Raw genomic sequence first — 212055 nt, 5'->3', positions numbered from 1 at the left:
GACCCAGCCCGCCCGCAGACGTAGCCGAAATCGTCGCGGGGCGACGGTTTCGGCTATGTCTGTGCGGGCTGGTGCGAGAGGGTGAAGTCAGGAGGTCATGACAATGGAAGTCTTCGCCGGAGTGCCCGTGAGCGATCTCGCCCGGGCCATCGATTGGTTCGAACGATTGTTGGGCGACGTCGAGTCGTTCGATCCCAACGACGTCGAGCGGGTGTGGACGGTGACCGACCATGGCCACATCTACGCCGTGGTGGCACCCGCGGATGCCGGGCACGCCCACGTCACGGTGTTCGTCGATGATCTCGACGCCTTCATGAGTGCAGCGTCGGCGCGGGGCGTCGCGGCGGAGTCGACGGAGACCTACGACAACGGGGTGCGCAAGGCGGTGTTCCGTGATCCCGACGGCAACGAGGTCGGCGTCGGCGGGATGGTCGATCAGGACTGATCGGACTCCGGGGCGTCGATGAACTCCAGTGAGTCCGTGAACACGATCCCGCCACCATCGAGGCCGACGGCCCACCGTCGTAGCCGCGCGATGTGATCGTGATCGATGGTGACCTCGGTCGGATGGCTCTTCAGCAGATCGCTGAAGTCGTCGACGACGACGCCCTCCGCGGAGCCGCCGCCGTCCGGTAGATCGAGGCGGACCCGCCGGGGGTCCGCCGGTGCCGTCGTCGCTGCGGAGTCGGTCGTCGCTGCGGAGTCGGTTGTCGCTGTGGGGTTGGTCATCGGGATCTCCTCGCGCACGGTCCAGTGACATCCCCCCAGCCGACGATATCCATCGTGCCGTTCGCGCAACAGGCTTGTGATCAGACCGAGGCTGACCCGGCGACCGATCCGTTATGACCTACGGTCGAGAGTGGAGGTCTGTCGAGCAGCAGGCGGCCCTCGGACGAATTCACGATCCGATGGAGGAACCATGAGCGACAACATCTACCGCGTCACCGAGATCGTCGGCTCGTCGACGACAGGCGTCGACGACGCGATCAAGGGCGCGATCTCACGCGCGAGCCAGACCGTGGAGAATCTCGAGTGGTTCGAGGTGGTCGAGACACGTGGCCACATCGAGAACGGTCAGGTCGCCCACTTCCAGGTGACGTTGAAGGTCGGTTTCCGGCTGCTGGAATCCTGAAGACCCGCGCAGGTTCTCAGGTCTTCAGAGCACTGCCGATGGCCTGCGCCGGTGGCCCGACGACCAGTTCGTCGGGTCATCGGCGCTCGCCGCACACGGCAATGACGGTCAGGCCGTTCTCTCCCGCCCGCAGGTAACGGCTCGACCCGACCTCGACGGAGACGAACTGTCCGAGCCAGATGGGCACCGCGTCGTCGTCGACAACAACCCACCCGCTGCCGGCGATGACGGCGTAGACGTCATCGTTGTTGTCGTCGAGGTGATCGTGCGGCACGGTCTGGGCGCCGGGTGGAAGCTCGACCTGGTAGACCTCGAACGCCGTGATGCCGAGCGTCTCACTGATCCGCTTGTCGTATGGACTGGCCGCAGGGTGCGGACCGTAACCTGCCTGAATCGACGCCGCGTCGACGATGATGTGTCCCATGGTGTGACGGTATCGACTCGTGGGCCCGCTTCCACGACCGATCAGACCCTGCCCGCGGACGGCGGCGCCGAACCTCCCTGATCGGCGTATGCGGTCATTAGTCGGATGATCTCCGCCTGGTCGGCCGCGCCGGGCATGCCGACGCCCGGCTGATAGCCGTACACCTCGTTCAGCGGGGTGGACACCGTTCTGCCGGTGAGGATGTCGACGGATTCGGTACTGATCAGGCCGGGATGTTCGACGCCGCATGCCTGCGCGACCTTCAACAGGTCACGCCGCAACGTACGGATGTAGTTGGCGGCACGCTCGGATGCGACTTCGGGAACCAAACCTCTTGTCAACCAATGATTCTGGGTGGCCACACCGGTGGGGCAGGTGTCGGTGTGGCATTTCTGCGCCTGGATGCACCCGATCGCGAGCATGGCCTCGCGCGCGACGTTGACCATGTCGCATCCGAGGGCGAAGGCGACGATCGCGTTGTCCGGTAGTCCGAGTTTGCCGCCGCCGATGAAGGTGACCCGATCAGTCAGTCCACGCTCGGCGAAGATCCGGTAGACCTGGGCGAATCCGAGCTGAAAGGGCAGCGAGACACTGTCGGTGAAGATCAACGGTGCCGCACCTGTCCCGCCCTCACCGCCGTCGATGGTCACGAAGTCGGGTCCGCGTCCGGACGATTGCATGCGCTCGGTGAGTTCGTACCAGAAGTCGAGGTCGCCGATGGCCGCCTTGATCCCGACCGGCAGACCCGTTGCGTCGGCGAGCAGTTCGATCCAGTCGAGCAGGCTGTCGGTGTCGGAGAACTCGGCGTGACGCGACGGACTCACGCAGTCCCGGTCGGCCGGTATGCCGCGGGCCTCGGCGATCTCGGCCGACACCTTGGGCGCGGGCAGCAGCCCGCCGAGACTCGGCTTGGCACCCTGACTGAGTTTGATCTCCAACGCCCGGACGGGGGCGTCGTCGACGACACGACACAGCTTGTTCAGGTCGAATCGTCCGTGATCGTCGCGACATCCGAAGTAGGCGGTGCCGATCTGGAAGATCAGTTCACCGCCGTGGCGGTGATAGCGCGAGATGCCGCCCTCGCCGGTGTTGTGCAGGCAACCCGCCAGTGCGGCACCGCGATTCAGAGCCTCGACGGCGTTCCCGGACAGTGAGCCGAAGCTCATCGCGGAGATGTTGACCACGGATTCCGGACGGAATGCTTTCGCCCGTCCGTGCGCTGCGCCGATCACCTTGGCACACGGCACCGTCGCCTCGTGGCCCGCCTCCGGTGTCGACCGGGGTACCGCTCGGGCGAAGGTACGGTGCTTGATCACCGCGTAACCGGCCGTGTACTCGAGGTCGTTGTCGGTGCCGAACCCGAAGTAGTTGTTCTCCTTCTTCGCCGACGCGTAGACCCAGCGTCGCTGATCGCGGGTGAAGGGACGTTCCTCGTCGTTGGCGGCGACGATGTACTGACGCAACTCGGGACCGATCGACTCGATCCAGTACCGCGCATGGCCGACGAGTGGGAAGTTCCGGAGCAACGCATGCCGCTTCTGCAGCAGATCGCGCGCGGCGACGGCCGCGATCGCGGATGCGGCTCCGGCGGCGACGGCCGACAGCGTCCTGCTCATCCGGTGTGGTTTGCCCGCGGGCGAGCAGTCGAAACCTAGGCCCCGGGCACCGGTCGTCCGGACTGCCGCGACCACAGTTCCGGATCGTCGCGGAGGAGTCGGTTGCGCCCCTTCCGGCGATATCGCCAGATCTGCAGTGCACCGATGCCCCACAACAGGAACTGCGCCGACATCGCCCAGGTGAAGGCCTCGGCGGGATATCCGGTGACGCCGTCGGGAGTCCGCCAGTCGAGCAGGAGTCCGATCAGCGCCACCGTGGTGAGGCTGGCGAAGAACCCGCCCTGGTTGATGATCCCGGTCGCGGTGCTCACGCGGAACACCGGATTCGACGTCCGGCCGAGGTCGAATCCGACCATCGAGGCCGGGCCACCCATGCCGCACACCACGACGAGGAGCACCAGCAGCCAGTAGGGAGCGTCACCGGGCCAGGACAGGACGATCGCCCACATCGCGGCGATCGCCGCGATGACCAGCAGCACCAATGTCGATCGATGCCAGGGCCAGCGGGTGATCAGCGCGGCGAACGCGGGCCCGAATCCCATGATCGACAACACCATGATCGTCAGGAGCAGGCCGGCCGACGCCGAACTGAGGCCCTGACCCTGCACGAAGAAGGGGTAACCCCAGAGCAGACCGAGCACGGTCGCACTGAACTGGGTGGAGAAGTGCATCCAGAATCCGAGGCGCGTGCCCGGATGCTCCCACGACGCGGCCAGGCTGTCCTTGATGCCCGCCAACCCGAGCAGTGGTCCCGAGGAGGTGCGCGTCTCCGGCGAATCGCGAACGACGATGAGGGTCGCCACCAAGAGCACGGCACCGATCGCGGCGGTGGCGAGGTAGGCACGGGTCCACCCCAGCGACGACAGGGCCCAGGTCATCGGAACGGCGGCGGCGACCGCGCCGAGTTGCCCGAGTACGCCGGTGAGCTGAGTCATCAGCGGAATTCGCCGGACCGGGAACCATGAGTTGACCAGTCTCAGGACGCAGACGAACGTCATCGCGTCGCCGACCCCGACGAAGAATCGCGACGACAGCGCCCACGCATAGTTGTCGGCGAAGGCGAAGCTCAGCTGGGCGCACGTCAGGACGAGCGTGCCGGTGAGCAACACCCGACGCGGCCCGAACCGGTCGACCATCAGTCCGACCGGGACCTGCATCAGCGCGTAGATCAGCAACTGCAGGACGACGAACGTCGACAGCTGCGATGCGGTGATCTCGAACCGCTCGGCCGCCAGAAGTCCGGCGACGGCGAGAGAGGAACGGTGGAGGACGGCGACGAAGTAGACCGCGAGAGCCACGATCCAGATGACCATCGCCTGGGAGGAGCGGGGTGCTGTCGTCATCGGGGACGGGATGCTGCGAATCGGGCGGTCGTACTCACTCGGTTCATTGTCCATGGTGTGCGGTTGCCCGCGTGACCTGCCCCGCGGCGCCGGCGCCCCCGGGGCGAGCCTGCGTTCGGACGTCCGCGATGTCTCTTGGGATTCGCGAGCGGGTTGCGCTGTCGCGCCGAGTCAGGCAGCCCCGCAACTGCGCGATGGTAGCGCGAACGTGGTCAGCTCATGGACTTCACGATCTCGGTGAACCGCTGCAGCAGTGTCCTGAGCAATTCGACGTCCGAATCGGAGAGCTGTTGCAGCAGCGCCTCATTGGAGGCTTGTGCACCGCGGTCGATCATGTCGAGGACTTCTCGTCCTGTCGGTGTGAGATCGAGGAGTGGAGACGTCTTGTGGTCGGGATTGACGCCCGACTCGATCAGACCTTCATCGGCGAGTGAGTTCGTCAGACGGAGGATGTGCTGCCGGCTGACGCCGAGTCGGCGAGCAATCTGCGGGACGGTCATCGGTCCCGCACCGATGGTCCACAGGGTCTGCCAACGGGCCTGGGTCTGGCCGGCTTGCGCGGCGATCCCTTCGCCGAGACGACGACCGGCACCCGCGGCTTCGTAGAGTTCCGAGAACAGCTTCGCCACACTGACCGCATCCGCCATGCCCGAATCATAGGCGGCCGACTCCTGATCAACATGTCGACGTCCGCTAGCACTTTTGACACCTATGTGTCATAGTATACCTGTTGAGTCGAATCACGCTCGGTAGCGAGCCTTCACACGAGGAGTCACGTGATGACATCCATCATCGACGCCGTCACGACGGCCATGGCCCGTGGAGCGGCAGCGCGTCCCGTGATCGGCGGGTTCCCGTACCTTGCCGAGGCCATGCGTCAGGCCGGGATCACCATGAACTACTTCGACGTGCCGTCGCAGTCGATGGTCTTCGTCACCGACGACGGCGTCGTGCTCCAGCCGGGAAACCTGCTCCATTCCGAGCCGACCGTCATGCCACCGTTCGACGAAACGGCACTGATCGCCGCACTTCGGGCGGACCAGCAGGGACGAACCACCTTCCCGGAATTCGTTCGAGCCACCTTCGACGCCGGGGTCGTCCGCTATGAAGTGGATCTGATCGCACGCACCTGCACCTACCTCGGCGCGCACGGCGAGCGGTTCGTCGAGAACTACGCCGCGGTCGAGCTTCCGCCCGTCGAGCCGACATCGACAGGGTCATCGAGGTGAGGTGACCGTCTCGTTGTCCTGACCACCGGGCAATGATCGCGGCCGCAACACCCCGACGTCGTGCAGTCTGAGCCCGATGGTGGCCCGACCGGCGCGCGCCTCTACCGATCGAAGCCGATAAAGGTCGCGGCTTCCTCGACCGATTTGCGTTCGGAGACTACGGAGTTGGCCGGAAAGGTGTCATCTGGCCAGCCCAACGCGATGCTCTTCATGATCACCTGATCGTCCGGAATGCCGGCGTGTTCCCTGACCACGGGCGACTGCATGATGCCCTGACTGTTGATCACCGCGCCCAGACCGCGTGACCAGGCGGCGTTGACCAGCGCCGTCGAGACCGCACCGCAGTCGAACGGCGTGTCGTCGCTGCCGTCCAGGATGCGGTCGTAGGTCACGATCACGCAGACCGGGGCGTCGAACTGGCGGAATCCGCGCAGGACCCAGTCCTGCCGCATCTCCGTGTCGTCGCGGGCGATGCCCATCGCGCCGAACAACTGTTTGGCGACCTGGACCTGGCGGTCGCGATGGGTGCCGGTGAACTTCTCCGCGCCCGTGCGGAACTCTCGCGAATGGGGCACACCGGCAAGGTTGCGCTCGGTGTTTCCCGCGCGGATCCGATCCAGCGGTTCACCGGTGATCACATGGAAGTTCCACGGCTGGGTGTTCATCGACGACGGCGCCCGCATGGCGAGAGTGAGGATCTCCTCGATCAGTTCGCGGGGGACGGGGTCGGGTGTGAACCCGCGGATGCTCCGACGCCCCAGAATCACTTCGTCGTACTGCACCGACCCCTCCTCGCCAAGAACACGGATTCTCGTCCGCGTCGATCGGTGACGACGTTACCGTCGGCCGTCGCGAGCGCGGGCACCCCACGACCGAACTAGAACACGTTCTAGTATCTCCCCATGGATATGCAGAACAAGTCGGTCCTGATCACCGGTGGCGGCAGCGGCATCGGTGCCGGCATCGCGGCCACGCTGGTGGAGTACGGGGCAACCGTGACCATTGTCGGGCGCACGCAAAGCCGCCTCGAGGAGGTCGCCGGGCGACTCAACGCGAACGCCGGTCGCGACGGCGCGGTGCTGGCGCACGCCGCCGACATCACCGACGAGGATCAGATCTCGGCTGCGGCGGACGCAGCGGCCGCCCACGGCGACGGACTGGACGGCGTCGTCGCGTGCGCAGGTGGCAGTGAGACGATCGGACCCATCACGCAGATGGATTCGGATGCGTGGAAACGCACCGTCGACCTGAATGTCAACGGAACCATGTTCACGCTCAAGCACTCTGCGCGCCACCTCGTCCGCGCGGGTGGTGGCTCATTCGTCGCGATCTCGTCGATCGCGGCCAGCAACACTCATCGATGGTTCGGGGCATACGGCGTGACGAAGTCGGCGGTCGATCACCTGGTCGCCCTCGGCGCCGACGAGCTCGGGGCAAGCCGTGTGCGCGTCAACGGAATTCGCCCCGGACTGATCCGCACCGACCTGGTGACGACGATTCTCGACGACGACGCGCTGAGCGGCGATTATCGGATCAACACCCCGATCCCGCGCGTCGGCGAGGTCGACGACATCGGTCAGTTGGCGGCGTTCCTGCTCAGCGACCTGTCCGGCTTCATCACCGGCCAGGTGATCAACGTCGACGGCGGCCAGATGCTGCGGCGAGGACCGGATTTCACGTCCATGTTGGAGCCGCTGTTCGGGGCCGACGGTTTGCGTGGGGTGGTGGAGCCCTAGTCACCTCGCGCGATCTGTTCGATGCGTGGGAGTGCGAGTGCCAGCACCGGCAGATAGGCAGCGGCCCAGATCGGCGCGCCGAAACTGAGCACCGATCCTCCGCGGACCGGTCTGACCTCATGCCGGGTCGCGGGTACACCCGCCACCTTCCATCCCCACACACGTCCGTCGTCGAACTCGGTGATCTTGAACGGCAGTGAGATGCCGACAGCTGTCGTGACGGTTCCCCGGACGCCGGCGGCGAGCGGGACGTCGTCGTCGACCTGTGCACCGGAGACCGTGGGTCCCCAGTGCGGCCACATCGCCACGTCGGTGATGACCGACCAGACCGTGGCAGGCGTTGCGGCCATGCGTAATTCGGTGGTGATCATTCCCTGGTTCCACCCGGGACGGACGTGCCCGAGCGCCCTCGCCCGCCCGAACAGATGTGGGACCGTCGACGGCGTTCTCATGTGGCGCTGCGATCCGACTCGGCCGATGCGGTCTCGGCCAGCGACCCGAGCAGGCCCAGCTTCTCCGCGTCGGCCGATCCTGGCTCGGCGTGGTAGGCGACGAGCATCAGGCCGTCGGCTCCGCTGATCGCGAGTTTCTCGCGGTCCAGACGGATCTCGCCGACCGACGGGTGATCGAAGGTCACCGTGGCGCCGGTCCGCGGCGCGACATCGTGACGGGCCCACAGCGTGCGAAAGAGCGGGCTCGCGAGTGAGAGCTCACCGACGAGTTCGATGTAGCGGGGGTCGTCGATGTCGGTGCCGACCGACTGCCGGAAGCCGGCGACCAGCGCGCCCGCCGCACGCTCGGCGTGGGAGAACAGGGCTTGCTCGGCCGGATCCAGGAACACGTCCCGCAGCCGATTCCGGCCGACGCGCAGCCGCGGCGACAGTGCGGTGGCGGGCTGGTTGGCGGCCAGTACGTCGAGATAGCGTCCCTCGATGAACGACGGGTAGGGCAGCTGCGACACGAAACGTGCCGTCGACGGTGGGACGGTCTCGCGCCGAGCGCGTCGGGGGTTGCGGCGCTTCCGTTCTGTTGCGAGCGACAGCAGGTAGCCGTCGTCGTCGAGTTGCAGTACCCGAGCGATCGCCTGGAGTACCTGATCCGACGGGTTTCGGTCGCGGCCCTGCTCGAGCCGCAGGTAGTACTCGGCGCTGATGCCGGCGAGCATCGCGACCTCTTCACGGCGCAGTCCCGGCACCCGCCTCGACGTGAGGACGGGGATGCCGACCTGATCCGGCGTCACCAGTTCGCGACGAGCACGCAGATACTCGCCGAGTAGGTTCGGTTCGCCGGTCACACGACCACGGTAACCACGGATCGGTCCCGCGAGCCTGTCCCTGCCAGTACCAGTGTCGGCAGGGATCTGTCCCGGGTGCGCTGATCGAGTCAGCCTCGATGTCATGAACAACGGAACTGTCCTCGTCACCGGCGGCTCGGGCTTCATCGCGGGCCACTGCATCCTCCGACTGCTCGAGAAGGGCCACGCGGTCCGTACAACCGTGCGCAGCCTGCGCAAGGAACCGGAGGTACGCAGCGTCCTCGACGGCGCAGGCATGGAGCGCGGCGATGCGCTCACCTTCGTCGAGGCCGACCTGACCGACGACGCCGGCTGGGCCGCCGCGATGGATGGCGTCGACGCGGTGCTGCACGTCGCCTCGCCTGTGCACATCGGCGCGGTGAAGAACGAGGACGACGTCATCGGGCCGGCTCGTGAGGGAACACTCCGGGTGCTGCGGGCCGCACGGGACGCGCGCGTGCGTCGCGTGGTGCTCACCTCCGCGTTTCACGCGGTCGGCTTCGGTCACGGCCGCGCGCATGCACCGTTCACCGAGGAGGACTGGTCGATCCCGGAGGGGCCTGGGGTCGACGCCTACGGTCGAAGCAAGATCTACGCCGAGCGCGCCGCGTGGGACTTCATCCACACCGAAGGCGGCACAACCGAACTCGTGACCCTTTTGCCCGTCGCTGTCATGGGACCGGTGATGGGCCAGAATGTCTCGGGCTCGAATCACCTGATCCAGAACATGCTGAGAGGCCAGATGCCCGGTATTCCCAACGTGTTCATCCCGATCGTCGACGTTCGCGATGTTGCCGACGCGCATGTCGCGGCGATCGATGCAGCCGGCGCTGCGGGCCAGCGCATCCTGATCGCGAGCGACGAACCCGCGGTGGCGCTGTCGGATGTTGCTGCGATGCTGCGTGATTCGCTCGGCGATGCTGCAGCACAGGTGCCGACGCGACGGATTCCGAGCGTGCTCCTGCGTGTTCTGGCCCTGTTCTCTGCCGACGCGCGCGGTCCTGCAGCCGAGGTGGGGTTTCGGAAAATCGTGCGGATCGACAGGGCGCGAGAGATTCTCGGGTTCTCGCCACGAGGATCGGAGGAGGCGGTGGTTGCGGCGGGGAGGAGCATGGTCGAGAAGGGGCTCGTGTAGGTGGGGCATGGTGAACGTTCCGCGGAACGCTGTGGCGATTCCCCTACCGCCGCTTCTCCAGGAAGGTGTGCTGACGCGTGTCAGTATGAGAGACGATGACCGTGCACGAAAGTGACGCGACCATTCCGGACCTCGGAGGCCCTGAGCCTTCGGAGATCTGGCAAATGGGTGTCGCGGTAGCGCACCTCGCGCGTCACACGACCACTCCGACCGACTGCTTCTACCTGATCTGGGAGGGCTGGCCCGACGTGGCATCGCTGTGCACCGGACTGGGAGCCGCCAAGGTAGACCTCGCAGACGACCGCGGTTCTGTTGTCCGTTCCTACTACCTGTTACACGGCAACGCTGATCTGATCGCATGGGACGAGGACGAGGGACTCGGTTCTCACCTTCCTGTTCCGGCATTCGTGCGGCCGGCCGACCGTGCCTGGTGCATGGTTCGCGACGTCGATCCGCACTTCGCGAGCATCGGGGGGACTTCGGCGGCAATTGCTGATGTGCTTGCCGATTCGCGCATCGACGTCGTCGAGGACGAAGATCCTCGTGACCCGCCGTGGTATGTGTGACAGTCGGCCAACGTCGGGGAACGACACCGAGCCTCCACAACCATTCCCTGAACGTTCCGCGGAACGCTCAACGTGTCAGAGGCCGTCGATAGATTGGGTTCAACCGGTTCACATCTGTCAGGGGGGGGTCATGATGTCGGTTACCGCACTGCCATCGTCCACGAACGAGTCGTCGCCGACAGGTAAGTCGTCCACCATCTTCGATCACGTGGCCACAGAGGACCTGACCACCGACGAGATCGGGGCTCGCCTCGTCGGATACGCCGGTCAGATGGCGGCATTGACCGCACGGTTCCTCGAATTGCTCGCCGAGTTCGACCGCCGCGGCGGCTGGAGCGGCGAAGGCATCATATCATGCGCACATTGGCTGAGTTGGCGCACCGGACTGGCGATCCGAACGGCGCAAGACCATCTGCGCATCGCCCATGCGTTGCCTGAACTCCCGCTCCTGCGAAAGGCATTCAGCGAGGGACGACTGTCCTACTCGAAGGTGCGCGCCCTGACCCGGGTCGCCACTCCCGAGCGCGAAGAAGAACTCCTCAACGTTGCTCTGTCGGCCACTGCATCTCAAGTGGAACGTCTGGTGCGCTCCATCCGCAACATCGATCGTCACCGGGACGAAACCGAGCGCGGAACCATCGATTCCAGCAGCTCGTGGAGCTGGAACCTGGACGGCTCGCTGTCGGTGACGCTACGGCTCTCACCGCTCGACGGTGCCCGCTTCCTGGCCGGCGTCGTCCGGGCCGAGTACGAGCGGACTCGCACCGCCGGCGATCCCGACCTGCCCACCGAGCCCGCACCCGATGAGGAGGCCTCCGGCGTCGCCGAGAGGCCGCCTGGCCACCCGGCATCGGCGGATCTGTGGCGCAACGTCCCCTCCGACATCGCGCCGGCCGTCGTCGCGATGGGCGACACCATGCAGACGGTGATCACCGCACCGGAGTTCATACCCGGCGCCGAGCTCGTGGTGCACACCCACGACGATGCCGACCCCCACCTCGACGACGGACCCGCGCTCGAGGACGCGGACGTCGACGAGGCCGCCTGCGGCGGAGCCGTTCGGAAAGTGAAGCACGCCAAGAAACGTGGAGGCACACGCGGCGTGGTACTCAATTACGGTCGCAAACGCCGCATGCCGACCCGCAAACTGATGCGCGTGCTGTTCGAACGGGATCGCTGCTGCCAGCATCCCGGCTGTGGCCGCACCCGCCACCTGCACGCCCACCACGTGACGTTCTGGTCACAGAACGGAACCACCGATCCCGACAACCTGATCCTGCTGTGCTCTGCTCACCATCGCGCGTTGCACCGAGGGGAGTTCGCGATCAAAGCCCTTGGCAGCCAACAGTTCAGCTTCCACCGATCCGACGGATCGACCATCGAGCGAGCACCTGCGGTCCACAAGCCCGACGGGTGGAAACCCGATGCGACGATCGACGACGACGCAGTGCTGCCCATCAATCCCGGACGTCACCTCGACGCCGGTTACGCGACCGAGGTCCTGTACGCGGCGTGGGCGTGGAAAGCGCGGCAGTCCGACGAGGTTCTCGCCGCGGCGTAGCGTTCCGCGGAACGTTCGTGGCGCGTGTAGGTTCTCAATCTACTTTGCACCCTGTTCTGGCGATTCTCAGCTACTTTGCATCACCGTGAGCCCCAGGATTCCCACTCAGTTTGCATTTTCCTACGTGCGTGCAAGCCGCACCTTGTGACCGGTTCAGACCCCGTCCGATGATTCGAGCGACGGCAAGAAGTACGCCCGGGAGTTCTAGGATGGGGCGGTCGGCGATCGTCGAGGAGACGGGTAAGCCGATCGCCCAGGTGGCCCAGGATATGGGGATCAATGAGCGCGCGCTGGTTACTGGGTCAGCCGGGCGCGCGGCGAACGTGAGGGCCACGGCGAGATGACCCGGACGATGCTGCTGAGCTCCAACCGCTTCGTGACGAGGTCGCTAAGTTGCGGCTGGAGCGTGATGTCCTCAAGCGATCGGTGGTCGGGTGGTCAAGAAGACGACGAAGTGAGCGTGGCACGCTTCGTCGCCGACCAGAGGACCAAGTATCGGGCGCCACACGCGGTGACCTGTCGGCTGCTCGAGATCAGCCAGGCGTGGTTCTACAAGTGGCGCAAGCGAGCGCAATCGCTGGTGCCACAACGGGTTTTGCACACCACGCGCAACTAACATCGATCGGGCCGCGAGCGGCGTTCACCAAGGCCGCGGGCTGCATGGGTCGCCGCGCCTACATGCGGATCTGCGTGCTGATGGATGGACAGTGTCGGGCAAGACTGCGCCGACATTCCCCGATTCGGATGGTGGGATCCGCACGTCTTGTCGCGTAATGGGTTAGGTATCAGAACTGTGTGCAGAACCACCACGCAGGAGGGGTACTGCACGTAGGAAGAGCAGCATAGCGAAAGACCCGATCGAAACGGGGCATTGGCCAAGCGGCAGAGGCAGTCCGAGCGGGAGCGGGTAATCGAGGCCGGGGCAGCACAGATGCGAGCGTGATCGCCCCGCGCCCTTGAGCCTCCGAATCTCACCTTGACACGAGCCCTCCGCCTCAGCTTCTGGAAGCTTCCTGGCCTATCCGCGGCGTAGGGTGAGCGGATGGTCGACTACCTTCCAGCTACAGTTGCGCTCGACGATATTTTTCTCGACCCAAACAACTTCCGGTTCCGGGATCCGGGATCCGGGATTCAGGTAGCCGAATCGCGTTTCACCGAGGTGTCTGTCCAGGAAGCTGCCCTTTCGAAGATCGTCAGCGACGGCGTCACCGAAGTGAAGCGTTCAATATCAGAGAACGGCTTTGTTCCGGTGGAACGCATCGTGGTTCGGCCGCTGAAGGTTGAAGCGAGATCGGAAGATGAGGACTCGTCCAGCCCGATTCCGGCCGGGGTAAGCCGCTATGTCGTGGTCGAAGGGAACCGCCGCACAGCCGCGTTGAAGCTGCTCAGGAATGAGCATGCGAGCGGCGCCGCATTGAAGTCTTCGGTACTGGACGTGTTTGAGACGGTTCCTGTTCTTGTCGCGTCGGAAGCCTCGGAGGACGACCTTCTCGCGATCATGGGTATCCGACACGTCGGTGGTCCTAAGGAGTGGGGCGGGTACCAAAGCGCTCTACTGGTGTACCAGCTCATAGAAGATAGTGATCTCGATGCGCGGCAGGTCGCTTCTCGGCTCGGGCTGACCGTCCAGGAGGTGAACCGCAGACATCGTGCGTTCTCGGCCTTAACCCAAATGGCCGAAGACTCGGAGTACGGCGAGCTTGTCACGCCTGACCTCTATGCGATCTTCCATGAAGTTGTCGGACAGCCCAAACTCCGCGACTGGCTGGGATGGGATAGCTCGAAGTACGAGCTGACGGACGAGAACACCCGGCCGCAGCTCTACTTCTGGCTGACTGGGGATGCAGACGCACCGAGGAAGATCTCTGGTTACGGCGACATCCGAGACCTGAAGCTCATTATCGAGAACCCGGACGCGCTATCTGCGATGCAAGATGACGATCAGAGTTTGGCTGACGCCCTCGCGATCGTCAAATCAGAAGCAAAGGCGACGAAGTGGTTGCCGAACGCCAAAGCTGCTCTTGCCTCGCTGCGCGACATGAGCCTGGAGACGATCGAGAACCTCGACGAGGATGACCTACAGATTTTGAAGTCCCTCCGCGAAAAGTCCGGCTCCGTTCTACGGGCGGCCAGTGCTGCTCGAGATGCGGACGAGGATCCGGCATCCGACTGATGGCGCTCGGGGCAGAGGACCTCACGCGGCTGCTCGTCGAACACATGGACCCGGGTGCGCCTCCTCAAGACTTACACCTTTGTCTTGCAGAGCTCGCGCAAGCGAACCACCATGCGAGCAGCATCAACGATGCCTTGGAGCTTGTCGAGGCACTCGTGCCAAAGGTCCAGGAAACACTGGATAGTATGCGCAACGCCGCGATTCAAAGCGGAACAACTTGGGAGATCGAGCTCTTCGGATCCGGAGGTGAGTGGGTTCGGGGGGCTTCGTTCGATGACCCAGTCCTTCCTGCCGACGACAGGACCGCACGGTCCAGAAGAGCGTTTGTCACGCATACGAAGGGCTCTCTGCGAGGACTCTCACATCGTGACTTCGAGTTTGCCTGCGCGACTGTCTTACGGTTGCTGGGTTGCCAAGATCCTCGAACCACGAGACATAGCAACGATGGGGGAATCGACTTCCATGGAAGACTGGAGTTGAAAGGAAGGCTCGACTCCCCGTTCCCGTACGGAGGACTCGATGACCGTGCGAGAGTCTGGCTGATAGGTCAAGCGAAGCACTACCCCACATCGAACCTGGGACCTGCGGTTGTGCGGGAGATGGTAGGGACCGCTGAATTAGCTCGAACAGGCGGCGCTCTGCAAGAATGGCCGGGCCTTCGCTTAAGCCCATTCGACGCGTCCCTAATCTTGATCTTCACAACGGGCGGCTTTAGCATCGGGGCGAAGGCACTACTAGAACGGTCCGGGATGCTTTCGATGGATGGCGATCAGTTGGCGACGTTCCTCTGTGATGCGGGGGTCGGGATCCGGGACAGCGATAACGTCTTCGATAGCGACATGTTTCACGAAGATCTCGTCGAGTCCGCGAAGCGGGTGGCTGATATACGCCGATGAAGCCGCTTAGCCCCAGCGCTGTCGCGTCTCATTTCTCGAGGTGGCCCGACGAAGGCGCGCACCGCAACAGGGTCGATGGACATCGCCCTGCTCATTCTGTGCGTACTCGCCTGGATTCTGGCCGCACTGGTCCCTGGCCGGCGTCACTGCCCTGCTAAAGAAGACAAACTAGACTTGAATTCAAAATTCACAACTAACCGCAATCTCGTGCACGGTTCCTTCATAAGTGCACTCACAAGTGAGCTTTACCATGCCGCGCCGCAGCCCACGAACCGTTATAGTTCGCGAGTCCCCGGCAAGCAGGTCGAAGTTGGCGCCCTACATTGACGTTGTTATCTGCGCACCATTTATTGTCAATTCTTTGAGAACCAGCATTCTGAACCATGACATGCAGATCCGGATTCTCGAACAGTCGCGTCAGCGCTGCGGCGAGCGGATCGCCGTTGGAATGGACTGAACTTATCTGCACTTTCCATGCTAGGACTAGTTGAGAGACCAAAATTCCTACTTTGACGGAACCGCAGAATGCGGTCACTCCAAAGACCATCTAATGGAGGTATGGGTCCGTCGGTTGCCAGTGCGTCCAACTGAGAAATGCGCAGATAGTCTTGCTGCATGACACAAGAGTTCTTCGATGAGATCGCACCGCCCTGCGTGGTCGGTCTCATGATCCTGCTTCCTGATCCGATCCCGATACCGCAGCGGGCAACCTGGTATTCGACTACCGACGAGCGCGTGCCGGAGCTGGATGGGATGCGTTCCGTTCCGCAACCAGGTATGGAGGCGCTTGAAGTACTGGATGGCGAGCACAACTTCGTATCTCTGAGGTTCTGGCAGATGGTCGATGACTCACCCGCGCCGTTCGTGCACGAGAGCAAGTTGCTGATGAAGGCATTCGACGTGATGCACCCGACCGACAACGGAGACCCTGACCACGACTACCTGGACCGAGAGATCGCTCCAGGTGAGCGGTACCGAACCGTTGTGGAGGCCATCACCTTTAACAGTGAGGAGCCGTCCGATACGAGCGCAATCGACCGCTGTCTCAATGAACTCATGAAGTTCTACCGGTCCTACCGTATGGTCGCCTCTCGTCCGTTGCCGGAGTTGACAATTCGGCGCCTCTTCCCAACCGTGCTCACCTTTAGACGTGCGGCCGACGAGACCGAGGTTACGTTCGTCGGTATCACGGTTCTCGAAGACGGCGCGCCCCCGAACCTCGGTGGACTCTCGAGTGAAATCGGTACCGATCATGCAATGTTCGATCAGGCTGCGGGTCTCCAAGGCCGCCTGGATCGACTGGATCCACTCGCCCGGTACGTCGAGTGTAGAACCGACGCGGGGTACGCCCTTTACGGCGTTGGATCGTTTCGCGACGCCGTGATCCACCTCGGTATCGCCTGCGAGGTGCTTTTCGACGGCCTCCTCGGCATGTTGATGTGGGAGGAAGGGATGTCGGTCGACGATGCCGCAGAGGTCTTCTCCGGCACGATTACGACCCGAATCAAAGGCGAGTTCCATACACGGCTCGGCGGGACGTGGCGGTTGGATCGAGGTGAACTCGGCGACTGGAGTACCAAGGTCGCTGATGTGCGCAATCGTGTCGTCCATTCAGGTTATCGACCAACTGAAGCCGAAGCTGTAGCAGCAGAGGCTGCTGCCGATTCGTTGCGGGCTTTTACAGCTCAGCGGTTGTCGGCACTGGGGCGGAAGTACCCCTTTACCAGCGTTGTCTACTTCGGAGACCAGCCCGTACCACAGGGCGTACCAACGCTAAATAGGGCAGCGCGCAGCTGGTTAGAGGTCAATCGCGGAAGTCTGGACGCAAAGAGAAGGGAGCACTACGCATGGCGCGAAGCAGTCAACGCCGCGGTGTCTCGGCGCGGTCGGCTGTAGCAAACAATCGTCGGTGCCGACGTGGACACAACGATAGGTACGGCTGGCCACACCACCCATGTCAACCCACGACAGTTCTGCACCAGAAAATGGCGACAGGGTTTGGATGGAAGCACCGAGAGAGAAGAAGAGCGGATGAGCGCCTGCGCTGCGTGACTATAGGGGTCTTGTTCAATCTCCGGACGCCGGCTCTTAGGAGTAACACTTTCGGGAATCAAGGTCTTATCGCTGTCCCAGTCAGCCATCACCTGGGACCACGCAGTTAGGTTGGAGAACTACTTCCGCCTAAGAACTTCGCCCCATTGAACGACACGGGGGCCGCCCAGTGCGGCGATGAAAAAAAGTGGTATCACCGGTAAACTCCGCCAATGTAAATACCATCGCGCCACCTAAAGGGTATGGTCAGAGAAGTTCGCATTCCCCTCGAACCTTGTCCCAAAGAAGTTCACTACAATCTCTGACTTAAGCGAGAACCATGTACGGCCCCTAAATACGGCACCTTGGAAGTCGGCCAGGCTCGTAAAAGTGCAGTTTGAGAACGAGGCGTTTCCCGTGAATTCCGTTCTATCGAACCCCGTCACCTTAACTCGCTTGAAGTAGGTAGGGCCATTGAAATCGACGTCGTTGAAGATGGTGTCTCCGATAAACTTCGAGCGTTGAAAGTCCGACTTCACGCGCATTTGAACTTTCCAGAATACCGGACCACCCGAGAAAATAGAGTGTCAGAAGGAGGCGGTACTGTGGAAAGTTGTGCACTTAATGGAGATCTCACCCCTAAAGGCAGACTTGATGAAATCTGGGGCTCCTCGAAATTGAATTTCGTCAAGTCTGACATCCCCGCAGAACTCCGTCTCCCTAAATGTCGACTTCCCTGTAAAATTCGCCCTATTGAAAGAAGCCTGCGCGCCAAACAGTCCACGAAACTCCGAATCATACAGGTGTGCTACGGGACGTACGTGCTCTGGTCGCGGGCGTTCTTAAAGACGGTCTGGGCCGTGCTCACTGATTCATATATGAACGGATCGGCAACCCAGGCCGACACGGACGCCGCGCTGCAACTCCCCCGCGACGACCACGACGGGGCGGTGCAGCCCTGACGGCGATCTGGTCTGGCAGTGTGCCGGGGCGTTCGCCATCACCGCGCCGCTGCCCTGGGCTTCCCGACCAGCGGGGCATACTCACGCACATGACTGACACCTGGACCGAGCGAGACCTGCCTGTATTGCGCGCAGCCGTTCAGATTTACGACGAGACCGGCTACCCCGCGCAGCCGAACGAGCTAGCAAGGGCGTGTGGGCTAGATATCGACACGGTCCAGCGCGCCGTCCGCGCTCTCGGTCGAGAACCGTTCTTCGAGGTTGAAGAGGATTACGGCGGGGGCGTCTCGATCATGGGTCCGCCTACCGGCCACGCGCTTCGGGTTGCTGGTCAGTGGCCCTCACCGCAGACCCAGTTGGAGCGGCTGATTTCCGCTCTAGAAGCCGCCGCCGACGACGAGTCGCAGCCAGAGGAACAGCGCAGTCGATTCCGTCAGGTTGCGTTAGCGCTGGGCGGGGCGGCATCGCAGATCGCCATCGGCGCACTCGGCGGCGCAGGCGGAAACCTGCTGTCCTAGGCCACTGTTCACGGCCCCGGGCGCGCATGGCCACGAACCCAGCATCCGTTGCGAGGACTACAGCGCGCCAGTGGACAGCGCGGCCTGCTCGTCGGATCGCTCCTTCACGTGCATCTTCAAGTTCTCGCGGTAGAACTTGTAACGCTGGTGGTCGCTCAGCGCTTCCGCTATCTCCTGGTCGGTGAATCCGGCGTGCGACAGCAGACACAGCCTCAACACCCAGATCACCGACGACTCAGCGATCATCCAGTTGTAGACCTGCTCCTCGAACGGGCGTCCGGTGTTGTGGTGTGCGAGGTCGTTGCGAGCTTCCTTGACCAACTCGGGCCACTTGTCGACCGGCTTCGTGATCTCGGGATCGATACGGAGCGCCGTCTCATGTAGAGCGCGAGCCCGCTTCACGTAGTGCATTTCGCGTGCGTCAACGATGCGCTTGTGAATGCCTTCGATGAGCGAGCACGCCACGACACCCTGCACCTGAATGGCTTCCTTCTCTACGGGGTTCGCGGCAGCTGCCGCGAGTCCGTCCATGGTCTGCTCGATTGCAAGCCACTCGGCGATGCGCTCCAACGTCACCGACGAAGGCGGCAGAAGGTTGTGGTGATCGGGCCACGATGTCTTGCTGGGGTCCTGGTTTCGGGTCTTCACGTCGAGCCAGTCGCCCTGCGCAGTCTCGCGGACCTGGATGCACAGCGGTGTCAGGTCGACGTCGACGGCCAACTTCATCAGCGTCATCACCGAACGCACTGCGCGGTCAGCCGAGCGCAGCCTGAGCGTGAACGATGGCCGGAACTCCAACCACATCAGCTTGTCGTCGCCGCGTTCGCACACCACCTTGCCCGCGGCGCTCGTCGCTGACCCGGCGTCGGGTAGCTGTGTCCACCATCCCGGGCTGTCGATAATGAAGCGCACAGCGTCGAGGGTCGCGGCACGGCCAGTTGGCAAGTGCGCCCCGACGATCAAGGTGTAGGGGTCCCATACCTGTTGAAACATGGCCGCCACATCGAATCCGTTCGTCGGCGGATGTTGCAGGTAGGAGTCGACACAAGTCACTGGACCTTCAGAAGTGTCTCCGAGCAGCACGCGCGGCACACCGTCGGCGACTATCCGCCCGGGGTCCCCACTATGCGTGATGGACGCCCCCGTGCCTGTGACCTCTAACGGCGCCGCCAACTCGTCGATCACGCGGGTCTTGAGCGTGAGTCGCGCCCGAGACCCAGGCTCCCGCGTCAGGATTCCCGGGACACGCTTGGCCGGGTTGTCGGGTGACCAGAAGTCGCCCGTGGTTTCCAGTGGCTCCATGCCAAGAACGTAGCGGTGCACTACCACACTGACAGTCGGGTACCGGCAAGAGAGCTCAAGTCGACCACCCAGATGTTGCCCGCTTTTGCCCGGGCGGGCCAAATATCGCCTTGACCTGCCGGTTCCGATTGGGATCGAACGAGCCGACCCGCGGTTGGGGATCTTTACCTCGACATCACACGAGGTCGTCGATGCGGTCTTGGCGCGATGCGCTTTGTAGTGCGAGCCGATCTTCTCGGTGGCTTCGGTCTCGATCAACGCTGGCAGCCCGCGCGGACGCCCGCTGCGGGTGGGTGGGACAAGAAATCCCAACCATACTCTGCAAGTCGAGAGTTAGGCGCTGAACTCGTTCCCACCGCGTCACGCGTCGACAGAAATGCAAACTAGGTGAGAAACCCCAGGAACGAATGCGATGTAGTGCAAACTCAGGTGAGAAAATGCAAAGTGGGATGAGAGCCTACAGTGCACCCTACCCCCGCGCCATGTCCACGAACTTGCTCAGATGCAGTTGGTGCGCAACGGTGATCGTCGCTGTCGGACCATTGCGGTGCTTGCCGAGGATGATGTCGGCTTCACCGGCGCGCGGGTCATCGCGCTCGAAGGCGTCGGGCCGGTGGAGCAGGATGACCATGTCGGCGTCCTGTTCGAGGCTGTTGTGAAGCGCGATTCCGTTCGCGATGAAGTTGTGTGTCCCCGGCACCGTGCCGTCGAAAACGTCTCGCTCACCGACGCTTTCGATGTCAGCGATCTCGTCCCAGTAGACGTCGTTGCTGACCAGGAGGTCGACGTCGACGTCGTCGAGGATGTCGGCGACTTGGCCCAGTACGGATCGACTGCCCATGTTCGCACGAGAATCGGCTGCGGCGGATTGTGATGCTGGGATCAGTTCAGGGGCACGCAGGATCTCGTGGAGACGTTCGGACGCAAGGGCATTGGCTTGGCCGGGGGACTTGGTCGGGGCTGAGGGAGCGGCGAGCCCGAGGGCGCTGCTCAACTGAGAGATCTGGTCGTGGCCGTTAATGGTGACGGTGTGCGAGTGGTCTCGATACGCCTCGGGCTCGCTACGCTCGCTCGTGGCTACTCGACCAGCAGAAATGGTTGCGCCTGCGAAACTCGCGGTCTTGGCTACTCGACCATCGGAGCGCGAAACACCAGCAAAAACAGCCAACCGTGCCATGAGGTGCGCGAGCTCCGCTGCCGCATCAGCACTCTGAACGGGAATCAGCCATTTGTCCGCGGACTTCTCTGCCACACGCTCGACGACTTCGCCGACCACGCGCATGACATCAGTCGACGGCAACTGCCTCACGCCGACCTGCGGCCCGTTTCCGCATAACCACTCGACGGCATCTGCCACGGCCGACGACGCAGAGGTCCACGTCTCCACCGGCTCGGGGACGCTACGCGGCGCGGCAACCCTCTCGCCGACCAACAACTCCGCCAACGGAATCCACCCATCCACCGTCAAGAACGGATGATTCCCCGTCGCCTCGACGACACGCCCGGAGGCCATCCGCACGCGGAAGACCTCCTTGCGTCCACTCGGGAACACCTTGACCATGCGGCGCTTGACGAGGCGGAGCCGCTCGTCCAACGACCACACCAGCGGTTGCTCACCGGTCGCCATCAGCTCACCGAGGGTGACCTCGGAGCCGTTGTCTGCTCGAAGGATTCGAGCCGACGCCGGCAGACATCCCGACTCACGCAGATCCGACACCTGCGGCTTCTTGTCGGTCCGCTGCTCGGGACCACGGTTCAGCTGACTGATCGCGACCACCGGAACCTCGAGTTCCTTTGCGAGCAGTTTCAATTGGCGGGAGAACTCGGACACTTCCTGCTGACGCGACTCGACCTTCTTACCTGAGGTCATCAGCTGCATGTAGTCGACGACGACCAGTCTCAGGTCGTGACGTTGTTTCAATCGCCTTGCCTTGGCGCGGATCTCCATCATCGTCAGGTTGGGTGAGTCGTCGATGAACAGCGGCGCATCGGAGATCTCGCCCATCCGCCGGGCGAGACGCGTCCAGTCGTCGTCGCTCATCGTGCCGCCGCGCATGTCGCCGAGCTTGACCTTCGCCTCCGCCGACAGCAGACGCATGACGATCTCGGTCTTGCTCATCTCCAACGAGAACATCGCGCTGGTCTGCTGATTGTGGATCGAGCAGGACCGCAGGAAGTCCATGGCGAGCGTCGAGTTGTGCGTCGGCACCATGGCCTCACCGGCGAGGTACATGTGCTCGTCGTTGTCGACCTCCACACACCGCACCGGCACGCTGTCGATCGGGCGGACCGCGACGAGGCGGCGGACACCGGCCCGGCGACGGAGCTCCTTGTGCCGAATGGCCTTGTGGTGCACCGTGAACACGTCGTCGTCGGCATCCACGCGCAGCCAGCCGGTGGCCGACCGCTTGTAGCTGTAGCCGAGTCCGGCGACCAGGTCGGCGACAACCGCGGTCATGTGGCGCGTCGCCGCGGGGACGGTGATCCAGCCGTCGTCGTCGACGGTGGCGCGGGCGTCGAGCAGGCCGGCGAGCAGTGCGCGACGTTGCGCGATCGAGCCCCGCAGGTACTCGAACGGGATGCGACCGCCGAGGTCGGCCATCAGCGTCATCACATCGACCGGCCCCTCGGCGTCGATGCGCATGCTGATCTCGGGATCGTCGAACGCCATGCCGGCGAGCGCGGCGACCGTGTACGGGCCGTACGCGAAGCGGCGACGCGGTAGATCCAGCGGTTGCGTGTTCCGGACGACGGCACACCCGACGTGGGCACGCATGGCGTCGGTGGTGACGGTCTGACGTTTGCCGTCGATGTCGGCCACCCACTGATGCTGCGCATCGGCGACGAGGATGGCGCCATCGTTGAATTCGACCTCATAGCAGGGCCGTTCGGTCATCACCTCGGTGGCGGCGACCACCCGTGTGGGACGTCCCTGGGCGTCGAGCAGCTGATCGCCGACACCGACCTTGCCCATGGTGGTCCAGCCGGTCGGCGTGGGCAGGGGTGTGTCGAGCGCGAGTGCCTTGCCGACACCGGGACGGGCGGCGACGATGATCATCTGACCCGGGTGGAGACCGTTGGTGATCTTGTCGAGGTCGACGAAGCCGGTCGGTACGCCCAGGGAGATCCCGCCACGTGAGGCGATCGAGTCGATCTCGTCCATGGTCGGCTGCAGCAGCTCTTCCAGCGGCACGTAGTCCTCGGCGGTACGCCGCTCGGTGACCTCGTAGACCTCCGCCTGCGCCCGGTCGACGACCTCCGCGACATCCTGACCGTCACCGCCCGCGTAGCCGAACTGCACGATGCGCGTGCCGGCCGTCACCAGCCGACGCAGAATCGCTTTCTCCGCCACGATCTCCGCGTAGTAGCCGGCATTCGCCGCCGTCGGCACCGTCGAGATCAGCGTGTGCAGATACGGCGCGCCTCCGACTCGCCGGAGTTCACCGGCGCGCTCGAGCTCGTTCGCGACGGTCACCGCATCGGCCGGCTCACCCTTGCCGTACAGCTCCATGATCGCGTCATAGACCGCTTGATGTGCCGGCCGATAGAAGTCGGCCGGACGGAGTTTCTCCACGACGTCGGCGATCGCGTCCTTCGACAGGAGCATGCCTCCGAGCACCGACTGCTCGGCCGCCATGTCCTGCGGCGGCTGCCGACCGAAGTCCTCGGTGGGGACACCGTCCTCACCGCGTTCTGCTCGACCGTTCGCCACCGATTCCAGGCGGCCGGGCTCATGCCCGCGGTCATCGACTACTGCCACGCGTGTCAAACCTCTCGCAGTACTTGCACCACTCACTCGAGTGGGTCCGACTCTGTGGCGTCGGCGGCATCCGCCACCGACGTCGGTCGTGCTGATTCAGTGATAGCGACGACCACCGACAGGACTCGTCCTTCGGCAGCCGGGCGCCCGTCACAGAGGCACTGTCGGAGCACAGTAAAGCCCAGCCTCATCCCACTCAAACCGGGCTGTGCACAACTCTGTCAGCAATCTGTGGACCGACTGTGGACGCCATCGGGAGCGTTGTGCACCCCCTGTGCACAAAGTGGGGAAATGTTCTGTGAGCAATAAAATATGCGCAGGTCAGGGCCGAATAGTTTCTCCACAGATGACTGACGAATTCGATTCGGCGTGTCACGCCGGACCCGCTGTTCGGCGTGTTGCGGTCATGGTTCAACAACCTGCAACCAACAACTCGGTAAACATTGGGTGTGACGTGGGTAACACCTGATCACGGGCCCGCGTGGCGCCACGCCGAGTGGGTCGGTTGTCCACAGATCCGTTCGTTCGGTTCACCGTCCGGTCGGCGTTGTGATCCAATGATCGGCGTGGGGAGGCACCTGTCGGGAAGCGCCGGAGACACCCGATCCGGCGGCCATCGTCGATGGCGTCACGCGTTCGCGACGCTGTCGGCCGCGACGCTGAGCGCGGTCGCCGTGCTGATGGGTTCGGCGGTTGCCCCGGCGTCGGCCGCTCCCCCACCCGGGCCGACGATGCCCGTCGAGTTCGACCTCTCCCGCTACCAGCCCGTCGACGGCGCGCAGTTCCGTCCGCTGGCCTACGCGGACAACGGTCGCGCGTTCCTCCGCGTCGGCGGCCGGCTGTGCCAGATCGGTCCGTCCTACCGCTACGTCGGCTGTCAGGGCCGAGTCGCGACAGCTCCCCCGACGGCCCGCGGCGTGGCGATCTCCGGCGATCAGCAAGGCCCGTGGTGGGTGCCCGACTGGTCCGACTACCGCTTCGGTGCACCGTCGGGCTTCCGGCCGCCGACCCTGGCCGTCGGGAAGCGGGTGACGATCGCCGGGGTCACGTGCACGGCACCCCGCCCCGATACCGTCGCCTGCCGGACGGGCGCCCGCGCGTTCATCCTGACCCCGGCGTGGCACAAGTTCTTCTTCCCCAGTGGCGACACCGCCCACAGCGCGAATCCGGCACCGCGCTATCTGCCTGCGCGCCTGCAGTACTGGAACCAGCTGCCGCCGACCTGATCGTCGACGCGCAGACGTAGCGAGAATCGGCGCCCACAGACAATTTCGGCTACGTCTGTGGTCAGACAGCGCTACCGGGTCGACGTATCAACGTGGGCGACACCGGGAGAGCGCGGTTCCGGCGTTGGGTAGAGTTCTCCTCACGTTGAACAAGCAGCGACCCGGCACTGCCGTGCGATCGCTTGCCGGGTTGTGCCGAGCCGGTGAGTGAGGGGTCCTTGCAGTGAGTTCGGAGAGCGCCGACGGCGCCCGCCTTCAGCTCCGCATCGCCGATCTGATGCGACGAGTTCAACGACATGCCGACACCGACGTCCCGCTCGCGCTCGACGAGATCACCGCGGGCGCTGCGGAACTGATCCCCGGCGCAGAGTATGCGGCCATCACGATGACCGGCGACAACGGCGAGGTGGAGACGGCCGCCTCCACCCATCAACTGGCCGCCATCCTCGACGATGTGCAGTTCAACCAGCAGGACGGTCCCTGCTACGAGACGATGCGGCGCCAGACGATCGTCCGCATCGACGATCTCGAGCAGGATGTCCGATGGCCGCGATTCCGCGAAAACGGGTTGCAGCGCACTCCCATTCGATCCGTGCTGATGCTTCCACTGATGAATCACACCCAGACGTTCGGTGCGCTCGATGTCTACTCCGACCGCGCACACGCCTTCGACGACGACGCGTTCGCCGTCGCCCAGGCGTACGCCACGCATGCCTCACTCGCCTGGGACGCGTTGCGGCGCAAGGAACAGTTCATGGCCGCCCTGGCGACCCGGGACATCATCGGGCAGGCGAAGGGCATCATCATGGAGCGTTACAGCTGCGACGCCGAGCATGCGTTCGACCTGCTGAAGCGATTGTCGCAGGAGACGAACAACCCGCTGCGCGACCTCGCTCGGCAACTGGTCGAGTCGGATCGTCCGAACGCAGACCCGGACGGCGACCACACCGCACAGACGACTGCGCCGGCCAACCCGTGAGGGGTTGGCCGGCGCAAGAGCCGTGATGGCCGTATCAGCCGGCGACGACTGCCAGCTCGACGGTGGCCCGCACGTCCGGGTGCAGGTTCACGACGACCGGGTAGCTGCCGGTGGCCTTGATGTGGCCCTTCGGCAGTTCGACGCTGCGCTTGTCGACGGCGGGTCCGCCGGCCGACTTGATCGCACCGGCGACGTCGGCCGCGGTGACCGAGCCGAACAGCTTGCCGGAGTCGTGGGTCTTGACGTCCAGCGAGATGTCCGACAGCGCCTCGAGGGCCTGCTTCAGCTCGTTGGCGTGCTCGAGACCACGGACCTCGCGTGCGGCCTGCACGCGACGGATGTCCTCGACCTGCTTCTCGGCTCCACGGGTGGCCTTGATGGCCAGGCCGCGGGGCAGCAGGTAGTTGCGGCCGTAACCGTCCTTGACCTCGACGGTGTCGCCTGCCTCGCCGAGGTTCTCCACGGCGGCGGTGAGGATGAGTTTCATGTCAGTCCCCTTCCCGCTCAGCGACCGGTCGAGGTGAAGGGCAGCAGGGCCACCTCACGCGAGTTCTTCACGGCCACAGCGACATCGCGCTGGTGCTGGACGCAGTTGCCGGTCACGCGGCGCGAACGGATCTTGCCGCGGTCGGACAGGAAGCGCCGCAGCAGAGCGGTGTCCTTGTAGTCGATGACTGCCTTCTTGTCTTTGCAGAAGCTGCACGCCTTGGTCTTGGTGACCTTTTCGACGCGCGGCTTCCGCGTGCTCTTTGCTTTAGCCATTGGTACTCCAGTGTGTTTCTAGAAAGGTGGTTCGTCGTCGCCCCCGCCGAACGATCCACTCGCGGGCGCACTGCCCCAGGGATCGTCGGCAACCTGCTGGCCTCCCCCACCGGAGGAGCCGCGGCTTCCGCCGCCGCCTCCCGAGGAGAATCCGCCACCGCCACCGCGCGAGGCCTTGTTGACCTTCGCGGTCGCGTACCGCAGCGAGGGGCCGATCTCGTCGACCTCGAGCTCCACCACCGTGCGTCGTTCGCCTTCTTTGGTCTCGTAGGACCGCTGCTTGAGGCGTCCCTGCACGACGACCCGGGTTCCCTTGGACAAACTCTCGGTCACGTTCTCGGCCGCGTCACGCCAGATGTTGCAGCGGAGGAACAGCGCTTCGCCGTCCTTCCACTCGTTGGTCTGACGATCAAAGGTGCGCGGTGTCGAGGCCACCGTGAAGTTGGCCACCGCGGCGCCCGACGGCGTGAACCGGAGTTCCGGATCAGCGGTCAGGTTGCCGATGACGGTGATGACCGTGTCGTTCGCCATGTGTCTCCCCTTGGGTCGTGGATGGGCACTCGTTGATCGACGTGCGCCGGACTATCGGTTGTCGTTTGGGTCAACCCTAGAGCCCGGCACCGACTGCTTACGTGTCGATCGAGGAACTGTGGATTACTTCCGCAGGACCTTGGTGCGCAGGACCGACTCGTTGAGCTTCAGCTGACGGTCGAGCTCGGTGACCGTCTTGGGCTCGGCGTCGAGATCGATGACGGCGTAGATGCCCTCGTTGTGCTTGGAGATCTCGTAGGCGAGACGGCGCTTGCCCCAGATGTCGACGCCGTCCACCTTGCCGCCGTCATTGCGGACAACATTGAGGAAGGTATCGAGTGAGGGTGCGACGGTGCGCTCGTCCAGATTCGGATCGAGAATGACCATCAATTCGTAGTGACGCATAAGACCACATCACCTCCTATGGGCTAGGTCGGCCACGGACTGTCCGTGGCAGGAGGGTCGCCTGCGTCGGCAACCGCTCCAAGATACATGACAAACCCCTGACCAGCGAAATCGCGTTCGCAGCGTCGACCACCTAACCTGTAGGCCATGTCCGACGCCCCTGTAGCACGGCCGACAGGGTCGTCCCGCCTCGGCGACACGCTCGCCGGTCGCGGCCACATGACGTTGATCCTGCTGGTCTCGCTGTTGACGTCGTGCCTGACGATGCTGTGGAGCTACCAGGCCAAGATCAAGTGCGGTGGCCCGCCCTTCCTGGCCGAGGGTCGCAGCTCGCATTGGCCGGTCGGCGACCCGAACGCCGTCGTCCCCTGCTACTCGGACCTGATGTTCCTGTGGGTGGGACGCGACATCAACAATCACGTCTTCCCCTACATCAGCGGCGGCATCTCCCCTGATGGGAAGCTGTTCGGCGGCGTCGTCGAGTATCCGGTGCTCTCGGGCATGTTCATGTGGCTCGGCGCAATCGGCGCCCACACCGACACCGAGTTCTTCCAGCACTCGGTATGGCTGCTGGTCCCTTTCGGCCTCGCGATCACCGTGATGCTGGCGTTCATGACGCGATGGTGGGTGCTGCTCTGGTCGGCGACCCCGCCGCTGGTGCTCTACGCGTTCCACAACTGGGAGCTGCCCGTCGTCGCGACCGTCGTCGGCGGCATCGCGGTCATGGCCTGGGGCTCGACGATCAGCCCACACACCGGCGAGAGACGGTTGTCGGTGCGGACGGCGGCGATCCTCGCGGCGATCCTGTTCGCCGTCGGATTCTGTCTCAAGCTCTACCCCGGATTCTTCGTCCTGCCACTGGCCGCCTACGTCCTGACCTACGGCGCGGTGCCCGGCGCCCGCAAGGCACTCGACTGGGCCGGGGCGGTGTGGGTGGCGGTCGCCGCGACCCTGACCGTCATCGCCATCCAGCTGCCGTTCATGGTGCTGGGCTTCGAGGGGTGGAAGGCCGCGCTGTCGTTCCAGGGCAAACGCAAATCCGACGTCGACACCAACTCCATCTGGTACTGGGGGCTGCGGCACTTCACCGGTGGTCAGACCGACACCTACAACACCCTGGTCGGATTGCTCTCGCCGTTGCTGATCGTCGCGTCGTTCGCGCTGGCGGTCTATCTGGGCTGGCGCGTCTATCAGCGTGACGGCATCTATCCCTGGATCGGGGTGTGCGGGTCGATGCTGGCCGGCTTCATGCTGTTCCACAAGGTCCACTCACCGCAGTACACCCTGTGGATCCTGCCGTTCTTCGTGCTGCTGAAGGTGCGCTGGCCGGTCATCGCGGCATATCTGGTGGCCGATTTCATCCTCGACACCACCATCTTCCGGCTGTTCGGGATCTACACGTCCGGCTCGCCGATGCAGTGGTGGGTGATCACCGGGGTCAACGTCGGTGTGTGGGTCCACGCCGTCGTGCTCGCCTACCTGCTGTTCGCGTTCGTGTCGGCGCCGCTGCGAGAACCGTTGGCCTCGTTCGGCCGTCGGCCGCGTCCGACCGAACCCGAGCGCGTTCTGACCCCGTCATGAGCGGGTGGTTGGGTACCGGTGCGCTGTCGGCGGAGCGGATCACGTTGCGTCCCTTCACCTCCGACGACGCTTCCGAACTGGCCGGCGTCGTCGGCGACCCGGAACGGTTCCGGTGGGCGCCAGGGGTGCCGTCGGATCCGGAGTCGAGCCGCACATGGATCGCGTCGGCGCTGGCCGACCCGTCGAGCCGTGTCGCCTATGCCGTCGTCGACAACGCGCTCGACCGTATCGTCGGGTCGACGAGCTACTACGACATCGATCCGACGAACCGCTCGGCCGCCATCGGATACACCTTCTACGCGGAGTCCGCGCAGGGCACCGACATCAATCCGACCGCGAAATTCCTGCTGATGCGTCACGCCTTCGAGGAGTGTGGCGCGGTGCGTCTGGTGTGGCACACCCACGAGCGCAACGCACAGTCGCGGGCGGCGATCGCCAAGCTGGGCGCGAACTTCGAGGGTCTGCTGCGCAAGCACCGGCGGTTCGGCGACGGCTGGCGCACCACCGCCCTCTACGCGATGACCGACGACGACTGGCCGGCCGCGAAAGAGCGCTTGCTGGAACGCATCTCGTAGGTGCCGACTACGGCTTCTCCGTGTGGTCGGGGTGCCCGTGGGTGCGGCGGTCCTCCTTCATCCGCGCCTCATGCAGGTGCCGGACGCCGTCGGTCAGGTCGGTGCGCACCTGCTTCTCGGCCTCACGCAGGGGACCCCAGTAGGTGTCGTCGAACTCCTCGACCACCTGGAACGTCCATCGCCCGTTGATCACGTTGCGCCCGACCATCTCGTTCTCGAGCATGTCGGCCGCGGCCGTCTGGCCGTCGGCACGAAGCGCCTCGACGGCCTCACCGAGCACCAGGTCACCGTGGCCGATCAGCTGGTGGAAGCTGTAGAGATGTCCGCGGGCGCGTTCGACGTACTCCAGCGCCTCGGACAGTTTGCCGACCGCGTCGGCGGTGCTGTCGGGGATGTGTTCGGCTCGATCACCCATGATGTGGCAGTACCCGCTCGGGAATGTCGTCAACCCACGTCATCGCCCGACGTGCTCAGAACTCACCCGCGACGATGACCCGGGTCCGGCCGGTGACACCGCCTTTCAGGATGGTCTTGATCGACTTCGGGAGGTCGGTGACCGAGACGTCGGTGGTGACATCGGACAGGTGCGCGGGTGTGAGGTCGGTGCCGAGCCGTGCCCACAGGGCGCGGCGACGGTCGATGGGCAGCTGCACCGAGTCGATCCCGGCCAGGGTCACGCCACGCAGGATGAACGGATGGACCGTCGTCGGCAGGTCGGCGCTGCCGGCCAGTCCCGACGCGGCGACGACGCCACCGTAGTTCAGGGTGCTCAGCGCATACGCGAGGGTCGCACCGCCGACGCAGTCGACGGCGGCGGCCCACCGTGACTTGCCGAGCGCACGCACCTTCTCCCCTTCCTCGGGGAGCCGCCCGATCACCTCGGAGGCACCGAGTGTGCGCAGCAGATCGGCGGCGTCGGACTTGCCGGTCGAGGCGATGACCTCGAAACCGGCCGCCGCGAGAAGGTCCACGCTGACGCTGCCCACCCCGCCGGTCGCGCCCGTGACCAGAACCGGGCCGTCGGATGGGGTGATGCCGTGCGAGGTGAGCGCCTCGACGCTCATCGCGGCGGTGAATCCCGCGGTTCCGATCGCGGCGGCCTCCGCGGCGGTCAGGCCGGACAGTTTCACCACCATGTCGGCGGGCAGTCGTGCGGTGTCGGCGTAGCCGCCGTGCCGGCCGGTGCCGATGTCGTAGCCGTGCGCGACGACCACATCGCCGACGGCGAACTCCGACGACGAACTCGACCGGACGGTGCCGGCGAGGTCTATGCCGGGGATGAGCGGATACGACCGCGCGACTCCACCCTTCGGTGTGACCGCGAGGGCGTCCTTGAAGTTCACCCCCGAGTACTCGACCGCGATCTCGACGTCGCCGTCGGGCAGGAAGCTCTCGTCGACGGCCTCGTGCACGAGGTCGATGTTGCCTTCGTCGTCCTGATGCGCCACCAGCGCCTGCACGTCACCCATGCTTCGAACCCTACTGAAGTTCGTCGACCGGCGGGCCGGGCTCGACGTCCACCCGCGATGCCCGGATGGCCATCAGCCGCCGCAGGAACAACCCTTCGTCGAGCTTCTTGCGACGCATCCACGCGGTGACCTCGGTGTTGCACTTGCTCGCGTTGCAGGACCGGCAGGCCGGGACGACGTTGCGCTCGGTGTAGCGGCCACCGACCGACAACGGCTGGACGCAATCACGTTGCAGCACGCCGTCGGTGCGACCGCAGTAGGCGCAGCCTCCCCAGGCCGCCTTGATGAGTTCCCACTGCGCCGGGCTCAGGTCGTTGTCGGCGAGGCGCATTCGACGTTGCCGTCGTCGTCCCGCCCGTGCCCTCCGCGAGCCGCCACGTGCCATGCCCCGATCGTAGGCGGCGCACTCGCGCCGACGGTGGAGGCGCGAGGCCGCGGTCGCAGGTCGAGTCGGTCGGGTGCCCGATCGAGTACGCCACCGGCCGGGTCGTCGAGCCGCTCGTGTGGACGATCCCGCCGACTACGGATCAGATCGTCCTGCGGATTCCAGATCTGCCAGACGACGACCGCGCACAGCGCCAGCACCATGATCGCGCGTAGGACGATCGCCACGGTGAACCATTGCTCCGGCAACCACTTTCGGTCCGCATCGAGGTAGAGCGCCATCCGGGGAATCCACACGAAGGCATCGACGAGCATCCAGGCGAACAGCAGGCGTGTGTGCGGGATGGCCAGCACGGCAAGGGGGACCAGCCACAGTGAGTACTGCGGACTCCACACCTTGTTGACGACGAGGAAGCCCGCGACCATCAGGAAGGCGAGCTGCGCGAGTCGGGGACGTTGCGGCGCCAGCAGCGCGACCGCGGCGATCGCCGCCACCACCGCGATCATCAACACCATCGACACGATGTTGAGCACGTCGGTGTTCCAGGTGAACCCGGCCGCATCGCTGATGATCCGATAGAGGCTGTCGCGTTCGGCGGCTCGGTCGGAGTTGTAGCGGAAGAACTCCCACCATCCCTGCGGGTAGGTGATCAGGATGGGCAGGTTGACCGCGATCCACACCAGCACCGCGGCGGCCGCGGTCTGGAAGAACTCGCGGAGCTTCCCGGCGCGCAGGCACAGCACGAACAGCACCGGCAGCAGCAGCACCGGATAGAGCTTGGCCGCGGTACCCAGACCGATGAAAACACCGGAGAGCCAGGGTTTTCGACGCGACCAGCACAGGATGGCGACCGCGACCATCGCCATCGCGATGGCGTCGAAGTTGGTGAAGATGTGCACGATGACCAACGGTGAGAGCGCGGCCATCCAGGTCACCCACACCCGGGTGCGCGCGGTGAGTGCCGTCGCCCAGATGGTCACCAGCCAGAACAGGGCCAGACCGAGCGCGGCGAGGTTGAAGAACAGCACGACGTCGAGAGCTGCTGGCACACCCCACTTCTCGTGTGCGGAGTCCCACGCGCGCGCCACCCACGCCACCCCGTACATGTACATCCCGGTGATCACCGGGTACTCCATGTAGCGCTTGACCTGTTGCCCGTCGCTGCCCTTCTCGAACCAGTAGGTCCGGTACGGGAAGGCACCTTCGTTCAGCCGTTCCGCACCGAACAGGCCGATCACGTCGGAGTAGCAGAGGTCTGTGTACTGCCTCTGGTCGTCCCAGTCGAGCCGCAGCGACGCGCCCGAGGCCGAGTTGCCGTCGGCGGGCGCCTGCTGCAGACAACCGGCTTTGCCGAACCATCCCAGGGCGAGGAAACACAGTGCGAGAGCGAACAACACCCGCAGCGGGGTCCATGTACGGCTGCGCCCGATCGCGGCATGCCGTCCGACGGGCCCCCCGACCACCGAGGACGCCTCGCGCACGACCTCATCGGTGCGCGAGGGCAGGACGCGGTCGGTGTCGACGCGTGTGTCCGCGGCGAGAACACCTGCGGACTCCCACGATCGCGAGTCCTCCGGTCCGCGTCCCGACGACCCCGCGGGGGTGTCGGGGGAGCCCGGCTGGTCCGAGTTTCCCTCTGCCACGGTCACCGGCGGCTAGGGCAGCGCCGGAGGCTCCGGGACCTCCCCGCCACCGGTGTCGTCGCCGGTGCCGGGATCGGTACCTCCGCCGGTGTCTCCGCCGGTGCCACCACCGTTTCCGGTACCGCCACCGTTGCCGGAGTTGCCACCACCGTTGCCACCACCGTTGTTTCCGCCGCCGGCGTTGCCGGGCAGGGTGATGGTCACGCCGGGCGCGAGGGTGATGTTGCCGTCGCCGCCCTCACCCGGGATGCGGGGCGTCTGGCCGTCCTGATCCCGCGGCGTGCGCGATCGCGGCGAGTTGTCGTAGGAGGTCGGCGGTGGCTCGTAGGGCACACCCGCCTGACCGCCGACGGCCTCGGGCTCCGGGAACTGCTGGATCGGCTTGCCGTCGAGGGCGCCGTTCATCGCGGCCTGCCAGATGTCCGACGGCAACATGCTGCCGTAGATCGACGAACCGCTGTAGTTGGTGATGGCGGTGCCGTCGTCGGTGCCGACCCAGACCGCCGTCGACAGCTGCGGCGTGTAGCCGACCATCCAGGCGTCCTTGTTCTGGCCGGTGTCGCCGAGCTGGGCGGTACCGGTCTTGGCGGCCGACGGGCGCGAGCCCAGGTTCGGATCGGACAGCGAATGGCCGTTCGAGTAAGAGGCGATCGGCTCGAGCGCCGAGGTCACGTTGTCGGCGACCTTCGCCGGGAAGACCCGTTCACCGGCGACGTTGCCGCGATCGAACAGGACCTGACCGTCGGAGGTCTCCACCTTCTGCACGAAGTACGGGTCGCGGTGCACTCCGGACGCGGCGAGCGTTGCGTAGGCCGACGCCATGTCGAGGACGCGCGACGGGTACTGGCCGAGGACGACGCCGCCCTCGATGCCACCGTTCTTCTCCTGCAGCGTGTGCTGGATGTCCCCGAAGCTCTCTGCGACACCGGCCTTGTGCGCGGCCGCCGCGACGGCCTTGGCCTGTCCGTCGAGGTCCATCATCAGCCGGTAGTAGACGGTGTTGAGCGACATCTTCATCGCGGTCGCGAGGTTGCACGATCCGCAGCTCTCGCCGTCGGAGTTCTCGACAGTCAGCCCACCGGGTCCGTCGTAGGGACTCGAGCTGTAGACCTTCGACAGCGGGATGTCCTGCTCGAGGGCTGCGACAAGCGCGAACACCTTGAACGAGGAGCCGGTCTGCAGACCCGCCTGCGCGTAGTCCCAGCCGTTCGCGTCGTTGCCGCCGAAGTAACCCTTGATGCCGCCGGTGCGCGGATCCACCGAGACCACGGAGGTCCGCAGCTTCTTCGGCTCGCCCTCGAGCTGACCGTTGGCCGCCTTGACGACCGAGCGCTGCACCTGCGGATCGATCGTGGTGGTGATCTTGAGGCCCTCGGTGCGCACCTGCTGCTCGGAGATGTTGAGCGCTCCGAGTTCGGCGAGCACGCGACGCTTGATCAGGCCGTTGGCACCGGGGGTGTCGTCGGACTGGGCGCGGGCGTTGGGCACCTTCGGATACGTCATCGAGGCGCGCTCACTCGGCTTCATCGCGCCGGTGGCCACCATGCCGTCGAGCACGTAGTTCCAGCGCGCCTGCGCCGCATCCGGATTGATCTCCGGGTCGTAGTAGGAGGGCGAACGGATCGCGGCGGCAAGCACCGCCGATTCCGCAGGCGTCAGCTTCTGCACGTCCTTGCGGAAGTAGGCCTGAGATGCGGCGGAGACACCGTAGGCACCGCGGCCGAAGTAAATGGTGTTGAGGTAGGCGGCCATGATGTCGTCCTTGGACCATTCGTTCGACATCTTGGTCGCGAGCGCGAGCTCCTTGAACTTGCGCTCGTAGCTGTGCTCGTCGCCGACGAGGGCGTTCTTCACGTACTGCTGGGTGATCGTCGAGCCACCGCCGGCCTCACCACCGTTACCGGTGACCTGACCGATCGCGGCGCGGGACAGACCGCGGATGGAGAAGCCCGAGTTGCTGCGGAACTCGCGGTCCTCGGCAGCGATGACCGCATCCTGCATCGACTTGGGGATGTCGGTGATCTTGACGTCGGTGCGGTTGCCCTCTTCCGGGACCACCCGCGCCAAGGTCTGGCCGTTGCTCGTCAGGATCGTGGCGACCTGGTTCTGCTTGATGTCGCCGGGCGCCGGGACCGACGCACCGAAGTACGTCAGGATGAACGCGAGGATGCCGATGAGGGCGACCACCGGCACGACACCGCCGACGATGCCGAGGCCCCAGGCCATCCACCTCTGCCGCTTACGTGTCGTCTCGTCGGCGGACGGTGCAGTGCTCCGGCGTCCGGCGCCACCCCCGCTGGGCGATGTACCGCGGTTGCTCATCGACCCACCTTCCGATCCAGGCGCACGACCATGTCAGCGCTACTCACAATCCGTCTCCGTCGTTCAGCTCGTTACCCCACTGTGACCCACGCAGGGGTATCCGGGCAAAGTGTCGGCACCCGGTTCAATACGCGCGGACGACGTGGAGCAGGTCGTCGTCAGCACCGATACACACCCGATGCGCCCGCGAGTCGGGTTACTTGGCGACCCGGCGCGAGCGCGTGGAACGTGGCGGCAATCCCGCAACGTACGACTGGACGAGATGGTTCCAGCTGCACGTGCGGCACACCTCCACCACGTGTACCGAGAACTCCTCCGCAGAGGTGGCCAGCCGGGCGATCTCGTCGTTGGTCCGGGCCGAACCCGACACCTGGCCGAGTTTCTCGCCGAACACCCACGACACCAGCGTGACCTGCTCTTTTCGGCAGATCGGGCACAGCGTCGACGAGGGTCGCCCATGGAACTTGGCCGCACGCAGCAGATAGGGACTCGCGTCGCAGACGTCGGCCACAGCGGTCCGTCCGGAGTGGACATCGGACAGCCGTGACCTCCTCTGCAGGGCGTAGTCGACGATCTGGCGTTGCACGAGTTCAAGGGTACGTGGTCGCTTCCGCCGCTGTCGGTGTGACCGTCGTCGCGCCGGGCGCGTGTCGTTCGCCGAATCGCGCCCGCTGTAGACGCAAGTTATATCGCTGCGATACATTGGGAATCACATCAGAGCGAGATGTCGGCACATCGGTGTCGTCGACGTCACCCATGGGCCGACCGAAAGGAGTGAGCACCGATGCTGGAGCTCGCGATTCTCGGATTGCTCCTGGAGTCCCCGATGCACGGCTACGAGCTGCGCAAGCGGCTCACCGGCCTGCTCGGCGCGTTCCGCGCGTTCTCGTACGGCTCGCTCTATCCGACATTGCGACGCATGCAGGCCGACGGGCTGATCGACGAGGCGACCGCGCCCACGACCGTCAAGGTCCGCCGCGCACGACGCGTCTATCAGCTCACCGACGCCGGGCGCGAACGGTTCAGCGAGCTCGTCGCCGACACCGGTCCGCAGAACTACACCGACGATGGTTTCGGCGTGCACCTCGCGTTCTTCAGCCGGACACCGGCGGTCGCCAGGATGAGGATCCTGGAGGGCCGGCGCCGTCAGGTCGAGGAACGCCGCGAGGGTCTGCGCGAGATCGTCGGCCGCTCCAACAAGGCGGTCGACCGCTACACCCGCCAGTTGCATCAGCTCAGCCTGGAATCCAGTGAGCGTGAGGTGCGCTGGCTCAACGAATTGATCGCGGCGGAGGCGTCGGGCGACACCGACGACCTTCCCGACGACGGTGACACCCCCTCGACACGAGGGAACGACTCGGGACGCAGCCTGCTGACCGACACCGTCGACACAGACTTCCGTGTTGCGGGCTCAGAGCCGAGCCGTGACGGGGGACCAGAGGAAACCGAACAAGAGAAAACACCGGTGGCGCAGCGATCTGCGACGCCCCGAGTAGAAGGAGAACCCGACCATGGGTGAGCCCAATAAGGTGCGCGTGGCCATTGTGGGCGTGGGAAACTGCGCTTCATCCCTGGTTCAGGGCGTGCAGTACTACAAGGATGCCGACGAGAACTCGACGGTTCCGGGCCTGATGCACGTGAAGTTCGGGCCGTACCACGTCCGCGACGTCGAATTCGTCGCCGCCTTCGACGTCGACGCCAAGAAGGTCGGCTTCGACCTCTCCGACGCGATCTTCGCGAGCGAGAACAACACCATCAAGATCGCCGACGTGGCCCCCACCGGTGTCACGGTCCAGCGCGGTCACACGCTCGACGGACTCGGCAAGTACTACCGCGAGACCATCACCGAGGCCGACGGTGACGGCACCGACGTCGTGCAGGCGCTCAAGGACGCCGAGGTCGACGTCCTCGTCTCCTACCTCCCGGTCGGTTCCGACCAGGCCGACAAGTTCTACGCACAGTGCGCGATCGACGCGAACGTCGCATTCGTCAACGCACTGCCGGTGTTCATCGCCTCCGACCCCGAGTGGGCGCAGAAGTTCACCGACGCGGGCGTCCCGATCGTCGGCGACGACATCAAGAGCCAGGTCGGCGCGACCATCACCCACCGCGTGATGGCCAAGCTGTTCGAGGACCGCGGCGTCGCCCTCGACCGCACCTACCAGCTCAACGTCGGCGGCAACATGGACTTCAAGAACATGCTCGAGCGTGAGCGTCTGGAGTCCAAGAAGGTCTCCAAGACCCAGGCCGTCACCTCCAACCTGACCGGCTCGCTCGCCGGCAAGGTCGAGGACAAGAACGTCCACATCGGACCGTCGGACCACGTCGAGTGGCTCGACGACCGCAAGTGGGCCTACGTCCGCCTCGAGGGTCGCGCCTTCGGCGACGTGCCGCTGAACCTGGAGTACAAGCTCGAGGTCTGGGACTCCCCCAACTCGGCCGGCATCATCATCGACGCCGTGCGCGCCGCGAAGATCGCCAAGGACCGCGGCATCGGCGGACCGATCCTCCCGGCCTCGGCCTACCTGATGAAGAGCCCGCCGAAGCAGCTCGCCGACGACGTCGCGCGCCAGGAGCTGGAGACCTTCATCCACGGCTGATCGCCGACCGGCCATCCGGCCGCCGTCGAACGACCACGATCGTCCCCGTGAGCGGGGTCCGAGGGGAACACCCCTCGGCGACCGCTCACGGGGACGTTTGTGTTCGCGCGTCCGCACTACCCTGGCCACATGCACGTACAACGCTGGGTGGCCACGGGTTTCGACGGACTCGACGACTTCGCGCTCATCGACGACGAGCTCGATCCGCCCGGCCCGGGCGAGGTGATCATCGGTGTCCGCGCGGCCGGGGTCAACCCCGCCGACCTGAAACACGCACGGCGAAAAGTAGATCCGTCACAGCTGCCGCTGCCGATCGGCTACGAGGTGTCCGGCGAGATCCTCGCCCTCGGGCCGGATACCGAGATCGCCTCGGGCGGAGGCGTGATCGCCGATGAGGTGCTGGCCTTCCGCGTGCACGGCGGGTACGCGACCGCGCTGTCCGTTCCGGCGGAGAAGGTCTTCGCCAAGCCGCCGACCATCGATCATCCGGCGGCGGCCAATCTGCTGCTGGCCGGGTGCACCGCCGCCGACATGCTCCGGGCCGCCGCTGTCGAACCGGGTGAGACCATCCTGCTGCACGCCGCGTCCGGCGCGGTGGGGGTCGCTGTCCTCCAGCTCGCGCGCCTGCGCGGCATCACCGTCGTCGGCACGTCGAGCCCCACGAATGCCGAACGCGTACGCGAATTCGGTGGCATCCCCGTCGACCACGGGCCCGGACTCGCCAACCGCGTCCGCGCGGCCGCGCCCGACGGGGTCTGGGCCGCGCTCGACGCGGCCGGTACCGACGAGGCCGTCGACACCTCACTCGAACTCGTCGCCGACCGTTCCCGCATCGTCACCGTCGTCGCGCCGGGACGCGCCGCCGACGACGGCTTCGTCGCGCTGGGCGGTGCGCAGCCGGAGAGCCTCGCGTTCCGTGACTCCGTGCGCCCGGAGCTGATCCGGCTCGCTACCGCAGGCGATCTCGTGGTCCCGGTCGCGCGCACGTTTGAGCTGTCCGAGGCGCGCGCCGCACTCGAGCTCGTCAGCGCAGGCCATCCGGGAGGGAAGGTCGCGCTGATCCCGTGACAGCTCAGCTGATCTCGCCGCTGTGCTGCAGAACGGTCTCCTTCGCCTCCTGGACGTCGGATTCCTCCTCGGCGGCCAGTCGCGGGATGAGACCGCCGGCCAGGACATCGGCGACCTGCCGCTCCGAGAGGCGATGCCGGACCTCGAATGTCGTTCCCTTGGTGACATTCTCGATCGTCAGCCGGTCGGTCGACCCCAGGGTGTCGCGCAGCCCGGTGACCTTGAGGACGTCGTCCTGATCGATGGTGTCGTGGTCGGTGGGGTCGTCGAACTCGACTGCCAGCACCCCGAAATTGGCGAGGTTCTGCCAGTGGATGCGCGCGAATGACGCGGCGATCACCATGCGGAGACCGAGATGTCGCGGCGCGATGGCGGCGTGCTCGCGGGAGGAACCCTGCCCGTAATTCTCGCCGCCGACGATGATGTGCCCGCCGTCGGCGGCAGCGGCACGCTCCGGGTAGGTCTCGTCGATCTGGGTGAAGCTGAACTGCGCCAGCTTCGGGATGTTCGACCGGAACGGCAGCGCCCGCGCACCGGCCGGCGAGATCTCGTCGGTGGAGATGTTGTCGCCGACCGTCAGCAGCACCGGCGCCTCGATGACGTCCGGGAGTTCGTCGAGCTCGGGCAGGCTGGAGATGTTGGGGCCCTTCACCGGTTCGACCGTCGCCGCGGACTCCTCGTCGATCGGCTCCACCAGCATGGCGGTGTTGACCGCGTGTTCGCGGGGGAGATCGAGGTGCGGGTAACTCATCTCCACCTCGGCCGCCCAGTCGCGCGGATCGGTGATTTTGCCGGTGAGCGCCGACGCGGCCGCGGTCTCCGGCGAACACAACCACACCGCATCCTCCCGGGTGCCCGATCGACCGGGGAAGTTGCGGGGCATGGTGCGCAACGAGTTCCGGCCCGTCGCCGGCGCCTGCCCCATCCCGATGCATCCCATACACCCGGCCTGGTGGATTCGGGCGCCGCCGATCACGAGTTGGGTGGTCGAGCCCATCTCGGTGAGGTCGGCGAGGATCTCCCGCGACGTCGGGTTCACATCGAAACTGACCTCCGGCGACGTCTGCCGCCCGTCGATCATCGCCGCCGCGATCGCGAAATCACGCAGACCCGGATTGGCGCTCGACCCGATCACGACCTGCGAGATCTGCTCACCGGCCACCTCGCGCACGGGGACCACGTTGCCCGGCGACGACGGTTTCGCGATCAGCGGCTCGATCGTCGACAGGTCGATGGTGTCGGTGATGTCGTACTCGGCGCCGTCGTCGGCGACCAGCTCGGACCAGTCGTCCTCACGTCCCTCGGCTCGCAGGAACTCCCGCACCGCCTGATCACTCGGGAACACCGTGGTGGTGGCGCCCAGTTCGGCACCCATGTTGGCGATGACGTGGCGGTCCATCGCGGTCAACCCGTCGAGACCCGGGCCGTGGTACTCGATGATCCGGTTGACCCCGCCCTTCACGTCGTGGCGGCGGAGCATCTCGAGGATCACGTCCTTGGCCGAACACCATTCGGGCAGTTCGCCGTCGAGCCGGACTCCCCAGATCTCGGGCATCCGAATGTTGAGCGGGTGCCCGGCGATCGCCAGGGCGACCTCGAGCCCGCCGACGCCGATCGCCAGCATGCCGAGCGATCCGGCGGCCGGGGTGTGCGAATCCGACCCGACCATCGTCGAACCCGGCACACCGAACCGCTGCATGTGCGTCGGATGTGAGACACCGTTACCGGGTTTGGAGAACCACAACCCGAATCGCATACACGCCGTCCGGAGGTACTCGTGATCCTCGGCGTTCTTCTCATCGGTCTGCAGGAGGTTGTGGTCGACGTACTGCACGCTCACCTGTGTCCGCGCGCGGTCCAGACCGAGCGCCTCGAGTTCCTGCATCACGAGGGTGCCGGTGGCGTCCTGGGTGAGGGTCTGATCGATGCGGATCGCGATCTCCTCACCGGGTGTCATCTCACCCCGCTCGAGATGTGAACCGATGAGTTTCCGGGCGACGTTGTCGGGCATGACGCACTCCTCGCCGCAGACGGCGTGTGCAGTGGCGACGTCTCCCGACAGCTCGCGTCCGAGCAGATGGGCTGTCGTCGAACCGTCGGTGGGGCCCGCGTCGGGCCCGGCCACTGCGACGCGATCTGACGTTGCGCTCGGACTGTCCCCCATGCTTCCAGCCCGACGCCGCGCTCGCCACGAGATCGTCGCGATCGGCCTCTCGAATCGGTGACATTGGACCCACGACATCGGTCGTCGACGGGCGCATGCTGGGAACATGAACACCGCAACCGCCCTCACTGTCGCGGCGGTGGCTGCCGGGACCGCGGCGGTGGGATATCGACGATTCCTGCGACAGCCGATCCTCACCTGGGGTGCCACCGACGACGAGGTGGCCGCGACCCTGCCCGGTGACGATCTGCTGCCCGAGGCCGACGGCACGTCGACGCGCGCGATCACCATCCACGCCCGCCCCGAGCACGTCTACCCGTGGCTCGCGCAAATGGGACCGGCTCCGCGGGGCGGGGCCTACACCTACGACTGGATCGAGAATCTGCTCGGCCTGAACATGCACAGCACCGATCGGGTTCTCGACGAGTTCCAGCGCCCGGCGATCGGTGAGGTCATCGCGCTCGGCCCGAACCGGATGCGGATCGCCGTCGCGGACCCGGGACACGCGTTCGCGACGCGCTCGGAGGACGGCAACTGGGTGTGGGCGTTCACGCTCGTCGCGCTCGACGGCCGCACGACGCGGCTCATCAGCCGGAATCGTTTTCGGCTGGCCCGGTTGCGCGACCGGATCGGGATGCTGCCGATGGAGCCGGGATCACTGATCATGGAGCGCAAGATGCTTCGGGGCATCCGGGAGCGCGCCGAGGCGTTGGCGCGCCGCGAGGACGCCATCCCCGCCTGAACCAGGCCGGCGCACGGTATCGCACACGCACGCGTGTTCGCTTCTGCCGTCAGGCGAGCACGACCCACAGGCCGCTGAGAGCGAGGAGGACGATGCTCGCCGCGAGCGCGGCGGCCGTTCCCAGCGCCGGAGTCAGGCGCCCGGCGATGAACTGCCGGCGCCGCGTCGGGCGGGAGAGCGTCTCGCGCACCCCCGCGATGGTGACGACCGTACTCGCGACTATCGCCCCGGCGACGGCCACTCGGCTGTGGAGAGGGAACACCCGCATGCACAGCGTGCAACATCCCAAGAGAGACAACACCATCCGCACGAGCGACATCGACGTTCGCTCGAGTTGGAGTCCGTCGTCCGGAGGACCGTCCGGCCGCGCGATGCCGGCTCGCCGACGACGGGCATCTGCAGTCGACGACGTCATCGCATTCGTATCACTTCGACGATCAGAGCTGTCGCACACACGACGAGCACCACACCCAGCACGGGCGCCATCACGGGCGTGGGCAGTCTGCGGCCAAGGCGCAGGGCGCGTTCCGCGATCACCCAGTGGACCAGGGATGTCACGGCGAGCACGCCTCCGCTGACGAGAAGCACAGCGGACAGGACGGTGGCGATGAGTGGGCTAACGACCGTGCCGCCGACGACCTGTAGACCGATTCCTGCAGCGAGAAGCGCTGTGGCCGTGCGGGACCAGGCCAGGTATGTGCGTTCGTTGGCGAGCGTGAAGCGGGGATCCGGGTCCTCGCCGTCGGTGAATGGTGTCCAGTTCGATGTCACTCGCGGGTCCCCGTCGGTGGTGGCGGATCGGACTCCAATTCGTCGTATGCGGTCAGTGCAGCCTCGATCAACGGGACTCCGGTGTCGATGAGTTCGGCGATGCGCCCGTTGCGTCGGGCGAGGTCCGCGCGACTCTGAATCGCGAAACTCTGTGCGACCGGGTTGAGGGGACCCGGGCGGTGCACGATCCCGAAAGGTGTTCGGATCGCGGGGTCGGTCTCCACGACGACCGCCCCGAGCCGATGCGCGGCGACCGCCATACGCAACGGGAGGAACGCGCACGCCGCCCCGTTGAGCACCAAGGTGAGTTGGGCATGCCGGTTGGGAACCTGCGCACGGATGGTCGGGGTCACCGACTCGCGTCGCAGTATCGAGGTGACGATGTCGTTCTCTCGCACGGCCGAGTTGCTCACCGCAAGCGGAACCCGATGAAGTCCGGTGAGCTGGAAGATCGCTGCACCATCGGTCGGGGTTCCGGGCGGCATCACGAGCAGGAGCCGCTGTACGCCGAGCGTCATCTGCTCGAGATTCTCCGTCGGAACCGGAAAGGTCGTGAAGCCCAGCTCACAGTGGCCCGCCAGAACCTCGTCGCACAGCTCGCGCACTCCGACGAACTCCGACAGGTCGATCCGAATCTCGGGATAGAGCCGAGTGAACGAACCACTCCATGCGGCGACCGCGTCGCTGGACATCTCCGGCATCGTGCCGATCGTGATCGATCCGACCTGCAGGTCGCGGGCACCGCGCATGATGTCCTCGGCGGCGACGACATCGGCGAGGACACGTCGAGCAGGTTCGATCAGCAGTTGCCCTTCCGCGTTGATGACGAGATTGCGTCCCGTCCGGTGGAACAGGGACAACCGCAGTTCACGTTCGAGTTGGCGAATTCCCTGGGAGAGCGTCGCCTGCGCGATGTGCAGATGCTGTGCGGCCCGATTGACACCGCCGTGCTCGACGACAGCCAAGAAGTACTCGAGTTGTCGCAGATCCATCGGTCCACCGTCCTCGTTCGCGTTGATGGGGCTCAGCGCACACCGATCAGGCCCGGAAGGAGTCGGGCAGCGTCCCATCGATTGTGACCTGCCGGATCATCGCTTTGGCGAGATTCCGCTCGTGGACCGGCGACGACCCTTCATAGATGCGCAACGCCCGGACATCACGCCACATCCGCGGTACCGGGTTCGGGCCGACAATGCCCTCGCCACCGAGCAATTGGACGCAGCGATCCGCCACGCGGCTCGCCATCTCCGAGCTGTACAGCTTCGCGGCGGCGATCCGATGTCGTGGAATCGCACCCCGGTCGAACTCCCTCGCACTCTGTACGACGAGCGCTCGCGCCGCCTCCATCTCGGCGAAACTCGCGCCCAAGGTGGCCTGCACCGCGCCGAGATCGGCCAGCGGACCGCCGAACTGTTGTCGCCGGGTGACATGGGCAACTGTTTCTTCGAGCATTCGAGTCGCCTGACCCACGCACGTCGCGGCCACGTGCAGCCGAGCATGGTTGATCCCGCGCAGCGCCATGGTCAAGCCGCTGCCCTCGCTCCCACCCAGCAGATCAGTGCACGGGACCTCGACGTCATCGAAGCGGATCTCCGCGACAGGAGCCTCGGCATGACCGTTCATCATCGACGGAAGCGCGGTCGTGATACCCGGGGTGGATGCGTCCACGACGAACGCCGAGATGCCACCCGCGCCGGGGTCGGAGTCGTCCGTGCGAGCGAACACCACGAAGGCGTCCGCCCACGCGGCATTGGTGATGTAGCGCTTGCCACCGTTGAGAACATAGACATCCCCCTCGCGGCGTGCCGTCGTCCGGAGGTGGGCGGCGTCAGAACCGGCAGCCTCTTCGGTCAGGGCGAATGCGGTGACCAACTCGCCGGCCGCCATCGCGGGAAGCAGTCGGCGTCGCTGAGCTTCGGTGCCGTGCTCGAGTATTGCCTGTGAGCACAAGCCGATGACCGTCGAGAATCGTGACCGATAGACACACGATGCGCGGGTGAACTCGAACGTCAGTCCGACTTGTTGCTCCATGGTGAGCTCGAGGCCGCCATAGGCCCGGGGAATCGATATCCCGAACAGGCCCAGTGCCGCCATCGAATCCAGGATCCGAGCGGGCACCTCACCTGCCTCGACCATCTCGTTCTCGGTGGGGATGAGGTCGGTGTTGGTGAAGTCGGCGATCATCTTCGTGTACGTGTCGAAGTCACAGTCGGCGATCATCGGGTCGATCATGCGAGTCTCCTCATGGATGAGTGGCGGTCATTGTCGAAATCGGTGAGGACCACCCCTGACCGACGAAGGCGATCGACCTCGTCGTCGGAGTAGCCGATCTCGCCGAGCACCGTCGCGGTGTCTCGGCCGGTCGTCGGGGCAGCCGACGAGGAAGGGGGCGTGACATCGTCGAGAGTGAAGGCCGGCCCGGGCGCCGTGTGCACGCTGCCGTCGTCGGCGACCACGTCGATCAGAATCCCGGAGGCGGCCACGTCGTCGTCATCGACGATGTCGTCGAAGGACCGGATCGACCCACACACGATGTTCGCCGACAGGAGGAGTTCGACCGCCTGGTCTCGGGTCATCGTGCCGAATGCGTCGGACAGGATCGTCAGAAGGTCGTCGCGGTGAGCCACCCGGGCCGGGTTGTCGACGAAGCGTGGGTCCTCGATCATGTCCTGACGATCGATGAGAGTGCAGAGCGCGGACCATTTCTCGTCGGTGTACGCCGACAGCACGATCGGTCCGTCGATCAGCTCGACCACGTCGGCAGCGGGTGCTGCGTACGCCTGCCCGTTACCTTTGCGACGCGGGGCAGTTCCGGTCACCATGTACTCGCTCCACCCGGCGGCCTGCATTGCGAGCGTCGCCTCCATCAGCGAGGTCTGCACATGTGCTCCACGGCCGGTGACCGTGCGTTGATAGAGGGCGGCCAGCACTCCCGTGGCCAGAGCGTTGGCGGTGGCGACGTCCGCGACCGGAAAGCCCACGCGCTGAGGTTGCCCATCGGCAGCTCCCGTCACGTGCATGAGCCCGAACTCGGCCTGGGCGGCGATGTCGAGCCCGGGCCTGTTCCGCGACGGTCCGGCGGTCCCGAAGCCCGTCACCGTACCCAGCACGAGACGTGGATATCGGCTGAGTAGTTCTGCGGCGCCCAAACCCAGCCGCTCGGCGGATTCCTGACGGAAGTTGTGTACGACGACGTCGGCAGTCGCGAGGAGGTCGTGCAGGACCGAAGCGCCGTCGGGGTGCCGTAGATCGAGGGCGATGCTGCGCTTGTCTCGGTTGTAGGCCTGCACCATGGCTTCTCCGAAAGTTCCCACCGACCGGGCTTGGTCACCGCGTAGGCTCTCGACCTTCACCACATCCGCTCCGAGGTCTGACAGCATCTGGCATGCGCCGGGCCCGGCGATGTACTGGCCCAGGTCCAGAACGCGGATTCCGCTCAGGGGTCGGTTCGTCATCGATCTCACCTGTCCTTCCGTGCCGAGTTGGTGGCGCTGAGCTGTTGCAATGCAGCTCTGGACTTCTCCGGATTGAGCATGTAGCCGCCGGCGACACCCATGACACACACCACCGCCCCGACGAACAGGAATCCGGTTGAATATCCCTGTGCTGCAGTTGGTGCGCGATCGATGATCAGTCCCAGCAGGTAGGGCGCGACGATCCCCGCCACGCTGTACGCGGCGATGATGCACCCGAAGAATGCCACCCGCTGCCTGGCGGGCAGAAAGTCCGAGGCACCCGCGAACGCCACGGAGAACGGCACGCTGTTCACCGCAAAGGCGATGATCACCAGGACGAGTTGTCCAGCACCGGAGGGGATCTGGGTGAAGATCATCATCGAGACGCCGCCGAGCACGAGATAGGCACCCGTGAGATAGCCTCTGGCGACGCGTGATCTGACCCCGCGACGTATCAGGCGACCGGACAGTATCCCCGCCGAGATCAATACGAAGACCGCCACCACGTAAGGCAGTGTCACCAACAGTCCGACAGTGCCCGACGAATAGCCCAGTCCCTCGTTCATGTACGCCGGCAACCAGGCGACCTTCAACGACGAGATGAGATAGCCGGCGAACGAGAGCAGGACCAATCCCCAGAAGCTCTGCAGGGTCAGCAGGCGAAGAAAGGGCACCGATACGTCGTCGTGTGGATCGCCGACCGTCGAGACCTCGGAGGTCGGACGTTCGGAACGCCTGAACGGCAACTTCTCGGTGTACCCGAACCATACGATCACCCAGACCGCGCTCACCAGCACCAATACCAGAAACGCCGCATGCCAGGTCCAGGTGAGGATGACCCACGTCAGCACAGGCGCAGCGATCATCGGTCCGACCGAGGAACCAGCGTTCACGACCGCGCCGGCCATCGCCCGCTTGTCCGGTGCGAAGCGGTCGGCCACGACCGACTGGCACAGTGCGTGCGCCGGTCCTTCGAAGAAGCCCAACGCGATGCGGCATGCGAGCAGCACGCCGAACGATGTCTGAACAGCCAGCGGGGCCATACTCGCGATCCAGGTGATCATGAGCAGCCCGGCGCCCCAGGTATAGGAGATCTTGCGCAGGACCGCCGTCAACGTGACCGCTCCTACCGCGAACAGCCAAAAGAATGCGCTGCTCAGGAGCCCGTACTGTCCGGCACTGATGCCCAAGCTCTCGCGAATCTGGTGGCTCGCCAGGCCGACGGCCGCCTTGTCCGCAAAGTTCAGGGTGAAGAACAGGAACAGAAGCAGAACGATGCCCCACGAGTACCTACTGGCTTTCGCACTCCGCGTCGCCCGAGGGCCGACCCCGGTGGTGGTGACGTGAGTCGCAGTCATGAGGGAACCTCCACAGTCTCGGAACCCAGACCCACCTCTGCGGGCGGCGGTTGCACCGACGGTCTGAGTGATATCCACATCACACCCAGCAGCCGCCACGAACAACCAGCACTTTCTTGTCGGACCATATGTTTTCGGCTATAGGTCCCGGTGGCGACGAGACTCGCCTCGCCGACCTCCGTCCTGCCCGTTCGAAGTGATTGCCGCACGGTCCGCACGCCCAAGACCCCATAATCAGCACGTGAACGACTACGTCCTCGTCGTCATCGGGCTCACCGCGTTGATCCTCGGAGCCGAAGGGCTGGTGCGCGGCGGTTCGGCGATCGCCGCGCGACTGGGCATCTCACCGATGCTGGTCGGCGTGACGGTGGTGTCGATCGGCACCAGCCTTCCCGAACTCGCCGTCGGCATCGACGCCGCGGTGCACGATGCGGGCCCGTTGGCGGTGGGCAACATCGCCGGCACCAACATCGTCAACATTCTTCTGATCCTGGGTCTTTCGGCGGCCATGGTGCCGTTGGCACTGCGCAGACAGACCGTTCGGATCGATCTGCCCGCCATGGTCGTCAGCGCACTGCTGCTGTGGGCACTCGCGGCCAACGGGACGTTGTCGCGGCTCGACGGCACGATCCTGCTCCTGCTCGCCGTCGCCTACACCATCACCGTCGTCCGGGCGGAGATCTCCGGCGACGACGCACCACTCCCCGAAGTACTCGACGCCACACCTGTACCCGGCCGGATCGGTTGGCGCATCGTGCAACTCGTGTCCGGGGTGGCCGTGGTCGTCGTCGGCGCCGAGTGGCTCGTCACCGGCGCGGTCGACGTCGCCGGGGATCTCGGTGTCAGCGAGGCCGTCATCGGCCTGACCGTGGTGGCGATCGGGACGTCGGCGCCGGAGCTGGTCACCACGATCGTGTCCACCATCCGCGGCGAACGTGATCTCGCCATCGGCAACCTCATCGGATCGAGCATCTACAACATCACGTTCATCCTCGGCACGACCTCGTTGGTCCGGCCGCTGGAGGTCACCGACGAACTCATCCGGATCGATCTGCCGCTGATGGCCGCAGTCGCGCTGATCTGCGTGCCGGTGTTCCTGACCGGCCGGCGCATCACGCGGCTCGAGGGGGTTGCGTTCGTCGTCGGATACCTGGTGTATCTGGTGCTGGTGATCACGTTGCGTACGTGAGTGTTTGGGGTCTGGGTTCGGTGGTCTCGATACGCCGGGCTCGCTCGGCTACTCGACCAGCTGGTGGGCGGCCCTTCGTGACGCTCGCAAGCTCGCTCCTCAGGGACCTGCGGGTCACCCCTCGACGCGATTGCCCTTCTCATCCCAGTGGGCGGCCACCTTCTTGCTCGGCTGCACCCGAGGCGGCTCGCCCGGCATCTTCGGATAGCTCGGCGGGTACGGCATGTCGCCCAGTCCGTTCGCATCGTCGCGCTGCACCATCTCCAGCAGCGGCTCCAGGCCGCGCCGGTGATCGGCGATGTCGGCCATCGGATCTCCGCGTCGCGCAACGAGTTCGGGGACGGTCGCGATGGTGCAGTCGTCGGGATTCACATCTGCCAACTCGTCCCAGGTGACCGGCGTCGACACCCGCGCGTTGGGGCTGCGGCGCGCCGAGTAGGGCGAGGCCATCGTGCGGTCGCGTGCATTCTGGTTGTAGTCGATGAAGATCCGCTCGCCGCGTTCCTCTTTCCACCACGACGGGGTGACGCCCTCGGGATCGCGGCGTTCCATCTCACGCGCGATGGCGATCACGGCTCGTCGGCCGGCGATGAAGTCCCACTTCGGTTCCACCGGCACATACACGTGGATGCCACGGCCACCCGAGGTCTTCGGAAACCCGGTATAGCCCAACTCGTCCAGTAGCGGTGCGAGCACTTCGATCGCGACGCGTCGCACGTCGTCGAAGTCGGTACCGGGCTGCGGATCGAGGTCGATCCGTAGCTGATCGGGATGATCGTTGTCCGGGTCGATGGTAGGCCAACTGTGAAAGGTGAAGGTGCCCAGGTTCGCACCCCACACGATGTCGGCGGGGATCTGCGGTTTGATCGCGTCACCCGTTCGGCCCGAGGGGAACACGATCCGCGTCGACTGCACGTGGTCGGGGCGTTTCTTTGCGATGTGCTTCTGGTAGATCTCTTCGCCGTCGACGCCGTCGGGGAAGCGCTGCAGGAAGGTCGGCCGATCCCGAACGGCGGTCATGATCGCGCCCTGAAGGGCTATCTCCCGGTAATAGCCGACGAGATCGCGCTTGCGCCCACCGTTCTCGCCGAGCTCGGGGAAGTAGATCTTGTCAGGATTGCTCAACCGGACCGCGACGCCGTCGACGTCGAGTTCCTCGGCGGGTGATCGGGATGCCATGTCAGGAGTCCCCTTCCAACACGTCGTGCAGATCGTAGGTGAGGGGCACTTCGAGCTGGTCGTAGGTGCAGCTCTCGGGCTCGCGGTCGGGTCTCCACCGCAAGAACTTGACCGTGTGCCGGAACCGGTGGTTCTCCATCTGGTCGTAGGCGACCTCGACGACGAGTTCGGGGCGGATCGGGATCCATTCGCCCGACTTCTCCGAACGCCACCGCGTCGGCTCCCCCGGGCTGGGTTTGTCGGGATCGGTCCGCATGGGCTCGAACATCTCCTGCAGTTCGATGCGTTTGGCGTCGGAGAATGCGCCGGCTCCGCCGACCATCCGGAGCTCGCCGTCGGCGTAGAGCCCGAGGAGCATCGACCCCAGCCCCGTACCGCTCTTGTGTACCCGGTATCCGAAGACCACGCAGTCGGCGGTGCGCTTGTGTTTGACCTTCACCATCTCGCGCTTGCCCTCGACGTACGCGCCGTCGAGTCGTTTGCCGACGACACCGTCGAGGCCCGCGCCCTCGAAGGCAGTGAACCAGTCGGTGGCGATCGCCGGATCGGCCGTCACCCGACTGACCTTCAGCAGCCGGTCGCCACCGCCGTCCGGGTCGATCGCCTGCAGGAGGGCCTCACGTCGGACGGGAAACGGTTCACCGGTCACGCTCGCCTTGCCCAATGCCAAGGCGTCGAACCCGATGAAGATCGCGGGCGTCTTCTCCGCCAGCATGGTGACCCGGGACTCCGCCGGGTGGATGCGCTGCGCGAGGGAGTCCCAGTCGAGCCGGTGCGTGTCGCCGATGAGGGCCGGCACCCCGATCTCGCCGTCGACGACGGCCTTGTCCGGCAGTTCGTCCTTGGCAGCCGCGACGAGCTCGGGGAAGTAGCGGGCCAGGTCCTTTCCGCCCCGCGACCCGATGTTGACCTCATCGCCGTCCCGAAAGATCAACGCACGAAAGCCATCCCACTTGGGCTCGTAGGACCAGACCGGATCGCCGTCCGGCTGATCGGGCACAGCCGTGACGGCCTTGGCGAGCATCGGGGCAACGGGCGGCATCACCGGGAGGTCCACGGGTCTCATGGTACGTCGGGGGTCGGTCTCGGTACGCTCATCCGCACATGGACATCGGCCCCGGACTCCCCACTCCGACGCCGGCGGGACGCTTCGCGCCGTCACCGTCGGGAGAGTTGCACGTCGGCAATCTCCGCACGGCCGTGCTCGCCTGGTTGTTCGCCCGGACCACCGGACGCGCGTTCGGAATCCGCATGGAAGATCTCGATCGCACCGCCGTTGGCGCCGACCAGCAGCAACTCGCCGATCTGGCCGCCCTCGGCGTCGACTGGGACCCGCCGGTGATCTATCAGACCGACCGACAGGCCGTCTATCAGTCGGTGATCGACACTCTCCGCGACGCGGGACGCACATTCGAGTGCTTCTGCACCCGGCGGGAGATCCTCGAGGCACCGTCGGCACCGCACGCGCCCCAGGGCGCGTATCCGGGTACGTGCCGGGATCTCACACCGGCGCAGCGCGCCGAGCGTCGTGCCGCGGGTCGGCCACCGGCTGTGCGACTCCGGGCGGACACCGACGTGTTCACCGTCGACGACGAACTGCACGGCACCTATACCGGGGCAGTCGACGACTTCGTCATCCAACGCAACGACGGCACACCGGCCTACAACCTCGCGGTCGTCGTCGACGATGCCGCCCAGGGGATCGATCAGGTGGTGCGCGGCGACGATCTGCTGTCGTCGGCACCTCGGCAGGGCTACCTCGCCACGCTGCTCGGGCACACACCTCCGGCCTACGCCCACGTGCCGATGGTCCTGAACTCCGAGCACATCCGTCTCAGCAAACGGGACGGCGCCGTCACTCTGAGCGATCTCGCGGAGCGCGGGGTGACGGCCGACGACGTCTTGTCGCACATGGCGTCGTCGCTCGGCCTGGGCGACGCCGGCGAGACGGTCGACACCGCGATGCTGCTCGAGCGATTCCGGCCCGCCGCGCTTCCCCGTGATCCGTGGATTCTCACCGACGACGAGTGGTCGTGAGCAGTCGCGGGGCTCCGCGTCGGTACCTGTGCGCACCAGGAACACGAGAGCGGCCCGATAAGTGGATTATCCACTCATCGGGCCGCTGAGGTGACCATCATGTCGGGCCTCGGGGCCTCAGGCGGCGGTCAGCCGGACGTGGTGGCCAGCAACCGCTCGAGCACGTCGTCGAGCGTGAGCAGGCCGACAACGCGCCCCTCGTCGACGACTGTCGCGACATGACCCTTCGACTCACGCATCGCCGACAACGCCTCGTACACGGGCACACTCGACGCGAAGGACAGTACCGGCCTCATCAGCTCGGCGGCCGTGGTGTCGGGCGAGGCAGCGAGACTGTCCCGAACGTGCACGACGCCGTCGACCGCAGTGGCATCGTCTGATCCATTGGTACGCACCAGGAGTCGGCGGTGATTGCTGCGGCGTGAGGCATCCTGGATCACCTTCGGCGTCGCCGACCGAGGCACCGCCGTCACGGCGCCGTGGCCGATCACGTCGCCGACGGTGAGCGATTGGAGCTCCAGCGCGCTGGTCAGGTGTGCGTGATACCGCTCGTCCAGGGTGCCGACCGTCGCCGAGTGCTCGACGAGATGTCGAAGGGCTTCTGAATCCTGGCCGGAGGCAACCTGATCCACGGCCTCGACGCCGACCTTCGCCAGACACCAGTTGGCCAGCCGGTTCAGCTGCACGATGACCGGCCGCGTCACCCACATGAACGCCCGCATCGGCAACGCCAGCATCGTGGCCGACCGTTCGGGATGGGCGATGGCCCACGACTTCGGCGCCATCTCGCCGACGACCAGATGCAGGAAGGTGACGATGATCAACGCGAGCACGAAGCCCGCGATGTCGGCGGTCCACAGCGGCAGGCCCCAGCTCTCGAACGCCGGCGTGAGCCAATGGTGCACAGCGGGTTTGGTGATCGCGCCCAGTGCGAGCGTGCAGACCGTGATGCCCAGCTGCGACCCGGCCAGCAACACCGACAGCTCAGACGCGCTGCGCAATGCCGCTCGCGCCGACCTGCTGGTGGGGGCGGCGTCCTCGAGGCGATGACGTCGCGCCGCGATGAGCGCGAACTCGACCGCGACAAAGAATGCGCTGGCCGCGATCAGGCCGACGGTCGCGATGATGACGATCCACGGATTGCTCATCGGGCACCGCCTTCCTCGGTCGCGTCGGCGTGATGTCGGCGACCCGGTGAACTGTCCGCGTGGGCCAGGGATGTCGTCAGCAGCACCGACGACGGCACATGCCGGTCGACGGCGAGCACAACGACCCGCACCGACTGCGGCCCGACGGGTTCGTCGTGCGCGAGCAGGGCGGGATCGAGTTCGAGGTCGAACACGACTTCGTCGCCGACGGCGGGCAGTCCGCCGAACTCGCCGATGACCAGTCCGGCGATGGTCTCGTGGTCGTCGTCGGGGAGATCGTGACCGATCTCGCGGGAGACCTCGTCCAGATGGGTGTCGCCGCGGATCAGCCACCCGTCGTCGGTGTGCTCGATCGCCTCCGGGGCATCCGGATCGTGCTCGTCGTCGATCTCGCCGACGAGTTCCTCGGCGATGTCCTCGATGGTCACGACACCGGCGAATCCGCCGTACTCGTCGATCACAACGGCCATCTCGTCGTCGGCCTCCTCGATCTGCGCGATCACCTCGGGCAGGGGCAGGGACGTCGGCACGATGATCGGGCGACGGCACACGTCGGCCGCCGTCGCCGTCGGATTCGCGGTTGCGTCGGCCGACCACACGAGCAGGTCGTGTAGGTGGACGATGCCGATGATCTCGGCGTTGTCGTCGGTGACCGGATAACGGGTGTGTCCGGTGCTCATCCTCGTCAGCACCGACGACGCGGTGTCGTCGTCGCCCACGCAGTCGACGCGGGTGCGCGGGATCATCGCGTGACCGGCTGTGCGCGTGGGGAAGTCGAGGATGCGATCCAGCAGCGTCGACAGATCCGCGGGAAGCTCGCCGGCGTCCCGCGACTCCGCGACGATGTGCTCGAGGTCGCGCGGGGTGGCCGAATGCTCGACGTCATGCACGGGTTCGATGCGCAGCATGCGCAACAAGAGGTTCGATGATTTGTCGAACAGCGCGATCAGCCAGCCGAACACCGCGAGGTAGGCCGTCGTCGACCGCGCCAACCACCGCGCCACCGGCTCCGGCCGTGCTATCGCCAGGTTCTTCGGGAACAACTCACCGAGGACCATCTGGATGACGGTGGAGAACAGGATCGCGATGACCGTGCCGATCGCCACGCCGGCCGCGACCGGAATCCCGACGTCGCCGAGGAGTTCGCCGACACCGCTACCGATGAGCGGTTCGGCGACGTAGCCGACGAGCAGGCCGGTGATGGTGATGCCCAGCTGAGCGCCGGAGAGCATGAAGGAGGTGCGGCGGGTGACGGAGAGTGCACGCGCGGCCGCGGCGTCACCGGCGTCGGCGCGAGCTCGCAATCGTGACCGGTCGACCGCCATGTACGCGAACTCCTGAGCGACGAAATAGCCGGTCAGGGCGGTGATGAGGAAGACGACGAGGATGCCGGCAGCGATGCCGAGGAGGGTCAGCACGACGACCTCCGGGCAGCCCCGACGGGGTGATCGTCAGGCAGGGTGGAGCAGGGGTGGGCAGATCGTCGTCGGCGTTTTCGGCGCTTGGCGCGTCGCATCGTCTCTCTCGGTTCAGGCTCGGTGGGACCCTTCCAGGGTGCCGAGTCGGCGGTCTCTTCGCAAACCCAACGAGTCGGACAGGGTTGCGGTTCCCGAGGGGGTGTCGCCCGGGTGCGGGCCGACGGGTGGCCCGACGATCCAGTCGGGGAGGTCATCCCGGAACTGCGCCTGCGGGCATTTCCGGCGCGTTCTTCCAGGTGGCGCCCGGGCGCCGGGATTCGGTGGATGATCTACAGGCATGACGGACATGCGCATCGGTCTGCACGCCCTGGGGATCGGCACGGGGGCAAACCGCGACGTCATCGACGCCGTCGCCCGCCGGGCCGAGCGCCGGGGTTTCGCGACTCTGTGGTCGGGCGAACACGTCGTGATGGTCGACGATCAGACCTCGCGATACCCCTATGCGGCCGACGGGAAGATCGCGGTGCCGGCCGACGCGGATTGGCTGGACCCGACGATCACGTTGTCCTTCGCGGCCGCGGCCACCTCGACCATCGGCCTCGCGACCGGCGTATCCCTCTTGCCCGAACACAATCCGGTGATCATGGCCAAGCAGCTCGCGTCACTGGACCGCCTCAGCGGCGGACGGCTGACAGCCGGCGTCGGGATCGGCTGGTCGCGCGAGGAATTCGATGCGCTCGGGGTCCCGTTCGAGCGCAGAGGAGCCCGAACCGCCCGGTACGTCGAGGCCATGCGCACCCTGTGGCGAGACGATCCCGCGTCCTACACATCCGAGTTCGTCTCGTTCGACGCCATCCGCGTCCGGCCGGCACCGGTCCGATCGACCATCCCGATCGTCGTCGGCGGCAACAGTGACAGCGCTCTGAAACGGGTCGTCGACTGGGCCGACGGCTGGTACGGCTTCAACCTCGACGATGTCGATGCCGTCGCCGACCGCATGCGCACGATCAACGAATTGTGCTCGTCCGCAGGACGATCCACCGATCAACTCAGCGTCGCGGTGGCGCTGCGCTCTCCGTCGCTCGCCGACCTCGAACCGCTCGCCGCGCTCGGGGTGACCGAACTGGTGATCGTGGATGCGCCACCCGCTGACGCGGCCGACGCCGTCGACTGGGTCGACAGCCTTGCCACCGAATGGATTCGCTGACGCTCAGGAGCCGCTCACCGGGAACCCGCGTAGTACCGACCCAGGAAGTCGTCGCGGTACTCGACGTAGTTCCCGGCCTCGATCGCCCGACGGGCACCGTCGACCATCTGCACGATGAACGACACGTTGTGCAGGGTCGCGAGGGTCGCGGCGAGTCCTTCCTTCGCCTTGAACAGATGATGAAGGTACGCGCGGGTGTATTGCGAGCTGTAGTTCTCGACTTCCGGGTCGAGTGGTCGGAAATCCTTGCGGTACTTCGCATTCGTGACGTTGTATCGCCCGTCCCGCGAGTAGATCGCCCCGTTGCGGGCGACCCGGGTCGGTGAGACGCAGTCGAAGGTGTCGGCACCGTTCTCGATCGCCACGAAGATGTCGTCCGGTTCGCTGATGCCGAGCAGATGTTTCGGCTTGTCCTGCGGGAGTTCGTCGTTGACCCAGCCGACGATGGTCCCGAGGTCGTCCTTGGTGAGCGCCCCGCCGATCCCGAAACCGCCGAATCCGCGCCCACCGTCGGCCTGATCCATCGCGCTCATGGTGACCAGATCCCGCGCGGCCTTGCGCCGCAGATCCTCGTATTGGGCACCCTGAATGACACCCCACAGCGACTGCGGTGGACGATGGATGCGCTCGCGGGTCAGCTGATTGTGTTCGGCGAGACAGCGAATCGCCCAGAGCCTGGTGCGCTCGAGTGAATTCTCTTGATACATACGGGTGTTCATCAGGGTGGTCAGTTCGTCGAACGCGAAGATGATGTCGGCGCCCAGTTGGTGCTGAATCTGCATGGACACCTCCGGGGTGAACCGGTGGGCCGACCCGTCGAGATGCGACTTGAAGGTGACGCCGTCGTCGTCGACGGCCGAGAGCCGTTCCTTGCCGGCGGCGGTCGCGTCGTCGTTCTGCTCGCCGACGACGTCCATCGAGATGACCTTCTTGAACCCGACACCGAGGGACATGACCTGGAATCCCCCGCTGTCGGTGTAGGTGGGACCGGGCCAGTTCATGAAGGCCCCGAGTCCACCGGCCTCGTCGATGATCTCCGGACCGGGCTGCAGGTAGAGGTGATAGGCGTTGGCGAGGACCGCCTGCGCGCCGAGCGCCGCCACCGATTCGGGGAGCACCGTCTTGACGGTGGCCTTGGTCCCGACCGGCACGAACGCCGGCGTATGGATCTGCCCGTGCGGGGTGTCGATGACGCCGGTCCGGCCCCGGGTGCCGGGCAGCGACGTCCCGACGGTGAAGGAATGGTCGGGGCTCAAGGCGGGGTCGTCGGAACTCACGGGTGCATCCTTGCAGGTGGGGGCCTCACCGCCCAAACCTGGACGGCAATCGGACCCGGTACGGTGATGTCCATGTCGCGTAGCTTGCATCGAATCGTGCTCGTTCTCGCCGCCGGCGTGGTGGGCCTCGCACTAGCCGGATGCGGAACCGAACAGGAGTCCACCCCGTCGTCGGCGGCCGACTCCGGGTCGGCGACCACGGTCTCGGAGAATCCGAGCGCATCCGTCGTCGGCGGGCCGAAGCCGGCCTCCCCGACGACGTCGGTCGCCGACGATCACGCCGACACCACGGCATGCGGAACCACCAAGGGTCCCGACGGCGCACTGCGCATCCTGATCCTCGACGGCGATCTGGACTGCGGCACCGCCAAGAAGGTCGCCACGGAGTACGGGCCGAAGATCGCGACCGGGCAGCCACAGCAGGTGTCGGGCTGGGATTGCGGGCCGTCGGAGACCACCGGAATCCTCGCGAGCTGCACCAAGGGCGACCAGGAGTTCGGGCTGGCGCCGTAGGTTCCGCGGTGGAACTCAGGGCGGATGTCCGCCCTTGACCCTGACGCGACGTGAGGCACCACAGTGTCGGATGTGAGCGAAGAAGACCAGCGCACGGTCGGCGAGATCGCGCGTCTTGTCGGTATCAGCGTCCGCACCCTGCACCACTGGGACCACATCGGACTCGTGGTGCCGTCGGGACGTACGGCGTCGGGTTATCGGATCTACGACGACGCCGACGTCGAACGTCTGCACCGCGTCCTCACCTACCGTGAGCTGGGCTTTCCTCTGGAGCAGATCGCGACCCTGCTCGACGACCCGTCCGTGGATGCGATGGCGCATCTGCGCGATCAGCACGACCTGCTGACCGAACGGATCGATCGCTTGCACCGGATGGTCGCAGCAGTGGAGGAGATGATGAACGCAAAGAAGGACGGCATCCAGCTGACCGCGGCGGAGCAGGCCGAGATCTTCGGCGACGACTGGCCCGGCGACGAGTACGCCGCCGAGGCCCAGGAGCGCTGGGGCGATACCGACGCGTGGCGGCAGAGCCAGGCGCGAACAGCCCGATTCGACAAGAACGATTGGCGCCGGATCAAGGCCGAGGGCGACGCCCTCGAGGCGAAGCTGGCGGACGCGATGCGCGCCGGAGTGGCTGCCGGCTCACCGGAGGCGAATGCGCTCGCCGAGGAGCACCGCGCCGGGATCGAACAGTTCTACGACTGCGGGTACGAGATGCAGGTGAATCTCGCCGAGATGTACATCGCCGATCCGCGATTCACCGCGCACTACGACACGCGTGCGCCGGGACTCGCACAGTTTCTCCGCGACATCATCGTCGCGAACGCCGAGGGGCGCGACGGCTGAGATCTGCCGTCGACGGCGGGCGGTGGACGGCTCAGCCGCCGAGCAGCGCCTCGGCGACGCGCTCGAGCGCGGCGACGCGACTGCCCTTGACGAGCACGGCGTCGCCGGAGCCGAGGCCGGCCAGCGCGGCGACGGCACCGTCGACATCGGGGACGTGGCGGGCGTCGTCGCCGTAGTCGGGTTCGTCGACCGCGATGACATCGACACCGAGTTCACGGGCGCGGGCGGTGATCGCGACGTGCTCGGTCGTCGAGTCGGCACCCAGTTCGGCCATCGTCCCGAGGACTGCGACGCGGCGCCGGGCGTCGAGCGCCGCCAACGACGACAGCGCCGCCGCCATCGACGTCGGGTTCGCGTTGTAGGCGTCGTTGATGATGGTCACCCCGCCCGCCGTCGTGGACAGCTCCATCCGCAATCCGGACAGCGCGGCGCCGAGCAGACCGTCGGCCATGACGTCGACGGGTACGCCGAGCCAGCCGGCCGCGGCCGCGGCGGCGAGCGCGTTCGGCACCTGGTGCTCGCCCCGCGCCCCGAGCCGGATGTCGGCCTCACCCCACGGCGTGTGCAACCGGAACGAGGCGCGTAATTGGTCGTCGAGGACGACGTCGGCGGCATGCACGTCCGCGGCCGGGGTGAGCCCGAAGGTCAGCACACCCGCGTCGGTGCGATCCGCCATGGCCGCCACTCGCGCGTGGTCGGCGTTGAGCACCGCCAGGCCGTCGACCGGAAGTGCCTCGACCAGTTCGCCCTTGGCCTGCGCGACGGCGTCGATGTCACCGAACAGCTCGAGATGCACCCCTTCGACCCGGGTGATGATGCCGACGGTCGGCCGGGCGATGCCACACAGCAGATCGATGTGTCCGATGCCGCGGGCACCCATCTCGACGACGACCGCCTCGGTGTCGTCGGGAGCGTTGGACAGCGTGAGCGGCAGACCCAACTCGTTGTTGAACGACTTCTCGCTGGCGGTGGTCCGATAGGTCGTGGCGAGCACGCCGGCGAGGAGGTCCTTGGTGGAGGTCTTGCCGACCGACCCCGTCACGCCGACGACACGGTCGGGCAGCCGGTCGCGCATGGCGCCGCCGAGATCGGCGAGCGCGGCCGCGGTCTCGGTGACCTCGATCGCGGGGGCGGCCACGTCCGGCAGCGGCCCGACCGACGTCAGGTACGCCGACGCTCCACCCGCAACCGCCGACGACACGTACTCGTGGCCGTCGCGTGCCGCGACGATCGGCACGAACAACTGACCCGGGCGGACGCTCCGCGAGTCGATGCCGGCACCGTCGATCGTCACGTCGTCGCCGACCAGTCGTCCGCCGACCGCCTGCGCCACCTCACTCGCCCTCACATGCACACCGCAACGCTACAAGCCCACGTACCTCGGGCGGCTGCGTGTCCCCGCTGGCCGTATCGTGTCTGCCATGGCTTCACCCCTGCTGCGTCTGGTCGTCCTCTTCGGTGGGGTGTCCGCAGAACACGACGTCTCCTGTGTCACCGCGGCCCACGTGCTCGCGGCAGCAGATCGGAGCAAGTACGACCTCGTGCCCATCGGCATCACCAAGGGTGGCACCTGGCTGCGCAACGACAAGGCGATCGCCGCGCTCGCCGAGGGCAGTGCGCTGCCGGAGCGGCTCGAGGCCGCAGGCACCGAGGTCGAGCCACTCAGCGCGGTTCGCGGAGAGGTCGACGGTCCCGAGCAGCCGGTCACCGTCGTCCTGCCGCTGCTGCACGGTCCGCACGGTGAGGACGGCACCATCCAGGGGATGCTCGAACTCTTCAAGGTGCCCTACGTCGGTGCCGGGGTGTTGTCGTCGGCGCTGTGTATGGACAAGGCGATGGCGAAGATCGTCGCCGAGCAGACCGGTATCCCGCAGTGCCGCTGGATCGAGTTCCGCGACGGCATCGACGACCCCAACACGATCGTTGCCCGCGCCGTCGACGAACTCGGGCTGCCGGTGTTCGTCAAGCCGGCGAACCTCGGGTCGTCGGTGGGGATCTCCAAGGCGCACGATCCGTCCGAACTCGACAAGGCCATCGACATCGCCCTGCGCTACGACGACGTGGTGATCATCGAGGAGCACGTCACCGCGCGGGAGGTCGAGGTCGCGGTCCTGGGCAACACGGCACCCGAGGCGTCGGTGCCCGGTGAGATCCTCCCGGGCAGTGAGTTCTACGACTACGAGGACAAGTACGTCACCGGAGCGGCGACCCTGGTCATCCCCGCCGAACTACCCGACGACGCCACCCGCGAGGTGCGCGATCTCGCCGCCAAGGCGTTCACCGCGCTGCGCTGCGCCGGGATGGCGCGCGTCGACTTCTTCTACGAAGAGGGTGGTCGCGGCTGGCTGCTGAACGAGGTCAACACGATTCCCGGATTCACCCCGGGTTCGATGTACCCGAAGCTCTGGGAGGCGACGGGGGTGCGCTACCCGGACCTCATCGATCAGCTGGTGACGTTCGCGCTCGAGAGCCATCGTCGGCGGGTCGGATTCTTCACGGATCACTGAGCGCGACCGGCGAGCCGCTTCCCCACCCTCGCCGACCGTGCCCTGCTTTTCGCCGACGGTGTCCGGCCGGGGTGACCGTGGGCACGATCGGCGAAAATCTGGACACGGTCGACGAGTGGGCCGACGCTCGCCGTGCAGACCGGGCACGATCGGCGAAAATCTGGACACGGTCGACGAGTGGGCCTGCGGCGGGCGATTCTGCGCACGGGTGACGACGGTGGGACGGTAATGTGCTCGACGTGACCGACCCCGACCGGAGCAACGAGAAGCGCTCGCTGCGACCTCGGGAGGGCGAGCCCCGGAATGCGGAGGGGGTCGTAGCCCTGCGGGTGCTGGTCTACTCCGACCATTCCGACACGCGCGCAGCGGTGATCGGAGCGCTCGGCCGTCACCCCGATCCGGCGCTTCCCGAGCTCAGCTTCGTCGAGGTCGCGACCGCGCCGATGGTGTTCGCGCAGCTCGACGCCGGGGTCATCGATGTGGTCATCCTCGACGGGGAGGCCACCCCGGCCGGCGGGATGGGTCTGGCCAAACAGATGAAGGACGAGGTCGACCCGTGCCCGCCGATCCTCGTGCTCCTCGGCCGCGCCGACGACCGGTGGCTGGCCGACTGGTCACGTGCCGACGCGACAGCGACACTGCCCGTCGATCCGATCACCTTGTCGGCGACTCTCGTCGAGTTGCTGCGTAGCACCGGGCTCTGACCGGCTCTCGACCGCGACCCGCCGAAACACGTCCCCGAAAGCTCGACAAGTGCGTCGGCTCCGCTTGTAGGGTGTGTGTTACAGCTCACATCAGGCCCTACCCTGCGGAGGCCGTCACGCTATGAACGCTTACGTCCCCATCATGGTCCTCGGGGCAATTGCGGTGGCGTTCGCGGTCTTTTCGGTCGGCATCGCTCTCCTCGTCGGACCGAAACGGTACAACCGCGCCAAACTCGAACCGTATGAATGCGGCATCGAGCCGCTGACCGAGTCACATGCGCTCGCGTCGTCGGGCGGGCCTGCCGTGATGACGGCATCGCGCCTGGAACGCACCGTCCAGCGCATCCCGGTGAAGTACTACCTGACCGCGATGCTCTTCATCATCTTCGACATCGAGATCGTGTTCCTCTACCCGTGGGCCGTCGCCTTCGACGCCCTCGGATGGTTCGGTCTCGCCGCCATGGCCCTCTTCATCGTCAACGTCTCGGTGGCCTACGCCTACGAGTGGCGCCGCGGAGGGCTGAGCTGGGAATGACCACGGCCGTCTCGCGCGCTCGCCGATGAGCGCGCGAGGCCGACCGCCGCTACACGCAAGGAGGTTCGCGACATGGGACTCGAAGAGAAGCTGCCCAGCGGATTCCTGTTGAGCACTGTCGAAGATCTGGCCGGATTCATGCGCAAGGGATCGCTGTGGCCGGCCACCTTCGGCCTGGCGTGCTGCGCCATCGAGATGATGGCCACCACCTCCGGGCGCTATGACCTCGCCCGGTTCGGCATGGAGGCGTTCCGGGCCTCACCACGGCAGGCCGATCTGATGATCGTCGCCGGACGTGTCAGCCAGAAGATGGCGCCCGTCCTCCGACAGATCTACGACCAGATGGTCGAACCCAAATGGGTACTGGCCATGGGTGTTTGCGCCTCATCGGGCGGGATGTTCAACAACTACGCGATCGTCCAGGGCGTCGACCACGTGGTGCCGGTCGACATCTACCTCCCCGGATGCCCGCCCCGGCCGGAGATGTTGCTCAACGCGATCCTGAAACTCCACGAGCAGATCGCACAGATGCCACTCGGGGTGAACCGTGAGCAGGCGATCTGGGCGGCCGAACAAGCGGCGCTTCAGTCGAAACCGACGATCGAGATGAAGGGGCTCCTCCGATGACGGGGTCCGGTTCCGGACCGGAGACCCGCGGGACCGGAGGTGAACTCACCCGGCCCGAACAGACCGGACCCGAGCAGATCGGTGTCCGCAAAGGACTCTTCGGTGTCCACGGCAGCGGCGACACCTCCGGGTACGGCGGACTGATCCAGGCCGTCACCCTGCCGGGGAGTTCGAGCCGACCCTATGGCGGCTACTTCGACGAGATCGCCGACGAACTGGCGGCCGGACTCGACGAACAGACCGCCGCCGGCGCACCGGCCGTAACCTACGACGACGCAGTCGAGAAAGTCGTCGTGTTCCGCGACGAGATGACCCTGCACGTACGCCGCGACCATCTTCGCCCGGTGGCCCTCACCCTCCGCAACCGCGACACGCTCCGCTTCGAATTGTGCTTGGGAGTCAACGGAGTTCACTATCCCGACGACCTGGATCGCGAGCTCCACGCGGTCTATCCGCTGCTGTCGATCACGCACAACCGCCGGGTCCGGCTCGAGGTCGCGGTCGCCGACGGCGACCCGCACATCCCCAGCCTCTGTGACATCTATCCGACCAACGACTGGCACGAACGCGAGACGTACGACTTCTTCGGCATCATCTTCGACGGCCACCGATCACTCACTCGCATCGAAATGCCCGACGACTGGCAGGGCCATCCACAGCGCAAGGACTACCCCCTCGGCGGGGTTCCGGTCGAGTACAAGGGAACCCGCATCGCGCCGCCCGACCAACGGAGGTCGTACAACTGATGACCACCACCGGCCACAACACCCCACATGACGACATCCACGCCACGCAGACCTACACCGTCTCGGGCCAGGACTGGGACGACATCGTCAGCGCCGTCCGCGAACGGGCGGCGGCCCAGCCGGGCGACGAGCGCATCGTCGTCAACATGGGCCCACAACACCCCTCCACCCACGGCGTCCTGCGACTGATCCTCGAGATCGAGGGCGAGACGGTCACCGAGGCCCGATGCGGTATCGGCTACCTGCACACCGGGATCGAGAAGAATCTCGAGTACCGCAACTGGACGCAGGGCGTCACCTTCGTCACCAGGATGGATTACCTGTCGCCGTTCTACAACGAGACCGCCTACTGTCTCGGGGTCGAACGACTGCTCGGCATCACCGACGACATCCCGGAGCGTGCCAGCGTGATCCGGGTGATGCTGATGGAACTCAACCGCATCTCGTCGCACCTGGTCGCACTCGCGACCGGCGGTATGGAACTCGGCGCCGTCACCGCGATGTTCCTCGGCTTCCGCGAGCGCGAGATGATCCTCGACGTCTTCGAGTACATCACCGGCCTGCGGATGAACCACGCCTACATCCGGCCCGGCGGTGTCGCACAGGATCTTCCGGACGACGCCGTGGACAAGGTCGGCGAACTCCTCGACATCCTCCCCGCACGACTCGGCGAACTCGAGGATCTCCTCAACGAGAACTACATCTGGAAGGCACGCACCCAAGGGGTCGGCTATCTGGACCTGACCGGATGCATGGCCCTCGGTATCACCGGACCTGTTCTGCGTTCCACCGGCCTGCCGCACGATCTGCGGAAGTCTCAACCCTACTGTGGCTACGAGAACTACGAGTTCGACGTCATCACCGACACCACCTGCGACTCCTACGGTCGATACCTGATACGAGTCAAGGAGATGCGGCAGTCGGTGCGCATCGTCCGGCAATGCCTCGACCGGTTGCGTCCCGGACCGGTGATGATCGCGGATCGCAAACTGGCATGGCCCGCCGACCTCGCGCTCGGCCCCGACGGTCTCGGCAACTCCCCCGAGCACATCGCCGAGATCATGGGCACCTCCATGGAGGCGCTGATCCATCACTTCAAGCTCGTCACCGAGGGCCTGCGGGTGCCGGCCGGACAATGCTATGTGGCGGTCGAATCGCCCCGCGGCGAACTCGGTGTCCACATGGTCAGCGACGGCGGAACCCGCCCGTACCGCGTGCACTACCGTGACCCGTCGTTCACCAATCTTCAAGCGGTGGCGGCGATGTGCGAGGGCGGGATGGTGGCCGACGTCATCACGGCCGTCGCCAGTATCGACCCGGTGATGGGAGGGGTGGACCGATGAGCGAACCGGTGTACGTGGAGCTCGGCGCGCCGCCCGCCGAGGGTGTTCCCGTCATCGCGCCGGCGCCGCACCCGGCGCTGCGCTTCGAGGGGGCCGACAGCTACCCCGACGATGTCACCGCCCGGCTCGGCGCGGACGCGGCCACGATCATCGCGCGGTATCCGCAATCGCGGTCGGCGCTACTGCCGCTGCTCCATCTGGTCCAGTCGGAGGACGGCCAGATCACCCGTGCCGGTGTGGGATTCTGTGCGGCGCAATTGGGTCTGACCGAGGCGCAGGTGGCGGCGGTCGCGACCTTCTACTCCATGTATCGTCGGTCGCCCACCGGAGAGTATCTCGTCGGGGTGTGCACCAACACGCTGTGCGCGGCCATGGGTGGCGACGAGATCCTCGAGACGGTACGCGAACATCTCGGCATCTCCCCCGGCGAGACCACCGCCGACGGCCGCATCACCCTCGAGCACGTCGAGTGCAACGCCGCATGTGACTTCGCGCCCGTGGTGATGGTCAACTGGGAGTTCTTCGACAACCAGACTCCCGACGGCACTGTCGAACTCGTCGAGGACCTGCGGGCGGGGGTGGCGGTCGAACCGACCCGAGGGACCGGAGGGTTGTGCTCGTTCCGGACGACGGCGCGGGAGCTGGCGGGGGTGGACCCTTCGAGGCTCGCTCCGCTCGCACCTCAGGGATCAGAAAAGGAGCCCGACGCACCTCAGGAATCAAAACGGACTGCGAGCCCTGAGGAGCGAACCGACACCACCCCGGCCCCTGAGGAGCGAGCTCGCGAGCGTCACGAAGGGCCCGCCGACGACACCATCCCCGTCCTCAGCCGCCACTGGGCCGAACCGCACTCGTGGACATTGCGGAACTACGAGTCGCACAACGGGTACGACGCACTCCGCACAGCACTGCGCACCGCACCGGACGACCTCATCGAGACCGTGAAGGCCTCTGGACTCCGCGGGCGTGGTGGTGCCGGGTTCCCGGTCGGCATGAAGTGGTCGTTCATCCCGCAGTCCGACGACCCGGACGCCGCACCGCACTACCTCGTCGTCAACGCCGACGAGTCCGAACCGGGCACCTGCAAGGACATGCCGCTGATCCTGGCATCCCCGCACTCGCTGGTGGAGGGCGCGATCATCGCCGCCTATGCGATCCGCGCGCACCACGCGTTCATCTATCTGCGCGGCGAGGTCACCTCGGTCCTCCGCCGACTCCGGGCGGCCGTCGACGAGGCCTACGCGGCAGGCTATCTGGGTACCGACATCCTCGGTTCGGGTTTCGACCTCGATCTCGTCGTGCACGCCGGCGCGGGCGCCTACATCTGCGGCGAGGAGACGGCGCTACTCGATTCGCTCGAGGGCAGGCGCGGCCAGCCACGGCTGCGTCCGCCCTTCCCTGCCGTGGCAGGGCTGTACGCCAGCCCGACCGTCGTCAACAACGTCGAGTCGATCGCGAGCGTCCCACCCATCATCCGCAACGGAGTCGACTGGTTCCGGACGATGGGGACCGAGAAGTCACCGGGCTTCACGCTGTACTCGCTGTCCGGCCACGTGACCCGGCCAGGACAGTACGAGGCAGCGCTCGGCGTCACCCTGCGCGAACTCCTGGAGCGCGCCGGTGGGGTGCGCGCCGGTCATCAGCTCAAGTTCTGGACGCCGGGCGGATCGTCGACCCCGATCCTCACCGCCGACCATCTCGACGTGCCGCTCGACTACGAGGGAGTCGGTGAGGCCGGCTCGATGCTGGGCACCAAGGCATTACAGATCTTCGACGAGACCACCTGCGTGGTCCGCGCGGTCCTGCGCTGGACGGAGTTCTACGCCCACGAGTCGTGCGGAAAGTGCACGCCGTGCCGCGAGGGCACCTACTGGCTCGTGCAACTGTTGCAGCGGATCGAGGACGGACACGGCACCGCCGCCGATCTCGACACCATCAGCGACGTCACCAACAGCATCGTCGGCAAGTCGTTCTGCGCCCTGGGAGACGGCGCAGGCAGTCCGATCGTGTCCTCCCTCAAGTACTTCCGCGACGAGTACCTCGCGCATTTCGAGGGTGGATGCCCCTTCGACCATCATCGGTCGACCGTCTTCGCCGACTCCCCGACCACGACCGGAGGTGACCGGTGACCGCTCTCGACGATGCGCGTACGGCGGGGAAGCCCGCACTGGTGACCGTCACGATCGACGGCGCCGAGATCTCCGTGCCCCCGGGCACTCTGGTGATCCGGGCGGCCGAACTGATCGGCACCCAGATCCCGCGCTTCTGCGATCATCCGCTCCTCGATCCGGTCGGCGCCTGCCGACAATGCCTCGTCGAGGTGGAGGGACAGCGCAAACCGCTGGCCTCGTGCACCACCGTCGTCACGGACGGGATGGTCGTGCACACACAGCGCAGCTCCGAGATCGCCGAGAAGGCCCAGCGCGGGGTCATGGAGCTGTTGTTGATCAACCACCCGCTCGACTGCCCGGTGTGCGACAAGGGCGGCGAGTGCCCGCTGCAGAACCAGGCGATGTCATCGGGACGGGGCGAGTCCCGGTTCACCGGCGAGAAGCGCACCTTCACCAAGCCGGTGCCGCTGTCGTCGGAGGTGCTGCTCGATCGTGAACGGTGCGTGCTGTGTGCGCGGTGCACCCGATTCGCCGGACAGGTGGCCGGGGATCCGCTGATCGATCTCGCGGATCGTGGTGCGCTCCAACAGGTGTCGGTGTATCAGGACGAACCGTTCGAGTCCTACTTCTCCGGCAACACGGTCCAGATCTGTCCCGTCGGCGCACTCACCAGCACCGCCTACCGCTTCCGGGCCCGGCCGTTCGACCTGGTGTCGTCGCCGAGCGTGTGTGAACACTGCGCCAGTGGCTGTGCCCAGCGCACCGATCATCGCCGCGGGAAGGTGCTGCGCCGCCTGGCCGGCGACGATCCCGAGGTCAATCAGGAGTGGAACTGCGACAAGGGCCGGTGGGCCTTCGCCTACGCCACCGCTTCCGACCGGCTGCGCATGCCGATGGTCCGCTGGGCCGACGGCACGTTGCGCGAGGTGTCGTGGGGTCACGCACTGCGCCACGCCGCGGAGGGTCTCGCCGCCGCCCGCGGGCGGGCCGGGGTGCTCACCGGTGGACGGTTGACCGCCGAGGATGCCTACGCCTACGGACGATTCGCGCGAACGGTGCTCGACACCAACGACATCGACTTCCGATCCCGCCCGCACAGCGCCGAGGAGGCCGAGTTCCTCGCCGCTCATGTCGCCGCACGCCCTGACGATCTCACCTATCGCGACCTCGACGCCGCGCCGGCCGTCCTGCTCGTGGGTTTCGAACCGGAGGAGGAGTCGCCGATCGTCTTCCTGCGGTTGCGGCGAGCGGTTCGCACCGGGCGGCAGCAGGTCACTGCCATCGCACCGTTCGCGACACCCGGCGTCGTCAAGCTCGACGGCACCCTGCTCGCGACCGCGCCGGGAGATGAACCGGCCGTGCTGGATTCGGATGCGGTCTCCGACGCCGTCGCCGCGCGGGGTTCGGTGATCCTCGTCGGAGAACGACTGGCCGGCGTGGCCGGCGGATTCACCGCCGTCCTGCGCCTGGCCGAACGTTCCGGGGCCAGGGTGGCCTGGATACCGCGGCGCGCCGGCGAACGCGGCGCCCTGGAGGTCGGCGCCGCCCCGAATCTGCTGCCCGGTGGTCGGCCGGTCGCCGATCTCTCCGCTCGGACCGAGATCGCGCTCGCCTGGCACCTTGCCGACCTGCCGAGCACGCCCGGGCGGGACACCACCCAGATACTGGACGCCGCTCTGCGGCAGGATCTCTCCGCCCTGCTGATCGCCGGTGTCGAGCTCGACGACCTCCCCGATCCCGCAGCTGCGGCGGACGCTGTCGTCGCGGCCGGATTCGTCGTGAGCCTGGAGATGCGCCGCAGCGCGGTCACCGACCTCGCCGACGTCGTGCTCCCGGTCGCGGCCGTCGCGGAGAAGTCCGGGATGTTCCTCGACTGGGAGGGCCGTGCACGACCGTTCTCGACCGCGCTGCCGGAGGCGGGCACGCTCCCCGATCACCGGGTTCTCGATGCTCTTGCCAGACAGATGGGCGTCGACATCCGCTGCCCCGATCCGGCGACGATCCGAGCCGACCTCGAACGCATCGGCCCCTGGGAAGGCGCCCGCCCGCCGGTCGCCGCCGTGCCGGAGGCCTCCAACAGCCACGGCACCGGCGCGCAGCGCGCGGTCCTCGCCACCTGGCGGATGCTGCTCGACGACGGACGACTGCAAGACGGAGAAGCACATCTGGCCGGCACGGCCCGCACTCCCGTCGCCCGACTGTCGGCCGCAACCGCCGACGGGATCGGTGCCACCGACGGCACACTCGTCGAGATCGGGTCCGACCGTGGCGCCATCGTCCTGCCGCTGATGATCACCGACATGGTCGACGGGGTGGTGTGGGTGCCGGCGAACTCACCCGGCTCCGCGGTGGCGTCGACGCTGCGGTCCGCGGCAGGTGACGTCGTCGCGATCGGTGTGGCCACCGGACCACGGGAGGTGGTGTGACGATGGATTTCCCGTCACTTGCCGACTTCGGCCACGACCCGTGGTGGCTGATCCTGATCAAGGCCGTCGCCGTCTTCGGATTCCTCGTCGCCAACCCGCTCGCCGCGATCTTGATCGAGCGAAAGGTCATGGCGCGCATGCAGACGCGTATCGGCCCCAATCGGGTCGGTCCTCGCGGGCTGTTGCAGAGCCTGGCCGACGGGGTCAAGCTCGCCCTCAAGGAGGGCATCATCCCGACCGGCGTCGACAAGGTGATCTACGTCGCCGCACCGATCATCGCCGTGGTCCCCGCCGTGATGGCGTTTGCGGTCATCCCGTTCGGACCGATGGTGTCGGTGTTCGGCCACCAGACACCACTGCAACTCACCGACCTCCCCGTCGGCGTGCTCTACGTGCTGGCCGTGACGTCGGTCGGTGTCTACGGCATCGTGCTGGCCGGATGGTCATCGGGCTCCACCTACCCACTGCTCGGCGGCCTGCGTTCGACGGCCCAGGTCATCTCCTACGAGATCGCGATGGGTCTGACCTTCGCCGCTGTCTTCCTCGACGCCGGGACCATGTCGACGTCGGGCATCGTCGCTGCGCAGGAACATCATTGGTACGTCCTGCTCCTGCTCCCGTCGTTCGTGATCTACGCGATCTCGATGGTCGGCGAGACCAATCGCGCGCCCTTCGACCTCCCGGAGGCCGAGGGCGAACTCGTCGGCGGGTTCCACACCGAGTACTCGTCGCTGAAGTTCGCGATGTTCATGCTCGCCGAGTACATCAACATGGTCACCGTGTCGGCGCTGGCCACCACCCTGTTCCTCGGCGGCTGGCAGGCACCGTGGCCGGTCAGCATGTTCGACTGGGCCAACTCCGGCTGGTGGCCGATCCTGTGGTTCACGCTCAAGGTCTGGGTGTTCCTCTTCGTGTTCATCTGGCTGCGCACCAGCCTGCCGCGCCTGCGCTACGACCAGTTCATGAACCTGGGCTGGAAGGTCCTGATCCCGATCTCGCTCTCCTGGGTGATGGTCGTGGCCGTCATCCGCGTCGCGATCGGCAGCGACGACGATGCCGACCTCACTCGCTCGCTCGTGTCAGCGGCCGCCGGACTCGTCGTGACCGCACTGATCGGATATGCCATCTGGCGACTGATGCGACTGCCGAAGGAACCCGCGGCGCCGGATCGTCCGGCGCAGCCCACGTTCGATCCGATGGCCGGCGGCTTCCCTGTCCCGCCCCTACCCGGCCAGGTGTTGCCGCCGCGCACCATCCCTCTGCCGCCCACACCTCCGTCCGATCCCGTGAAGGAGACCACCGATGCCTGACTTCCTCAAACCGATCAGCGGTCTCGGGGTGACGTTCTCGTCGATGTTCTCCCCGACCATCACCGAGCAGTATCCCGAGGAGAAGACTCCGACCGCCCCGCGCTATCACGGTCGCCACCAACTCAATCGGCATCCCGACGGGCTGGAGAAGTGCATCGGCTGTGAACTGTGCGCCTGGGCGTGCCCGGCCGACGCCATCTATGTGGAGGGCGCCGACAACACGGAGGACGAGCGATACTCACCGGGCGAACGCTACGGCCGCGTTTATCAGATCAACTACCTCCGCTGCATCGGCTGTGGCCTCTGCATCGAGGCCTGCCCCACCCGTGCGCTGACCATGACCAACGAGTACGAGCTCGCCGACGACAACCGCGCGGACCTCATCTACGAGAAGGACCGGCTGCTCGCACCTCTCGAGCCGGGCGTCTCCCCGGCCCCACACGCCATGGCTCCGGGTTCGACCGAGGAGAACTACTACCGGGGCGAGGTGTCCAAAGACGGTCGGCTCGTCGCGAAGGACGAGTCGTGACAGCACTTCTCGCCGCTGAGCTCACGCGCACGTCGACCGGCGAAGCCGTCCAGTTCTGGGTCCTCGGCGCGGTCGCCGTGCTCGGTGCGCTCGGCGTCGTGTTCGCCACCAAGGCGGTCTATTCGGCGATCTTCCTGGCCACCACGATGATCATCCTCGCGGTCTTCTACGTCGCGCAGGGCGCCCTGTTCCTCGGCGTCGTCCAGGTGGTCGTCTACACCGGCGCGGTCATGATGCTGTTCCTGTTCGTGCTGATGCTGATCGGTGTGGACTCAGCCGACTCACTCGTGGAAACGCTACGTGGGCAACGTATCGCGGCCATGGTGCTCGGACTCGGCTTCGGCATACTGCTGATCGCGGCGATCGCCACCGCGTCGCTGGCGGTGTTCGCCGGAGCCCCGGTCGCCGGCGGCGTGGGTGCCTCCAGCGCGTCCGACGGCAACATCGAGGCCATCGCCCAGCTCATCTTCGTCCAGTACCTGTGGGCGTTCGAACTGACCGGCGCACTGCTGATCGCGGCCACGCTCGGCGCGATGGTGCTGGCCCACCGGGAACGGTTCGGGCCGCGCCGCACTCAGCGGGAGCTGTCCGAGGAACGCTTCCGCCTCGGTGTCGACATGACCCCGATGCCCAGTCCCGGTGTGTACGCACGACACAACGCGGTCGATGTCCCGGCCCTGCTCCCGGACGGCACGCCGTCGGACCTGTCGGTCAACGCGACGTTGAAACCGCGTCCGTCGATCAAGCCGTCCCCCTCGGGCTCGAGCCCGGACGGGGACTCCCGTGGCCCGAGTATCCGCCGATCGCTCGGGGAGGGCCGATGAACCCGGAGAACTACCTGTACCTCTCCGCACTGCTGTTCACCATCGGCGCAGCCGGGGTGCTGTTGCGACGCAATGCGATCGTCGTGTTCATGTGCATCGAGCTGATGCTCAATGCCGCGAATCTGGCGTTCGTCACGTTTGCGCGGATGCATGGTTCCTTTGATGGCCAGGTCATCGCATTCTTCACCATGGTCGTGGCAGCGGCCGAGGTGGTCGTCGGGCTGGCCATCATCATGACAATCTTCCGGGCGCGACGATCGGCCTCGGTGGACGACGCAGATCTGTTGAAGCGGTAGGAGGTACGGTGAGCACCCAGGCAACCGCGGATCTTCTCTGGCTGGTTCCGGCACTACCGTTGCTCGGCGCTGTGATCCTGTTGCTGGGTGGGCGGCGCACCGACCGCTGGGGACACCTGCTGGGGACCGCGCTCGCCCTCGCGTCGTTCGTCGTCGGATTCGTGATGTTCACCGGCATGCTCGGTCGCGGCGCGGATGACCGAGCCGTCCACGACATCCTGTTCAGCTGGGTGCCCGTCGGCGAACTGCAGGTGGACTTCGGCCTGCAGCTCGATCAGCTGTCGATGTGTTTCGTCCTGTTGATCACCGGCGTCGGCTCCCTGATCCACATCTACTCGATCGGTTACATGGCCGACGACCCCGATCGCCGACGATTCTTCGCCTACCTCAACCTGTTCCTCGCCGCGATGCTGCTGCTTGTGCTGGCCGACAACTATCTCGGGCTGTACGTCGGCTGGGAAGGCGTGGGACTCGCCTCGTATCTGCTGATCGGTTTCTGGCAGTACAAGCCGTCGGCGGCGACAGCGGCGAAGAAGGCGTTCGTGGTGAATCGTGTCGGCGACATCGGCCTCGCAGTCGCGCTCATGATCATGTTCGCCACCTTCGGCGCGGTGAGTTTCGAGGCGGTATTCGCCGGCGCCGATCAGGTCGGCGAAAGTGTGCTCACCGCCATCGGTTTCATGTTGTTGCTCGCCGCGTGCGGCAAGTCGGCGCAGGTGCCATTGCAGTCCTGGCTCGGCGACGCCATGGAGGGTCCGACACCGGTGTCGGCGCTCATCCACGCAGCGACGATGGTCACCGCAGGTGTCTATCTCATCGCCCGATCGAACCCGATCTTCGATCTCGCGCCTGCCGCCCAGGTCGGTGTCACGGTCGTCGGCGCGGTCACCCTGCTGTTCGGCGCGATCATCGGTTGCGCGAAGGACGACATCAAGAAGGCGCTCGCGGCGTCGACGATGAGTCAGATCGGCTACATGGTGCTCGCGACCGGTCTCGGACCGGCGGGCTACGCGTTCGCGATCATGCATCTGCTCACCCACGGGTTCTTCAAGGCAGGGCTGTTCCTCGGTGCGGGTTCGGTGATGCACGGGATGAACGACGAGACAGACATGCGGCGCTTCGGCGGGCTGCGGACGGTCATGCCGATCACGTTCGCCACGTTCGGCGTCGGGTACCTGGCCATCATCGGCGTGCCACCGTTCTCCGGGTTCTTCTCCAAGGACCCGATCATCGAGGCGGCCTTCGCCTCCGGCGGTGTCGGCGGCTGGCTGCTCGGCGGTGCAGCGCTTCTCGGCGCCGGCATCACCGCGTTCTACATGACGCGAGTGATGGTGTTGACGTTCTTCGGGGAGCGGCGGTGGAAAGACCAGCAGCACCATCCGCATGAGTCACCCGGCACGATGACCGGGCCGATGATCCTCATCGCCGTCGGTTCGGTCGCTTCCGGGGCGATGCTCGCCTGGGGCGACGCCCTGGTGCACTGGCTCGAACCCGTTGTCGGCGAGGAGCATCACGCGTTGGCGGTTCCGACCTGGGTGGTGACCGTGACGATCCTCGCGGTCGTCGCTGTGGGCGTCGGGATCGCCTGGCGCATGTACGCGACCCGACCGATAGCCGACGTCGCGCCGGATGACGTCTCCGGTCTCACGATGGCCGCGAGGCGGGATCTGTACGGCGACACAGTGAACGAGAAACTCCTGATGCGTCCCGGTCAGGAGGTGACGCGTGAGCTCGTCCGCGCCGAGAACGTCGGTATCGACGGCCTCACGTCGGGGATCGGCAACTCGATCGGTGGACTGTCGCGACGTCTCCGCGGTTGGCAGAACGGGTATGTGCGGTCCTACGCGTTGTCGATGTTCGCCGGCGCGACCCTGATCATCGGACTGGTGATGGTGGTGAACGTCCTGTGAACGCACCGTGGTTGACGATCCTGTGGCTGCTCCCCGCGGTCGGCGCGGTCGCCGTGCTGGCGGTCCCGAGCACACGCCCCGACATCGCCAAGTGGTTCGGCCTCGGCATCTCGGTGGCAGTGCTCGCCGTTGCCGTCGGTCTGGCCGTCGGGTTCGACCGCGGCGGTCCGAGCGGCTCGGGCGATACTGCGGCGCGGTATCAGTTCGTCGAGGATCACAGCTGGATACCAGCGCTGGGCACCCGGTACGCACTCGGCCTCGACGGCATCGGTCTCGTGCTGGTGTTGCTGACCGCGGTGCTGCTGCCGCTGCTCATCGTCGCCGGGTGGAAGGACGCGGATCACTCCGGATCGCTGGACCATTCAGGCGGTCGGCGGCAGAAGGGCCCACACACCTACCTCGCACTGACCCTGGCGGTCGAGGCGATGGTGTTGATGAGTTTCGTCGCCCTCGACATCCTCCTGTTCTACATCTTCTTCGAGGCCATGTTGATCCCGATGTACTTCCTGATCGGCGGATTCGGCACGACCGTCGGTGTCGACCGGACTCGCGCCGCGGTGAAGTTCCTGCTGTACAACCTGTTCGGCGGTCTGATCATGCTGGCGGCGGTCATCGGGCTCTACGTCGTCACGGCACGATCGAACCTCGGCACCGACGGCGCTGGAACATTCGATCTGCGCACCGTCGTCGACGCGGTCTCCACCGGGCAGCTCGACGCCGGGGGCGGACTGCTCAAACTGCTGTTCCTCGGATTCATGTTCGCGTTCGCCGTGAAGGCACCGTTGTGGCCGTTCCATTCGTGGTTGCCCGACGCGGCGGTCGCGGCCACACCGGCCAGTGCCGTCCTGATGATGGCGGTCGTCGACAAGGTCGGCACCTTCGCGATGTTGCGCTATTGTCTGCAGCTGTTCCCGGATGCCACACGATATTTCGCACCGGCCATCGCAGTCCTGGCGGTCGTCGGCATCGTGTATGGGGCGATACTCGCGATCGGCCAGACCGACGTGATGCGTCTCATCGCCTACACGTCGATCTCCCATTTCGGCTTCATCATCCTGGGCATCTTCGCGCTGACGACGCAGGGGCAGACCGGATCGACTCTGTACATGGTCAACCACGGGATCTCGACCGCCGCGCTGTTCCTCGTCGCCGGATTCCTGGTGTCGCGGCGCGGGAGCCGGCTCATCGCCGACTACGGGGGCGTGCAGAAGGTCGCTCCGGTCCTCGCCGGCACCTTCCTGGTCGCCGGGCTGGCGACGCTGTCACTACCCGGGCTCGCCCCGTTCATCAGTGAGTTCCTGGTGCTGATCGGAACATTCACGCGCTATCCGGTGGCCGCGATCGCCGCGGCGAGTGCGCTCGTGTTGTCGGCGATCTACATCCTGTGGCTCTACCAGCGGATGATGGGCGGGCCCTCCCGGGCCGTCGAGGGACCGGGCGCCGCCACTCGCAGCATGCGTGATCTGCACGGTCGTGAACTCGTGGTGATCGCGCCGCTGCTCGCCCTGCTGCTGGTGTTCGGCGTCTACCCGAAGCCGGTTCTCGACATCATCGATCCGGCCGTCGCGCACACGATGAGCACCATCGGGCAAGAGGATCCGCCACCGACGGTGCCACCCGCATCGGAGGGTGGTCCGCGATGACCGGCGCCGAGATGACGGGAGTCAGCATGACCGGAATCGCACCGACGACACATCTCGCCGCCATCGAGGCACCGAGCGTCGAGTACGGTCTGGTCTCGCCGATGCTGATCGTCTTCGGTGTCGCGGTCGTGGCGGTCCTGGTGGAGGCGTTCGCGCCGAGGCGGATTCGCTATCCGATTCAGCTCGTGCTGTCGGTCGGCGGTCTCCTCGCCGCGTTCGTCGCGCTGATCGCGGTCGCCGTCGCCGAGACGCGCAACGGTGGCGACGGCCAGTTCGCCATGTCGGGTGCGGTCGTCGTCGACCGTCCGACGCTGTTCCTGCAGGGCCTGTTGCTCCTCGTCGCGATCATCTCCGTCGCGTTCATGGGAGAGCGACGACTCGAACGTGTCGTGGCCCCCGGGTCGATGGACCTCGACGCCGCGCGCTCGGGCACGCGCCCCCGACAGCAGGTGAGCGATGGTCCCGGCGCGGCGGCGCAGGCGACGCTCGGCGCGGTCGAGGCGGACATGTTCACCCCGTCCGGGGCGTCGGTGCCCAACACCGATGCCGAGTTCGAGGCGACCCGCGCGGGTGCGGTGACCACCGAGGTGTTCCCGCTGACGATGCTCGCGGTCGGCGGCATGATGTTGTTCCCCGCCTGCGGCGATCTGCTCACGATGTTCATCGCGCTCGAGGTCTTCTCGCTCCCGCTCTATCTCCTGTGTGGTCTGGCCCGGCGTCGGCGACTGATCTCGCAGGAGGCCTCGCTCAAATACTTTCTCCTGGGCGCGTTCTCGTCGGCATTCTTCCTGTTCGGCGCGGCATTCGCCTACGGCGCCACCGGATCACTGCAACTGGGTGCGATCGGGGACTCGATCGGGCAGGCGGCGAATGCTCCCGACGACGACACCGTGTTGCCGCTGATCGCGCTCGGGCTGTTGTCGGTGGGGCTGCTCTTCAAGATCGGTGCGGTTCCGTTCCATGCCTGGATCCCGGACGTCTATCAGGGCGCGCCGTCGCCGGTGACGGCGTTCATGGCGGCGGCCACCAAGATCGCCGCGTTCGGCGCACTGCTGCGTGTGTTCTACGTCGGATTCGGCGATCTGCGGTCCGACTGGGAACCGGCGCTGTGGGCGGTGGCGATCGCCACGATGCTCATCGGCGCGGTGATGGCGGTGACCCAGACCGACATCAAGCGGATGCTCGCGTACTCGTCGATCACCCATGCCGGGTTCATCCTGCTGGGGCTCATCGCATTCGACCAGGCGGGCCTCGCAGCCACGATGTTCTATCTCGCGGCGTATGCCTTCTCGACGTTCGGCGCGTTCGCGACGGTGTCGGTGGTCCGCGAGACCGACCGCCTCTCGGGCCCTCACGTCTCCGGCCGCGAGGCCACCGAGATCTCCCAGTGGGCCGGCCTCGGTCGCCGGTATCCGCTTGTGGGAGCGATGTTCTCGATGTTCCTGCTGGCGTTCGCCGGCATCCCGCTGACGAGCGGGTTCATCGCCAAGTTCGACGTGTTCGCCGCGGCGGCGGGCAACGGCGGCGGCGTGCTCGTCGTCGTCGGCGTGATCAGCAGCGCGATCGCCGCCTATTTCTACATCCGGATCATCGTCGCGATGTTCTTCGCCGACGTCCCCGTCGACGCCCCGCACGTGGTGAAGCCGAGCGTGCTGACCACCTCGTCGATCGCCGTGTGCACGATCGTCACGATCGTGCTCGGCATCTTCCCGCAACCGGTGCTCGATCTCGCCCGGGACGCGGCACAATTCCTCTCATGAGTTCTCGTCGGATGACGACCAGCACACGCGGAGTCGCCGCCGCGATGACGATCAGCATGCTCGCCGGGGCCGTCGGCGGGTGCGCCCAGCAGTCCGACGACCCCGCGCCCGGCAGCGTCACGACGTCGGTGGTGACGGTGACCCGATCGGTCACCCCGTCGTCGTCGGATACGACCAGTACCACCACCACGGCGGCGACCGCCTACACCCCGACCGCGATCCGTGCGCAAGGCCGACGCGGCTCGACGACGTTCGACGTCGATCTGCCACAGGTCAGTGGGGGCGAGACGGCGGTGCGCGAACGGTTCAACAGCGGTATGCGCGCAGCCCTCGACGACGTCGTCGGCCGCACCGCGGACACCACCGTCGAGGATGGTTCGCTCGCGGGAGACACCCACAGCGCGGTGACGACGACGACCGGCACTGTCGTCGCCGGTGTGGCGATCTTCTCGGCCTACGCCGCGGGCGCCGCCCATCCCAACAATCTCGTCTCGACGATCACCATCAATGCGACGACCGCGAAACCCATCCTGCTCAGTGATGTCCTCACCGACCCGAATGCGACGTCACCGCGGCTCGCCGCCCTGGTGACACAGATCGACGACCGAGCGACCGATGTGCCGCCTGTCGTCGACAGCTTTCTCAACTGGGTGCCGGTGACCGCGGGCATCCGGTTCTACGTACCGGTGATCCACGCGCTCGGCGACTGGCTGCCGGTGACGGTCCCGTGGAACGACCTGTCGGCGTATCTGCGTCCGGGGATGGCCGAGTTCCTGGGCGGGCCGTGAGGCGCGGCGGTCAGTAGGGCGCGGTGGGCAGTAGGGCGGGAGCGCATCCACCCCGAACCCGGATACGAAAACGGCCCCCACCTGATCAGGTAGGGGCCGTTCGCTGCGGTGGCGGAGGGATTTGAACCCTCGGTACGGGGTTACCGCACACAGCATTTCGAGTGCTGCACCTTCGGCCGCTCGGACACGCCACCGCGGAAGACTGTACCGCAGTCGGCGCTTGTCCCTAAATTGGCTGGTCAGAGGGCCGAATCGGGGGGCTAGTCCTTGCCGGTCAGCTTGTCCTTGACATCGTCGACCTTGCCCTTCACGGCATCGGCGGCGTCGGCGACCTTCTGCTTGCCCTGGGCGACCGCCTGGTCGCCCTTGCCTTCTTCTTTGAGGTCTTGGTCGTTGGAGAGGGAGCCGGCAGCTTCTTTACCGCGTCCCTTCAGTTCCTCGGCCTTGTTCTTGGCGTCGTCTTGGATACCCATGAACTGCCTCCTCCTGGTCATCCCGGGACCCTGTGTCGCCGGGTTGCAGGTACCTCCACGGTGCCACGTGACGGCGCCGCCGACCAGAGATACAGGTCACGCCGATCTCAACGACCTCCGAGCTTGTCCTTCAGCTCACCGAACTTGTCCTTCGCGGTGGACAGGGCCTCCTGCACCTTCTCGTTCTCGGCCAGTTCGTTCAGCTTCTCCTTGGCGGTGCCGACCGCATCCTGCACGGCGTCGCTGTTGGCGATCTCGGTGATCTTGTCCTTCGCGGTGCCGACCGCGTTCTGGACCGAGTCGCTGGCGGCGAACTCGTTGATCTTGTCCTTGGCGGTGTTGACGGCCTCGGTCACCTTGTCGGGGTTGACGCCGCCGGGGTTCACCTTGTCGGTGGGATCGGACATGTCGGTCCTTGCCTTTCCTACTGGGTCGGTCGGTGGTGCGCGTCGGACCCGGTGGCCGGATCCCGCGTTCACCTTCTGATGACTCCAATCTGCCAGAGCCGTGACGTCGGCGAACCCTGATATTCACCCTGATTCTTCGGCGGCCGCATGCCAGGGTGCGGCCGTCCGTGCGGCGGCTCAGTCGCGCTGCGCGTGGAAGAAGTCGAGCATCAGCGCCCGGCACTCGTCCTCGCGGACGCCCCCGACGACCTGCGGACGATGCGTGAGCCGCGGATCGCGGACGACGTCCCACAACGATCCGACGGCCCCGGTCTTGGGTTCCCACGCACCGAAGACGAGGGTCTCGATGCGGGCGAGGGTGATCGCACCGGCGCACATCGTGCACGGTTCGACGGTGACCACGAGCGTGCAGCCGGGAAGCCGCCACCCGTCTCCGAAACGCTCGGCCGCGGTGCGCAGCGCGAGGATCTCCGCGTGTGCCGTCGGATCCCCGTCGGCCTCACGCCGATTCGCCGCGCGGGCCAGTTCGATGCCGCCCGGATCGAAGACGACGGCCCCGATCGGCACATCGTCGGGCCCCGCATCCCCGGCCGCCGCCAACGCCTCGGTCATCATCGACTCCCACACCGCACGAGGTGAGCGCAGGTCGGACTCGTCGGCCGACGGATCGGCGGGGACGTCGGCGCCGGAGGTCAATGTCCGAGTGTGTCGAGGACCTTGGACAGTTCGTCGGCGAAACCGAGGCGGGCGGCGATCATGCCGACCTGCTCGTCGGCGTAGAGGTCGGTGTCGCCGACGATGATGCTCATCACCGCGTCCGGCAGGCCCAGATCGGCGAGGATGCCCAGGTCGCCCTCTTCCCACGGGTCGACATCGTCGAGATCGTCCGGGTCCAGGTCAGGGACCTCGACGTTCATCGCCTCGAGAGCGTCGGCGGCGACGTCGTAGTCGATGCCGGCCGTGGCGTCGGAGATGAGCAGTTGAGCGCCCGAGGGGCTGGGTCGGACGATGATGAAGAACTCGTCGTCGACGTCGAGGAGACCGAACACGGCACCCGTGGCCCGCATCTCCCGCAGCTGACGTTCCGCGTCGTCGAGGGTCTGCAACGCCGACGGTTTGAGCGCGGTCACCTTCCACGCACCCTCGTCTCGGACCACCGCCACCGCGAAGCCCTCGATCTCGTCGTTGACGTCCTGTCTGTTCGAACCACCCGATACACCAGCGCCGGCACCTGCCATGCAGGTCACCGTATCTGTTTACGGCTGGGCACCCAAGTCCCGGCCGGTCGGGCGGACCGACGTCGCACCGTTCACCGTTGTGCCGACGATGTGGGAACGTGAAGAGGTGACTCCTGCGGCTGACCTTGCAGACCCGACCACCGGACCTCCCGTGTGCGTCCTCGGACTCGGACTCATCGGCGGATCGTTGGTGCGCGCACTGCGCGATGCGGGCCGCGATGCTTTCGGTTTCAACCGGTCCGGAGAGACCGTCGACGCCGCGGTCGCAGCGGGGTACCGCGCCTCGACCGACCTCGACGGCACCCTCGACGAGGCCGCGGCCACCGGCGCCGTGATCGTGCTCGCCACGCCGGTCACCACCATCGACGACCTGCTGCCGACGATCGCGCGACGGGCACCGGGCTGCCTGCTCACCGACGTCGTCAGCGTCAAACGGGCAGTCGCCGAATCGGTCTCGCGACTGGCACCCGGAATGCGTTACGTCGGCGGACATCCCATGGCCGGCACCAGCCAATCAGGCTGGGCGGCAACCGATCCCGCTCTCTTCCGCGACGCGATGTGGATGGTGACGACGGAGGATCACACCGACGCCGATGACTGGTTGACGATCGCACGGATCGCACTGCAGGCGGGGTCGTATGTCGTCCCCGCGGCGCCAGACGCCCACGACCGTGCCGTCGCCGCGATCTCCCATCTCCCGCATCTCACGGCGGCCGCGACCGCGGCGGTGGGAGGCGGGGAGAGCGACCTCGCGCTGCGGCTGGCCGCCGGGAGTTTCCGGGATGGCACGCGGGTCGCCGGGACGGCCCCCGCACTGCAGCGAGCCATGCTGGAGGCCAACGGGATCGCCCTGCTGAACGTGCTCAGCGAGACGATCGACCGGCTGATCGCCGCCCGCGACGAACTCCGCGACAACGGCAGCGTCGAGGGCCTCGTCCACGACGGACACCATGCGCGGCTGGCCTACGAGGCGATCGCGTCGGCGCCACCGCTGCCGGTGACCGGCGTCGACATCGGCGCGCCCGGATGGGCCGAGGAACTACGACGACAGGCCCACCAGGCCCGGGTCTGGATGGGCTGAGAAGCGGCGGGCCGGGTCCTCAGACGCGAGTCGCCAGGCCGACGTAGTCGACGACGAACCCGTCGGCGTCGACGGTCAGCGACGACGTCACGATCGGCGACACGACGCCGATGGCGTCCGGTCCCGGTGTGTAGTGCAGTGTCGCCGGCTCGACGGTCCCCGCCGGCAGATACAGGTAGACCACCGGGACGTCGGTCTCCGCGCCGCCCTCGTGCAGACGCTTGCGGCGGATCGGCAGAGCGTTGAACATCGGCGACAGAGCGAGATCGACATCCTCGGCGCCGTTGAACTCACCGCGCTCCGTGCCCTCCGGGGTCTGGATGAGCCAGTTGTGCTCGCCGTCACGCGTGATGGCCAGCTGTGTCTCTCCGCTCGCACGAAGCAGGTGGACCGACAGACGCTTGGTGACGCCGTCGTCGTTGGTCACCAACTCGTAGGACGCCGAGAACGCCTCGTGCTCGTCGGTGGCGGCCGCGATGATGCGTCCGTAGGCCTTGATCCGCTCGCCCGTGACATGCAGACGCACCTGTTCGAGCCGGTCAGTGCCCTCGCCACGCCACGTGACCATCGTCTTGAGGTCCGAGTGCGTCGACGCGCTCTCCGGCGGCGTGGTGTTCTCTGGGGCTGTTTGAGAAGAACTCACCCGTACACGGTAGCGACCCGAGGTCTCCCGCACACAGTCGATGACCGCGGAGCGCCAACGAAACGGTGATCCGTGCCACTCATGCGCGGCAGGAGACGGTCCGTCGAGCGGTCTGCGCGCTGATCCGATCGCTGGACACGGTGCGTCCGTCGACGCTGATCGAACACCGGGCGTCCCCCTCACCGGCGAGCACCAGAATCCGCAACGGATTGGACGTGCTGGTGAAGGTGATCGTCCAGTTGGTCGGGGCGCCGACGGTGGTGCGCAGCCCGTTGTCGTCGACGTAGAGGATCGTCGTCGGGCTGGTCGCGGTGACCTCGTAGACGACCTCCTTGCCGCTCGGCACCATCGGCGCGCCCGGCGTGGGCTGTTCGTCGCGGGGCACGCCGGTCGGCATCCGGGTGGGCACATCGGAGATGACCACGGGCAGGTTCGGCCCCGCGGTGGGTTCGACGTCGGACCGTAACGCCGCACGTCCGACGGTCAGGGCGAGCAATCCCAGCGCCGCAACGGCGACCAGCGCCAGAATCCCGACGAGTCTGCGGTCGGACTGCGGCAGGCGTGGTCGGCGGTCGTCTGACGGCGGTTCCGGCACTCCCGGGTCGTCGGCGTCGGTGGCGGTCGGGGCGCCCGGATAACCGGCGGCCGGACCCGGCTGCGGACGAGTCGGCTGCTCGCCCGGGACGAATTGTGGTGTGCCGTCGGGTGCATACCCCAACGGCGGATAGAGCTGGCCGTAGATGGGGGTGCGGTACAGATCGTCCGGAGGGCCCACCCTCTCGACTGTACGACGCGCCGGCGCCGACGTCGCCGTCCCGGTCCGACCGGCTGCTCCTAGAGCCGGCTCTCGAGCCGCGCCGACAGCCCGGCCTCCTGGAGGTCCAGCCGCTCGAGCATCGCGCGCACCGCCTCGTCGTCGACGTTGCCGGCGTCGCGGTCGGCGACCAGGGCCTCCCGCTGGGCGTGGAGCACCGCGCGGTAGAGCGCCGCGAAGGCGTCGTTGCGGGCGGTGTGCGCCTCCGGGTCGGGCATCTCCTCGGCGTCGCGGGCCTGCCGGGCCACCGTGTCCTTGATGAACTCGACGGTCGCGGCGTCGAGCGCGGCGGGCGGCCGGTCGACGAAGTCGGCGATCACACGGTCGGCCGCATCGTGCACGATCTGCTCGGTGAGCGCGGTCTGCGTATGGTCGTAGCGTTCCTCGTCCTCGTTGTGCAGATGCAGGCGCTGGATCATCCACGGCAGCGTCGGCCCCTGGATCAGGATGGTGCCGACGGCCACGACGAAGGCGATGGCCTGGATCGCCGAGCGTTCGGGGAACGGTTCGCCGTTGGCCATGATCACCGGGATGCCCGACGCGGCGGCCAGCGTGACGACGCCACGCATGCCCGTCCACGCGACCACCGTCGACTCCTGCCAGGTCAGCGGACGGTGGTCGATGCGGTCGGCGAATCGTCGCCATCGGCCCGGCGGTGCGTCGACCGGCTCGGTGCGACGAACCGTCCGTCGCGGGCTGGTCTGGATCTCGACGTTGACCGCACTGTCGATCCGACGGCTCACGACGCCGCGCCCGAACATGGCGAACACGCAGATCGGCCGGATGGCCAGGACGACGGCGAGCACCAGCACAGATGCGGCGGTGATGTGCAGCAGCGACTCACGTGCGTCCCGCAGGTCCTCGATGATGAACCGCATCTGCAGGCCGATGTAGGCGAACACGAAGGCCTCGAGGAGGACGTCGACGGAGTTCCAGACGTAGCGTTCCTGCAGACGGGTCTGGTAGCCGGCGTGCACCGAACCGGAGCCGACGACGAATCCGGCGATCACGACGGCCAGCACGCCCGACGCATGGAGATGTTCGGCCGCGAGGAAGGCGGCGAATGGCACGACGAAACCCTGCACGGTCTCCAGGGCGGGGTTCTGCAGATGACGTCGAATCCAGAGGGTCAGCACACCGAGCACCGCACCGACGATCGGACCGAGGACCGCGTTGTACCCGAACAGCAGCAGCGGATTCCCGATGAACGAATGGGTGTCCGCGATCTGAGAGATGGCGATCGCGAACAGCGACAGCGCGGCGGCGTCGTTGACGAGGCTCTCCCCGGTCAGGATGGTCATCAGTCGTTTGGGCAGACCGAGTTTGCGGCCGATGGCGACGGCGGTGACGGCGTCGGGTGGCGCGACGATCGCGCCGAGTAGCAGCGCGAGCATGAAGGTGAACTCGGGGATCACCAGGGACGCCACCCATCCGACGACGACCGCGGTGATCACGACCATCGCGACACCGAGTCCCATGATCGGTTTCAGGTTCCGCAGGAAGCTCGGGAACGAGAAGTTGAGGGCGGCCGAGTAGAGCAGTGGCGGCAGCACCACGGTGAGCAGGATGTGCGAATCGAGTTCGACGCGCGGCATTCCCGGGATGAAGGAGACCGCGAGTGCGATCACCACGATGATCAGCGCAGGCTGCATGCCCCGGCGGTCGGCGATCGCCGTGACGATGATCGCGCCGACCAGGACGAGGATGAGCAGTTCCATGGCGGGATTGTGTCAGGTCGGCAGGGTTCTCGTGCGCCGAGAATCTAGGCTGGAGGCCATGAGTGAACCGCTCGACGACGGCCCGTTCTACCACGGCACGAAAGCTGATCTGCGCCCCGGTGATTCGCTCACGGCCGGGTTCCGGTCGAACTACCGGCCGGAGATCGTGATGAACCACATCTACTTCACCGCGATGCGTGACGGCGCCGGCCTCGCCGCCGAACTGGCGGCCGGGGACGGTACCCCGCGGGTGTTCCTCGTCGAGCCGACCGGGCCGTTCGAGAACGATCCGAACGTGACGGACAAGAAGTTCCCCGGCAATCCGACTCGCTCCTATCGGAGCACCGCACCCCTGCGGATCGTCGCCGAGGTCGAGGACTGGACGCGCCTGACCCCGGATGTGCTGCAGGGCTGGCGTGATCGACTCGCCGAACTCCGCGCGGAGGATCGCGACGAGATCATCAACTGATCGCCTCGCCGACGACCCTCAGGCGTTGTCGGCGGCGCGCTTGCCGATCGCCAGCTTGCCGTTCTCGAACAGCAGCGGGTAGATCAGCCCACCGATGACACCGCCGATCAGGGGCGCCACCCAGAAGACCCACAACTGACCGGGTGCGCCATTGGCATTGAAGAAGGCGACACCCGTCGAGCGGGCCGGATTCACCGACGTATTGCTGATCGGAATCGAGATCAGGTGGATGAGGGTGAGCGACAAACCGATCGCCAGAGGTCCGAATCCGGCGGGCGCACGACCATCGGTCGATCCGAGAACGACGATGAGGAAGAAGGCGGTCAACAACACCTCGGCGATGAAGACACTCGTCAACGAATAGCCGGCCGGTGAATGTTCGCCATATCCATTCGCCGCCATGTTGCCCACGCGGTCGAAACCGGGTAGTCCCTTCGCGATCACCCACAACATCAGGCCGGCCAAGAGGCCACCTGCAACCTGCGAGATCCAGTAACCGGGGAGGTCCTTCCACGGGAGGCGGCCACTGACCGCGGCACCCAGGGTGATCGCCGGATTGAAATGCGCTCCCGAGATGTGCGCCACCGCGTACGCCAGCGTGACGACCGTCAGACCGAAGGCGAGGGCCACGCCCAGGAAACCGATTCCCAACTGAAAGGTGCTGCGACCGTCGTCGGATTGTGCGACTTGTTTCGCGGCATAAATGGCACTGCCACAACCACCGAACACCAACCAGAATGTGCCGATGAATTCCGCGGCGATTCGTGCCACGGGTGATGGTGAGTTCATGGGAATCCTTTCAGTGTGCGGCGCGACAAAGATCCCCCGGCGAACACGGTAACCGAGAAAATGCCGAAAACGGTGAACCCTGGGAAAACTGTTCTCGTGTCAGCCGCGTCGAACCCGGGCCCGCACCATCGGGATGACGTGGTCGACGAGCAGCGGCGCGAGATCCTCTGGCAGCACCGCGGTGTCGACGTCGAGCCACCGGATCTCGTCGATCTCGGCCGACGGTGTGATGTCGGCGCCGACGACCCCACCGTCGAAAATCGTTGCCAGGACGTCGAATCCGTCCTCGTTGGCCGCAGCTGACCGGAATGCGCCCCACTCGTCGAGGTCGGTGACCGCCACCGCGAGTCCGATCTCCTCGAGACATTCGCGGGCAGCGGCCTCGACGGCCGTCTCGTCGGGTTCGGGCTTCCCGCCGGGGAGCATGAACCGTGTCGTGCCCTGCTTGCGCACGGTGAGCAATCGCCCCGTGTCGTCGCGGACGACCACCCCGCTCACCACGATCGTCTCGGTTCCCGGCACCCCGCGATGCTACCGTTGCCCCCATCACCGGGAGGTCCTGAGATGGAATCGTCCTTTGTCGGCATCGGTCTCCCGATCGCGCTCGCGGTCGTCATGTTCGGACTCGGCCTGTCGCTCACCGTCGCCGACTTCCGGCGGGTCGTGCGTGCGCCGCGTGCACTCGCCATCATCCTGGTCGCGCAGATCGTCGTGCTGCCGCTGATCGCCTTCGGCCTGGCGCACGTCTTCGGACTCGAACCGCTGATGGCCGTCGGTCTGATGGCGCTCGCCGCATCCCCGGGCGGGACGATGGCCAGCCTGCTCAGCCATCTGTTCCACGGCGACGTCGCGCTCAACATCACGCTGACCGCGGTGAACTCCGTGCTGGCGATCGTGACGCTGCCGATCGTGGTGAACCTGTCGCTGGCGTGGTTCACCGATTCGGCCGACGGCATCGGCGCGCAACCCGGAAAGCTCATCTCGGTGTTCGCCGTCGTGCTCATCCCGGTCATGGTCGGGATGGCCGTGCGCGCCCGCGCCACCGCGTTCGCACTCCGCGCGGACCGCCCGGTGCGGATCGCCTCGTTCATCGTGGTCACCGTCGTCCTGTTCGGCGCGCTGCTCAGCGAGGACGGCGTCGTCGACTTCCTGCTGCAGGCCGGCGCGGTCACCGCGCTGTTCTGCGTGCTGTCGCTGAGCATCGGCTATCTACTGCCCCGCCTCGCCGGGTTGTCGGCGGCGCAGAGCATCGCCGGAGGATTCGAGATCGGTGTGCACAACGCGGCCCTCGCGCTCGCGATCACGCTCACCGTTCTCGACAGCACCGAGATGTCGGTGATCCCGGCTGTCTACGGCATCATCATGTTCCCGCTCGCCGCGGCGTTCGGTGCGGTCGTCACGCGGGTGGATCGGGGGACAACGCGAGAACCCCGGCCGGAGCCGGGGTTCTCGTCTGATGTGCGCCCGTAGGGATTCGAACCCCAAACCTTCTGATCCGTAGTCAGATGCTCTATCCGTTGAGCTACGGGCGCGTGCTATTCATTTGTGCCCCGCTGTGGGCGGGTTGGCGGAGGCGAGAGGATTTGAACCTCCGGTCCCGTTTTAGCGAGACAACTCATTAGCAGTGAGTCCCATTCGGCCGCTCTGGCACGCCTCCTTGGCGGAGTCCTTTCGAACTGCCGAAGCGAAAGGTTACACACACCCGGCGGCACGAAGCAAACCGCGAGGACGTCGTCGGAGGGGGCGGACCGTTTTGGCCGTCCACGGGCGGCAGTCCTACATTTGACGGGTGAGCCTGCGCATCCGTCCCGACCTCGACGACCTGCCCGTCTACGTGCCCGGCAAGACCTTTCCGGGCGCGGTGAAGCTGGCGAGCAACGAGGTCACCGAGGGCCCCCTGCCCAGCGTCCTCGACGCGATCACCACAGCCGCGGCGACGGTGAACCGCTATCCCGACAACGGGATGGTCGAGCTGACCGCAGCGCTCGCGAAGTCGGTCGGGGTCACCGAGGACCAGATCCAGGTCGGGTGTGGCTCGGTGATCCTGTGTCAGAACCTGATCACCGTCACCAGCGGGCCCGGCGACGAGGTCGTCTTCGGGTGGCGGTCGTTCGAGACCTATCCGCTGGCGACGCGGGTCGCCGGGGCGACCCCGGTGCAGGTGCCCCTGACCGCCGACCTCGCCTACGACCTGCCGGCGATGGCCGCGGCGATCACCGACCGCACACGCCTGGTCTTCATCTGCAATCCGAACAACCCGACGGGCACCGTCGTCGAGGCGGCCGCACTGCTCGACTTCCTGCGGAGCGTGCCGTCGGACGTCATCGTCGCGCTCGACGAGGCGTATTTCGAGTACCTCCGGCTCGGCCCGACGCAGGCCTACGACGCGGTCGAACTGCTCCGCGAGTTCCGCAATCTCGTCGTGCTGCGCACGTTCTCCAAGGCGTACGGTCTGGCCGGCCTGCGGGTCGGGTACGCCCTCGCCGATCCCGAGGTGATCACCGCGCTGGGAAAGGCGCATGTGCCGTTCTCGGTCAACAGCGTCGCCCAGCAGGCCGCGCTGGCATCGCTGGAGGCCGGGGACGAACTCCTGGCGCGCACCGACGCCGTCGTCGCCGAGCGGACCCGCGTGACCGGACGCCTGCGCGACCTCGGCTATCGGGTGCCCGAGTCGCAAGCGAATTTCGTGTGGCTGGAACTGGGCGATGCGACCACCGAGTTCGCGTCCCGGTGTGTGGAGGCGGGTGTGGTGGTCCGGCCGTTCGCCGGCGACGGGGTGCGGGTGACCGTCACCCATCCGGCAGAGACCGACGTCTTCCTGCAGTTCGCCGAGCAGTGGGACGCTCAGGCGTGACCTGACCGGCCGTAGCGTCGGCGGCCGAAGGGGCATCGCACTCAGTTCGTCCGCCGGGTATGCCACCGCCCTCCGCGAGCTCGCAGCGGATGAAGCGATTCCCGAGGGACGACGTGATACCCGGGGGACGAACGGGACTCAGAGCCCGCGCGAGATGGTCCGCCAGGCGACGGGAAGATCCTGCTCCCAGTAGACCCAGTTGTGGGTGCCGATGACGTGGAAGCCGTCGGTGTAGGGAATGTTGTTGACGCGCAGCGTCGCGGCGAACTCCAGGGAGCAGCGCCACGCACCGACCTCGAGCGCCGACGATGCCGCGACGACTGCCGAGCGCGGTCCGTCCTTCGGATCGTAGGGCGCGGTGAGATCGCGCGGACCGACGGCGCCGGACCCGGCCGCGATGAAGATGTCCTTGCCGCGCAACTTGTCGAGGTGCCGGCTCGGGTCATGGGCGTTCCAGTTCGCCGATCCGAACGGACCCCACATGTTGGTGGCGTCACCGCCGCTCTTGGCGACGGTCGTGCGGACGTAGCTCTCGTTCACCGGACCGGAGACCGGCGGGCATCCACTCAGCGAGGCGATGCCCGAGTACAGGCTGGGGTGGCGCACCGCGAGGGTGAAGGCCGACTGCCCGCCCATCGACAAGCCGACGACGGCGTTGCGGCCAGTGCCGTCGAACTTCTCGTCGATCAGCGGCGGCAGTTCCTGGGTCAGGAACGTCTCCCATTGCGGCTTGCCGATCTTGGCGTCACGCCGCAGCCAGTTGGTGTAGAAACTGCCCGCGCCTCCGGTCGGGAGGACGACGTTGACGTTCTTGTCGGCGAAGAACCGTCCGGCCCGGCCCTTGGTGATCCAGTCGCTGACGTCTTCGCCGGCATCGGCGCCGTCGAGGAGGTAGACGGTCGAGCGCGGTCCGCTCCCGTACTGCGGGGTGAGGACCGACACCTTGACCTTGCCGCCCATCGACGGCGAGTTGACCCAGATGTCGGTGCGCAGCGGGCTGAGCTTGGACTGCTTGGAGATCATCGCCACCTTGGTGTCGTCGGCGTGCGCGACGGCGGCAGGCATCACGAGGGCGGCAGCCAGCAGGGCGACGACGACGGCCGTCCACCGATTCGACTTACGCATGCGCTCCCTCACTGCCCTCCCCACAGACAGGATACTGATCGGTAACCGACAATGAAAAGCTTGCTCACATGAACAACTCATTCGCGTTCGTCGCGCACGTCCCGGTGCGATGGTCGGACATGGACGCCTTCGGCCACATCAACCACGCACGCATGGTGACGGTCATGGAAGAAGCGCGGATTCAGTGGCTGTTGTCCGGCGCCGGGAGCGAGGCGAGCGGGCCGGACGATTCAGCGGGTGACTCGTTCTATGGACTCATCAAGAGCGCAATGATCGTCCATGTCGACATCCGGTATCAGCGTCAGTTGCGGCACGAGGACTCGCCCTTGCAGGTCGGCATGTGGATCAAGGGTTTTCGTTCGGTCGACTTCACCATCGGCTACGAGATCCGCGCCGTCGGCGAGGACCCCGCGCTGAAGGCCGCCTGCGTGGCGAGCACGCAGATGGCGGTTGTCGACATCGAGGCGCACACGCTGCGCCGGCTGACGGCGCCGGAGAAGGAATACCTCGCGTCCTGGTCGCGCTGAGCGACCGCTCAGGACGGTTCGTACCGCGCGGGCAATTCCCGCGGTACGGCTGGGGAGATACGAGCGATGTTGCCCTGCAACACATCCCGATAGATCCGCAACTGCTCCTCGCCGCTGCGTACCTGCTCGCTCAGCCGCTTCGCGTTGTCGACGGAGATCTCGCGGTCGCCCGAGCGGGCGATGAGGTCGTCGATACGATCGTCGATGGTGTGGGCGCGATCGTATTCGGCGAGGACCCGAAGTTCGACGGCTGCGGACTCGACGACGGAGGCGACCTCACCGAGCGCCTGCACGCGGTCGAGGAGTTCGGTCCACACCGGCCTCAGGGTCGTCTCACGACGGTCGATGTGTTCGGCGAACGACCGGTCGAATCCGCCGTTGCGCTTGGCCCGGTCCAAGTCGATGCGAACCGCGCGCAGAGCGATCACGTCGGCGGCGATCTCCGCGAGTTCGGCGTGCAGATTGACCTGTGTTCGCTGGATCTCGAAGTGGTCGGACAGCCACGCCGGGTTGCGCACGATGCGGTCGTAGAAATGTCCCGCGACGAACAGCAGCGTCTCGTAACCGTCGACGAAGGCCGCCGACCCCGGGGTGCCGACGGGCGCCGTCGGCGACTCGGCGCGATCCGGGACCAGGATCTGACTCGCCCACTCGCCGGCCTGCGGGTAGCCGGACTTGTTGGCGACCTGTCCGACGACGCCGGCGAGCCGGTCGATCGCGGCCGTGCCGGCGCGGCGCACATATCCCGTCGTGTTCACGTTCGGGGTCGGCGTGCACATCAGGCCGGCGAAGAGTCGCTCCCGCTCGTCGATCTCGAGGTAGACGTTCTCGCGCCGTTCCCGGCGGATGGCGCGGGTCCCGCCGGCGAACACGCCCTTGGCGGTGACGAGCACCTTGCGGGCGTCCTCACGACGACGATGCATCCCGTTCAGGCGGTTGCGCATCACCGCGCCGACGACGCTCGGCATCATCGGGTTCGCCAGCTGATGCTCGGTCTGGCCGATCGCACGGGCAAGACGTCGAAGATCGCCGAAGCCGCCCGGCAGGACCGGCATCGGCAGACCGGTCGAGATCCGGCGGACCACGATCGCACGGCCGGCCGGCGTCAAGAATCCGGAGGCGACGAGGATGGCCGCGGTGTCGGAGAACTCGGGACGGTCACCCGGCACCCGCGACTGATCGCACCACGAGCGGATCTCGTCGCTCGTGGACGCGGCCCGTAGTCCTGGACGCCGGTGCTCGACCATGTGATGACCCTCGATTCCCCTACCGGACGCGGCAGACGTATACCCCGATGCTACCTGCGCGTAGCGACTGCTCCCGGGGTGCGAGCCCGCCACAACGGGCGCGTGAAGCGATGCAACACCCAGGCGACCGGCACGCTGACGACGGTCGCAGCGACGAACGCCACCGGCATCGAACCAGAGAACACGCCGTAACCGAGGACGTCCATCATGACCTCGAGCACGAGCACGTGGACGAGGAAGAACTCGTAGGAGATCTCACCGAGCCAGACCATCGGTCGGCTGCCGCACACCTGAGACCACCAGTCGCGGCCGTCACCGTCGTCGCGGGTGCCTCGGGTGCGAACCGTCAGCGGACCGATCAGCCCGACGGCGACGACGATGTACAGCAGATGTTTGACGATGGTCGCCGACGCCGTCGTCGGCGTGATGGTCGGTTCCCCCGCGATGGCGGTGCCGGAGGCGAGGAACGCGACCACGGCGACGCCGACCGAGAGCGTCGGATTCCAGCGTCGGATGAGGTGCGCACACACCGCCAGGAGCATCCCGGCGACGAACCAGCCGAGGAACGCCGGTGCCCAGAGACGCGCGGTCGGCGAGAGTCCGGCGCTGCCCGCGACCGCGACCGACCAGATCGGCGACACCAGCATCAACGTCAGCAATCCGACGATGAGCAGGTCGGGGCGCCAGCGTCGTCGGCAGACCGGCACCACGAGGACCCAGGCGATCACCGGCAGCATCAGGTAGAAGACGACCTCGGCGGCCAGACTCCACATCTGGGTGAGCCCCGAGTGCAGGTGCCCGAAGCCGTACACCTGCGTCAGCGTCATGTTCCGCAGAAAGCCCGCGAGACCGGTTCCCGTCGGCGATGCGTCCGGTGGGTCGTAGACGAGGAACAGTGCGTACACCGCGATCACCGTCAGCCAGTAGGCGGGCAGGATGCGCCGAGCCCGATGCCAGAAGTAGCGGCCGACCGACGGTGACGACCGTCCCTCGGCGAGGGCGTTCACCCACGGCGCGAAGAGGAGATAGCCCGAGAGCACGAAGAAGATCGCGACGCCGATCTCGAATCGGCTGAGCAACCGGCCGATGTAGTCGTCGGTGTAGTGGCCGGTCCAGAACGCCGCGTGGGTCAGGCACACCGAGAGTGCCGCGACGGTACGGATTCCGGTGAGTGCGGGAATCCGGGCAGCCATGCTGCGATCCTGCCATCGTTGCCCCGGGTGGCAGGATGTGGGCATGTCCGAACGCATCCGCGGTCAGATCTGGCGTGACGGAGAGAAGGTCGACGGCTTCGACCTCGACAAGATCTCGGACTGCCTCGCCGACGACGACCTCCTCGTCTGGGCCGACCTCGAATGCCCCACCCACGAGACCATGACACGGCTCGCCGACGAACTCGACCTCGATCCGTTCGCGGTGGAGGACACCACGGCGTCGGCCGAGCGGGTGAAGGCGATCCCCTACGCCCACCACATGTTCCTGATGGTCTATGCCGTCGTGCTCAAGGATTCCGATCGGTCCGGTGCCGCAGAGGTGCCGACCGAGAAGCCGGGCGCGGACACCGTCCTCCAGAACGGGCACACGGTTCCTGCTCAGCAGGCCAAAGCCTTTGACCTGCATCGTGTCTCGGTGTTCATCAAGAAGAACGCCTTCATCACCGTGCGGCTGTCGGCCGGGTTCGAGATCGAGCAGGTCGTCGAGCGATGGAATGAGATCGGGGGCGAACAGTACGGGATCGGGGCGCTGTTGCACGGGCTGCTCGACGTCGTCGTCGACGGGCATTTCGATGCCGTGCAACGCCTCGACGACTCCATCGAGGATCTCGAGGGGACGCTGTTCGACGAAAGGGTCGCCGGCAGTGCGCTGCAGCGCCAGACCTACGACCTCCGCAAGGACATCGTCGTGCTGCGCAGGGTGGTCTTGCCGATGCGGGAGGTGATCGGCACCATCCAGCGTCGTCGCCTCGACAACGACGCGCCACCCGAACTCGATCCGCACTTCTCCGATCTCTACGACCACGCCATCCGCGCGGCGGAGTGGACGGAATCGTTGCGCGACATGATCACCACCGTGTTCGAGACCAATCTCTCGCTGGCCGACGCCCGCCTCAACACCGTCATGAAGAAGCTCACCGCCTGGGCGGCGATCATCGCGGTGCCGACGGCCATCACCGGTTTCTACGGTCAGAACGTTCCGTTCCCCGGGTACACGCGCACCCTCGGGTTCGTCACCAGCTCGATCCTGATCGTCGTGGTCGTCGCCGGCCTGTATGTCAGTTTCCGACGACGGGATTGGCTCTGACCCCGAATCCGAATCCGAATCCGAATCCGAATCCGCCGACTGTGCCCTGTTTTTCGTCGATCGGGTCCTGAACGTCGCCGATCGTGCCCTGTTTTTCGCCGATCGGGCCCCAGATTTCGTCGATCGGGTCCTGGGTCGCCACCGAGCCGAGGCTCCCCGCGCGGCCCGCCTCTTCGAGCGCTCGTGGTGGGCACGATCAGTGAAATTCTGGACACGATCGGCGAATTCTGGAGCACGGTCGGCGAGATGGATCGACGAACACAGGTGGCTCGATTCGGCACGGCATTCTTGCCCAGGTCGAGCCAGTGCGCGAAGTAGGCGCGATTCAGGCGGGCCGCGGAATCGCCGCGGCGTTGCTCTGACCGATCCATCCGGGCACCTCACGCCGGACGTCGGAGGGCGCGAGGACCGTGATCCGGTTGTCGCTCAGGCAGGTCGGCCAATCGACGTCGCCGCGCCACAGTTCGGTGAGCGTACGCAGATCGGTGACAACGGTCGCGTCGACCTCATAGCCCGGGTGGAAGTCGCAGACCTCCGCCCGCCCATCGCTGACCACGAGCCACCACGAGCCCGCCTTGCCGATGACATCACGAAAGGTGAACTCCACCATGGTTCGTCGTCGTGGCCAGCGGTCGATGGGGACGGTGCGATGCATGTCCCACATGAGCAGGTGCGGATCGAGGTCGGCGTCGCCCAACTCACCGATCCACCGGGTCCCCCACGCACTCAACGCCGTCACGACCTCGGTGAGCTCCTCCCCCTTCTCGGTGAGGGTGTACACCGATCGACCACCGACCTCGGTTCGGCGGATCACGCCGGCGCGCTCGAGCCCGCGTAGCCGCTTGGTCAGCAACGCCGGCGACATCTTGGGGACGCCTCGTCGTAGCTCGTTGAAATGTCTACTGCCCAAGAGGAGTTCGCGGACGACAAGGATCGTCCAGCGTTCGTCGAGCAGCTCCATCGCCTTCGCCACCGGGCAGAACTGTCCGTAAGAGGTCATCGTGTACCCACTTCATGTCGACGCCCATCCCAGTACACACCTCTTCCGACGGCGTGACCAGTACAGATTGTGAACCGGGGGTGGTTCAGATCTTGATCTGGCAGGCCATCATCGCGCGGAGGGATGCTGACCTGCGTCAGAACCGACGACGTCATGTCCCCGACGTCATTCGACGAGATGAAGGAGCACCACCATGTCGATCGACGACATCTCCACCGACGCCGCACTCAAGTCCAAGCATCGCGCCCTGTGGGCGTCGGGCGACTATCCCGCCGTCGCCGACGTCATCGCCCCCCTCGGGCCACGCCTCGTCGAGGCCGTCGGCATCACCTCCGGCGACCGCGTCGTCGACGTCGCGGCCGGCGCCGGGAACGTGGCGATCCCCGCAGCAGCCGCCGGCGCACATGTCGTCGCCACCGACCTCACCCCGGAACTCCTCGAGGTGGGCGAGAGGCGCGCCCCGGACTCCGGAATCGTCTGGCGCACCGCCGATGCCGAGGATCTTCCGTTCGACCCGGACGCCTTCGACGTCGCAACCTCCTGCGTGGGCGTGATGTTCGCGCCACATCACCAGAGCTGCGCCGACGAACTCGTCCGCGTATGCCGGCCGGGCGGGCGTATCGGGCTGATCAACTGGACACCGACCGGATTCATCGGAGAACTGTTCGCCGTCATGAAGCCGTACGCGCCGCCTCCTCCTCCCGACGCGCAGCCCGGAGTCCTCTGGGGCGACGACGACCACGTGCGGACCCTGTTCGGCGACCGCGTCCGTGACATCACGGCCACCACGGAGAGCCTGCCGGTCAGCCGATTCGACGACGGCGCCGCCTTCCGCGACTTCTTCAAGGCCACCTACGGGCCGACGATCACCACTTTCCGGACAATCGCCGACGACGCGGACAGGGTCGACGAACTCGACGCCGCGATGGCCGCCCTGGCCGACCGATATCTGACGGACGGGCAGATGCACTGGGAGTACCTGCTGGTGACAGCCACCGTCGCGGGCTGATCACCACCGCGTCCCGGATCGGTCTCGGCACGGGCGCCGCATCGGACATCTCCGGCATACTCGAGATGTTACGGATGTGGCGCAAGTGTCGTGTGTGATTCGGGAGGTAACTGCGGTGGCGGGACGGAAACGCGTGGCGGGCTCGATGACCACGCTGGCGGTGGTCACGTTGCTGATGTGCACGCCGGCCGCGCCCTCCGTGCAGGCCGCTCCCGACGCCGGCCCGCCGACCACTGTGTCGCCTGACCCCGCCCCACCGAACCCCGTGTCGCCGACCACGGATTCCCCGCAGACCGCTGATCCGGACACGACCGGCGATCCGCGGTCGGCCCGTGGCACGTCGAACGGCTCGGACCGATCCCGGGCCTACGTCATGTCGTCGACACCGTTCGGCGGTCGCGAGCGGCTCAAGGTGTGGTCGCCGGCGATGGCACGTCCGGTCACCGTCGACGTCCAACGGCCCTCGTCGTCGGCCACGGGGTCGCGCCCGACGCTCTACATGCTCGACGGCGCGGAAGCGCACACCGAGGAGTCCGGCTGGTACGCGATGACCGATCTCGCGACGCTGGCCGCCGGCGACGAGCTCACCGTCGTCACCCCGGTGGGCGATCCGCACAGCTACTACACGGACTGGCGGGCGGTCGATCCGGGCGTCGGCAAGAAATACATGTACGAGACGTTCCTGACCCGCGAACTCCCGCCCCTCATCGACGGCGAGTTCGGCGGCAACGGCCGCAACGCGATCGCCGGCGCCTCGATGGGCGGGGTCGCCGCACTCACGCTCGCCGCGCGGCATCCATCGCTCTACCGCGGCGTCGCGGGATTCAGCAACTGCGCCAACATCTCCAGTCTGCAGAATCAGCTGCTGACGAGTTGGGACGTGAGCCGCGGTGGTGGCGATGCCGCCAACATGTGGGGACCGGTCGGCGATCCGGCGTGGGCCGACCACGACCCTTATCTGTTGGCGGAGAAGCTGCGCGGCAGGACGATCTATCTGTCGACGGGCAACGGCCTGCCGGGCAAATACAACAACCTGCTCGGCGACCCGGTCGACGAGACGTTCCGCGGCATCATCGGCGAACTGGGATCGTCGTTCTGCACACGACAGATGACCGCGCGACTCTCCTCACTCGGCATCCCGTACACCGCCAATCTGCACACGACCGGCACCCACAAGTGGGGCTATTGGAAGGACGAACTCGCCATCGCGTGGCCAGTGCTCATGCGCTCGCTCGGATTGCGCTGAGCAGCAACCTTTTTCAGATCATCGGTACAATCCATGTGATGAGCGCGCCGATCGTCACTTTTCCCGACCTTCCGACCCAGGCCCGACGGCTGATCGACCTCGGCGTCGGCCGGATCGCCGGCATCTCCGACGCCGATCTCCTCGCCGCAGCCGTCGACGCACCCGACGGCACACTCCTGGTGCCGGGACCGGAGCTGATCGCCCCGTCGGCGTTGGCTCCGTTGCTCTCTCGTGCCGGCAAGCCCGGGTTCGTCGTCGTCGACATGACCGACCTCGACGACTTCGCACCCATCGCGGGCATCGACGTCCCGGCCGGTCCGTTCTACACGATCGATGGCGTGGATCGCGGCGACGAGATGCTGAACTGGAGTCCCGACGAGGCGCTCCCGGCCATCACCGGCGCCGGACGGACGCCTCTGACCGTCGGCGAGGGCATCGCGTGGCTGCTGCAGCAGCCCGACCGCCTCGAATCGAACAAGTGCTTCATGACCATCGGTTCGCGGCTCACCAAACCGAACGGCAAGCTCGATGCCCGGACCCCGGCGATCTGGATCTCCGGTGGCACCGGCCGCGACGGTCGCGACCGCAAGAACGCACCCAAGGTCGGCTGGTGCTGGGCGGGCAACCGCCACACGTGGTTGGGATTCGCGTCGGCGGCAGGGCGGCAGGCGCTGTCGGCGGGGTGACCTGTGGTAATCGCCCTCCGATGGAGTGCGGTCGTCCACCTCACGCCGTGAACGCGGCCTCGCCGTCGGGGTGTCGCGCCGCGTAGCGGCGGGCGAGGACGAAGCAGGCCAACGCGAGCACTGCGGAGCCGACCATGACGCACGCCATCGGGACGGCGGTGTCGTCGCCGGCGAGCCCGCCGAGCGGGGAGACCAGACCGCCGACGAGGAACATCAGGCCGCCGAGCACGGCACTGCCGGCACCCGCGGCGTCACGGGTGTGCTCCATCGCGAGCGCGGCACTGTTGCCCATCACGAAGCCCACCGAGGTCACGGCCACGAAGAGCGGCACCACCAGCAACACCGGCTTCGACGACAGCGACGCGCCGAGGACGCACACCGACGCGACGAGCAGCACCGGCAACGCCACACGAATCGTGTGCGCGGGATGAATCCTCCTGCGGGAGAGTCGGGCTGCCACGAGACCCGCGGCGGTCATGCCGAGTGCGTTGACCGCGAAGCACAGCCCGTACACCATCGACGACGTCCCGAGCACCCGCTGGTAGACGAACGACGAACTCGAGATGTAGGACATCAGCGCACCGAACGCGAACGCCTGGGTGAACACGTAGGCGAGAAAGGCCGGCCGGCCGAATCGGCCGAGCAGATCGCGGAAGCCGAGTCGGGAGGCCCGCTCATCGCGCGGCAACGTCTCCGGCACCGACGTGATCGCCAGGATCAACTGGATGACTGTCGCAGCCAAGATGACCGCGAGCACGCCGCGCCACGACACGTGTCCGGCCAGGACACCACCGATGACCGGCGCGATCACCGGGGCCAGGCTTTGAATGGTCATCATCAGCGTCATCGACCGGGCACCTGCGAAACCGAGGAGGAGGTCGGCGATGATCGCGCGGGCGATCACCATGCCGGCCGCGGCCGCGACCGCCTGAGCGAAGCGGGACGCGATGAGGATCTCGATGTTCGGTGATGCGACCACGACGACGCCGGCGAGCACGGCGACCGCCGACCCGATCAGCAGCGGTGTGCGCCGACCGTACCGATCGGACACCGGACCCCAGAGGACCTGTCCGACAGCCACACCCACCAGGAACGCGGTCAGGGTCAGCTGCACCTGGGTGGCGTCGGTGTGCAGCGACTCCTTCACCTCGATGAAGGACGGCAGGTAGAGGTCGGTCGCGATGGGAGCGGTGGCCGACAGCATCGCCAGCGCGAACAGCAGCAGCGGACCGAGACCTTCGCGGCCTTCGCGGGAGGGGCTCGACGACGTCACCGGGTGACGATAGCCCCGCGTCCGACGACCGATCAGATCCACCCCGGATGTGGAACATCACCGTCGGACGAAACCCGGGTGATGTTTCACAATCGAGGTGTCTGGCGCGGTCGGTGGTCGAACCGGCGACGGACATGTCGCCGGTGACAGCGCTGCCGACCTGTTGGCGGAAGCGGAGGGATTTGAACCCCCGGTGGTTTTACCCACGCTCGCTTTCAAGGCGAGTGCATTCGGCCGCTCTGCCACGCTTCCCTGCGCATGAGGCTACTGCAGAAACTGTGACTAGCATCGGCAGGGTGCGCGCCATAGCCGGAACCGACCAGCTGTCCGTCGTCACCGTCGAGGACCCCGAGCCGGGTCCGGGCGAGGTCGTCATCGACGTCGTCGCGGCCGGGGTGAATCGGGCGGACCTCCTGCAACGACAGGGCAACTATCCTCCCCCGCCCGGCGCGTCGGACATCCTCGGGCTCGAGGTGTCCGGACTGATCTCGGCGGTCGGCCACCGTGTGACGGCCTGGTCCGTCGGCGACGAGGTGTGCGCGCTGCTGGCCGGCGGCGGGTACGCCGAGAAGGTCGCGGTGCCCGCAGTGCAGGTGCTGCCGAAGCCGCCGACGGTCGATCTGGTGTCCGCCGCCGCCTTGCCCGAGGTCGCGTGCACGGTCGCGTCGAACCTGTTCGACGCCGCACACCTACAGGGCGGCGAGCTGCTGCTGATCCATGGCGGGTCGAGCGGTATCGGTACGCACGCGATCCAGGTGGCCCATGCGCTCGATGTGCGAGTCGCCGTCACCGCCCGCACGCAGGCCAAGCGCGACTTCTGCCGCGATCTCGGCGCCGACATCGTGATCGACTACACCGCCGACGATTTCGTCGACGTGATCCGCGGCAGCGGGGGCGCCGACGTCATCCTCGACATCATGGGCGCGAAGTACCTCGAGCGGAACGTCAAGGCGCTCAACACCGGCGGACGGCTCGTGATCATCGGCATGCAGGGCGGTGTGAAGGCCGAGCTGTCGATCGGTGCGCTGATGACGAAGCGGGCCGCCGTTCTCGGTACGACCTTGCGATCGCGCCCGGTGACGGGCGCCGGCTCGAAGGAAAAGGTCGTCGAGGCGACCCGCCGGATCACGTGGCCGCTGATCGACACCGGACGGGTGGCGCCCATCGTCGATTCGACGTTCCCACTCGCCGACGCGGAGGCCGCTCACGCCCGCCTCGACAGCGGTGACGCCATCGGCAAGGTGCTGCTGACGATCGGATGACGCGCGGCGGATGGTCCCGCCGTCAGTCGGTGCGGCGCGACGACAGACCGGCGTCGATCTTGCGGAATACCTCACCGAAGGTCTGATACTCGTCGGCACTGAGCCGATCGATGACCAGTTGGCGGATGACCGTGTCGCGGACCGCCATGTGCCGGTCGAGCACCCGCCGCCCGTGGGCGGTGATCCGGACGAAGCGATGCCGCCCGTCGGTTCCGCGTTCCACCCGGCCGACCGACCCCTCGTCGATCAGCCGGGTGATCTGCCGCGACACCGTGCTGACCGTCATGTGCACGGCCGCCGCGAGCTCACTGATACCCCGCTCCCGCTCATCGGCGAGGGCCTCCAGGATTCGCAGGTCCACCTGCGACATCCCGTGCTCCGACATCGCCGCGTTGATCTCGGCGAACAGGCCCCACCCACCGCGGACGACGGTCCGCCAGATCTCTCGTTCGGACTCCTCGAGTGGCCGGTCGTCTTGTCCGGCTGTTGCGCACATCAAGCCTCCGCGCCCAATACGACAACCTTCATTGTCGTAAACCTAGCGGCCGCGATGGCGGATTGCGAGTCTCCTCAGGTGCTTCTCAGACAACCGACCCACTAATCGTTCAACCGAGTGAACCGAGAGCCCGCACCAGGTGATCCACCTCATATGGCGTCGAGTACGGGCCCAGTCCGAGGGTCACGGCACCGCCGAAATCGCCGGCGCCCATCCGTGACAGGGCGCGGCTCGGCGCGTCGGCGATGGCGCAGATGCCGTTGTCGGCGAGACGTCGGACCACCTTGTCCGCGCTGATGCCGTCGAAGGTGAAGCTGACCGCCGGCACCCGGTCCTCGACCGTGCCGACGAGATTCACCTGGTTGAGGTGCTGCAGGGTCGTCGTCAGATAGAAGGTGAGTCGCTGCAGGTATTCGTAGACACCGTCGAGAGCGGTCACCAGTCGCGGTCGTCGTTTGCCGATCGCATCGTCGTCGAGCGACGCGAGGTGTTCGACGGAGGCCACCAGGCCGGCGAGCAGCGCGCCCTGATGCGGTTCCGACTCGAATCGTGCCGGTCCCTCGGCTCGCGGGTCCATCGACACCGAACGCAGCCGGTCCATCGCTGTCGCACTGCGGAACGCCATCGCCGACACCCGAGGTCCTCCCCACCGTTCGGCGGAGACGAGGACGACGTCGGCGCCGAGCCGCGCGATGTCGAGCGAGAGGTAGGGCGCCGCACTGCTGGCGTCGACGACGAGCAGGGCACCCGCCTCCTTCGCCAGCGCCGCGATTGCCGACACATCGGTGATCGCCCCGATCGTCGACGACGCGAGGGTCACCGCGACGACGGCCGTCCGCTCGTCGACGAGATCGCGGTACTGCCAGGTGGGCAGCGCGCCGGTCTCTACATCGACCTCGGCCCAGCGCGTGGTGGCGCCGTGGTTCTCGGCCGCGCGCAGCCACGGCACGATGTTCGGTTCATCGTCCTGACGGCTCAGGACCACGTTCCCGCCCAGCCAGGTCGTCACCGGCAGCGCCTCGGCGAGCCCGGTGACCAACGCCGACCGAGACGGTCCGAGCACCACCGTCGACGGGTCGGTCGCGAGCAGGTCGGCGACGGCACGTCGGGCCCGATCGACAGTGTCGGCGGCGGCACGCGCCGCCGGGTAGACGCCGCCCGGTGTCGCCGCCAACTGACGGAAACCGGTGGACACCGCGGACGCCACCGAGTCCGGGATCTGCATCCCGACCTGCGGATCGAGGTGAATCCAGCCGTCGCCGAGCGAGGGAAACAATCCACGCACGTGTGCGACGTCGAAGGCCATAGATCACACGATAGACAGGGGGTATCGCGCCCATGTGCACATGCCTCGAGCACGGCACACCTGCCTTCGGCACAATGGGCTCCATGACTTCTGGACCGTTCCCCGGCAACGACCCTCGGACCACTGCCTCCGGCGAGGAGCCCGACAACGTGGTCGTCGTCGGCGGTCAGACGGCGGGTGTCGACGACGAGGAGGCCAACAGTGTCGCCGACATGGTCGAGCAGCCCGCGAAGGTCATGCGTATCGGCACGATGATCAAGCAGCTCCTCGAGGAGGTGCGTGCCGCTCCGCTCGACGAGGCGAGCCGCAACCGTCTGCGCGAGATCCACCAGTCATCCATCCGCGAACTCGAGGACGGCCTCGCACCCGAGCTGCGTGAGGAACTCGAACGCCTCGCGCTGCCGTTCACCGACGACACGACACCGTCGGACGCCGAGCTACGTATCGCGCAGGCCCAGCTCGTCGGCTGGCTGGAAGGCCTGTTCCACGGCATCCAGACCGCGCTGTTCGCCCAACAGATGGCGGCGCGCGCGCAGCTCGAACAGATGCGTCAAGGACAGCTCCCGCCCGGTGTGATGACCGGCGGCGGACCCCACGGACCCAGCACCGGGCAATACCTGTGACGCCCCGCTTGTATGCTGGGTCCCCGTGTCATCGGTAGTCAGCGGCGAGGTACCCCCCGCACCAGCGTCGTCGGACTCACGCACGCTGCGGCGCGCGCTCAGAGATCTCGACGTCGGACTGCGGACATCCGAGTTGTGGCTGCATCTGGGATGGCAGGACATCAAGCAGCGTTATCGGCGATCGGTGCTGGGTCCGCTGTGGATCACCGTCGCCACCGGCGTGACCGCGGTCGCGATGGGACTGCTCTACGGCGAGCTCTTCGGCATGGACATCAAGGTGTTCCTGCCGTACGTCGCGCTCGGCTTCATCTTCTGGAACTTCATCCAGAGCTCGATCCTCGAGGGCGCCGAGGTCTTCGCCAAGAACGAGGGACTGATCAAGCAGATCCCGGCCCCGGTGAGCGTGCACGTCTACCGGGTCGTGTGGCGGCAGCTGATCATCTTCGCGCACAACGTCGTCATCATCGTGCTGTTGTTCGTGATCTTTCCGCCACCGCTGCACTGGTCGGTGTTCCTGGTGATCCCGGCGATCGGGCTCTACGTACTCAACTCGGTGTGGGTGGCCATCGTCTTCGGCATCCTGTCGACCCGCTTCCGCGACATCGGTCAGCTGCTGACCACCGTCGTGCAGCTGGTGTTCTTCATGACGCCGATCATCTGGACCACCCAGAGCCTGGGCAAGACCTCGGGCGGCCAGGAGTCATCACGACTGAAGCTTGTCGAGCTCAATCCGATGTATCACTACCTCGACATCGCCCGCGGACCGCTGCTGGGACAGTCGGTGGCGTTCTACCACTGGGCGATCGTGATCGGCTGTACCGTTCTCGGGTGGGTCATGGCGTTGATCGTGATGCGCAATTACCGCGCCCGCGTGGCGTACTGGGTGTAGGGACGACGAGACATGGCATCTGACAGCAAGGTTCGCGTCGACACCTGGGACGCATGCGTCGACTTCCCGATCTTCGACGCCAAGACCCGTTCGCTGAAGAAGTCGGTGATCGGTGCCGCCGGCGGTGTGATCGGTTCGACCGATTCCAATGTGGTGGTCGTCGAGGCACTCAAGGGCATCAACCTGCATCTCGAACACGGTGACCGCATCGGGCTCGTCGGACACAACGGCGCCGGCAAATCCACACTGCTACGTCTGCTGTCGGGCATCTACGAGCCCACCCGCGGCTCGTGCCAGGTCCGCGGCCGGGTGGCCCCGGTGTTCGACCTCGGTGTCGGGATGGACCCGGAGATCTCCGGCTACGAGAACATCATCATCCGCGGCATGTTCCTCGGCATGACCCGCAAGGAGATGCTGAAGAAGATCGACGACATCGCGGAGTTCACCGAACTCGGTGACTACCTGCAGATGCCGCTGCGTACGTATTCGACCGGCATGCGGGTCCGAGTCGCGCTCGGCGTGGTCACCAGCATCGATCCCGAGATCCTCATCCTCGACGAGGGCATCGGCGCCGTCGACGCCGACTTCATGAAGAAGGCCCGTACGCGCCTGCAGGCGCTTGTCGAACGGTCGGGAATCCTGGTGTTCGCCAGCCACTCCAACGAGTTCCTCGCGCAGCTGTGCGATCGCGCCCTCTGGATCGACCATGGTCAGATCCGTATGGAAGGCGGCATCGAGGAGGTCGTCGACGCCTACGAGGGTCCGGCCGCTGCCGCGCACGTCCGCAAGGTGCTTGCCGAGGTGGAGGACAAGCCGCGATGAGCGAACGGGTGGTCGCGGTGGTGGTCACCCACCGACGCGCCGAGCTGCTCGCCGGTTCTCTGGCGGTGATCTCGGGTCAGGACCGTCCCGTCGATCACCTCATCGTCGTCGACAACGCGTCCGAGGATCGGGTCGCCGAACTGATCTCCGGGCAACCGATCCCGACGACCTATCTGGGATCGCAGCGCAACCTCGGCGGCGCAGGCGGATTCGCGCTCGGGATGTTGCATGCGCTGGCGATCGGCGCGGACTGGATCTGGTGCGCCGACGACGACGGTCGCCCCGACGGTCCGACGGTGCTGAGCACGTTGCTCGACTACGCCCACCGACGCAACCTCGACGAGGTGTCGCCGGTGGTGGCGAACATCGACGACCCGGACACGCTCGCCTTCCCGCTGCGACGCGGAATGGTGTGGCGGCGCAAGCGTTCTGAACTGTTTGAGGAAGATGACTCCGATTTCCTGCCCGGGATCGCCTCGTTGTTCAACGGCGCGCTGTTCTCGGCCCGCGCGATCGAGGAGATCGGCGTTCCGGATCTGCGACTGTTCTTCCGGGGCGACGAGGTGGAAATCCATCGTCGGCTGCAGCGCTCCGGCCTCGCATTCGGCACCTGTCTGACGGCCGGCTACCTGCATCCCGACGGATCGGACGAGTTCCGTCCGATCCTCGGCGGGCGCATGCACACCCAGTATCCGGACAACGAGACCAAGCGCTATTTCACCTACCGCAACCGTGGATACCTCATGAGCCAGCCGGGCATGCGCAAACTCATCCCTCAGGAGTACGCCCGGTTCGGATGGTATTTCCTTGTGCAGCAACGCGATCCGAAGGGATTTGCGGAGTGGCTGCGTCTGCGGCGGCTGGGTCGTCGGGAGCGGTTCGCGCGGCCGTAGGGCGTGACCTTTCGTGACGCGGCGCTCGTACCTCGCGCCGCTCCTCAGGGATCAGAGTGTTTCCGACCCCTGAGGAGCGAGCCTGCGAGCGTCACGAAGGGGCGTCATCAACCCGCCGTGGCGTCATCCCCAACGCCGTCACCGCGCCGCCGACCGCGACCGCACCGAGCACCCACCACGCTTCTTGAAAGCCTTGGTGCGCAGCGGCATAGCCGACCGGCCTGCCGAGGATCGCGACGAGCAGGCTGACGCCGAGCGCCATGCCGATCTGACGGCTCATGTTGACCACGGCACTGCCGGTGGCCGATTGGTGCGCGGGTAGGTCCGCGGTCGCCGACGACAAGATCGAAGGCAGGGCGAGCCCGACACCGACGCCGCCGATCAGCCATCCGGGCAGGATCTCGGTCGCGTAATCGGGTGTGGCGTCGACCGACATCGCGATGATGATCCCACCGAGACCGAACAGGACACATCCCGCGGACACGATGGCACCCACCGGAATTCGTGCACTCAGACGGTGGGCGACGGCGGCGAAGATCGGCACCATGAGCGGCCCGGTGGACACCGCGAACCCGGTCTTGATCGCCGAGTACCCCCAGACCTGTTGCAACCAGAGGATGTTGGCGAGCAGGGCTCCGGCGAACGGGATGGCGAACAGCACCGCCGTCACATTCGCGAACGAGAAGGCACGCACCTTCAGCAGCGCCGGGTCGATCACCGGCTCCGGACTCCGGACCGAACTCGCGACGAAGGCGGCGAAGGTGCCGACCGCGACGATCCATGCGCCGATGATCCGCGCGTCGGTCCAACCCCACTCGGGACCCTCGACCAGTCCGAGCGTCAGCGCGCCGATCGAGACGGCGAGCAGTGCTGCACCGACGAGATCCGGTAGTCGGGTGACGATCTCGTTGCGCGACCGTGTCAGCATGACCGCGCCCGCTGTGAGGGCGGCGAGCCCGACCGGGATGTTCACCAGGAACACCCAGCGCCACGACGCCTCGACGAGCAGTCCCCCGACGGCGGGCCCCAGGGCCGCCGCCAACGCGCCCGTGGCCGCCCAGATCCGCACGGATCGTGCCCGCACCTGCGGCGGCATGGTGGACACGACCAGTCCCAGACTCGCGGGGGTCAGGATCGCGGCGCCGACGGCCTGCAGGCAGCGGAATGCCACGAGCCACCAGATGTCCTGCGCGGCAGCGCAGGCCGCGCTGGCGACCGTGAACAGAGCGAGCCCGATGAGGAAGCCACCCTTGCGGCCGTACCGATCGACGATCCGCCCCGCAGGCACGAGCAGCGCGGCGTAGATGATCGTGTAAGCGTTCAGCACCCATGACAACTGCGACAATCCGGCGCCGCCGAGATCGCGGCCGATGTCGTCGAAGGCCACATTGACGATGAACACGTCGAGGCTGGCCATGAACGCGGCCGACGACAAGATGAGGAGCACGAGGCCCGGGCGCGTATGTCGCTGCGTCGGCGTGACCGCCGCGATTCCGGTGGCGGTCACCGGGCCACCCCGTTGAGAACGGGTGAACGTTTGATGAGTTGTTTCACGCAACTCAGCAAAGCACCTTGAGTTGCATCATGCAACTCGCTACGCTGACACCATGCGTCGCGCCACCTTCACCGACATGAACTGCTCGGTCGCCCAGACCCTCGAGATCATCGGCGAGTGGTGGACGTTGCTGATCATCCGGGACGCCCTGTTCGGGGTGACACGCTTCGACGAGTTCTCCACTCGCCTGGGCATCGCCCGCAACGTACTCACCCAGCGCCTCGACACTCTGGTCGAGCACGGCGTGATGGTCAAGGAGCCGTACCAGGACAAACCCGTGCGCTACGACTACCGGCTGACCGACAAAGGCCGCGACCTGTGGACCGTGTTGTCGGCGTTGCGTCAGTGGGGCGACAAGTGGGCCGTCGACGGCCCGCCGCCGGTCGTCACCAGCCATCGCTCCTGCGGACACACGATGACGGTCGAACCCGTCTGCTCCGAGTGCGGCGAACGCGTCACCAGCGGCTCGCTCCGAATCCATCGCGGCCCCGGCGCCGACGAGCACACGCCGTTGCCGACGACGACCCCGTGACGGCACGATCAACCGAAAGGACATACTCACCGTGCAGATCGACAACCGCACCGTTCTGGTCACCGGAGCATCCGGCGGCCTCGGACTCGAGTTCGCCGCGCAGGCACTCGATCGCGGCGCCGCGAAGGTCTACGCCGCCGCTCGGCGCGAGATCCCGCTCGACGACCCGCGATTGGCCCCCATCCGACTCGACGTCACGGACTCCGACAGTATCGCCGCCGCCGCTTCGACCGCGTCGGATGTCGACATCCTGATCAACAACGCCGGAATCATCAGCGGATCATCACTCCTGGAATCACCGATGTCCGAGATCCGGGATGTGTTCGAGACCAATGTCTTCGGTGTCCTCGAGATGACGCGGGCCTTCCGCCCTATCCTGGCCGCACGTGGCGGAGGAGCAGTCGTTGACATCGCATCCGCGTTGAGCTGGATCGCGATGCCGGGCGCGTATTCGCCGTCGAAGGCCGCGTTGTGGGGACTGACCAACAGCTTGCGGGCAGAGCTCGCCGGGCAGGGCACCCAGGTTCTCGGCGCTCACCTGAGCTACGCCGCCACCCCGATGACAGTCGACGTGATCGACGTCCCCAAGCTGGATCCGCAGGCCGTCGTCGGGATCGTTCTCGACGCACTCGAGCGCGGCGACGACGAGATCATCGTCGACGACATCACCGCCGCAGTGCGTGCGTCCCTGTCGACCAACACGACCGCCGCCCTGATCTAGCGCCGAACCTCAGAAGCTGAACCGCCGCACCTCGTCGGGCCGGATCACCATGCGACGCTGATCGTCGGACACGATCTGCTCGAGTTCGCGCGCACGGTCGGGATCGTCGAGGTCCCAATAGCGCTTGGCCAGGCGAGCGGCCAGCTCGTGTGCACCGTCGGTCTCCACGGTGACCGTGCCGGCGACCGACACCCACCGCTCACGCTCACCCACCGGGGCCGCGACCACGAGCGAGGCCCGTGCATCCCGGCGCAGTCGCCGGATCTTCAGTGACTCGGGTTCGGTGAACAGTTGCACCGCCCCATCCGTGGTGACCTCAAACCACACCGGCCGCGGTTGAGCGGGTACCGGACCGGAGGCCGTGGTCAGGAATCCGTGGAGGGGGCGACTGAGGAACTCGATGTCGTCGGCGGTCAACTCACTGTTGTCGCGGTTCGTCATGTGGGCTCGAACGCCACGCGTAGTCGGACAATTCCGACCCGCCGTCCGGGAGCATCCGAGAACCGCTACCGCAAAAGAACTAGAACGTGTTCTACTCTGGGGTGAAGACCGTCACACGTCACGAGGAGCACGATGCGCTTCACCTTCGCCGAGGCCATGACCGACCCGACCTTCTATCCGCCGCTCGCGCAGGCCGCGGAGCAGGCCGGATACTCCGGTTTCACCATCCCCGATTCACTCGCGTATCCCGCGGAGTCGGACGCGACCTACCCGTACACGCCCGACGGCAACCGCGAGTTCCTCGACGACAAGGCGTTCATCGAGACCTTCATCCAGGCCGCTGCGCTGGGCGCGGTGACCGAGACGATCCGGTTCACCCCGTTCGTCGTGAAGCTGCCGGTGCGCCCGCCGGCCCTGGTCGCGAAGCAGGCGAGTTCGGTCGCCTTCCTGACGAACAACCGATTCGCACTCGGTGTCGGCACCAGCCCGTGGCCCGAGGACTACGACTTCATGGGCGTCGACTTCAAGCGGCGCGGCAAGCGCATGGACGAGTGCATGGACATCATCCGTGGCCTCACCACCGGCGAGTACTTCGAGTTCCACGGGGAGTTCTACGACATCCCGAGGATCAAGATGACGCCCGCTCCGACCGAGCCGATTCCGCTGCTGGTCGGCGGCCACGCGGACCTCGCTCTGCGACGGGCCGTGATCCGAGGCGACGGCTGGATGCACGGTGGCGGCCCCGCCGAGGAACTCGACGAACTGCTCGACAAGATCGCCGACATCCGCAAGGCGGAGGGAAAGACCAACGATCCGTTCGAGATCCACGTGATCTCAACCGACGCCTACACTGTCGACGGCTGTAAGCGGCTGGAGGACAAGGGCATCACCGACGTGATCGTCGGCTTCCGACTCCCCTATATCAAGGGTCCGGACACCGAGCCCCTGGAGAAGAAGATCGAACATCTGAACTGGTACGCGGAGAACATCATCGCCAAGGTGAACGGCTGAGGGTCACCGTTCGAGGAACCGGAGCGCGGCGTGCGCGGCGTGATGACCGCACATGCCGTGGACTCCTCCGCCGGGCGGTGTCGCCGACGAGCACAGGAACACGCCCGGCACACCCGTCGCGTATGGATTCGGGGACAGGCGCGGACGTGCCAGCAGATGGATCAGATCGTTCCTGCCGCCGCCGATGTCGCCTCCGACGTAGTTGGTGTTGCGCTCCTGCAGCCGGGCCGGACCGGCGCTCACCGAGTCGACGATCCGGTCGCGAAAACCGGGTGCGAACCGCTCGATCTGGGCGGTGATCACCTCCGTTGCGTCGCCCGTGTAGCCCTGCGGCACATGCGCATACGCCCACAGCGGCTTCAGCGTCCCAGACGCGCGGGACGGATCGGCGAGCCATTGCTGCCCGACCAGGGTGAACGGACGCTCCGGCATCCGGCCGGACGCGACTTCTCCTTCCGCGGCGACGATCTCGCTCACGTCGCCACCGAGATGCACGGTCCCGGCGCGTCGACAGCCCTCGGCGATCCAGCCGACCTCGCCGTCGATCAGATAGTCCACCTTGAATGCGGCGGGTCCATGACGGAAGGTGCTGTACCGGCGGAACATCCGCCGCGACAGCCGATCACCGAGAATGCGTGCGGCCGCCCCGGGCATGACGTCGAGCAGGACGAGGTCGGCGGAGTCGAGCTCGTCGACACGTGCGATCGCCTGCCCGACGGTGATCGTCCCGCCGGCATCGATCAACGCCGAGGCCAACGCCGTCGCGATCGCCGACGACCCGCCCTCGGCGACCGGCCATCCGTGACGATGCCCCGCCGCGAGCAGCATCAGGCCGGCTGCCGCCGAACCGGGCCGGTCGAGTCGGGTGAACGCGTGCGCGGCGACACCGCCGAACAGCGCGCGGGCCTCGTCGGATCGGAAGACGCGGGCCAACGCGGATGCGGGGTAGAGCGCCCGATGTCCGAACTCCGCCAGACGCACCGGGTGCGCGGGCATTCGGATCAGCGGACCGAGTATGTCGGTCGACAGGTCGTCGAAATCGGCTGCGACACCGCCGATCATGTCGCGCCACACGGATTCGTCGGCATCGAGCCCGGCCGCGGTGTCGGAGACCGAGCGGTACAGCAGTGCGGCCCGCCCGCCGTCGAGCGGATGCGCGCAGTCGATGTCGGGATACCGCCAGCGCAGCCCGTGGTGTTCCAGGCCGAGTGCACGGAATGCCGGTGACCCCGCGCCCAGCGGGTGGAAGGCCGAACAGTGGTCGTGCACGATGCCGGGGCGAAGCAACTCCGAGGATCGCGTGCCGCCGCCGATCTCGTCAGCCGCCTCGATCACACGGACCGCGATCCCCTCGCGGGCCAAGGTGAGGGCCGCGGTGAGACCGTTCGGTCCGCTGCCGACGACGACCGCGGTGGTCATCGGGTCACCGTATCCGGAAGATGACCAGACGTTGGACCACGAAGTTGATCACCGTGGCCGTTCCCTGCGCGATGACGTAGGCGATGAAGCTGTAGAGGATCGTCACCGGCCACATGTGCGACAACCAGGTGTAAAGCCCGACATTCACGAAGAACGTGACACCGTACAGCGCGGCGACCGCGACGAATCGCAGCGCGCTCGGCTCGGCTTCGAAGGTCCAGCGGCGGTTCAGCAGGTAGGCGGTCGTCGTACCGAGGATGAAACCGAAGGACTTGGCGATCCAGAACGGCGTGCCGACGACGTACTGCAGCAGCAACGTGAGACCGAAATCGAGGACCCCGGACCCGGCACCCGTGATGGCGAATCGGATGATCTGCGTCTTGAGGTCGACGTTCGTCGAGGCCTCACCGTCGTTGAGTGGCAGTTCCAACGGAGTCGGCGCGTGGCGGGTGGTGTAGTCCTCGTGGCGCTGTCGATGCTCGTCAGAGCCGGATTCGGGTCGAGACACGCCACAACCCTAGTCCAGCCGTCGATCGGATGGCCGATGGCGGTGAAAACAGACCCACCCCTACTGTGGTGGGCGATCTGTGACCATCGGGGGCCACGCAGTCGGTCGCCAGACGGGGGGAAACGAGCGTGCCGAGCAGTGTCATCGTCATCGCCGTGATCATCGCGGTGATCGTCATCGGGAGCTGGTCGCTGCGGCTGTATCTGGCCGTACGACGACGCAGGGAGCGCATGGCGTTCGCCGCCGACCGCGGGTGGGAGTATCTCGGCGACCAACAGTCCTTCGCCGACCAGTTCCAGGGCCCGCCGTTTCGGGCGTGGGGACAGGGGCGTGTGCACGACCTGATGGCGGGCCGACATCGTGACCGCAACGTCTGGGTGTTCGAGTACGAGTACACCGAGAAAGACCGGGACGACGACCGCGAGACCACTCGCCACCATCACCACATGATGTGGGTCGTGGGGTTGCCCTGCGCCATGCCGGATCTCGAGGTGCGGCCCGAGGGGCTGCTCGGCGGGCGGGTCGCCTCTGCGCTCGGATTCCAGCGAATCCGGCTGGACCGCCCCGACTTCGACGCCGATTTCCTGGTGAAGTCCTCGGATGAGGCCTTTGCCCGTCGGGTGTTGACTCCCGAGGTCGCCGACCGCCACCTCGGGGTCCGCGACTTCGACTGGCGCTTCGAGGGCACGTACATGGTGTCGTTCGAGGATCGCCGGCTCGAACTCGACCGACTGATGCCGCATCTCGACATGATGTGCGACATCCTCGACCGCATGCCCGCCGACGTCTGGGCCTGACCGGATTCGTGAGTCGTCGGCGTCGGCCTTCGTGACGCATCGCTCGTACCTCGCGAGGCTCCTCAGGCACCAGGGGTCGCCGCGTATCGAGACCACGGAACCGCCAGATCAACCGTTCCCGGTCGCGACCAGCCCCGGCGGGGGCGCTTCGTCGTGCAGGCGGCGCGCGATCTCGTCGAGCATGTCGTCGACGTCGGCCTCGTCGCTGCCCGGATAGTCGGCGATGAAGTCACGCAGCCGCCGACGCTGCGCCTCGAGCAATCGCTGCGCCTCGGCGTCACCCTCCGGTGTGATCGCCACCAACCCGTGGTCGATCGTGACCATGCCACGCGCGGCCAGCGACCACGCGGTCCGCTCGACGACCTCGTGCGGTGACTGCGACGCCTCGACCATCGCGGAGATCTCGCGGGTCCCCTCCTCCGACACCCTGCTGACCATCCACGCCTCGCCGCGCGTCAGCGAACTCTGGGCCGTCTCGACGACGAGTTCCCAAGCTCGCAGCCGGTCATCACGGGCGAGGGTCTGCCACACCTTGAGCCGCAGTTCCTCGAGCGAGGTGCGCGCCGACGGCATGCCGAACGTCTCGCCCGGGTCCGGGGTCTTGGTGACGGTCCGCAGCGACACCTCCGGCAGCAGCCACGACAGTGCGAACGCGATGGCGCCGATCGGCACGGCGACCAGGAAGACGACGTGGAACGCATCGGTGAATCCGTCGAGGAACCAGTCCTGGACGTCCGGTGGGCAGGACGGCAGCGAGAGCGTCGAGGCCTCCAGCACCTCCGCCGAGCACCGGCCGACCGCACCCGGCGGCGGCTCGCTGGTGAGCAGGGAGTCGAGTCGGGTGTTGAAGACCGCGCCGAAGGCGGCGACGCCGACCGACGACCCGATGGTGCGGAAGAAGGTCGCGCCGCTGGTCCCGGTGCCGAGGTCGCGGTATTCGACGGCGTTCTGCACGGCGAGGACCAGCACCTGCATCACCATGCCGAGCCCGACGCCGAGGATGAACAGGTAGACGCTGGTCAGGACCTCCGACGTCGTGCGGTCCATCGTCGACAACAGATACAGCGCGACCGTGAAGATGCCGCAACCGATGATCGGGAAGATCTTGTACCGGCCCGTCCGGCTGATGATCTGGCCACTGCCGATCGAGGTGATCAGCAGGCCGACCATCATCGGGATCATCCGCAGCCCGGACGAGGTGGCCGTGGCACCCTGCACCGATTGCAGGAACAGCGGCAGGAACGTGATGGCCCCGAACATGGCGAAGCCGACGACGAATCCGACGGACGCGGAGATGACGAACACCCGGTTGGTGAGCAGCCGGATCGGCAGAACCGGCTCAGGAGCGCGGAGTTCGACGAAGACGAAGGCGACCACCGCGACGACGGAGAGTACGGCGAGTCCCAACACGCGTGGGGAGGTCCAGCCCCACAGTGATCCGAAACTCGTGACGAGCACGATCCCGGTGGCCGCGCCGGCGAGCAACAGGATGCCGAGGTAGTCGATCGACGGTTTGACCGTCGCCGTGGTCGACGGCAGCACCAGGATCACGGCGATGAGCGCAACGACGCCGATGGGCAGGTTGATGTAGAACACCCACCGCCAGCTGAGGTTGTCGACGAAGAACCCGCCCAGCAGCGGGCCGACGACACTCGCGAAGCCGAACACGGCACCGAACACACCCTGGTAGCGGCCACGTTCGCGGGGCGGTACGACGTCGCCGATGATGGCCTGCGCCAACACCATGAGGCCACCGGCTCCGACGCCCTGCAATGCGCGGTAGGCGATGAGCTGGGTCATCGACGACGCCGTGCCGCAGAGTGCCGACCCGATCAGGAAGATCACCACGCACGCGATGAACAGGTACCGCCGGCCGTAGAGATCGCCGAGCTTGCCCCACAACGGTGTGGTGGCGGTGGTCGCCAGCATGTAGGCGGTGACGACCCAGGTGAGATGTTCGGCGCCACCGAGGTCGTTGACGATCGTCGGCAGCGCGGTCGACACGATGGTCTGGTCGAGGGCCGCGAGCAGCATCGCCAGCATGAGCCCGCCGAAGATGGACAGGACCCGACGCTGATCGAGTTCCTCCGACGGCGCGTCCGATGCGGCCGCAGTCATGTAGGGCCAACCCTCATGGGCCCGACCTTACGACCGGAGCGCTGCGACGGCAGGCGGTTCGGCGGATCCCCCGTCGCCCGGTTGAGGTCTAGAACTCCTCTTCGACGTCGGAGTCGCGGGCCGCCTTCTCGCCGCGATCGAGGCCGGCGAGCGCACCGAGATCGTCGGTGTCGAACCGGAAGTCGAACAGGTCGGCATTCTCGAGCTGGCGTCCGGTGTGCGACGACTTGGGGACCACACCGATACCGTGCTGCACCGACCAGCGCAGCGCGATCTGCGTCGGCGACTTGCCGTACTTGCGCGCGAGTTTGATCACCGCGGCCTCGCCCAGCATGCCCTCCTTGCGGCCCGTCGGATGCCAGGCCTGGGCATGAATACCCTTCTCCTCCATGAACTCCCGCAGACCGGTACGCGCCAGCGCCGGTGAGCACTGGATCTGGTTGAGCGCAGGCCACCGCCCGGTCTCGTCGTAGAGCATCTGCAGATGATGCTGCTTGAAGTTCGACACCCCCGCGGTCCGGATGAACCCCTCGTCGGCCAGGGTGAGCAACGCCTTCCACGAGTCGACGGTGCGTCCGAGGCTCGGGCACGGCCAGTGGATCAGGTAGACGTCGATGTGGTCGACGCCCAGGCGGCGCGCACTGTCCTTTGCGGCGTTGATCGCCTCGTCGAATCCCTGATCGCCGCCGCCGAGCTTGGTCTGCACGACGACCTCGTCCCGGTCGACGCCCGACTCCCGAAGTCCGAGACCGACACTGCGCTCGTTGCTGTAACGGCTTGCGGTGTCGAGCAGGCGATAGCCCGCGCGCAATGCGCCCGCGACGGCCGAGACGCCCGGCCGGCCCAGCATGTCGAACGTGCCGAGGCCGACCATCGGGATCGAGTACCCGTTGTTCAACTCCACTGACGGAATGTCCACTCACCAAGGATAGGTCCAACCCGACATCCCGGCGTGCCGGTCGGGCGGGTGATCTACGGTGAGACATCATGAGCTCTCGAGGTGTGCGACGTTCCGTCGCGGCGATGTTCCTGGCGGTGGCCGCCACGGCCGGGATGACGGTGTCGTCCCCGACTGCGGGAGCCGAGACCGCCCCGCCGACGGCAGCGCCCGTCTGGTCGGGCATGGATGTCCGCGACTACCGCGGCCCGGTCCCGGCCCAGGCGGGCACCCTCATCGCCCAGGTTCCGCTCGCCGCGCCGCTGAGCCTCCCCGGTGCTGCACAGGCCCGCCGGATCCACTATGCGACACCGGATCAACACGGACGTCCGGCCACCAGCACCGGCGCGGTGTTCGTCCCGGCCGGCACTCCCCCGCGCGGTGGGTGGCCGGTGATCGCGTGGGCCCACGGGACCACCGGACTCGGCGACTCGTGCACCCCGTCGGCCCAGCCACGCAGTGACCGCGACACCGCCTACCTGTCCCACTGGTTGCGCGAGGGGTATGCCGTCGTCGCAACCGACTACGTGGGTCTCGGCACCCCCGGGTTGATGAGCTACCTCAACGGCGAGTCGGAGGCACACTCGATCGTGGACTCGGTGAAGGCGGCGGGGCAGATGGGGCTGCCGCTGAACCGTCGGTGGGCGATCGTCGGGCAGTCGCAGGGAGCGGGTGCCGCGCTCAACGGCGCTCGCCGAGCGACCGAGCTGTCCCGCGGTACCGATCTGGACTATCGCGGCGTCGTCGCCACCGGCACACCCGCGAACATCGAGCAGATCATCTCGCTCGCCGGGCCGAGCTTCCCGCCGGTCAAGCTCCCTGCCGGGCTCAACACCTACGCGGCCTACATCCTGGCCGGCTTCATCGACGCCCGCCCGGACCTGCGTCCGCAGTCGGTGCTCACCCCGCTCGGCCGCGACCTGGTCGAGAAGGCCCGGCACCTCTGCTATCCCGAGATGCAGTCAGTGATGGCGGGTCGCGATCTGCGCACGCTGTTCCACGCTCCACTCGCGGGCATCCCGGGTGCGCGCGAGGCTCTGGCCCGCTATATGGGCACGCCGTACTCGGGCTACGACCGGCCGATCTTCCTCGGACAGGGGCTGCTCGACACCGACGTGCCGGCGCCGTCGGCGTTGTCGCTCTACGCCCAGATGCGCGCCGCGAACCAGCCGGTCGAACTGCACGTGTATCCGTCCAAGGATCATTCCGGCACCGTGCTCGCCTCGATGCCGGACTCGACCCCCTTCCTCGCACGCATCATGAGGTGACACCCGTATGACGGCAGCCGCACACGTCGACGACATCATCATCGGGGCGGGCCACAACGGCCTCACGGCCGCCGCCTATCTCGCCGATGCCGGGCGGTCCGTCCTGGTGGTGGAGAAGGCCGATCACGTGGGCGGTGCGGCCGTGTCCGCCATGCCCTTTCCCGGCCTGCCCGCACGGTTGTCGCGCTACTCGTATCTGGTGTCGTTGATGCCGCGCGAGATCATCACCGATCTGGGTCTCGACATCCGACTCGTCCGACGACGTCACTCGTCGTACACGCCACTTCCCCGCGATCCGTCGACCGGCATCCTGGTCGACAGCGAGGACGAGCGCGCGACCGCCGAATCCTTCCGTCTGGCAACCGGTTCGGACACCGTATTCACAGCATGGCAGTCGTTCTACAGTCGGATCGGCACCGTCGCGCGGCGCGTGTTCCCGACGATGCTCGAGCCGCTGCGGTCAGCGGCTCAGATGCACGACCTCGTCACCGGCTCCGATTCGAGCGAAGCGGAGTTGTGGGAGTCCCTGACGACGCGCCCGCTCGGCGCGCTGCTCGATCAGTACTTCGACGACGACGTCGTGCGCGGGATCGTGGCGACCGATGGATTGATCGGCACCTTCGCCGATCTCGACGATGCATCGCTGCGTCAGAACATCTGCTTCCTGTATCACGTGATCGGCGGCGGCACCGGCGACTGGGACGTCCCGGTCGGCGGGATGGGCGCGGTGTCCGGCGCGCTGTATCAGGCGGCGGCCGCGGCGGGCGCCGAGATCCGGACCGGCGTCGAGATCGTCGGGATCGATCCGGCCGACGGTACCGTCGAATTCGCCGATGGGACTACGGTGACCGGGACCATGCTGTACGCCGCGTGTGCGCCGCAGTCCGTCAATGCGCTGCTCGACGAACCGATCGCGACCGAGAACGGCACCCGCGGAGCGCAACTCAAGATCAACCTGCTCCTCGACCGCCTGCCCCGGCTGCAGGACCCCACCGTCTCGCCGCACGCGGCATTCGCCGGCACATTCCACATCAACGAGACCGCAACACAGCTGCAGCGAGCGTGGCGGCAGGCCACCCGCGGGGAGATGCCCGAACTCCCGCCCTGCGAGATCTACTGCCACACCTTGTCGGATCGATCCATTCTCGGCCCCGAACTCGACGGCAAACACACGCTGACCTTATTCGGGCTCCACACACCCCCAGAGGTCTTCGAGGAGCCCGGCGCCGTCGAACACGCCGTCGGCGCAACCCTTGCGTCGCTCAATTCGGTTCTCGCCGAACCCATCCAATCGGTCATCGCGCACGACGTCGCGGGCAATCCGTGTGTCGAGGTGAAGACCCCGCAGGATCTCGAGGAGACGGTCGGCCTCCCGGGCGGCAACATCTTCCACCGCAGCCTGCAGTGGCCGTGGGCCGAGTCCGACGACCAGGTCGGCACCTGGGGCGTCGAGACCCGTCATCCTCGCCTGCTGCTCTGTGGTGCCGGGGCACGACGCGGTGGCGGTGTCAGCGGCATCCCCGGCAGAAACGCGGCACGACTCGTGCTGAATCGGACGTGATCACACCCCGAAGACGATCACGTCCGAAGCCATGCATTTCTCACGCCGTTGCTGCGCGCGACAGGGCCTCCCCATCGGTTTTCGGTCCGAGCTCGGCCAGCCGCCGCGCAACGACCTGAGCGATGTCACCGGCTGTTTGCGGGTCGAGGCCGTCGTAGTCGGCGAGCGCACCGCGCAACCGGAGAAAGTAATCCCGTTCCGACAGGCCGAACTCGATCATGATGTCGGTCGGGTCGCCGCCTCCGTAGCGGTACCACCGTTGCGCGAACGCCACCACATCGGCGGCATCATGTGATTGGGATGTCATGACATAGATCATGCCTGATCCCAGTGAACACGAGGTTGCAGCGAGTGCACCCTCTGTGTGACCGAGGGCACTCCCCGGCCGGGCTTGCGTGTCGGGCAGGATACGACTCATGGCGGATCGCGATCTCGACTCCGATGAGCAGACCTCTCCCGTGACCGGCCTCGACGAGGTCGTCGCACGCAGATTCCTGACCACCGACGCGGCACGGCCCGAGCGGGTCGGCAAACGTCACGCCGCAGGTCGACGAACCGCCAGAGAGAACATCAGCGATCTCATCGACGACGGATCCCTCATCGAATACGGACAATTCGCCACCGCCGCGCAGGAGCAGCGCAGCGAGTTGGCAGACCTCGTCACGCAGACGCCGGCCGACGGGCTGATCGGCGGGACCGCGACCGTCGACGGGTTGCCCTGTCTCGTGATGTCCTACGACTGGATGGTGCAGGCCGGCACGCAGGGTATGCGCGGTCATCACAAGACCGATCGCCTCATCGACATCGCCACCCGTCTGCGTGTGCCCGCGGTGTTCTTCACCGAGGGTGGCGGCGGTCGCCCCGGCGACACCGACTATCCGGTCGTCTCGGCGCTGGACGTCGGATCGTTCCGCATGTGGGGTGCGCTCGGTGAGGTCGCACCCAGGATCGCCGTGGTATCCGGTCGATGTTTCGCCGGCAACGCCGTCCTCGCCGGTTCGGCGGACCTGCGAATCGCCACCCCCGACGCCAATCTCGGCATGGCCGGACCGGCGATGATCGCCGGCGGTGGGCTCGGCCAAGTGAGCGCCGACGAGATCGGTCCGGCCGATGAGCAAGCCGAGAACGGGGTCATCGATGTCCTCGCCGACGACGAGTCGCACGCGGTCGACATCGTGCGACAGGTGCTCGGACTGCTGAACGCCGACGTGGACCAGGCCGTGACCGTCACCGATCAAGCACAACTTCGCACGATGCTGCCCGCCAACGACCGCGAGGCCTTCGACGTCCGCCCACTCGCCGAGGCCCTTCTCGACGTCGGATCGGTGCTCTGGCTGCGCGAGCGCTGGGCGCCCGAATTGGTCACCGCCCTGGCCAGAATCGACGGGATGCCCGTCGGTCTCATCGCCAACCAGTCCTCTCACCTCGCAGGTGCGTTGACCTCAGACGCCGCCACCAAGGCGGCCGACTTCCTCGAGCTCTGTCAGCGGTGGGCGATCCCGATCGTCAGCCTCGTCGACACCCCCGGCTTCATGGTCGGACCGGACGCCGAGCGAACCGGACTGGTGCGCACCGCATCCCGCATGGTCAACGCCGGCTCCTGCTTCACCCAGCCGCTCATCGGCGTCGTCCTGCGCCGCGGCTACGGACTCGGCGCCCAGGCGATGCTCGGCGGCGACACCCACCGGCCGCTGCTGACCGTGGCGTGGCCGCAGGCACACCTCGGTCCGATGGGACTCGAAGGGGCCGTACGACTCTCGATGGCGAAACACTTGGCCGCCCTCCCCGAGGACGAACGAGAAGAGCTGGTCCGCACGAGCACCGAGGCGATGCGTGAGCACGCCAAGGCGCTCAACGCCGCACGGGTGTTCGAGATCGACGACGTCATCGATCCGGCGGACACGCGGCGGGTGGTGGTGGGGATGTTGCGGCGGGCGGGTAGTCGCGCCTGAGATGCCTTGGTGATCGCAGTTGTGGCGATCATCACGACCTTCCTCGCCGGCATGGTGGCGGCGCTTCCTCTCCCCCGGCGTGTTCGCGACTTTCATGCTGTACTTCGCTCTGTACAGCCGACACCGGCTCGTCGCGAACTTCCAGGACGAGGAGTTCGCAGCACTGGCCGAGGCCGAGGAGGATTTGCGATGAGGTACACCCAGTCGATCTCGGGAACCACCTACGAGTTCGACGGGCTCGTCGAACTCATGGCCAAGGCGACCCCGTTGCGCTCCGGCGACGAACTCGCGGGCTGCGCGGCACACTCCGACGCCGAGCGTGCCGCCGCGGCATGGCAACTCGCCGACGTCCCGCTGACGACGTTCCTCGACGATCAGGTCGTGCCGTACGAGTCCGACGAAGTAACCCGGCTCATCATCGATTCCCACGACCGGATGGCGTTCCAGGCGATCTCGCATCTAACGGTCGGGGGTTTCCGCGACTGGCTCCTGGCCGTCTCCGCGCGGGAGGACAGTGCTGCTCAGATCGCCGCTGTTGCAATGGGTCTGACCCCCGAGATGGTTGCTGCGACGTCGAAGATCATGCGGAACCAGGACCTGATCCTCGTTGCGTCGGCAGCAACCGTGACCGCGGCGTTCCGGACCACCATCGGTCTGCCCGGTCGGATCACCACGCGCCTGCAACCCAATCACCCCACCGATGATCCGCGCGGCATCGCCGCAGCCACGCTCGACGGGCTGCTGATGGGATGCGGTGATGCGGTAATCGGTATCAACCCGGCCACGGACTCGCCCCATGAGACGTCGGAGTTGCTCTACCTGCTCGACGACATCCGGCAGCGTTTCGAGATCCCGATGCAGTCGTGTGTGCTCTCCCACGTCACCACCACGGTCGACCTCATCGAGCAGGGTGTGCCGGTCGATCTCGTCTTCCAGTCGATCGCCGGTACCGAGGGCGCGAACAGCAGCTTCGGAATCGAGATCTCGCTTCTGCGTGAGGCCAACGATGCCGGCCGATCCCTGGAGCGCGGCACGGTCGGCGACAACCTCATGTATCTCGAGACCGGGCAAGGATCCGCTCTGTCGGCAGGCGCGCACATCGGGACCGGCGGCAAACCCGTCGACCAACAGACTCTCGAGACCCGCGCATACGCGGTCGCCCGGGTGCTCCAGCCGCTGCTCGTCAACACCGTCGTAGGGTTCATCGGGCCCGAGTACCTCTACGACGGCAAACAGATCATTCGCGCCGGACTCGAAGATCACTTCTGCGGCAAGATCCTCGGGCTCCCCATGGGCGTGGACGTCTGCTACACCAACCATGCCGAGGCCGACCAAGACGACATGGACACCTTGCTGACCCTGCTCGGCGTGGCCGGAGCCGCCTTCGTCATCGCCGTGCCCGGAGCCGACGACGTGATGCTCGGATACCAGAGCCTCTCGTTCCACGACGCCCTGTATGTTCGCCAGGCACTCGGACTTCGGCCCGCACCCGAGTTCGAGGAATGGCTCGCCGGACTCGGCATGGCGGATGCGCAGGGGCGGATCCTCCCCGTCGACGTCGCCAACTCGCCACTCCGATCGCTGACCGTCGCGCGATGAGCACCTCACCCGAGCCCGCAGACGACCTGTGGGCCGACCTCCGACTTACCACCCGGGCGCGAATCGGCCTCGGACGCGCAGGCAATTCGCTGCCCTCGCAGCGGGTGCTCGAGTTCAAAGCAGCCCACTCCGCAGCGCGCGATGCTGTGCACGACCCCCTCGACATCGACGATCTGAGAACCCAACTCGGAGAACTCGACGTCGACGATGCGCTCCACGTGCAGAGTCGAGCCGCCTCCCGCAGCGAGTACTTGCGCCGCCCCGATCTCGGACGGCAGCCCGCCGACGTGTCCCATCTTCCGGAGACGGGCGCAGACATCGCAATCGTTCTCGCCGACGGGCTCTCGCCCCGGGCACTCACCGATCACGGCTGCGGGCTGCTCGAGGCACTCGTGACAAAACTGAGCACTCGGTTCACGCTCGCACCACCGGTCATCGCCACCCAGGCGCGGGTCGCCCTAGGCGACCATATCGGAGAAGCCCTCGGCGTCCAGACGCTGATCGTGATCATCGGCGAACGCCCGGGCCTGTCCGTGGCCGACAGCCTCGGCATCTACCTCACCCACCTCCCTCGCCCCGGACTCAGCGACGCGGACCGCAACTGCATCTCCAACATCCATCCACCCGGCGGGCTCGACTATGCAACTGCCGCAAGGATCGCCGACGCACTCGTCGACGGCGCCCGCAAGCTCGGTCGCTCCGGCGTCGCGCTCAAGGACACCTCGCGAGCACAACTCACCGAGAGCGAGGCGCGCGTGGTGGACCCGGGGCCGAGCGAGCCTGCCACTCGTCCCGGGCTACGCACGAGCGACACATCGCCGACCGCGACGTAGCCGCGGCGACGCCTGGTGAAGTTCTCGACTGTGGTCCTCCGGTGATCATCGCCCGCAGATCACGACGTGAGTTGGCGGACGCGATTGTGCGTCCGCCAACTCGATCGGATTGAAGGACTCGCGGTACCAGCCGGTCGGAATCGTCGACGTGTTCACCGGTAACGCAAGGTGAGCGTCACGTCTGCCCTATCGTCGGGTTGCCGCTCTTGCCAGTTCTGGACATGTATGTTCCACGTGGTCGAGACCCCTGGACGCAGCGTTCGAGTAGAGAAGTATGTCGTGCCGTCCAAATCTCCGTTATAGGCCGTGTCGCCCTCGAAGAAGTCGACCCTCCCGCGGTAGACCTGAACTTGGCCATTGGATAGTTGGCGTAGGCCGTAACGCACTTCGACTCGTATTTCGTTGCCACAGTATGCCGTCACCGTGACCGTCCGTAGGTCGTCAATCCCAACTCGGCGGGGAGTCAAAGCCATGCCGGGGTAACAGCGCTCGTTCGAGCCGAAGTTCTCCCAGTCCATGATTCTGAAGAAAACGTTGCCGTTCACGGTTCGAGTGGCAGCGTCGGCACGCGGGGCCTGCGTACCAATACCAACTGCCAGAATCGCTGCAGCGGCCACTATTGCAAACATCTGCCAGAGTATTCGGCCGCGGGCGCGACGTTTGTTACTGGTCTTTCTCATGATGGTCGTCCTTTATGAAAGGGTCTACTTGAGTCGCACCCATTCGCACCCAGGTGCGTTGATGACTTCGTCACTTGCATTGCCGTCGTTTTGTTGTGGGAGTGTCCCCCACAGCAAGCGTCCGGCACGCTGACGAACCGCGACAGAGTAGTCGCCTACCCGACTTTCACCGCGAAAATTCTTCTACTACGCCATACATTCGGTAGCCGCTCGCAAGATCGAGGCGTGGCCAACCGGATTCGCCATGGCCGATGTACATGTGCACGTGCGGCGATCCGCGTCGTGCTGCCCTACCGCTCTCGTACCTAACCATTGACGAACGTGACATTAGATGATGTCATGAACGCGTACCCGCACTCGTCCTCGACAGTCGCTCGATCGTCGACGACGCACGACTTTCTGGGAGACGCTCATATGTCCGTAGGCACTGACCCACAACCAATCTCAGATACCGGAGCCGTCGAGAGTTCCTGCGACACCGGCCCCGACGAGGTGTCGGACCGCCTGCTGCGATCAGCGGCGCACTCCTCACGCAATGCCATGGTCGAGATCGACTGGAACGCACCCCTCGATCCGACGAAGTACGGCTGCAGCCCGGAGTGGTCGACGCTGTACGGCACCGCCTACTGGAACGAGATGACCGAAGAACAACGAATCTCGCTGACCCGGCACGAGTTCGCATCGATCATGAGCATCGGGATCTGGTTCGAGATGATGCTGCAGGAGTTGGTGTTTCGCGACCAGTACCTCACCGACTACCACCGGCCGGAGTTCCAGTTCGCGATGACGGAGGTCGCCGACGAATGCCGGCACTCGCTGATGTTCGCGCTCGCGACGAAGAAGATGGTCGGCACCTGCTACAAACCGCATCCCCGTCTCGGACGTTTCGCGAAGCTCTTCAAGAGCACCGCCGCCGACGAGGTCGCCTACGCGGGAATCCTGGTCGCCGAAGAGATCCTCGACGTCTTCCAGCGCGGATGCATGCGCGACGACCGCGTGCTGCCCTTCATCCGCACGGTCAACGAGATCCACGTGCTCGAGGAGTCTCGTCACATGCGATTCGCGCGTGAGGAGGTCCGGCAGCGGATGCAGAGAGTCGGGTGGCTGCGCAGACAGTGGAGTGCATGGAACGTCGCCCTCGCCTCGTCGTACATCGTGCTCAGCCTCGTGCGGCCGCGCGCATATGCCGACGCCGGCCTGGACTACCACCGTGCCGTCGCCGAGATGCGTCACAACCACCACTTCCAGTCCATGGTTCGCAGCAGCTGTGCACACCTGATGCAGTTCCTCGACGAAGTCGGTCTGCTGACACCGGCAGCCGCACGGATCTACCGGAAGGTGCACATGCTGTAGGGACGCTGTGGACAGGTAACGACACGTCACCGAGCTCGTGTCCGCACGAACACGTGCGTCAGTGCATGTGGCTTCCACCGTTGATGTCGATGGTGGTTCCCGTGAGGTAGGCAGCGTCGTCCGAGGACAGGAAGGTGATCACGGAGGCCACTTCGCGTGTCGTGGCGACGCGGCCCACAGGGATGCCGGCCGCGATCGCGGCTTCCTGTTCGTCGGTGCTGCCGACCCGGATGGCGGTGTCGGCGGCGCCGGGAGCCACAGAGTTGATGGTCACCCCGCTGTCGCCGAGCTCGCGGGCAAGGGACTTGGTGAATCCGAGGATCGCCGCTTTGGCCGACGAGTACGGCACCTTGCCGAATACCCCTCCGCCGCGCTCGGCCGACACTGAGCTCATGTTCACGATTCGGCCCCAGCCACGGTCGATCATGTCTGGGAGGAACGCCTTGGTGACCAGGTAGGTACCGGTCGCATTGACGGCCATCACCTTGTTCCACAGATCCAGGGTGGTGTCGAGGAACGGGACCGGTGAAGTGATGCCGGCGATGTTGGCCAGGGCTCCCACCGGCGGTAGTGCACCTCCCTCGACCTCGGCCGCGACCGCTCGCTGAGCAGCGGCGACGGACTGCTCGTCGGCTACATCGATGTCGTGTCCGAACGCCGGGACGTCGTAGGTGTTGCCGATCTCGGCGGCGACCTTGGCCGAGGCTTCGCCATCGAGGTCGAGGACGACGACGGCCCAGCCGTCCTCGGCGTACCGAGCTGCCGTCGCTCGCCCGATGCCGGTGGGGGAGGCCGCGCCGGTGACAACGGCAGTGCGGATCGGTGTGTTCATGGTCTTCTCCTGATTCATTGGGTTCGTTGGGTTCACGGCCGCACGGCCGAGAAGTCGGGTGATGACCGCGCCGGCTTCTCCCGCCGCGTCCGCTCGGTTCGCGTCGTCGACATCGTGGGTCTCCAACTCGAGACTGAAATGGCCGGAGTATCCAGCCCTTTCAAGTGCGTGGAGGGCTCGCCGGAAGTCGACGTCTCCGTTCCCGATGCTGCGATTGATATCGCCGGGACGGACTGGGTCATCGCCTTCGAGGCGGACTCCCGCGGTGGCGTCGCGCAGATGAACGTGGGCGATCCGGCCGAACTGATCGAACCGTTGGACGGCGTCTTCCACCCGTGCGCCCGAGGCGACCACATGACTGACATCGAGAACGTGACCGATCGTCGGCTCATCGATCCGCGCGGCGAGCTCGGCAGCACGGTCGAGTGTGCACCCAAGCCTCAACACGTGCAGGGTTTCCACCCACAGCTCGACTCCGACCGCCCGGGTGACCGAAGACGCCCACCGGAGCTGTTCGGCGACCACATCAAAATCGGCGGCGAGCCCGTTGACCGGACGGTGTGACAGTGCGCCGTTGGGCAGGACGATCGCGCGTGCACCGAGTTCTGCCGCCAGTTCGGCGAGTTGGCCGAGTTGCTGCGATCGGCGCCGCCGCTCGTCGTTGTCGGCCGGCACGTTGAGATCACCGATGTCGGCATTGATGGACCGGACGATGACATCGTGCCGGCGAACGGCGGACACGATCGCGGATCGAACCGTCGGCTCGAGATCGAACGGGACGTGGTCACAGACGCCGGGCAGCGAACCCAGGTCGATTTCCGCGAAGCCCAGACCAGCAATGGTCGCGAGAGCGTCGTCGCGGCTCAGGCGACGAAACGAGATCGTCGAACAGCCGAGTCGTGAATCGAACATCACCCACCTCCTCAACTAGGAGTGACTCACAGCACAGTATGTCGTCGACGGACAACCGTCAACTACCAACCGTTGACTGTTGACAGTCAACGTGCGGTGGGTCACACTCGGATTGTTGGCGCACAACGACCACACTGGAACTACGACTCTTCGAAGGAGGGGTGCACGCCATGACGACAGCACTCCACATGCGCGGCCCGGTGAACGGATCGCCCGACGCTCGACGCGTCTCTATCGGCTCCTCGGTCGGAGCAGTCATCGAGACATACGACTTCATCGGCTTCGGTACCGCCGCCGCCCTGTATTTCGGCACCGCGTTCTTCCCCGGACAAAGCTCGGTCGCCGGGACCCTCGCGGCATTCGCGACCCTCGGTGTCGGCTTCGCCGCCCGTCCGCTCGGCGGAATCCTGGGCGGACACCTCGGAGACAAGGTCGGACGCAAGCCGGTCCTCGTGGCATCCCTGATCCTGATGGGGTTGGCCACTTTCGCCATCGGCCTGCTGCCGACATACGCACAGGTCGGTGTGATCGCGCCGGTCCTGCTGGTCGTCGTCCGCATCATTCAGGGCCTGGCATTCGGAGCCGAGTGGGGTGGCGCGATCCTGATGAGCTACGAGCACGCCCCCTGGCGCAAGAAGGGCAAGTTCACCGGCATCGTGCAAGCCGGGTTCCCGGTCGGCCTGCTCTTGGCCAACCTCGTCTTCCTCGTCTCCGTCCACCTACCCGGCGACTGGGCATGGCGCGTGCCCTTTCTCGCCAGCATCCTGCTGGTGATCGTCGGCCTCATCATCCGCGCGAAGGTACCCGAGTCGCCGGTGTTCGAAGAGGTCAAGGAGACCGGCTCCGTCGTAAAGTCGCCGATCGTCGACTCGGTCCGCAAGGACTGGCGAGACATCCTGCGCGGCATCGGCCTTCGCATCGCCGAAACCGCCGGATACGCGGTGTCGATCACGTACATGATCTCGTACCTGCACACCGAGGAGCTGGCCACCAAGTCGCAGACCCTGCTCGCGCTCTGCGTCGCCGCCGGCCTGGGCATCGGCGCCACTGTCGGGTGGGCCACCCTGACCGACAAGATCGGACGGCGACCCGTCTACATCGGGGTGTGCGCCTTCGGGGTCGTCTTTGCCATCCCCATGTTCCTGCTCGTCAACACCGGCACTTTCGTCTTGATCCTGGCGACGATCGTGATCGCCTACACGGTGTGCCAGAACGCGCTCGCCGGCGCACAGGGCGCGTGGTTTCCCGAGCTGTTCGACGCCACCCGCCGCGCTTCGGGAGCCTCACTCGCCTACCAGATCTCGGCCATGGTGTCCGGGTTCACCCCGTTCATCACGACCTTGTTGTTCGTGTGGATCGGCTGGATGGGGCCGGCGCTGCTGTTCGGCTTCTACGCACTCATCGGACTCACCGCAGCCGTGCTCACCCGGGAGACGTGGGGCCCGCGTGAGCGCATGCTCGCCGAACAAGCTGCCTCCGAGGTCGATCCCGGCCCTTTCGGCCCTGACACCACGCCATCCACCAAGAGCGGAGAACTCGTATGACCACCACAGCCGTCACACCCGCATCGACCCGCGAACGTGTCGTCGCCGACTTCGCTTATCGGACCCGCCAGAATGTCATCGACATGGGCGAGGTCCAGGGACAGGGCTACGTCGGACAGGCGCTCGGCGCAGCCGACATCCTGGCCGTCGTCTACGGCGACCAGATGCGGTATCGGGCCGACGACCCCAACTGGGCCGCCCGCGACCGATTCCTGCTCTCGACCGGGCATTACGCGATCGGCCTGTACGCGGCCCTCGCTGCCGCCGGAGTCCTCGACTCCGAGGAGTTGCTCACCTACGCCCTCGACGACTCGAGGCTGCCGATGTCCGGAATGGCGTCGTACACACCGGGAATGGAGATATCCGGCGGTTCCCTGGGGCACGGACTGACCGTCGCCGTCGGGATGGCCCTCGGATTGCGACACCAGAACTCCGACGCCCGGGTCTTCAACTTCCTCTCCGACGGTGAGCTCGACGAAGGGTCGACCTGGGAAGCGGCGATGGGCGCACATCACCACCAACTGGGCAACCTCATCGCCATGGTCGACATGAATGCGTTGCAAGCCGACGGGCCGACCGCTGGTGTTCTCAATATCGAGCCAGTGGAAGAGAAATGGGAAGCCGCAGGCTGGAACGTCCGACGAGTCAACGGCAACGACCCTGCCGCGCTCCTCGAGGCCTTCGATGACGTCACCAACACCGCCCGGCCACACGGCGCGCCGTCAATCGTCATCTGCGACACACGCGTCGGTTACGGCGCAACGATCCTGGAGAACCGCGAGAAGGCGCATTTCATGCGCATCGAAGAACACGAATGGCAGATCTGTCGCGACCAGCTCGCCGACCGCTTCGCCACCACGAACTCACCGAAGGCCTGACATGACCACCGCAGCACCCAAACTCAAGACCTCGGCAATGATCGCGTCGTTCGTCGACCCCGGACAACGCACCGCAACCGCTCCTTTCGGACACGCTTTGGTGCGCGCTGCCGAAGAGAACGACAAGATCGTCGGCCTATCGGCCGACCTCGCCAAGTACACCGACATGCACATCTTCGCCCAGGCCATGCCCGAGCGGTTCTTCCAGATGGGAATGGCCGAGCAGTTGCTGTTCGGCGCCGCGGCGGGCATGGCGGAGACCGGTCTCGTACCATTTGCGTCCACGTACTCCGTCTTCGCCGCTCGTCGGGCATACGACTTCCTCTGCCTCGACATCGCCGAGCCCAATCTGAATGTGAACATCATCGGAGGGCTCCCAGGCCTCACAACCGGCTACGGACCCAGTCACCAAGCGACTGAAGACGTCGCAATCTTCCGCGGGATGCCGAACCTCACCATCGTCGATCCGTGTGACTCCCTTGACATCGAACAGGCCGTTCCCCAGCTCGCTGCGGCCGAAGGGCCGAGCTACCTTCGGCTGCTTCGTGGCAAGGTCGCCACCGTGCTCGACGAGTACGACTACACCTTCGAGCTCGGCAAGGCGAAAGTCCTGCGAGGCGGCAACGACGTCGTCTTCGTGTCGTCCGGGCTGATGACGATGCGCGCACTGCAAGCCGCAGACCGTTTGGCCAACCACAACATCGACGTCGCAGTTGTACATACGCCGACCATCAAACCGTTCGACGCCGACACCGTTCTCGCCCACCTCGACACTCCTCGCAAAGCGTTCACACTCGAGAACCACACCCGAATCGGCGGTTTGTACGAGACCGTCGCCTCCGCCATCGTCGAGCGCGGACTCGGTGTGCAGGTCGGTGCGATCGCCTTGCCTGACGCGTTTCTCGATGCCGGCGCGTTGCCCACCCTGCACGACCGTTACGGACTGTCCACCGATCGGATCGAGAAGCGCGTACTCGACGAACTCTGATCTCGCACGAACCAGGAGCGCCGCCTCGTGACCGTACACTCGGTGTTGACAGACAGCAGTCGACAGTCAGCTGTGACACGAGAGGACTCGGGCATGGCAACCCAACCCGCGGCGCTCCTGGGCCTGCAACGCACCAATTTGCGCGAGCAGGCCCTCGCCGCCCTGCGCACCGCCATCACCCGCGGCGAACTCCGACCGCACAGCGCTCTGGTCGAGACCGAACTCTCCGAGCGACTCGGTATCAGCCGCGGCACCCTTCGCGAGGCGCTACGCCAACTCCAGCAAGAGGGGCTTGTCGTCGCCGGTGTGCGAAACCGCTTGCACGTGCGCAGCCTTGACACCAAAGAGATCGGCGACATCTTCGCGGTCCGCGCAGCGCTCGAAGCCCTCGCGGCCTCCGTGCTGGCCGCCATCCCCGACCGTGGCGCCCTGGTCCGCGACCTCCGGGCTGCGCTCGATCGCATGGGCGCAGCGGGTCGCGACAACCTCGACGATCGAATCGAGGCCGATCTCGATTTTCATCGCCTGCTCTGCACCCTGACCGACAACGAGACCCTGGTCCATTCGTGGACCTCTCTCGAAGGCTCGATCCGAATGTCGATCATGTACGCCGGCACCGAACAAGCACTGGGAAACATGGACACCGACCGCCACAGCGTCATCATCGACGCCATCGACAGCGGCGACCCGGACGCCGCCCGGCATGCCGTGATCGATCACATGCGCTGGGCGGCAGACAACCTCGTCGCCGGCGCCGGCGGGGTCCTCCCCTGAACCGTGTGACGCAGACGCCCTCGAGCATGTGCGCAGGTCCTGCCTGGATCCACCGGCAAGAGCACATGCTGTAGGCCGCAGCCTCACCGCCGCTCCTGCAGACACACCTCCACCTGATCCCCCACGCCCTTTCCGATCTCGTCCAGCAACGCACCCTTCATCGGGAGCTTGTGCCGTCCGTCGCCGAGCGCCATGAACGAACTCTCGAACGGTCGGCCGTCGACGGTTCCGCTGACCTTCACCAGGCCGCGGGTCCCGAAGAAGTCAGCCGTCCAGTCGGTGACCACATACGTCCAGCCGCCGGGTGCCGAGCTCTTCTCGATGACGGCGGTGAATGTCTTGTCCAGTGGGGTGCTCATGGTGCCTCCTCGATCGCGAGTGTCCCTCATATCGACTCCGCGACCAGGTGATAGTCATCGCGAGAACGTTCACCGCGGTGGCAACGAGAGAAAATCACTCAGCCATTCGTCGACCTCACCCATGGTCTCCGAATCCACCACACCGATGACGTCGTGCAGTCGTTCGCGGGTCACCGTCCGAGGTTGTTCGGTCATCGCGAACGTCGGTCGACGTGACGTGAAAGCGGGTCCGCGCAAGCGAACGTGGTTCGGCCATCCCCGATCGATCGTCGTCGCGGGGAGGATGATCGCGAGCGTGTCGGCCTGCTCGAGATACAAGTCGCTCGCAATCAGCAGGGCTGGGCGTCTGCCGGATCGTTCCCGCCCGCGAACGGGATCGAGTTCCGTCCAGACGACCATCCCGCGCCGCAGATCAGGTGACATCGTCGCCAGAAGCCAGGGCTGCATCCCAATCGCTGAACTCGTCCCAATAGAGATCGTCAGCGCCGCGGACCGCCAGGCCGAAAGCCTCCATTCGTTGTCGACGCTCGTATCCATCCAGAAGCTTCTCGATGAACCCCGCTGCGGTGACGCCGTTCGCTTCCGCATCACGGTTGATGCGATCGCGCAGTTCGACGGATACCTTGATCGTCGTCGCCATGGGCCGAGTCTACCGACGGGTATACCCAAGCGTCTACCGCCCCTGGTCCGGCCTTCGGACCAGGTGATATTCATCGCGAACCTACGGCGGGAGCGGACAGGTACCCTCATGGGCGATGTCTACTGAAGAGTTGTTGCCGATCGAGACCCGCACGCTGATGGGCTGGGGTCGCACGATGCCCATCGAGGGACACGTGCTCTCGACGCCGTATCCCGAGGTCATCGCCGAGGCGGTCGCGCGCGTCGCCGACGACAATGCCGACAAACCCGACTACCTCAAGCGTGGCGTCATCGCTCGCGGACTCGGGCGTTCGTACGGCGAGAACGCGCAGAACGCCGGCGGTCTCACCATCGACATGACGCCGCTGAACCGCATCTACTCGATCGACGAGTCCACGGCCATCGTCGACGTCGATGCCGGGGTCGACCTCGACACCCTCATGCGCGTCGCGCTTCCCCACGGTCTGTGGGTGCCGGTGCTGCCGGGTACGCGCCAGGTCACCGTCGGCGGCGCCATCGGCTGCGACATCCACGGCAAGAACCATCACAGCGCGGGCAGCTTCGGCAACCACGTCGTCGAGATCACGCTGCTCCTCGCGAGCGGAAAGATCATCACGATCACCCCCGACGGCACCGACGACGACCCCGACGCCTCCATCTTCTGGGCGACGGTCGGCGGCATCGGACTCACCGGCATCATCCTGCGGGCCAAGATCCGGATGACGCGCACCGAGACCGCGTACTTCATCGCCGACGGCACCGTCACGAGCACGCTGGACGAGACGATCGCGCTGCATCAGGACGGCAGCGAGTCGAATTACACCTACTCCTCGGGCTGGTTCGACGCGATCAGCAAGCCCCCGAAGCTCGGACGCGGAACGTTCTCGCGCGGATCGCTCGCCACGCTGGATCAGCTGCCGCCGGAACTGGCGAAGGACCCGCTCAAGTTCGACGCCCCGACGCTGATGAACTTCCCGGACATCTTCCCCAACGGGCTGGCCAACAAGTTCGACTTCTCCATTGTCGGCGAGGCCTACTACCGGATGGGCGGCAACTACACCGGCAAGATCCAGAATCTGACGAAGTTCTATCACCCGCTTGATCTGTTCGGGAACTGGAACCGCGCCTACGGGTCGAAGGGATTCCTGCAGTACCAGTTCATCGTGCCGCCGGAGGCCGTCGAGGAGTTCAAGCAGATCATCATCGACATCCAGGCGTCGGGACACGTCAGCTTCCTCAACGTGTTCAAGCTCTTCGGACCGGGAAACCAAGCACCGCTGTCGTTCCCGATGGCCGGCTGGAACATCTGCGTCGACTTCCCGATCAAGAAGGGACTCGCCGAGTTCTGCAACGAACTCGACCGGCGGGTGATGTCGATCGGCGGGCGCCTCTACACCGCCAAGGACTCGCGGACATCGGCGGACACCTTCCACGCGATGTACCCGCGGATCGACGAGTGGATCGCGACCCGTCGCCGCGTCGACCCGGACAAGGTCTTCATGTCCGACATGGGCCGGCGCCTCGAACTGATCTGACCTGAGCCCGATCCGAATCATCCTGATGCGTACCAGCTTCGAAGGGAAATCCACATCATGATCAACGCCGTCGGCGTGCCGCGGTCCGTCCTCGTCCTCGGAGGCAGTTCCGAGATCGGCCTCGCCATCACCGAGGAGTACCTGAAGAAGGGCCCGATGCGGGTGGTCCTGGCCACCGTGCCCGGTGACCCGACCGCCGCCGCGGCCGTCGAGAAGATGCAGAAGGCCGGCGCCTCGAGCGTCGAGCAGATCGACTTCGACGCCCTCGCCCCCGACACCCATCCGGCCGTGTTGGACAAGGCCTTCGCCGGTGGTGACATCGATGTCGCCGTCGTCGCGTTCGGTATCCAGCCCGACGACGAGAAGGCCTGGCAGGACCAGAAGACCGCGGTCACCGAAGTCGGCATCAACTACACCGCCGCGGTGTCGGTCGGCGTGCTGCTCGGCGAGAAGATGCGCGCCCAGGGCTTCGGGCAGATCATCGCGATGAGCTCGGTCGCCGGAGAACGCGTGCGGCGCAGCAACTTCGTGTACGGCTCGACCAAGGCCGGCCTCGACGGCTTCTACCTCGGCCTCGGAGATGCCCTGCGCCCGTTCGGCATCCACGTCCTCGTCGTCCGCCCCGGCCAGGTCCGCACCCGGCTGTCCGCCCACGTCGCCGAGGCCCCGCTGACCGTGAACAAGGAGGACGTCGCCCGCATGGCGGTCGCCGCGGCCGACAAGCACAAGGAGATCGTCTGGGCGCCCGGCCCGTTCCGGTTCGTGATGATGATCCTGCGGCACATCCCGCGGCCGATCTTCCGTCGTCTGCCCATCTGATCGTGAACACGACCGTTCGCCGCGCCCGGGACGTCGGCGAGCTGTTCATCGGCGCGATCGTCGGTGCGCTCGTCGCGTTCATCGGCCTCAAGGTCATCGCGACGGTCGACTGGCCGTCGTTCAACTCCTCCAACGTCACCCGCGCGCTGACGACCGTGGGCCAGGTCGTGGCCGTCGCCGCCCTGGTACTCGTGGTGTTGCTCAACCGCTATCGGTCGGGCCGGTCGTCGACCGGGTGGTTGACGAGTCTGATCTCGACGATCGCGACCGCGGGCCTCGTCACCGTCACCCTCGGCATGCCGCTGGGCGCGACGAAGCTCTACCTGTTCGGGTTGTCGGTGGATCAGGAGTTCCGTACCGAGTACCTGACCCGCATGACGAGCAGTCCGCGTCTGGCGGACATGACCTACCTCGACCTGCCGCCCTATTACCCGGCCGGCTGGTTCTGGTGGGGCGGACGCTACGCGGGGCTCGAGGGTCTGCCCGGCTGGGAGGCCTACAAACCGTGGGCCATCCTGTCGATGGCGGCTGCGGCCGCGGTCGGCATCCTGCTGTGGAACCGGATGCTCGGCGCGACCCGCGGCATCCCGATCGCCCTGGCCGTCACCGTCATCACGCTGATGTTCGCGTCTCCGGAACCCTATGCGGCTGTTCTGGTGTTACTCGGCGTCCCGATGCTCATCACGATGCTGTACGCGCTACGCGGTCGATCCCGGGCCACAGAAGGGCCGGTCGGCGGACTCCGGTCGGGCACCAGCTGGGCCGCGGTCCTGGCGTCCGGCGCGTTCCTCGGTCTGAGCGCCACGTTCTACACGCTCTACACCGGCCTGTTCGCACTCACCGCGGTGCTCATGGCCTGCTACCTCATCGTGCAGGCGTGGTTCGGAGCCGCCAACAAGTCCGTACCGGATGCCACCGTGTCCGGCCGACGACGGTCGGTGATCGGTGCGATCATCGCCCGACTTGCGTCGATCGCGGTCATCTCCGGTCTCATCGCGCTCCTCGTGTGGGCGCCCTATCTGTGGTCTCGAGTGCGCAGCGAACCCGCGAGCGGCGGTACGGCCGAACACTATCTCCCCGAACGCGGTGCGATCCTCCCGCTGCCGTTCTTCCACTTGACCCTCGTCGGGTTGCTCAGTCTCGTCGGCCTGATCTGGATCTTGTTGCGCTTCCGTGAGCGCACCGTCGCGCTCGCACTCGGTGTCGCGGTGGTGACGATCTACCTCTTCTGCCTGCTGTCGATGCTGCTGACGGCCGGCGGGACGACGCTGCTGTCGTTCCGTCTCGACCCGATCCTGAACGCCACGCTCGCGGCGGCCGGTGTGCTCGCGCTCGCCGACCTGTCGCGCTGGGCCGTCGGCCGATTCGGTGACGTCCGCTTCGCCATCGGCGCGGTCGCAACGGTCGCGGCAATGGCTGTGGCACAGGATGTCCCCGGGTTCCTGTCGACCGAGATCACCACCGCTTACACCGATACCGATGGCTACGGCGCGCGCGCCGATCAGCGACCGCCCGGGGCCGAGTCGTATTACCCCGAGATCCATCGGCTGATCCGCGAGCAGACGAAGAGACCTGCCACCGACAACGTCGTGCTCACCGCCGACTACGGCTTCCTCTCGATCTACCCCTACTGGGGTTTCCAGGGATTGACCTCGCACTACGCGAACCCGTTGGCCGAGTTCGACAAACGCGCCAAGACCATCGAGCGCTGGGCGGACTCGACCAGCCCGGACGAGCTCATCGAGAAGCTGGACCGCTCCCCGTGGACGCCGCCCGACGTCTTCCTGTTCCGTTATGCCGCAGACGGATACACACTGCGGCTGGCCGAGGACGTCTATCCGAATGATCCGAACGTCAAGCGGTACACGGTGACCTTCGATCCGGCCGCCTTCGCCGACCCCCGTTTCGTCGTGACCGAGGTGGGCCCGTTCGTGGTGGTGGTGCGGCGATGATCGTCGAAAGAAATCGGTTCATGATCAGCCGTGTCGACGCGGGCTCGTCGTCGGCGTTCCTGGTGCACAGCGACGTCGTGAACTGGGTTCTGCTCCAAGAGGGTTCGGACATCACACTGATCGATGGCGGCTACCCGGGCCAGGCGGCCGATGTCGTCCAGTCGATCCGGCACATCGGCGGGCGTCCCGAGGACATCCGGGGCGCGCTGCTGACCCATGCGCATGTCGACCACATCGGCGGCCTCGCGAAGCTACAGGAAAAGTACGGATTCGACGTCTACATGGATCCCGTCGAGGTTTCCCACGCGCGTCGGGAGCATCTGCAACAGGCCGGGCCCGGGGACATCGTCCCGATTGCTTATCGACCGCGTGTGCTGCGTTGGCTCACGAAGGTGACGCCGTTGGGTGTGTTGAGCCGCAGAGGGATCGACGACGCCAAGCCGTTCCCCGACCCGCTGGATCTTCCCGGCCGGCCAGTCCCGGTGGCCGCCCACGGACACACCGACGGACACAGCGCCTACCTGATCGCGGACGGCGAGGTGTTGGTGTCCGGGGACGCGCTCGTCAGTGGACATCCCATCTCGACGATCACCGGTCCGCAGTGCATCTCGGATGCCTTCCAGCATGATGTCGCGACCGCGCGGCGCACCGTCGAATCGTTCACCACTCTCGACGCGACGACTCTGTTTCCCGGGCACGGGCCGCGCGCAGACGGCGCCGTGGCCGACGCCGCGCGGCGCGCGCTCGAGGTGTCGTAGCCGCAACCCCCCACCGGGTCGAGTAGCCACGAGCGAGCGAAGCGAGTCCGAGGCGTATCGAGACCACGAATACTGCCCGAGCCTCACCGCGACAATCGGCCCTACGCGTTGCCGGTCGTGAGATGAGTTCGCGCGAGGTCGAGCTCGATCCGCCAACCCTCGACGTTCCCCTCGAGGCGCTCGCGACGTTCAGCGGCGGTGCCGGGCAGAGAGGCGAACCCACTCTCGGCGACCTTGAGGATCACCCCGTCGCCGGATTCCTCTGGTGTCACCCAGAATTCGACGAGTGTCGAGTCACTCTCGGGGTCGTCGGGATCGGCGAGCCAGCGGAATGCGGCGTACCGCGGCTCGTCGAGTTCGACGACACGGAAGGCGAAGGCCCCGTGGGTCGGATCATGCACGACGGCGAGATCACCGTCGCGGTCGATCCGATGTTCGACGATCTGTTTGTCGTTGATGTACCAGCCAGGCTCGCTCACCAGCTCCCAGACGTGTTGCGCCGGTGCGGCGATGGTGATCTCGCGTTCGATGCGATCGTGCTCGAGTTCGGTTGTCATGGTTTCCTTTTCGTGGTGATGACCCTTCGTGACGCTCGGCTGGCGCCTCGCTCCTCAGGGACCGGTGTCGGCCGGCCTCGCACCTGAGGGATGAGACCTCTGATCCCTGAGGAGGACCGGAGCGCAAGCGGAGGTCCGTCACGAAGGGTCGTCCCCCCGAGACGGTGATTCGGCAATCGTCTTGATGCGGTCGAGACGACGTTCCCAGCCGCGGGCAATGGTGTCGAGCTGGCGCGCGACCTGAGACAGGCGCGCGCCGACCGGCTCGTAGCGGACTTCGCGGCCGGCCTTGGCCGCACTCACCAACCCCACGTCCTCCAGCACCCGGAGGTGCTTCGCAATGGCCTGTCGCGAGATCGGGAGTTCGGCGGCGAGGGCCGAGGCCGAGGCGGGCGAGCGGGACAGCCGGACGAGAATCTGCCATCGACTGTCATCGGCGAGAGCCGCGAACAGATCGACTGGCGCCTCGGAGTCGAGCGCGTCAGGCACGGGCGGCAGCTCCGGTGAGGTGGGCGCGAGCCATGTCGAGCTCGAGGGGCCATCCCTGGGTGTGGTCGTCGAATCGGGAGCGGCGATCTGCCTCCGGTTCGCTCAACGAGGCGAACCCCGACTCGGCGACCTTGAGCAGAACGCCCGAATCGACCGGCGTCAGCCAGAATTCGACGAGGGTCGACGAGCTCGACAGATCGTCGGTGTCGATGTGCCAGCGAAACGCCGCATACGACGGTTCATCGAGCTGAACGACACGGAAGGCGAAGCGGCCGTACTGGGGATCGGTGACGTAGGTGACGTCACCGTCGCGCTCGAGCTGATGCTCCACGATCGTCTGATCGTTGATGTACCAACCCGGTTCGCTCACCAGTTCCCAGACCCGTTCGGGCGAGGCCTCGATCGTGATCTGTCGTTCGATGCGATCGTATTCGGTGTCCATGATGTCCTCCTGGTCGATTTATCTGCAACTCGATAGTTGCATAAGCCTCGCGGGTACTGCAACCCCTCAGTTGCAATTAATTTCAGCTGCTTGACTTCAAGTGGACCTGAAGTACGAGAGTGTGCGCATGACGACCGCCCTGCATCGCATCGACAAGTTCTCCGTCCCCGCACCGGCCATGGACGAATTTCTCGCACAGCTCCGTCACACCCACGAGATCCTCGGTAGGCAGCCTGGGATCGTCCGCAACGATGTGATCACTCTCGTCGACGGCGACAGCGTCTACAACGTCGTGACCGCGGTGACCTGGGAGTCTCGCGACGCCCTCCGCGATGCCGGGAGTGCAGTCGCCGCCGACGTCGCCGCCACCGGATTCGATCGCGTGGCATTCCTGACACGCCTCGGCGTCACCGCGGATTTCGGAACATACGCGTGACGAGCTCCTGACGGCCAGACGCCGGCCTCACCCGGTCGCACGCACCCGCTCGACGCGTCGTCGTGAGAACGGTTTCCACAGCACCTTCTGGATCCAGAGCGTCAGGCACCCCGCGAGGGCCATACCGCCGATGTTCACCACGAGCTGCAATCCGGAGCCGCGCACCTCGGTCCATTCGCCGAACGCCGACGCCAGCGCCAGGTTGCCCGCGGCCGGGATCGTCGTCACCGAGATGAACACCCCCGACAGCGCACCCGTCCGCGCCGACGTGATCGACAGGACGCCCGCGACCGCGGCCAGGATGGCGACGATGAACGACCACTTGTCCGGCGAATAGATGAACTCGGTCTCCGGATGGTGCCGCAGATCGTCGACGGTCACCCAGCCGAGACCGCGCACGACGAGTGCGAACACGAAGGTGGCGACGATGCCGACCACGAATCCGACGGCCAACGTGCGCACCGACATCCACAGCAGATTCGGCCGCCGGAGTACGACAGCGACACAGATCGCCGTGATGACCCCGAACTCGGGACCGAGAACCATCGCCCCGACGGTGAGGATCTGCGAATCGAGCACCACCGCGATCGCCGCCAGCACGGTTGCCAGGATCATGAACCCCAGATAGGTGAAGTTCAGCTCGGACTCGCCGTAGGCGCGCCGCCCGACCTGCGCCCAGACGACCGCATCAGAGCCGAATCCGGGAGCGCGCCGCTCTGCCTCGAGCGCACCGCGGGACAGGAAGGTCTCCACCTCCTCGACTCGCAGGGAACCCTTGTCCGCGACGCCGAGATCGCGGACCGCGGTGATCAGGTCGTCAGCGGCCTCCCGGGCGACGTCGATCTTGACCAGGTCACCGACCGGTTTGAGCGACGCACCTCGTACGACGGCGACCGAGCTGACTGCTTCGTCGTCTCTCACCAGCCCCAGGACGTCGTCGGTCAGATGCGCGGGCGAGCAGATCTCGATGTGCAGCACCACTGCATTGTGCGTCTCGGTCTCGACCACCCACGAAACAAGTTGAGAATTCCCCTTGCGCTTCGTACATGTGTTCGATAGATTGGTGACAGCAGGTTCGAAGTTGATGTGCGTTACCGCCACACTCCTGGGTGTGGTCCCAAGAATCCGATGAGTCTCCTGCTGGCCTGATCTGTCGACTCTTGGGGGAACGCTGTGAGCATCATCGACGACATCTCCGACATCTGTGCCGCCGTCCACCGGCTGTGCGTCGACGACGATGACATGACTGGTCCTCTCGCGTTCGACGCGATGCGGGCGCTTCTGACGCTGCGCAACCTGATCGATCACCACGCCGCCGTCCTCACCGCCGCCCTCGACCGGTTGCGGGTCGCGAAAGACCACGGGCGTAGCACCCGAGAGTTGTTGATTGTCATGGGAGTAGCGCCTGCCGTCGCCCAACGACTGATTCGTATCGCCGGATCGCTCACCACACTGCCGACGTTGGCCGCACACGCCGCCGACGGCGTCATCTCCGGTGAACATGCTGACGCCATCGTCCGCGGTATCGAGCACATCGGGAAAAGATCACCGGAACCGATCGACGACACCCAACGTCTAAACCATGTGACAGATCTTCTCGCCCAACACTTCTCCGGCGCCACCCCCGCCGAAATCATCGACCGTGCCCGCACCCTGGGCAACCTGATCGCCGACGACACTCTCGGCGGCGTGCCTGCCGCGGAAGACCGCAGCATCAACACGCTCACGAAGAGTAAGACCACCGACGGACGCATCCATGTCGAGGCCGACCTCGATGTCGAGGTCGGCGAGAAATTCCAGGCCGCCATGGAACGCCACGGTGCACCCCGCCCCGAACCCGACGGCTCCCCCGACGCCCGCTCCACCGAACGACGCCTCGCCGACGCATTAGAGACCATCCTCGACATCGCCGCCGCAGGCGGAAATGACGCGGCCATGGTTCCGAGAACCCATGTGCTGCTGACCATCCCCGCCGACAATCCACGACTGTCCGAACTCGAGCACATGGGATCGGTCACCCGCGCCACGATGAACCGCCTGGCCTGTGACCCGACGATCACGCCGCTGCTCGTCGACGGCGAAACCGTCCCCCTCGACGTCGGCCGCGACAAACGCCTGTTCACACCCGCACAACGCACAGCCCTCTACATCCGCGATAGGTGCTGCATCAAATGCGGTGCACCCGCAGAACGCTGCCACGCCCACCACATCGACCACTGGAGCCAGGGCGGTGACACCTGCCTGGAGAACGGGTGCCTGCTGTGCCCGTCGTGTCACGCCGACGTCCACCACAACGGGTGGGAGGTGTTCATCGGCGCCGACCACCACCCCTGGCTGACACCGCCCGCGACCGTCGACCCCCACCGAAGACCCGTACCCAGCTACAACAGACGCACCCTGACCCTCGACGCCGTCGCCGTCGCCGCCTGAGCGCATAACGACTTTCCACCGACCACAATCTCGCACCCGGCCACGCCGGGACCGCATCCGTACCTTGACAACTCCACAGCGTGAAACCACGGCACCACAGGATGCCGCGTATCCGACGGCACCCGCAGACAACCCGTCTGCCGGTGTGCGCGATCCGTGACATCCACGGCGGTCACCGACTCAGGGTCGCACCCTCAGGTCGATCAGCCCACCAACTCCGCCAGCCTGCGGATGGCGAACTCATAGCCGCGGATGCCGTAGCCGACGATGATGCCTGCGGCGAGTGGCGAGACGTAGGAGTGGTGCCGAAACGACTCACGCTTATGCACGTTGCTGATGTGCACCTCCATGATCGGGACCTCCGGCACCACCAAGGCGTCGGCGAGCGCCACCGACGTGTGGGTCCAGCCGGCCGGGTTGATGACGATGCCAGTGATCTGTCCACGGGCCTCGTGGATCCAGTCGATCATCTCGCCCTCATGATTGGTCTGCGCCGCGCGCAGGCCGAAGCCCAGTTCGGATGCCGTCCGTTCGGCCAGCTGGACGACATCGGCGAGCGTGTCCGAGCCGTACACCTCTGGCTGCCGCACCCCGAGGGTGTTCAGGTTCGGGCCGTTGAGCAGCAGGATCGGGAGCGGTTCACGGCTGGTCTCGGTGTCCGACATGGCACCAACCATAGTTGAGCCGTTCGGCCGGACAGGGCGCCCAGGGCCAACGGTTACCATCTCTCTTTGTGCCAGTGCAGACGGTCCGACGAGCCAAGATCGTCGCCATCATCACCGGCCTGCTCGGTTTCCTGATGGCGTTGGCGACTCCGCTGATGCCCGTCCACCAGACGACCGCCCAGATCTCGTGGCCGCAGGACGGCACCGTCGGGTCCGTCGAGGCGCCGCTGATCAGCTACGTCCCGATCGACTTCGACGCCCACGTGCCGTGCTCCGCCATCGAGCAGCTCGGTGACGGTGAGTCGGTCCTGCTGTCGACGACCCCGAAGCAGGCAGAGAAATCCCCCGAACGCGGCCTGTTCATCCGCAAGACCGGGCAGCCCGGCGATCCGGCCGACCGACAGACCGTCGAGGTCGTCATCCGCAACATGCCGCTGGTCTCGGCGACGCTTGCACAGATCCGGTCACAGGACTGCCGCGAGATCTCAGTGCACGCCGATTCCGAGGCCGTCTCGGCCGAGTTCGTCGGAATGCGCAACGACGACGGCGAGCCGCTGGACGGCACCACCGCCGGACGCGAGTCGACCACCTACAGCGAGGATCAGCGTCCGCAGGTCACTGGACTGTTCACCGACCTCGACGGCCAGGCCGCAGGCATACCGGGGCTGCGCGCGCACGTCACGATCGACTCCCGCTACTCGACCGCCCCGACGATCCTGAAGTGGCTGGTGCTGATCGTCGGCATCATCGCCACCCTCTTGTCGTTGGCTGCGCTCGCCGCGCTCGACTCGACCGACGGTCGAAAGCATCGTCGTTTCCTTCCCGCGCGATGGTGGCGGCTCAACGCCCGCGACTACGTGGTCATCGGGTCGCTGATCCTGTGGCACTTCATCGGACCCAACACGTCCGACGACGGCTATCTGCTGACGATGTCGCGGGTCGCCCAGGACGCGCAGTACACGGCCAACTACTTCCGCTGGTACGGCGCGCCCGAAGCGCCGTTCGGCTGGTACTACCAGGTCTTCGGGCTGCTCAGTCACGTCAGCGTGGCGAGCCCGTGGATGCGGATACCGGCACTGCTGTGCGGTATCGGCGTCTGGCTGATCATCAGCCACGAGGTGCTCCCGCGCCTCGGCCGGGCGGCGATCACCCGGCCGGCAGTCGGCTGGACGGCCGCGTTCGTCTTCCTCATCTCATGGTTCCCGTTCAACAACGGGCTGCGCCCCGAGCCGATCATCTGCCTGGGCGCCCTGCTGACCTGGTGCTCGGTGGAACGGGCGATCGCGACCGGCCGACTGCTCCCCGCCGCCGTGGCCTGTCTGATCGGTGCGTTCAGCCTCGCCGCCGGTCCAACCGGTCTGCTCGCGGTCGCCGCGCTGATCGCCGGCGCTCGACCGATGATGCTGGCACTGATCAAGCGCGCCAGGGTGATCGGCAACGACCGCTGGGCCTACGTCGCGCTGCTGGCCCCGATCCTGGCCGCCGGGACCTTCGTGATCTTCGTGGTCTTCTCGAACCTGACATTGCGCTCATTCGTCGAGGCGTCCCAGATGAAGTCGGCGCTCGGGCCCTCTGCGCACTGGTACAACGAGATCAACCGCTATTCGTCGTTGTTCGCGTTCTCGGCCGATGGCTCGATCGCCCGGCGGTTCGCAGTGCTCGCGATGATTCTGGGTCTCGTGGTGTCGGCGGCGATGTTGATCCGACGAAGCCGTATCCCCGGTACAGCGCTGGGACCGTCGCGGCGCATTGTCGGGATCACGTTCGCGTCGTTGGTGTTCCTGATGTTCACCCCGACCAAGTGGACTCACCACTTCGGTGTGTTCGCCGGACTCGCCGCAGCACTCGCCGCCATCGCGGTGATCGCCGCGAGCAACGACACTATGCACTCCCGCCGCAACAGAACACTCTTCGCGGCGCTCGTGTTGTTCATCGCGGGACTGGCGTTCACCGCGCCCAACTCGTACTACTACTCCTCGTCCTGGGGTATGCCGTGGGGCATCCAGCAGGTCACCTTCGGTCTCAAACTCGCCGACATCCTGCTGTACGGGTCGCTGGCACTGTTGCTCGCTGCTCTCTGGTTCCACTTCCGGGAACCGTTCGCGGGCACCGACCCCGCGGACCCGGCACATCACCGTCCGCGAACCTGGTACCGGCGTGCGTGGTCGGTGGTGGCGTCGGCTCCGCTGGCGTTCATCTCCGGCGGAGTGGTGATCTTCGTGTTGATCACCGCGGTGTTCGCCGGAATCCAGCAGAGTTCGTCGTACTCGGTGCCCCGTTCGAACCTCGAGGCGCTGCGCGGCGAGGAATGCGGAATGGCCGACAAGGTGTGGGTCGAGACCGACCCGAGCCGCTATCTCCTGCAACCCGTCGACGGCTCCATCGCGGACCCGCTCGCGGGCCCGGCCACCGCACCGCCCGACGGCACCCGCCCCGCGACAACAGGATTCACCGCGAACGGAGTACCGGTCGATCTCGAGACCACCGCGTCCGAGGGGTCGCTGGGCGTACTGGCCGGATCGGCGTCGGCCTCTCCGGATGTGTTGACCGCCAACACCGGCGGCACCGGCGGCGGGGTGGAATCGCGGGCCGGCGCCAACGGCAGCTTCGCGAAACTCCCGTTCTTCCTCGACCCGGCGACCACCCCGGTGATGGGGAGCTACTCAACAACGGATCAGGTTCCGGCTCGGCTCACGTCGGCGTGGTACGCGCTACCCGCGGACTTCCGCGACCGGCCGCTGCTGACCTTCTCGGTCGCGGGACTCTACGACAACCCGAACCTGTTGCTGGAGTACACAACCGATCCGGTCGGTCCCGGCACTCGCGACGCTTCGCTGAAGGCCGCGGGCGACACCGAACTCGTCGATCCCGGACCACGGCCGTCGTGGCGCAACGTGCGGGTCACCACCGACACCATCCCGGAAGACGCCACCGCGGTGCGGATCGTCGCCGACGACGACAACCTGTCGACGGACCGGTTCATCGTCGTCACCCCGCCCCGCCTGCCGGAGATGAAGACCCTGCAGCAGGTCGTCGGCCGCGAGGACCCGGTGCACGTCGACTGGACATCGGGACTGGTGTTCCCGTGCCAGCGCCCGTTCACGCATCGCAACGGTGTCGCCGAGATCCCCAAGTGGCGTATCAAGCCCGGCGCCGACCTGGCTGCCGCCGTGTCGGCATGGCAGGACTCGTTCGGCGGCGGACCGCTCGGCTGGATCGAGGTGTCGCAGCAAGCGGATTCGATGGCCACCTACATGCAGGGCGACATCGGCCGCGACTGGGGTTCCCTCGAGCGCTACACCCCGTACGGGGACGTGACCACCCTCGCCGACATCGACACCGGCACCGCCACCCGCAGCGGGTTGTGGAGTCCGGCGCCGATCCGACACTGACCAGTACGCGATTTCGTAGTACGAACACGCGCCGATCACGTGTTCGTACTACGAAAGCGGGGCTCAGTTCTTGATCGCCCGCATCGGACCCGGCGTCCACATGCCGCCGTGCACATCGTCGGTCACGGTGATCTCGGCGTCGACCTGCGGCTTGAGCGGGGTCAACCGTTGCAGGCTGCCCCAGTCCTTCGCCCAGCCATTACGGAGATACGCGGGCAACACGACGGGCCGGAGCTCGTTCTCGACGATGCCGAGCGGCCCGCCGTAGTCGCCGGCCATCCATCGCCGGGAGTTGACGCGTTCACCCTCGGCATCCGGGGTGATCCGCCACTGCGGCGTCTCGAGCACGCCGTTGACCGCGGAGGCCGGACGCTGACAGGGGAACGCGAACGCGACCTCCCAGTCGAGCAGGACCGGATCCTCGCTGCCGACAAGGTCATTGAGCGTCACCATCGACGACACCCGCGGCGGGGTGACGGCCAGCCATTGCGACGGGTCACCCGAGGTGTCGTCGGCGACGATGCGAGCGACGGTTGCCCGCGGCGGCGCCTGATCCAGCGGGAAACGCATGTTCCGCCACTCGGGCGCCGAGTCCAGGCCCAGCGGCATCATCGACGCCACCGTGGTGACGCGACCGTCCGACTCCACCCGGCCGAACTCCAGCCGCAGTTTCTGCCCCGGATGCGTGACCGCGAGTTCGTCGACGTACTCGACCTCACCGGCCACCGCCATCGTGACGATCGGCCGATCTTCGGCGCGCGGCGGCAGCTGATACCAGTCAGAGGTCAGATGGCCGCGGCCGGTCGGTGTCCCGTAGGTGCCGAGCACCGGCACGCGCTGCTGGTCGAGCCCGAACGGCAACTTCACCGACGACCCGTTCACGCCGCGGCTGGAGGTGGTACCGCCGCCGGTGTCCGCGGTGTTCGCGGTCCCGCTCGGCTCCTCCTGCGCATCGGCCGGATCGGTCTGAGTGCGATCCTGACCCGTCGCCGACGACGAGTCGCTGTCACCGTCGGCGGAACTCTCCAGATGCGCCGACACCCCGTTCGGATCGAAACCGGTCATGCCAGAGCCGGTTGCGTCCGGCCCGCTCGCTGCACTCCCGGCGCCCGTCGAATCAGGCCCGCTCGCTGCGCTCCCGACGCCCGCCAACGCCGCACCCGGCGACGGATTCCGCTGGCCCGCAACATCAGCCGCCGACAACACGCCCTCATTGGGGTCGGCCTCGACGAGCACCGCGTCGGCCAGCGCGCACGGATTGCCACGCAGCGCATCGATGTTCGAACTCGTCCACGACCAGGAATCACGCTGCGTCTGAAACGCTTTCGCGAACGACACAAACGTGAACAGCAGCATCACGGCAGAAATGATCGCCAGTGAATACGTGGGCATCCGCTGGATCAGACTCGGGTTGCCGATGGTCTCCGGCAGTTCACCGCGTTCGGCGAGCCGGTCGTCGCGGTAGTACTGCCACGCACCCCACGCGGTCAACAGCACCGCGACGATCAGGATCGGGATGAACAGCCCGTATCCGCGGACGTTCGGGGTGTCGTCGCCCCACGGGATTCCGTAGCTCCCGACGTACCACCACTGGTTCCGGCCGGCGAATGCGACCGCCAGCGCGTAGGCGCACGCCGCCGCGATGAACGTCCGGTTGCACCGCCGCCGCATCACCGATGGCGCAAGGAATGCGGTTGCGGCAGCGGCGAGTACACCGGTGAGGCAGGCGAAGGCGCCCATCTGGTGAGTGGCCTTGGTCGGCACGAACGCGAGCACCGCGACCGCGCCGGCGGTGACCGCGACCAGACGCCACAGAGGCGCGCTGGCAATGCCGGGAACCCGACGCTTGCTCAGCAGCGTCAGCACGATGATGAGGACCGCGAGGATGGTCACGAAGATGCCGACGCGGCGCGCGATCGAACCGTCGGGCGTCGGGTTGAGCAGGATGTAGTACCGCATCGCCTCGGTCCACCACTTGTTGGTGGGCCCGACGATGCCCTGCACCTCGATACCCTCGAGGATCGCGGCCAACGGTTGGTCGGCGAAGATCTCGAACAGCACCGCGAGTCCGGCGGCGACGATCGGGACCAGCAGCGGCAGCAGGCCGTCGCGTCGTCGTCTCTCCCGCAGTCTCTTCAGCAGCGGGCGGATCGCCGCGAGCAGCGGCAACACCGCTATCGCACCCGCTGGGTGGATGGTCAGGGTGAACGCCGCGGTGATGATGCCGAGGGCGAGTGGCAGGAATCGTCCACTGGCGATGGCCCATTCGATGAGCACCCAGGTGAGCAGGATGCCGACGCTGAGTGCGGGTTCGACGCGCAGGCCGTTGTTGAACGGCAGCCACACAGCGAGGAACCCGAGCGCAGCGGCCCAGCGGGCCGCCTGCGACGACCGCACCGCATGACCGAGTCGCGGCAGCGCCGCACGACTGATGAGGAACCAGCCGACGAGTGCGAACAGCAACGGCAGCAGACGAAGCCACGGAGTCGCGGTGCTCACCTGCATCCACAGCGCGAGGTACTGGTAGTGCCAGCCGAACGGGTCCTGTGGCGCACCGAAATATCGATAGTAGTTGTCCAGATAGCCCGCACCCGGGGCGATCCGGCCCACGGTGACCTGATAGCCGTCGTCGGCGGTGTTGCCACCGACGAACAGCCACACGACCAGCACCCCGGTCACCACCAGATCGAGCGGGGTGACCCGCCACCACCGGGCGGGCAGCAGTCGACGGAGTCGTCTGCCGTCCCGGGCGTCGAGGACGGCGAGCGCGATCAGCGACACGACCGTCGACAACACGCCGACGATGAGCGCGAGCCCCTTGAGGAACGTCGGGCTGGAGATGAACCGGGTGTCGATCGTGGAGCGGTACGACAGTCCATCGGTGGACGCCGACTTCGGCAGATCGGTGTACACGCCGATGATCTGCGGACGGGCATTCGGATCGGCGAGATCGAACTCATGCTGGGTGCCGTCGGGATCGGCGAGGCCCTCGATCGCACCGCGCGTGCCGCTGGTGTCCGAGTGGATCACCACGCGGCACTGATCGTCGCCCTGCGCCTGGGCGCGGGGAACGCTCAGCAGCACAGCATTTCGCTGGGTCACCAGGATGCGATCGGCCGTGGCGCGGACGAACAGTCCGACGGTGCCCGCCTCGGCACCGTTCTCCGGCACCGTCGACAGCAACACGCCACCCGACGCCGGCAGGTCGGCCGCGAGGTCGCAGGGCACCGAGATGTCCATCGACACCGGCACATACGACACATTCGGCGCGGCGACGTTCTCGACCGTGTTGTTCTGCGGCCACTGGAGCTCGGCCTTGGTGTAGGTGACCGGCAGGAACGGCGAGGCCAGAGCCAGCAGGATGCCGAGAGCCCCGGCGACCACCGCGACGATCTTCGCGGTCCGGATGGTCCTGTCACTCATGCGTGTACGTTCAGTCATCTTGCGGCACCACCCTGATCGCGCCGGGTCGTGTCCAACCCCATCTCGTCGTCGTCCCGGAGGTCACCACTGCCGGACTCGCATCCGGCATCAGTGGCGACAGTCGCTGCAGCCCACCCCAATCCCGGTACCAGTCGTTGTTCAGGTAGGTGCCGACGGTGCTCGCACGCGTCAACGCCTCCGGGGTGGTGAGGATGCCGCCGTTGACCGAGGCCTGCCACGTCTTCGACTTCGAGTTCGTGGTCGTCTGGTCCGGCACGATCCGCCACTGCGGCACCTCGGACACGCCATGGCGCGAACTCATCGGATGCTGACACGGGAACTGGCTGCCCACCGACAGATCCAGCAGCACAGGCGTCTCACTGCCGACGACCTCCTGCAGCGTGCGCAGCTCGGGTGCGCGCGGCGGGGTGAAAGCGACCCACTGATCGGGGCTCAGGTTGTTGTCCTCGGCGACGATCCGCATCGCGGTGGCGCCCGGCGGCACGGCCGACATCGGGATGCGGAGATTGCGCCACGGCCGATTCGGACGTTCCGGACCCGGATCGATCGGGATGAACGGCTTGCCGATCTGCGTGAAGTCGCCTCCGTCCGACGATTCGCCTCCGTCGCCGGTACGTCCGAACTCGACCTGCAGCGAGCGCCCGAACTGACCGACGCCGTCCTGGTCGAGGGCGTACACCGGACCGGCCGCGGTGATCACCAAGAGCGGCGACGCCCCGCGGTCGGGCAGCCGGTACGGCATCGAGGTGAGTTCGGCGGTGCCGTTGTCGTGCCCGTAGCTGCCGAGCACCGGTGTGGTCTTCGGGTCGAGGCCGAACGGCAGCGCCGCGGTCGATCCGTTGACCGTGCGGGGTCCGGTGCCGCCGGTGGTGCCGGGCGGTCCGCCGGTCACCACGAACGGACGCGACAGATCGCCGGAGGTGTTGATGGTGCCCGCACCCAGTGACGTCGGGTCCGGCATGAGGTCGCCGGCCACGCCGTCGGGGGTGAACCCGGTGGACTCGCCCCGCAGCGCCCGCGAGATGTCGGAGGTCCCGATCGGTTGCAGCGCACCGCGGTTCGGGTCCTGCTCGACGAGCACGTCGTCGGCCATCCCGCAGGGGTTGCCGGCCAGCGCATGCATGTTCGCGCTGAAGGTCGTGTAGGTGTCGGTTCGTGCCGCGGCCGCCTTGGCGAACAGCGCCAGTTCGCCGACGACGACGAGGGTGGCGATCACCAGCATCGGCGCGGAGGCGATCGCGATCTGTGTCTTCGACACGGGGCGTTCGTCTCGCTTGGCGCCACCTCCGACTGCGCCACGTCCGACTGCGCCACGTCCGACTACCCCGCGTTCGGCCTCGATGTCGATACGCAGGTGGAACCAGATCGCCACCGCGAGCGCCACCACGGTCAGCACCAGGAAGACCGACGACAGTTGGGTTCCCGCGATCGACGGCGCCTTGTCGAACCAGGAGATGCCGAAGTCGTAGGCCCACCCCCACGCGTTCTCCCCGGCGACGGCGACCGCGCACGCGAACATCAAGACGGCGATGTACATCCACAGGTTACGCGGCGACCGGCGCGCCGACTGTGCGACCGCGACCGTCGCGACCGCGGCCATCGCGGCGGCCACGCCGCCGTAGACGCCGAACTGCACCGTCCATTTGGTCGGGGTGAACGACAGCAGCAGCACGGTGAGCAGGATCGCGCCGATCAGACGCCACACCGGACCCGGATCGACACCGCGGATGTGTTTGCGCCGCAACATGACCGCCATCGTGACGAACACCGCCGCCAGCAGCAGCAACAGTGGGACGCGACGGACGAGGCTGCCGTCCTGCGTCGTGAGTGACAGATAGTAGAACCGCAGCAACTCCTGGTACCAGACGAGAGTCGGCCCGACCGTGTAGCGGATGCGGATCGTCTCGGCGATCGTCGCCAGCGTCTGGTCACGGAAGACGACGATCACCACCAGCGCCGCAGCAGCTCCGATCGGTGCCAGCAACGGCAGGAGCCCGCTCTCCGCGCGTCGTCGGCGGATGGTGCGCAGCATCGGTCGCGAGCCCGCGATCAGCAGGGCCACGGCGATAAGGCCGTGGGGTGCGACGGCGAGGGTGAGACCCGCGGCCAGCGCGGCTCCCGCAGCCGGCAGCATCCGACGCGTCGCGACGGCCTGCTCCACACCCCACCAGGTCAGCAGCGAACCGAGGACGACGATCCCCTCGCTGCGCAGGCCACTGGCCAACGGCATCCAGAAGGCGACGAACACGGCGGCGGCCGTCAGCATCGCCCACTGCGAGCGGCGGACGGCGCCGCCGAGCCGGGGCAGCAGGACGCGGCTGAGGATGAACCATGAAACGAGCCCGGCGATCAACGCGGGCAACCGCATCCAGACACCGGCCGTCGAGACCGACTCCCAGTGGGCGAGGAAGCTGTAGTACCAGTCGAACGGAGCCTCCGGGATCCCGAAGAAGCGGTAGTAGTTCGCGAGGTAGCCGGCCTCGTCGGCGTTGCGGCCCATCGCGAGGATGTAGCCGTCGTCGGACGAGCCCGCACCGAGGAAATGCCACACGACGAGCGCAGCGGTCACGGCCAGGTCGGCGAGACGCGGCGCGAACAGCTGACGCACCTGCGACCACCACGACCCGGCGCGTCGGCGGCGCCCCACGCGACGGTGATAACCATGCGCGTCGTCGAGGGCGGCGATCGCGATGAAGGTGATGATCGCGGCGAGGATGCCCAGGATCATCACGATCAGCTTGAGGATCGACGGAGTGGTGTCGAAGCGGTTGTCGACGTCGATGTGGACCGCGAGTCCGTCCGCCGCGGCGCGCGACGCGGCACCGGGATCGAGCGCGGTGAAGATGCCGGACACCTGCGGACGGTTCTCCGGGCCGGTGGTGCCGACGGCGCCGAGTCCGACGGCTCGCGCCTCGACCCCCGCCGGCGACGACGTCAGCACGAGTCGCTCGCACCGCGCGAGATCGGTACGCGGGACCCGCAGCAGATCCTTGCCGCGGACCGTGACGGTCGCCGCGTCGGCATCGGCGGTCACGAACAGCGCCTTGTCCCGCGCGTTGAGGCCCGACGTCGGCATGGTCGCGAGCACGGTCGTCGTGGTGTCGTCCGGTGTCGCGGCCAGCGTGCGGCAGCCGATACTCGCGTCCATCACCGCAGGTGACTGCGTCGTCAGCGGAGCCGTGACCGACGCGCTGGTCGCGCTCGCGACGTCCCGGTCGGGCCAGTCGATCGAGGCGGTGCGCTCGGTGACCGGCAGCAGCGGGGTCAGCACGGCGGCGACGATCGCGACGAGTCCGGCAACGGTGGCGATCAACGCCCAGACACGCGGAGTCGCCGATCGGAAAAAGGCAGTCATCAGACCGAGACCCTAGTTGAAGCGCGACTGGAGCCCCGAGAGCAGGCCCGGGTTCGACTAGGTCCTCTCAGGTAAGTCGCTTAGCATCAGACATCGTGCCTGTGACAGCCCCGTCCTCCACGCCGGACGAGACGAGCCCGACCGCGAGGGTGTCCACCGGCACCGCCCGAACGGTGGCCGTCGTCGCCGGGGTCATCGGCATCCTGCTGTGCGCACTCACACCGTTTCTGCCGGTCAAGGCCACCGACGCATCATTCGACTGGCCGGCGGGCCAGAACCTCTCCGGATCGTCGGCCGATGTCGTCGCACCGCTCATCGCGCAGACCCCGCGCTCGATGGACGCCACGATCGGATGCCGCGTGCTCGAGCAGCTGCCCGCTGAGGGCGGCGTGGTGCTCGCGACGATGCCGACCAACGCCCCGAAGAGCAAGTCGTCGGCGCTGTATGTCACCGCCACCCGGGACACCGTGGCGGTCACGTTCCGCAACACGCTCGCCGCGAGCGCGCCCCGCGATCAGCTCGCCCGCTGTACCGAACTGCACATCTGGTCGGCACCGACGGGTGTGGGAGCCGAGTTCGTCGGTGGTGTTGGCGAGTCGACTTCGCTGCCGCCGGACAAGCGCCCGCAGGTGGACGGCATGTTCACCGTGTTGGACGCGGCACAGGTGCAGGCCGGGGATGTCCGCGTGCACGTCGAGATCGACAACCGCTACGTCAGCTCCTCGAGTGTCCTGAAACTGATCGTGATGGTGCTGGCCGTCGTCGCGGTGGTGGTCGCACTGATCGCGCTCGGTCTGCTCGACCGCGCGTACGGCTACCACCGACGGATCGGTCGACGCACGGCAGCGTGGTGGCGGACGCTGATCCCCCGGGCGACCGACATCATGGTGACCGGCGTGCTGCTGATCTGGACCGTCCTCGGCGCCGGGACCCCCGACGACGGCTACATCCTGAACATGGGGCGTACCGCGGACGCCTCCGGCTATCTCGCCGACTACTACCGCTGGTACGGCATCCCCGAGGCCCCGTTCGACTGGTACTACAGCTTCCTGGCGCACTGGTCGTCGATCTCACCGTCGCTGTTGTGGATGCACATTCCGCCGCTGATCGCCGGCCTGGTCTCGTGGTTCATCCTCAGCCGGGTGTTGCTGCCCCGTCTCGGTGCGGGCGTGCGGCGCAGCGGTTGGGCGCTCTGGGCGGCCGCACTGGTGTTCATCGCGTTCTGGCTGCCGTTCAACAGCGGTCTGCGCAGCGAGCCGATCATCGTGCTCGGTTCGCTGCTCACGTGGTGGGCCGCCGAGCAGGCGATCGCCACCCGACGCCTGCTCCCGGCGGCGCTCGGCGCCGTCGCCGCAGGTTTCACCCTCGCCCTGGCGCCGCACGGTGTGATCGCGGTCGCCATCCTGCTGGTGTCGGCGCGTCCGTTGCTGCACATCCTGCTCGAACGCCGCCGGGAGACCGGCGCGGCCGCGCTGTTCGCGCCCGTCCTGGCCGCCGGTCTGCTGGTCGTGGTGGTCGTGTTCCGCGATCAGACGCTGGCGACCGTGCTCGAGGCGATGAAGCTGCGCTACCAGGTCGGGCCGGTGATCAGCTGGCATCAGGAGTTCCTGCGCTACTACTTCATCTCCGTCACCACCGACGACGGCGCCCTGACCCGACGGGTGCCGGTGCTGCTCCTGCTGGCGGGCCTCATCGTGACGGTCGCGGTCATGTTGCGGCGCACCCGCATCTTGGCCGTCGACCCCGGTCCCACGTGGCGCCTGATCGGGTCGATCGGCGTCACCATGTTGCTCCTGGCCTTCACCCCGACCAAGTGGACCATCCAGTTCGGCATCTTCGCGGGGCTCGCGGCGGCGATCGCGGCGACGGCGACGCTGGCGGTCGCGCAGTCGGCGGCCCGCTCCGCGCGCAACCTGACCGTCTTCGTCTCGGGCCTGTTCTTCGCCCTGGCCGCCGCGATGGCCGGCTACAACGCGTGGCCGTTCGCCTACGACTACGGCATCTCCTGGTTCGACCGCGCCCCCGTCCTCGCCGGACGCCCGGTGTCGACGGTGTTCCTGATCCTGGCCGTGATCACCGCCGCGATCGCGGTGTGGCAGCACCTTCGCCTCGACTACGTCGAGAACAAGGGACTCTCCCACGTCAGCGATGGGCCCGGTGAGACACGCGCCGATCGTCGTCGACTCTTCTTGGCGTCGTCGCCGATCGCGATCATCGCCGGCCTGATGGTCGTCGCCGAACTGCTGGTCTTCGCGAAGGGCGCGGTCACCCGGTATCCCGCGACGACGGTGCTGACCGAGAACCTGAACACCCTGCGCGGCAACAGCTGTGGCATGGCCGACGAGGTCCTGGTGGAGTCCGACCCGAATGCGGGCATGCTCACACCGGCCGACGGCGAGTCGGCGTCGGCGGCGCTGAGCGGCTCGGGATCGGTCGGATTCACCCCGAACGGCATCGCCGACGACCTGTCGCCCGAACCCGGCAGTCAACGGCCCGGTCAGATGAATGTGTCGGCGAGCCAGGCGAAACCGTTCGCCATCACCGGCGGACTCGGCGCCGGCACCACGGGCGGCACTGGTCCGCGGACGGTGAACGGTTCGACGGTGGCCCTGCCGTACGGGCTCGACCCGGCGACCACCCCGGTTCTCGGCAGTTACGGCTTCCCCGGTGAGGCTCGGCTCACCACCGGTTGGTACGACCTGCCCGCGCGCGACGCGTCGCCGCTGCTCGTGTTCAGCACTGCCGGTGCGGTGTCCACGATCGACACATTCGGGGTCCGCAACTTCGGGCAGAAGCTCGTCGTCCAGTTCGGTCGTCCGGGCCCGGACGGATCGTTCAGTCAGATCGGACCCGACGTACTGCCGATCGATCCGGGGCCGGTCATCACCAACCGGCCGTGGCGCAACCTGCGGGTACCGATGAGCGCCGCTCCCCCGGCCGCCACGGTCATGCGGATGTCGTTGCTGGACAACAATCTCGGCCAGGATCAATTCATCGGCATCACCCCGCCGCGCGCTCCGCGCCTGCAGTCGCTGCAGCAGGTGGTGGGTTCGTCGTCGCCGACGGTGATCGATTTCGCGGTCGCCGCGCACTTCCCGTGCCAGCAGCCGCTGCTGGTCAGCAACGGCGTGGCGCAGGTCCCGCAGTGGCGCATCCTGCCCGACTACCCGATCGCCAACTCGCAGTCGAAGACCTGGCAGGCCGCAGCCGACGGCGGACTCCTCTCGATCTCCGAGTCCACGACCTCGGCGCAGGCGGTCCCGACCTACCTGAAAGACGACTGGGCGCGCGAATGGGGTGCGCTGGAACGACTCACACCGCTCGTCGAGGACGCCTCGACGGTGCGGGTCGACACTTCGCAGACGACGCAATGGGGCTGGACTCGTGCCGGCTCGATCAGGGTGGAGCCGCAATCCGATGACGAGTGAGACACCGGCGCACGACGCGCCGTCGGAGCCCGGCACCAGCGCCGAGCGCACCCGGACCAACTACCGCACCGTGAAGATCGTCTCGGTGGTGACCGGCCTCCTCGGCTTCCTGATGGCGATCGTCACCCCGCTGCTCCCGGTGAATCAGACCACCGCAGAACTCAACTGGCCGCAGGGGCAGACGGTCGGCAATGTCGCGGCGCCACTCGTCTCCTACGTACCCATCGACATGGACGTGTCGGTGCCGTGCTCTCTGGCGCGTGATCTCCCCGCCGACGGCGGCCTGCTGTTGTCGACGATCCCCGAGGGCGGACAGGATGCCGCGGCACGGGCGTTGATGATCCGCGCGACGAGCGACGCGCTGCTCGTCACCGACCGCGACGTCGTCATCCTCAACACCGAACGCGCAGCTGCCCAGGCGAACCCTGACTGCCGCATCGTCTTCCACGCCGACGGCACCGGCGTCTCGGCCCGCTTCGACAACCTGCCCGCGACAGATCAGGGGCTGCACTCGTTCGCGGTGCCCGATCAGGAGATGCGGCCACAGATCGTCGGCGTGTACACCGCCCTGCCCGCCTCGACGTCGCGCGACGGCCTGTCGTTGCACGCGACGATCGACACCCGCTACGTCAGCACACCGACGGCACTGAAGCTCGCCGTGATCGTCCTCGGCATCATCATGACGATCCTGTCGCTGATCGCGCTCGGCATCCTCGACCATCGAGACGGACGGGGCCACAAGCGTTTCCTGCCGTCGGGTTGGTGGACGATCCGCGGACCGGACATCGCGGTCTTCGCGATTCTCGCCTTCTGGTGGATCGGCGGCGCCAACACCTCCGACGACGGCTACAACTTCACCGTCGGCCGCATCGCGGGTGAGGCCGGTTACGCGGACAACTACTTCCGTTACTTCGGCGTGCCGCAGGATCCGTTCGGCTGGCACTTCCAGGTGATCTCGGCGATGACCCACGTGAGTCTCGCCGCGCCGTGGATGCGGCTACCCGCCTTCCTCCTGGGGCTGCTCGGCTGGTGGCTCATCAGCCGGGAGGTGATCCCCCGACTCGGCCGGGCCGTCCGCAACAGCACCCCCGCGGTGTGGTCGGCGGCCTTCGTCTTCCTCGCGATCTGGCTGCCCTACAACAACGGTCTGCGCCCGGAGCCCGCCGAGGCCGTCGGCGCCCTGCTGACCTGGTGCTGTGTGGAACGGGCCATCGCCACCCGGCGGATGCTGCCGTACGCGGTCGCCGTCGTCGCGGCCGCGTTCACCCTCGCACTGGCGCCCGGTGGCCTGATGGCGGTCGCGGCCCTGCTCGCAGGCATCCGACCGATCGTGAAGACGCTCGTGAGCCGTCGCGGGCGCGACGGGCTGCTCCCGATGCTCGCACCGGTTCTGGCCGCGGGAACCGCTGTGCTGTACCAGATCTTCTACGATCAGCCACTGATGCCGCTCATCGTCGGCAACAAGGTCGCCTCCGATGTGGGTCCGACGCTGGAGTGGTGGCAGGAACCCGTCCGCTACTACTACCTGATCCTGCCGACCGCCGACGGCACGCTCGCGCGCCGATTCGGTGTGCTCATCATGATCCTGTGCCTGGTGGTCGTGCTGTTGCGATTGCTCCGCCGAGCACGGCCGAACGGCGTTGCGCGCGCACCGATCTGGCGACTGATCGCGGTCACCCTCGGCACGATGTTCTTCATCGCGTTCACCCCCACCAAGTGGACGCACCACTTCGGCGTGTACGCGGGTATCGCCGCCGGTCTCGCCGCCGCGGCCGGCGCGATGATGGCACCGGCCATCCTGCGCTCGCGTCGCAACCGCACCTTCTTCGCGGCCGCGGTGTTGGGCGTGACCGCCATCGCATTCACCGGCACCAACGGCTGGTGGTTCGTCGGCAGCTTCGGCGTCCCGTGGTGGGACCGCCCGCCGTCGATCGCCGGCATCAAGCTCGGCTGGGCCATTCTGGCGCTCGCGGTGATCACCGCGCTCGTCGGCCTGTGGTTCCACTTCCGTGACGACTACGTCGACGACCGGACGCGCACCCGCGGCGGTACGGGATGGGCGTCGAAGCTGAAGTTCTCACCGCTGCCGGTGATCTCCGGCCTGGTGGTCGTGTTCATGGTGCTGTCGTTCGCGAAGGGCGCCTACGAACAGCGCGACAGCTGGTCGTGGCTGAAGTCGAACGCACGAGCGTTGGCCGGCAACGAGTGCGGTCTGGCCAACGACGTCCTCGTCGAGGCCGATCCCAACACGGGTGTGCTGCGTCCGGCGGCCGTGAACGGGCAGCCCGCCCCGAGCATCGCGGCGGCCCTGAGCGGGCCGAGTGCATCAGGCTTCACTCCGAATGGCGTGCCAAACCGGTTGTCGATCGACTCGACGGAAGAACAGGACACCGCGACGTCGACGGCTCAGAACACCGCACAGTCCGGTGCGGGCGCCGACGAGTCCACCGAGACCAGCGAATCGTCGCAGGGTGGCACCGAGGGCGGGCAGGGCACACGCGGGGTGAACGGTTCCACCGTCGGCCTGCCGTTCGGCCTGAATCCGGCGACCACCCCGATCCTGGGCAGCTATGGCTCCCCGACCGGAACCGGTTCGCTGACCACCGACTGGTACACCCTGCCCGCGCGGAACGCAGCGGCACCGCTGCTGACGATCGCGGTCGCCGGTTCCGTCGAGGCCGTCGACGGCCTCGGAGTGCAGCACAGCGGTCAACAGGTGCGCGTGCAGTTCGGCCGCACCGAGGCCGATGGCCGGGTCACGCCGGTCGGCATGATGTCGCCCATCGACATCGGCGAGGTGCCCATCTGGCGCAATCTGCGCTATCCGCTCGCCGATGCCCCGCCGCGCGCCGACGTCGTGCGCGTCGAGGTCCGCGACACCGCGGGTGCGCCGTCGGAGTGGGTGGCGATCACCCCGCCGCGGGTCACCGAGATGCAGACGCTCAACGATGTCGTCGGCACCACCGACCCGGTGTTCATCGACTGGCTGCCGGGCATGGTGTTCCCGTGCCAGCAGCCGATGGCGGTGCGCGACGGCGTTCTCGAGGTGCCGCAGTGGCGGATCATGCCGGACGCGGAGGCGACCCGGAAGAACAGTCAGACATGGATGGCCGGCAAGGCGGGCGGTCCCCTCGGTATCACCGAGGCGATGCTGACGCCGACCCTGGTGCCCACGTACCTGCGCAACAACTGGGGCCGCGACTGGGGCGGGCTGCAACGGTTCACCGAGATCGATCCCGCGCCGCCCGCGCAGCTCGACACGGGTACCGCTCGGCGCTCCGGGCTCTACAACCCGGCTCCGATGCGCTCGAGCGGGTACTGACGCCGGTCGCCGGTCACGGTTTCGTTGTCGTGACGTTGCGATTTGTGCCGGATTCCGACACGAACCGCCGGTCGGCGACCCATGATGGGGCATGACCGTCGTCGACCGATATCAGCACGCCCACGTCTGGAACGTACGTCCCGTGCGCCGACGTCGCAGCGTGCGTCGCACCGGCGACCTCGTCACCGGGCTCGGACCGACGATCGCCGGTTCCAACGTCATCATGCAATTGGCGCATCCGAAGGTCGGACACGGTGTCGTCGAGAGCCGGGTCGACTCGGGCAGTGCCGTGAAGCATCCGATCAAGCGCAGCCGTACCACGGGCACGTTCCTCGCGGTGGCCCTGCTCGGCGACGACGCGGATCGGGCCTACGTCCACGACGAGCTGCGGCGCATCCACGACCTCGTGTACTCGACCGAGCAGAGCCCGGTCCGCTACAGCGCCAACGACTCCCGCCTGCAGCTGTGGGTGGCCGTGTGCCTGACCAAGTACTTCATCGACCAGTTCGAACTGCTGTACGGCCCACTGAGCGATGCCGAGCGGGAGCGGGTCGTCGCGGATTCGCGATGGCTGGGAACGACACTGAACGTCACCGCCGATCAGTGGCCGTCCAGTTATGCCGAACTGCAGGAGTATTGGGCCGCGCAGCTCGAGACGGTGTCCATCGATCCGCCGGTGCGCGACCTGCTGCAGGGTCTTTCGGATCTGTCGTTTCTCTCCTACCGCCTCGGCGCCGCCGGGACCGTGGCACACAAGGTGTTCGGGAGACAGATGAACTTCCTGATCAAGGCCGGGCTGCCCGACGAGTTCCGCACCATGATGCGATGGCGATGGAGTGAACGGGACGAGCAGGCCTACGAACGCACGCTCGACCTCGCCCGCATCGTCGATCCCGCCGTCGGAAAACTCATGCGGGCGTTGCTGCAGGCCTACATCTACGACATGCGACTCCGACGTCGGCTGGGTCTCGCGGTGTTCTGAGGCGCTCACGCCCTTCAGGAGGATCCGGTGAGCCTGACATCCAGTGAGCGCAGCCGACGCACGAGAACACTGTGTTCCCACTGCGGGTCGTCGACCGCCACATCGAGTGCGCTGGTGTGGTCGAGGAGGAACCCGAGCGCCGTCACCGCCTGCAACCGTGCCAGAGCCGCACCGACACAGAGGTGCAGGCCCTTGCCGAAAGCCATGTGCGCACGTGGTTTCGGCCGGTCGAGGTCGATCGCCACTGGATTGTCGACGGCGTCATGATCGCGATTGGCCGAACCCCACAGCAGATACAGGTGGGATCCGGCCGGAAGCTCGGTACCGCCGAGATCGGTGTCGGCGACGACGTGACGATAGTGCCCGCGAAACGGTGACTCGAGGCGCAATGCCTCCTCGACGAAGGGCGACACGAGGTCTCGGTCGGCTCGCAGACGATGCTCGACGTCCGGATGGCCGCCCAGCAGCCACACGGCGTTGCCGAGGAGGCTGACGGTGGACTCGGCGCCCGCGGCGATCAATTGGATCAGGATCGTGAGTGCCGCGTCTCGGTCGAGCTCGCCGTCGTCGACCAGACGTGCGATGTCCCCCAGGGCTCCGGCGGCGTCCGAGGCGCCGACGGCGTCGGCCAGGGCCGAACCGAGGTAAGCCGTCAGCTCTCCGACGGCGAGGGTGGCGTCGTCGAGCTCCGCGGCGGTGACGACCCCGTCGAGGAGGACGGTGCTGCCGAAGGACCATCGCCTCAGGTCGTCGAGGTCGCAGGTCGGGAACCCGACGATCTCCGCGACCGCGGCCATCGGGAGGGGCTGGGCCACCGCGGCGACCCAGTCGATCCGGTCGTCGACCCGCCCGGCATCCCAGAGCCTTTCGAGAGTCCGCACGATGAACGGCTCCAGTTCCTGCACGCGCGTCGGCGCGAGGGACGGCATGATCATCGCCCGATGTCGGCGATGGAGCGGATCGTCGGCGGTCGCCAGCACGTGCAGCGGTGACCCCTGCTGTGCGATCGGGAACTCCGAGACAGTCCCGTCGTCGTTCCACACCATCGTCGCGGTGAGATTCGACGAGAAGTCGGCGGGCCGACGGAGCACCTCGGCGATGAGGTCGCGGGAGGCGACCAGATAGAACGACGAGTCGCCGACACGAGCGACCGGCCGGTCCTCGCGCAGCGAGTCGTAATACGGGTACGGGTCATCGAGATCATGCATACGACCAGGCTCGACCGCGACCGTGCACTCCGGCAAGCGCTCGGCGACAAGTCGACACCGGCGACGTCCGCCGGGATCGACACGCGTCTCGCGACGCCCCGCGGACCAGCATCGAATGGTGACACATCTGCGTCGTATGTCTCACACTGAGATATGACCGATGATTGGCTCGTCGGCGGCAACCGGGCCGAGCGGGCACACGACCGACTCGTCGACCTCGCCGCCGACCTCATCGCGCAGCGCGGGATCGATGCATTCGATCTCGGCGAGCTCGCGCGACGCGCCCACTGTTCGCGCGCCACGCTCTATCGCCACGGCGGTGGCAAACACCATCTCGTGGAGGCGGTGCTGCAGAGGACCTCAGCCGGCATCGTCGGCTCGATCCACGCCGCTGTGACCGGGACGAGCGGACGAGAGCGTGCGGTCCTGGCGATGACGACGGCCCTGCGCGAGGTCCGCGGCGACCGCGTCGCCGGGCCGTTCCTGCGATCCCGCCACGCGGTCGAGCAGGCGGGCGCTATCACCCGTTCCCCCACCGTCCTCGGCATCGCGGCGGAACTCATCTGGCTTCGCCCCGGCGAGCATGACAGCACTGCGGCCGCCTCGTTCGTCGTCCGCTCGGTCCTGGCGCTGTTGCTGTGGCCGCCAGACGATCCCACGGACGAAGACCACGCCATCGATCTCGTGGCTCGTGCGGTCGCCCATTAGGCAACCGTGTCCTTGCTTGCATGAAAGCCTCTGCGCCAGTTGAGTTGACGCCATGTCCGTCGAACACACCCACCAGCACGCCGACGAACCGCATCATCGGTCTCTCGCCAGTCGCCTCAACTGGTTGCGCGCCGGGGTGCTCGGGGCCAACGACGGCATCGTGTCCACCGCAGGCATCGTCGTCGGTGTCGCGGCGGCCACCGCCGAGCGCGGCCCGGTCTTCACCGCCGGGATCGCCGGACTCGTGGCGGGCGCCGTGTCGATGGCATTGGGCGAGTACGTCTCGGTCAGCACGCAGCGCGACACCGAATCGGCGGCGCTGGCCACGGAGCGACGCGAACTGGCCGAACAGCCCGAGGAGGAGCTCGACGAACTCGTGGACATCTACGAGGCCAAGGGGTTGTCCCACGACACCGCGTGCCGGGTCGCCCGCGAACTGACCGAGCACGACGCCTTCGAGGCACACGCACAGGTCGAACTCGGGATCGATCCACACGAGCTGACCAGTCCGTGGCAGGCCGCCGTCTCGTCTGCCGTGTCGTTCACCGTCGGCGCGGTGATCCCGCTCGTCGCGATACTGGCGCCACCAGCGTCCTGGCGCATACCGGTGGCGTTCGTCGCGGTACTCGTCGCGCTCGCGCTGACCGGGGCGTTGGGTGCGTCGCTCGGAGGGTCCCGACCGTGGCGACCGATGGTGCGTGTGGTGATCGGCGGGGCGATCGCCATGGCGGTGACCTTCGCAATCGGGCGCCTGGTTGGACATACCGTGGTGTGAAACCCGGAGGTCCCTCGTCGTTACGTTTCCGTGATGACCGATCTCGGTTGGATTGCCGTCGTGGATCGGATGTGGCCGTACATCAGACGCCGGTCCTAGCGTCGTTGACATGACTTCCTTCACCGCTCCCGGACTGTCCGCCGACTCGGCCACTGTGGTGTCCGAGTGCCTGCAGGAACGCCTCAGCGCGCTCAACGACCTCCACCTGACGCTGAAACACATCCACTGGAACGTCGTCGGCGCCAATTTCATCGGTGTGCACGAGATGATCGACCCGCAGGTCGACCTGGTGCGCGGCTACGCCGACACCTTGGCCGAGCGCATCGCGACTCTCGGGTCGTCGCCGAGTGGGACTGCCAAGGCGATCGAGAAGGATCGCACCTGGGCCGACTACTCGATCGGTCGCGACACCGCTCAGGCGCATCTCGGGGCGCTCGATCTGGTGTATGACGGCTTCGTCACCTCGCACCGTGCGGCGATCGAGACGGTCGGCGAACACGACCCGATCACCGAGGACATCCTCATCGGGCAGACCGCCGAGTTGGAGAAGTTCCAGTGGTTCGTGCGCGCCCACCTCGAGAGCTACACGGGTGAACTGGCGAACGCCGGTCAGTCCAGCGAGAAAGGCGCTGCCGCGGCCGCCCGATCGGCCGACTGACACCCCACCACGAACGTCCCAGCCGACGGCGGTGCCCGGGCGCTGAGCCCGCGGCGGCGCCGCAGTCAAGGTTGCGCCCGGCCGGGACGTGCCGGCTCCCTGTATCCTGGCGGACAGGCACACTGCATGCTCTGACCAGGATGTGAAGAAGTCGCATCCTCCCACGTCACACAGAGTTTCTCGCAAGCTCTGCCGGGAGGCGCACGATGACAGCTATCCACCATGACCTCTGAGGCCCGGCCAGCGCCGGCCACGGACAGCGGTTTCACCCTCTTCGAGGATCTGGAGCTCAGCATGCAGTTCGCGCCGGTGTGCCGTCTCGCCGACGGCGCAGTCGCAGCAGCAGAACTGCAACTCCGCGGACCCGCAGGCACCCGCCTGGGCACCGCCGCGGCGCTACGCCGTGCGGCGCGGCTGATGGAGGAACACCTCGTCATCGACCGCCGCAAACAGGAGTTCGCACGCTCCTCCCGCGCCGAATCCGTCGCCAAGATCCTTCCGCTCCTCGTCGGCTATGACCTGGACCTTCTCGACGACATCGACGACGCCGCGGTCGACACCCTCGAACGGCACGTCATGGTGGTGTTGCCCAGCGCCGTCGAGCGCAGCCCGCAGCACACTCTGGCGCGCGTGGCCAAGGCGCGTGCGGCCGGCAAGGTCATCTGCGTCGACGGATTGCAGAGCAACGGGCACGCGGCCACGCTGCTGTCGCTGATCGAACCGGACATCGTCGTCACCCACGCAGACCTGTTGCGCCAGAACATCAGTGAGGAATCTGCGCAACTCGCACACACCATCGCGGCACACACCGAACGCAGCCGCGCGGTCGTCATCGCCGAGGGCGTCGACGACGAGTCGCTCCGGGTGACCGCCATGACCATGGGTGCCTCGTTCGGCATCGGGGCCCTCTACCCCGCGGTGGAGAGTCCGGACAGCCTGGCCACCCAGACGATCGTCCCGCTGCCGCAGATGCCGGTCTGGTCGACACCGGGCCCGGACCATGAGACCCCGTATGCCATAGCCTCGAGTTCGATCACGCCGCGTCTCGGTGACAAACGTCTGCTCATCGAGATGAGCAAGGCCCTCGAACACCAGGCGTCCATCGGCGGCGCGGCCATCGTCCTGGGGACGTTCCAGCACGCGCAACATTTCACCGAGCGGACCGCGAACCGGTGGCGGGAGATGTCGGAGAACACCGGACTCGCCGGCGTCTACGGAGTCGGGCTCGCCGACATCCGCGACGGCAACGTGCACCGTGCACCACTCGCCCCCGACGACGACCTCGTGAACGAATGGAACGTCGCAGTACTCGGACCGCATTTCGCCGCACTGCTGTCGGCGCGCGATCAGCACAGTGGCGCAAACGATCTCGACCGCACCTTCGACTTCGTCCAGAGCTACGACCGGATCACCGTCACCCAGGCGGTGCACTCGATCCTGAAGCGGTTCGCCTGAGGCGATTGCGTCGCGCTAGATCGGCATCAGGAAGTGCTTGCGCGGAGTGCGGAGCATCTGCTTGTCCCGCAACTGCGCCAACGCCTTCCGGAGCTGCAGCCGGGTCTCCGACGGCTCGATCACGGCGTCGATGTACCCGCGCTCGGCGGCGAGGTAGGGGGTCGCCATCATCGTGTTGTAGAAACCGATGAAGTCGCGACGCACCTTGTCGGCCTCCGCAGCCGACATGCCCTCGGTCTGGCGGCGGGTCAGCACCGCCGCAGCCGATTCGGCGCCCATGACCGCGATCTTCGCTGTCGGCCAGGCGAAGTTGATGTCGGCGCCGAGCTGCTTGCAACCCATCACCGCATATGCGCCGCCGTAGGCCTTGCGCAGCACCACGGTGACCTTCGGGACGTCGGCCTCGACATAGGCGAACAGGAACCGCCCGGAACGGCGGATCGTGCCCTTCTGCTCCTCGACCAGCCCCGGCAGGATGCCCGGCGTATCCACCAGGAACACCAGCGGGATACCGAAGGCGTTGCAGGTGCGGACGAATCGCGTGGCCTTCTCCGACGAGTCGGTGTCGAGCACACCCGACATCACGTTCGGCTGGTTGGCGACGACACCGACGGCCCGCCCGTCGACGCGGGCATACCCGGTCAGGATGTTGGGCGCGAACAGCTCGGCGACCTCATGGAAGGCGCCGTCGTCGAACAGCTTGATGATGATGTCGTGCATGTCGTAGCCGGCGTTGTCGTTGTCCGGCATGAACTCGTTGAGCGACAGGTCCGACTCGGTGATCTCGGGTTCGAGTCCCGGGTTGACGACCGGCGGCTGCTCGTAGGCGCTCGACGGCATGTACTGCAGGTACTCCCGCACCCAGTCGAATGCCGACTTCTCATCGGGGGCAACGTGATGGATGTTGCCCCAGCGTGCCTGATTGTGCGCGCTGCCGAGATCCTCGGCGGAGATGTCCTCACCATTGACCTGCTTGAGGACATCCGGGCCGGTGACGAACATGTAGCTCTTGTCCTCGACGGCGACCAGGATGTCGGTGTTCGCCGGGGTGTACACCGCGCCACCGGCGCACTTGCCGAGGATCACCGAGACCTGCGGCGCAAGACCGGACAACAGATCATTACGACGACCCATCTCCGCGTACCAGGCCAGCGAGGTCACCGCGTCCTGGATACGGGCACCCGCCGAGTCGTTGATGCCGACCATCGGGCACCCGATCTTGCCCGCCCACTCCATCAGCGCGGAGACCTTGCGGCCGAACATCTCTCCGACCGTTCCGCCGAACACGGTCTGGTCGTGGGAGAACGCCGCCACCGGACGACCGTGCACCAGACCATGACCCGTGACCACGCCGTCTCCGTAGCCGGAATGGGCGGCGCCCGGCATCTTGGCGAGCGCACCGATCTCGACGAACGTACCCGGGTCGAACAACATCGTCAGCCGCTCACGCGGCGAGCAGATGCCCTTGGCCTCGCGCTTGGCGATCGCCTTCTCGCCGCCGGGTTCCTGCGCGGACGCCAGCTTCTCGCGCAGATCCGCCAGCTTGGCCGCGGTCGTGGACGCCGGCTGTGCGGTCGTGCCCAGGTCGTCGGTCGTATCAGTCACGTTCACTCGCTTTCGGTGCTACTGCCGGCCGCTCGACCCGACCTCGCCGAGACGGCGGGTGAGGTCGGCACCGATCTTGCCGATGTACGGCTCGTCGACGATGGAGAGGTGATCGCCACCGATGTGGATGATCTCGAGGTCGTCGACCACCTCACCCCATCGACCGTCCTCGTCGATCGTCGCCCACTGCGGCTCGAGCTCGATCGCACCCTCGTGCATCTTGTCGGCGCGGTACAGGACGACCTTGCCGTCGTAGGCGGTCGGCTCGATGTTCGTCAGGGCGCGATTGTCGAGGAATGACGTCCGCTGGTGCTCGATGATGCCGCCGGGGATCTTGGTGCCCGACATGGACATCATCTCCATGATGATCTGGAACTGGCCCTCGTCGTCGGCCTCCACGAGGCGGTCCATCGGGATCGGGACGTCCTCGTCGAGGTCATAGGTCTTGACCGCGAAGTCACGCCACCGTTCGAGACGAGCCCGCTTGGTGTCCGGGGTCTCGACGACCGGTTCGGACGGACGGACGACGTCGATCAGCCCGACGAAGTCGACGACCTCGCCCTGCTCACGCAGCACCTGTGCACAGCCATAGGCGAGTGCGCCACCGAGCGACCAGCCGATCAGCACGTACGGTCCGTGCGGCTGCACCTCCCGCAGGCGCGGCATGTACTGCAGGACACGCTCTTCGATGGATCCCTCGACGCGGTCGAAACCGATCACGGGTTGATCGTCGGGCAGCCGCTTGAGGAGCGCCTCGTAGGCCGAGGTGTTACCACCGGCAGGATGGAAGAGCAACGCCGGGACGGGATCTCCCGCGGCCGGGTCGTAGGACTTCTTGCCGTCGATCAACCGCAGGTATCGGAGGAAACCGTCGGTGTCGGCGCCCGCGTCGAGGAACTCGCGGACGTAGTTCGACATCTCCTCGATGGTCTCCGAGTCGAGGATGTCCTCCATATCGATGTCGCCGCCGGTCCGCTCGTTGAGACGATCCGTGAGTTGCTGTGCGACATCCTCTCCGAGGACCGGCAGTTTGGTGAAGATGCCGCCCGCCGACTTCTTGGTGACGACCGCGTACACACCGAACGTCAGTCGTTCGGCCGCGTCACGGGGTGGCACGTCCGAGCCCGCCGCGTCGGCGACGGCCTGCTGCGAGGTCAGGTCGGCATCCTTGGTCTCGATACGCTCCTCGCCAGGGCTCGTCGCTACTCGACCAGCGGGAGAGGAGGACTCGACGTCACCTGACCCCTGAGAAGCAGACTCGGCGTCACCCGACCCCTGAGGAGCAAGCTCGACGTCACCTGACCCCTGAGGAGCAGGCTCGACGTCACCTGCCCCCTGAGAAACAGACTCTGCGTCACCCGATCCCTGAGAAGGAGACTCGGCGTCACCCTTGTCGGATTCCGCATCGATCATCGCGTTGAGCGCGGCGGTGTCGAGATCACCCTGCCCCTGCGCACCCTCGGCGAGCGCGGCGACCTCGTCGCGGTGCTCGACGGCGTAGGTGACGAACTTGACGACATCGGCGAGGTTGGCCTGACGCATCGCCTGCAGTTGGAGTTGCGGGATGTCGAACTCGAACTCGACGCGGTTCTTGATCCGCACGGCCATCAGCGAATCGAGGCCGAGCTCGATCAGCGGGATCTCGCGCGGCAGGTCCTCCGGGTCGTAGCCCATCGACTCGCCGACGATGGTCGCGAGCCGATGCTCCACCGTCTCACCGGAATCCGGATTCCACTTGTTGTCGATGTCGTCGACGACCTCGTCCTCGGTGACGACCTTGTCGTCGGCGAAGACAGCAGCGGGCGATTCCGTCGGCACTGCGGACGGTTGGGCCGCGGCGGCCAGGTCACCGCCCATCACGACGGCCTCGAGCAGCAGCCGGAAGTTCTTGTCCTCCTTGGCATGCACGGTCACCGAAGCGCCGCCCGGATGCGGGCTGAGCGTCGTCGTCAGCGATCCCGTCGTCGGGACGTCACCGTGCCCCACGGCTGCGCCGACCTTGGCGTCGGGCAGCACCTGTGCGGCGGCCGCCCGGACCAGCTCACGCGGATCGGTGACGGCAGCGGCGTTCACCTCCCAGGCGTGGCGGCCGTCCGGCAGCGCCACGTGCGACCCGGGTACCGAGCCCGACGATCCCCCGGAGGAGACCTGCGCCTTGAGCCAGAACTCCTTGCGCTCGAATCGCGTTCGTGGGATGTCGGCGAAACCACCGGTGCCGGTGCCGGTACCGAACAGCGAGCCCACGTTCACGGGGTGCCCGTGGACATACAGCTTCATCAACGCGTTGACGAGGCCGAAGCTCTCGTCCTCCTTGCGGCGCAGGGTCTCGATGAGCTCCGCGTCGTGCAGCCCCGCCGAGAATGTCACCGCCGCAACGGAGATGAGCACAGCCGGGTTCGGCGACAGCTCCAGGAAGGTGCGGTGCCCGTTCTCCACGGACTTCGCGATCGCCTGGCTGAACCAAACGCTGTGGCGCAGACCCTTGGTGAAGTAGTCGATGGTGTGGACCGGGTCGTGCCCGGGCCGGTAGAACGTCTCACGGTCGACCGAGCTGTAGAACCCGACCGTCGGACGCTGCGGCTCGATCCCGGTGAGCTCGTAGGCGAGTTCACCGAGCAGCGGGTCCATCTGGGAGGTGTGGCTGGCACCCTTGGTCTGCAGTTTGCGACCGAGCTTGCCCTCCTCCTCGGCGCGCGCGACGATCGCGTCGACCTGCGACTCGGGCCCGCCGATCACGGTGTGGGTCGGCGCCGCGTAGACGCAGATCTCGAGATCCGGATAGTCCACGAGGACGTCGCTGATGTCCTCGGCGCTGTACTCGACGAGCGCCATCAGGCGGATGTCGTCGCCTGCCAGCATCGACTCGCCCTCACCCATGAGTCGCGAACGCTGGCAGATCACCCGCGTGGCGTCCTCGAGCGAGAGACCTCCGCTGATGTACGACGCCGACGCCTCACCCATCGAATGCGGCACCAGCACACCGGGTTCCGCACCGAAATGTCGCAGGGTGTCCGCGAGCGCGACCTGGATCGTGTAGATGCCGACCTGGCTCGTCTCGATGCCGTAGGTCTGCTCGTCGTCGAGGAACATCTCCGCGATGGAGTACCCGAGCTCGTTCTGCACGTACTCGTCGACACGATCGACGTTCTTCGCGAACACCGGGTTCTCTTGGTAGAGCTGCTTGGCCATCTTGCGGTGCTGTGAACCGAATCCGGACAGCAACCAGACCGCCGACGCCGCGTCGGGCGCATCGGCGACATAGACCAGCGGATTGTTCTTGCCCTCGGCGACCGCGCGGACACCGGTGACCGCGTCCTCGTGCGTGCGGGCCATCACCACGGCGCGCGAGCGTCCGTGGTTGCGGTGTGCGAGTGCGCGACCGATGTCGGCGAGCGGAGCAGCCTGTCCCGCTTCGGATTCCAGCCAGTCGAGCAGGTCGGCGGCCGACTTGCGACGACGCGACGGCAAGAACCCGGAGATCACCAGCGGGACGACCGAGCCCTCGACCGCGCACGGGGCGAAGCCGTCGGCGGGATCGGTGTCGGTGGTGGCCTCATCGGTGGCGGCGGCGCGTTCCTGCGCGGCGAGCACGGCGCGCTCGGCCTCGGTCAGGAAGTCGTCGTCATCGTCGTCGGGCGTCTCCGCGGCGGAGGCAGGGAGGTCGCCCTTCGTGACGCTCGCAAGCTCGCTCCTCAGGGAGCTGTCGGAGTCGTCGAGCTCGCTCCTCAGGGAGCTGTCTGCTGGTTCCGACGCACCCAGATCCGACGGCAGCACCTCACGCACGACCACGTGCGCGTTGGTACCGCTGAAACCGAAGCCGGACACACCGGCGATGGCGTGACCGCTGTAGCGCGGCCAGTCGGCCGCCTCGGGGATCACCTTGAGGCCGGACGAGTCGAACTGGATGTACGGGTTGGGCCCGCTGTAGTTCAGCGAGGCCGGCAGCCGATCGTTCTGCAGCGACAGGACTACCTTGGCAAGCGCTCCGGCGCCGGCCGCGGATTCCATGTGTCCGAAGTTGGTCTTCACCGAACCGAGCAGCGCGGGCTTGCCGACGGTGCGGCCCCGGCCGACGACACGTCCGAGGGCGTCGGCCTCGATCGGGTCACCGAGGACGGTGCCGGTGCCGTGCGCCTCCACGTAGTCGACGGTGCGCGGGTCGATCGCGGCGTCGACATAGGCGCTGCGCAGGACGTCGACCTGGGCCTCGGGATTCGGCGCGGGCAGGCCGTTGGACCGGCCGTCGGAGTTGACCGCGCTGCCGGCGACGACCGCGAGCACTTGATCGCCGTCGCGACGGGCGTCGGCCATGCGCTTGAGGACGAACAGCCCGCCGCCCTCGGCGCGGATCATGCCGTCGGCGTCGGACGAGAACGCCTTGATGTGGCCGTCCTTGGCCTGGGCGCCGATCTTGTCGAAGCCCAGCGTGGCGGCGGGGGTCAGGATCATGTTGACGCCGCCGGCGAGCGCGACGTCGGATTCACCCGATCGCAGGCTGCGCACCGCCTGATGGACCGCCACCAGTGACGACGAGCAAGCCGTGTCGACGGCGACGGCCGGGCCGTGGAAGTCGAAGAAGTAGGAGACGCGGCCGGCGAGCACCGAGGTCGAGGTACCGGTCAGCGCGTAGGCCGCGGTCTCCTCGGCGCCGTCGGCCAGCCCCAGGGTCGCCAGCATCTGATAGTCGTTGGTCGAGGTGCCGATGAAGACACCGACCTGCTCACCCTTGAGGTCGCTCGGTGGGATGTGCGCGTGTTCGAGCGCCTCCCAGGTGAGTTCGAGAGCGAGTCGTTGCTGCGGGTCGACCATCTCGACCTCGCGCGGGCTCATCTGGAAGAAGTCCGCGTCGAACGTCTTCACGTCGTCGAGGTAGCCGCCCTTGATGTTCGACGACTCGAGGATCTCGGCGATCCGCGGATCGGAGGTGAACTCCGACCAGCGCCCCTCCGGGAGATCGGAGATGCCGTCGCGACCGGAGATCAGGGACTCCCACGTGGTCTCCGGTGTGTGGCCGGACTTGGGGAATCGAGTCGACAGGCCGACGATGGCGATGTCGTCGTCGGAACTGCGCTCGCGCTGCCAGAACGTCTCGGCGGTGTCGTCGAGGCCCTCATCCGGATCACCCTCGATGATGCGCTTGGCCAGCATCGCGATGGTCGGATGGTTGTAGGCGACCGTGGCGGTCAGGATGACCCCGGTCTTGTCCTCGATGTCGGCCGCCAGGGCCACCGCATCGCGCGATGAGAGCCCGAACTCCTCCATCGGCCGATCGTCGGAGATCTGATCGGTCGGGATTCCCGTTGCGGTGGAGACCCAGGAGCGCAACCAGTCGCGGAGTTCACCGACGGTCAGGTCACCGACGGTTTCCCCGGCGGTGCCCTCGGCCGAGGGTGCCGCGGGAGCGGTGGGTGTGGACTCGTCGGTATTCAGTTCAGACATCGCTTCCAGACTACTGATCGGTGACTATTCGGCGTCCGGGAACGCGGTCTGCTTGTAGCCGCCGCGCAGGCTGCCGTCGACATAGGCGGTGCGGGTGGCACGCCGGGCGATCTTGCCGCTCGATGTACGGGGGATCGACCCGGCCGGGACGAGCAGGATGTCGCGGGCCATCACGCCGTGACGTGCGGCGATGGCCGCGCGGACGGTGTCGGCGATCTCCTGCGGGTCCGTCTTCTTGCCCGGTCCTCGCTCGGCGACGATGACCAGCTGCTCCGACGCGTCGTCGGCGTCGAACTTCAGCCCGCTCGTCGACTGCTCGAACACGACCGGCGGCAGTTGGTTCGACGGCACCGAGAACGCGGCGACGAAGCCCGGGCGCAGGCTCGAACTGGCTTCCTGCGCACTGTATTCGAGATCCTGCGGGTAATGGTTGCGGCCGTCGACGATCACCAGGTCCTTGACGCGGCCGGTGATGTAGAGCTCGCCGTCGAGCCAGACGCCGTAGTCGCCGGTGCGCATCCAGGTCGCGTCGGCGGGTGCGCCCTCCGAGTGGCTGCCCTCGGCGAGAGGATGGGTCAGCGCGTTCGCGAAGGTCTCCTCGGTCTCCCCCGGCTTGTTCCAGTAGCCGGCACCGATGTTGAGCCCGTGCAACCAGATCTCGCCGACATGGCCGTCGGCCTGCTCGGTGGCGGTCTCCGGGTCGACGATCGTGGCCCACTGGCTGACCGCGACCTGGCCGCAGGAAACCTGCGCGACAGCGTTCGGCGCATGCTGGTCGACGATCTTGAACTGGCCCGCATTGAGCTCGTCGCGGTCGACGTAGATGATCTTGGCCTCGTTCTCACGCTGCGTGGCGGAGACGAAGAGGGTGGCCTCGGCCATGCCGTAGCAGGGCTTGATGGCGGTCTTCGGCAGTCCGTACGGCGCGAAGGCGTCGTTGAACTTCTTCATCGAGCTGACGGTGACCGGCTCGGAGCCGTTGATGAGGCCGATGACGTTCGACAGGTCGAGGTTCTCGCCCTCCTTCGGCAATCCGCGCACGGCGGCGTGCTCGAAGGCGAAGTTGGGGGCGGCGGCGTAGGTCTCCGCGCCGTCGCTGGCGGCGGCGAGCTCCTTGATCCAGCGTCCCGGTCGGCGGACGAACGCCTGCGGGCTCATGATCGTGATGTAGCGGCCGCCGAGCGCCGGCAGGATGACCGTCAGCAGACCCATGTCGTGGAACATCGGCAGCCAGGTGACGCCGCGCGCGTTGCGGTCGATCTCGATGGTGTCGTAGATCTGCAGCACGTTTGCGGCGACGGCCTCGTAGGTGATCTCGACGCCGGCGGGCACGCGGGTCGAGCCGGAGGTGTACTGCAGGTAGGCGACGGTGTCCTTGTTGTGGTCCTTGCCGGCGACCGGCGCGACCCAGCTCGAGCCGACGGAGTCGGGGACCGCGTCGACCGCGATGACGCGCGGGCGCTCCTTGGCGGGCAGCGGCTTGAAGAAGTCGCGGACGGCCTCTGCCGACTTGGTGGACGTGAGGATCGCGGTGGGCTTGCAGTCGTCGAGCACAGCGGTCAGACGATCGGTGTGGCCGGGCTCGTCGGGAGAGAAGAGCGGGACCGCGATGTTGCTGGCGTAGAGCGCGGCGAAGAAGCCGATCACGTATTCGAGCGATTGCGGCGCCAGGATGGCGACCCGGTCACCGGGCTTCGTCACCTGCTGGAGACGAGCGGCCACCGCCCGCAGGCGCTTGCCGAACTCCGCCCAGGTCAGATCCTGGGGTTCGCCGTCGCGCTCGCGGCTGTAGTCGATGAAACGGTAGGCGAGGGTGTCCGCCTCTTCCCGCACGTTGCGCTCGACATAGTCGACGAGCGTCGCGTCATCGGTGAAGTGCAGCTGTCCGTTCTCATCGAGAAACTGCTCGAATTCTGTGTTCAACATCCAATGCTCCTGTGGCCCCCACGTGGAAGTCGGCATTCTCCCGCCGAGCGGCAGGCACTCCCCCATCGTGCCGCCGACCTGCGCCATCCACGCCCTCTAGTACTACCGCGGTCACGGTAGTCCAAACTGTTATCTGCTCGAAATGCTCACGATCGACAACTCGATCTTCGCCACCACGCACACCGGGCCAATGCCCCGTGCACACGGCGCCCGATGTCCGTTCACCTCGTCGTTTGCATTCAGGCCGTCGGCAATCCTACTCCCCCTTGAGAAGCTGGATGACCGGGGCGAATGCGTCCATCTGCGTCGGGAAGACGCCGACATAGGACATGGAGGTCCGTCGGCGGACCTCGCGCAGCTGATCGGCGATCTCGTCGAACGTGCCGATCGCGATGTACGGCGAGTGCAGCACGTCGTCGACGGTGAACTCGGTGTCATGCGCGATGTTGGGCGGATAGCCCTGTTCCAGCGCCTTCAGCGCCATCTCGGCGGTTGCCTCGCGGTCGTCGGTGATCACGATCACCGCAATGGTCCAGTTGAGCTCGATGTCGGCGAACCGGTCGCCGGCGGCCTCCCGCACGCGGTCCACCCGCTCGGCGGTCTTCTCGATCGTCATGTCCGAGAGTCGCATCTTTCCGTCGCGTGTCGTGCTGGGTGCGACCGAGATGATGTCGGCGTGCTTGGCGGCCAGCGCGAGCATCTTGGGACCGCCACCGCCGACGGCGATCGGCGGACGCGGGCCCTGTCGCGGCCGCGGGCTGCCCTCGAGTCCGTTGATCTCGTAGAACTCGCCGGAGAAGTCGACGGTCTCGCCACGCATCAGGCCGTCGAGGACGGTGAGAGCCTCGTCGAGGCGACGGATCCGCACACCGGGCGACTCGAACTCGATGCCGGCCTTGTCGAACTCCTCCTTCATCCAGCCGGCGCCGATCCCCAGTTCGAGGCGTCCCTTGGACAGCACATCGATGGTGGTGGCCTCCTTGGCCAGGAGTGCCGGGTGCCGCCACCCGTTGGCCAGGACGGACGTGGCCAGGCGGATGGTGTCGGTCGCCTGGGTCAGCGCGCCGAGCGCTGCGATGGGACCGACCTGGTTGCCCAGGTGGTCGGGGACGGCGAACGTGTCGTAGCCGTACTCCTCGGCGGTCTGGGCGAGCTTCACGAACTTGCGCGCGCCCCCCTCGTCCTTGTTCCCCTCACCGCCGGCACCGAACCGGAACTTGCGCAGGTTCCCGGTGTCGCTCATTCAGTACTCCTCATGCGCGTAAGGCGCGTGTCGTCGTGCGCGTGTCATGGCGCGCATCTGCGCGGTCGCATGTATCGGTGTCCCGATCGCCCAATCACGGTAATGCAGGGTCAGGGCACCACCAAACAATTCGATGGCATCCGATCGCGCGCATCGACAACACCACATCTGGGACCATCGACCCAATCCGGGTTTCATCCGGTCCGCAGCGGGTACGGACACGAGGACCTTTGACGACGCCGACAACGCAGGAGAGCGTGGCACCGATGACAGAAACCCCCGCAGCCGCACCGGATCGCGCCACGCGAATCGTGGTGGTGGGCGCGGGCTTCGCCGGTTTCGAGACCGCACGCCGACTGCTTCGTCATCAGCACCGGTCCACCGACCAGCCGATCCGGGTGACGCTCATCTCCCCGGACGACTTCATGCTGTACACGCCACTGCTCCCCGACGTCGCCGGCGGGCTCCTCGATGCGCGCTTCGTCGCGATCCCGCTCGCGGAGAGCCTGCCCGGTGCCGAACTGATCGCCGGCCGCGTCGACTCGGTGGATCTCGACCGCCACACCCTGCGTATCCGCAATCGCGAGGATGCCGAGGAGACGGTGGAGTGGGACCGCCTCGTCCTCACACCCGGTTCGGTGACGCGCCTCTTCGACATCCCCGGGCTCGCGGAGCACGCCCGCGGGCTGAAGACGGCGACCGAAGCCCTCTACCTCCGCGATCAGATGCTCGAACAGCTCGAGCTGGCGTCACGCGAACCCGATCCCGCCGTCGCCCGGGCGCGGCGCACCTTCGTCGTCGTCGGTGCGTCGTATGCGGGCACCGAACTGACCGCGCAGTTGCGCGCGCTCGCCGACGAGGTCGCCCGTCACCGCGGAACCGATCCCGACGACGTGCGGTTCGTCCTGCTCGACATGGCCGACCGCGTGATGCCCGAGGTCGGCGAGAAGCTGGGCGACCGCGTGCTCGAGGTGTTGCGTGGCCGAGGCATCGACGTCCGGCTGGGCACCACCATCGACCGGCTCACCGCGGAATCCGCCGAGCTGAGCGACGGCACCACTGTGGAGACGCGGACGGTCGCGTGGGCCGCAGGTGTGACCGCGAGCCCGCTGATCCAGGAGCTCGGACTGCCGACGGAGAAGGGGCGGTTGACCGTCGGGGCCGACCTGTCCGTGCCCGGTCACCCGGATGTGTTCGCGGCCGGCGATGCCGCTGCGGTCCCGGATCTCACCAAGGACGACGCGATCACCCCACCGACGGCCCAGCACGCCGTCCGACAGGGAAAAGTGGTGGCGCGCAACGTCCTCGCGAGCATCGGCGTCGGCACACGGAAGAACTACAAACACAACGACCTCGGCCTCGTCGTCGATCTCGGTCCGCGCTTCGCGGTCGCCAACCCAGTGGGCGTGCACCTCTCCGGGTACCCGGCCAAGCTGGTCACGCGCGCCTATCATCTGTTGGCATTGCCGCGCGGTGCCAATCGCATGGCCGTCTCGGCCGCCTATCTCGGTGACGCCGTCTATCCTCGACCGCTCGTCTCGTTCGGCCTCGTCAGCGCCGACGAGGCGTCTTTCCCACGCAGCCAGGGCATTCCGGCCCCCGGCGCAGAGTCCTGACAACGATCAGTTGATCTCGCCGACGAGTTACAGTCACCGGGCGAGACCACAGATGACGTCGAACGTATCGATCAGCGATACGTTCGACGTCATCTGTCGGCATGCCACGGTCGTGAGCGCCTGAACACTCAGTTGTGTTTCGGCCGCGGGGCCTCGGCGATGACGTCGCTCGCCCAGCCGTACATCCATTGCGTGGCCGTCGTGCCGTCGTGCGACCAGTATCGCGGTGTCGCGTACATGGCATGGACCGGGTTGTTGATCGCACCGGCCAACTGACGGACAGCACCCAGCGGGTTGGTGACGGTCGGCGAATCACAGATGAGATCGCCGGGGGCACAGATGGATTGGACCCGGTCCTGCAGTTCGCCGAACCCACCGGTCCGTGGGCCGGTCATGGTGATCCCGGGCACCAGACTGCTCATCCCCGACAACGCGATCTCCGCGCCGACACCCGGCGGCGACGGGGTGATGTCGTTCTGCTCACCCGGTTGGCGGCGGCCGTCGGCGATCAGTCCGACCCCGAGCACCAGATCCTGATCCGCCGCGTCGAGCACGCCGCGTCCGTTACCGATGTTGCTCGCGAGATCGCCGGCGATGACGGCGCCCTGCGAGAAGCCCATGATCACGTAACGGGTCAGCGGACACTTCTGGTTGGTGTCGATGATCTTTCCGGCCGCGCGCTTGTAACCCTGTGTGCGCGAGACGTTGTAGTCGACCTGCCGGTCGGCGAGATTCGTCGGGTTCCGGAACTGCGCGATGTAGGGCACGGTGTAGACGCTCGTGCGCGAGGTCGGGAACTGTTCGTCGATGGCGCTCGACACCCGCAACATCAGCGATCGCGGATTGGCCGACGGGTTGTACGGGTCGTCGTCGGCCGACGACTCCCAGGTACCGGGGATCACCACTGTCAGCACGTCGGGGCAATCCGCCGACTGAGCGTCCGGCCGCTCGCGCGGTTCCGACGTCGACGGCCCGGGACCGCCCGGAATCCGAGGCGGACCCGGCTGGATCAGCACGATCACCAGGATGATGATCAGGATGATCGCGATGACGGCCAACAGGCCGAAGAACAGAAGGAGTTTCGGCAGCCTGCGCTTGCGGCGCGGCGTCGCCTTACGTGCGCCCACCGTCAGCAGTAATGCTCGTCAGCGGCCTTGATCACCTTGTCGGCCTTGGAGTTCGCCTCGGCGACGGTCTTGGTGCCCGGGCCCACCGACGCTGTCACGAACGCCTTGACGGTGACCGGATCGGTGCCCTTGCGACGCTCGCTGCACACGTATTCGGCCATGGTGAGCGCGACCGAGTTGTCGGCGTCACCCATGAAAGTCACCTTCTGCGCCTTGAGGGCGGCCAGGTAGGCCTGGCCCTTCTGACCGACCTTCTGCCCGTTGGGACCCGGGAAGTTCTGCGGCACGTTCGTGTTCGGATTCGGCGCGGTCGCCGGCAACTGCGATCCGGCTGCGGCCGACTGCTGATCGTCGGGCTGACCCGACGGGGCCGCGCTGGTGGTGCTCGTGGTGTCGCTCGCCGCGCTCGGCTGGGTCGAGTACATGGATGTGGTCGTGACAGGGTTGCTGGTGATCGGTGCCGTGGCCGTCGAGTCGTCGGCACAGGCCGACACCGAACCCAGCGTCAGCGCGGCCCCCACCGCGACCATCGCGAGTTGCAGAAACTTACTGGTCATCGTCACTTCCTCGTCGCGCCGGGACGATGATCTCGAACTCCTCGTCATCCCGGCTCTCACACCTGCTGCGTCCGCCGCCAACGTGGCGACCCGCCTTGCGTCAGGCTACCCGCTCACGAGGACACTTCCCGCCGCGCGACCCGCGCGACCTGCGAAAACACCGGGATTCCTCAGCGAAGTCTCAGCACTCGTGTTCCCTCGTACTCAGACTGCGGGCCGCTCCGGGCGACGCACCGCGTCACCTACTTGGTGACGCGGGCGCCGTCCTTGGCGGTCCACACGATGCGGCCGTGTTCGAAGGTGTTGACGCGGCCCTTCCCGTCCCGGGTCGGCATCTCGCTGCTCGTCGGCAGACCGAGCTTCCCGCCGGGCCCGCCGGCCGAGACGTAGGCGCCACCGATACCGCCGCCGATGATCTTCGGACCCTTCGGCCCGGTGATGATGCGGCCTCCGCGGAAGTCCTGCGCCTTGCCGCCGGGCACCCCGTAGACGGGTGTCAGGCACTCGCCGAGCGTCGACTTGTTGGCGTCGTACAGCTTCTTGAAGGCGCCGGTGACGCGGCACGCGGGACGGTCGTTGAGGAGGCCGAGTGCGCCGGCCGCCTGCGGCCACGATTGCTGCAGTTCGAACTGCCAGTACGGCCACGTGTGCGTACCCGACGGCCGGTAGACGGCCTGTCCCGGGATTCCCAGCTGGTTGAGCTTGATCGCGAACTGCTGCGACGTCACTCGGCTGAGTACCTCGAGTCCGACCCCGGAGTAGTTGGTGGCGAGCATCGGGATGTCGGACGGTTTGTCGTGCGGTCCGACGAGCCCGTTGCCGGAAGAGATGTAGAGACTCGTGCCACGGAGCTTGTCGGCGAGCACGTAGGGATCGTGCTCCTTCCACGCCGGATCGCTGGGCGGTCCGAACATGTTCATCGAGTCGTAGCCACCGCCGTCGCGCAGCGCGAACTGGATGGCCTGCGGCATGCCGTACGAGGTCATCTGCAGGATGCCGGAGAACGACGCCGCGTACTTGAACCACCCGGGGTTCCGTGAGGCCAGCATCATCGCGGCCGAACCGCCCATCGACAGACCCTGGACGCCACGCACGTCGGTGGAGCGCCACTCGCCCTCGAGGATCGGCGGCAGTTCCTTCATCAGGAAGGTCTCCCACCGGTAGAGCTTGCTCTTGTCCGGTTCCTTCCAGTCGGTGTAGAAGCTGGACTCACCACCGATCGGCAGGACGACATTGACGTTCTTGTCCTTGTAGAAGTCCTCGATGTTGGTGTTGATGATCCAACCGCTCTGATCCTCCTGGGCGCGCAGGCCGTCGAGGGTGAGCAGTTGCGGGAACTTGTCCTTCGGCTTGGACCACCAGTCCCGGGCCAGCAGGACCTGGACCTGGATGTTCTTGTCCATGGCCGGGGAGTACACCCACAGCGCGACACGGCGATCGGTGTACCAGAACGTGTTCGTGACCCGGGCCGGCTGGCTCGACGCCGCGAGCGGCGCGGGCGCGGGTGCCGCCGGTGGTGGCGCCGCGGGCTGCGGGGCCGCGGGCCCCGGGGCGGGCGCTGCGGGCCCTGGGGCGGGCGCGGCCGGCGCCGGTGCGGGCACGGCACCGGCGGGGACGACCGGTGCCGCGACGACGAGTACGGCCGCGGCAACGCCCACGGCACCCGCCATCGCTCGGACAGATTGCGTCTCGCGACGCCCAACCACTCGCCAGTTCACCCTCGGGACTCCTTCACACCACCTGAGCAACGTGGCGTTCGGCCAGGTGAGCGTGTAACTCTTTCCCCAGAAGTCACACCAACCCCACAGACAACAGAACGCCCTACGTGTTGTTTACACGTAGGGCGTTCTGTTTTGCGTGCGCCACGCTGTTACGCGTGGGATTTGTGTTACTGATGTTGCTCGGCCGGAGATCCCCCGGCCGACGGCATCAGCGGAAGAAGCCTCGGTTCTTGGCGTTCCACAGCATGTCCTGCCAGTAGCCCCAGGCGTGGGTGCCGTTGGCGTAGTAGGTCATGAGCGGGACACCCTGCACGAACGCGGCCGCCTCGAAGGCCTTTGCCTGCGTGAACGCCAGGACCTCGAGCGTCGATCCCTTGAAGAGGTCGTCGAACACGTTGGGCAGTGCGTTGTACTGACCGAACAGGCCGTTGCCCGAACCGATGAAGATCTTCATGCCGTGCATGCGGTTGATGTTCATGAACGGGTCGTTGGAGAACCAGCGCGGGCTCCACGGCGGGCCCCACATCGCGTCGATGTTCCACGGCTTCGGGTCGACGTCGAACATGGCCAGACGCAGCGCGGTGCGCATGCCCGGCGCGTTCAGGAAGTTGTAGCCCGACAGCGAGGCCGCACGGTCGAAGTTGCGGCGGTTCTGCGCGCCGATCACCAGCGCGGCGTTGCCGCCCATCGACAGGCCTGCGACGGCATACTTGCGGCTCGCGCCGACGCGGAAGCCGCGGGCGTCGAGTGCGCGCACCAGGGTGTTGGTGATGACGCAGTTCCACTTGTACGTGTACTTCTGGCCGTTGAAGTTCGACGGGGCATCCCAGTCGGTGTAGAAGCTGGCGGGTCCGCCGATCGGCTCGACGACGTTGACGCCGGACCGGACCATCTCCTGGACGTTGCTGTTGATCTCCCAGCCGCTGTAGTCGTACTGGGCACGCATGCCGTCGAGCAGGATGACCGTCTTGTAGTTACCCGGGCGCTTCCACGCACGGACCTTCACGTTCGGCATGCCGCAGCCGTTCACGTAGAACTGCTGCAGCCCCACCTGGGTGCCGCCGATCCGAGCGTTCGCCTGTCCGGCCCCGACGACCACGCCGGCCAGCCCGATCACTGTCGCCATCGCGACGATGACGGCGATGAATCGGTTACGCGCCCGACCGGCCACTCGCGGCTTGGCAGAAGCTTCGCGCATCGACTGATATCTCCCTCTGTCACCCGGATCGAACAGGGGATTCCTCCCCCGCACCATCCCGGTTCGTTCTGCGACACCCGGCCGCCGGCCCTCCCCGAACAGGCGCCCGGCGAAGCGTGAATACGCTTCCAGCAGCCTCTATTCGGCCACCGGAGCACCGTTGTGGGAGCCTATTGCATCCCCCTAGTGCTGACAAACCCTGTGATTGCACTCACACGAATCTGACGACAACCTGTGATCATGCATGGCACGGACTCGACGTCGGTGTGTCCTGGTCACGCTGGTCTATCGACCAGGACCCGCCGAACGTTACCGATTCGAGACAATCCGGCGCAAACCCTGCGCTCAGGGCGCTCTCAGAGAGCGTTGAATCAGCGTGGGTTGATCCGGGGCGGCATCTGCAGCCCGCACCGCTGGATCTCGTATTCGGGGTCCCGTTCGATCCGGTACTGATTGAACGTGAACGACTGCCGGAGGTTGTGCTTGAACCGAGTGAAGTCCCAGGGGTCCTCGTAGGAACGGAACCGCGCTTCGGTCTCCGGACAGGTCAGTGCCACCTCCGCCTCGCGGACCGTGTCCTCGTCGAGGTAGCCCGGCAGGACGGGCTTGCGGCCGAAGGCACCCGATTCCGCGACGACCCACTCCGACGGCAGGACCTTGTCGTGCCCGATGCGACCGTCCTCGAGCCGCTCGGTGTGCGCGGCGAGCGGATATGCGAGTCCCATCTGGTCGATCACGCGGACGTCGAGCGGCGCATTCATGCTCGTCATGCCGAGATTGAGGAAGTAGACGCTCAGCTTGCGCTTCTCCGGCGGCACATTGCCGGGCAGCTTCGCGATGTACCACTCGTCGTAGTTGAACGACGGCAGCACGACACCGCCCTCGGCCCGGTACTTGTCGATCCACTCGACCATCGCCCGCATGCGCGGGTAGTCGAGGTAGTCCTCCGCGGTGACCGGGTTCTCGTTGCCCATGTTCGTCACATAGAAGCGCCGTTCGTCGACGATCCCGCTGCGGCCGATGTCGATACCCGCGTTCGGCAGCACGTTCTGATGGCAGACGACTGCCCAAACGACGGTGGTGACCCACATGGCGGCCATGACGACCGAGCCGGCGAGTTGCAGACGGGTCGTGCGCCGGCGGTCAGGATCGGACGGCTCGGGCTCCGATGGCTCGGGGTCCGACGACTCGGGGCTCGATGGCTCGGCGGCCTTCGACTCAGACGACTCCGCCTCCGCGGCCGCCGGCGACTTGCCGGCCGGGAACTTGTCGGTCTCGACGTCATCGGTGGCGGTCGCGTCGGTGCCGGTCGCGTCGGCGCCGGCAGCGGTCCGGGTCGCTGCGGCGCGGGACTCGCCGACAGCGGCGGACGCTGCCCCGCCGCGCCGGAACGCGGCACGGATGTGCGCGGGGACCGTGACCGGCAGGATCATCAACGGCAACAGCAGGATGAACAGCGGGACGAGCAGCACGCGGCCGTGCATGAAGTCGCCACCTTGCCGCACCCAGTAGGTGCCGCCGATCAGGCCGGCGACGAACACCGTCACGACGACGGCAGTCGGGCTCTGCAGCCCGGCCGACCACCGTGAGACACGGGCGCGCCACGACGTGTCGCGCGGCTCGGTCGATTCGGTGTTCGCACTGTTCGCCCGCCGCAACCGCAGACCGACGACGATGAGCACGCCCGCGACGACGGCGAGAACGACCGGCAAGATCAAGAGGTACGGACCGAACAGGTTGCCGAGATAGACGAGGCCTTGATGCCACTTCGATCCGCTCGCGTCCTTGGCCACGGCCGGGTTGGGCACGAGCAGGGCGTAGTAGCCCATCCGGAAGATCTGATAGCCGACCGGCAGCACCGCCGCGACGACGACCATGCCGACGCGCATGAGCCACGTCGCCGGCGCCAGCAGGATGAGCAGCATCGCGAGGCCGCCGAGCACGGTGAGCTCAGGACGCACCAGGGGCGCGAGACCAGCGGTGAACGCCAGCAGCAGGGTCGCGGTGCGTTGCCATCCCGTGTCGCCCGATCCTCGACGACGACTCCACGCGACCAGCTGACACCACAGGACGGCAGCCCAGAAGATGCAGAGCCCGTTCTCCAGACCGCTCGTCGCGAAGTCGCGGGCCGGCGGCAGCGAGATGTAGATGATGGCGCCGAACGGCAGCAGCAGGGTGAATCCGTCGCCACCGATGCCGCCGAGGCGGGTCCGGTAGAGGCGCGCGGTGCCGTACATGGCGATGGGGATCGCCGACACCGACAACACCAGCGCCACCCAGAGGGCGACGTACTCGAGCTGCCCGTCGGTGATCCAGGCCCAGAACCAGAGCAGATAGGTCCACGCGGTCGACGTGTTGGCCTCGACCCGCTCACCCGCATTGAACACGGGTCCGTTGCCGGCGAAGAGATTACGCAGAGTGCGCAGGACGATCAGGCCGTCGTCGGCGATCCAGCGACGTTGCCACGCACCGATCGTGAAGAACGTGGTGACGGCGACGGCACCCACCAGGAAGCTGATCGTGGGGACCCATTGACGCGGCCCCCACGCGCGCACTCCGGTCGTGGTGCGTTCGGGATCGGTCGGGCTGCTGTCGCTGGAGGTCTCGGTGTGCTCGAGCTCAGTTGACTGCATAGACCGCGACACCCACGCATACTAACCAGGCGACGGCGAGCAACTGCAGGACGCGGTCGCCGAGTGCGATCTCCTCCGGCTCACCGGCCTGTCCGCCGTCGATGTCCACGGCGTAGCGCAGGATGGCGATGGTGAACGGGACCATCGAGATGGAGTAGGCGACATTCGTGTCGTGGTCGGAGTTCTTGTCGAACGCCCACAGTCCGTAGAAGATGACGACCGCGGTCGCGGCGAGCGTCCACACGAAACGCAGGTAACTGGTCGTGTAGTACTGCAGCGCCTTGCGGATCTTCGCGCCGGTGCGCTCGGCGAGCTGCAGCTCGGCGTACCGCTTGCCGGCGGCCATGAACAGCGAGCCGAAGGCCATGACCAGCAGGAACCACTGCGACAACACGATCTCGGCGGCGACACCACCGGCGATCGCACGCAACAGGAAGCCCGACGACACGATGCAGATGTCGATGACTGGCTGGTTCTTCCAGCCGAAGCAGTAGCCGAGCTGGATCGCCAGGTAGATGGCGATGACGACAGCGGTCTGCCAATTCGCGAGGAACGAGATCGCGAGAGAACCCACCGCCAGCACGACGGCGAGGATGTAGGCCAGTGACACCGGCACCACGCCCGCGGCGATCGGCCGGAAACGCTTCGTCGGATGGTTGCGATCGGATTCGACGTCACGGGCGTCGTTGACGAGATAGATGCTCGACGCGACGAGGCAGAACGCGACGAAGGCGACGCCGGCCCGCCACAGCACATCACCGTCGGTGACATTGCCCGCGGCCAGGGGCGCGGCGAGAACGAGGACGTTCTTCACCCACTGACGTGGACGTACCGCCTTGATCAGGCCGGACGCCAGGCTCTTCGGCGGTCCCAGTACCGGTTCGTGCTCGATCGGCTCTTCGCTCATGTCCTCGGGCTCATCTCGTTCCTCGAACGCATCGGCAACTACCGACGGTCGTGTGTCGCGATCAGTCTGTCACCCGCCACGACGGCGGCCGCGCTCGCGGCACCGATGGCGGCACCGGCGAGCACATCGGTCGGGTAGTGCACGCCGAGCACCAGCCGGGACAGCAGCATCGGCGGGACGAGTGCCGCCGGAAGAGCGGCCGGCGGCAGGCCCGCTGCGCGACCGATGAGGATCGCAGCGGCGGTCGTCGACGTCGCGTGCGACGACGGGAAGCTCAGTTTGCTCGGGGTGGACACCCCGACGCGGATGCGATCGTCGTGCGGCCGCTTGCGGCGTACGACGCGTTTGATGATCACCGACGCCGCGTGGGCACCGAAGGCACCGACTCCGGCCTCCGCCCATCGTCGGACACCGGTGTCGTCGCCGCGACGGTGGGCAAGGGCTGCACCGGCACCGGCGACGGCGAGCCACCCCAGGGAGTGCTCGCCGAAGTGGGACAGGCCCCGCGCCGCCGACGACACGGCAGGCCGGCCCGCGACCACTCGCTGGATGCCGAGCAACACTGCGACCTCACCGCGCGCCGGCGGCAGCACCACGGGCTGGTCGGCGGATGCGGACGATGCGGCCGATCCGGGGGTCGCCGATCCGGGGGTCTCAGTCGATTCCGAAGACACGCGCCCAACTCTCCTGACTCGTCAGTTCCCGATGCTTGGCGCGGTAGGACTCCTGCATTGCCGGGAACCGCTCCCGGAGTTCGCGGACCAGGGCGGCCGACTCCTTCGCCAGCGCGATCATCTTGTCACGGTCACGCTGCCGGTAGACGACCCCGCGGCCGTCGGCGGTGGTCACGGTGACGCCGTCGACGCGACCGAGACTGAACCAGCGGGCCTCGATCGGCGGGTAGTTGGCCTGCGGCACCTCGTGATGCCGCGGGTCGGCCGGGCGGGCATTGTTGACGACTGCCGCGGCCAGCGACTTCAGCTTCGCTACCGGGTTCGTCGGGATCGAGGAACCGAGATGGGTCGCCTCCCCGCTCGTCTTCGGCAGCGCGGTCGCCGACGGCAACACCACGGCGTCGGGGTACTCCTTGCGCATCGCCGCGATCTTGGGCAGCGCCGTCGGGAGCAGACTCCGGATGTGATCCGGGCCCGCCAGGAAGTCGCGGATGGCCTCGTTCTGGATAGCCACCGTCGAATATTCCAGGCACAGAAGGTGTTTGGCGGTCGCCTTGGCCATCGACTTGAGGATTCCGTCGATCGGGCCGTCGTGCACGATCGACGCGACGACGAGGCGGTTGCGCAGATGGAAGTATGCCTGCCAGTCGATCGCGTCGTCCTTGTCGCTCCAGGCCATGTGCCAGATCGCGATCCCGGGGATCGTCGCCGTCGGGAACCCGGCCTTGGCGGCACGCAGCGCGAACTCCCAATCGTCCCACTTGATGAACAGCGGCATCGGCAGGCCGATCTGCTCCGCACACTCGCGCGGGATCATGCACATCCACCAGCCGTTGCCGTCGACATCGATGCGGCGGTGCAGGTTCTTGGAGTTCTTCCGATCCCGCAGTGGATGTTTCGCGAAGTTGTGGTCGTACTCGACGAAGGGCGCGGCCGTCCACATGAAGTTGTGGCGGTTGATCACCTCACCCATGCAGTGCAGGTGGCTACGATCCTGCAGGTTGAGCATCTGTCCGCCGACGAGCATGGGGGTCTTGGCGAATCGGGACATGGCGAGCGCGCGCAGGATCGAGTCGGGCTCGATCATGATGTCGTCGTCCATGTACAGGATGTACGGGGAGTCGGTGAGCCGCAACGCCTCGTACATGATGCGGGCGTATCCGCCGGAGCCCCCGAGGTTCGGCTGCTCGAAGATGCGCAGGCGGTCGCCGAGCGCTGCGGCGGCCTCTGTGTAGCCGGGCTCGTCGATCACCTTGCGGGTGCCCTGATCGGGCATCAGCACGGCGTCGATGACCTCGTCCACCAACGGATCCGAGGTGAGGGCGGCCAACGCGTTCACTGCGTCCGTCGGCCGGTTGAACGTCGGGATGCCAACGGTGACCCGCCGGGTCTCCTCACCTGTCGGGCTCTCGACCGGCGAGTACCAGCCGGCCGCCACGATCTCGGTGTCGGTGTCGGTGGTGATGTCGAACCAGATCCACCCGCCGTCCTCGAACGGTCCCAGATCGAGCTCGAATTCTGCTACGCCCCTACCGTTCTCGTCGGTGGCGATGAGATCGCCGCCGATACCGATCCGGGAGCCGTCGAACTTCGATCGATAGAGGTCGACGCGGCAGGTGCCGACGACCTCGACCCGCAGGACCACCGACTCCAGGATGCTCCACCGCCGCCAATACGACGCGGCGAACGCGTTGAAGTACGACTCGAAACTGACCTCGGACTCGGCGCCCAGCGCCACCGCGGTCCGGCTGTGCGCGTGGGCACGCCGCGAATTGTTCTGCGACTCCACCAGATACAGCGAACGGACGTCGATGGGTTCACCCGGACGCGGGAAGATGACCCGCTGCAGAAGCGCTTTCGCCTTCGATGGGCCCGAACCCGCGTCGGGGATGTCGGTCTGGTCCACGGGGGTCACAGTCATGTCTCCGCCTCGGTTGTCGGCCGGTGTCCGGCCCGGTTGTCGTCAGGCAAGCGGCACGCCATCGGTCAGATGCGGCGCCAGGGTGTTGTCGAACAGGGTCAGTGCGCTGGCGATCGCCATGTGCATGTCGAGGTACTGATAGGTGCCCAGGCGGCCGCCGAAGAGCACCTTGGACTCCGTCGTCTCGGTCTTGGCCAGATCCCGGTAGGCCGAGAGCTTCTCGCGGTCCTCGGGGGTGTTGATCGGGTAGTACGGCTCGTCGTCGTCCTTGGCGAAGCGTCCGTACTCGCGCATGATCACGGTCTTGTCGGCCGGATAGGTGTCCCGCTCCGGATGGAAGTGCCGGAACTCGTGGATACGGGTATACGGGACGTCGGCGTCGTTGTAGTTCATCACCGGCGTGCCCTGGAAGTCACCGGTGTCGAGCACCTCGGTCTCGAAATCGAGTGTGCGCCAACCGAGCCGACCGGCCGAGTAGTCGAAGTAACGATCGAGCGGACCGGTGTAGACGACAGGGGCGTCCGGTGAGGCCGCGCGCAGTTCGTCGCGCACCTCGAACCAGTCGGTGTCCAACCGGACCTCGATGCGGTCGTCGGCGGCCATCTTCTCCAGCCACGCCGTGTAACCGTCGACGGGCAGACCCTCGTACGTGTCGTTGAAGTAGCGGTTGTCGAAGGTGTACCGAACGGGCAGCCGGGTGATGTTGCTCGCCGGCAGGTTCTTCGGGTCGGTCTCCCACTGCTTGGCGGTGTAGTGCTTGACGAAGGCCTCGTACAGCGGGCGACCGATCAGGCTGATCGCCTTCTCCTCGAAGTTCTCGGCCTTGCCGGATTCGATCTCGCCGGCCTGCTCGGCGATCAGTGCGCGCGCCTCGTCCGGCGTGAAGTAGCGACCGAAGAACTGCGACACCAGGCCGAGGCCCATCGGGAACTGGTAGGCCTGGCCGTCGTGCATCGCGAAAACCCGGTGCTGATACCCGGTGAAGTCGGTGAATTGGTTGACGTAGTCCCACACCTTCTGGTTGGAGGTGTGGAACAGATGCGCACCGTATTTGTGCACCTCGATGCCGGTCGTCGGCTCGGGTTCGGAGTAGGCGTTGCCACCGATGTGGTGCCGCCGTTCGACGACGAGAACCCGCTTGTCGAGTTGCGTCGCGGCCCGTTCGGCGATGGTGAGCCCGTAGAACCCGGATCCGACGATGATCAGATCAAAGGGCGCATTTCCGGCGCCGTCCCCCCGGCCACCGCTGCCCTGACTATTGCCTGCCACGGGAGTTCAGGGTAACGGACCCGACCTGAGGATTCCCCGTGCACACGGCGATGGCCACCGGACCTCCCACGACACGGTGACGAAGGCCATCGACCACGGGTAAGGTCGCGAGGGCGGCCTGCAGCCATCGGGCCTGGACATCCGACACCACGTTCAGAGGCTGCCAATGACCGATTCCCCCAGCTCAACGACTGCGCGCCCGCGTATCGACCGGGTCGTCGTCGTGGTCCCCGCGCACAACGAGGAACGCCTCCTTCCCGCCTGTCTGGCATCGATCGAGCGGGCCGCCGCCGAGGTCGATGCGGACGTCTCGGTCCTGGTGGTCCTCGACGCCTGCACCGACGCGTCGCGGCAGGTCGTCCCGCGGCACGTCGGCGTGCTGGAACGCGCCACGAGATCGGTGGGCGCGGCCCGCCGCGCGGGATTCGCCGGGTATCTGGACTCCGACACCGATGCGCACACCTGGTTCGCGACGACCGACGCCGACTCCGAGGTGCCGCGGGACTGGCTGGTCTGCCACCTGGAGTCCGCGGCGTCGGGCTCCGACGCCTTCGTCGGCACGATCTGCCCCGCGAGCTGGGAGTCGTGGTCACCGCAGGTCGCCGCGATGTTCGCGGAGCGCTACGTCTCCGAGGACGGCCACCACCACGTCCACGGGGCGAACCTCGGGGTGCGCGCCGACTGGTATCGCCGCGTGGGCGGATTCGCCGAGATCAGCGGCGACGAGGACATCGACCTCGTCCGTCGTCTCCGCAGCCGCGGAGCCATCATCGACCGCAGTGGCCGGGCGCCGGTGGTGACCTCGACGCGGGCCGACGGCCGTACGGACACGGGTTTCGCGAGTTACCTGTACCGCCTGGAGGTGCTCGCCCGCGCCGAGAACGAGACGTCGAGGCCGGTGGCGAGCGAGGTGCGGCGGTGATCTGCGCGGCGACCGACCTCGCACATCGGATCGTCACCGATGGCGATCTCGACGTTCCGCTGCCCGCTCGCGGTGAGACCATCCGTCGATTTCGCGCGCTGGAGGAGTTCTGTCATCGCGACATCGCAGTGGGCCGGCTCGTCGAGGCGCATCTCGACGCCGACGCCATCCTCGTCGAGTTGACCGGCGAGCGCGTGGGACCCGACGAGTTCTGGGGCGTGTGGGCCGCCGAACCGCCCGAACCGCAGCTCATCGCCCACCAGACAAGCGGACACAAGGCAAACGGACAGAGCCACGATTCGCGGTGGGAACTCACCGGCGCCAAACCGTGGTGCTCCGGTGTCGTGGCCTGCACTCACGCACTCGTCACCGCTCGTGAGGGCGATCTGCGGCGTCTCTTCGCCGTCGACCTCCGACAGCCCGGCGTCCGCGGCGAGCGCGGCGGGTGGGCGGCCACCGGGATGCGGGCCACCGAGACGGGTATCGCACGGTTCGATCGAGCGACCGCTCGCCCTGTCGGCGAACCCGGCGAGTATCTGACCCGACCCGGTTTCTGGCACGGCGGCATCGGCGTGGCCGCCTGCTGGCTCGGCGGTGCACGCAAGGTCGCGGGACCGCTGCTCACCGCGACGGACAAGCACGACGACGACCTGACGTTGATGCACGTCGGGGCCGTCGACGCCCTGCTGGCCGGCGGCGAGGCGATGCTCGAACACGCGGCGGCGCAGATCGACGCCGCTCCGCACGACACCGATCTGGCGGCTCGGCTGGCTCATCAGGTGCGCTGGAGCATCGAACAGGTCGCCACGGCGACGATCGATCGCGTCAACCGTGCCCTCGGCCCCGGCCCGCTGGTCCATGAGCGCGAACACGCCCAGGCCGTCGCGGACCTCGCCGTCTACATCCGGCAATCACATGCCGATCGCGATCTCGTCGCGCTCGGCCGGCTCGCGTCGGCCGCACGTGCGGCCGTCCGGGACGGGGTGGTGACGTGACGTCGGCGGCCGGGTCGCGGCATCCCGCCGACGACCCGCACGGGCTGGCGGCCACCCCGGTCTGTGCCGACGGGACACCGGAGTCGGTCTGGGTGCCGTGGTTGGCGGCCCGGGCGCCCTGGCCGAGACTGGATCTCGACGTCGACCGGCTGGTGGTGCTCGGCGCACACCCCGACGACGAGGTGCTCGGAGCCGGCGGGATCATGACGGCTGCCGCGCGGGCCGGCATCGAGGTCGTTGTCGTGTGCATGTCCGACGGCAGCGCGTCACATCCCGGCTCGCCGACGCTTACCCCGGATCAGCTCGCCGGAATCCGGCATGCCGAACTCGACACCGCCACTGATCTTCTCGACATCGATCGGTCACGCTGGTTCGGACTGCCCGACGGCTCGCTGGCCGATCATCACCATTCGATGGCGGGCATCGTCGACGCCGTCCTCGACGAACGGCCGCAGGCGAGCACGGCACTGCTGTCGGTGTGGTCGGGCGACGGCCACCCCGATCACGAGGCGGTCGGACGTTGTGCCAGCGACGTCGCCGGGCGCCGTGACCTGCCGCTGTGGATGTACCCGATCTGGATGTGGCACTGGGCGACTCCCGACGATCCGGCGGTTCCGTGGAACCGGATGCTGGCCCACCATCTGGACTCGTCCGCGCTCGCCGTCAAACACACCGCGATCCACGCCTTCGACACCCAGGTGCGCCCGTTGTCCGCAGATCCCGCCGACGGCGCGGTCCTGCCACCGCACATCCTGGCCCACCTCATCCGCCCCTGGGAGTTCGTGTTCGAATGAGCCGACCGGAGTCGTTGCCCGACAGATACTTCCATGACATGTATGCCGCCGACGATGACCCCTGGGGATTCACCGACCGGTGGTACGAACGTCGGAAGTACGCCATGACCCTCGCCGCGCTGACACGTCCCCGCTATCACCGCGTGTTCGAACCCGGATGCTCGATCGGCGTTCTCAGTGCCCTGCTCGCCGAACGCGCCGATCACGTGGTGTGCACCGATGTGAGTCCGCGGGCCGTCGAGCTGGCCACCGGTCGGCTGGTGGGCTTCGGGAACCGGGTCGACGTCGCCGTCGGCGACGTTCTCCACGACTGGCCCGACGATCACTTCGACCTGATCGTGCTCAGCGAGATGCTCTACTACCTGTCCCCCGACGACCTCGATGTGGTGATCGGGCGACTGCCGGGTGCTCTCACGCCGTCCGGCGAGGTCATCGCCGTCCACTGGCGCCACGAGGTTCCGGATTACCCGCAGACCGGTGATGCGGTCCACGACCGGCTCCGCACGTCGTCGCTGCATCACGTCGGCGGATACCGCGATGCCGACCTCCGGCTCGACGTTTTCGCCCGTGAACTGGGGCAATCGGTCGCCGAGCGGGAGAATCTCGTAGGCTGAGGGCAGTGTCGGGCCGAGGTGGTCCCCGATGGCGTGGCAAGGAGAGCGTGATGTTGTCGGATCAGAGCATTCGTATGGCCGAGATCGTCCGCGAACTGCGCGCCGACAGCGATGACTCGGAGACGATCCTGCGAGCGATCTCCAAGACCGCTGTCGACTCCGTTCCCGGGACCGAATACGCCAGCGTCACCCTGGTGACCAAGGGCCAGATCGAGACGCCCGTCATCGTCGGCGACCTCGCCGGCAAATCCGACGACCTCCAGCGGGAGTTCCACGAGGGTCCGTGTGTGCGCTCCGCGGTCGACGACACCACCATCGTCATCGACGACATGCGTCATGAGCAGCGTTGGCCGCGGTATGCCGAATCGGCCGCCGAACTCGGCATCGGCTCCATGGCCTGCTTCTGTCTGTACATCAACGGCAACGACTTCGGTGCGCTCAACCTGATCAGCACCACCACCCATGCGTTCGACGCCGACGCGCTCGCCGTCGGCGAGCTGTTCGCCGCGCACTGCGCGACCGCATTCTCCGCCGTGCACGAGAAGGAACAACTGCACGCTGCACTCAACTCCCGCGACATCATCGGGCAGGCGAAGGGGATGGTGATGGAGCGCTACCGGATCGACGCGGACGCCGCCTTCCGCCTGCTGGCCCGGCTGTCCCAGGACTCGAACGTCAAACTCGTCGACGTCGCACAGCAGATCGTGGACGCGGGGCCGGAGTAGAGGGGCGCGTCCACGTCCCGAGGAAAGGTCGTCGGTCACGCCACCGATGGCCCGCACGCCCCCACGCATGGCAGGATTGGGTCGCCGGTGAAGCCGCTGCCGTGCTCGTCTGTGACGGGTCTGTCCTTGATGAACGGGGCCGACCGAACGCCGAAGGGATGGCACCTGTGCACACCAGCGACTCCGATTCCGTGTTCCTCGACGGCGGCGACCCGAACGCAGGCAGCGCGGTCATGACCGTGGTCTCGGCGCATCACGAGGAACTCGTGATCGTGACGGTTCAGGGCAGCATCGACGTCCTGACGGCTCCCGAACTGTCCGCAGCGGTCGAGGCGGCTCTGTCCGGACAGCCGCGTGGCCTCATCATCGACCTCACCACCACCGAGTTCCTGGCGTCGGCCGGCATGACCGCGCTCGTCGCCGCCCACGAGGCCATCGCACCGACCGGCCTGTTCGGGGTCGTCGCCGAGGGCCCGGTCACCGCGCGCCCCCTGCAGTTGATGGGACTGGACCAGACGCTGACCCTCTATCCGACTCTCGCCCACGCGGTCGCGGACATGACGGGTCCGGAATGACCGTCAGGCCAACCGGGTAGCCGGTGATCGTGAGTCCGTCGCTGCAGACACCTCGAACCCCCGAGAACGCCGAGCCGTACCGTCGCACGTTGCGCGCCACCGCCCAGGCCGCTCACGGGTTTCGACGCCACTTCACCGAGTGGGTGGAGAGCACTGTCGCCACAGACCGGGAGCAACGTTCCGACATCGTCCTGGCCGTCTACGAAGCTGTCGCCAACGCGGTCGAGCACGCCTACCTCGATGAGGGCGCGACGGGCGAGATCACCGTCGATGGTCGTCGCGATTCTCGGAACGCCCTCACCGTCACCGTCACCGATGTCGGGTCCTGGAAGCCGTTCGAACCGTCGGCGATGCGTGGGCGCGGTATCCCACTGATCGGGGCACTCAGCGACGAACACGACATCCTGACCGATTCGCGGGGCACGACGGTGACAGTGCGGTGGAGATTGTCCCCGACGCAGTGAGCTCGTGCCGCCGGCGTCGTCGGCGCACCGATCGTGGCGAGCGGCGACGTTTCGCCGATCGGCGCCGCGGGTATCCGCTCCGGGTGAGCCCCGAACCCACCCTCCGACAGCGATTTTCGGCCCGATGACCATGTGGGTGGTCACCGCCGCGGTCAAACCGTTCACGCTGTCCGACCTGGCGCGCGGGTTGGAGGAGATCGGCGTCGTCGGGATGACCGTCACCGACGCCGAGGGCTATGGGCGCCAGCGCGGCCACACCGAGGTCTACCGCGGCGCCGACCGTGCCATCGACTTCGTACCGAAGGTCCGGATCGAGGTGCTGCTCGACGACGATCTGCTCGACCGGGCCCTGGAGACCATCGCCGTGGAGGCCCACACCGGCAAGATCGGCGACGGCAAGATCTGGGCGTGCCCGGTCGAGACCGTCGTGCGCGTTCGCACTGGAGAGCGCGACGCCGACGCGCTCTGAGCGAGAGCGAACAGCTCATTGTTGACAGTGCTTACATACCGTTCTATCGTGATGTGAGCACTGCATACATCAGAGGAGTTCGTCCATGCCGCAGCACACCCACGAGACCGTCGACGTCGACCTGGGCGGGCGCACCGTCGCGGTCCCCGCCGGCGGGATGTTCGACCGCCACCGAATGCAGACCGACCTCGACGACGTGGCCGGTGACCCACGAGTCGGCACCGTCGACTTCTTCCGCCACCTCCGCAAGAGCCGAGTCGATTCACCGATCGGTTCCACGATGACCCCGAACTTCTACTACGCGATGTCCTCGGCGCGCCTCACCTTCGTGGCGCGCAGCGCGGCGATCCGCCGTCGGATACCCCCAGCTCTCACCCCGCTGGAGATCGCACCAGGACTCGGGTTGGTGTCGCTGATGTTCTTCCGCTACGACGTGTGCGACATCGACTTCTACACCGAGGCCGCTGTCGGTGTCGCGGTCCGACCCGCACGACACGGCCGACTTCCGATCGTCGATCTCGCCTCGGCGCTCGCCGACGATCACCTCCATGCCCATGTGCTGTCACTGCCGGTCAACACCGAGATCGCCCAGGTCCGCGGGCACGACGGGTACGGTTTCCCGAAATGGGTCACCGATCTGGACGTCGACATCGACGACGCCCGGACCACGGCCCGGGTGGCCAACCACGACGGTGGCGTCGACGTGTCACTGTCGGTCGCGACGCCGGCCCAGAAGGACCGACCGAGCGGCACCGCGGTGTCGTCGCTGACCTCGTACACCGAGGTCGACGGCATCTGGCAGTCGACCCTGAATCAAACCAACATCCTCGCCTCCGGGAGAGCGATCCTCCCGCGAGGCGTCGACCTCACCATCGGGAAGGGTCGAATGGCCGACGATCTGCGCGCAGTGCGTCCCATCCGCGCGGTCGCACTCGACGTCAGCACCAAAGCCCAAGCGGCACTGCATATGCCGGTGCCGATCTCGATGCCCGCGACACGCGAAGGGCGATGAGCATGCCCGCATCTGCTCCCGTTCCTGCCACGATGCAGGCGATCGTCGTCGACGACGACAAGAATCTGAGCCTCGAGGACGTTCCGACACCGACTCCGGCGCCGGGCGAGGTCTTGGTGCGCATCGCCGCGGCCGGCATCAACCGCGCGGACCTCATGCAACGGCAAGGGCTGTATCCGCCGCCGCCCGGCATCACCGACGTCATGGGGATGGAGGTGTCGGGAACGGTCGCCGCGCTCGGCCCGGACGTCGACGGCCCGGCGGTGGGAGATCCCCTGTGCGCGTTGATAGCCGGTGGCGGATACGCGCAGTACGCCGTGGTACCCCTCGCGCAGGTGCTGCCGGTGCCGGCCGGACTGTCTCTCGTCGACGCCGCGGCGTTACCCGAGGTCGCGAGCACTGTCTGGTCGACGATCGTGATGGATGCCGGACTGTCGGCCGGTGAGACGCTGCTGGTTCACGGGGGCGGCAGCGGAATCGGCACGCACGCCATCCAGGTCGCCAAGGCACTCGGCGCGCGAGTGGCCGTCACGGTCGGCTCCGTCGAGAAGGGAGAGCGGTGCCGAGATCTCGGCGCCGACATCGTGATCAACTACCGCGAGCAGGACTTCGCGGCCGAGCTCGCCGGACAGATCGACGTGATCCTCGACATCATGGGTGACAGTTATCTGTCCCGCAACGTCGATGCCCTCGCGGTGGGCGGTCGACTGGTGACGATCGGTATGCAGGGCGGTTTCACCGGGGAGGTCAACGTCGCGTCGCTGATCGGCAAGCGCGCGCGCATCATCGGCCTCAATGTGCGCAATCGCCCCCTGACGGGCCCCGGTTCGAAGGCGGAGATCGTCTCCGCGGTCGCAGCCGACGAATGGCCGCTGGTCGAACGCGGCCTGATCCGTCCGATCATCTCCGCAACCCTCCCGCTCGCCGACGCCGAACACGGCCAGGCGATGCTCGACTCCCCGGACTCGGTGGGCAAGGTGCTGCTCGTTCCACCGGGCACCGGCTCGACGGGGTGAGCACGACGATCACCCACCACGAGATCGCACACGTCCGACCGATAGCGGAGACTCACCTCCTATGACGCCCGAAACCCCCTATCACCACGGCGATCTACCAGACGCGCTGGTGCGTTCGGCCATCGAACTGCTCGAGGAGGGCGGCGCGTCGGCATTGTCGTTGCGCGCCGTGGCGCGCCACGCGGGCGTGTCCACCGCGGCGCCGTATCGCCACTTCCCGGACCGAACGGCACTGCTGTCCGCGGTGGCCGCCGTCGGTTACACCGAACTCGCGCAGGACCTCGTCGCGGTCAATCCGGAACCGTCCTCACCCGAGGACCTCGCGGCCGTCGCCGTCGCCTATGTCGACTTCGCACTGCGGCGCCCGGGGATGTTCCGGGTGATGTTCACCGAAGGTTGCGACACCAGCAGTCCCGAGCGGGTCTCGGCAGTGGCCGCCGTTCACGACTATCTGGGTTCGATCGTGACTCGCGTACTTCCCGACGCGCCGTCCGAGGCGATGGCGACCGCCATATGGGCCCTTGTACACGGTCTCGCCTTCCTCCACCTGGACGGAAAGCTCGATTCGACCACCGATACCGAAGTGGCCCATCAGGTCTCCGAGTCGGTGAGAGCCGCCCTCCGCTATTCGATCCCCCCAGAACAGGAAAGCCCGAGATGACCACACGAATCCTGAACGTCGTGACCAATGTCGGCCACTACGACGATCCACACCATCCGACCGGACTGTGGCTGTCCGAACTCACCCATGCCTGGCATGTGTTCGCCGACAGCGGGTTCGAACAGACCATCGTCAGCCCGGCGGGCGGCCGCGTTCCGCTGGAACCCCGCTCGCTGAAGTTCCCCAACTACGACAAGACCGCCAAGGCCTGGCGTGCCGACCCCGACCGGATGGCCTTGTTGGAGAACACCGCATCACCCGACGATGTCGACTCGGCCGACTACGACGCCATCTTCTTCACCGGCGGTCACGCCGTCATGTACGACTTCCCGGACAGCCCCGGCCTGCAGCGGATCACCCGGGAGATCTTCGAGCGCGGCGGCATCGTGTCCTCGGTCTGCCACGGCTACTGCGGCCTGCTCAACACCACCCTCTCCGACGGCAGCCATCTGGTGGCCGGGCGGCGACTCACCGGATTCGCCTGGCAGGAGGAGGTTCTCGCCCGCGTCGACAAGGTGGTCCCCTACAACGTCGAGGACGAGATGCGTCAGCGCGGCGCCCTGTACGAGAAGGGCAAGCTGCCGTTCCTGTCCTACGCGGTGGTCGACGGCAACCTCGTCACCGGACAGAATCCGGGTTCGGCCAAGGAGACCGCACGGAAGGTGGCCGGCTTGCTGTAGGCCGGAACACCTGCCGGACGTCAGCCCACACCGACCAGATCAGCCGAGGCCGACCACAAGCCGTCGATCACGTTCTGATCGTGCGCCTGGCGGTTCTCGCGCCCGTTCGCGTGATGCCGGGAGAAGTACACGCCGTTGATCTCGGGGTCCGCGCCGCGACGGGCGAGCGCGATCAGCGGCTCGGCGCCCTTCTCCGGGGTGATCGTCGCGAGGTGGCGCAGGGGAGTCCGATACAGCAGTCCGACGAAGAACGAGTCACGACCGAAGCTCGACGCGACCGGCCCCGGATGAACTGCAGCAGAGCGTATTCCGTCATCCGACCAGCGCTCGGCGATACCTCGGGTGAACAGGATGTTCATCAGTTTGCTGGTGCCGTAGGCACGCAGTTCGAGCGCACGGCGTCGTCGATAATCCAGATCCGTCAGATCGACATGTCCGGCGAGGTTGCCGATGCTCGAGGTGTTGAGCACCAGCGAACCACCCTCGGCGGCGGCGAGGCGATCACGGAGGAGATGCGTCAGCAAGAACGGCGCGAGGTGATTGATCTGGAAGTTCGGCTCATGGTCGTCGGCGGTGCGTCGAGAGGGGTCGAAGGTACCTCCGGCGTTGTTCAACAGAACATCGATGTGACCCACCCGATCACGGATCTTCCCGGCGAGCGCACGGACGTCGTCGAACTTCGCGAAGTCGGCGGTGAAGCCGGTCGCACCGGTGTCGGCGATGACCGGTTCCAGTTTCGTCGCCGACCGGCCGACGACCACCAGGTCGACGTCACCTCCGGCGAGCTCGCGCGCGGTCACCGCCCCGATTCCGTCGCTGGCACCGGTGATCACCACTGTGCGTTGTGCAGACATGTCTCCCCCTCATCGTCGGCGGAATGGTCGGCGAACGACGCGCTGGTGCTCAGCGCAACCGATCCCGCACCGGGAATCCCAGTACCGGTTGACCTCCACGCGCAAGGTAGTCCGCCAGCCCCTGTCCGGCAAGGGCCCGTGCGCCGGTCTTCTGGCTGAACAGCATCAGGCCACGCTGGAACAGTTGGACGACGCCGTTGCCGTCAGGCGTCAGGTTGGGCACCCCGATCGCCTGTCCTAGCGGCCCGGTGACTCCACCGAGGTCGTCGAACTTGCCGTTGAGCGCCTCGGTTCCGACGTTGAGCAGCTGCGACGAACCGGGCAGCAGACGGTCGGGCAGCGTCATCAGGCTGCCGAGGTCGAGGCCACCCCCACCCGGACTGTCGGGGCCCGTCGGGGGACGGACGATCCGCGGCTTGGCTGCCTGCCCACGGATCGAGAAGTACGACGACTTCAACTGCAGCCGCGTGCGTGCTTCTTCGCCACTGACCTCGACCGTGCCGCCAGATCCGACGGCTCGGACCTTGATGGCTCGGCCGTTCTCCGGCCCGAGCCCGTTGGCCTCGACGACCTCGAGGCTGCGCAGGGCGCCGACACCGAACGCCGACCCCGCGCTGCCCGCGCTGACGGTGGCGGTCCAGTTGTGATTCGGAGACGCGGTGTCGCCGTCGTCGCGCACCGCCGGGAAGCGACCACCAGCGGTGAATCCACCTGTGGACGAGGAGAACTCGGTGAATGCCGGCTTGCCGCCCTGCAGCAGGATCTGGCCTGCGGTGGCGTCGGCCGCCCTGTTGGTACGCGCGTCCTCGCCCGCGACGCCGCCGTATACCTGTGAGTTCTGCGTATCGTCGATCTTCTTGCCGCCCGCGATCGCCGCGAGCGCATAGGTGCGCGCCGCGACCGCCTGGGCTTTGAGAGCTTCCGCGCCGCCGGAGTCGGCCCACTGCGGCATGCTCTCCTTGGGGATCACACCCTTGACGTAGTCGTCGATATGGATGCGATTGGCGACGCGCCCGCCGTCGAAACCGAGTGCGCCGCGGTAGGTTTGATTGGAGCCACACATCTTGAGGAACTCGGCCGGGGGTCGGCTCGGTCCCATGTTGATCGGCTCGACGAAGGGCGCAGGCACCGATCGCACGACCGCGCCGCCACACCCGGTGGTGATGGTGGCCGTGGCCCCGGACAGACTGACCGCCTGTCCGGGAGCCACCGCTTGGCCACCGACTCGCATCCCGGCGTCCGCGTGCACATTCACCGAGTTCTTGCCGGTCAAGATGACCGAGATCTCGGGTCTGTCCACCTTCCCCGCGGTGGTGCCGCCGTAATAGTGGCGCAAGATCTGGGTCGCCGACCACCCCTTACGGGCGTAGCCGTACGCACCCCACTGCCCCATCCCACGTCCGTGCCCGAGACCATGTCCGATCAGCGTCAGCTCCGAACCTGCCGAGAGCGTGACCTTGTCGGTGGTGGTGCTCGGTCCTGCGACGGTGAGCAGACCGCCCGCGATCAGCACAGGCGCGAGCCCGATCGCGGCCAGGGACAGCGATCGGGTGCGGGTGTGCCGAGGGCGTGCTCTGACCAACGTCTTCAGGGCCTTCCGTGGGGCGAACCGTGTTACTCGTGTGACTGTTGTGACGATAGTTAACGATTGTCCGACTCGACAACCTCAGGAGGTCACAACCGCGTCACGAGTTCTGTGGGGTTCGGCGTCGTCGAGGCGACAGAAGTGACCCGGGTCGCCGACGCCAGCATCACCGATGCCGCACCGACAACTGGATAATCCAGTCATCCACCCGTCAGCGGTGATCCTCATGTCAACTTCCGGCCGGCGACCGGCTGTCATCCTGGATCGATGATCAGACCGGCGAACACGGGAGACATCACGTCCGTCCAGGCAGTCGTGCAGTCCGCCTACCAGCCCTACGTCGAACGCTTGGGTCGTGAGCCGGCGCCCATGACCGTCGACTACGAGGACCTGCTCACCACGACCGATCACATCGAAGTGCTGGTCGACGGGGGCGTCCTGGTCGGCGTGATCGTGCTCGTCCCCATGCCCGATCACCTGCTGATCGAGAACGTGGCCATCTCGCCGACCGCGCAGGGTCGAGGATTCGGTCGGCGACTGCTCGAGCACGCGGAGCGACGAGCCACCGATCTCGGCCATCGGCAGGTGCGGCTCTACACGAACGCACTGATGACCGAGAACCTGGCGCTGTACGCGAGATTCGGCTACGCCGAGACCGGGCGCCGACGCGAGGACGGATTCGATCGGGTGTATATGGCGAAAGAGTTGGAGGGCCCACCCGATCGAGGAGGAGATGACCCTACGGCGCGCCGATCCGATCCTTCATGATCTCGGCGAGCTGCGTTCGCGCCCGGTTCAACCGCGATTTCACCGTCTGTACCGGAACCCCTTGTTGCGCAGCGATGTCGGCGTAGGTGAGGTCGCCGAACTCGCGCAATACGACGGCTTCCCGGAACTCGTCGGACAACTGGGCCAGCGCGTCGTGGACGGCATCTCGTAGCGCGACGCGGTCGTCGAAGGCCGGGCCGTCGTCGTCGACCAGTTCGACCGGCTGGTCGGGGTCGGTGAAGTCGGTCAACTGGGTGTTGGCCTTGCGTCGTCGGACGATGGACAGCGCGTTGTTGGCGGCGATCCGGTGAATCCACGTGGAGAAGCGCGCCTCTCCACGGAACTTGTGCAGGTTCTGCCACGCCGCGACGAGTGTGTTCTGGAGGGCATCCTCGGCATCGTGCGGATTGGTGCAGATGTTCAGGCACACCGCCCACACCTGGTTGCGGTGCGCACCGACGAGCTCGGCGAAGGCGTGCTGGTCGCCGTCGCGGGCCCGTAGCAGCAGGACTGCCTCGTCCATCAGCTCTCCCAACCCGATTCAGATGTCGTGGCCGGCATCGTGGTCCTGGCCGAAGTCGTGGTCGTGCTGTGCGTGATCGTCATACCCGCCGGTGTCATCGAGGTGCGGGTCATCGCCGTGGATGTCGCCGTGATCGGCAGAATCGGTCGGGCCCCCGGTGTCGTCCCCACCGTCGCCGGTGCCGGGGCCGGCAGGGACGTCCCCGAAATGAGCATCACCGGTGTGGCCCGCCTGCTGCGTGTGGCCGTCGCCGTGGTCCGGGTCGTCGACGACGAGGCCTTCGAGGTCGTCGTCGGTGGAGGGGGCGTCGGCGGGGGTGTCGTCCATGTCGGGGACGGTGTCCGGGTCGGCCACCGCGGACGGGTCGAACGCCGCTTGCACCGCCGAATCCCAGACATGGTCCGGTGGAGGGGGCGTGATGACGGTGGGGTCGATGCCGAGCGAAGCCAGAATCGACGGCTCCTTCTCCTGCATATGGTGACCTCCGATCGAGTGTTGGTCGTTGCCGCCATCGACATGATGGCCGGTCACAGGGTTCGATGCTACGGAAGCCCGGAAAAGTTCCCGAAGAAAACCCTTCGTTCGGTGGAACATTCCCGGCACCGGGATGCGTCAGACTTTCGACAAGCTCGAACACCTCGACCGAAAGGCCACGCCATGAGCGGCAACCCGACCTCCGACTACACCTCCACCGCCCCTGCCGGCTCGACCCCGCGGACCGGCGACGACCAGGTCCGGCACACCACGGACGCACAGGGCAACGATGTGTACGTCCACTACGACGCGTCCGGCAACGTGACCCTGGTCGAGGCCGACACCGACGGCGACGGCCGAATCGACACCGCCGCCAAGGAGGGCCCGAACGGCGGCGTGCTGGTGGCCAAGGATCTCGACGACGACGGCGAGGCGGACAAGATCGTCCACCTCGACCGCTCGGGCGACATCACCCAGGTCGACACCGTCGAGGACGGTCGCGTCGTGGCCTCCACCCTCGACACCGACCGTGACGGCGACCCGGACACCGTGATCGTCGACAGCAATCACGACGGCAAGGCCGACGCGATCGGTGTCGACAGCGACGGCGACGGTCGCCTCGACCGCTTCGGATTCGACACCGACGGCGACGGCAAGGTCGACCGGTACGCCGCCGACACCGATGGTGACGGCCAGATCGACTCGCGCTCCGGCGACTCACCGTCCTACGACGATTCGCCGTCGTACGATCATGATTCGCCGTCCTACGGCGACGACACCCCGTCACAGGACGAGCCGAGCAGCGGATACGACGACACCGTTCTCTGAAGGTCACAGCCGAGGCCCCGGTCACCGAAAGGTGTCCGGGGCCTTCCTGTTCGGACAATCGCTGTACGGGCGACCGTCTTCTGTAGGACCATGGTCGATGTCATTACCGCAGCTCTCGACCTGGCGGTGCTGACGCGGATGAGTGGGAGACGGCGTCGTCGACGCCGAACTACGCCGAATCATGCGCGACGACCCGGTGCGGCCGCCGCGGCCGGGTGATGATCGCCATGGGGAGAACTGACCATGCGGAGCCACAAATCCATCAGTTCGAGCAGACGTTCAACGACACGCCGATGGCGTCGCCCGATCACCGTGCTCGCCATCTGTCTCACCTCAGCCCTTCTCGCGAGCGGCGGCGGTGCGACCTTCGCCGAACCCGCACCCTCGACGACCATCTGGTTGTGTAGTCCCGCCGTGCCGTCGGACCCGTGCGATCTGCCGCAGGACACCACCGATCTGCTGACCGGCGCCGTGACCTCACCACCGCCGGTCACTGATCCCGACAAGTCCGTCGACTGCTTCTTCGTCTACGGGACGGCGACCCACTCGCTGACCCCGAACGCGGAACGCGTTGCCTCCCCCGAGATCCGCGCTGCGACGAGCCTGCAGGGTGCTCGGTTCAACCGGATCTGCCGAATGTACGCTCCCGTGTACCGGCAGGCGTCCTTTCCCGGGACCCTCCTGGTCAATCTCGGCTACACCGAACCCTTCTCCGTCGCCTACCGCGATGTGCTTGACGCGTGGAACGCTTTTCTGTCGCACCAGGACACGGGCCGCGGTGTGATTCTCATCGGTCACTCACAGGGTGCCTTCCTGCTCCGGAAGCTGATCCGTGAACAGATCGATCCTCGCCCGCAGGTGCGAAGCCGCCTGGCCGGGGCGTTCGTGATGGGTGGCAACGTGACCACCGAGCGCGGCAGCACCGTCGGCGGTGACTTCACGCGGATTCCCATCTGCACACAGCGATATCAGTATCGCTGTGTCACCGCCTATTCGAACAATATCGTGCCGCCACCACTGTCGTTGTTCGGCAACAGCACACTTGACATCGCCTCCCTGCGAGCAGGATTGCCCATGGGACCGCGATACGCGGTTGCCTGCACCGATCCCGCGGTCATCAGCGGCAACGACGACCCCGTCGGCATCACCGTACCCAGCGCACCCTATCCCACCGGAATCCTCGCCGCCTTCGTGGCGTACACGGCCGCCCCAGGTGCGTGGCCGACGTCGTCGACGACCTGGACGACGGGTCGCGGGCGTGGCGTCGGACGATGTGCAGAGGTGAACGGCTATCGGCAGTACCACATCACGATGACCCGGCCGCAAGCTCTCAATGAGATCCCACTGTTCGACACGCATGTCATCGACGTCAACTTCGGCCTGGACCGACTCGTCGACATCGCGTCTCGGCAGGCAAAGTCCTGGCTGGCCGACACTCACTGAGGCTCGGCGACGCATCCGTGGGTCACCGCTCCCGCGTCAACCGCCCGACCGTGTAACTGACCAACACCACCGACATCAGCAGCAGGACACTGTAACCGAGAGTTGCGTTCAGCAGAGTCGGCTCCCAGATGGCCGCCCCTGCGGTCTGCGGAGCCAACGGAGCGATCGCGGTGAGGTCGACGGCACCGGCCGAGGTCGCGTATCCCCAGTACGACGGGAACAACCAGGACAGCTGCGCCAGACCCGGCGTGGTGAGGCGGAACAGTCCGCCACTGAACACGAGCTGAGAGATCACCAGGATCACCAGCGGCGGCATGGTCTGCTCGGTGGACCGGACGGTCACCGAGATCGCCAGGCCGACAAGTACTCCGACGGCACCGATCGCAGAAAGCGACACAACGAGCTCGAGCGGCGCGAACCCGACGACGCCTGCCGTCGGCATCCCTTTGCCGAGATAGGTGATCGTAATCATCACCGCAGTCTGCAGAGCGACCACGGCGACGTAGACGACGATCTTCGCGGCGAGGTAGGCGTCGGGCCGGAGTCCGACGGCACGCTCACGCTCGAAGATGTCACGCTCCCCCACCAGATCCCGCACGGTGATCGCGGTGCCCATGAAGGTTGCACCGATCACCAGGATCACCAGGATCTGCAGTGCTTCACCTGCCGTGTCCGCGACGCGGTTCACACCGAATCCGACCGAACCGGGAATCACCAATGTGAGCAGTCCCAGAACGACGGGCATCACTGCAAGGAAGCCGAGATAGCCAGGGTCGGCGAGGATCACGCGACAGTGACGTCGCGCGACGGTACTGCATTGGCGGATGACACCTGACTGCGGTGCTGCGGTGAGACGCCCGGCCCGGTCGGAACCAGATCGCAGTGCGGGATCTCGCGCTCCTGCGCAGGACCCGCTGCGTCGCAGATGTTCTCGGTGTGCGTCCGACGGATATGCCGACACGTGCGCGAAGATCTCCGCCCAGTCGCCGGTGCCCATCGCGGCCGAGACACCCTCGGGTGAACCCAGATACGCGGTTCGGCCGCCGGGAGCCAGCAGGAGGACCTGATCGCACATGGCGAGATGGGTGAGCGAATGGGTCACGACGAGTACCACGCGGCCCGCATCGGCGAGACGTCGCAGGGACGCCATGACCTGCCGGTCCAACGCCGGGTCCAGGCCGGACGTCGGTTCGTCGAGGATCAGGAGAGAGGGTCCGGTGAGCAGTTCCATGGCCACCGAAGCCCGTTTGCGTTGTCCCCCGGACAGTTTGTCGATGCGGGTGTCGACGTGGTCGAGCAGTTGCAGCTCGGTCAGGACATCGGCGATCACCGCGCGGCGGTCGTCGTCGGACAGATCCGGTGGCAGGCGTAGTTCGGCGGCGAACCCCAGCGCCTGACGCAGGGTCAGCTTGTGGTGCAACACGTCTTGCTGCGGCACCATCCCGATACGGGTGCGCAGGGCGTCGTAATCGGCATGGACGTCGTGGCCCTCGAAGCAGACCGCCCCCTCGGTCGGCCGGACGATCCCGGCTGCGATGCTCGACACCGTCGACTTGCCGGCACCGGACGGCCCGATCACCGCGGTCACTGTGCCGGGCCGAGCAGTGAATTCGATGTCGTCGAGCAGTCGCTTACCACCGTCGACGGTCAGTCCGACACCTCGCACATGGAGCCCGCCGCCCCCGGGCGCGGCGATCCGCTGCGCCGGTCGGCGGACGAGGGCGCGTCCGGAGACGAGGAAGTCGGTGTTGCCGATGGTGATCGTGGTCCCGGCGGCCAGGCGAGCGTGGGCGATGCGATCGCCATCGACGTAGGTGCCGTTGCTGCTGCCGAGATCCTCGAGGATCAGGCCATCGCCGTGGGCGATCACCCGTGCGTGATGGCGGGAGACGAGCGGGTCGTCGACGACGACATCGTTCTCCGGTGTTCGCCCGATCGTCAGGATCCCGTCGACGACGGCGGTGGTCGGCTGCTCGCCCGTCGCACCCAGCACGACGTACAACGCCGGGCCGATGTCCGGATCGCCGAGTCGAACACGCGCCGACGACGCCACGAGCAACTGGGTGATCACGCTTCCCGCCGCGTAGGCCGGCGTCGCCGGGTCGTCGCACATCACCCACCATCCGTCGCCGCGCCACTCGATACTGAGGTGATGCGCGCCGACGAGGGGATGGTCGACGACGATGCCGTTGTCGGGTGCGGAACCGACGGTCAGCCGCCGGGTGTCGCCGAGATTGCGTACGGCGCCATCGATCGTCACGGTCCCGGGGGTCATCTGATCCACGCCTTTCGCTCGAACCTCGGCGAACGAGGACGTCTGCCGGTGGCATGGATCAGACGTCGGTGGCCGTGGGGAATGTTCCCCGAGACTGTCGAGGCGTCAGGCTATGAGCCCCGATCGCGTCAGGAAGGTCCGTCCCTTGTCGATGGAACCGATCCCGAACACAGTGGCCTCCAACGAGGTCGCGGTGTTGGCGTAGTCGATGGTGTAGTCGGAGGTCGACTGCTCACGGATCTCGGCCGCCGAGGTCCGGTCGGCGTTCTCGACGAGCGTGCCCTTCCCTGCGGAGTAGATGCCGTTGCGGATGTTGACGATCCGCTGCCGGGCATCGGGCTCGTCGCCATAGAGGACGATGAAGTACGACGCCGCGGTGGTGTCCTCCCCGAGGTCGGCGAGGGCGCCGGTGTCGGAGAACGAGCAAGTGACCTTCAGTGCCCCGTTCGAACTGAAGCCCGACTTCCGGCAGTTGGTCACCGCAGCCTTCAACGGCCCCGGAACCAGTGCCATCAGCTGGTTCTCGTCGGTGATGATCCCGGACCCCTCGGACTCGGAGTCGGCTGCCGCGGTGCCGCTTCCGGGCGGTGCGGGGTTGTCGTCGGAATTGCCGTCACCGGAGGTCATCGCGGCCACCGTCCCGACGGTGATCCCGATGACGGCGACCGCGGCAACCGCGATCGCGGCGATCCGACCCCACCGCCGACCGGCCTTCGGGTTCGTGCCACCCGCCTGTTCGGCGAACTCCGGCGGGCGGAAGGACGGCGCGGTCGGCTGCGGCCCACTGCCCGGCCGCGGCCCGGCACCCTGCTGCGGCCCGCCCTGCTGAGGCCCACCCTGCTGAGAACCCTGTCGAGGGGCGCCCTGTTGGGGGCCGCCCTGCCACGACGGCATCAGGTCGCCGGCACCCGGGATGATCGGTGGGCCGACGGGCCTGGGCGCGGACTCCGCGCCGACGACGACCAAAGCACCTTGCGCCACAACGGTTTTCGGATCGTCGAGCGTGGCGACCGGACCGAGGTCGTGCAGCCGGTGCTGGATCAGCGGGATTCGCGACGACCCGCCGGTCAGGTACAGGGCGGTCAATTGGCTCGAATGAGTCACCCCGGCATCCATCAACGCCGCGCGGGTCAGCTGCAACGCCTGGCCGACGGCGGGACCGATGAGCTCGTCGAACTCGTCTCGGGTGATCTGCAGTGTCATCCGACCCGACGGGGTCGGGACCGTGATCGTCGCCGACGGCGCCTCCGACAGCAGCTCCTTTGCCCGGCGGATCGAGTCCTGCAGATCGGCCACCACGTCGACCGGGGCCTGGCGGCGCAGCCAGGTGACCAGGTTCGGGTCGCGGTCGGTCAGGCGGTCCTCCACCCACCGCTGCACCAACGCGTCGAGGTTCTTGCCGCCGAGCCCGTTGTCGCCGCGTGCGGCGATGACCTGGAAGCTGTTCATCGCGGTGACCGTGAGTACGGCGATGTCCAGTGTGCCGCCGCCGAAATCGAACACCGCGATCTTCGCACCCGGCTGCATGGCGTGCGAGCGGGAATAGTGCGCGGCCGCGGCACGCGGCTCGGAGATGGTGGTGATCGCCGACGGGTGGATGCCGACGGACGTCGCGGCGTCGACCAGCACCCGGACCTGCTGCTGCGCCCACGCCTCCGGGTGGGTCAGCACGAGCCGCTCCGGCGGCGCTCCCGCATGGGCCGCCTTGCCGCGCTGGATGATCGCGCCCAGAACCGCGGCGACCAGGGCATAGGTCGGCATGGTGTGTCCGTTGACCGTACACATGGGATCGGCCCCGATCAGCCGCTTCGGCGACGCGATGTAACCGGACGGATTGTGCTGTGCCGCATCGACGGCGGCCTCACCGACCGTGATGCGGTCCGGGGCCGCCACGTAGACCGCCGACGGCATCAGGTTGCTGGTGTGCGAGAGGGACAGCGCCTCGATGCCGCCACTGGTCGCACCGGAGTGCGCGGCAGCCGAGTTGGAGGTACCGAAGTCGATGGCCAGGGTCCATGGGGCGAATGACATGTGCGGTGAGGTCCTGTGTCCTGTGTGGTCTGGGCTAGCCCGTGATCGTCAGTGCAGTGTAGGTGCGGATGAGGGTGACGAGTGCGGCATCCTCGGCTGCGGAGCTGGTGGCCAGCGTTCGACGCTGCGCGTGCCCCAGTCGACGGTGCGCCTCCGCGGCGATCTCGTGGGTGGAGGCGTGGTCGGGCAGGCCGACACGGCCGGCGGGTGAGGAGGCGAGGAGCACGGCGCGCAGGTCCTCGGTCACCTCGGCTCGGGGATCGATTCGGAGCATGCGCTGGTAGTCCTCGAGGACCGCCACGAGGTGGAGCGCCGGCGACGCCCTCAGTTGCGCGGCGAGCGATCGGATACGTTCGCGCGCAGGATGACTGAAGGCCAACTGATCGAGCCGGGCCAGGATGCGGTGGGCACGGTGCAGCACCGCGAACCGGGCCGTCGACGACGTCAGTGCACGCTGCAGCTCGCCGATTCCGGAGTGCTCGGTCAGCCACGAGTTGAGGGCCGCGGCCCCGTGGGGCGCGACGTGCCTGCCGTTGAGCACGCCGTACTCACCGAGCAGTTCGAGCAGTTGGACCCGCAGCGCGAGGGGGAGGACGTCGTCCCCTGCCGGCTCATCCCCTGCCAGTTCGTCACTGTCGAGCACCCGGATGACCTCGAGCGGTGCGAGCGGACGCAATCGGGCCAGCGCACCGGCGAGGTGCTCGGTCATCATCCCGGTGTGACTGGTCTGCGCCATGAGTCCGGAGATCGGGACGACGGTGTTGACCGTCTCGGACAGCTGCGTCGCCATGCGTGCCGCGTGTTCGTGCGCGTGCACGAGTGGGTCCCGCCGACCGAGCGCGCCCTCGCCGAACGAGTCGGCGCGGGAGAGCACGCCGAGCGTGTTGAGCGGGGTGAACGGCAGTTGGGAGAGGAACTCGATCTCGTCCGTGCGCGGCACGGCGTCGAACAGGAAGACGGCGGCGTCGGCGTCGATCGACGCGCCACGGGTCTGTTCGAATCCGTCGATCGTGACGCGACGGGTGGCGGCGTCGTTGGCGACCGTCAGCGTCGACAGGCCGGGTGTGTCGATCAGGGTGAGCCCGCGCAGCGCCGAGGACGGCAGCCACCGGTCGACGAACGCGATGTCGAGCGTCTCGACCGGCAGCCTACTCGGCTGGTGGTGGTGGATGGCGACCGCGTGCCGCCGGCCGTCGACGCCGACGACCTCGGCCCGCGACGGTGCGCCGTCCTGGTAGACGGTCACGACGTTGGTGGCCTCGAGCGCCGCGGTCTCGGCGACGGGCGCCCCGATGAGGGCGTTGACCAACGTCGACTTCCCGGCCTTGAGCCGCCCGACGATCACCACGCGGGGCGGCGACCACAGGATGGTGCCGATCGCGTTGGCGTGGGCGGGAAGGTCACCACCCAGTGCGGCGAGCTGGTGCAGACCCTGGTCGAGGGTGGCGTGGACCGGGTCGGCGGCCGGCGGCGGATACGTGGTCATGACGCCTGTTCCAGCAGTTGTTCGGCGGCCGCGATCCGTTTGTCGACGATCTCGAGGTTGGTCGTGAGTCGCTGCGTGGTCTTGTCGCGCGCTGCGGCATCGGCGGACGCGGTCTTCTGCACCTCGTCGATCGTCTTCTGGAGTCGATCGATGTTCGTGCGGAGGTAGTCGCGGTAGCGGATGACGATCTCGGGTCGCGACTGGGCGACCGCGCTGTCGAGCAGCCGGCCGGTGGCGGCCTTGGTCGTGGCGATGGTCTCGCGCAGCCACGCCAGCAGATTGGACTTGCCGGCACGGATCGCGCGGAAGCTCAGGTTCACGCCGACCCACATCGTCCCGACGACGACCCCGACCCCCATCAGCGCCGACAGCCCGAGGAGTCCACCGAGGGTTGACCCGCCGACGACCCCCATCGTCAGGAGGGTCGGGTCGAGCAGTCCGTGCCGTTTGCTGCCGACCTGATGGGTCTCGATCCGCTTGTCCTGCATGGATTCCACGATCCGCGCGGACAGCTCCTCCCAGACGGTCGGGTCGTCGGCGAAGCGGGTGGCGATGATGTCGTCGTGCAGCCGCTGGAGGAAGGCGGCCAGCGTCTCGGCCATCGCGAGTTGCAGATCGCGCTGCATGTCGGCGGTGAACTTCTGTTCGCTGCGCCGCAACACCTGCATGCCGTGGGTGTTGATGTAGGTGGTCCAGGTGTCGCGGACATCGTCGAGGCGTCGCTCGAGATCGTCGATCGCGGACTGCCGCAACAGGGTCAGGTCGCGGGCCAGGTACTGCTCCCACTGCCGGGACTGCTCCTGCAGTTCGGCGAGGCGCGCCATGTCCGAGGTGAGGTCGGGCAGTGCCTTGGCTCCGGCCTGCACGGCGTCGAGCTCCCGGGTGATGCCGCTGCGCACCACACGCAGACCCTCCAGGCACGTACGCACCGCGTCGATGTGCGGGACGTCGGCGGCGGCGTCGAGTCGCCGATCGATCTCCGAGCGCAGAACCGTTATCCCGCTGTCGATCTCGATCTGTCGACGGAGCGCAGGATCGGCCACCTCGGCGGCCAGCACGGCCATCAGGCTCGACACCCCGATCACGGTGACCCGGCGTTGGAGTCGTTCGGCGAGGAGCTGCTCGTTCTCGGCCACGATCTGCCGCCAGCGTTGTAGGTTCTTGTCGGTCTTGGTGACCGCGACGATGACCGAGTCGACGGTGGCGCCGGCCTCGCGGACGAACGCCATCTCCGGCGCCGTCAGCGGCGAGGAGGCATCACACACCAACACCAGGACGCTGGCCTGCTGGGCGGACCGGGCCGCCAATCGGCTCAGTCCCGCGTCGAGGCCGCCGACGCCCGGTGTGTCGACGAGCGTCACGTTCGACATCCGGGCCTCCCGGACGGCCAGGGCCGCCGACGTCGGCAGCTCCTCGACACGTGGATCGCGCACCATCGCACCGTCGGTGGTCACCCACTGGGCGAGGTCGGCGGCGTCGATCCGCCGCGCACCGTCGGGGAAGAAGATCTCGGCGACGCTCTCGGAGTCGAGGTCGGGATCGGGCGTCACCCCGACCGAGACCGATGAGGTCACGTCGACCCCGACGGGGCAGATGTCGCGACGGCCGATGAGTGCGTTGACCAGTGAACTCTTGCCGCGCTGCACCTCACCGACGACGACCACCACCCGCGTCTGCGCGTCGCGATCGAGTTTGGTCTGGGCGATGTCTGCGACGCCGTCCATCTTGTAGGCGCGCAACACCTTGGCCGCGCTCGTCACCACCCCGGCAGCGTCCTCTCGGGACACAGCAGAGGACGCGGTGTCCGGTACCGCAGTCTCACCCATACCGTTGTCCCCCGGTCGTGTTCACAGCTGCCGGGGCCGTAGTCTACCCAGCCGACATTGTCGCAGGTCATTCGCTCAGTGCACTAACCTCGCATGCGAGCGCCCCGGACTCGGGAACATTCTGCGCGGCCCGCCGCGTCTGACCGGGGAACGCCACGAGAGGGGAACAGTCAGATGAGCAGTCGGCGAACAGCGGCGGGGTCACGAGCGATGCGACCAAGGGTGACGCGCCGGGCAGGTCGTGCAGCAGCAGTGGGCACCGCCGCCGCCGTGGCGCTGGTGCTGGCGGGGTGCTCGGTGGACGGCGAGGCCACGAGCGTCGACGCCGCACAGGCGGCATCGTCGGGTGCGGCCGAGCCGTCGGTCGACGTGGCCGCCCTCGATACGGGTACCTATCCGA

192 protein-coding genes, 4 tRNA genes and 2 pseudogenes (1 of these 198 only partly in view) are annotated in these 212055 nt (G+C 66.7%); 101 read left to right on the top strand and 97 right to left on the bottom strand.

Going from position 1 to position 212055, the window contains the following annotated elements:
- The first annotated feature begins 97 nt into the window (after positions 1-97).
- The gene (locus EEB19_RS06990; RefSeq protein WP_187584497.1) at positions 98-445 is read left to right on the top strand and encodes a VOC family protein; all 348 of its coding nucleotides are present in this window, start codon (positions 98-100) and stop codon (positions 443-445) included.
- Here the strand turns inward: EEB19_RS06990 and EEB19_RS06985 are convergent.
- Positions 436-729 (bottom strand): hypothetical protein, encoded by a 294-nt coding sequence (locus EEB19_RS06985; RefSeq protein ID WP_187584543.1) that lies wholly within the window; start codon positions 727-729, stop codon positions 436-438. The two genes, EEB19_RS06990 and EEB19_RS06985, sit on opposite strands and share 10 nt — an antisense overlap.
- 190 nt (positions 730-919) lie before the next feature.
- Here EEB19_RS06985 and EEB19_RS06980 point away from each other — a divergent pair, with 190 nt between their 5' ends.
- Complete coding sequence (locus tag EEB19_RS06980) at positions 920-1132, top strand: dodecin (protein WP_187584495.1); 213 nt, start codon at positions 920-922, stop codon at positions 1130-1132.
- A 76-nt stretch (positions 1133-1208) separates the two neighbouring features.
- Here EEB19_RS06980 and EEB19_RS06975 read toward each other — a convergent pair whose 3' ends face one another.
- From EEB19_RS06975 to EEB19_RS06960, 4 genes are all read right to left on the bottom strand, one after another.
- Entirely contained in the window at positions 1209-1556 is a 348-nt protein-coding gene (locus tag EEB19_RS06975; RefSeq protein WP_187584493.1) for a cupin, read from the bottom strand.
- Between the two features lie 41 nt (positions 1557-1597).
- Positions 1598-3172 carry an FMN-binding glutamate synthase family protein gene (locus EEB19_RS06970; protein ID WP_187584491.1) on the bottom strand — a complete coding sequence of 525 codons (1575 nt, stop codon included), beginning with the start codon at positions 3170-3172 and terminating at the stop codon, positions 1598-1600.
- Positions 3173-3207: 35 nt separating this feature from the next.
- Entirely contained in the window at positions 3208-4515 is a 1308-nt protein-coding gene (locus tag EEB19_RS06965) for a nitrate/nitrite transporter (RefSeq protein ID WP_187584489.1), read from the bottom strand.
- 212 nt (positions 4516-4727) lie between these two features.
- Entirely contained in the window at positions 4728-5162 is a 435-nt protein-coding gene (locus EEB19_RS06960; protein WP_187584487.1) for a MarR family winged helix-turn-helix transcriptional regulator, read from the bottom strand.
- Positions 5163-5294: 132 nt separating this feature from the next.
- On the opposite strand from EEB19_RS06960, the gene EEB19_RS06955 reads away from it, so the two are divergent.
- Positions 5295-5744 (top strand): DUF1398 family protein, encoded by a 450-nt coding sequence (locus tag EEB19_RS06955; RefSeq protein ID WP_187584485.1) that lies wholly within the window; start codon positions 5295-5297, stop codon positions 5742-5744.
- Positions 5745-5845: 101 nt separating this feature from the next.
- Here EEB19_RS06955 and EEB19_RS06950 read toward each other — a convergent pair whose 3' ends face one another.
- Complete coding sequence (locus EEB19_RS06950) at positions 5846-6526, bottom strand: nitroreductase (RefSeq protein WP_187584483.1); 681 nt, start codon at positions 6524-6526, stop codon at positions 5846-5848.
- Positions 6527-6646: 120 nt separating this feature from the next.
- Here EEB19_RS06950 and EEB19_RS06945 point away from each other — a divergent pair, with 120 nt between their 5' ends.
- Positions 6647-7480, top strand: a complete 834-nt coding sequence (locus EEB19_RS06945) for an SDR family oxidoreductase (protein ID WP_187584481.1) — start codon at positions 6647-6649, stop codon at positions 7478-7480.
- On the opposite strand, the gene EEB19_RS06940 is transcribed toward EEB19_RS06945, so the two are convergent.
- Positions 7477-7851: an SRPBCC family protein gene (locus tag EEB19_RS06940; protein ID WP_187584479.1), complete on the bottom strand. Its 375-nt coding sequence runs from the start codon at positions 7849-7851 to the stop codon at positions 7477-7479. The two genes, EEB19_RS06945 and EEB19_RS06940, sit on opposite strands and share 4 nt — an antisense overlap.
- 77 nt (positions 7852-7928) lie before the next feature.
- Positions 7929-8774, bottom strand: a complete 846-nt coding sequence (locus EEB19_RS06935; RefSeq protein WP_187584477.1) for a helix-turn-helix domain-containing protein — start codon at positions 8772-8774, stop codon at positions 7929-7931.
- 103 nt (positions 8775-8877) lie between these two features.
- Between EEB19_RS06935 and EEB19_RS06930 the strand changes: the two genes are divergently transcribed.
- The 7 genes from EEB19_RS06930 (at position 8878) to EEB19_RS06900 (ending at position 17001) form a co-directional block, all read left to right on the top strand.
- Positions 8878-9909 (top strand): NAD-dependent epimerase/dehydratase family protein, encoded by a 1032-nt coding sequence (locus EEB19_RS06930; protein WP_187584475.1) that lies wholly within the window; start codon positions 8878-8880, stop codon positions 9907-9909.
- A gap of 95 nt (positions 9910-10004) precedes the next feature.
- A complete protein-coding gene (locus tag EEB19_RS06925; protein ID WP_187584541.1) occupies positions 10005-10475 on the top strand; it encodes a hypothetical protein in 471 nt (156 codons plus the stop codon).
- Between the two features lie 208 nt (positions 10476-10683).
- Positions 10684-12036 carry an HNH endonuclease signature motif containing protein gene (locus EEB19_RS06920; protein WP_262365489.1) on the top strand — a complete coding sequence of 451 codons (1353 nt, stop codon included), beginning with the start codon at positions 10684-10686 and terminating at the stop codon, positions 12034-12036.
- 454 nt (positions 12037-12490) lie between these two features.
- Positions 12491-12652, top strand: coding sequence for a hypothetical protein (locus EEB19_RS26860; protein WP_262365488.1), 162 nt, complete (start codon positions 12491-12493; stop codon positions 12650-12652).
- A 426-nt stretch (positions 12653-13078) separates the two neighbouring features.
- Positions 13079-14209, top strand: coding sequence for a hypothetical protein (locus tag EEB19_RS06910; protein ID WP_187584473.1), 1131 nt, complete (start codon positions 13079-13081; stop codon positions 14207-14209).
- Positions 14209-15105, top strand: coding sequence for a restriction endonuclease (locus EEB19_RS27175; RefSeq protein ID WP_187584471.1), 897 nt, complete (start codon positions 14209-14211; stop codon positions 15103-15105). Before EEB19_RS06910 ends, EEB19_RS27175 begins: the two co-directional genes overlap by 1 nt.
- Before the next feature lie 615 nt (positions 15106-15720).
- Positions 15721-17001 carry a hypothetical protein gene (locus tag EEB19_RS06900; RefSeq protein ID WP_187584469.1) on the top strand — a complete coding sequence of 427 codons (1281 nt, stop codon included), beginning with the start codon at positions 15721-15723 and terminating at the stop codon, positions 16999-17001.
- Positions 17002-17390: 389 nt separating this feature from the next.
- On the opposite strand, the gene EEB19_RS27170 is transcribed toward EEB19_RS06900, so the two are convergent.
- A complete protein-coding gene (locus tag EEB19_RS27170; RefSeq protein ID WP_187584467.1) occupies positions 17391-17681 on the bottom strand; it encodes a pentapeptide repeat-containing protein in 291 nt (96 codons plus the stop codon).
- A 506-nt stretch (positions 17682-18187) separates the two neighbouring features.
- Between EEB19_RS27170 and EEB19_RS06890 the strand changes: the two genes are divergently transcribed.
- On the top strand, positions 18188-18616 hold the full coding sequence (locus EEB19_RS06890) for a hypothetical protein (RefSeq protein WP_187584465.1): 429 nt from the start codon (positions 18188-18190) through the stop codon (positions 18614-18616).
- A 57-nt stretch (positions 18617-18673) separates the two neighbouring features.
- Here EEB19_RS06890 and EEB19_RS06885 read toward each other — a convergent pair whose 3' ends face one another.
- Both EEB19_RS06885 and dnaB read right to left on the bottom strand, forming a co-directional pair.
- Positions 18674-20176: a HEPN domain-containing protein gene (locus EEB19_RS06885; RefSeq protein ID WP_187584463.1), complete on the bottom strand. Its 1503-nt coding sequence runs from the start codon at positions 20174-20176 to the stop codon at positions 18674-18676.
- A 211-nt stretch (positions 20177-20387) separates the two neighbouring features.
- On the bottom strand, positions 20388-23630 hold the full coding sequence (gene dnaB, locus EEB19_RS06880) for a replicative DNA helicase (RefSeq protein ID WP_262365499.1): 3243 nt from the start codon (positions 23628-23630) through the stop codon (positions 20388-20390).
- Positions 23631-24358: 728 nt separating this feature from the next.
- Between dnaB and EEB19_RS06875 the strand changes: the two genes are divergently transcribed.
- Positions 24359-24904 (top strand): hypothetical protein, encoded by a 546-nt coding sequence (locus EEB19_RS06875; protein WP_187584537.1) that lies wholly within the window; start codon positions 24359-24361, stop codon positions 24902-24904.
- Between the two features lie 223 nt (positions 24905-25127).
- Positions 25128-25883, top strand: coding sequence for a GAF and ANTAR domain-containing protein (locus tag EEB19_RS06870; RefSeq protein ID WP_187584460.1), 756 nt, complete (start codon positions 25128-25130; stop codon positions 25881-25883).
- Between the two features lie 34 nt (positions 25884-25917).
- Here the strand turns inward: EEB19_RS06870 and rplI are convergent, their stop codons facing one another.
- The 4 genes from rplI to rpsF form a co-directional block, all read right to left on the bottom strand.
- A complete protein-coding gene (gene rplI, locus EEB19_RS06865) occupies positions 25918-26370 on the bottom strand; it encodes a 50S ribosomal protein L9 (RefSeq protein ID WP_187584458.1) in 453 nt (150 codons plus the stop codon).
- Positions 26371-26387: 17 nt separating this feature from the next.
- Positions 26388-26645 carry a 30S ribosomal protein S18 gene (gene rpsR / locus EEB19_RS06860; protein ID WP_124709165.1) on the bottom strand — a complete coding sequence of 86 codons (258 nt, stop codon included), beginning with the start codon at positions 26643-26645 and terminating at the stop codon, positions 26388-26390.
- A gap of 18 nt (positions 26646-26663) precedes the next feature.
- On the bottom strand, positions 26664-27176 hold the full coding sequence (locus tag EEB19_RS06855) for a single-stranded DNA-binding protein (RefSeq protein ID WP_187584456.1): 513 nt from the start codon (positions 27174-27176) through the stop codon (positions 26664-26666).
- A gap of 123 nt (positions 27177-27299) precedes the next feature.
- A complete protein-coding gene (gene rpsF / locus EEB19_RS06850) occupies positions 27300-27581 on the bottom strand; it encodes a 30S ribosomal protein S6 (RefSeq protein WP_187584454.1) in 282 nt (93 codons plus the stop codon).
- Positions 27582-27728: 147 nt separating this feature from the next.
- On the opposite strand from rpsF, the gene EEB19_RS06845 reads away from it, so the two are divergent.
- Positions 27729-29162, top strand: a complete 1434-nt coding sequence (locus EEB19_RS06845) for a hypothetical protein (protein ID WP_187584452.1) — start codon at positions 27729-27731, stop codon at positions 29160-29162.
- Positions 29159-29737, top strand: a complete 579-nt coding sequence (locus EEB19_RS06840; protein WP_187584450.1) for a GNAT family N-acetyltransferase — start codon at positions 29159-29161, stop codon at positions 29735-29737. Before EEB19_RS06845 ends, EEB19_RS06840 begins: the two co-directional genes overlap by 4 nt.
- A 7-nt stretch (positions 29738-29744) precedes the next feature.
- Here the strand turns inward: EEB19_RS06840 and EEB19_RS06835 are convergent, their stop codons facing one another.
- The 6 genes from EEB19_RS06835 to EEB19_RS06810 all read right to left on the bottom strand — a co-directional run bounded on the left by EEB19_RS06835 (position 29745) and on the right by EEB19_RS06810 (position 36142).
- Positions 29745-30152 carry a hypothetical protein gene (locus EEB19_RS06835; RefSeq protein WP_187584448.1) on the bottom strand — a complete coding sequence of 136 codons (408 nt, stop codon included), beginning with the start codon at positions 30150-30152 and terminating at the stop codon, positions 29745-29747.
- A gap of 55 nt (positions 30153-30207) precedes the next feature.
- Positions 30208-31206 (bottom strand): acryloyl-CoA reductase, encoded by a 999-nt coding sequence (locus EEB19_RS06830; RefSeq protein ID WP_187584446.1) that lies wholly within the window; start codon positions 31204-31206, stop codon positions 30208-30210.
- 10 nt (positions 31207-31216) lie between these two features.
- Positions 31217-31591, bottom strand: coding sequence for an HNH endonuclease (locus EEB19_RS06825; protein ID WP_187584444.1), 375 nt, complete (start codon positions 31589-31591; stop codon positions 31217-31219).
- Entirely contained in the window at positions 31513-33096 is a 1584-nt protein-coding gene (locus tag EEB19_RS06820; protein ID WP_262365498.1) for a glycosyltransferase family 87 protein, read from the bottom strand. Before EEB19_RS06820 ends, EEB19_RS06825 begins: the two co-directional genes overlap by 79 nt.
- A gap of 150 nt (positions 33097-33246) precedes the next feature.
- Entirely contained in the window at positions 33247-35460 is a 2214-nt protein-coding gene (locus EEB19_RS06815; protein ID WP_262365497.1) for a transglycosylase domain-containing protein, read from the bottom strand.
- Positions 35461-35752: 292 nt separating this feature from the next.
- A complete protein-coding gene (locus tag EEB19_RS06810; RefSeq protein WP_187584440.1) occupies positions 35753-36142 on the bottom strand; it encodes a DUF5318 family protein in 390 nt (129 codons plus the stop codon).
- A gap of 198 nt (positions 36143-36340) precedes the next feature.
- On the opposite strand from EEB19_RS06810, the gene EEB19_RS06805 reads away from it, so the two are divergent.
- From EEB19_RS06805 to EEB19_RS06795, 3 genes are all read left to right on the top strand, one after another.
- Positions 36341-37075: a PadR family transcriptional regulator gene (locus tag EEB19_RS06805; protein ID WP_187584438.1), complete on the top strand. Its 735-nt coding sequence runs from the start codon at positions 36341-36343 to the stop codon at positions 37073-37075.
- A complete protein-coding gene (locus EEB19_RS06800) occupies positions 37068-38156 on the top strand; it encodes an inositol-3-phosphate synthase (RefSeq protein WP_187584436.1) in 1089 nt (362 codons plus the stop codon). Before EEB19_RS06805 ends, EEB19_RS06800 begins: the two co-directional genes overlap by 8 nt.
- A 129-nt stretch (positions 38157-38285) precedes the next feature.
- A complete protein-coding gene (locus tag EEB19_RS06795; protein WP_187584434.1) occupies positions 38286-39224 on the top strand; it encodes an NADP-dependent oxidoreductase in 939 nt (312 codons plus the stop codon).
- A 4-nt stretch (positions 39225-39228) separates the two neighbouring features.
- Here EEB19_RS06795 and EEB19_RS06790 read toward each other — a convergent pair whose 3' ends face one another.
- Positions 39229-41235 carry an aconitate hydratase gene (locus tag EEB19_RS06790; RefSeq protein WP_187584535.1) on the bottom strand — a complete coding sequence of 669 codons (2007 nt, stop codon included), beginning with the start codon at positions 41233-41235 and terminating at the stop codon, positions 39229-39231.
- 259 nt (positions 41236-41494) lie between these two features.
- Between EEB19_RS06790 and EEB19_RS06785 the strand changes: the two genes are divergently transcribed.
- Positions 41495-42130 carry an SRPBCC family protein gene (locus EEB19_RS06785; protein ID WP_187584432.1) on the top strand — a complete coding sequence of 212 codons (636 nt, stop codon included), beginning with the start codon at positions 41495-41497 and terminating at the stop codon, positions 42128-42130.
- 49 nt (positions 42131-42179) lie between these two features.
- Here the strand turns inward: EEB19_RS06785 and EEB19_RS06780 are convergent, their stop codons facing one another.
- The 6 genes from EEB19_RS06780 to EEB19_RS06755 are packed head-to-tail and all read right to left on the bottom strand — an operon-like array spanning position 42180 to position 47714.
- Positions 42180-42545, bottom strand: a complete 366-nt coding sequence (locus tag EEB19_RS06780) for a DUF202 domain-containing protein (protein WP_187584430.1) — start codon at positions 42543-42545, stop codon at positions 42180-42182.
- Entirely contained in the window at positions 42542-42901 is a 360-nt protein-coding gene (locus tag EEB19_RS06775; RefSeq protein WP_187584428.1) for a YidH family protein, read from the bottom strand. The genes EEB19_RS06780 and EEB19_RS06775 overlap by 4 nt, the downstream gene beginning before the upstream one ends.
- Positions 42898-43893: a LysR family transcriptional regulator gene (locus EEB19_RS06770; protein WP_187584426.1), complete on the bottom strand. Its 996-nt coding sequence runs from the start codon at positions 43891-43893 to the stop codon at positions 42898-42900. Before EEB19_RS06770 ends, EEB19_RS06775 begins: the two co-directional genes overlap by 4 nt.
- 46 nt (positions 43894-43939) lie before the next feature.
- Positions 43940-45133: an acyl-CoA dehydrogenase family protein gene (locus EEB19_RS06765; protein WP_187584424.1), complete on the bottom strand. Its 1194-nt coding sequence runs from the start codon at positions 45131-45133 to the stop codon at positions 43940-43942.
- Positions 45130-46356, bottom strand: a complete 1227-nt coding sequence (locus tag EEB19_RS06760; RefSeq protein ID WP_187584422.1) for a CaiB/BaiF CoA-transferase family protein — start codon at positions 46354-46356, stop codon at positions 45130-45132. Before EEB19_RS06760 ends, EEB19_RS06765 begins: the two co-directional genes overlap by 4 nt.
- Positions 46357-46361: 5 nt before the next feature.
- A complete protein-coding gene (locus EEB19_RS06755; RefSeq protein WP_187584420.1) occupies positions 46362-47714 on the bottom strand; it encodes an MFS transporter in 1353 nt (450 codons plus the stop codon).
- Between the two features lie 241 nt (positions 47715-47955).
- On the opposite strand from EEB19_RS06755, the gene EEB19_RS06750 reads away from it, so the two are divergent.
- A complete protein-coding gene (locus EEB19_RS06750) occupies positions 47956-48903 on the top strand; it encodes a calcium/sodium antiporter (RefSeq protein WP_187584418.1) in 948 nt (315 codons plus the stop codon).
- 114 nt (positions 48904-49017) lie between these two features.
- Here the strand turns inward: EEB19_RS06750 and EEB19_RS06745 are convergent, their stop codons facing one another.
- Positions 49018-50082, bottom strand: a complete 1065-nt coding sequence (locus tag EEB19_RS06745) for a DNA polymerase domain-containing protein (protein WP_187584416.1) — start codon at positions 50080-50082, stop codon at positions 49018-49020.
- Between the two features lies 1 nt (position 50083).
- The gene (locus tag EEB19_RS06740) at positions 50084-51139 is read right to left on the bottom strand and encodes an ATP-dependent DNA ligase (RefSeq protein ID WP_187584414.1); all 1056 of its coding nucleotides are present in this window, start codon (positions 51137-51139) and stop codon (positions 50084-50086) included.
- 47 nt (positions 51140-51186) lie between these two features.
- Between EEB19_RS06740 and gluQRS the strand changes: the two genes are divergently transcribed.
- Entirely contained in the window at positions 51187-52119 is a 933-nt protein-coding gene (gene gluQRS, locus EEB19_RS06735; protein WP_187584412.1) for a tRNA glutamyl-Q(34) synthetase GluQRS, read from the top strand.
- A 128-nt stretch (positions 52120-52247) separates the two neighbouring features.
- Here the strand turns inward: gluQRS and EEB19_RS06730 are convergent, their stop codons facing one another.
- Together EEB19_RS06730 and EEB19_RS06725 are read right to left on the bottom strand one after the other, a co-directional pair.
- A complete protein-coding gene (locus tag EEB19_RS06730) occupies positions 52248-53267 on the bottom strand; it encodes a hemolysin family protein (protein ID WP_187584410.1) in 1020 nt (339 codons plus the stop codon).
- Positions 53264-54685 carry a hemolysin family protein gene (locus EEB19_RS06725; protein WP_187584408.1) on the bottom strand — a complete coding sequence of 474 codons (1422 nt, stop codon included), beginning with the start codon at positions 54683-54685 and terminating at the stop codon, positions 53264-53266. The genes EEB19_RS06730 and EEB19_RS06725 overlap by 4 nt, the downstream gene beginning before the upstream one ends.
- Positions 54686-55031: 346 nt before the next feature.
- On the opposite strand from EEB19_RS06725, the gene EEB19_RS06720 reads away from it, so the two are divergent.
- Positions 55032-55892, top strand: coding sequence for an LLM class F420-dependent oxidoreductase (locus EEB19_RS06720; RefSeq protein WP_187584533.1), 861 nt, complete (start codon positions 55032-55034; stop codon positions 55890-55892).
- A 14-nt stretch (positions 55893-55906) separates the two neighbouring features.
- Here EEB19_RS06720 and tgt read toward each other — a convergent pair whose 3' ends face one another.
- Complete coding sequence (gene tgt / locus EEB19_RS06715) at positions 55907-57169, bottom strand: tRNA guanosine(34) transglycosylase Tgt (RefSeq protein ID WP_262365487.1); 1263 nt, start codon at positions 57167-57169, stop codon at positions 55907-55909.
- 72 nt (positions 57170-57241) lie between these two features.
- Between tgt and EEB19_RS06710 the strand changes: the two genes are divergently transcribed.
- Entirely contained in the window at positions 57242-57682 is a 441-nt protein-coding gene (locus EEB19_RS06710; protein WP_187584406.1) for a hypothetical protein, read from the top strand.
- A gap of 72 nt (positions 57683-57754) precedes the next feature.
- Positions 57755-58528 (top strand): MerR family transcriptional regulator, encoded by a 774-nt coding sequence (locus EEB19_RS06705; protein ID WP_187584404.1) that lies wholly within the window; start codon positions 57755-57757, stop codon positions 58526-58528.
- 31 nt (positions 58529-58559) lie between these two features.
- On the opposite strand, the gene murF is transcribed toward EEB19_RS06705, so the two are convergent.
- Positions 58560-59882 (bottom strand): UDP-N-acetylmuramoyl-tripeptide--D-alanyl-D-alanine ligase, encoded by a 1323-nt coding sequence (murF, locus tag EEB19_RS06700; RefSeq protein WP_187584402.1) that lies wholly within the window; start codon positions 59880-59882, stop codon positions 58560-58562.
- 67 nt (positions 59883-59949) lie between these two features.
- Here murF and EEB19_RS06695 point away from each other — a divergent pair, with 67 nt between their 5' ends.
- From EEB19_RS06695 to EEB19_RS06620, 16 genes are all read left to right on the top strand, one after another.
- On the top strand, positions 59950-61035 hold the full coding sequence (locus EEB19_RS06695; RefSeq protein WP_187584400.1) for a D-alanine--D-alanine ligase family protein: 1086 nt from the start codon (positions 59950-59952) through the stop codon (positions 61033-61035).
- Between the two features lie 275 nt (positions 61036-61310).
- On the top strand, positions 61311-61739 hold the full coding sequence (locus EEB19_RS06690; RefSeq protein WP_187584531.1) for a hypothetical protein: 429 nt from the start codon (positions 61311-61313) through the stop codon (positions 61737-61739).
- Between the two features lie 121 nt (positions 61740-61860).
- Positions 61861-62274, top strand: coding sequence for an NADH-quinone oxidoreductase subunit A (locus EEB19_RS06685; RefSeq protein WP_187584398.1), 414 nt, complete (start codon positions 61861-61863; stop codon positions 62272-62274).
- 72 nt (positions 62275-62346) lie between these two features.
- Entirely contained in the window at positions 62347-62901 is a 555-nt protein-coding gene (locus EEB19_RS06680; RefSeq protein ID WP_187584396.1) for an NADH-quinone oxidoreductase subunit B family protein, read from the top strand.
- A complete protein-coding gene (locus tag EEB19_RS06675; RefSeq protein WP_187584393.1) occupies positions 62898-63647 on the top strand; it encodes an NADH-quinone oxidoreductase subunit C in 750 nt (249 codons plus the stop codon). The genes EEB19_RS06680 and EEB19_RS06675 overlap by 4 nt, the downstream gene beginning before the upstream one ends.
- Positions 63647-64990, top strand: a complete 1344-nt coding sequence (gene nuoD, locus EEB19_RS06670) for an NADH dehydrogenase (quinone) subunit D (RefSeq protein WP_187584391.1) — start codon at positions 63647-63649, stop codon at positions 64988-64990. The genes EEB19_RS06675 and nuoD overlap by 1 nt, the downstream gene beginning before the upstream one ends.
- Positions 64987-67119, top strand: coding sequence for an NADH-quinone oxidoreductase subunit NuoF (gene nuoF / locus EEB19_RS06665; RefSeq protein WP_187584389.1), 2133 nt, complete (start codon positions 64987-64989; stop codon positions 67117-67119). Before nuoD ends, nuoF begins: the two co-directional genes overlap by 4 nt.
- On the top strand, positions 67116-69527 hold the full coding sequence (locus EEB19_RS06660) for an NADH-quinone oxidoreductase subunit G (protein ID WP_187584387.1): 2412 nt from the start codon (positions 67116-67118) through the stop codon (positions 69525-69527). Before nuoF ends, EEB19_RS06660 begins: the two co-directional genes overlap by 4 nt.
- Positions 69524-70837 (top strand): NADH-quinone oxidoreductase subunit NuoH, encoded by a 1314-nt coding sequence (gene nuoH / locus EEB19_RS06655; RefSeq protein ID WP_187584379.1) that lies wholly within the window; start codon positions 69524-69526, stop codon positions 70835-70837. Before EEB19_RS06660 ends, nuoH begins: the two co-directional genes overlap by 4 nt.
- Positions 70830-71366, top strand: coding sequence for an NADH-quinone oxidoreductase subunit NuoI (nuoI, locus tag EEB19_RS06650; RefSeq protein WP_187584377.1), 537 nt, complete (start codon positions 70830-70832; stop codon positions 71364-71366). The genes nuoH and nuoI overlap by 8 nt, the downstream gene beginning before the upstream one ends.
- On the top strand, positions 71363-72190 hold the full coding sequence (locus EEB19_RS06645) for an NADH-quinone oxidoreductase subunit J (protein ID WP_187584375.1): 828 nt from the start codon (positions 71363-71365) through the stop codon (positions 72188-72190). The genes nuoI and EEB19_RS06645 overlap by 4 nt, the downstream gene beginning before the upstream one ends.
- Positions 72187-72486 carry an NADH-quinone oxidoreductase subunit NuoK gene (gene nuoK / locus EEB19_RS06640; protein ID WP_187584373.1) on the top strand — a complete coding sequence of 100 codons (300 nt, stop codon included), beginning with the start codon at positions 72187-72189 and terminating at the stop codon, positions 72484-72486. Before EEB19_RS06645 ends, nuoK begins: the two co-directional genes overlap by 4 nt.
- 8 nt (positions 72487-72494) lie before the next feature.
- The gene (gene nuoL / locus EEB19_RS06635) at positions 72495-74396 is read left to right on the top strand and encodes an NADH-quinone oxidoreductase subunit L (RefSeq protein ID WP_187584371.1); all 1902 of its coding nucleotides are present in this window, start codon (positions 72495-72497) and stop codon (positions 74394-74396) included.
- Entirely contained in the window at positions 74393-76039 is a 1647-nt protein-coding gene (locus tag EEB19_RS06630) for an NADH-quinone oxidoreductase subunit M (protein ID WP_187584369.1), read from the top strand. Before nuoL ends, EEB19_RS06630 begins: the two co-directional genes overlap by 4 nt.
- Before the next feature lie 26 nt (positions 76040-76065).
- Positions 76066-77799: an NADH-quinone oxidoreductase subunit NuoN gene (gene nuoN, locus EEB19_RS06625; protein WP_262365486.1), complete on the top strand. Its 1734-nt coding sequence runs from the start codon at positions 76066-76068 to the stop codon at positions 77797-77799.
- The gene (locus EEB19_RS06620) at positions 77796-78587 is read left to right on the top strand and encodes a hypothetical protein (RefSeq protein WP_187584367.1); all 792 of its coding nucleotides are present in this window, start codon (positions 77796-77798) and stop codon (positions 78585-78587) included. The genes nuoN and EEB19_RS06620 overlap by 4 nt, the downstream gene beginning before the upstream one ends.
- 106 nt (positions 78588-78693) lie before the next feature.
- Here the strand turns inward: EEB19_RS06620 and EEB19_RS06615 are convergent.
- The 5 genes from EEB19_RS06615 to EEB19_RS06595 form a co-directional block, all read right to left on the bottom strand.
- Positions 78694-78781: transfer RNA gene (locus EEB19_RS06615), tRNA-Ser, on the bottom strand.
- Positions 78782-78847: 66 nt separating this feature from the next.
- Positions 78848-79060, bottom strand: a complete 213-nt coding sequence (locus EEB19_RS06610; RefSeq protein ID WP_187584365.1) for a CsbD family protein — start codon at positions 79058-79060, stop codon at positions 78848-78850.
- 107 nt (positions 79061-79167) lie between these two features.
- On the bottom strand, positions 79168-79467 hold the full coding sequence (locus tag EEB19_RS06605; protein ID WP_187584363.1) for a hypothetical protein: 300 nt from the start codon (positions 79465-79467) through the stop codon (positions 79168-79170).
- A 177-nt stretch (positions 79468-79644) separates the two neighbouring features.
- Entirely contained in the window at positions 79645-80079 is a 435-nt protein-coding gene (locus tag EEB19_RS06600) for a nucleoside deaminase (RefSeq protein WP_187584529.1), read from the bottom strand.
- A gap of 80 nt (positions 80080-80159) precedes the next feature.
- Complete coding sequence (locus tag EEB19_RS06595) at positions 80160-80705, bottom strand: tRNA adenosine deaminase-associated protein (protein WP_187584361.1); 546 nt, start codon at positions 80703-80705, stop codon at positions 80160-80162.
- Positions 80706-80793: 88 nt separating this feature from the next.
- On the opposite strand from EEB19_RS06595, the gene EEB19_RS06590 reads away from it, so the two are divergent.
- Positions 80794-81786, top strand: coding sequence for a prephenate dehydrogenase (locus tag EEB19_RS06590; protein ID WP_187584528.1), 993 nt, complete (start codon positions 80794-80796; stop codon positions 81784-81786).
- A 19-nt stretch (positions 81787-81805) separates the two neighbouring features.
- On the opposite strand, the gene EEB19_RS26855 is transcribed toward EEB19_RS06590, so the two are convergent.
- The 3 genes from EEB19_RS26855 to EEB19_RS06580 all read right to left on the bottom strand — a co-directional run bounded on the left by EEB19_RS26855 (position 81806) and on the right by EEB19_RS06580 (position 84961).
- Complete coding sequence (locus tag EEB19_RS26855; protein ID WP_262365496.1) at positions 81806-82354, bottom strand: putative glycolipid-binding domain-containing protein; 549 nt, start codon at positions 82352-82354, stop codon at positions 81806-81808.
- Between the two features lie 154 nt (positions 82355-82508).
- Positions 82509-83204: a hypothetical protein gene (locus tag EEB19_RS26850; protein ID WP_262365485.1), complete on the bottom strand. Its 696-nt coding sequence runs from the start codon at positions 83202-83204 to the stop codon at positions 82509-82511.
- A gap of 59 nt (positions 83205-83263) precedes the next feature.
- Positions 83264-84961, bottom strand: coding sequence for a sodium:proton antiporter (locus EEB19_RS06580; protein WP_187584357.1), 1698 nt, complete (start codon positions 84959-84961; stop codon positions 83264-83266).
- 58 nt (positions 84962-85019) lie between these two features.
- Between EEB19_RS06580 and arr the strand changes: the two genes are divergently transcribed.
- Positions 85020-85430 (top strand): NAD(+)--rifampin ADP-ribosyltransferase, encoded by a 411-nt coding sequence (gene arr / locus EEB19_RS06575; protein ID WP_187584355.1) that lies wholly within the window; start codon positions 85020-85022, stop codon positions 85428-85430.
- Positions 85431-85448: 18 nt separating this feature from the next.
- Here the strand turns inward: arr and aqpZ are convergent, their stop codons facing one another.
- Together aqpZ and EEB19_RS06565 are read right to left on the bottom strand one after the other, a co-directional pair.
- Positions 85449-86219, bottom strand: a complete 771-nt coding sequence (gene aqpZ, locus EEB19_RS06570; protein ID WP_187584353.1) for an aquaporin Z — start codon at positions 86217-86219, stop codon at positions 85449-85451.
- 99 nt (positions 86220-86318) lie between these two features.
- The gene (locus EEB19_RS06565) at positions 86319-86741 is read right to left on the bottom strand and encodes an NUDIX domain-containing protein (protein ID WP_187584352.1); all 423 of its coding nucleotides are present in this window, start codon (positions 86739-86741) and stop codon (positions 86319-86321) included.
- A gap of 42 nt (positions 86742-86783) precedes the next feature.
- Here EEB19_RS06565 and EEB19_RS06560 point away from each other — a divergent pair, with 42 nt between their 5' ends.
- Positions 86784-87689 carry a bile acid:sodium symporter family protein gene (locus EEB19_RS06560; RefSeq protein ID WP_187584350.1) on the top strand — a complete coding sequence of 302 codons (906 nt, stop codon included), beginning with the start codon at positions 86784-86786 and terminating at the stop codon, positions 87687-87689.
- On the opposite strand, the gene EEB19_RS06555 is transcribed toward EEB19_RS06560, so the two are convergent.
- Positions 87679-87751, bottom strand: a tRNA-Arg gene (locus EEB19_RS06555). The genes EEB19_RS06560 and EEB19_RS06555 overlap by 11 nt on opposite strands.
- Positions 87752-87784: 33 nt before the next feature.
- Positions 87785-87876: transfer RNA gene (locus tag EEB19_RS06550), tRNA-Ser, on the bottom strand.
- 132 nt (positions 87877-88008) lie between these two features.
- Between EEB19_RS06550 and hisC the strand changes: the two genes are divergently transcribed.
- Positions 88009-89073, top strand: coding sequence for a histidinol-phosphate transaminase (hisC, locus tag EEB19_RS06545; protein WP_187584348.1), 1065 nt, complete (start codon positions 88009-88011; stop codon positions 89071-89073).
- Between the two features lie 138 nt (positions 89074-89211).
- Here hisC and EEB19_RS06540 read toward each other — a convergent pair whose 3' ends face one another.
- On the bottom strand, positions 89212-90198 hold the full coding sequence (locus tag EEB19_RS06540; protein ID WP_187584346.1) for an alpha/beta hydrolase family protein: 987 nt from the start codon (positions 90196-90198) through the stop codon (positions 89212-89214).
- A 68-nt stretch (positions 90199-90266) separates the two neighbouring features.
- Here EEB19_RS06540 and EEB19_RS06535 point away from each other — a divergent pair, with 68 nt between their 5' ends.
- Positions 90267-90725: a thioesterase family protein gene (locus tag EEB19_RS06535; protein WP_187584344.1), complete on the top strand. Its 459-nt coding sequence runs from the start codon at positions 90267-90269 to the stop codon at positions 90723-90725.
- A gap of 8 nt (positions 90726-90733) precedes the next feature.
- On the opposite strand, the gene EEB19_RS06530 is transcribed toward EEB19_RS06535, so the two are convergent.
- Both EEB19_RS06530 and EEB19_RS06525 read right to left on the bottom strand, forming a co-directional pair.
- Entirely contained in the window at positions 90734-91972 is a 1239-nt protein-coding gene (locus EEB19_RS06530) for a hypothetical protein (protein WP_187584342.1), read from the bottom strand.
- A 50-nt stretch (positions 91973-92022) separates the two neighbouring features.
- Entirely contained in the window at positions 92023-93165 is a 1143-nt protein-coding gene (locus EEB19_RS06525) for an acyltransferase (protein ID WP_187584341.1), read from the bottom strand.
- Between the two features lie 43 nt (positions 93166-93208).
- On the opposite strand from EEB19_RS06525, the gene EEB19_RS06520 reads away from it, so the two are divergent.
- Positions 93209-94273 (top strand): magnesium transporter CorA family protein, encoded by a 1065-nt coding sequence (locus EEB19_RS06520; protein WP_187584340.1) that lies wholly within the window; start codon positions 93209-93211, stop codon positions 94271-94273.
- 325 nt (positions 94274-94598) lie between these two features.
- Here EEB19_RS06520 and EEB19_RS06515 read toward each other — a convergent pair whose 3' ends face one another.
- Positions 94599-95273: a helix-turn-helix domain-containing protein gene (locus EEB19_RS06515; RefSeq protein WP_187584339.1), complete on the bottom strand. Its 675-nt coding sequence runs from the start codon at positions 95271-95273 to the stop codon at positions 94599-94601.
- A 193-nt stretch (positions 95274-95466) separates the two neighbouring features.
- On the opposite strand from EEB19_RS06515, the gene EEB19_RS06510 reads away from it, so the two are divergent.
- The 3 genes from EEB19_RS06510 to EEB19_RS06500 all read left to right on the top strand — a co-directional run bounded on the left by EEB19_RS06510 (position 95467) and on the right by EEB19_RS06500 (position 98214).
- Positions 95467-96282 carry a class I SAM-dependent methyltransferase gene (locus EEB19_RS06510; RefSeq protein ID WP_187584338.1) on the top strand — a complete coding sequence of 272 codons (816 nt, stop codon included), beginning with the start codon at positions 95467-95469 and terminating at the stop codon, positions 96280-96282.
- A 115-nt stretch (positions 96283-96397) separates the two neighbouring features.
- Complete coding sequence (locus tag EEB19_RS06505; protein WP_262365484.1) at positions 96398-97528, top strand: alpha/beta hydrolase family protein; 1131 nt, start codon at positions 96398-96400, stop codon at positions 97526-97528.
- 38 nt (positions 97529-97566) lie between these two features.
- On the top strand, positions 97567-98214 hold the full coding sequence (locus EEB19_RS06500) for a DUF5701 family protein (RefSeq protein WP_187584337.1): 648 nt from the start codon (positions 97567-97569) through the stop codon (positions 98212-98214).
- A 40-nt stretch (positions 98215-98254) separates the two neighbouring features.
- Here EEB19_RS06500 and EEB19_RS06495 read toward each other — a convergent pair whose 3' ends face one another.
- Both EEB19_RS06495 and EEB19_RS06490 read right to left on the bottom strand, forming a co-directional pair.
- Positions 98255-99487, bottom strand: coding sequence for a multidrug effflux MFS transporter (locus EEB19_RS06495; RefSeq protein WP_187584336.1), 1233 nt, complete (start codon positions 99485-99487; stop codon positions 98255-98257).
- A gap of 164 nt (positions 99488-99651) precedes the next feature.
- Positions 99652-99739: transfer RNA gene (locus EEB19_RS06490), tRNA-Ser, on the bottom strand.
- Positions 99740-99783: 44 nt separating this feature from the next.
- Between EEB19_RS06490 and EEB19_RS06485 the strand changes: the two genes are divergently transcribed.
- Positions 99784-100749 (top strand): NAD(P)H-quinone oxidoreductase, encoded by a 966-nt coding sequence (locus EEB19_RS06485; protein ID WP_187584335.1) that lies wholly within the window; start codon positions 99784-99786, stop codon positions 100747-100749.
- Positions 100750-100771: 22 nt separating this feature from the next.
- Here EEB19_RS06485 and EEB19_RS06480 read toward each other — a convergent pair whose 3' ends face one another.
- Entirely contained in the window at positions 100772-101245 is a 474-nt protein-coding gene (locus tag EEB19_RS06480; protein ID WP_187584333.1) for a MarR family winged helix-turn-helix transcriptional regulator, read from the bottom strand.
- Between the two features lie 109 nt (positions 101246-101354).
- Positions 101355-102551: a cysteine desulfurase-like protein gene (locus EEB19_RS06475; protein WP_187584331.1), complete on the bottom strand. Its 1197-nt coding sequence runs from the start codon at positions 102549-102551 to the stop codon at positions 101355-101357.
- Between the two features lie 83 nt (positions 102552-102634).
- Here EEB19_RS06475 and EEB19_RS06470 point away from each other — a divergent pair, with 83 nt between their 5' ends.
- Genes EEB19_RS06470 through EEB19_RS06455 form a run of 4 tightly spaced genes read left to right on the top strand, consistent with a single transcriptional unit; the run spans position 102635 to position 105778 of the window.
- Positions 102635-103174, top strand: a complete 540-nt coding sequence (locus EEB19_RS06470) for a bacterial proteasome activator family protein (protein ID WP_187584329.1) — start codon at positions 102635-102637, stop codon at positions 103172-103174.
- A gap of 25 nt (positions 103175-103199) precedes the next feature.
- The gene (locus tag EEB19_RS06465) at positions 103200-104063 is read left to right on the top strand and encodes an ABC transporter permease (protein WP_187584327.1); all 864 of its coding nucleotides are present in this window, start codon (positions 103200-103202) and stop codon (positions 104061-104063) included.
- A 12-nt stretch (positions 104064-104075) separates the two neighbouring features.
- Positions 104076-104885, top strand: a complete 810-nt coding sequence (locus tag EEB19_RS06460) for an ABC transporter ATP-binding protein (RefSeq protein ID WP_187584325.1) — start codon at positions 104076-104078, stop codon at positions 104883-104885.
- Positions 104882-105778 (top strand): glycosyltransferase, encoded by an 897-nt coding sequence (locus EEB19_RS06455; RefSeq protein WP_187584323.1) that lies wholly within the window; start codon positions 104882-104884, stop codon positions 105776-105778. Before EEB19_RS06460 ends, EEB19_RS06455 begins: the two co-directional genes overlap by 4 nt.
- Before the next feature lie 91 nt (positions 105779-105869).
- Here the strand turns inward: EEB19_RS06455 and EEB19_RS06450 are convergent, their stop codons facing one another.
- Complete coding sequence (locus EEB19_RS06450) at positions 105870-107285, bottom strand: DHA2 family efflux MFS transporter permease subunit (protein ID WP_262365483.1); 1416 nt, start codon at positions 107283-107285, stop codon at positions 105870-105872.
- Between the two features lie 100 nt (positions 107286-107385).
- Between EEB19_RS06450 and EEB19_RS06445 the strand changes: the two genes are divergently transcribed.
- Positions 107386-107865, top strand: a complete 480-nt coding sequence (locus EEB19_RS06445; protein ID WP_187584319.1) for a helix-turn-helix domain-containing protein — start codon at positions 107386-107388, stop codon at positions 107863-107865.
- Between the two features lie 31 nt (positions 107866-107896).
- Positions 107897-108586 carry an SDR family oxidoreductase gene (locus EEB19_RS06440; RefSeq protein WP_187584317.1) on the top strand — a complete coding sequence of 230 codons (690 nt, stop codon included), beginning with the start codon at positions 107897-107899 and terminating at the stop codon, positions 108584-108586.
- A 9-nt stretch (positions 108587-108595) separates the two neighbouring features.
- On the opposite strand, the gene EEB19_RS06435 is transcribed toward EEB19_RS06440, so the two are convergent.
- A complete protein-coding gene (locus EEB19_RS06435; RefSeq protein WP_187584314.1) occupies positions 108596-109027 on the bottom strand; it encodes a pyridoxamine 5'-phosphate oxidase family protein in 432 nt (143 codons plus the stop codon).
- A 132-nt stretch (positions 109028-109159) separates the two neighbouring features.
- Here EEB19_RS06435 and EEB19_RS06430 point away from each other — a divergent pair, with 132 nt between their 5' ends.
- The gene (locus tag EEB19_RS06430; protein ID WP_187584312.1) at positions 109160-110038 is read left to right on the top strand and encodes a TIGR03619 family F420-dependent LLM class oxidoreductase; all 879 of its coding nucleotides are present in this window, start codon (positions 109160-109162) and stop codon (positions 110036-110038) included.
- 3 nt (positions 110039-110041) lie between these two features.
- Here EEB19_RS06430 and EEB19_RS06425 read toward each other — a convergent pair whose 3' ends face one another.
- Positions 110042-111457, bottom strand: a complete 1416-nt coding sequence (locus EEB19_RS06425) for an NAD(P)/FAD-dependent oxidoreductase (RefSeq protein ID WP_187584310.1) — start codon at positions 111455-111457, stop codon at positions 110042-110044.
- A gap of 4 nt (positions 111458-111461) precedes the next feature.
- Entirely contained in the window at positions 111462-111965 is a 504-nt protein-coding gene (locus tag EEB19_RS06420) for a GtrA family protein (RefSeq protein WP_262365482.1), read from the bottom strand.
- Between the two features lie 128 nt (positions 111966-112093).
- Between EEB19_RS06420 and EEB19_RS06415 the strand changes: the two genes are divergently transcribed.
- Positions 112094-112762 (top strand): DUF3137 domain-containing protein, encoded by a 669-nt coding sequence (locus tag EEB19_RS06415; protein ID WP_187584308.1) that lies wholly within the window; start codon positions 112094-112096, stop codon positions 112760-112762.
- A 108-nt stretch (positions 112763-112870) separates the two neighbouring features.
- Here EEB19_RS06415 and EEB19_RS06410 read toward each other — a convergent pair whose 3' ends face one another.
- A complete protein-coding gene (locus EEB19_RS06410; protein ID WP_187584306.1) occupies positions 112871-114880 on the bottom strand; it encodes an MDR family MFS transporter in 2010 nt (669 codons plus the stop codon).
- Positions 114881-114968: 88 nt separating this feature from the next.
- Positions 114969-115799 carry an aldo/keto reductase gene (locus tag EEB19_RS06405; protein ID WP_187584304.1) on the bottom strand — a complete coding sequence of 277 codons (831 nt, stop codon included), beginning with the start codon at positions 115797-115799 and terminating at the stop codon, positions 114969-114971.
- A gap of 68 nt (positions 115800-115867) precedes the next feature.
- Here EEB19_RS06405 and EEB19_RS06400 point away from each other — a divergent pair, with 68 nt between their 5' ends.
- Positions 115868-117085 carry a S9 family peptidase gene (locus EEB19_RS06400; RefSeq protein WP_187584302.1) on the top strand — a complete coding sequence of 406 codons (1218 nt, stop codon included), beginning with the start codon at positions 115868-115870 and terminating at the stop codon, positions 117083-117085.
- Between the two features lie 7 nt (positions 117086-117092).
- A complete protein-coding gene (locus EEB19_RS06395; protein WP_187584300.1) occupies positions 117093-118646 on the top strand; it encodes an NAD(P)/FAD-dependent oxidoreductase in 1554 nt (517 codons plus the stop codon).
- Positions 118647-118686: 40 nt separating this feature from the next.
- Here the strand turns inward: EEB19_RS06395 and EEB19_RS06390 are convergent, their stop codons facing one another.
- The gene (locus EEB19_RS06390; protein WP_187584298.1) at positions 118687-118953 is read right to left on the bottom strand and encodes a hypothetical protein; all 267 of its coding nucleotides are present in this window, start codon (positions 118951-118953) and stop codon (positions 118687-118689) included.
- 109 nt (positions 118954-119062) lie between these two features.
- Here EEB19_RS06390 and EEB19_RS06385 point away from each other — a divergent pair, with 109 nt between their 5' ends.
- The 4 genes and pseudogenes from EEB19_RS06385 (at position 119063) to eutC (ending at position 123030) form a co-directional block, all read left to right on the top strand.
- On the top strand, positions 119063-120598 hold the full coding sequence (locus tag EEB19_RS06385; protein ID WP_187584296.1) for an acyl-CoA carboxylase subunit beta: 1536 nt from the start codon (positions 119063-119065) through the stop codon (positions 120596-120598).
- Positions 120599-120601: 3 nt separating this feature from the next.
- Positions 120602-120791, top strand: a pseudogene (locus tag EEB19_RS06380) (ethanolamine permease); the annotation flags it as partial.
- On the top strand, positions 120788-122197 hold the full coding sequence (locus EEB19_RS06375; protein ID WP_187584294.1) for an ethanolamine ammonia-lyase subunit EutB: 1410 nt from the start codon (positions 120788-120790) through the stop codon (positions 122195-122197). The pseudogene EEB19_RS06380 and the gene EEB19_RS06375, both read left to right, overlap by 4 nt.
- Complete coding sequence (eutC, locus tag EEB19_RS06370; protein WP_187584292.1) at positions 122194-123030, top strand: ethanolamine ammonia-lyase subunit EutC; 837 nt, start codon at positions 122194-122196, stop codon at positions 123028-123030. The genes EEB19_RS06375 and eutC overlap by 4 nt, the downstream gene beginning before the upstream one ends.
- A 441-nt stretch (positions 123031-123471) precedes the next feature.
- Here eutC and EEB19_RS27165 read toward each other — a convergent pair whose 3' ends face one another.
- On the bottom strand, positions 123472-123666 hold the full coding sequence (locus tag EEB19_RS27165; RefSeq protein ID WP_187584525.1) for a zinc ribbon domain-containing protein: 195 nt from the start codon (positions 123664-123666) through the stop codon (positions 123472-123474).
- A gap of 458 nt (positions 123667-124124) precedes the next feature.
- Between EEB19_RS27165 and EEB19_RS06360 the strand changes: the two genes are divergently transcribed.
- Positions 124125-125063 (top strand): diiron oxygenase, encoded by a 939-nt coding sequence (locus EEB19_RS06360; RefSeq protein WP_187584290.1) that lies wholly within the window; start codon positions 124125-124127, stop codon positions 125061-125063.
- 58 nt (positions 125064-125121) lie between these two features.
- Here the strand turns inward: EEB19_RS06360 and EEB19_RS06355 are convergent, their stop codons facing one another.
- A complete protein-coding gene (locus EEB19_RS06355) occupies positions 125122-125895 on the bottom strand; it encodes an SDR family NAD(P)-dependent oxidoreductase (protein WP_187584524.1) in 774 nt (257 codons plus the stop codon).
- An 84-nt stretch (positions 125896-125979) separates the two neighbouring features.
- Positions 125980-126807, bottom strand: a pseudogene (locus tag EEB19_RS06350) (sugar phosphate isomerase/epimerase family protein); the annotation flags it as partial.
- A gap of 170 nt (positions 126808-126977) precedes the next feature.
- Between EEB19_RS06350 and EEB19_RS06345 the strand changes: the two are divergent.
- The 4 genes from EEB19_RS06345 (at position 126978) to EEB19_RS06330 (ending at position 130991) form a co-directional block, all read left to right on the top strand.
- A complete protein-coding gene (locus EEB19_RS06345; RefSeq protein WP_187584288.1) occupies positions 126978-128351 on the top strand; it encodes an MFS transporter in 1374 nt (457 codons plus the stop codon).
- Positions 128348-129229: a transketolase gene (locus EEB19_RS06340; RefSeq protein ID WP_187584286.1), complete on the top strand. Its 882-nt coding sequence runs from the start codon at positions 128348-128350 to the stop codon at positions 129227-129229. Before EEB19_RS06345 ends, EEB19_RS06340 begins: the two co-directional genes overlap by 4 nt.
- A gap of 1 nt (position 129230) precedes the next feature.
- Positions 129231-130217 (top strand): transketolase family protein, encoded by a 987-nt coding sequence (locus EEB19_RS06335; protein WP_187584284.1) that lies wholly within the window; start codon positions 129231-129233, stop codon positions 130215-130217.
- A gap of 93 nt (positions 130218-130310) precedes the next feature.
- Positions 130311-130991, top strand: a complete 681-nt coding sequence (locus EEB19_RS06330) for a GntR family transcriptional regulator (protein ID WP_187584282.1) — start codon at positions 130311-130313, stop codon at positions 130989-130991.
- 83 nt (positions 130992-131074) lie between these two features.
- On the opposite strand, the gene EEB19_RS06325 is transcribed toward EEB19_RS06330, so the two are convergent.
- From EEB19_RS06325 to EEB19_RS06315, 3 genes are all read right to left on the bottom strand, one after another.
- Positions 131075-131350 (bottom strand): DUF1905 domain-containing protein, encoded by a 276-nt coding sequence (locus EEB19_RS06325; protein WP_187584280.1) that lies wholly within the window; start codon positions 131348-131350, stop codon positions 131075-131077.
- Between the two features lie 69 nt (positions 131351-131419).
- Positions 131420-131749 carry a type II toxin-antitoxin system PemK/MazF family toxin gene (locus EEB19_RS06320; protein ID WP_262365495.1) on the bottom strand — a complete coding sequence of 110 codons (330 nt, stop codon included), beginning with the start codon at positions 131747-131749 and terminating at the stop codon, positions 131420-131422.
- Between the two features lie 13 nt (positions 131750-131762).
- Positions 131763-131990 (bottom strand): toxin-antitoxin system protein, encoded by a 228-nt coding sequence (locus EEB19_RS06315; protein WP_187584275.1) that lies wholly within the window; start codon positions 131988-131990, stop codon positions 131763-131765.
- A 115-nt stretch (positions 131991-132105) separates the two neighbouring features.
- On the opposite strand from EEB19_RS06315, the gene EEB19_RS06310 reads away from it, so the two are divergent.
- From EEB19_RS06310 to EEB19_RS06295, 4 genes are read left to right on the top strand one after another with little or no spacing between them, the layout of a single operon-like run.
- Entirely contained in the window at positions 132106-133524 is a 1419-nt protein-coding gene (locus EEB19_RS06310) for an FAD-binding oxidoreductase (protein ID WP_187584273.1), read from the top strand.
- 57 nt (positions 133525-133581) lie between these two features.
- Positions 133582-134343, top strand: coding sequence for a decaprenylphospho-beta-D-erythro-pentofuranosid-2-ulose 2-reductase (locus EEB19_RS06305; protein WP_187584271.1), 762 nt, complete (start codon positions 133582-133584; stop codon positions 134341-134343).
- Between the two features lie 2 nt (positions 134344-134345).
- Positions 134346-136295 (top strand): galactan 5-O-arabinofuranosyltransferase, encoded by a 1950-nt coding sequence (locus EEB19_RS06300; protein ID WP_262365480.1) that lies wholly within the window; start codon positions 134346-134348, stop codon positions 136293-136295.
- Entirely contained in the window at positions 136292-137053 is a 762-nt protein-coding gene (locus EEB19_RS06295; protein WP_187584270.1) for an MBL fold metallo-hydrolase, read from the top strand. The genes EEB19_RS06300 and EEB19_RS06295 overlap by 4 nt, the downstream gene beginning before the upstream one ends.
- 101 nt (positions 137054-137154) lie before the next feature.
- Here EEB19_RS06295 and EEB19_RS06290 read toward each other — a convergent pair whose 3' ends face one another.
- From EEB19_RS06290 to EEB19_RS06280, 3 genes are all read right to left on the bottom strand, one after another.
- Positions 137155-137610 carry an ATPase gene (locus EEB19_RS06290; RefSeq protein WP_187584268.1) on the bottom strand — a complete coding sequence of 152 codons (456 nt, stop codon included), beginning with the start codon at positions 137608-137610 and terminating at the stop codon, positions 137155-137157.
- Positions 137611-137748: 138 nt separating this feature from the next.
- A complete protein-coding gene (locus tag EEB19_RS06285; protein WP_187584266.1) occupies positions 137749-138099 on the bottom strand; it encodes a helix-turn-helix transcriptional regulator in 351 nt (116 codons plus the stop codon).
- Positions 138092-138541, bottom strand: a complete 450-nt coding sequence (locus EEB19_RS06280) for an SRPBCC domain-containing protein (RefSeq protein WP_187584264.1) — start codon at positions 138539-138541, stop codon at positions 138092-138094. Before EEB19_RS06280 ends, EEB19_RS06285 begins: the two co-directional genes overlap by 8 nt.
- A 127-nt stretch (positions 138542-138668) precedes the next feature.
- On the opposite strand from EEB19_RS06280, the gene EEB19_RS06275 reads away from it, so the two are divergent.
- Positions 138669-138977, top strand: coding sequence for an antibiotic biosynthesis monooxygenase (locus EEB19_RS06275; protein WP_187584262.1), 309 nt, complete (start codon positions 138669-138671; stop codon positions 138975-138977).
- Between the two features lie 27 nt (positions 138978-139004).
- Here EEB19_RS06275 and EEB19_RS06270 read toward each other — a convergent pair whose 3' ends face one another.
- Positions 139005-139955, bottom strand: coding sequence for a DUF389 domain-containing protein (locus EEB19_RS06270; protein ID WP_187584260.1), 951 nt, complete (start codon positions 139953-139955; stop codon positions 139005-139007).
- Between the two features lie 195 nt (positions 139956-140150).
- Here EEB19_RS06270 and EEB19_RS06265 point away from each other — a divergent pair, with 195 nt between their 5' ends.
- A complete protein-coding gene (locus EEB19_RS06265; RefSeq protein WP_262365479.1) occupies positions 140151-141407 on the top strand; it encodes an HNH endonuclease signature motif containing protein in 1257 nt (418 codons plus the stop codon).
- A gap of 203 nt (positions 141408-141610) precedes the next feature.
- On the opposite strand, the gene aroQ is transcribed toward EEB19_RS06265, so the two are convergent.
- Positions 141611-142072 (bottom strand): type II 3-dehydroquinate dehydratase, encoded by a 462-nt coding sequence (gene aroQ, locus EEB19_RS06260; protein ID WP_187584258.1) that lies wholly within the window; start codon positions 142070-142072, stop codon positions 141611-141613.
- A 68-nt stretch (positions 142073-142140) separates the two neighbouring features.
- Here aroQ and EEB19_RS06255 point away from each other — a divergent pair, with 68 nt between their 5' ends.
- The gene (locus EEB19_RS06255; protein WP_187584256.1) at positions 142141-145464 is read left to right on the top strand and encodes an arabinosyltransferase domain-containing protein; all 3324 of its coding nucleotides are present in this window, start codon (positions 142141-142143) and stop codon (positions 145462-145464) included.
- Between the two features lie 63 nt (positions 145465-145527).
- Here EEB19_RS06255 and EEB19_RS06250 read toward each other — a convergent pair whose 3' ends face one another.
- Together EEB19_RS06250 and EEB19_RS06245 are read right to left on the bottom strand one after the other, a co-directional pair.
- Positions 145528-148887, bottom strand: coding sequence for an arabinosyltransferase domain-containing protein (locus EEB19_RS06250; protein ID WP_262365478.1), 3360 nt, complete (start codon positions 148885-148887; stop codon positions 145528-145530).
- A 10-nt stretch (positions 148888-148897) separates the two neighbouring features.
- Positions 148898-152263 (bottom strand): arabinosyltransferase domain-containing protein, encoded by a 3366-nt coding sequence (locus EEB19_RS06245; RefSeq protein WP_187584253.1) that lies wholly within the window; start codon positions 152261-152263, stop codon positions 148898-148900.
- Between the two features lie 149 nt (positions 152264-152412).
- Between EEB19_RS06245 and EEB19_RS06240 the strand changes: the two genes are divergently transcribed.
- The 3 genes from EEB19_RS06240 (at position 152413) to EEB19_RS06230 (ending at position 159995) form a co-directional block, all read left to right on the top strand.
- The gene (locus tag EEB19_RS06240) at positions 152413-155691 is read left to right on the top strand and encodes an arabinosyltransferase domain-containing protein (protein WP_262365494.1); all 3279 of its coding nucleotides are present in this window, start codon (positions 152413-152415) and stop codon (positions 155689-155691) included.
- Between the two features lie 112 nt (positions 155692-155803).
- Complete coding sequence (locus tag EEB19_RS06235) at positions 155804-159013, top strand: arabinosyltransferase domain-containing protein (RefSeq protein WP_262365493.1); 3210 nt, start codon at positions 155804-155806, stop codon at positions 159011-159013.
- Positions 159014-159104: 91 nt separating this feature from the next.
- Complete coding sequence (locus EEB19_RS06230) at positions 159105-159995, top strand: oxygenase MpaB family protein (RefSeq protein WP_187584247.1); 891 nt, start codon at positions 159105-159107, stop codon at positions 159993-159995.
- Positions 159996-160009: 14 nt separating this feature from the next.
- On the opposite strand, the gene EEB19_RS06225 is transcribed toward EEB19_RS06230, so the two are convergent.
- Positions 160010-161203 carry a cytochrome P450 gene (locus EEB19_RS06225; RefSeq protein WP_187584245.1) on the bottom strand — a complete coding sequence of 398 codons (1194 nt, stop codon included), beginning with the start codon at positions 161201-161203 and terminating at the stop codon, positions 160010-160012.
- 153 nt (positions 161204-161356) lie between these two features.
- On the opposite strand from EEB19_RS06225, the gene EEB19_RS06220 reads away from it, so the two are divergent.
- From EEB19_RS06220 to EEB19_RS06205, 4 genes are all read left to right on the top strand, one after another.
- Positions 161357-161911 carry a TetR/AcrR family transcriptional regulator gene (locus EEB19_RS06220; protein ID WP_187584243.1) on the top strand — a complete coding sequence of 185 codons (555 nt, stop codon included), beginning with the start codon at positions 161357-161359 and terminating at the stop codon, positions 161909-161911.
- Positions 161912-161963: 52 nt separating this feature from the next.
- Positions 161964-162686: a VIT family protein gene (locus tag EEB19_RS06215; RefSeq protein ID WP_187584241.1), complete on the top strand. Its 723-nt coding sequence runs from the start codon at positions 161964-161966 to the stop codon at positions 162684-162686.
- A 109-nt stretch (positions 162687-162795) separates the two neighbouring features.
- Positions 162796-163344, top strand: coding sequence for a Dps family protein (locus tag EEB19_RS06210; RefSeq protein WP_187584239.1), 549 nt, complete (start codon positions 162796-162798; stop codon positions 163342-163344).
- A 222-nt stretch (positions 163345-163566) separates the two neighbouring features.
- The gene (locus EEB19_RS06205; RefSeq protein WP_187584237.1) at positions 163567-164799 is read left to right on the top strand and encodes a DICT sensory domain-containing protein; all 1233 of its coding nucleotides are present in this window, start codon (positions 163567-163569) and stop codon (positions 164797-164799) included.
- Positions 164800-164814: 15 nt separating this feature from the next.
- On the opposite strand, the gene EEB19_RS06200 is transcribed toward EEB19_RS06205, so the two are convergent.
- From EEB19_RS06200 to EEB19_RS06185, 4 genes are all read right to left on the bottom strand, one after another.
- A complete protein-coding gene (locus tag EEB19_RS06200; protein ID WP_262365477.1) occupies positions 164815-166404 on the bottom strand; it encodes an acyl-CoA carboxylase subunit beta in 1590 nt (529 codons plus the stop codon).
- 18 nt (positions 166405-166422) lie between these two features.
- On the bottom strand, positions 166423-171843 hold the full coding sequence (pks13, locus tag EEB19_RS06195; protein ID WP_187584235.1) for a polyketide synthase Pks13: 5421 nt from the start codon (positions 171841-171843) through the stop codon (positions 166423-166425).
- Positions 171844-171867: 24 nt separating this feature from the next.
- Entirely contained in the window at positions 171868-173769 is a 1902-nt protein-coding gene (gene fadD32, locus EEB19_RS06190) for a long-chain-fatty-acid--AMP ligase FadD32 (protein ID WP_187584233.1), read from the bottom strand.
- A 256-nt stretch (positions 173770-174025) separates the two neighbouring features.
- Positions 174026-175012 carry an LLM class F420-dependent oxidoreductase gene (locus EEB19_RS06185; RefSeq protein WP_187584231.1) on the bottom strand — a complete coding sequence of 329 codons (987 nt, stop codon included), beginning with the start codon at positions 175010-175012 and terminating at the stop codon, positions 174026-174028.
- 266 nt (positions 175013-175278) lie between these two features.
- Here EEB19_RS06185 and EEB19_RS06180 point away from each other — a divergent pair, with 266 nt between their 5' ends.
- Positions 175279-176628 (top strand): NAD(P)/FAD-dependent oxidoreductase, encoded by a 1350-nt coding sequence (locus EEB19_RS06180; RefSeq protein WP_187584229.1) that lies wholly within the window; start codon positions 175279-175281, stop codon positions 176626-176628.
- A gap of 128 nt (positions 176629-176756) precedes the next feature.
- On the opposite strand, the gene EEB19_RS06175 is transcribed toward EEB19_RS06180, so the two are convergent.
- From EEB19_RS06175 to glf, 9 genes are all read right to left on the bottom strand, one after another.
- A complete protein-coding gene (locus EEB19_RS06175) occupies positions 176757-177755 on the bottom strand; it encodes a cutinase family protein (protein WP_187584227.1) in 999 nt (332 codons plus the stop codon).
- Positions 177756-177757: 2 nt separating this feature from the next.
- Positions 177758-178312, bottom strand: coding sequence for a DUF732 domain-containing protein (locus EEB19_RS06170; protein ID WP_187584225.1), 555 nt, complete (start codon positions 178310-178312; stop codon positions 177758-177760).
- A 242-nt stretch (positions 178313-178554) separates the two neighbouring features.
- Positions 178555-179982: an alpha/beta hydrolase-fold protein gene (locus EEB19_RS06165; RefSeq protein ID WP_187584223.1), complete on the bottom strand. Its 1428-nt coding sequence runs from the start codon at positions 179980-179982 to the stop codon at positions 178555-178557.
- A gap of 259 nt (positions 179983-180241) precedes the next feature.
- Positions 180242-181231: an alpha/beta hydrolase family protein gene (locus tag EEB19_RS06160; RefSeq protein WP_187584221.1), complete on the bottom strand. Its 990-nt coding sequence runs from the start codon at positions 181229-181231 to the stop codon at positions 180242-180244.
- Between the two features lie 371 nt (positions 181232-181602).
- Positions 181603-183864, bottom strand: coding sequence for a flagellar motor control protein ZomB (gene zomB / locus EEB19_RS06155; RefSeq protein ID WP_187584219.1), 2262 nt, complete (start codon positions 183862-183864; stop codon positions 181603-181605).
- A complete protein-coding gene (locus EEB19_RS06150; RefSeq protein WP_187584217.1) occupies positions 183851-184771 on the bottom strand; it encodes a decaprenyl-phosphate phosphoribosyltransferase in 921 nt (306 codons plus the stop codon). The genes zomB and EEB19_RS06150 overlap by 14 nt, the downstream gene beginning before the upstream one ends.
- 38 nt (positions 184772-184809) lie before the next feature.
- Positions 184810-185334 carry a phosphatase PAP2 family protein gene (locus tag EEB19_RS06145; protein ID WP_262365491.1) on the bottom strand — a complete coding sequence of 175 codons (525 nt, stop codon included), beginning with the start codon at positions 185332-185334 and terminating at the stop codon, positions 184810-184812.
- A gap of 91 nt (positions 185335-185425) precedes the next feature.
- Positions 185426-187366, bottom strand: coding sequence for a glycosyltransferase (locus EEB19_RS06140; RefSeq protein WP_187584213.1), 1941 nt, complete (start codon positions 187364-187366; stop codon positions 185426-185428).
- Positions 187367-187408: 42 nt separating this feature from the next.
- A complete protein-coding gene (gene glf / locus EEB19_RS06135) occupies positions 187409-188635 on the bottom strand; it encodes a UDP-galactopyranose mutase (RefSeq protein WP_187584211.1) in 1227 nt (408 codons plus the stop codon).
- Positions 188636-188801: 166 nt separating this feature from the next.
- On the opposite strand from glf, the gene EEB19_RS06130 reads away from it, so the two are divergent.
- The 12 genes from EEB19_RS06130 to EEB19_RS06075 all read left to right on the top strand — a co-directional run bounded on the left by EEB19_RS06130 (position 188802) and on the right by EEB19_RS06075 (position 197562).
- On the top strand, positions 188802-189557 hold the full coding sequence (locus EEB19_RS06130; RefSeq protein ID WP_187584209.1) for a glycosyltransferase family 2 protein: 756 nt from the start codon (positions 188802-188804) through the stop codon (positions 189555-189557).
- A complete protein-coding gene (locus EEB19_RS06125; protein ID WP_187584207.1) occupies positions 189554-190552 on the top strand; it encodes an acyl-CoA dehydrogenase in 999 nt (332 codons plus the stop codon). The genes EEB19_RS06130 and EEB19_RS06125 overlap by 4 nt, the downstream gene beginning before the upstream one ends.
- A complete protein-coding gene (locus tag EEB19_RS06120; RefSeq protein ID WP_262365476.1) occupies positions 190549-191346 on the top strand; it encodes a PIG-L deacetylase family protein in 798 nt (265 codons plus the stop codon). Before EEB19_RS06125 ends, EEB19_RS06120 begins: the two co-directional genes overlap by 4 nt.
- On the top strand, positions 191343-191960 hold the full coding sequence (locus EEB19_RS06115; RefSeq protein ID WP_187584205.1) for a class I SAM-dependent methyltransferase: 618 nt from the start codon (positions 191343-191345) through the stop codon (positions 191958-191960). The genes EEB19_RS06120 and EEB19_RS06115 overlap by 4 nt, the downstream gene beginning before the upstream one ends.
- Before the next feature lie 50 nt (positions 191961-192010).
- The gene (locus EEB19_RS06110; protein WP_187584203.1) at positions 192011-192685 is read left to right on the top strand and encodes a GAF and ANTAR domain-containing protein; all 675 of its coding nucleotides are present in this window, start codon (positions 192011-192013) and stop codon (positions 192683-192685) included.
- A gap of 167 nt (positions 192686-192852) precedes the next feature.
- Positions 192853-193260, top strand: coding sequence for an STAS domain-containing protein (locus EEB19_RS06105; RefSeq protein WP_316245463.1), 408 nt, complete (start codon positions 192853-192855; stop codon positions 193258-193260).
- A gap of 29 nt (positions 193261-193289) precedes the next feature.
- Positions 193290-193724, top strand: a complete 435-nt coding sequence (locus tag EEB19_RS06100) for an ATP-binding protein (RefSeq protein WP_262365475.1) — start codon at positions 193290-193292, stop codon at positions 193722-193724.
- Between the two features lie 130 nt (positions 193725-193854).
- On the top strand, positions 193855-194193 hold the full coding sequence (locus tag EEB19_RS06095; protein WP_187584517.1) for a P-II family nitrogen regulator: 339 nt from the start codon (positions 193855-193857) through the stop codon (positions 194191-194193).
- An 85-nt stretch (positions 194194-194278) separates the two neighbouring features.
- A complete protein-coding gene (locus tag EEB19_RS06090; protein ID WP_187584199.1) occupies positions 194279-195205 on the top strand; it encodes an acetoacetate decarboxylase family protein in 927 nt (308 codons plus the stop codon).
- A gap of 32 nt (positions 195206-195237) precedes the next feature.
- Positions 195238-196221 carry an NAD(P)H-quinone oxidoreductase gene (locus EEB19_RS06085; RefSeq protein ID WP_187584515.1) on the top strand — a complete coding sequence of 328 codons (984 nt, stop codon included), beginning with the start codon at positions 195238-195240 and terminating at the stop codon, positions 196219-196221.
- 61 nt (positions 196222-196282) lie between these two features.
- The gene (locus EEB19_RS06080) at positions 196283-196882 is read left to right on the top strand and encodes a TetR/AcrR family transcriptional regulator (protein WP_187584197.1); all 600 of its coding nucleotides are present in this window, start codon (positions 196283-196285) and stop codon (positions 196880-196882) included.
- Positions 196879-197562 (top strand): type 1 glutamine amidotransferase domain-containing protein, encoded by a 684-nt coding sequence (locus EEB19_RS06075; protein WP_187584195.1) that lies wholly within the window; start codon positions 196879-196881, stop codon positions 197560-197562. Before EEB19_RS06080 ends, EEB19_RS06075 begins: the two co-directional genes overlap by 4 nt.
- A 20-nt stretch (positions 197563-197582) precedes the next feature.
- On the opposite strand, the gene EEB19_RS06070 is transcribed toward EEB19_RS06075, so the two are convergent.
- Together EEB19_RS06070 and EEB19_RS06065 are read right to left on the bottom strand one after the other, a co-directional pair.
- Entirely contained in the window at positions 197583-198416 is an 834-nt protein-coding gene (locus EEB19_RS06070) for an SDR family NAD(P)-dependent oxidoreductase (RefSeq protein ID WP_187584193.1), read from the bottom strand.
- A gap of 49 nt (positions 198417-198465) precedes the next feature.
- Positions 198466-199998 carry a SpoIID/LytB domain-containing protein gene (locus tag EEB19_RS06065; RefSeq protein ID WP_262365474.1) on the bottom strand — a complete coding sequence of 511 codons (1533 nt, stop codon included), beginning with the start codon at positions 199996-199998 and terminating at the stop codon, positions 198466-198468.
- 270 nt (positions 199999-200268) lie between these two features.
- Here EEB19_RS06065 and EEB19_RS06060 point away from each other — a divergent pair, with 270 nt between their 5' ends.
- On the top strand, positions 200269-200769 hold the full coding sequence (locus EEB19_RS06060; protein ID WP_187584191.1) for an N-acetyltransferase: 501 nt from the start codon (positions 200269-200271) through the stop codon (positions 200767-200769).
- On the opposite strand, the gene EEB19_RS06055 is transcribed toward EEB19_RS06060, so the two are convergent.
- Both EEB19_RS06055 and EEB19_RS06050 read right to left on the bottom strand, forming a co-directional pair.
- Positions 200741-201292, bottom strand: a complete 552-nt coding sequence (locus tag EEB19_RS06055) for an RNA polymerase sigma factor (RefSeq protein WP_187584189.1) — start codon at positions 201290-201292, stop codon at positions 200741-200743. The two genes, EEB19_RS06060 and EEB19_RS06055, sit on opposite strands and share 29 nt — an antisense overlap.
- 18 nt (positions 201293-201310) lie before the next feature.
- The gene (locus tag EEB19_RS06050) at positions 201311-201766 is read right to left on the bottom strand and encodes a hypothetical protein (RefSeq protein WP_187584186.1); all 456 of its coding nucleotides are present in this window, start codon (positions 201764-201766) and stop codon (positions 201311-201313) included.
- A gap of 183 nt (positions 201767-201949) precedes the next feature.
- Between EEB19_RS06050 and EEB19_RS06045 the strand changes: the two genes are divergently transcribed.
- Positions 201950-202594 (top strand): hypothetical protein, encoded by a 645-nt coding sequence (locus EEB19_RS06045; RefSeq protein ID WP_187584184.1) that lies wholly within the window; start codon positions 201950-201952, stop codon positions 202592-202594.
- Between the two features lie 179 nt (positions 202595-202773).
- On the opposite strand, the gene EEB19_RS26840 is transcribed toward EEB19_RS06045, so the two are convergent.
- Positions 202774-202917, bottom strand: a complete 144-nt coding sequence (locus tag EEB19_RS26840) for a hypothetical protein (protein WP_262365473.1) — start codon at positions 202915-202917, stop codon at positions 202774-202776.
- 91 nt (positions 202918-203008) lie between these two features.
- Here EEB19_RS26840 and EEB19_RS06040 point away from each other — a divergent pair, with 91 nt between their 5' ends.
- Complete coding sequence (locus EEB19_RS06040) at positions 203009-204037, top strand: DUF3089 domain-containing protein (RefSeq protein WP_262365472.1); 1029 nt, start codon at positions 203009-203011, stop codon at positions 204035-204037.
- Between the two features lie 22 nt (positions 204038-204059).
- Here the strand turns inward: EEB19_RS06040 and EEB19_RS06035 are convergent, their stop codons facing one another.
- The 4 genes from EEB19_RS06035 to EEB19_RS06020 form a co-directional block, all read right to left on the bottom strand.
- Positions 204060-206312, bottom strand: a complete 2253-nt coding sequence (locus tag EEB19_RS06035) for an ATP-binding cassette domain-containing protein (RefSeq protein WP_187584180.1) — start codon at positions 206310-206312, stop codon at positions 204060-204062.
- Between the two features lie 105 nt (positions 206313-206417).
- Complete coding sequence (locus tag EEB19_RS06030) at positions 206418-208343, bottom strand: Hsp70 family protein (protein ID WP_187584178.1); 1926 nt, start codon at positions 208341-208343, stop codon at positions 206418-206420.
- Between the two features lie 34 nt (positions 208344-208377).
- Positions 208378-209829 carry a GTPase gene (locus EEB19_RS06025; RefSeq protein WP_187584176.1) on the bottom strand — a complete coding sequence of 484 codons (1452 nt, stop codon included), beginning with the start codon at positions 209827-209829 and terminating at the stop codon, positions 208378-208380.
- On the bottom strand, positions 209826-211655 hold the full coding sequence (locus tag EEB19_RS06020) for a dynamin family protein (protein WP_187584174.1): 1830 nt from the start codon (positions 211653-211655) through the stop codon (positions 209826-209828). Before EEB19_RS06020 ends, EEB19_RS06025 begins: the two co-directional genes overlap by 4 nt.
- A gap of 252 nt (positions 211656-211907) precedes the next feature.
- On the opposite strand from EEB19_RS06020, the gene EEB19_RS06015 reads away from it, so the two are divergent.
- Positions 211908-212055, top strand: the 5' portion of a protein-coding gene (locus tag EEB19_RS06015) for a hypothetical protein (RefSeq protein WP_262365471.1). Its footprint extends 1097 nt past the window's final position; only the first 148 of its 1245 coding nucleotides appear in the window; the start codon lies at positions 211908-211910; its stop codon lies off the right edge, out of view.

The sequence above is a fragment of the Gordonia sp. OPL2 genome (genome assembly GCF_003797825.1).
GTDB lineage: Bacteria > Actinomycetota > Actinomycetes > Mycobacteriales > Mycobacteriaceae > Gordonia.
This window is presented reverse-complemented; position numbering and strand designations above follow the sequence as displayed.

Excerpts from the sequence above, each read along its gene's own strand:
- EEB19_RS06990 (WP_187584497.1), top strand. The coding sequence starts at position 98 with ATGACAATGGAAGTCTTCGCCGGAGTGCCCGTGAGCGATCTCGCCCGG.
- EEB19_RS06985 (WP_187584543.1), bottom strand. The coding sequence starts at position 729 with ATGACCAACCCCACAGCGACAACCGACTCCGCAGCGACGACCGACTCC.
- EEB19_RS06980 (WP_187584495.1), top strand. The coding sequence starts at position 920 with ATGAGCGACAACATCTACCGCGTCACCGAGATCGTCGGCTCGTCGACG.
- EEB19_RS06975 (WP_187584493.1), bottom strand. The coding sequence starts at position 1,556 with ATGGGACACATCATCGTCGACGCGGCGTCGATTCAGGCAGGTTACGGT.
- EEB19_RS06970 (WP_187584491.1), bottom strand. The coding sequence starts at position 3,172 with ATGAGCAGGACGCTGTCGGCCGTCGCCGCCGGAGCCGCATCCGCGATC.
- EEB19_RS06965 (WP_187584489.1), bottom strand. The coding sequence starts at position 4,515 with ATGACGACAGCACCCCGCTCCTCCCAGGCGATGGTCATCTGGATCGTG.
- EEB19_RS06960 (WP_187584487.1), bottom strand. The coding sequence starts at position 5,162 with ATGGCGGATGCGGTCAGTGTGGCGAAGCTGTTCTCGGAACTCTACGAA.
- EEB19_RS06955 (WP_187584485.1), top strand. The coding sequence starts at position 5,295 with ATGACATCCATCATCGACGCCGTCACGACGGCCATGGCCCGTGGAGCG.
- EEB19_RS06945 (WP_187584481.1), top strand. The coding sequence starts at position 6,647 with ATGGATATGCAGAACAAGTCGGTCCTGATCACCGGTGGCGGCAGCGGC.
- EEB19_RS06940 (WP_187584479.1), bottom strand. The coding sequence starts at position 7,851 with ATGATCACCACCGAATTACGCATGGCCGCAACGCCTGCCACGGTCTGG.
- EEB19_RS06930 (WP_187584475.1), top strand. The coding sequence starts at position 8,878 with ATGAACAACGGAACTGTCCTCGTCACCGGCGGCTCGGGCTTCATCGCG.
- EEB19_RS06925 (WP_187584541.1), top strand. The coding sequence starts at position 10,005 with ATGACCGTGCACGAAAGTGACGCGACCATTCCGGACCTCGGAGGCCCT.
- EEB19_RS06910 (WP_187584473.1), top strand. The coding sequence starts at position 13,079 with ATGGTCGACTACCTTCCAGCTACAGTTGCGCTCGACGATATTTTTCTC.
- EEB19_RS27175 (WP_187584471.1), top strand. The coding sequence starts at position 14,209 with ATGGCGCTCGGGGCAGAGGACCTCACGCGGCTGCTCGTCGAACACATG.
- EEB19_RS06900 (WP_187584469.1), top strand. The coding sequence starts at position 15,721 with ATGACACAAGAGTTCTTCGATGAGATCGCACCGCCCTGCGTGGTCGGT.
- EEB19_RS27170 (WP_187584467.1), bottom strand. The coding sequence starts at position 17,681 with ATGCGCGTGAAGTCGGACTTTCAACGCTCGAAGTTTATCGGAGACACC.
- EEB19_RS06890 (WP_187584465.1), top strand. The coding sequence starts at position 18,188 with ATGACTGACACCTGGACCGAGCGAGACCTGCCTGTATTGCGCGCAGCC.
- EEB19_RS06875 (WP_187584537.1), top strand. The coding sequence starts at position 24,359 with ATGGGTTCGGCGGTTGCCCCGGCGTCGGCCGCTCCCCCACCCGGGCCG.
- rplI (WP_187584458.1), bottom strand. The coding sequence starts at position 26,370 with ATGAAACTCATCCTCACCGCCGCCGTGGAGAACCTCGGCGAGGCAGGC.
- rpsR (WP_124709165.1), bottom strand. The coding sequence starts at position 26,645 with ATGGCTAAAGCAAAGAGCACGCGGAAGCCGCGCGTCGAAAAGGTCACC.
- EEB19_RS06855 (WP_187584456.1), bottom strand. The coding sequence starts at position 27,176 with ATGGCGAACGACACGGTCATCACCGTCATCGGCAACCTGACCGCTGAT.
- rpsF (WP_187584454.1), bottom strand. The coding sequence starts at position 27,581 with ATGCGTCACTACGAATTGATGGTCATTCTCGATCCGAATCTGGACGAG.
- EEB19_RS06845 (WP_187584452.1), top strand. The coding sequence starts at position 27,729 with ATGTCCGACGCCCCTGTAGCACGGCCGACAGGGTCGTCCCGCCTCGGC.
- EEB19_RS06840 (WP_187584450.1), top strand. The coding sequence starts at position 29,159 with ATGAGCGGGTGGTTGGGTACCGGTGCGCTGTCGGCGGAGCGGATCACG.
- EEB19_RS06835 (WP_187584448.1), bottom strand. The coding sequence starts at position 30,152 with ATGGGTGATCGAGCCGAACACATCCCCGACAGCACCGCCGACGCGGTC.
- EEB19_RS06830 (WP_187584446.1), bottom strand. The coding sequence starts at position 31,206 with ATGGGTGACGTGCAGGCGCTGGTGGCGCATCAGGACGACGAAGGCAAC.
- EEB19_RS06825 (WP_187584444.1), bottom strand. The coding sequence starts at position 31,591 with ATGGCACGTGGCGGCTCGCGGAGGGCACGGGCGGGACGACGACGGCAA.
- EEB19_RS06815 (WP_262365497.1), bottom strand. The coding sequence starts at position 35,460 with ATGGCCTGGGGCCTCGGCATCGTCGGCGGTGTCGTGCCGGTGGTCGCC.
- EEB19_RS06805 (WP_187584438.1), top strand. The coding sequence starts at position 36,341 with ATGCTGGAGCTCGCGATTCTCGGATTGCTCCTGGAGTCCCCGATGCAC.
- EEB19_RS06800 (WP_187584436.1), top strand. The coding sequence starts at position 37,068 with ATGGGTGAGCCCAATAAGGTGCGCGTGGCCATTGTGGGCGTGGGAAAC.
- EEB19_RS06795 (WP_187584434.1), top strand. The coding sequence starts at position 38,286 with ATGCACGTACAACGCTGGGTGGCCACGGGTTTCGACGGACTCGACGAC.
- EEB19_RS06790 (WP_187584535.1), bottom strand. The coding sequence starts at position 41,235 with ATGCCCGACAACGTCGCCCGGAAACTCATCGGTTCACATCTCGAGCGG.
- EEB19_RS06785 (WP_187584432.1), top strand. The coding sequence starts at position 41,495 with ATGAACACCGCAACCGCCCTCACTGTCGCGGCGGTGGCTGCCGGGACC.
- EEB19_RS06780 (WP_187584430.1), bottom strand. The coding sequence starts at position 42,545 with ATGACGTCGTCGACTGCAGATGCCCGTCGTCGGCGAGCCGGCATCGCG.
- EEB19_RS06770 (WP_187584426.1), bottom strand. The coding sequence starts at position 43,893 with ATGGATCTGCGACAACTCGAGTACTTCTTGGCTGTCGTCGAGCACGGC.
- EEB19_RS06765 (WP_187584424.1), bottom strand. The coding sequence starts at position 45,133 with ATGATCGACCCGATGATCGCCGACTGTGACTTCGACACGTACACGAAG.
- EEB19_RS06760 (WP_187584422.1), bottom strand. The coding sequence starts at position 46,356 with ATGACGAACCGACCCCTGAGCGGAATCCGCGTTCTGGACCTGGGCCAG.
- EEB19_RS06755 (WP_187584420.1), bottom strand. The coding sequence starts at position 47,714 with ATGACTGCGACTCACGTCACCACCACCGGGGTCGGCCCTCGGGCGACG.
- EEB19_RS06745 (WP_187584416.1), bottom strand. The coding sequence starts at position 50,082 with ATGGCATCCCGATCACCCGCCGAGGAACTCGACGTCGACGGCGTCGCG.
- gluQRS (WP_187584412.1), top strand. The coding sequence starts at position 51,187 with ATGGACATCGGCCCCGGACTCCCCACTCCGACGCCGGCGGGACGCTTC.
- EEB19_RS06730 (WP_187584410.1), bottom strand. The coding sequence starts at position 53,267 with ATGAGCAATCCGTGGATCGTCATCATCGCGACCGTCGGCCTGATCGCG.
- EEB19_RS06720 (WP_187584533.1), top strand. The coding sequence starts at position 55,032 with ATGCGCATCGGTCTGCACGCCCTGGGGATCGGCACGGGGGCAAACCGC.
- EEB19_RS06710 (WP_187584406.1), top strand. The coding sequence starts at position 57,242 with ATGTCGCGTAGCTTGCATCGAATCGTGCTCGTTCTCGCCGCCGGCGTG.
- EEB19_RS06695 (WP_187584400.1), top strand. The coding sequence starts at position 59,950 with ATGGCTTCACCCCTGCTGCGTCTGGTCGTCCTCTTCGGTGGGGTGTCC.
- EEB19_RS06685 (WP_187584398.1), top strand. The coding sequence starts at position 61,861 with ATGAACGCTTACGTCCCCATCATGGTCCTCGGGGCAATTGCGGTGGCG.
- EEB19_RS06680 (WP_187584396.1), top strand. The coding sequence starts at position 62,347 with ATGGGACTCGAAGAGAAGCTGCCCAGCGGATTCCTGTTGAGCACTGTC.
- EEB19_RS06675 (WP_187584393.1), top strand. The coding sequence starts at position 62,898 with ATGACGGGGTCCGGTTCCGGACCGGAGACCCGCGGGACCGGAGGTGAA.
- nuoD (WP_187584391.1), top strand. The coding sequence starts at position 63,647 with ATGACCACCACCGGCCACAACACCCCACATGACGACATCCACGCCACG.
- nuoF (WP_187584389.1), top strand. The coding sequence starts at position 64,987 with ATGAGCGAACCGGTGTACGTGGAGCTCGGCGCGCCGCCCGCCGAGGGT.
- nuoI (WP_187584377.1), top strand. The coding sequence starts at position 70,830 with ATGCCTGACTTCCTCAAACCGATCAGCGGTCTCGGGGTGACGTTCTCG.
- nuoK (WP_187584373.1), top strand. The coding sequence starts at position 72,187 with ATGAACCCGGAGAACTACCTGTACCTCTCCGCACTGCTGTTCACCATC.
- nuoN (WP_262365486.1), top strand. The coding sequence starts at position 76,066 with ATGACCGGAATCGCACCGACGACACATCTCGCCGCCATCGAGGCACCG.
- EEB19_RS06620 (WP_187584367.1), top strand. The coding sequence starts at position 77,796 with ATGAGTTCTCGTCGGATGACGACCAGCACACGCGGAGTCGCCGCCGCG.
- EEB19_RS06610 (WP_187584365.1), bottom strand. The coding sequence starts at position 79,060 with ATGGGTATCCAAGACGACGCCAAGAACAAGGCCGAGGAACTGAAGGGA.
- EEB19_RS06605 (WP_187584363.1), bottom strand. The coding sequence starts at position 79,467 with ATGTCCGATCCCACCGACAAGGTGAACCCCGGCGGCGTCAACCCCGAC.
- EEB19_RS06600 (WP_187584529.1), bottom strand. The coding sequence starts at position 80,079 with ATGACCGAGGCGTTGGCGGCGGCCGGGGATGCGGGGCCCGACGATGTG.
- EEB19_RS06595 (WP_187584361.1), bottom strand. The coding sequence starts at position 80,705 with ATGGCAGGTGCCGGCGCTGGTGTATCGGGTGGTTCGAACAGACAGGAC.
- EEB19_RS06590 (WP_187584528.1), top strand. The coding sequence starts at position 80,794 with ATGTGGGAACGTGAAGAGGTGACTCCTGCGGCTGACCTTGCAGACCCG.
- EEB19_RS26855 (WP_262365496.1), bottom strand. The coding sequence starts at position 82,354 with ATGGTCACGTGGCGTGGCGAGGGCACTGACCGGCTCGAACAGGTGCGT.
- EEB19_RS06580 (WP_187584357.1), bottom strand. The coding sequence starts at position 84,961 with ATGGAACTGCTCATCCTCGTCCTGGTCGGCGCGATCATCGTCACGGCG.
- arr (WP_187584355.1), top strand. The coding sequence starts at position 85,020 with ATGAGTGAACCGCTCGACGACGGCCCGTTCTACCACGGCACGAAAGCT.
- aqpZ (WP_187584353.1), bottom strand. The coding sequence starts at position 86,219 with ATGAACTCACCATCACCCGTGGCACGAATCGCCGCGGAATTCATCGGC.
- EEB19_RS06560 (WP_187584350.1), top strand. The coding sequence starts at position 86,784 with ATGGAATCGTCCTTTGTCGGCATCGGTCTCCCGATCGCGCTCGCGGTC.
- EEB19_RS06540 (WP_187584346.1), bottom strand. The coding sequence starts at position 90,198 with ATGCGTAAGTCGAATCGGTGGACGGCCGTCGTCGTCGCCCTGCTGGCT.
- EEB19_RS06535 (WP_187584344.1), top strand. The coding sequence starts at position 90,267 with ATGAACAACTCATTCGCGTTCGTCGCGCACGTCCCGGTGCGATGGTCG.
- EEB19_RS06530 (WP_187584342.1), bottom strand. The coding sequence starts at position 91,972 with ATGGTCGAGCACCGGCGTCCAGGACTACGGGCCGCGTCCACGAGCGAC.
- EEB19_RS06525 (WP_187584341.1), bottom strand. The coding sequence starts at position 93,165 with ATGGCTGCCCGGATTCCCGCACTCACCGGAATCCGTACCGTCGCGGCA.
- EEB19_RS06520 (WP_187584340.1), top strand. The coding sequence starts at position 93,209 with ATGTCCGAACGCATCCGCGGTCAGATCTGGCGTGACGGAGAGAAGGTC.
- EEB19_RS06515 (WP_187584339.1), bottom strand. The coding sequence starts at position 95,273 with ATGACCTCTTACGGACAGTTCTGCCCGGTGGCGAAGGCGATGGAGCTG.
- EEB19_RS06510 (WP_187584338.1), top strand. The coding sequence starts at position 95,467 with ATGTCGATCGACGACATCTCCACCGACGCCGCACTCAAGTCCAAGCAT.
- EEB19_RS06500 (WP_187584337.1), top strand. The coding sequence starts at position 97,567 with ATGAGCGCGCCGATCGTCACTTTTCCCGACCTTCCGACCCAGGCCCGA.
- EEB19_RS06480 (WP_187584333.1), bottom strand. The coding sequence starts at position 101,245 with ATGTGCGCAACAGCCGGACAAGACGACCGGCCACTCGAGGAGTCCGAA.
- EEB19_RS06475 (WP_187584331.1), bottom strand. The coding sequence starts at position 102,551 with ATGGCCTTCGACGTCGCACACGTGCGTGGATTGTTTCCCTCGCTCGGC.
- EEB19_RS06470 (WP_187584329.1), top strand. The coding sequence starts at position 102,635 with ATGACTTCTGGACCGTTCCCCGGCAACGACCCTCGGACCACTGCCTCC.
- EEB19_RS06460 (WP_187584325.1), top strand. The coding sequence starts at position 104,076 with ATGGCATCTGACAGCAAGGTTCGCGTCGACACCTGGGACGCATGCGTC.
- EEB19_RS06455 (WP_187584323.1), top strand. The coding sequence starts at position 104,882 with ATGAGCGAACGGGTGGTCGCGGTGGTGGTCACCCACCGACGCGCCGAG.
- EEB19_RS06445 (WP_187584319.1), top strand. The coding sequence starts at position 107,386 with ATGCGTCGCGCCACCTTCACCGACATGAACTGCTCGGTCGCCCAGACC.
- EEB19_RS06435 (WP_187584314.1), bottom strand. The coding sequence starts at position 109,027 with ATGACGAACCGCGACAACAGTGAGTTGACCGCCGACGACATCGAGTTC.
- EEB19_RS06430 (WP_187584312.1), top strand. The coding sequence starts at position 109,160 with ATGCGCTTCACCTTCGCCGAGGCCATGACCGACCCGACCTTCTATCCG.
- EEB19_RS06425 (WP_187584310.1), bottom strand. The coding sequence starts at position 111,457 with ATGACCACCGCGGTCGTCGTCGGCAGCGGACCGAACGGTCTCACCGCG.
- EEB19_RS06410 (WP_187584306.1), bottom strand. The coding sequence starts at position 114,880 with ATGACTGCGGCCGCATCGGACGCGCCGTCGGAGGAACTCGATCAGCGT.
- EEB19_RS06400 (WP_187584302.1), top strand. The coding sequence starts at position 115,868 with ATGAGCTCTCGAGGTGTGCGACGTTCCGTCGCGGCGATGTTCCTGGCG.
- EEB19_RS06395 (WP_187584300.1), top strand. The coding sequence starts at position 117,093 with ATGACGGCAGCCGCACACGTCGACGACATCATCATCGGGGCGGGCCAC.
- EEB19_RS06390 (WP_187584298.1), bottom strand. The coding sequence starts at position 118,953 with ATGACATCCCAATCACATGATGCCGCCGATGTGGTGGCGTTCGCGCAA.
- EEB19_RS06385 (WP_187584296.1), top strand. The coding sequence starts at position 119,063 with ATGGCGGATCGCGATCTCGACTCCGATGAGCAGACCTCTCCCGTGACC.
- EEB19_RS06375 (WP_187584294.1), top strand. The coding sequence starts at position 120,788 with ATGAGGTACACCCAGTCGATCTCGGGAACCACCTACGAGTTCGACGGG.
- eutC (WP_187584292.1), top strand. The coding sequence starts at position 122,194 with ATGAGCACCTCACCCGAGCCCGCAGACGACCTGTGGGCCGACCTCCGA.
- EEB19_RS06360 (WP_187584290.1), top strand. The coding sequence starts at position 124,125 with ATGTCCGTAGGCACTGACCCACAACCAATCTCAGATACCGGAGCCGTC.
- EEB19_RS06355 (WP_187584524.1), bottom strand. The coding sequence starts at position 125,895 with ATGAACACACCGATCCGCACTGCCGTTGTCACCGGCGCGGCCTCCCCC.
- EEB19_RS06345 (WP_187584288.1), top strand. The coding sequence starts at position 126,978 with ATGACGACAGCACTCCACATGCGCGGCCCGGTGAACGGATCGCCCGAC.
- EEB19_RS06340 (WP_187584286.1), top strand. The coding sequence starts at position 128,348 with ATGACCACCACAGCCGTCACACCCGCATCGACCCGCGAACGTGTCGTC.
- EEB19_RS06335 (WP_187584284.1), top strand. The coding sequence starts at position 129,231 with ATGACCACCGCAGCACCCAAACTCAAGACCTCGGCAATGATCGCGTCG.
- EEB19_RS06330 (WP_187584282.1), top strand. The coding sequence starts at position 130,311 with ATGGCAACCCAACCCGCGGCGCTCCTGGGCCTGCAACGCACCAATTTG.
- EEB19_RS06325 (WP_187584280.1), bottom strand. The coding sequence starts at position 131,350 with ATGAGCACCCCACTGGACAAGACATTCACCGCCGTCATCGAGAAGAGC.
- EEB19_RS06320 (WP_262365495.1), bottom strand. The coding sequence starts at position 131,749 with ATGGTCGTCTGGACGGAACTCGATCCCGTTCGCGGGCGGGAACGATCC.
- EEB19_RS06315 (WP_187584275.1), bottom strand. The coding sequence starts at position 131,990 with ATGGCGACGACGATCAAGGTATCCGTCGAACTGCGCGATCGCATCAAC.
- EEB19_RS06310 (WP_187584273.1), top strand. The coding sequence starts at position 132,106 with ATGTCTACTGAAGAGTTGTTGCCGATCGAGACCCGCACGCTGATGGGC.
- EEB19_RS06305 (WP_187584271.1), top strand. The coding sequence starts at position 133,582 with ATGATCAACGCCGTCGGCGTGCCGCGGTCCGTCCTCGTCCTCGGAGGC.
- EEB19_RS06295 (WP_187584270.1), top strand. The coding sequence starts at position 136,292 with ATGATCGTCGAAAGAAATCGGTTCATGATCAGCCGTGTCGACGCGGGC.
- EEB19_RS06290 (WP_187584268.1), bottom strand. The coding sequence starts at position 137,610 with ATGACAACCGAACTCGAGCACGATCGCATCGAACGCGAGATCACCATC.
- EEB19_RS06280 (WP_187584264.1), bottom strand. The coding sequence starts at position 138,541 with ATGGACACCGAATACGATCGCATCGAACGACAGATCACGATCGAGGCC.
- EEB19_RS06275 (WP_187584262.1), top strand. The coding sequence starts at position 138,669 with ATGACGACCGCCCTGCATCGCATCGACAAGTTCTCCGTCCCCGCACCG.
- aroQ (WP_187584258.1), bottom strand. The coding sequence starts at position 142,072 with ATGTCGGACACCGAGACCAGCCGTGAACCGCTCCCGATCCTGCTGCTC.
- EEB19_RS06250 (WP_262365478.1), bottom strand. The coding sequence starts at position 148,887 with ATGAGTGACAGGACCATCCGGACCGCGAAGATCGTCGCGGTGGTCGCC.
- EEB19_RS06245 (WP_187584253.1), bottom strand. The coding sequence starts at position 152,263 with ATGACTGCCTTTTTCCGATCGGCGACTCCGCGTGTCTGGGCGTTGATC.
- EEB19_RS06235 (WP_262365493.1), top strand. The coding sequence starts at position 155,804 with ATGGCGATCGTCACCCCGCTGCTCCCGGTGAATCAGACCACCGCAGAA.
- EEB19_RS06230 (WP_187584247.1), top strand. The coding sequence starts at position 159,105 with ATGACCGTCGTCGACCGATATCAGCACGCCCACGTCTGGAACGTACGT.
- EEB19_RS06225 (WP_187584245.1), bottom strand. The coding sequence starts at position 161,203 with ATGCATGATCTCGATGACCCGTACCCGTATTACGACTCGCTGCGCGAG.
- EEB19_RS06220 (WP_187584243.1), top strand. The coding sequence starts at position 161,357 with ATGACCGATGATTGGCTCGTCGGCGGCAACCGGGCCGAGCGGGCACAC.
- EEB19_RS06215 (WP_187584241.1), top strand. The coding sequence starts at position 161,964 with ATGTCCGTCGAACACACCCACCAGCACGCCGACGAACCGCATCATCGG.
- EEB19_RS06210 (WP_187584239.1), top strand. The coding sequence starts at position 162,796 with ATGACTTCCTTCACCGCTCCCGGACTGTCCGCCGACTCGGCCACTGTG.
- EEB19_RS06205 (WP_187584237.1), top strand. The coding sequence starts at position 163,567 with ATGACCTCTGAGGCCCGGCCAGCGCCGGCCACGGACAGCGGTTTCACC.
- pks13 (WP_187584235.1), bottom strand. The coding sequence starts at position 171,843 with ATGTCTGAACTGAATACCGACGAGTCCACACCCACCGCTCCCGCGGCA.
- fadD32 (WP_187584233.1), bottom strand. The coding sequence starts at position 173,769 with ATGTTGAACACAGAATTCGAGCAGTTTCTCGATGAGAACGGACAGCTG.
- EEB19_RS06185 (WP_187584231.1), bottom strand. The coding sequence starts at position 175,012 with ATGAGCGACACCGGGAACCTGCGCAAGTTCCGGTTCGGTGCCGGCGGT.
- EEB19_RS06180 (WP_187584229.1), top strand. The coding sequence starts at position 175,279 with ATGACAGAAACCCCCGCAGCCGCACCGGATCGCGCCACGCGAATCGTG.
- EEB19_RS06170 (WP_187584225.1), bottom strand. The coding sequence starts at position 178,312 with ATGACCAGTAAGTTTCTGCAACTCGCGATGGTCGCGGTGGGGGCCGCG.
- EEB19_RS06165 (WP_187584223.1), bottom strand. The coding sequence starts at position 179,982 with ATGGCGGGTGCCGTGGGCGTTGCCGCGGCCGTACTCGTCGTCGCGGCA.
- EEB19_RS06160 (WP_187584221.1), bottom strand. The coding sequence starts at position 181,231 with ATGCGCGAAGCTTCTGCCAAGCCGCGAGTGGCCGGTCGGGCGCGTAAC.
- zomB (WP_187584219.1), bottom strand. The coding sequence starts at position 183,864 with ATGCAGTCAACTGAGCTCGAGCACACCGAGACCTCCAGCGACAGCAGC.
- EEB19_RS06150 (WP_187584217.1), bottom strand. The coding sequence starts at position 184,771 with ATGAGCGAAGAGCCGATCGAGCACGAACCGGTACTGGGACCGCCGAAG.
- EEB19_RS06140 (WP_187584213.1), bottom strand. The coding sequence starts at position 187,366 with ATGACTGTGACCCCCGTGGACCAGACCGACATCCCCGACGCGGGTTCG.
- EEB19_RS06130 (WP_187584209.1), top strand. The coding sequence starts at position 188,802 with ATGACCGATTCCCCCAGCTCAACGACTGCGCGCCCGCGTATCGACCGG.
- EEB19_RS06115 (WP_187584205.1), top strand. The coding sequence starts at position 191,343 with ATGAGCCGACCGGAGTCGTTGCCCGACAGATACTTCCATGACATGTAT.
- EEB19_RS06110 (WP_187584203.1), top strand. The coding sequence starts at position 192,011 with ATGTTGTCGGATCAGAGCATTCGTATGGCCGAGATCGTCCGCGAACTG.
- EEB19_RS06095 (WP_187584517.1), top strand. The coding sequence starts at position 193,855 with ATGTGGGTGGTCACCGCCGCGGTCAAACCGTTCACGCTGTCCGACCTG.
- EEB19_RS06090 (WP_187584199.1), top strand. The coding sequence starts at position 194,279 with ATGCCGCAGCACACCCACGAGACCGTCGACGTCGACCTGGGCGGGCGC.
- EEB19_RS06085 (WP_187584515.1), top strand. The coding sequence starts at position 195,238 with ATGCAGGCGATCGTCGTCGACGACGACAAGAATCTGAGCCTCGAGGAC.
- EEB19_RS06080 (WP_187584197.1), top strand. The coding sequence starts at position 196,283 with ATGACGCCCGAAACCCCCTATCACCACGGCGATCTACCAGACGCGCTG.
- EEB19_RS06075 (WP_187584195.1), top strand. The coding sequence starts at position 196,879 with ATGACCACACGAATCCTGAACGTCGTGACCAATGTCGGCCACTACGAC.
- EEB19_RS06070 (WP_187584193.1), bottom strand. The coding sequence starts at position 198,416 with ATGTCTGCACAACGCACAGTGGTGATCACCGGTGCCAGCGACGGAATC.
- EEB19_RS06060 (WP_187584191.1), top strand. The coding sequence starts at position 200,269 with ATGATCAGACCGGCGAACACGGGAGACATCACGTCCGTCCAGGCAGTC.
- EEB19_RS06055 (WP_187584189.1), bottom strand. The coding sequence starts at position 201,292 with ATGGACGAGGCAGTCCTGCTGCTACGGGCCCGCGACGGCGACCAGCAC.
- EEB19_RS06050 (WP_187584186.1), bottom strand. The coding sequence starts at position 201,766 with ATGCAGGAGAAGGAGCCGTCGATTCTGGCTTCGCTCGGCATCGACCCC.
- EEB19_RS06045 (WP_187584184.1), top strand. The coding sequence starts at position 201,950 with ATGAGCGGCAACCCGACCTCCGACTACACCTCCACCGCCCCTGCCGGC.
- EEB19_RS26840 (WP_262365473.1), bottom strand. The coding sequence starts at position 202,917 with ATGGCGAGCACGGTGATCGGGCGACGCCATCGGCGTGTCGTTGAACGT.
- EEB19_RS06035 (WP_187584180.1), bottom strand. The coding sequence starts at position 206,312 with ATGACCCCCGGGACCGTGACGATCGATGGCGCCGTACGCAATCTCGGC.
- EEB19_RS06030 (WP_187584178.1), bottom strand. The coding sequence starts at position 208,343 with ATGTCATTCGCCCCATGGACCCTGGCCATCGACTTCGGTACCTCCAAC.
- EEB19_RS06025 (WP_187584176.1), bottom strand. The coding sequence starts at position 209,829 with ATGACCACGTATCCGCCGCCGGCCGCCGACCCGGTCCACGCCACCCTC.
- EEB19_RS06020 (WP_187584174.1), bottom strand. The coding sequence starts at position 211,655 with ATGGGTGAGACTGCGGTACCGGACACCGCGTCCTCTGCTGTGTCCCGA.